215 protein-coding genes, 1 tRNA gene, 1 pseudogene and 1 other annotated feature (2 of these 218 cut by a window edge) are annotated in these 230,686 nt (G+C 40.7%); of the genes and pseudogenes, 150 read left to right on the top strand and 67 right to left on the bottom strand.

Going from position 1 to position 230,686, the window contains the following annotated elements; all coding sequences use genetic code 11:
• Positions 1-664, bottom strand: partial view of a hypothetical protein gene (locus ACGLYD_RS17750; RefSeq protein ID WP_338654735.1) — the 5' portion only. 215 nt of this gene lie to the left of the window's left edge; 664 of the gene's 879 nt are visible here — the first part of the coding sequence; its start codon is at positions 662-664; the stop codon falls past the left edge of the window.
• A 230-nt stretch (positions 665-894) separates the two neighbouring features.
• On the opposite strand from ACGLYD_RS17750, the gene ACGLYD_RS17745 reads away from it, so the two are divergent.
• Both ACGLYD_RS17745 and ACGLYD_RS17740 read left to right on the top strand, forming a co-directional pair.
• On the top strand, positions 895-1,584 hold the full coding sequence (locus ACGLYD_RS17745; protein ID WP_067213561.1) for a response regulator transcription factor: 690 nt from the start codon (positions 895-897) through the stop codon (positions 1,582-1,584).
• Positions 1,585-1,740: 156 nt separating this feature from the next.
• On the top strand, positions 1,741-4,014 hold the full coding sequence (locus ACGLYD_RS17740; RefSeq protein WP_399629612.1) for a histidine kinase dimerization/phospho-acceptor domain-containing protein: 2,274 nt from the start codon (positions 1,741-1,743) through the stop codon (positions 4,012-4,014).
• Between the two features lie 84 nt (positions 4,015-4,098).
• Here the strand turns inward: ACGLYD_RS17740 and ACGLYD_RS17735 are convergent, their stop codons facing one another.
• Positions 4,099-4,743 carry a CPBP family intramembrane glutamic endopeptidase gene (locus ACGLYD_RS17735; protein ID WP_187046134.1) on the bottom strand — a complete coding sequence of 215 codons (645 nt, stop codon included), beginning with the start codon at positions 4,741-4,743 and terminating at the stop codon, positions 4,099-4,101.
• Between the two features lie 297 nt (positions 4,744-5,040).
• Positions 5,041-5,139, bottom strand: coding sequence for a YjcZ family sporulation protein (locus ACGLYD_RS17730; RefSeq protein ID WP_156476121.1), 99 nt, complete (start codon positions 5,137-5,139; stop codon positions 5,041-5,043).
• Between the two features lie 278 nt (positions 5,140-5,417).
• On the opposite strand from ACGLYD_RS17730, the gene ACGLYD_RS17725 reads away from it, so the two are divergent.
• Both ACGLYD_RS17725 and ACGLYD_RS17720 read left to right on the top strand, forming a co-directional pair.
• Complete coding sequence (locus ACGLYD_RS17725; protein WP_067213558.1) at positions 5,418-5,741, top strand: hypothetical protein; 324 nt, start codon at positions 5,418-5,420, stop codon at positions 5,739-5,741.
• An 84-nt stretch (positions 5,742-5,825) separates the two neighbouring features.
• Entirely contained in the window at positions 5,826-6,299 is a 474-nt protein-coding gene (locus ACGLYD_RS17720; RefSeq protein WP_231885736.1) for a DinB family protein, read from the top strand.
• Between the two features lie 155 nt (positions 6,300-6,454).
• Here the strand turns inward: ACGLYD_RS17720 and ACGLYD_RS17715 are convergent, their stop codons facing one another.
• The 5 genes from ACGLYD_RS17715 to ACGLYD_RS17695 all read right to left on the bottom strand — a co-directional run bounded on the left by ACGLYD_RS17715 (position 6,455) and on the right by ACGLYD_RS17695 (position 9,926).
• Complete coding sequence (locus ACGLYD_RS17715) at positions 6,455-7,087, bottom strand: response regulator transcription factor (protein ID WP_067213557.1); 633 nt, start codon at positions 7,085-7,087, stop codon at positions 6,455-6,457.
• Entirely contained in the window at positions 7,062-8,108 is a 1,047-nt protein-coding gene (locus ACGLYD_RS17710; protein WP_067213556.1) for a sensor histidine kinase, read from the bottom strand. Before ACGLYD_RS17710 ends, ACGLYD_RS17715 begins: the two co-directional genes overlap by 26 nt.
• Positions 8,105-8,806, bottom strand: a complete 702-nt coding sequence (gene liaF / locus ACGLYD_RS17705) for a cell wall-active antibiotics response protein LiaF (RefSeq protein ID WP_340741052.1) — start codon at positions 8,804-8,806, stop codon at positions 8,105-8,107. The genes ACGLYD_RS17710 and liaF overlap by 4 nt, the downstream gene beginning before the upstream one ends.
• Before the next feature lie 114 nt (positions 8,807-8,920).
• Entirely contained in the window at positions 8,921-9,559 is a 639-nt protein-coding gene (locus ACGLYD_RS17700) for a PspA/IM30 family protein (RefSeq protein WP_067213554.1), read from the bottom strand.
• Positions 9,560-9,575: 16 nt separating this feature from the next.
• Positions 9,576-9,926 carry an ABC transporter permease gene (locus ACGLYD_RS17695; protein WP_187046131.1) on the bottom strand — a complete coding sequence of 117 codons (351 nt, stop codon included), beginning with the start codon at positions 9,924-9,926 and terminating at the stop codon, positions 9,576-9,578.
• A 188-nt stretch (positions 9,927-10,114) separates the two neighbouring features.
• Here ACGLYD_RS17695 and ACGLYD_RS17690 point away from each other — a divergent pair, with 188 nt between their 5' ends.
• The 6 genes from ACGLYD_RS17690 (at position 10,115) to ACGLYD_RS17665 (ending at position 18,198) form a co-directional block, all read left to right on the top strand.
• Complete coding sequence (locus ACGLYD_RS17690; protein ID WP_340741051.1) at positions 10,115-11,263, top strand: thiolase family protein; 1,149 nt, start codon at positions 10,115-10,117, stop codon at positions 11,261-11,263.
• A 75-nt stretch (positions 11,264-11,338) separates the two neighbouring features.
• Positions 11,339-12,103 carry a 3-hydroxyacyl-CoA dehydrogenase gene (locus tag ACGLYD_RS17685; protein ID WP_399633297.1) on the top strand — a complete coding sequence of 255 codons (765 nt, stop codon included), beginning with the start codon at positions 11,339-11,341 and terminating at the stop codon, positions 12,101-12,103.
• Positions 12,104-12,184: 81 nt separating this feature from the next.
• Positions 12,185-13,333 (top strand): acyl-CoA dehydrogenase family protein, encoded by a 1,149-nt coding sequence (locus ACGLYD_RS17680; protein ID WP_187046128.1) that lies wholly within the window; start codon positions 12,185-12,187, stop codon positions 13,331-13,333.
• Positions 13,334-13,580: 247 nt separating this feature from the next.
• On the top strand, positions 13,581-15,203 hold the full coding sequence (locus ACGLYD_RS17675) for a long-chain fatty acid--CoA ligase (protein WP_067213550.1): 1,623 nt from the start codon (positions 13,581-13,583) through the stop codon (positions 15,201-15,203).
• Between the two features lie 1,548 nt (positions 15,204-16,751).
• A complete protein-coding gene (locus tag ACGLYD_RS17670) occupies positions 16,752-17,363 on the top strand; it encodes a DedA family protein (protein ID WP_340741049.1) in 612 nt (203 codons plus the stop codon).
• Between the two features lie 7 nt (positions 17,364-17,370).
• A complete protein-coding gene (locus tag ACGLYD_RS17665; RefSeq protein WP_067213548.1) occupies positions 17,371-18,198 on the top strand; it encodes an undecaprenyl-diphosphate phosphatase in 828 nt (275 codons plus the stop codon).
• Between the two features lie 96 nt (positions 18,199-18,294).
• Here ACGLYD_RS17665 and ACGLYD_RS17660 read toward each other — a convergent pair whose 3' ends face one another.
• A complete protein-coding gene (locus ACGLYD_RS17660) occupies positions 18,295-19,035 on the bottom strand; it encodes an IclR family transcriptional regulator (RefSeq protein WP_067213547.1) in 741 nt (246 codons plus the stop codon).
• A gap of 188 nt (positions 19,036-19,223) precedes the next feature.
• On the opposite strand from ACGLYD_RS17660, the gene ACGLYD_RS17655 reads away from it, so the two are divergent.
• The 9 genes from ACGLYD_RS17655 to ACGLYD_RS17615 all read left to right on the top strand — a co-directional run bounded on the left by ACGLYD_RS17655 (position 19,224) and on the right by ACGLYD_RS17615 (position 28,784).
• Complete coding sequence (locus ACGLYD_RS17655) at positions 19,224-20,078, top strand: dimethylarginine dimethylaminohydrolase family protein (RefSeq protein ID WP_399633295.1); 855 nt, start codon at positions 19,224-19,226, stop codon at positions 20,076-20,078.
• A 20-nt stretch (positions 20,079-20,098) separates the two neighbouring features.
• On the top strand, positions 20,099-20,860 hold the full coding sequence (locus ACGLYD_RS17650; RefSeq protein ID WP_399629601.1) for a dimethylarginine dimethylaminohydrolase family protein: 762 nt from the start codon (positions 20,099-20,101) through the stop codon (positions 20,858-20,860).
• Between the two features lie 30 nt (positions 20,861-20,890).
• Positions 20,891-22,312, top strand: coding sequence for a YfcC family protein (locus ACGLYD_RS17645; protein WP_399629598.1), 1,422 nt, complete (start codon positions 20,891-20,893; stop codon positions 22,310-22,312).
• A gap of 24 nt (positions 22,313-22,336) precedes the next feature.
• Entirely contained in the window at positions 22,337-23,521 is a 1,185-nt protein-coding gene (locus ACGLYD_RS17640) for a M20 family metallopeptidase (protein WP_399629595.1), read from the top strand.
• 81 nt (positions 23,522-23,602) lie between these two features.
• Positions 23,603-25,240 (top strand): M20/M25/M40 family metallo-hydrolase, encoded by a 1,638-nt coding sequence (locus ACGLYD_RS17635; RefSeq protein WP_399629592.1) that lies wholly within the window; start codon positions 23,603-23,605, stop codon positions 25,238-25,240.
• A gap of 94 nt (positions 25,241-25,334) precedes the next feature.
• On the top strand, positions 25,335-26,045 hold the full coding sequence (locus tag ACGLYD_RS17630) for a response regulator transcription factor (RefSeq protein WP_338654757.1): 711 nt from the start codon (positions 25,335-25,337) through the stop codon (positions 26,043-26,045).
• Positions 26,035-27,396, top strand: coding sequence for a sensor histidine kinase (locus ACGLYD_RS17625; RefSeq protein WP_399629590.1), 1,362 nt, complete (start codon positions 26,035-26,037; stop codon positions 27,394-27,396). Before ACGLYD_RS17630 ends, ACGLYD_RS17625 begins: the two co-directional genes overlap by 11 nt.
• A 38-nt stretch (positions 27,397-27,434) precedes the next feature.
• Positions 27,435-28,130, top strand: a complete 696-nt coding sequence (locus tag ACGLYD_RS17620) for a PepSY domain-containing protein (protein ID WP_399629587.1) — start codon at positions 27,435-27,437, stop codon at positions 28,128-28,130.
• Between the two features lie 87 nt (positions 28,131-28,217).
• Entirely contained in the window at positions 28,218-28,784 is a 567-nt protein-coding gene (locus ACGLYD_RS17615; RefSeq protein WP_338654763.1) for a PepSY domain-containing protein, read from the top strand.
• 49 nt (positions 28,785-28,833) lie between these two features.
• Here the strand turns inward: ACGLYD_RS17615 and ACGLYD_RS17610 are convergent, their stop codons facing one another.
• On the bottom strand, positions 28,834-29,568 hold the full coding sequence (locus tag ACGLYD_RS17610; RefSeq protein WP_399629583.1) for an MBL fold metallo-hydrolase: 735 nt from the start codon (positions 29,566-29,568) through the stop codon (positions 28,834-28,836).
• A 152-nt stretch (positions 29,569-29,720) separates the two neighbouring features.
• On the opposite strand from ACGLYD_RS17610, the gene ACGLYD_RS17605 reads away from it, so the two are divergent.
• The 16 genes from ACGLYD_RS17605 to ACGLYD_RS17530 all read left to right on the top strand — a co-directional run bounded on the left by ACGLYD_RS17605 (position 29,721) and on the right by ACGLYD_RS17530 (position 44,542).
• Positions 29,721-31,178, top strand: a complete 1,458-nt coding sequence (locus ACGLYD_RS17605; RefSeq protein ID WP_187046120.1) for a sensor histidine kinase — start codon at positions 29,721-29,723, stop codon at positions 31,176-31,178.
• Positions 31,153-31,722, top strand: a complete 570-nt coding sequence (locus ACGLYD_RS17600; RefSeq protein WP_067213538.1) for an ANTAR domain-containing response regulator — start codon at positions 31,153-31,155, stop codon at positions 31,720-31,722. Before ACGLYD_RS17605 ends, ACGLYD_RS17600 begins: the two co-directional genes overlap by 26 nt.
• A 145-nt stretch (positions 31,723-31,867) precedes the next feature.
• Positions 31,868-33,118: an ethanolamine utilization protein EutH gene (gene eutH / locus ACGLYD_RS17595; protein ID WP_067213537.1), complete on the top strand. Its 1,251-nt coding sequence runs from the start codon at positions 31,868-31,870 to the stop codon at positions 33,116-33,118.
• A gap of 129 nt (positions 33,119-33,247) precedes the next feature.
• The gene (gene eutS / locus ACGLYD_RS17590) at positions 33,248-33,589 is read left to right on the top strand and encodes an ethanolamine utilization microcompartment protein EutS (RefSeq protein WP_067213536.1); all 342 of its coding nucleotides are present in this window, start codon (positions 33,248-33,250) and stop codon (positions 33,587-33,589) included.
• Between the two features lie 16 nt (positions 33,590-33,605).
• Positions 33,606-34,127 carry a EutP/PduV family microcompartment system protein gene (locus tag ACGLYD_RS17585; protein ID WP_067213535.1) on the top strand — a complete coding sequence of 174 codons (522 nt, stop codon included), beginning with the start codon at positions 33,606-33,608 and terminating at the stop codon, positions 34,125-34,127.
• Positions 34,128-34,273: 146 nt separating this feature from the next.
• Positions 34,274-35,722 (top strand): ethanolamine ammonia-lyase reactivating factor EutA, encoded by a 1,449-nt coding sequence (locus ACGLYD_RS17580; protein WP_187046119.1) that lies wholly within the window; start codon positions 34,274-34,276, stop codon positions 35,720-35,722.
• Between the two features lie 76 nt (positions 35,723-35,798).
• The gene (locus ACGLYD_RS17575; RefSeq protein WP_370570017.1) at positions 35,799-37,103 is read left to right on the top strand and encodes an ethanolamine ammonia-lyase subunit EutB; all 1,305 of its coding nucleotides are present in this window, start codon (positions 35,799-35,801) and stop codon (positions 37,101-37,103) included.
• Between the two features lie 12 nt (positions 37,104-37,115).
• A complete protein-coding gene (gene eutC / locus ACGLYD_RS17570; protein ID WP_338654774.1) occupies positions 37,116-38,096 on the top strand; it encodes an ethanolamine ammonia-lyase subunit EutC in 981 nt (326 codons plus the stop codon).
• A 16-nt stretch (positions 38,097-38,112) separates the two neighbouring features.
• The gene (gene eutL / locus ACGLYD_RS17565; RefSeq protein ID WP_067213531.1) at positions 38,113-38,760 is read left to right on the top strand and encodes an ethanolamine utilization microcompartment protein EutL; all 648 of its coding nucleotides are present in this window, start codon (positions 38,113-38,115) and stop codon (positions 38,758-38,760) included.
• 58 nt (positions 38,761-38,818) lie between these two features.
• Entirely contained in the window at positions 38,819-40,285 is a 1,467-nt protein-coding gene (locus ACGLYD_RS17560) for an aldehyde dehydrogenase family protein (protein WP_399633292.1), read from the top strand.
• Positions 40,286-40,412: 127 nt separating this feature from the next.
• Positions 40,413-40,700 (top strand): BMC domain-containing protein, encoded by a 288-nt coding sequence (locus ACGLYD_RS17555; protein WP_067213529.1) that lies wholly within the window; start codon positions 40,413-40,415, stop codon positions 40,698-40,700.
• A 35-nt stretch (positions 40,701-40,735) separates the two neighbouring features.
• A complete protein-coding gene (pduL, locus tag ACGLYD_RS17550) occupies positions 40,736-41,608 on the top strand; it encodes a phosphate propanoyltransferase (RefSeq protein WP_338654779.1) in 873 nt (290 codons plus the stop codon).
• Between the two features lie 15 nt (positions 41,609-41,623).
• On the top strand, positions 41,624-41,926 hold the full coding sequence (locus ACGLYD_RS17545; RefSeq protein WP_399629575.1) for a EutN/CcmL family microcompartment protein: 303 nt from the start codon (positions 41,624-41,626) through the stop codon (positions 41,924-41,926).
• The gene (locus ACGLYD_RS17540; protein ID WP_399629572.1) at positions 41,901-42,263 is read left to right on the top strand and encodes a BMC domain-containing protein; all 363 of its coding nucleotides are present in this window, start codon (positions 41,901-41,903) and stop codon (positions 42,261-42,263) included. The genes ACGLYD_RS17545 and ACGLYD_RS17540 overlap by 26 nt, the downstream gene beginning before the upstream one ends.
• Before the next feature lie 23 nt (positions 42,264-42,286).
• On the top strand, positions 42,287-43,228 hold the full coding sequence (mdh, locus tag ACGLYD_RS17535; protein ID WP_338654782.1) for a malate dehydrogenase: 942 nt from the start codon (positions 42,287-42,289) through the stop codon (positions 43,226-43,228).
• A 330-nt stretch (positions 43,229-43,558) separates the two neighbouring features.
• Positions 43,559-44,542 carry an NERD domain-containing protein gene (locus tag ACGLYD_RS17530; RefSeq protein WP_338654784.1) on the top strand — a complete coding sequence of 328 codons (984 nt, stop codon included), beginning with the start codon at positions 43,559-43,561 and terminating at the stop codon, positions 44,540-44,542.
• Positions 44,543-44,699: 157 nt separating this feature from the next.
• Here the strand turns inward: ACGLYD_RS17530 and ACGLYD_RS17525 are convergent, their stop codons facing one another.
• Positions 44,700-45,503, bottom strand: coding sequence for an RDD family protein (locus ACGLYD_RS17525; RefSeq protein ID WP_067213522.1), 804 nt, complete (start codon positions 45,501-45,503; stop codon positions 44,700-44,702).
• A gap of 246 nt (positions 45,504-45,749) precedes the next feature.
• Here ACGLYD_RS17525 and ACGLYD_RS17520 point away from each other — a divergent pair, with 246 nt between their 5' ends.
• On the top strand, positions 45,750-46,715 hold the full coding sequence (locus ACGLYD_RS17520) for a stage II sporulation protein M (protein ID WP_399629569.1): 966 nt from the start codon (positions 45,750-45,752) through the stop codon (positions 46,713-46,715).
• Here the strand turns inward: ACGLYD_RS17520 and ACGLYD_RS17515 are convergent.
• The 8 genes from ACGLYD_RS17515 to ACGLYD_RS17480 form a co-directional block, all read right to left on the bottom strand.
• A complete protein-coding gene (locus ACGLYD_RS17515; protein ID WP_399629567.1) occupies positions 46,708-48,069 on the bottom strand; it encodes a DUF58 domain-containing protein in 1,362 nt (453 codons plus the stop codon). The genes ACGLYD_RS17520 and ACGLYD_RS17515 overlap by 8 nt on opposite strands.
• Complete coding sequence (locus ACGLYD_RS17510) at positions 48,020-48,949, bottom strand: MoxR family ATPase (RefSeq protein WP_187046115.1); 930 nt, start codon at positions 48,947-48,949, stop codon at positions 48,020-48,022. Before ACGLYD_RS17510 ends, ACGLYD_RS17515 begins: the two co-directional genes overlap by 50 nt.
• Positions 48,946-50,079, bottom strand: coding sequence for a DUF4350 domain-containing protein (locus ACGLYD_RS17505; RefSeq protein WP_354311931.1), 1,134 nt, complete (start codon positions 50,077-50,079; stop codon positions 48,946-48,948). Before ACGLYD_RS17505 ends, ACGLYD_RS17510 begins: the two co-directional genes overlap by 4 nt.
• Before the next feature lie 36 nt (positions 50,080-50,115).
• Positions 50,116-50,745, bottom strand: coding sequence for a DUF4129 domain-containing protein (locus ACGLYD_RS17500; protein ID WP_187046113.1), 630 nt, complete (start codon positions 50,743-50,745; stop codon positions 50,116-50,118).
• A gap of 24 nt (positions 50,746-50,769) precedes the next feature.
• On the bottom strand, positions 50,770-51,675 hold the full coding sequence (locus ACGLYD_RS17495; protein ID WP_067213511.1) for a hypothetical protein: 906 nt from the start codon (positions 51,673-51,675) through the stop codon (positions 50,770-50,772).
• Between the two features lie 172 nt (positions 51,676-51,847).
• Complete coding sequence (locus ACGLYD_RS17490) at positions 51,848-52,738, bottom strand: glycine betaine ABC transporter substrate-binding protein (RefSeq protein ID WP_187046112.1); 891 nt, start codon at positions 52,736-52,738, stop codon at positions 51,848-51,850.
• Between the two features lie 2 nt (positions 52,739-52,740).
• Entirely contained in the window at positions 52,741-53,394 is a 654-nt protein-coding gene (locus ACGLYD_RS17485) for an ABC transporter permease (protein WP_067213507.1), read from the bottom strand.
• Entirely contained in the window at positions 53,391-54,521 is a 1,131-nt protein-coding gene (locus tag ACGLYD_RS17480; RefSeq protein ID WP_067213506.1) for a betaine/proline/choline family ABC transporter ATP-binding protein, read from the bottom strand. The genes ACGLYD_RS17485 and ACGLYD_RS17480 overlap by 4 nt, the downstream gene beginning before the upstream one ends.
• Positions 54,522-54,767: 246 nt before the next feature.
• On the opposite strand from ACGLYD_RS17480, the gene ACGLYD_RS17475 reads away from it, so the two are divergent.
• The 12 genes from ACGLYD_RS17475 (at position 54,768) to ACGLYD_RS17420 (ending at position 64,853) form a co-directional block, all read left to right on the top strand.
• Entirely contained in the window at positions 54,768-55,451 is a 684-nt protein-coding gene (locus tag ACGLYD_RS17475; RefSeq protein ID WP_187046111.1) for a response regulator transcription factor, read from the top strand.
• A 15-nt stretch (positions 55,452-55,466) separates the two neighbouring features.
• Positions 55,467-56,489 (top strand): HAMP domain-containing sensor histidine kinase, encoded by a 1,023-nt coding sequence (locus ACGLYD_RS17470; protein ID WP_231885734.1) that lies wholly within the window; start codon positions 55,467-55,469, stop codon positions 56,487-56,489.
• 102 nt (positions 56,490-56,591) lie between these two features.
• Positions 56,592-57,380, top strand: coding sequence for an ABC transporter ATP-binding protein (locus tag ACGLYD_RS17465; protein ID WP_187046110.1), 789 nt, complete (start codon positions 56,592-56,594; stop codon positions 57,378-57,380).
• Positions 57,358-59,337: an ABC transporter permease gene (locus ACGLYD_RS17460; protein WP_338654797.1), complete on the top strand. Its 1,980-nt coding sequence runs from the start codon at positions 57,358-57,360 to the stop codon at positions 59,335-59,337. Before ACGLYD_RS17465 ends, ACGLYD_RS17460 begins: the two co-directional genes overlap by 23 nt.
• A gap of 136 nt (positions 59,338-59,473) precedes the next feature.
• Positions 59,474-60,613 carry a VanZ family protein gene (locus ACGLYD_RS17455; protein ID WP_399629561.1) on the top strand — a complete coding sequence of 380 codons (1,140 nt, stop codon included), beginning with the start codon at positions 59,474-59,476 and terminating at the stop codon, positions 60,611-60,613.
• Positions 60,614-60,666: 53 nt separating this feature from the next.
• Entirely contained in the window at positions 60,667-61,722 is a 1,056-nt protein-coding gene (locus ACGLYD_RS17450; protein ID WP_342539241.1) for a DUF418 domain-containing protein, read from the top strand.
• Positions 61,719-62,075, top strand: coding sequence for a YxeA family protein (locus ACGLYD_RS17445; RefSeq protein WP_187046106.1), 357 nt, complete (start codon positions 61,719-61,721; stop codon positions 62,073-62,075). The genes ACGLYD_RS17450 and ACGLYD_RS17445 overlap by 4 nt, the downstream gene beginning before the upstream one ends.
• Before the next feature lie 770 nt (positions 62,076-62,845).
• Positions 62,846-63,364 (top strand): hypothetical protein, encoded by a 519-nt coding sequence (locus ACGLYD_RS17440; RefSeq protein ID WP_399629556.1) that lies wholly within the window; start codon positions 62,846-62,848, stop codon positions 63,362-63,364.
• A gap of 263 nt (positions 63,365-63,627) precedes the next feature.
• Positions 63,628-63,888, top strand: a complete 261-nt coding sequence (locus tag ACGLYD_RS17435; RefSeq protein ID WP_399629553.1) for a hypothetical protein — start codon at positions 63,628-63,630, stop codon at positions 63,886-63,888.
• A gap of 108 nt (positions 63,889-63,996) precedes the next feature.
• The gene (locus tag ACGLYD_RS17430; RefSeq protein WP_187046103.1) at positions 63,997-64,284 is read left to right on the top strand and encodes a hypothetical protein; all 288 of its coding nucleotides are present in this window, start codon (positions 63,997-63,999) and stop codon (positions 64,282-64,284) included.
• Between the two features lie 114 nt (positions 64,285-64,398).
• Positions 64,399-64,578 (top strand): hypothetical protein, encoded by a 180-nt coding sequence (locus ACGLYD_RS17425; protein ID WP_187048040.1) that lies wholly within the window; start codon positions 64,399-64,401, stop codon positions 64,576-64,578.
• A gap of 80 nt (positions 64,579-64,658) precedes the next feature.
• The gene (locus tag ACGLYD_RS17420) at positions 64,659-64,853 is read left to right on the top strand and encodes a DUF6980 family protein (protein WP_187046102.1); all 195 of its coding nucleotides are present in this window, start codon (positions 64,659-64,661) and stop codon (positions 64,851-64,853) included.
• A 483-nt stretch (positions 64,854-65,336) separates the two neighbouring features.
• Here ACGLYD_RS17420 and ACGLYD_RS17415 read toward each other — a convergent pair whose 3' ends face one another.
• Positions 65,337-65,726: a hypothetical protein gene (locus ACGLYD_RS17415; protein WP_399629548.1), complete on the bottom strand. Its 390-nt coding sequence runs from the start codon at positions 65,724-65,726 to the stop codon at positions 65,337-65,339.
• A gap of 270 nt (positions 65,727-65,996) precedes the next feature.
• On the opposite strand from ACGLYD_RS17415, the gene ACGLYD_RS17410 reads away from it, so the two are divergent.
• The 3 genes and pseudogenes from ACGLYD_RS17410 to ACGLYD_RS17400 all read left to right on the top strand — a co-directional run bounded on the left by ACGLYD_RS17410 (position 65,997) and on the right by ACGLYD_RS17400 (position 69,356).
• Entirely contained in the window at positions 65,997-66,455 is a 459-nt protein-coding gene (locus ACGLYD_RS17410) for a YrvL family regulatory protein (protein ID WP_399629545.1), read from the top strand.
• 951 nt (positions 66,456-67,406) lie between these two features.
• Positions 67,407-68,579: pseudogene (locus ACGLYD_RS17405) on the top strand (IS3 family transposase).
• Positions 68,580-69,038: 459 nt separating this feature from the next.
• A complete protein-coding gene (locus ACGLYD_RS17400; RefSeq protein ID WP_399629542.1) occupies positions 69,039-69,356 on the top strand; it encodes a hypothetical protein in 318 nt (105 codons plus the stop codon).
• Between the two features lie 169 nt (positions 69,357-69,525).
• Here ACGLYD_RS17400 and argS read toward each other — a convergent pair whose 3' ends face one another.
• Positions 69,526-71,190 carry an arginine--tRNA ligase gene (gene argS, locus ACGLYD_RS17395; protein ID WP_342539234.1) on the bottom strand — a complete coding sequence of 555 codons (1,665 nt, stop codon included), beginning with the start codon at positions 71,188-71,190 and terminating at the stop codon, positions 69,526-69,528.
• Between the two features lie 62 nt (positions 71,191-71,252).
• Positions 71,253-71,456 (bottom strand) — a binding site (T-box leader).
• 554 nt (positions 71,457-72,010) lie between these two features.
• On the opposite strand from argS, the gene ACGLYD_RS17390 reads away from it, so the two are divergent.
• From ACGLYD_RS17390 to ACGLYD_RS17315, 16 genes are all read left to right on the top strand, one after another.
• Complete coding sequence (locus ACGLYD_RS17390; RefSeq protein ID WP_342539233.1) at positions 72,011-74,233, top strand: ribonucleoside-diphosphate reductase subunit alpha; 2,223 nt, start codon at positions 72,011-72,013, stop codon at positions 74,231-74,233.
• The gene (locus tag ACGLYD_RS17385; RefSeq protein WP_067213478.1) at positions 74,218-74,658 is read left to right on the top strand and encodes a flavodoxin; all 441 of its coding nucleotides are present in this window, start codon (positions 74,218-74,220) and stop codon (positions 74,656-74,658) included. Before ACGLYD_RS17390 ends, ACGLYD_RS17385 begins: the two co-directional genes overlap by 16 nt.
• The gene (locus ACGLYD_RS17380; RefSeq protein WP_370569927.1) at positions 74,637-75,674 is read left to right on the top strand and encodes a ribonucleotide-diphosphate reductase subunit beta; all 1,038 of its coding nucleotides are present in this window, start codon (positions 74,637-74,639) and stop codon (positions 75,672-75,674) included. The genes ACGLYD_RS17385 and ACGLYD_RS17380 overlap by 22 nt, the downstream gene beginning before the upstream one ends.
• Positions 75,675-75,847: 173 nt before the next feature.
• Positions 75,848-76,546, top strand: coding sequence for an iron-sulfur cluster repair di-iron protein (gene ric / locus ACGLYD_RS17375; RefSeq protein WP_399629538.1), 699 nt, complete (start codon positions 75,848-75,850; stop codon positions 76,544-76,546).
• A 47-nt stretch (positions 76,547-76,593) separates the two neighbouring features.
• Positions 76,594-76,800 carry a hypothetical protein gene (locus ACGLYD_RS17370; protein ID WP_399629535.1) on the top strand — a complete coding sequence of 69 codons (207 nt, stop codon included), beginning with the start codon at positions 76,594-76,596 and terminating at the stop codon, positions 76,798-76,800.
• A gap of 247 nt (positions 76,801-77,047) precedes the next feature.
• Positions 77,048-80,722: a nitrate reductase subunit alpha gene (locus ACGLYD_RS17365; protein WP_399629533.1), complete on the top strand. Its 3,675-nt coding sequence runs from the start codon at positions 77,048-77,050 to the stop codon at positions 80,720-80,722.
• Entirely contained in the window at positions 80,712-82,316 is a 1,605-nt protein-coding gene (gene narH, locus ACGLYD_RS17360) for a nitrate reductase subunit beta (RefSeq protein ID WP_338654828.1), read from the top strand. The genes ACGLYD_RS17365 and narH overlap by 11 nt, the downstream gene beginning before the upstream one ends.
• Entirely contained in the window at positions 82,309-82,878 is a 570-nt protein-coding gene (gene narJ, locus ACGLYD_RS17355) for a nitrate reductase molybdenum cofactor assembly chaperone (RefSeq protein ID WP_338654830.1), read from the top strand. Before narH ends, narJ begins: the two co-directional genes overlap by 8 nt.
• The gene (gene narI / locus ACGLYD_RS17350) at positions 82,871-83,551 is read left to right on the top strand and encodes a respiratory nitrate reductase subunit gamma (RefSeq protein ID WP_399629529.1); all 681 of its coding nucleotides are present in this window, start codon (positions 82,871-82,873) and stop codon (positions 83,549-83,551) included. Before narJ ends, narI begins: the two co-directional genes overlap by 8 nt.
• 50 nt (positions 83,552-83,601) lie before the next feature.
• Positions 83,602-84,066 carry a GAF domain-containing protein gene (locus tag ACGLYD_RS17345; protein WP_340741024.1) on the top strand — a complete coding sequence of 155 codons (465 nt, stop codon included), beginning with the start codon at positions 83,602-83,604 and terminating at the stop codon, positions 84,064-84,066.
• Positions 84,066-85,139: an ATP-binding protein gene (locus tag ACGLYD_RS17340; protein ID WP_340742549.1), complete on the top strand. Its 1,074-nt coding sequence runs from the start codon at positions 84,066-84,068 to the stop codon at positions 85,137-85,139. Before ACGLYD_RS17345 ends, ACGLYD_RS17340 begins: the two co-directional genes overlap by 1 nt.
• Positions 85,136-85,783: a response regulator transcription factor gene (locus tag ACGLYD_RS17335; RefSeq protein WP_067213456.1), complete on the top strand. Its 648-nt coding sequence runs from the start codon at positions 85,136-85,138 to the stop codon at positions 85,781-85,783. Before ACGLYD_RS17340 ends, ACGLYD_RS17335 begins: the two co-directional genes overlap by 4 nt.
• Positions 85,784-85,801: 18 nt before the next feature.
• Entirely contained in the window at positions 85,802-86,329 is a 528-nt protein-coding gene (locus ACGLYD_RS17330; RefSeq protein ID WP_342539228.1) for a hemerythrin domain-containing protein, read from the top strand.
• An 857-nt stretch (positions 86,330-87,186) separates the two neighbouring features.
• Complete coding sequence (locus tag ACGLYD_RS17325; protein WP_067213451.1) at positions 87,187-88,680, top strand: nitrate/nitrite transporter; 1,494 nt, start codon at positions 87,187-87,189, stop codon at positions 88,678-88,680.
• A gap of 59 nt (positions 88,681-88,739) precedes the next feature.
• Positions 88,740-89,759: a ThiF family adenylyltransferase gene (locus ACGLYD_RS17320; RefSeq protein WP_399629524.1), complete on the top strand. Its 1,020-nt coding sequence runs from the start codon at positions 88,740-88,742 to the stop codon at positions 89,757-89,759.
• A gap of 15 nt (positions 89,760-89,774) precedes the next feature.
• A complete protein-coding gene (locus ACGLYD_RS17315) occupies positions 89,775-90,290 on the top strand; it encodes a molybdenum cofactor biosynthesis protein B (RefSeq protein ID WP_231885732.1) in 516 nt (171 codons plus the stop codon).
• 215 nt (positions 90,291-90,505) lie between these two features.
• On the opposite strand, the gene moaC is transcribed toward ACGLYD_RS17315, so the two are convergent.
• Complete coding sequence (moaC, locus tag ACGLYD_RS17310; RefSeq protein ID WP_067213447.1) at positions 90,506-90,997, bottom strand: cyclic pyranopterin monophosphate synthase MoaC; 492 nt, start codon at positions 90,995-90,997, stop codon at positions 90,506-90,508.
• A gap of 61 nt (positions 90,998-91,058) precedes the next feature.
• On the opposite strand from moaC, the gene glp reads away from it, so the two are divergent.
• The 7 genes from glp to ACGLYD_RS17275 are packed head-to-tail and all read left to right on the top strand — an operon-like array spanning position 91,059 to position 95,330.
• Positions 91,059-92,315 carry a gephyrin-like molybdotransferase Glp gene (gene glp / locus ACGLYD_RS17305; RefSeq protein ID WP_342539225.1) on the top strand — a complete coding sequence of 419 codons (1,257 nt, stop codon included), beginning with the start codon at positions 91,059-91,061 and terminating at the stop codon, positions 92,313-92,315.
• Complete coding sequence (gene mobB, locus ACGLYD_RS17300; protein WP_067213441.1) at positions 92,312-92,824, top strand: molybdopterin-guanine dinucleotide biosynthesis protein B; 513 nt, start codon at positions 92,312-92,314, stop codon at positions 92,822-92,824. The genes glp and mobB overlap by 4 nt, the downstream gene beginning before the upstream one ends.
• Positions 92,811-93,257: a molybdenum cofactor biosynthesis protein MoaE gene (locus tag ACGLYD_RS17295; protein WP_187046079.1), complete on the top strand. Its 447-nt coding sequence runs from the start codon at positions 92,811-92,813 to the stop codon at positions 93,255-93,257. Before mobB ends, ACGLYD_RS17295 begins: the two co-directional genes overlap by 14 nt.
• Positions 93,254-93,487, top strand: coding sequence for a molybdopterin converting factor subunit 1 (gene moaD, locus ACGLYD_RS17290; RefSeq protein WP_067213436.1), 234 nt, complete (start codon positions 93,254-93,256; stop codon positions 93,485-93,487). The genes ACGLYD_RS17295 and moaD overlap by 4 nt, the downstream gene beginning before the upstream one ends.
• Entirely contained in the window at positions 93,484-94,056 is a 573-nt protein-coding gene (locus ACGLYD_RS17285) for a molybdenum cofactor guanylyltransferase (RefSeq protein WP_399629518.1), read from the top strand. Before moaD ends, ACGLYD_RS17285 begins: the two co-directional genes overlap by 4 nt.
• Positions 94,057-94,060: 4 nt before the next feature.
• On the top strand, positions 94,061-95,071 hold the full coding sequence (gene moaA / locus ACGLYD_RS17280) for a GTP 3',8-cyclase MoaA (RefSeq protein WP_067213432.1): 1,011 nt from the start codon (positions 94,061-94,063) through the stop codon (positions 95,069-95,071).
• Between the two features lie 55 nt (positions 95,072-95,126).
• Positions 95,127-95,330, top strand: a complete 204-nt coding sequence (locus ACGLYD_RS17275) for a hypothetical protein (protein WP_067213430.1) — start codon at positions 95,127-95,129, stop codon at positions 95,328-95,330.
• Between the two features lie 79 nt (positions 95,331-95,409).
• On the opposite strand, the gene ACGLYD_RS17270 is transcribed toward ACGLYD_RS17275, so the two are convergent.
• The 5 genes from ACGLYD_RS17270 to ACGLYD_RS17250 form a co-directional block, all read right to left on the bottom strand.
• Entirely contained in the window at positions 95,410-96,936 is a 1,527-nt protein-coding gene (locus ACGLYD_RS17270) for a tripartite tricarboxylate transporter permease (protein WP_067213428.1), read from the bottom strand.
• Between the two features lie 18 nt (positions 96,937-96,954).
• Positions 96,955-97,404 carry a tripartite tricarboxylate transporter TctB family protein gene (locus ACGLYD_RS17265; protein ID WP_399629513.1) on the bottom strand — a complete coding sequence of 150 codons (450 nt, stop codon included), beginning with the start codon at positions 97,402-97,404 and terminating at the stop codon, positions 96,955-96,957.
• A 54-nt stretch (positions 97,405-97,458) separates the two neighbouring features.
• Positions 97,459-98,478, bottom strand: coding sequence for a Bug family tripartite tricarboxylate transporter substrate binding protein (locus tag ACGLYD_RS17260; RefSeq protein ID WP_399629510.1), 1,020 nt, complete (start codon positions 98,476-98,478; stop codon positions 97,459-97,461).
• A 140-nt stretch (positions 98,479-98,618) separates the two neighbouring features.
• Entirely contained in the window at positions 98,619-99,311 is a 693-nt protein-coding gene (locus ACGLYD_RS17255; protein WP_067213422.1) for a response regulator, read from the bottom strand.
• The gene (locus tag ACGLYD_RS17250) at positions 99,295-100,905 is read right to left on the bottom strand and encodes a sensor histidine kinase (RefSeq protein ID WP_082786748.1); all 1,611 of its coding nucleotides are present in this window, start codon (positions 100,903-100,905) and stop codon (positions 99,295-99,297) included. Before ACGLYD_RS17250 ends, ACGLYD_RS17255 begins: the two co-directional genes overlap by 17 nt.
• A gap of 138 nt (positions 100,906-101,043) precedes the next feature.
• Here ACGLYD_RS17250 and ACGLYD_RS17245 point away from each other — a divergent pair, with 138 nt between their 5' ends.
• Entirely contained in the window at positions 101,044-102,006 is a 963-nt protein-coding gene (locus ACGLYD_RS17245; protein WP_067213418.1) for a D-glycerate dehydrogenase, read from the top strand.
• 70 nt (positions 102,007-102,076) lie between these two features.
• The gene (locus ACGLYD_RS17240) at positions 102,077-102,490 is read left to right on the top strand and encodes a VOC family protein (RefSeq protein WP_399629506.1); all 414 of its coding nucleotides are present in this window, start codon (positions 102,077-102,079) and stop codon (positions 102,488-102,490) included.
• 55 nt (positions 102,491-102,545) lie between these two features.
• On the opposite strand, the gene ACGLYD_RS17235 is transcribed toward ACGLYD_RS17240, so the two are convergent.
• From ACGLYD_RS17235 to hutG, 3 genes are all read right to left on the bottom strand, one after another.
• Complete coding sequence (locus ACGLYD_RS17235; RefSeq protein WP_067213412.1) at positions 102,546-103,907, bottom strand: sodium-dependent transporter; 1,362 nt, start codon at positions 103,905-103,907, stop codon at positions 102,546-102,548.
• A 228-nt stretch (positions 103,908-104,135) separates the two neighbouring features.
• Positions 104,136-105,326 (bottom strand): sodium/glutamate symporter, encoded by a 1,191-nt coding sequence (gltS, locus tag ACGLYD_RS17230; RefSeq protein ID WP_067213410.1) that lies wholly within the window; start codon positions 105,324-105,326, stop codon positions 104,136-104,138.
• Entirely contained in the window at positions 105,310-106,284 is a 975-nt protein-coding gene (hutG, locus tag ACGLYD_RS17225) for a formimidoylglutamase (protein ID WP_399629504.1), read from the bottom strand. Before hutG ends, gltS begins: the two co-directional genes overlap by 17 nt.
• Before the next feature lie 132 nt (positions 106,285-106,416).
• On the opposite strand from hutG, the gene ACGLYD_RS17220 reads away from it, so the two are divergent.
• Together ACGLYD_RS17220 and ACGLYD_RS17215 are read left to right on the top strand one after the other, a co-directional pair.
• Positions 106,417-107,313 carry a LysR family transcriptional regulator gene (locus ACGLYD_RS17220; RefSeq protein WP_067213404.1) on the top strand — a complete coding sequence of 299 codons (897 nt, stop codon included), beginning with the start codon at positions 106,417-106,419 and terminating at the stop codon, positions 107,311-107,313.
• A gap of 77 nt (positions 107,314-107,390) precedes the next feature.
• Complete coding sequence (locus tag ACGLYD_RS17215; protein WP_067213402.1) at positions 107,391-109,214, top strand: SEC-C metal-binding domain-containing protein; 1,824 nt, start codon at positions 107,391-107,393, stop codon at positions 109,212-109,214.
• A gap of 144 nt (positions 109,215-109,358) precedes the next feature.
• Here ACGLYD_RS17215 and ACGLYD_RS17210 read toward each other — a convergent pair whose 3' ends face one another.
• Together ACGLYD_RS17210 and ACGLYD_RS17205 are read right to left on the bottom strand one after the other, a co-directional pair.
• Positions 109,359-110,156, bottom strand: a complete 798-nt coding sequence (locus tag ACGLYD_RS17210; protein WP_187046070.1) for a TIGR00266 family protein — start codon at positions 110,154-110,156, stop codon at positions 109,359-109,361.
• Between the two features lie 95 nt (positions 110,157-110,251).
• Complete coding sequence (locus ACGLYD_RS17205) at positions 110,252-111,136, bottom strand: TetR/AcrR family transcriptional regulator (protein ID WP_354311953.1); 885 nt, start codon at positions 111,134-111,136, stop codon at positions 110,252-110,254.
• 286 nt (positions 111,137-111,422) lie between these two features.
• Between ACGLYD_RS17205 and ACGLYD_RS17200 the strand changes: the two genes are divergently transcribed.
• The 8 genes from ACGLYD_RS17200 (at position 111,423) to ACGLYD_RS17165 (ending at position 123,325) form a co-directional block, all read left to right on the top strand.
• Positions 111,423-112,931: a DHA2 family efflux MFS transporter permease subunit gene (locus ACGLYD_RS17200; protein ID WP_067213394.1), complete on the top strand. Its 1,509-nt coding sequence runs from the start codon at positions 111,423-111,425 to the stop codon at positions 112,929-112,931.
• Positions 112,932-113,053: 122 nt separating this feature from the next.
• Positions 113,054-114,097 (top strand): YecA family protein, encoded by a 1,044-nt coding sequence (locus ACGLYD_RS17195; RefSeq protein WP_067213392.1) that lies wholly within the window; start codon positions 113,054-113,056, stop codon positions 114,095-114,097.
• A gap of 438 nt (positions 114,098-114,535) precedes the next feature.
• Positions 114,536-116,014: an aldehyde dehydrogenase family protein gene (locus ACGLYD_RS17190; RefSeq protein ID WP_067213389.1), complete on the top strand. Its 1,479-nt coding sequence runs from the start codon at positions 114,536-114,538 to the stop codon at positions 116,012-116,014.
• A gap of 24 nt (positions 116,015-116,038) precedes the next feature.
• Positions 116,039-117,205, top strand: a complete 1,167-nt coding sequence (locus tag ACGLYD_RS17185; protein WP_338654865.1) for a saccharopine dehydrogenase C-terminal domain-containing protein — start codon at positions 116,039-116,041, stop codon at positions 117,203-117,205.
• A 58-nt stretch (positions 117,206-117,263) separates the two neighbouring features.
• Positions 117,264-118,454, top strand: coding sequence for an acyl-CoA dehydrogenase family protein (locus tag ACGLYD_RS17180; RefSeq protein WP_338654867.1), 1,191 nt, complete (start codon positions 117,264-117,266; stop codon positions 118,452-118,454).
• Between the two features lie 112 nt (positions 118,455-118,566).
• Positions 118,567-119,265, top strand: a complete 699-nt coding sequence (locus tag ACGLYD_RS17175) for an AIM24 family protein (protein WP_187046065.1) — start codon at positions 118,567-118,569, stop codon at positions 119,263-119,265.
• Positions 119,266-119,917: 652 nt separating this feature from the next.
• Positions 119,918-121,081, top strand: coding sequence for an aminotransferase class I/II-fold pyridoxal phosphate-dependent enzyme (locus ACGLYD_RS17170; protein WP_399629495.1), 1,164 nt, complete (start codon positions 119,918-119,920; stop codon positions 121,079-121,081).
• Between the two features lie 510 nt (positions 121,082-121,591).
• A complete protein-coding gene (locus tag ACGLYD_RS17165; protein ID WP_399629492.1) occupies positions 121,592-123,325 on the top strand; it encodes an ABC transporter ATP-binding protein in 1,734 nt (577 codons plus the stop codon).
• Positions 123,326-123,505: 180 nt separating this feature from the next.
• Here ACGLYD_RS17165 and ACGLYD_RS17160 read toward each other — a convergent pair whose 3' ends face one another.
• The gene (locus ACGLYD_RS17160) at positions 123,506-124,093 is read right to left on the bottom strand and encodes a TetR/AcrR family transcriptional regulator (protein WP_067213374.1); all 588 of its coding nucleotides are present in this window, start codon (positions 124,091-124,093) and stop codon (positions 123,506-123,508) included.
• Positions 124,094-124,249: 156 nt separating this feature from the next.
• Here ACGLYD_RS17160 and ACGLYD_RS17155 point away from each other — a divergent pair, with 156 nt between their 5' ends.
• From ACGLYD_RS17155 to ACGLYD_RS17130, 6 genes are all read left to right on the top strand, one after another.
• Entirely contained in the window at positions 124,250-125,170 is a 921-nt protein-coding gene (locus tag ACGLYD_RS17155; RefSeq protein WP_340741007.1) for an ABC transporter ATP-binding protein, read from the top strand.
• Positions 125,170-126,774: an ABC transporter permease gene (locus tag ACGLYD_RS17150; protein WP_067213369.1), complete on the top strand. Its 1,605-nt coding sequence runs from the start codon at positions 125,170-125,172 to the stop codon at positions 126,772-126,774. The genes ACGLYD_RS17155 and ACGLYD_RS17150 overlap by 1 nt, the downstream gene beginning before the upstream one ends.
• A 222-nt stretch (positions 126,775-126,996) precedes the next feature.
• Entirely contained in the window at positions 126,997-127,119 is a 123-nt protein-coding gene (locus ACGLYD_RS17145; RefSeq protein WP_257722493.1) for an RAxF-45 family protein, read from the top strand.
• A gap of 168 nt (positions 127,120-127,287) precedes the next feature.
• Positions 127,288-129,162, top strand: a complete 1,875-nt coding sequence (gene abc-f / locus ACGLYD_RS17140) for a ribosomal protection-like ABC-F family protein (RefSeq protein ID WP_342539212.1) — start codon at positions 127,288-127,290, stop codon at positions 129,160-129,162.
• Between the two features lie 161 nt (positions 129,163-129,323).
• Positions 129,324-129,893 (top strand): TetR/AcrR family transcriptional regulator, encoded by a 570-nt coding sequence (locus ACGLYD_RS17135; RefSeq protein WP_067213367.1) that lies wholly within the window; start codon positions 129,324-129,326, stop codon positions 129,891-129,893.
• 69 nt (positions 129,894-129,962) lie between these two features.
• Positions 129,963-132,164 (top strand): YhgE/Pip family protein, encoded by a 2,202-nt coding sequence (locus ACGLYD_RS17130; protein ID WP_231885731.1) that lies wholly within the window; start codon positions 129,963-129,965, stop codon positions 132,162-132,164.
• A 295-nt stretch (positions 132,165-132,459) separates the two neighbouring features.
• Here the strand turns inward: ACGLYD_RS17130 and ACGLYD_RS17125 are convergent, their stop codons facing one another.
• On the bottom strand, positions 132,460-133,341 hold the full coding sequence (locus tag ACGLYD_RS17125) for an SDR family oxidoreductase (protein WP_399629486.1): 882 nt from the start codon (positions 133,339-133,341) through the stop codon (positions 132,460-132,462).
• Between the two features lie 149 nt (positions 133,342-133,490).
• On the opposite strand from ACGLYD_RS17125, the gene ACGLYD_RS17120 reads away from it, so the two are divergent.
• Positions 133,491-134,273 carry a hypothetical protein gene (locus ACGLYD_RS17120; RefSeq protein ID WP_354311961.1) on the top strand — a complete coding sequence of 261 codons (783 nt, stop codon included), beginning with the start codon at positions 133,491-133,493 and terminating at the stop codon, positions 134,271-134,273.
• Positions 134,270-135,571, top strand: coding sequence for a glycosyltransferase (locus ACGLYD_RS17115; RefSeq protein WP_354311962.1), 1,302 nt, complete (start codon positions 134,270-134,272; stop codon positions 135,569-135,571). Before ACGLYD_RS17120 ends, ACGLYD_RS17115 begins: the two co-directional genes overlap by 4 nt.
• A gap of 44 nt (positions 135,572-135,615) precedes the next feature.
• On the opposite strand, the gene ACGLYD_RS17110 is transcribed toward ACGLYD_RS17115, so the two are convergent.
• Positions 135,616-137,025, bottom strand: coding sequence for a DASS family sodium-coupled anion symporter (locus ACGLYD_RS17110; RefSeq protein ID WP_399633289.1), 1,410 nt, complete (start codon positions 137,023-137,025; stop codon positions 135,616-135,618).
• A gap of 317 nt (positions 137,026-137,342) precedes the next feature.
• On the opposite strand from ACGLYD_RS17110, the gene ACGLYD_RS17105 reads away from it, so the two are divergent.
• Positions 137,343-138,536: a GTP-binding protein gene (locus ACGLYD_RS17105; RefSeq protein ID WP_399629482.1), complete on the top strand. Its 1,194-nt coding sequence runs from the start codon at positions 137,343-137,345 to the stop codon at positions 138,534-138,536.
• Positions 138,537-138,697: 161 nt separating this feature from the next.
• On the opposite strand, the gene ACGLYD_RS17100 is transcribed toward ACGLYD_RS17105, so the two are convergent.
• On the bottom strand, positions 138,698-140,011 hold the full coding sequence (locus ACGLYD_RS17100) for a short-chain fatty acid transporter (RefSeq protein ID WP_354311964.1): 1,314 nt from the start codon (positions 140,009-140,011) through the stop codon (positions 138,698-138,700).
• 180 nt (positions 140,012-140,191) lie between these two features.
• Here ACGLYD_RS17100 and ACGLYD_RS17095 point away from each other — a divergent pair, with 180 nt between their 5' ends.
• The 3 genes from ACGLYD_RS17095 to ACGLYD_RS17085 all read left to right on the top strand — a co-directional run bounded on the left by ACGLYD_RS17095 (position 140,192) and on the right by ACGLYD_RS17085 (position 143,850).
• Entirely contained in the window at positions 140,192-142,342 is a 2,151-nt protein-coding gene (locus ACGLYD_RS17095; protein WP_399629479.1) for a beta-propeller domain-containing protein, read from the top strand.
• A 285-nt stretch (positions 142,343-142,627) separates the two neighbouring features.
• Positions 142,628-143,374, top strand: coding sequence for a threonine/serine exporter family protein (locus ACGLYD_RS17090; protein ID WP_067213355.1), 747 nt, complete (start codon positions 142,628-142,630; stop codon positions 143,372-143,374).
• 20 nt (positions 143,375-143,394) lie between these two features.
• The gene (locus ACGLYD_RS17085; RefSeq protein WP_067213354.1) at positions 143,395-143,850 is read left to right on the top strand and encodes a threonine/serine exporter family protein; all 456 of its coding nucleotides are present in this window, start codon (positions 143,395-143,397) and stop codon (positions 143,848-143,850) included.
• Positions 143,851-143,889: 39 nt separating this feature from the next.
• On the opposite strand, the gene ACGLYD_RS17080 is transcribed toward ACGLYD_RS17085, so the two are convergent.
• Complete coding sequence (locus ACGLYD_RS17080; protein WP_067213351.1) at positions 143,890-145,551, bottom strand: EAL domain-containing protein; 1,662 nt, start codon at positions 145,549-145,551, stop codon at positions 143,890-143,892.
• A gap of 136 nt (positions 145,552-145,687) precedes the next feature.
• On the opposite strand from ACGLYD_RS17080, the gene ACGLYD_RS17075 reads away from it, so the two are divergent.
• Positions 145,688-146,587: a DMT family transporter gene (locus ACGLYD_RS17075; protein WP_187046057.1), complete on the top strand. Its 900-nt coding sequence runs from the start codon at positions 145,688-145,690 to the stop codon at positions 146,585-146,587.
• A gap of 162 nt (positions 146,588-146,749) precedes the next feature.
• Here the strand turns inward: ACGLYD_RS17075 and ACGLYD_RS17070 are convergent, their stop codons facing one another.
• Genes ACGLYD_RS17070 through ACGLYD_RS17055 form a run of 4 tightly spaced genes read right to left on the bottom strand, consistent with a single transcriptional unit; the run spans position 146,750 to position 149,429 of the window.
• Positions 146,750-147,433: a hypothetical protein gene (locus ACGLYD_RS17070; RefSeq protein ID WP_399629476.1), complete on the bottom strand. Its 684-nt coding sequence runs from the start codon at positions 147,431-147,433 to the stop codon at positions 146,750-146,752.
• A complete protein-coding gene (locus ACGLYD_RS17065) occupies positions 147,433-148,182 on the bottom strand; it encodes a hypothetical protein (RefSeq protein WP_067213344.1) in 750 nt (249 codons plus the stop codon). The genes ACGLYD_RS17070 and ACGLYD_RS17065 overlap by 1 nt, the downstream gene beginning before the upstream one ends.
• The gene (locus ACGLYD_RS17060; protein WP_187046056.1) at positions 148,154-149,062 is read right to left on the bottom strand and encodes an ATP-binding cassette domain-containing protein; all 909 of its coding nucleotides are present in this window, start codon (positions 149,060-149,062) and stop codon (positions 148,154-148,156) included. Before ACGLYD_RS17060 ends, ACGLYD_RS17065 begins: the two co-directional genes overlap by 29 nt.
• Positions 149,049-149,429 (bottom strand): GntR family transcriptional regulator, encoded by a 381-nt coding sequence (locus tag ACGLYD_RS17055; protein ID WP_399633287.1) that lies wholly within the window; start codon positions 149,427-149,429, stop codon positions 149,049-149,051. The genes ACGLYD_RS17060 and ACGLYD_RS17055 overlap by 14 nt, the downstream gene beginning before the upstream one ends.
• Positions 149,430-149,667: 238 nt before the next feature.
• Here ACGLYD_RS17055 and ACGLYD_RS17050 point away from each other — a divergent pair, with 238 nt between their 5' ends.
• On the top strand, positions 149,668-151,410 hold the full coding sequence (locus tag ACGLYD_RS17050; protein ID WP_067213339.1) for an ABC transporter ATP-binding protein: 1,743 nt from the start codon (positions 149,668-149,670) through the stop codon (positions 151,408-151,410).
• Positions 151,391-153,220, top strand: coding sequence for an ABC transporter ATP-binding protein (locus ACGLYD_RS17045; RefSeq protein WP_067213337.1), 1,830 nt, complete (start codon positions 151,391-151,393; stop codon positions 153,218-153,220). The genes ACGLYD_RS17050 and ACGLYD_RS17045 overlap by 20 nt, the downstream gene beginning before the upstream one ends.
• A 294-nt stretch (positions 153,221-153,514) precedes the next feature.
• Here ACGLYD_RS17045 and ACGLYD_RS17040 read toward each other — a convergent pair whose 3' ends face one another.
• A complete protein-coding gene (locus ACGLYD_RS17040) occupies positions 153,515-153,985 on the bottom strand; it encodes a YusW family protein (RefSeq protein ID WP_067213334.1) in 471 nt (156 codons plus the stop codon).
• Positions 153,986-154,273: 288 nt separating this feature from the next.
• The gene (locus ACGLYD_RS17035) at positions 154,274-155,293 is read right to left on the bottom strand and encodes a DUF2804 domain-containing protein (RefSeq protein ID WP_067213330.1); all 1,020 of its coding nucleotides are present in this window, start codon (positions 155,291-155,293) and stop codon (positions 154,274-154,276) included.
• 68 nt (positions 155,294-155,361) lie between these two features.
• Between ACGLYD_RS17035 and ACGLYD_RS17030 the strand changes: the two genes are divergently transcribed.
• Positions 155,362-155,434, top strand: a tRNA-Ala gene (locus ACGLYD_RS17030).
• Positions 155,435-155,652: 218 nt separating this feature from the next.
• On the opposite strand, the gene ACGLYD_RS17025 is transcribed toward ACGLYD_RS17030, so the two are convergent.
• Complete coding sequence (locus tag ACGLYD_RS17025) at positions 155,653-156,843, bottom strand: tyrosine-type recombinase/integrase (protein WP_399629468.1); 1,191 nt, start codon at positions 156,841-156,843, stop codon at positions 155,653-155,655.
• Positions 156,844-157,590: 747 nt separating this feature from the next.
• On the opposite strand from ACGLYD_RS17025, the gene ACGLYD_RS17020 reads away from it, so the two are divergent.
• The 3 genes from ACGLYD_RS17020 (at position 157,591) to ACGLYD_RS17010 (ending at position 160,314) form a co-directional block, all read left to right on the top strand.
• Positions 157,591-157,770 carry a helix-turn-helix domain-containing protein gene (locus ACGLYD_RS17020; RefSeq protein ID WP_399629466.1) on the top strand — a complete coding sequence of 60 codons (180 nt, stop codon included), beginning with the start codon at positions 157,591-157,593 and terminating at the stop codon, positions 157,768-157,770.
• A 253-nt stretch (positions 157,771-158,023) separates the two neighbouring features.
• Positions 158,024-158,839 (top strand): bifunctional DNA primase/polymerase, encoded by an 816-nt coding sequence (locus tag ACGLYD_RS17015; protein ID WP_399629463.1) that lies wholly within the window; start codon positions 158,024-158,026, stop codon positions 158,837-158,839.
• On the top strand, positions 158,836-160,314 hold the full coding sequence (locus tag ACGLYD_RS17010) for a hypothetical protein (protein ID WP_399629460.1): 1,479 nt from the start codon (positions 158,836-158,838) through the stop codon (positions 160,312-160,314). Before ACGLYD_RS17015 ends, ACGLYD_RS17010 begins: the two co-directional genes overlap by 4 nt.
• 993 nt (positions 160,315-161,307) lie before the next feature.
• Here ACGLYD_RS17010 and ACGLYD_RS17005 read toward each other — a convergent pair.
• Positions 161,308-161,604 (bottom strand): hypothetical protein, encoded by a 297-nt coding sequence (locus tag ACGLYD_RS17005; RefSeq protein ID WP_399629457.1) that lies wholly within the window; start codon positions 161,602-161,604, stop codon positions 161,308-161,310.
• A gap of 366 nt (positions 161,605-161,970) precedes the next feature.
• Between ACGLYD_RS17005 and ACGLYD_RS17000 the strand changes: the two genes are divergently transcribed.
• A complete protein-coding gene (locus ACGLYD_RS17000) occupies positions 161,971-163,071 on the top strand; it encodes a tyrosine-type recombinase/integrase (RefSeq protein ID WP_399629454.1) in 1,101 nt (366 codons plus the stop codon).
• Positions 163,058-163,450, top strand: coding sequence for a hypothetical protein (locus ACGLYD_RS16995; protein ID WP_399629453.1), 393 nt, complete (start codon positions 163,058-163,060; stop codon positions 163,448-163,450). Before ACGLYD_RS17000 ends, ACGLYD_RS16995 begins: the two co-directional genes overlap by 14 nt.
• A gap of 263 nt (positions 163,451-163,713) precedes the next feature.
• Here the strand turns inward: ACGLYD_RS16995 and ACGLYD_RS16990 are convergent, their stop codons facing one another.
• From ACGLYD_RS16990 to ACGLYD_RS16965, 6 genes are all read right to left on the bottom strand, one after another.
• Entirely contained in the window at positions 163,714-164,124 is a 411-nt protein-coding gene (locus tag ACGLYD_RS16990) for a hypothetical protein (RefSeq protein ID WP_399629451.1), read from the bottom strand.
• A 214-nt stretch (positions 164,125-164,338) separates the two neighbouring features.
• Positions 164,339-164,683 (bottom strand): helix-turn-helix domain-containing protein, encoded by a 345-nt coding sequence (locus tag ACGLYD_RS16985; protein ID WP_399629449.1) that lies wholly within the window; start codon positions 164,681-164,683, stop codon positions 164,339-164,341.
• Positions 164,684-164,731: 48 nt separating this feature from the next.
• Entirely contained in the window at positions 164,732-165,046 is a 315-nt protein-coding gene (locus tag ACGLYD_RS16980; RefSeq protein ID WP_399629448.1) for a DUF2325 domain-containing protein, read from the bottom strand.
• Positions 165,047-165,066: 20 nt separating this feature from the next.
• Complete coding sequence (locus tag ACGLYD_RS16975) at positions 165,067-166,839, bottom strand: N-6 DNA methylase (protein ID WP_399629445.1); 1,773 nt, start codon at positions 166,837-166,839, stop codon at positions 165,067-165,069.
• Between the two features lie 75 nt (positions 166,840-166,914).
• Positions 166,915-167,181 (bottom strand): hypothetical protein, encoded by a 267-nt coding sequence (locus tag ACGLYD_RS16970; RefSeq protein ID WP_399629443.1) that lies wholly within the window; start codon positions 167,179-167,181, stop codon positions 166,915-166,917.
• A 292-nt stretch (positions 167,182-167,473) separates the two neighbouring features.
• A complete protein-coding gene (locus ACGLYD_RS16965) occupies positions 167,474-168,334 on the bottom strand; it encodes a hypothetical protein (RefSeq protein ID WP_399629440.1) in 861 nt (286 codons plus the stop codon).
• Positions 168,335-169,572: 1,238 nt separating this feature from the next.
• Here ACGLYD_RS16965 and ACGLYD_RS16960 point away from each other — a divergent pair.
• From ACGLYD_RS16960 to ACGLYD_RS16885, 16 genes are all read left to right on the top strand, one after another.
• The gene (locus ACGLYD_RS16960; protein WP_399629438.1) at positions 169,573-169,911 is read left to right on the top strand and encodes a hypothetical protein; all 339 of its coding nucleotides are present in this window, start codon (positions 169,573-169,575) and stop codon (positions 169,909-169,911) included.
• A gap of 319 nt (positions 169,912-170,230) precedes the next feature.
• On the top strand, positions 170,231-170,545 hold the full coding sequence (locus ACGLYD_RS16955) for a hypothetical protein (RefSeq protein ID WP_399629435.1): 315 nt from the start codon (positions 170,231-170,233) through the stop codon (positions 170,543-170,545).
• Positions 170,546-170,658: 113 nt separating this feature from the next.
• The gene (locus tag ACGLYD_RS16950) at positions 170,659-170,967 is read left to right on the top strand and encodes a hypothetical protein (protein WP_399629433.1); all 309 of its coding nucleotides are present in this window, start codon (positions 170,659-170,661) and stop codon (positions 170,965-170,967) included.
• Between the two features lie 320 nt (positions 170,968-171,287).
• Positions 171,288-171,977 (top strand): ABC transporter ATP-binding protein, encoded by a 690-nt coding sequence (locus ACGLYD_RS16945; RefSeq protein ID WP_399629430.1) that lies wholly within the window; start codon positions 171,288-171,290, stop codon positions 171,975-171,977.
• Positions 171,974-176,101, top strand: coding sequence for an FtsX-like permease family protein (locus ACGLYD_RS16940; protein ID WP_399629429.1), 4,128 nt, complete (start codon positions 171,974-171,976; stop codon positions 176,099-176,101). Before ACGLYD_RS16945 ends, ACGLYD_RS16940 begins: the two co-directional genes overlap by 4 nt.
• Before the next feature lie 330 nt (positions 176,102-176,431).
• Positions 176,432-176,665, top strand: coding sequence for a hypothetical protein (locus ACGLYD_RS16935; protein WP_399629426.1), 234 nt, complete (start codon positions 176,432-176,434; stop codon positions 176,663-176,665).
• Positions 176,666-177,254: 589 nt separating this feature from the next.
• A complete protein-coding gene (locus tag ACGLYD_RS16930; protein ID WP_399629423.1) occupies positions 177,255-177,728 on the top strand; it encodes a DUF4825 domain-containing protein in 474 nt (157 codons plus the stop codon).
• Positions 177,729-177,977: 249 nt separating this feature from the next.
• Positions 177,978-178,793, top strand: a complete 816-nt coding sequence (locus ACGLYD_RS16925; RefSeq protein WP_399629421.1) for a lipid II flippase Amj family protein — start codon at positions 177,978-177,980, stop codon at positions 178,791-178,793.
• A gap of 581 nt (positions 178,794-179,374) precedes the next feature.
• Positions 179,375-179,746, top strand: a complete 372-nt coding sequence (locus ACGLYD_RS16920) for a hypothetical protein (RefSeq protein WP_399629418.1) — start codon at positions 179,375-179,377, stop codon at positions 179,744-179,746.
• Between the two features lie 93 nt (positions 179,747-179,839).
• On the top strand, positions 179,840-180,277 hold the full coding sequence (locus tag ACGLYD_RS16915; RefSeq protein ID WP_399629416.1) for a GNAT family N-acetyltransferase: 438 nt from the start codon (positions 179,840-179,842) through the stop codon (positions 180,275-180,277).
• 193 nt (positions 180,278-180,470) lie between these two features.
• Positions 180,471-180,887 (top strand): MarR family winged helix-turn-helix transcriptional regulator, encoded by a 417-nt coding sequence (locus ACGLYD_RS16910; RefSeq protein WP_399629414.1) that lies wholly within the window; start codon positions 180,471-180,473, stop codon positions 180,885-180,887.
• Positions 180,878-181,231 carry a DUF3147 family protein gene (locus tag ACGLYD_RS16905; protein WP_399629411.1) on the top strand — a complete coding sequence of 118 codons (354 nt, stop codon included), beginning with the start codon at positions 180,878-180,880 and terminating at the stop codon, positions 181,229-181,231. The genes ACGLYD_RS16910 and ACGLYD_RS16905 overlap by 10 nt, the downstream gene beginning before the upstream one ends.
• Before the next feature lie 119 nt (positions 181,232-181,350).
• On the top strand, positions 181,351-181,641 hold the full coding sequence (locus ACGLYD_RS16900) for a hypothetical protein (RefSeq protein WP_399629409.1): 291 nt from the start codon (positions 181,351-181,353) through the stop codon (positions 181,639-181,641).
• 206 nt (positions 181,642-181,847) lie between these two features.
• Entirely contained in the window at positions 181,848-182,375 is a 528-nt protein-coding gene (locus tag ACGLYD_RS16895) for a sigma-70 family RNA polymerase sigma factor (protein ID WP_399633284.1), read from the top strand.
• Entirely contained in the window at positions 182,365-183,384 is a 1,020-nt protein-coding gene (locus ACGLYD_RS16890) for a DUF4179 domain-containing protein (protein ID WP_399629406.1), read from the top strand. Before ACGLYD_RS16895 ends, ACGLYD_RS16890 begins: the two co-directional genes overlap by 11 nt.
• Before the next feature lie 141 nt (positions 183,385-183,525).
• Positions 183,526-184,005 (top strand): hypothetical protein, encoded by a 480-nt coding sequence (locus ACGLYD_RS16885; protein ID WP_399629404.1) that lies wholly within the window; start codon positions 183,526-183,528, stop codon positions 184,003-184,005.
• A gap of 255 nt (positions 184,006-184,260) precedes the next feature.
• On the opposite strand, the gene murJ is transcribed toward ACGLYD_RS16885, so the two are convergent.
• Both murJ and ACGLYD_RS16875 read right to left on the bottom strand, forming a co-directional pair.
• Positions 184,261-185,544: a murein biosynthesis integral membrane protein MurJ gene (murJ, locus tag ACGLYD_RS16880; RefSeq protein ID WP_399629401.1), complete on the bottom strand. Its 1,284-nt coding sequence runs from the start codon at positions 185,542-185,544 to the stop codon at positions 184,261-184,263.
• A gap of 371 nt (positions 185,545-185,915) precedes the next feature.
• A complete protein-coding gene (locus tag ACGLYD_RS16875; RefSeq protein WP_399629399.1) occupies positions 185,916-186,476 on the bottom strand; it encodes a recombinase family protein in 561 nt (186 codons plus the stop codon).
• A 489-nt stretch (positions 186,477-186,965) separates the two neighbouring features.
• Between ACGLYD_RS16875 and ACGLYD_RS16870 the strand changes: the two genes are divergently transcribed.
• The gene (locus ACGLYD_RS16870; protein WP_399633282.1) at positions 186,966-188,798 is read left to right on the top strand and encodes an ATP-dependent DNA helicase; all 1,833 of its coding nucleotides are present in this window, start codon (positions 186,966-186,968) and stop codon (positions 188,796-188,798) included.
• A gap of 443 nt (positions 188,799-189,241) precedes the next feature.
• On the opposite strand, the gene ACGLYD_RS16865 is transcribed toward ACGLYD_RS16870, so the two are convergent.
• Both ACGLYD_RS16865 and ACGLYD_RS16860 read right to left on the bottom strand, forming a co-directional pair.
• Positions 189,242-189,748, bottom strand: coding sequence for a hypothetical protein (locus tag ACGLYD_RS16865; RefSeq protein ID WP_399629397.1), 507 nt, complete (start codon positions 189,746-189,748; stop codon positions 189,242-189,244).
• A gap of 15 nt (positions 189,749-189,763) precedes the next feature.
• On the bottom strand, positions 189,764-192,016 hold the full coding sequence (locus ACGLYD_RS16860; RefSeq protein WP_399629394.1) for a dynamin family protein: 2,253 nt from the start codon (positions 192,014-192,016) through the stop codon (positions 189,764-189,766).
• A 1,314-nt stretch (positions 192,017-193,330) separates the two neighbouring features.
• Here ACGLYD_RS16860 and ACGLYD_RS16855 point away from each other — a divergent pair.
• The 7 genes from ACGLYD_RS16855 to ACGLYD_RS16825 all read left to right on the top strand — a co-directional run bounded on the left by ACGLYD_RS16855 (position 193,331) and on the right by ACGLYD_RS16825 (position 200,585).
• On the top strand, positions 193,331-195,346 hold the full coding sequence (locus tag ACGLYD_RS16855) for a Na+/H+ antiporter (RefSeq protein ID WP_399629391.1): 2,016 nt from the start codon (positions 193,331-193,333) through the stop codon (positions 195,344-195,346).
• A 415-nt stretch (positions 195,347-195,761) separates the two neighbouring features.
• On the top strand, positions 195,762-196,580 hold the full coding sequence (locus ACGLYD_RS16850; protein ID WP_082786746.1) for a transporter substrate-binding domain-containing protein: 819 nt from the start codon (positions 195,762-195,764) through the stop codon (positions 196,578-196,580).
• 31 nt (positions 196,581-196,611) lie between these two features.
• On the top strand, positions 196,612-197,277 hold the full coding sequence (locus ACGLYD_RS16845; protein WP_187046037.1) for an amino acid ABC transporter permease: 666 nt from the start codon (positions 196,612-196,614) through the stop codon (positions 197,275-197,277).
• 30 nt (positions 197,278-197,307) lie between these two features.
• Positions 197,308-198,036 (top strand): amino acid ABC transporter ATP-binding protein, encoded by a 729-nt coding sequence (locus ACGLYD_RS16840; protein WP_067213323.1) that lies wholly within the window; start codon positions 197,308-197,310, stop codon positions 198,034-198,036.
• 150 nt (positions 198,037-198,186) lie between these two features.
• Positions 198,187-198,705: a sigma-70 family RNA polymerase sigma factor gene (locus tag ACGLYD_RS16835; protein ID WP_399629388.1), complete on the top strand. Its 519-nt coding sequence runs from the start codon at positions 198,187-198,189 to the stop codon at positions 198,703-198,705.
• Positions 198,698-200,008: a DUF4179 domain-containing protein gene (locus tag ACGLYD_RS16830; protein WP_399629387.1), complete on the top strand. Its 1,311-nt coding sequence runs from the start codon at positions 198,698-198,700 to the stop codon at positions 200,006-200,008. The genes ACGLYD_RS16835 and ACGLYD_RS16830 overlap by 8 nt, the downstream gene beginning before the upstream one ends.
• A 91-nt stretch (positions 200,009-200,099) precedes the next feature.
• Positions 200,100-200,585, top strand: coding sequence for an amidase domain-containing protein (locus ACGLYD_RS16825; RefSeq protein ID WP_187046034.1), 486 nt, complete (start codon positions 200,100-200,102; stop codon positions 200,583-200,585).
• 94 nt (positions 200,586-200,679) lie between these two features.
• Here ACGLYD_RS16825 and ACGLYD_RS16820 read toward each other — a convergent pair whose 3' ends face one another.
• Positions 200,680-201,525, bottom strand: a complete 846-nt coding sequence (locus ACGLYD_RS16820) for a DegV family protein (protein WP_187046033.1) — start codon at positions 201,523-201,525, stop codon at positions 200,680-200,682.
• 167 nt (positions 201,526-201,692) lie between these two features.
• Between ACGLYD_RS16820 and ACGLYD_RS16815 the strand changes: the two genes are divergently transcribed.
• On the top strand, positions 201,693-202,280 hold the full coding sequence (locus ACGLYD_RS16815) for a nitroreductase (RefSeq protein WP_067213314.1): 588 nt from the start codon (positions 201,693-201,695) through the stop codon (positions 202,278-202,280).
• 289 nt (positions 202,281-202,569) lie between these two features.
• Here ACGLYD_RS16815 and ACGLYD_RS16810 read toward each other — a convergent pair whose 3' ends face one another.
• The gene (locus ACGLYD_RS16810; protein ID WP_399629383.1) at positions 202,570-203,967 is read right to left on the bottom strand and encodes a dipeptidase; all 1,398 of its coding nucleotides are present in this window, start codon (positions 203,965-203,967) and stop codon (positions 202,570-202,572) included.
• 166 nt (positions 203,968-204,133) lie between these two features.
• Here ACGLYD_RS16810 and ACGLYD_RS16805 point away from each other — a divergent pair, with 166 nt between their 5' ends.
• The 3 genes from ACGLYD_RS16805 (at position 204,134) to ACGLYD_RS16795 (ending at position 207,697) form a co-directional block, all read left to right on the top strand.
• The gene (locus tag ACGLYD_RS16805) at positions 204,134-205,369 is read left to right on the top strand and encodes a CNNM domain-containing protein (protein ID WP_340766885.1); all 1,236 of its coding nucleotides are present in this window, start codon (positions 204,134-204,136) and stop codon (positions 205,367-205,369) included.
• Positions 205,370-205,595: 226 nt separating this feature from the next.
• Positions 205,596-206,141 (top strand): RNA polymerase sigma factor, encoded by a 546-nt coding sequence (locus ACGLYD_RS16800; RefSeq protein WP_067213306.1) that lies wholly within the window; start codon positions 205,596-205,598, stop codon positions 206,139-206,141.
• A 98-nt stretch (positions 206,142-206,239) separates the two neighbouring features.
• A complete protein-coding gene (locus ACGLYD_RS16795) occupies positions 206,240-207,697 on the top strand; it encodes a phospholipase D family protein (RefSeq protein ID WP_399629379.1) in 1,458 nt (485 codons plus the stop codon).
• Positions 207,698-208,531: 834 nt separating this feature from the next.
• Here the strand turns inward: ACGLYD_RS16795 and ACGLYD_RS16790 are convergent.
• Together ACGLYD_RS16790 and ACGLYD_RS16785 are read right to left on the bottom strand one after the other, a co-directional pair.
• Positions 208,532-208,717, bottom strand: a complete 186-nt coding sequence (locus tag ACGLYD_RS16790; protein WP_067213302.1) for an SE1832 family protein — start codon at positions 208,715-208,717, stop codon at positions 208,532-208,534.
• Positions 208,718-208,957: 240 nt separating this feature from the next.
• On the bottom strand, positions 208,958-210,022 hold the full coding sequence (locus ACGLYD_RS16785; RefSeq protein ID WP_067213300.1) for a PseG/SpsG family protein: 1,065 nt from the start codon (positions 210,020-210,022) through the stop codon (positions 208,958-208,960).
• A gap of 136 nt (positions 210,023-210,158) precedes the next feature.
• On the opposite strand from ACGLYD_RS16785, the gene ACGLYD_RS16780 reads away from it, so the two are divergent.
• The 9 genes from ACGLYD_RS16780 to ACGLYD_RS16740 all read left to right on the top strand — a co-directional run bounded on the left by ACGLYD_RS16780 (position 210,159) and on the right by ACGLYD_RS16740 (position 221,085).
• Positions 210,159-212,084 carry a sodium:proton antiporter gene (locus ACGLYD_RS16780; protein ID WP_231885730.1) on the top strand — a complete coding sequence of 642 codons (1,926 nt, stop codon included), beginning with the start codon at positions 210,159-210,161 and terminating at the stop codon, positions 212,082-212,084.
• Between the two features lie 218 nt (positions 212,085-212,302).
• Positions 212,303-214,477 (top strand): DNA topoisomerase III, encoded by a 2,175-nt coding sequence (locus ACGLYD_RS16775; protein ID WP_067213297.1) that lies wholly within the window; start codon positions 212,303-212,305, stop codon positions 214,475-214,477.
• A 100-nt stretch (positions 214,478-214,577) separates the two neighbouring features.
• Positions 214,578-215,180, top strand: a complete 603-nt coding sequence (locus tag ACGLYD_RS16770; protein ID WP_067213296.1) for a hypothetical protein — start codon at positions 214,578-214,580, stop codon at positions 215,178-215,180.
• Between the two features lie 63 nt (positions 215,181-215,243).
• Positions 215,244-215,735 carry a Cys-tRNA(Pro) deacylase gene (gene ybaK / locus ACGLYD_RS16765; RefSeq protein ID WP_067213293.1) on the top strand — a complete coding sequence of 164 codons (492 nt, stop codon included), beginning with the start codon at positions 215,244-215,246 and terminating at the stop codon, positions 215,733-215,735.
• Positions 215,736-215,861: 126 nt separating this feature from the next.
• Entirely contained in the window at positions 215,862-216,494 is a 633-nt protein-coding gene (locus ACGLYD_RS16760) for a YitT family protein (RefSeq protein ID WP_399629374.1), read from the top strand.
• Positions 216,495-216,593: 99 nt separating this feature from the next.
• Positions 216,594-217,661, top strand: coding sequence for a hypothetical protein (locus ACGLYD_RS16755; protein WP_067213289.1), 1,068 nt, complete (start codon positions 216,594-216,596; stop codon positions 217,659-217,661).
• Between the two features lie 36 nt (positions 217,662-217,697).
• Entirely contained in the window at positions 217,698-218,930 is a 1,233-nt protein-coding gene (locus tag ACGLYD_RS16750) for a glycine C-acetyltransferase (RefSeq protein WP_156476113.1), read from the top strand.
• 165 nt (positions 218,931-219,095) lie between these two features.
• The gene (locus tag ACGLYD_RS16745) at positions 219,096-219,800 is read left to right on the top strand and encodes a DNA alkylation repair protein (protein WP_354311978.1); all 705 of its coding nucleotides are present in this window, start codon (positions 219,096-219,098) and stop codon (positions 219,798-219,800) included.
• Between the two features lie 340 nt (positions 219,801-220,140).
• Positions 220,141-221,085: an L-threonine 3-dehydrogenase gene (locus ACGLYD_RS16740; RefSeq protein ID WP_187045955.1), complete on the top strand. Its 945-nt coding sequence runs from the start codon at positions 220,141-220,143 to the stop codon at positions 221,083-221,085.
• A gap of 468 nt (positions 221,086-221,553) precedes the next feature.
• Here ACGLYD_RS16740 and ACGLYD_RS16735 read toward each other — a convergent pair whose 3' ends face one another.
• The 5 genes from ACGLYD_RS16735 to ACGLYD_RS16715 form a co-directional block, all read right to left on the bottom strand.
• Positions 221,554-222,906, bottom strand: a complete 1,353-nt coding sequence (locus ACGLYD_RS16735; RefSeq protein ID WP_067213282.1) for a YjiH family protein — start codon at positions 222,904-222,906, stop codon at positions 221,554-221,556.
• Positions 222,907-223,187: 281 nt separating this feature from the next.
• Positions 223,188-223,871, bottom strand: a complete 684-nt coding sequence (gene bshB2, locus ACGLYD_RS16730) for a bacillithiol biosynthesis deacetylase BshB2 (protein WP_399629370.1) — start codon at positions 223,869-223,871, stop codon at positions 223,188-223,190.
• A gap of 19 nt (positions 223,872-223,890) precedes the next feature.
• Positions 223,891-224,241 (bottom strand): YojF family protein, encoded by a 351-nt coding sequence (locus ACGLYD_RS16725; protein ID WP_067213278.1) that lies wholly within the window; start codon positions 224,239-224,241, stop codon positions 223,891-223,893.
• Between the two features lie 405 nt (positions 224,242-224,646).
• Positions 224,647-225,480 carry a bifunctional hydroxymethylpyrimidine kinase/phosphomethylpyrimidine kinase gene (gene thiD / locus ACGLYD_RS16720; protein WP_067213275.1) on the bottom strand — a complete coding sequence of 278 codons (834 nt, stop codon included), beginning with the start codon at positions 225,478-225,480 and terminating at the stop codon, positions 224,647-224,649.
• A 60-nt stretch (positions 225,481-225,540) separates the two neighbouring features.
• Positions 225,541-225,807 carry a hypothetical protein gene (locus ACGLYD_RS16715; RefSeq protein WP_067213274.1) on the bottom strand — a complete coding sequence of 89 codons (267 nt, stop codon included), beginning with the start codon at positions 225,805-225,807 and terminating at the stop codon, positions 225,541-225,543.
• A 64-nt stretch (positions 225,808-225,871) separates the two neighbouring features.
• Here ACGLYD_RS16715 and ACGLYD_RS16710 point away from each other — a divergent pair, with 64 nt between their 5' ends.
• Genes ACGLYD_RS16710 through ACGLYD_RS16690 form a run of 5 tightly spaced genes read left to right on the top strand, consistent with a single transcriptional unit; the run spans position 225,872 to position 228,282 of the window.
• Positions 225,872-226,666 carry a DUF4230 domain-containing protein gene (locus tag ACGLYD_RS16710; protein WP_231885729.1) on the top strand — a complete coding sequence of 265 codons (795 nt, stop codon included), beginning with the start codon at positions 225,872-225,874 and terminating at the stop codon, positions 226,664-226,666.
• 6 nt (positions 226,667-226,672) lie between these two features.
• Complete coding sequence (locus ACGLYD_RS16705) at positions 226,673-227,359, top strand: uracil-DNA glycosylase (RefSeq protein WP_399629366.1); 687 nt, start codon at positions 226,673-226,675, stop codon at positions 227,357-227,359.
• 49 nt (positions 227,360-227,408) lie between these two features.
• Positions 227,409-227,585 (top strand): uracil-DNA glycosylase, encoded by a 177-nt coding sequence (locus ACGLYD_RS16700; RefSeq protein WP_067213269.1) that lies wholly within the window; start codon positions 227,409-227,411, stop codon positions 227,583-227,585.
• Positions 227,582-227,845 carry a YwdI family protein gene (locus ACGLYD_RS16695; protein WP_399629365.1) on the top strand — a complete coding sequence of 88 codons (264 nt, stop codon included), beginning with the start codon at positions 227,582-227,584 and terminating at the stop codon, positions 227,843-227,845. Before ACGLYD_RS16700 ends, ACGLYD_RS16695 begins: the two co-directional genes overlap by 4 nt.
• A 56-nt stretch (positions 227,846-227,901) precedes the next feature.
• Positions 227,902-228,282, top strand: coding sequence for a DUF423 domain-containing protein (locus tag ACGLYD_RS16690; protein ID WP_067213264.1), 381 nt, complete (start codon positions 227,902-227,904; stop codon positions 228,280-228,282).
• 50 nt (positions 228,283-228,332) lie between these two features.
• Here the strand turns inward: ACGLYD_RS16690 and gerQ are convergent, their stop codons facing one another.
• From gerQ to hemQ, 3 genes are all read right to left on the bottom strand, one after another.
• A complete protein-coding gene (gerQ, locus tag ACGLYD_RS16685) occupies positions 228,333-228,683 on the bottom strand; it encodes a spore coat protein GerQ (RefSeq protein ID WP_067213261.1) in 351 nt (116 codons plus the stop codon).
• Between the two features lie 24 nt (positions 228,684-228,707).
• Positions 228,708-229,127, bottom strand: a complete 420-nt coding sequence (locus ACGLYD_RS16680) for a cell wall hydrolase (protein ID WP_067213257.1) — start codon at positions 229,125-229,127, stop codon at positions 228,708-228,710.
• A gap of 106 nt (positions 229,128-229,233) precedes the next feature.
• Positions 229,234-229,983: a hydrogen peroxide-dependent heme synthase gene (gene hemQ, locus ACGLYD_RS16675; RefSeq protein ID WP_067213253.1), complete on the bottom strand. Its 750-nt coding sequence runs from the start codon at positions 229,981-229,983 to the stop codon at positions 229,234-229,236.
• A gap of 176 nt (positions 229,984-230,159) precedes the next feature.
• Between hemQ and pta the strand changes: the two genes are divergently transcribed.
• A protein-coding gene (gene pta / locus ACGLYD_RS16670) for a phosphate acetyltransferase (RefSeq protein ID WP_399629362.1) crosses the window boundary here: on the top strand, positions 230,160-230,686 show its 5' portion. Its footprint extends 445 nt past the window's final position; the window shows 527 of its 972 coding nt (coding positions 1-527); it begins with the start codon at positions 230,160-230,162; its stop codon lies beyond the right edge, outside the window.

Here is a 230,686-nt window from a genome sequence, read left to right as displayed (position 1 = left end):
GGAATTGTATATTTTGCAAATCTAGTCCGGGTAACCTGCTCCATTCTTGGTCAAGAAACTTTTCATAGGTTCGTTCAGGTAGTGAAGGAGTGGAGGACGAATTTATTTTAATAAAGAAATTATCCTGCAAAACGTCTTGAAATGAGCTTTTAATCATTTCGATTGTCAGTGGTTCTAGAGCCCGATAATGATAGCCATCCCCACTTGAACTTACTTGTTCGAGAGGGGATTCTTCAATTACACGCGGTCGAATCGTCACGATACCAATAGGAACAGTTATCCTATTTCCATCAGAAAATGAGACATCTATTTCTGTAAAAGAATAATTTTCTGTATGAGTGGTTGGGTCAAAGTTAAACCTCACGTTGGTACTACGTAAAACATGGTGATTGAATACCTGGTTGTTTTGAACTTGTTCATCGAAAAAATAAGAGTCTTCTGGATAACCGATTAGTTCGCCGGTAGAAACAGATGAGACAACTGATGAGTTATTTTTGTTCGTTAAATAATAAAATGTCATATAAAAATCATCCTGATACTCCGCATCGATATAGTGGTCCAAGAATATGGGCTCATCGAGTTGCTTTGAGTAAGCATAAATGGAATTCAACATCCAGCTTATGCCGATTAAACTTAGCGCCACCCAGAAAAATCGTTCTTTCATGAACTCGCCCCCTTCCATCTAGTATATCAAATGGATAATATATCCTCTAAGTTACTTAGGCGATATTGGCATTCATTCAAATATGAAAGTTTAACAATCATATTTTTTCTGGTAAAGAAAGTTAAGCTAAAAACACATCTTAAGACTTTCTTCATAATTACAATTGGTAAATGTTAAGATTTGGCGGGTACAATTGGTATCATAGAGTTAAGAAAAGCGAGGTGCGGAAGATGGCGAAGTTCACGGTGTTGGTAGCGGATGACGATCAGGATATCCGTGACGGGATTGAAATTTATTTAAAAAATGAAGGATACGACGTACTAAAGGCGGCGGATGGCAAAGAGGCGATCGAGTTATTGGAGTCGAACGACGTCCATCTTCTCATTCTCGACATTATGATGCCGAATATGGATGGTATTACGGCGACATTCAAAATTCGGGAAGTGCGCAATATCCCGATTATCATGTTAAGTGCAAAAGCGGAGGATTCAGATAAAATTCACGGTTTGTCTGTGGGAGCCGATGACTATGTGACCAAACCGTTCCATCCAATGGAATTGATGGCACGTGTGAAGTCTCAATTACGTCGATATATTCAATTTGGTACATATGACGGTCAGAAAAAAGTAGAAATCGACGGACTTGTTCTTGATGAAGAGGCGAAGGAAATAACCGTCGATGGTGATGTAGTAAAGCTGACTCCTATCGAATACAAAATCACAGAATTACTGATGAAGAATGCAGGACGTGTGTTTTCTATCAGTGAAATCTATGAACGGGTTTGGAACGAGGCGGCGTACAATGCTGAAAATATTGTCGCAGTTCATATTCGTAAAATTCGTGAGAAAATCGAAGCAGATCCGAAAAATCCAAGGTATGTAAAGGTGGTATGGGGCATTGGTTACAAAATCGAAAAATGATTATACTACTTTCTGGTCGATTCTTGCAATTGTTATAGCGGCACTGAGTATTGGTTACTGTTTCTCCTATATCATCGACTTGGTAGGCAATGGTGTGGAGCGTTCTAGTCGGGCCATCGCTTATCTCACACGGCTGATGAAAGGGAGTGTATGATGGTGAAAAAGAAATATGGTATACAAATTGTTGTGTGGACTTCATTAGCGGTATTATTTTTAACGGCATTGCTTTCAGTGACAGGTGGCAACTTACGTTATATTGGTAAGAGCTATGTAGAGTCGAATGATTTTCAATGGGAAATGAATAACTTTTATGGAAATCTTACTCAAGCTGTTTTGAATCCGATTGATATAGAAGCGGAGAAAAAACAGATTACAGTTACTAAATCCGAAATCGAAGAGCATCGTAATTACTATGGCACGCTATCTGAGCAGATTGGTAATATTGAAGTGCAATATACGCAACGAATCACCGATGCGGAAGCAGGGAAAAGTGAAAAGCTGAAAGCGACATTGATAGAAGAGCGCGATGCGAAAATCGATGACATTCGGAAGAACTTTGAATCGGACGCGCATGTAGAAGCAAAGATCCGTGCAAGTAAGGAAAAACAGCTAGAAGAAGAGTTGCAGCGACGCATTCAGAATACCGAGGAAAATCTTTATTTTCCTGTTGTTTATGAGTTAACGGATAGTCAAACGGGAGAAAAGTTCACTTCAGGAGATATCCATGTAACGACGGGCTATAAAGAGACTTTCAGTGCGGAGGAAGGTTATTTCTTTGCGGCGCCTGATCAGATGGATGACTTTTATTATGATAGTTATTCGTCAGAGGCCTATGAAAGGGGAGTTTCTGCGTTCAGAGATACTGTTTCAACCGTAACGGAAGAGACTGTGTCAGAGCATGCACAAGACGCCGCTTTGGAGTCTAGTCAGCCACAAACTGTGAAGAAGTTTGAGGGGACTATAGTTGTACCGCAAAGTGCATTGCAGAAAGGTTCTCTAGGTAAAAATGTAAAACAATATAATCAAAAGCAGTTAATTTTATATGTCCTTTGGACGCTTGGTATACTTGCTTTAGCGGCTTTGCTGACAATTATACGTTTCAACAGGGAATGGGTCACGACAAGCTATTTTGTAGTGAGATACCAACGGCAGAAAATTGACCTGAAAGCAGCATTGCTATTGCTTTCAGCTAGTGCTTTTTGGGTTTTATTAGGAAATGCTGTAGGCCGCTATGTTACATTTTTTACTCATTATAGATTAGAATCCGGAGTCATTCTCGGAATGACGCTTGTCATTTTAATGGTCTTCCTATGGGCGATAGTATTCCAATTGGTCTTACTTGTAGAGCGTGTAAAAGTTAGGGGAGCGCTAATACAGGATATTAAAGAGAGTTACAGTATGAGGTTCATACTTGCGTGGCAAGGGATGTTCTTGAATCGATCCATTGGTATTCAAATGTTCCTACTGTTAATTGGCTTTTTCCTAGCAGGTATCGGACTTTGCATTGTCCTCATCCAACCTATATTAATTATGATTTATATTCCGCTTGTCTTGTTTGCTGGATTGCCATTCCTCTATATCTTTGTGAGAAGAACAGCGTATTTGAATCGCATTATGGTTGCTACGGAAGCGATGGCGAATGGGAGATTGCACAAAGAAATTGATATTGAGGGGAAATCGCCACTAGCGGAACACGCTAAGAATTTGAATAATCTTCGTGAAGGTGTCCATATTTCTGTGACTGAACAAGCGAAAAGCGAACGCCTGAAAACAGAACTAATTACGAATGTCAGTCATGATCTCAGGACTCCATTGACATCAATTATTACCTACACGGATCTCTTGAAAAAGGAAGACATTACAGCTGAAGAACGTACAAAATATGTAGACATTTTAGACAAAAAGTCACAGCGTTTGAAGACGTTAATCGAGGATTTATTCGAAGTATCGAAAATGGCAAGTGGTAACTTGGAGCTTAACAAGCAGCGTGTTGATATGACGCAATTACTCCAACAAGCCCTTGCAGAGCACGAAGAAGAAATCTCGAAATCAGGACTGGATTTTAGGGTGAATTTCCCTGAAGCTGCACTCGTTGCCTATGTGGACGGGAAAAGATGGTGGCGCGTATTGGATAACTTGATTGTTAATGCCATCAAGTACACATTGCCGGGTACCCGTGTCTATATTACGCTTCGAAAAGTAGGGGATACGGCCGAATTCGTCGTGAAAAATGTGACGAAGTATGAGCTCGGTGAAAATATCGACGAATTATATGAACGCTTTAAACGGGCGGATACATCACGCCATACAGATGGTTCAGGACTTGGTCTTGCGATTGCGCAATCCATCGTTGATTTGCATAATGGGAATATGAAAATCGAAGTAGATGGGGATTTATTCAAAGTAACGGTCGTCGTGGCGGCGGTTTAACAAATAGATATACAAATAATAAGCTGTATGCAAAGCCCTTATAGAAGGGGAATGTGTACAGCTTTTTTTGTCATGCGGCCTTATTCAATAGAAGTACATGATATAGACACCGATAAGTAGTACACCAATATCTGCACACATGTGAATCGTCCAAGAGGGCAAAATTGTTCCGCTTTTTTCATTGGCAAGTTGAAAGATAACTCCACCAACCCAGAGCCCTGTCACAGCGAGTATAAGAAGAGCTGAGCTGAACCATGGAAGAAAAATTGAAATATGATAAATGGCAAACAGGAATGACGGTAAAATAAACCGAATCCGAGACTTGCCAACAAGATTTGGCAACAGACCGCGGAAGTAAAATTCCTCTAACATCGAATTGCCGAACAGTATATAGAGAGCGATGAACGGGAATGTTGTAGTCGTTATACCTGCACTAGCAAGGTCAACTAGAAGTGCAGCAATATCTATGAAAGGCTGTAAGATGATGAACGCCGCAAAGATAATCCCCATAATCGCAACTCCAGAACCAATCGCAAACAACATGCTTTTTCGATCAGTTTGGACCAAGCGTAAGAATGGGAATCCCGTCTTGCGGAATAATAGGAGTGGGACGAGCAGGAATAGAGTCACTTTCGCCGCCGTTTTCCAGATGTATGTAACTTCTACTGATTGTTCAATCCACAGTAGAAAAGTGATGCTGAATAACGATAAAATAATTCCCCGTATCATAGTAGATCCTCCAATCATTGATTCAGTATTGGACGACCAAATAATGTCTAAAGTTTCATTAAAATTAATAAAATGGAAATATGGAAAGGGAGCGCTTATCAAGCGCTCCCTAAGAAAAAAATAATACTATATATGTTGACCAAATAAATACCCATATAAATTGAGCGAAGGCGCCTTTTAAGGGGGAGCCAAAGTCATAAGACTGGCAGCATCCCCTAGCGCAGTAGCAAATTCAGTGGTTTCTTTATTTCAACATATATAGCAAGTATGCTGGTACTAGATGCACAACATCCTTAATTAACCAATGAAGCAAGCACCGATAATAATTAACAGGATGAAAAGCACAATAATTAACGCAAATGAACTTCCGCTCTCATATCCTCCGTATTGACCCATTGTCAACACTCCTTTCATGAATGGTCTAATTTAGCTTATGCAAATAGATTACTAGGCACTAAGTACAAACGCCTTTACGACTGCCAAAGAAATAATTGCTTTTGGTTATTTAGAAGAATAGTTTAGCTGACAAGTAGATGGATAGACGTGGTAATTGGAGTGGCCATCCTGCTGTCTAGTATGGGATTCTACTTGCTTGTTTAATGAAATGTGTTGTATCATTAGTTTAAAATATGGGAATAGAATCACTATTCGAAGAAGGAGGATCAATAGATACTATGACAAAATCAGATGGTAAGTACCCAAACAAAGAAGATCTTGAACCGAAAGTGAAAGGGGTAGCTAATTCCGATGAGCTTCCACTCGCGGATCCATCCGATTCGAATACATCGGATGTCTTTAGAAAAAACACCTTGGACAAGACTGGTGAGAATGAACAGTCAGCATACGGAACATACAAAACGGACACGGGTTATAATAAGCCAAGGTCGGGCGAACAATACCCTTTTGGTGAAAAACATCAAGAAGATAACAAGTTTGATCAAGAAACACACGAAAAATGGAATAAAGAGAAACCGAACGAAGATCCATTTAAACCATAACTTAGTAGCGGTCGTCCCTTTGTGGAGCGACCGTTTTGATTTGTAGATAAGATGCGGTAGAGTAGAAGAGAAGCAAAGAAAGGGATGATTGTCATCGAAACAATGAATCAGTTAAAATTCACACGTATTTATACACTTGGCCGTCTTGTAAAGTCAAAAGCAGAAGCTTGGGATGCACAACCAACAGGATTCAATAACACGATTCGTTGGAATGCGGGTCATATTTTTGTAACGATGGAAACACTCATTCAAAAAGCGGTGGAAGGTTATGAACCTGTCCATCCCGAATGGATCTCTCTTTTTGTGTCGGGATCAGGCCCTAACGACTGGGAAGGAAATGCTCCATCAACAGACGAGCTCCTCGCGGCATTAGAGGAACAACCAGAACGTGTCGTTAAAGCGCTCGAAGGTAAACTAAGCAATACGTTACAGGAACCGATGTCAATTGGACCCTTGCATACAATGGTGACAGTTGAGGCAGTCGTTCAATTTGCAGTGTGGCATGAAGGCGTTCATGCAGGCATGATTAATGCTTTGAACCGTTTGGCTTCAGAATAATTCTGGAGCAAAAGCGTAAGCCTCTAGGCGCTAGAGTCTGGGCGTGAAATATCGCCTTTCTCAGGTTATCCTCGGGCCGATAATTATATAATTTCCTGCATTAAAAAAAGCAGTCATCACACGTCCGTTTTAATCTGACGTAAGATGACTGCTTTTCAATTTACTAATTCATGCTTAAATGCATAAATGACTGCTTGTGTCCGGTCTTGCACTTCTAGTTTAGATAATAGATTGCTAACATGTGTTTTCACTGTTTTCAGTGCAATAAATAAATCATCTGCGATTTCCTGGTTCGTTTTACCTTTCGCAAGGTGCAATAATACTTCAAGTTCACGTTCCGTCAACTCATCATGGGGCTGCCGTTCATTGCCTGCTCGCATTTTGCGCATCATTTTTGTTGTGACTTCAGGTTCCAATACTGTTTGTCCTTTTAATGTTTCACGGATGGCCTCTGCAATTCGCTTCGCATTCGATGTTTTTAATATATAGCTGATTGCGCCTGCTTCAAGTGCTGGATATACTTTGTCATCATCTAAAAAACTTGTCACGATAACGATTTTTGCTTCCGGCCACTCCTTAATGATGGCAGCAGTTGCTTCGGCACCGTTCATTTCCGGCATCACCATATCCATCAATATAATATCGGGGCGTAACTCAAGTGCTTTTCCTACGGCTTCGCGCCCATTTACCGCTTCGCCGATGACTTCCATATCCGGCTGAATCTGTAGATAGGCAGAAACACCGATTCTCACCATTTCATGGTCATCCACTAACAGGATCTTGATCATTCGGTCCATCTCCTTTTCGAGCAGGTAATTTCACTTCCACAATCGTCCCTTGTGAGGGAACGGAAACGATTTTGCATGTTCCACCGATTTCAATTGCACGTTCTTTAACGTTTTGCAGGCCATATGAGCCGCCTTTTCCATCACTATCTTTGAATCCGATACCATTATCTTGCACCCGGAAAATTGCGAGCCCGTCTCGTTCCACAAATAGCACATCGACTTCCGTGGCTTGTGCATGGCGCAGTGTATTGGACAGCGTCTCCTGCGCGATTCGGAATAACTGATCTTCCGCACCTTTTGATAATGTCACTTCTTCCAAACGGAATCGGATATCGAATAGCACTTTTTCCCTTAATTCAATTAATAGCTCTTCAAGTCCTTCGGCAAGTGATTTGTTATTCAAGGGTGCCGGTCGTAAATGGAGTAGCAAGGCGCGCATTTCCAGTTGCGCCTGTTGGACGATTCGCTCGACTTGGAGTACCGGTTTTTGTGCGATAGCAACTTCGTTATTTTCCGTAATAGCGGATAATAGCATCGATGCGGCGAACAGTTGCTGGGATACAGAATCATGTAACTCGCGCGCGAGTCGCTGTCGTTCTTGTATAATTCGTTCTTGGATAAGTTTGTCTTGCTCCTCCGCACGCTCATCTATGATCCGTTGCAGACTTTTTCGCTGCGTATGAATGACCGTTGATACGGTCCCGATTGCCCGGTCCATACGGGGAGAGAACTTCTCGATTGAATCAGTTTCTAGCTCAGTGTCGATCAACCCTGTTATTCTTTGCTCGATTGCTTTCTCTTTTGAACTTCCTAAAAAACCTGTCCATATAGCGATTCCCCAGGCAAGCAAGAAAATAGTAGTCAAAATCCACAAGCCAAGCGAAACATTCGCAAATTGCAATTCATAAAACGCAAACCAACTTTCTTCTATTGGCAAACCAAGAAGGAAATAGATGTACACCGCTGCAATCGCAATAAATAAAATTGATAAAACAAGTCCGCGTCCGATGACTGCCTTCATTTTCGTGTCACCTCGACATCTCCGCCCCAAGTGGAAAGCGTAATGATAAGTTCAGGGGAATCAGCAGATTTCCCTTCATAGCTATCTTTCATATGGAGCGATTCATTAATGAGCCGTTTCCGATAAATATTGAAAAGCTTAGCATCACCGATTAATGTCGTGTAATGAATGCGTACGGGGATTTCGTAAGGTAAGTCAATTTTTATTTTTCCAATACCTTGCCTAACAGAAATTAAAGAAGTTCCTTTTGGCAGTACTGTATCCGTTACATCGATGTGAATATCACCAAAGAGTCCGTGGATATGGATGTCCTCCCATTCATAAGACGCAAAGGGGGATGACTGGACGGAAAATAGTTTGTTTTTCCAAATTCCGTTGGGCGTTTCTCGTTGAAGATCTTTGAGAGGACGCATTATTTCTTCCGACGGTACGCCCTTCCATAGTTTTACGAGGACGTAGATGATGACGGTGAAAATGAGCATCCGTAAACTCCACAAAGTGAAAAGTGCCATTGCGATAAAAAACAGGCCTGGTAAAAATAGCAGCTTCGATCGTTTCCGCAAACCGTAATAAATTAGTCCGGCACCAAGAAGGACGAACACGATATTGCCGTTATGAAAGAAAGCTGCCTCGACAAAAATGAGTAGCAGGAAAGTTAGCCCCCAAAATGTGATTTTGCTTGTATCGATTCGTTTCATTTTGTTATTCTCCCTTCTTGAGGTCAGATTATCTGTAAATAAGAAAAAAGGTACACAACCTAAGTACACCGATTCCTGCGGCGATGGTTGCATACCTGCATCCTACAGTCTATTTTACACAATTTCTACTTCTTTTGCGGATTCTTTCTCTAATGTCTCAAGGCGACGGTCCATTGATGACGTTTCGTACTCACGTTCAATCTTTCCGCCAAGGTTTTCGATATACTTTTTCATATCGCCAACTGATGCCATTTTACTGTCTGCATTTTCAGGAGAGATGATTTGATCCATCCGGTGATGGGCGCGGGTCACATTCTCTTTCCCCATCAATTGCAGCTGACGAACTTTCATATCTTTCACTTTATGTTTCATTTCCTCGAATTTACGCTCCAGTGAAATTAATTCATAAGCCGTTTCCATAACGCTTTCCGAAAGTTCTGCTGCACGCGTATCGTACGCAGCGATTTCCTCCTCGGCAAATGCGATTAAGTCTTCTTCACCAGCAGTTTGTGCAAGTTCAAGCTGACTACGACGTTTTTCTGACATTTTTTCAGCTTCTGCCAACTCTTTCTGCAGTTCTGTTTTTAGTTTGCTTTGACGTTCAAGCAATTTCCCAATTGATTCGGTCTGTTTTTCTGCCTCGCGGATGTATTGATTTAACATGGCAATTGGATTTTTGCTTTCCTTTTTGTCAAGCACCGTGTGAAGATCTGCTTGTACCGAGTATTTAAATCTATTCCAAAGTGAGTTCATAGTTAGTTCCTCCTCATTATTTTGTAATTTCATTCCACTGACGTTCGAAGTTTACGAATGGATCGTCAGTAGGGTTATTGATGATGTTACTGTTTTCTGAGCCATGCCATTTACGCCAAACATACAGAACACCGACTAAAGCAATGATTCCGATGAATGCCGGTACATTTGCTATTGCTGTTAACAAGCCAATGACAAGTACGCCTCCCCAGAACAATTTCGAGATTGTGGAAGTGCTCTTTCTGAAGTAATGGAACCCCGCGTATGCAATCAATGCTGAAAATGCAAGTGCGAGAAGTGATCCGAGATTCGCAAGGGCAACGATTGCTGCTGTAATACCAAGTGCTGCAAGACCTAGTTTTTTCATTTGTTGTTCCTCCTTTCGTTTGTAGCTTAATCTTATAACGATTTCCGGCTCGTCCAAACGGGCGCTAAGCGGATTTCCACCTAGGACTTGAGGCTGATTCGATCTAAGTCATACTAGATTTTGTAAGTGTTTTCATGTATTCTATTATTATAAGAAAAGTTAATTAATTCGGATAACGGGGTGTAGGTATGAAAGAGGTTGTTATTGTTCAGGGGGTTAGAACTGCGGTAGGTAGGAGAAAAGGGAGCTTTTCGGTCTACAGACCTGATGAACTTGCGGCTGTGGTACTTGAGGAACTTATGAAACGCGCAGGGATAAATAAAGAAGACGTGGAAGACGTCATTCTTGGTTGTGTTACCCAATCAGGTGAACAAGGTGGGAATATTGCTAGGACAGCAGCGCTCATCGCCGGATTCCCAATACATGTACCTGGTGTGACAATTGACCGGCAATGCGGATCGAGTCAGCAAGCTGTTCATTTTGCGTCACAAGCTATTCTGTCTGGGGATATGGATATCGTCATTGCAGGTGGAGTTGAAAGTATGACGCGTGCACCAATGATGTCCAATATGGGAGATGCAAAACCAAGTACAAAGCTCCTAGAAAAATATGAAATCATTAATCAAGGACTATCAGCTGAACGAATTGCTGAGAAGTGGGAACTGTCGCGGGAAGAACTAGATCGCTTTTCATTCGAAAGTCACCAAAAGGCGATTCACGCAATTAATGAAGGGAAATTTGAAGAAGAAATTGTTTCTGTTGAAATCACGAAAGAAGATGGCACAACAGAACTATTTTCTAAAGATGAAGGCCCTCGTCCCGAATCGACAACAGCAGTGTTGGCAGGATTACGGACGGTCTTTGATGAAAATGGCGTAATTACAGCGGGTAATGCAAGTCAAATGAGTGACGGGGCATCTGCTGTACTCCTTATGTCACGCGACAAAGCGGACGAACTTGGCGTGAGGCCGATCGCACGCATTGTTGCACGAGCTGTTGTTGGCTCTGATCCGACGTTAATGCTAACTGGTCCAATTGAAGCAACACGGAAAGTACTTGAAAAGGCCGGTCTTACAATAGAAGACATGGATACGTATGAAGTGAACGAAGCATTTGCACCAGTGCCGCTTGCTTGGCTGAAAGAAACGGGTGCTGATTCTACGAAATTGAACCCGAACGGCGGCGCCATCGCACTCGGTCATCCACTTGGCGCGACAGGCACGCGATTACTGGTGTCGATGATTCACGAATTAAAACGGACTGGCGGACGTTATGGGCTACTCGCAATTTGCGAAGGAATGGGTATGGCGAACGCGACAATTATTGAACGTATTTAATTTCATCCAGTGAGGGGCCAAACCCCTGCTAAATGAAATTTAGTTGTATTCGATTAGGGGGATTTAGGTGTGGAAATGGAAAAAGTAACGGCAATCGTGACAGGTGGAGCATCCGGTCTTGGGGAGGCCACTGTAAGGAGGATAGTAAACGCCGGAGGGAAGGCAGTTATCTTCGACAGGAATGAAGAGCGTGGACAAGCGCTTGCAAGAGAGCTTGGAGAGGAAAGTGTTTTATTCTTCAAAACGGATGTTGCGGATGCGGAAGAAGTGGAAGTAAACGTTGCTTCCGTAAAGGAGAAGTTTGGAGAAGTAACAGCCGTTGTTAATTGCGCAGGTATTGCGACGCCGGGGAAAGTATTGTCGCGTAGCGGTCCGATGGTGCTTGACCAGTTTGAACAAGTCATTCGAGTAAACCTGATAGGCACATTTAATGTAATTCGTGTGGCGGCGGCCGCAATGCAAGGAAATGAGCCAAACGAAGAAGGGGAACGTGGGGTTATTGTAAATACTGCTTCCGTTGCTGCTTTCGAGGGACAAATTGGACAGGTTGCATACAGTGCTTCAAAGGGCGGCGTTGTTGGAATGACATTACCGATTGCACGTGAACTCGCGGCATTCGGTATCCGAGTGATGACAATTGCACCAGGTCTTGTAGAAACACCGTTATTCGACGAGCTACCGGAAGCCGCACGTAATTCACTTGCTTCAATGATACCGTTCCCGAAACGACTTGGGCGACCAGATGAATATGCAAAGCTTGTTGAAAATATATTTACTAATACACTGCTCAACGGTGAAGTAATTCGGTTGGATGGTGCGATTCGGATGCAACCAAAGTGAGTTGGAAACAATGGTTCGCCGATAAACATGGCAACTCAAACAGGTTCCAAAGCACATGTTACAAAAGGAGGGGCTAGGCGGTTGGCGAGATACAGATTTGAAATGGATGAGCACGTCATGTTTCGAGATTCACTTCGGAAGTTTCTTCAGAAAGAAGCAGTTCCGCACTACGATAAATGGGAAAAAGATCGGCTTATACCAATCGCATTTTGGAAAAAACTTGGGGAGATGGGGTTCCTCTGCCCGCAAGTGGATGAAAAATACGGAGGGCTTGGTCTGGATTTCAGCTTTAGTGTAATCATCGGGGAAGAACTTGAGCGTGTAGGCGCGGGTCTCACAGGGGTAGGCTTGCACAATGACATCGTTGTTCCATATATTGAATCGTTCGGCACAATGGAGCAGAAAGCGCGCTGGCTACCTGGTTGTGTAAGCGCTAACAATATTACCGCTATTGCAATGACAGAGCCAGGAACAGGATCGGACTTGGCTAATATCTGGACGACGGCAATTAAAGATGGGGACCATTACGTCGTGAATGGTCAAAAGACGTTTATCACAAACGGTATTAATGGGAATCTTATACTCGTTGCTGTAAAAACTGACCCATATGCCGAACCGAAACATCGTGGCGTCAGTTTGCTTATTATAGAAGAAGGTACGCCAGGTTTCACAAAAGGTCGAAAACTCGATAAAGTAGGGCTGCATTCGCAAGACACGGCGGAATTGTTCTTTGAAGATTGCCGTGTACCTGTAACGAACTTAATTGGCGAAGAAGGAAAAGGATTTAGCTATCTAATGGAGAAACTACAGCAGGAACGGCTTGTTGTTGCGATTGCCGCACAAACGGCATCAGAGGATATGCTAGAAATGACACTTGAGTATGTAAAATCGCGGAAAGCATTTGATAAGCCGATTGGTTCGTTTCAAAACACGCAGTTTAAACTTGCTGAAATTGCAACGAAAGTGGAGATTGGAAAAGTGTTTCTAGAATCACTTATCGAAGATCATCTAGCAGGAAAAGATGTCGTCACAAAAGTATCGATGGCGAAATATTGGCTGACCGATACGGCGCGAGAAATTTCGGCAGAATGTATGCAGTTGCACGGTGGGTACGGTTATATGGAAGAATATAAAATTGCGAGACGTTACAGGGATATCCCTGTGGCATCGATTTACGCAGGGACGAATGAAATCATGAAAGTCATCATCGCGAAGAATATGGGCTTGTAGAAATTAGGGTTGCTTAATAAGTTGATATAAAGAACGCCATTGAATCTGTCTTGGCGCTCGGCTAACCTTTTAAGGCACATACGCTCAGTTTGTACACCGTATTCAATACTGCAAACTATATAAATAAGTAGGAATAACTTGGTTTCGTAGGGCATATTATCTTTCGGGACCATATGTGACGTATACCTACTATTATAATGCACTGTTTACGTAAAAAATATTCTACATGAAAAGGGGCGAGATTAGTATGATGCAAACACCACTATTATTATCTTCCTTTATTAAACGAGCAGAGCAATATTTCCCTAACAAATTAATTATTTCACGAACAGGAGAAAACTCGATTCACCGGATTCCATATCGTGAGTTCGCAAAAAGAACACGCAAACTGGCAGATGCCCTGACGAAACTCGGGATGGAGCACGGAACGAAAGTTGGATCGTTTGCTTGGAATCACCATCGACATTTAGAAGCGTATTTCGGTGTGCCGGGAACAGGTGCCATCCTTCATATGATCAATATACGATTATCTCCGGAACATATTGCATACGTTATCAACCATGCCGGGGATGAAATCCTGCTTGTCGATGATAATCTGTTTCCGCATCTTGAAAAACTTGCGCCTTATCTGAAAACGGTGAAACATTATATCATCATGGGAGACAGCACTGAAATACCTGAAACATCTCTCGAAAATGTCCATTCGTATGAAGCACTTCTAGCTGAAGCATCTGAAGACTTTGTATTCCCAGAGGATCTCGATGAGAATACGCCAGCTGGCATGTGCTATACATCCGCTACGACGGGCAATCCGAAAGGAGTCGTCTATACCCATCGCGGACTTGTTCTGCATAGTTATGCGCTAGGACTAGCTGATGCTATGGGCTTATCGGAGAGAGATGTAATTCTGCCAGTCGTGCCAATGTTCCACGTCAATGCATGGGGAATGCCATTCGCCGCGGTCTTTTTTGGTACAACACAAGTCCTGCCGGGGCCAGGCTTAAATCCGAAGCTGTTGCTGGACTTGATCGAGCAGGAGAAGGTGACTGTAACAGCGGGAGTTCCGACAATTTGGCTAGCAGTGCTGAAGGAGCAGGAGGAGAGTCCGAGAGACTTGTCATCACTTAGAGCCGTTGTAAGCGGTGGTTCAGCTTCACCAAAAGGATTGATCCGTGCATTCGAAGAAAAACTTGGTGTACCGTTCATCGTTGGCTATGGCATGACTGAAACATCGCCACTAGTCAGTCTATCTGTCTATTCGTCAGGGATGACCGATTTAACAATGGATGAGAAAATCGATGTCCGTGCACTTCAAGGGATGCCGATGCCGGGTCTTGAAGTCCGTATTGTTAATGAAGCCGGAGATGCGCCTTGGGATGGTAAAACAATGGGCGAATTAGCTATTCGGGGACCTTGGATTGCAAGCGAATATTACAATGATGAGCGTACAGCAGAAGCCTTCCGTGATGGCTGGCTATTCACAGGCGATATCGCAGTTATGACAGAGTTTGGCTATCTTAAATTGATGGACCGCACAAAAGATTTGATCAAGAGTGGAGGCGAATGGATTTCGTCTGTTGACTTGGAGAATGCGCTGATGACGCATGAAGATGTTTTTGAAGCGGCAGTGATAGCAATACCGCATGAGCAATGGATTGAACGTCCACTGGCGTGTGTTGTCTTGAAAGAAGGGAAGGTTGCTGACGAAGAGATGAAACAGCGGTTGCTAACCTATTTGGCAGGCCAGTTCGCTAAATTATGGGTACCGGACGATGTTGTCTTCTTGGATGAAATCCCGAAAACATCCGTCGGTAAATTCCTGAAAGCCTCATTACGTAATCAATTGACGGAACATTATCAGCAAGTGTAAAACACACAAAAAGGGGCCGTAACCACACTGGTTTGGTCTTTTTTTCATTTCAACGTATATAGATTCGTTTCAGGCCTTAATAAGCTCCGCAATGAGAACAGTATAGTAAATTAACACACGTGTTGATTTACTAGAAATAACCAGAAAATAACTTAATCAAATACTAAGCATCCCCCGTACAGTTGCTTAGATTGCTTTGGATCGAACGACTCCTATATCTTTACCGGGGTATCTTAATCTATAGGATGCTACTTCGTCGCATCCCTATAGATTTTTTCGGTAATCGTATGGTGGTCGTTCATCTGTCGCTCTCTAAAGGTGCAAGTACATGAAGTGCGAAAGCTTTTTTGAGACGAAAGAATAGTGGGCTTGTTACCTGGATAAAGGCAGTCAACCGAACAGCAAAGGGTTCGGTTTGTATAAGTCGTAACTAGCCACACCTGTCTCACGGAAAAACTATCGTGATTATTTTAGCCGAAAGCGAGCCGGAAAAGTACTAGTCCAAATGAAAAAAATCGCGCCTACCTTAGAAGAATATTATGTGAGGAAATGGTTAATCAACAGACGTGATTAATTAACCTATATGTGTTGAATTAAAGAATCCCATTGAATTTACTGTGGCGCTTAATAAGGAGAGAGTTTTAATTCGAGGTGTGGATTGTAGAACGCTTGGTGCTTTGCGGATGCCCTGCGCTAGGCTTGTTTATTATCGAGAGAAATGTGATTTTAAGATGTATTTGCGAGGTTATAAGGTGATTACTAGTTGATACTACTTATATTCAAGAAAGACGTGCCTTAGCTTGCAGACTTCATCACAGATAATGAAATGCTCTTTCTCACATAGACCATCTAGCGAAGGCGCGTCTTCGTGGTAGCCGGAGTGATAAGACTGAAAGCGGTCTTCTTTCTGGCTTATCGCGGGAGGCATCCACAAAGCGTCGAAGCGGTATTTGTAGGAGTTCTATTTCATTCCAAGTATCAGTACTTTTCAGCGGCCTCAAAAAAGCCTTTGTAAAGCGCATATGCCGTATTCATTTGTGCAGCATATATAGTATGGTTTTAGTACTTGAATAATCAACCAGATAGTTAGTACTTTAGTGAATCGTATTCCTGATATTCAGTATAAATATAACTTACCAGACTATGGATTATATATAGCTTGGTGGGTAGTGTATAACTTCATTGATCATTGTGGAGGAATTGTTAACTGGGGAGGAAATTGTGGATATCTATCATTAGAATTTGATTAATAACCCAAAAAGATGATTTTCGATAGAAAATTCTGAAACTATAAACATTTTTTCGAGTTATCAACTGATGACTGTTGATAACTAGGCACTTTATGAAGTTATCAACAAAAAATGAACAATCCTCTAGAATGATTCAAGCGGGTAATACCGACGTAGAATCATAGGAATGGACTCTTTTGCATAAAATAATTGATAAGAAAGGCAACTTCTTCTTATAAAGGAACGTCTATTCATTTCACGAAGTCAGTTTGCACTTGCATTCGGTATTTAGTAAAGTAATAGTTGGTGGGGGCGAAGCGTGGAAAATTGGATTACTGAATTTATGGACCAGTTTGGCTATTTTGGTGTGTTTTTATTAATCATGATTGAGAATGTGTTTCCACCAATACCATCTGAAGTTATTTTGACATTCGGTGGATTCATGACGACGTATTCGGATATGACTCGAATGGGAGTAATCATTGCAGCAACGGTCGGATCAATTATTGGGGCGATGATTTTGTATAGTATCGGGTTATTTCTCGATGTGGCACGCCTTGAGAAAATTGTTGATCGGTGGGGTGGCGTTTTACGTCTTACTCGAAAAGATATCCGTAAGGCCGATGCATGGTTCGACAAATATGGTCCGTGGACAGTGCTACTCTGTCGCCTAGTTCCACTAATACGGAGCCTAATCTCGATTCCAGCAGGTATGTCGAATATGAACTTCCCGCTATTCATTTTACTTACAACAATCGGTAGTCTGATCTGGAATACGGCACTTGTTATGATCGGCGCAGCAGTCGGCGACAATTGGCAATCGATTGTTCATTATATGGACATCTATTCGAACGTTGCGTACGCACTGCTAGCAATTGGCGGAATTGTGAGTTGCTTTTGGTATATTCGCTTCCGTAGAAAGAGAGTGTAACTAACTTATGGAATTATTTGATTTGATTAAAGCGTTAATACTTGGATTTGTTGAAGGTATGACGGAGTTTGCACCTGTATCATCGACGGGTCACTTGATCATTGTCGATGATATGTGGCTGAAGACAGAAGAGTTTTTAGGTAAATATCCCGCGATTACATTTAAGATTGTTATCCAGCTAGGATCGATTTTAGCGGTTGTCGTCGTATTTTGGAAACGTCTTTTTAGCCTAGTCGGACTTTATAAGATTGATGGTAAAAAGATGAATTCACGTTTCAATTTAGGGCATGTCATTATCGGTATGCTTCCGGCAGTCATTCTTGGATTTGCGTTTAAAGATCTGATTGATGATTATTTATTCGGAGTGGAAACGGTTATTTTTGCCTTGGTGGCAGGGGCTATTCTTATGATTGTGGCTGATAAATTTGGTCCAAAAAAACCGAAAGTACAAACGTTGGATCAAATCACATACAAACAGGCATTCTCGGTTGGTCTTGTCCAATGTCTGTCATTATGGCCAGGATTTTCGCGCTCAGGCGCCACGATTTCGGGTGGTGTACTGTTCGGCATGAACCATAGAACGGCGGCAGATTTCACGTTCATAATGGCTGTTCCAATTATGATGGGTGCAAGTCTTGTATCGGTTTTGAAAAACTGGGAGTACTTATCAATGGATAATCTGTCGTTTTATATCGTCGGATTCATCAGTGCATTCATCTTTGCGCTTATCTCGATTCGCTTCTTCTTGAAGCTCATCTCACGCGTCAAGCTTGTACCGTTCGCAATTTACCGACTTATATTAGCAGCTGTGCTAGCGGTTATTGTGTTTTTATAAGAATCTGAAACGACTCCTGCACATTGGTGCGCGGGAGTCGTTTTTTTGTCTTTGCAATGCAGTCTGAAAATATCTGATCTACTTATAAATTGGTGATTAATTACTGTTCGAACCTAGTTTTTCCGAAATCCGTCTACCTGTTTCCATAACTTTTTCAATAAGGAAATCCATCCGATTTTCAGTCAGATTGAAACTGACGAAGCCTATACTGATTGCCCCGACAACTTCTCCTAATCCATCAACAATGGCCACCGCGACAGAAGAAGTACCTTCCGTCCTTTCACCGTGACTCGTAGCATATCCTAGTTTTTTTATCTGTTTTAGCGTTACTTCTACTGGAGCCAATTGTTCGATAGGCAACAGTTTCTTCAAAATGTCCGTGGACTTAAAAGAAGGCATATTGGCAAGCATCGCTTTATTAGCCGCACCGATATTCATTGGAATGCGCAAACCGAGTTGGTCATAAATCCGGATTGTATTATTTTCACTATCTATTCTCTCTAAAATAATTGCTTCTAATCCTGCGGGGCGGCTTAGATAGACACTTTCATCTACTTCATGGCTCAAACGTTCTAGCTCTGGCCTTATTTTAGTGACATAATCCATCGAATCATACACTTGCAAACCGTATTCTAACCAAATCGTTCCGAGCCGATAGCATTTCGTACGCTCATCCTGCTCCACCATACCTTGTTTAATCATCGCTTTCAGCAATCTATGCATTGTACTGAGTGGTAATTCGCATTGCTTGGAAAGGTCTGAAATAGACACTCCGTTTTCTGAAGTGTGTGTAGCAAGAGTTTTGGCTACGATCATAGCGCGGTCAATTGATTGCATTTAAAGCACCACCTATCATATAAATAACTAAGTAAAATTCATTACTCTGAAAAAAAGAATTAAAAGTATTTGAAATACATTGACATTGTACCATGAAGAGAATATATTTTATATATAAACTTTCCGTTATTCGGAAACGTTTTCCACTATGCGGAAAAGGGTGATGTAAATTGACTTATTGTTCATCAATGTACAGTCCATTAGAACGGGTGATTGTAAAGCATCCAAATGTAGCTTTTCAAAATCAAAATCATCTCGCGGATCAATGGAAAACATTCAATTACCTTGAAGAACCGAATTTTAAAGAGGCGGTTCGCGAGTATTCGAATTTTATAGGGATTCTTGAAAAATATGTCCCACAGATTGATTATTTACCTGCATCGCCTGAAGTTGGTATGGATTCGTTGTATGCACATGATCCGGTGAAGTTTACGCCAGCAGGAGCAATCATTTTGAAATCAGGTAAAAAACTGAGACAACCGGAAGCGGTAGTATATAAAAAGTTTCTTGCAGAAAGAGAAATTGCTATTGTTGGTGAGTTGACAGGAGACGCAGTGTCAGATGGCGGTGATATCGTATGGTTGGACGACAAGACACTTGTTGTAGGCCGTGGATACCGTACGAATGATGAAGCAATCCGGCAATTGAAAGAAATGACAGCGTCTTTCGTCGACGAATTCATCGTCGTTCAACTACCACATGATCAAGGAGAAGCGGAATGTCTGCATCTTATGTCGTTCATCAGTATGGTCGATCGTGATTTGGCAGTCGTGCATTCACCACTAATGCCTGTTTTTTTCCGGCAGTTGTTGATTGAACGAAAAATCCAGCTAATTGAAGTTCCGAAAGATGAATATGACACACTTGGTTGCAACGTGTTGGCACTGGCACCACGGGTTTGTGTAATTGTTTCTGGAAACGCTTCCACGAAAAAACAATTGCTCGATGCTGGAGCCACAGTTTATGAATATAAAGGTGAAGAAATAAGTATAAAAGGGACGGGGGGGCCAACGTGTTTGACTTCTCCCGTAGTAAGAAACTAAAAATGAGGAGTGGAATGGATATGTATTCAAACGTAATTGTAAAAACACCTGGGGAAAGCTATTTGAATGGATTGACGACTTCTGATTTAGGAAAGCCCGTAGTTGAAAAGTTACTAGATCAGCATAAAGAGTATATTGAAGCGTTGGAAAAATGCGGCGTGACTGTTACACATCTTCCAGCAAGTGAAGAATTCCCGGACTCGACATTTGTAGAAGATGCAGCCGTATTGACATCTGATTTCGCGGTTATTACAAATCCAGGAGCGGAATCACGTAATGGAGAAATCAAGGAAATCGAAGCTACTCTAAAAGGATTTTATGAGAAATTTTACTATATAAAATCGCCAGGAACACTAGATGGTGGCGATATTCTCCAAGCGGAAGACCATTTCTATATTGGGATTTCTGAACGGACGAATGAAGAAGGAGCTCTTCAATTGAAAGGAATATTAGAACAACAAGGTTATGAAGTTACGGTTATTCCGTTAAAAGAGTTTTTCCATTTGAAAACAGGAATTGCTTACCTAGGAGATAACCGGATGGTCGTTGCGGGAGAATTTGTGGATCATCCAGCATTTGATTCATATGAAAAAATTGTTATAGGTAAGGAAGACGAGTATTCAGCCAACTGTATCCGTGTGAATGATTATGTCATTATTCCGTCAGGATATGAAGAAACAAAACGTAAATTTAATGAAGCGGGTTATGAAACAATCGAACTGGAAATGTCTGAAGTGCAAAAGCATGACGGTGGTTTGAGTTGTCTTTCGTTACGATTTTGATTCTTAAGTATTCAAAATAGGGGGTGTAGTATGGGGGAATTGCCTAAGGAAAAGGTAAAAGTTCAGCAACAAGAAACACCAGAAAAGGGTATTAGTGCTTTTGTTCTCATGTTCATAGTTATCGTCATTATGACAATATTGACTTATATTTTGCCAGCCGGTCAGTATGATAGAATCGAAAAAGACGGTCGAACTATAGTGGATCCGACTTCATTCAAATTCATTGAATCATCTCCAGTAGGAATATTAGAAATGTTCAACAGTGTTCATGCCGGATTAGTGGGTGGTGCTTCCATTATTTTGTTTGTATTCTTGTTTGGTGGAGCACTTGGAATTATGCAGAAGACTGGGGCAATTGACTCGTTTATTAAGTTTATTGCTGCACGCTTCGGAAAAAGGGAAAAGATACTAATTCCACTGTTGATATTAATCTTTTCATTATTGGGGACATTAATTGGTTCTGCTGAGGATACACTCGTTTACATTGCAATCATTGTGCCGATGACTATGGCTTTGAAAATGGATGCGCTTACAGGGTTTGCAATTGTAATGCTTGGTACATTAGCTACCGGATTTGTTACGGGAATTACCAATCCCTTTAACGTTGGTGTTGCGCAAAGCATTGCCGAACTTCCAATCTATTCCGGAATGGGATTGCGCATTGCAATTTTCATTGTCTTTTACATTGTTACAGTGCTCTATATTTATTTCCATGCGGCGAAAGTTAAAAAGAATCCTGAGTTGGGGGTATATGGAAAGTTTGACCCGAATGACCAGGCGGAGATTGATCTCAGTTTCAAAATGGGCACACGACATAAGCTTGCATTATTTGTATTATTGTTCAATTTCATTGCATTAGTCGTTGGAGTCATTAAATTCCAATGGTATATAAGTGAAATTGGCGGTATATTCCTCTTTAGTGCGATTATCATGGGGTTCATCGGAAAAATCTCGCCAAACAAAATGGCAGATGGTTTTGTTGAGGGAGCCCGTGACATGGTAGCGGGCGCTTTAATTATTGGGATTGCGCAGACAATTTTGGTTATAACAACGAATGGTGGTTTGCTCGATACAATTTTATATTATTCTTCATCGTTAGTCGGTCAATTACCGACATCTATTAATGCTGTAGGCATGTTCATCATGCAATTATTTCTAAACTTCATAGTTCCATCGGGCAGTGGACAGGCTGCATTGACAATGCCAATAATGACACCGTTGGCAGACTTAATAGGGGTTACAAGACAAACAGCAGTATTTGCATTCCAAATGGGTGACGGGATTTCAAATATGGTTATCCCGACAAGTGGTGTGCTGTTAGCGGGACTCGCAATTGCCGGAATTCCATTTACTAAATGGGTAAAATGGGTATTTCCATATTTCTTGATTCAGGTTGGAATTGCGATTATCTTCTTGATTATCGCTCAGGCGACAAACTACGGTCCATTTTAAGAGACCAGTATGGGGGCTAGGGAAATGGTCATAAAACAAGATGCATTACTAGAAGAAGTGGTTAGTTGGAGACGTCATTTACATGAAAATGCAGAGTTATCACATCAAGAATATAAAACTTCAGAGTACATTTATAATCTCGTAAAAACTTTTCCCGGATTAACTGTGACAAGACCGACAAGGACAAGCGTTTACGCGGTGCTTGAGGGGACTAAAAAGTCGGAATTGAAAACATATACAATTGCATTTCGGGCTGATATCGATGCATTGCCCATTGTAGAAGAAGCAGACGTTGATTTTAAATCTAAAACGACTGGTGTTATGCATGCATGTGGCCATGACGCTCACGCAGCTATGTTGCTGGGCGCAGCAAAAGCTCTGTCAGAGAAAAGAGACAAAATAAGCGGTGAAATTCGGTTCATCTTCCAGCATGCTGAAGAAGTAACGCCGGGAGGTGCCGTTGAACTTGTAGAAAAAGGTGTTATGGATGGCGTAGATTATGTTTTTGCCCTTCATGTCTATCCTTATGAAAATGCGGGAAAGTTTACGATGAAAGAAGGGAAATTGAATGCGGCCGGAGATGACTTTGAAATAAAGGTCATTGGTAGCGGAGGCCATGCTTCTACACCCGAGCTAACAATCGATCCGCTAATTATTGGTGCCGAAATTGCAACCAATATTCAACAAATTGTGTCTCGCAAATTACCAATCTTGAAAGCTCCAGTCATAACGGTGACAAAATTCAATTGTGGGAATTCGTTGAACGTCATTGCTGGACATGCTGAGCTTGGGGGAACAATCCGTTCACATGATCCAGTTGTTCGCGTACAGGCAAGAGAATACTTGGAGCAAGTTGTGGAGGGAATTGCGAGGGCACACGGTGCGGAAACTGAGATTAAATGGGATATTGGATGTGCCGCAGTTCATAATAATAAAGAAGCAACGGCTATTACTAGAGCTGTGGCACAAGGCCTTGTTGGTGTAGAAAATGTGGTGGAAATGGAAGATCCATTATTTGGTGCTGAAGATTTTGCAGCGTATTCCGAAGTTGTGCCAGCGTCGATGCAATTTATTGGTGTTCATAATGAAAGTTTTGGAGAAGCCTATCCACTCCACCATCCTAAGTTTAAAATTGACGAAAGTGCGTTGAAATATGGTGTGAATTATTTTGTTAAAATTGCAGAAAATTTTACGAACGGCTTGGGCTAAGAAGATGGCCAACACTATTCTGAACGTAAAGAATTAGAAATGATAACAGATTTTCGGTAACTGGAAAAGGAGGTATTTACTATGAATGACTATTTATGGGGCACACCCTCTACACTTCGGTCACTGTTATGTGAACTCGTTAGCTGGGACAGCCGTACGTTAACTGAAGGGGAGAATACATTTTCTCCCAAATTAGAGGCGAAATTAAATGAACTAGCGTATTTCATAAATAACCCGAATCAGTTGGCACTTCACGATGCAGGGCTTGGTCGTCAAGCTGTCACTGCTTTGTACAAGCATCCCGAAGCAACAGAAACGATTGTTCTTATAAGTCACTTCGATACCGTATGGACTGAAGAATATGGTGTGTTGGAGCCGTTTGCATTTTATCCGGAAATGCTGACGAAAATGTTGTCTGAACCCCAGCATAATGCTGATCTTCCGGAGGATGCATGCATCGACTTGGAGACCGGAAATTACTTGTTTGGTCGAGGCACAATGGATATGAAAATGGGGCTTGCGCTTCATATGCAACTCATTGAAAAAGCCAGTGTTGAAAAATGGCCAATCAATCTATTATTAGCTACCGTTCCTGATGAGGAAGTTAACTCAGCAGGGATGCGTGCTGTAGTGAAGGAGCTTGTCCGTATTCGTGAGGAGCAAGGGTTAACGTATAAACTATTTTTAAATAGCGAGCCATCGTTTTCCCAAAACCCAACGGATATTGCTGAATATGTTTACTCGGGTACCATCGGGAAAATCATGCCCGCTGCATTGTTCTATGGCAAAGAAACGCATGTCGGCGAGCCAATGAAAGGTATGACTGCGAACTATATTGCTTCATATCTGACACAACGGATGGAATGGAACGAATTATTCCGCGAGACGGATCTTGGAGAAAGTACGCCGTTGCCGGTTTCATTGCAACAAAAAGATTTAAAGCTTCAATACTCGACGCAAACGCCTTACCGCGCAGTAGCATTATATAATGTTTTCCTGATGAAGCGTACGGCATCGGAAGTGATGGATTTGTTCGAACAAGTGGCACTTGAGGCAATGGCAGCGTGCAACGATAGCTACAAGGTTATTTGTGAACGAGAGCAAGTGAAAGGCGTAGGGGAAGTGAACGTTTTGCGTTATGAACAGCTCCTTGAACATGCTTTGCTAAAATTAGGGGAAAAAGAAGTGGATCGCTTGAAGCAAGAAGTACTCCATAACGAAGAGTGGGATGATCGTGAAAAATCGCTTCGTATCGTCGATAACTTGATGATCCAATGCCAGGAACTTGCGCCGGCAACTGTCCTTCTTTATGCACCACCTTACTATCCAGCCATTAACTCGTCGGATAACCCGCTTGTCATCCAGTCGATTGAATTGATGAAGAAAACAGCGGAAACATTTAATAATACAGTCGAACAGATTCATTACTTCAACGGTATCTGTGACCTAAGTTATGTTAACTACGATGACGACACAAATGGCTGGGCTGCATTCGAAAGCAATACGCCGGTATGGGGCGAAACGTATAGCATTCCATTCACTGAGATGGCCCAGTTGAAAGCGCCCGTGTTCAATGTAGGTCCGTTTGGGAAAGATGCACATCAACGGACGGAGCGTTTACATGTCGACAGTGCTTTTGTGGAAATGCCTGTTATGCTGGAAACGCTCGTGAAGAGCATGTATGTCACGAATGAAAGTTTGGAAACATGTACAGGCTAATATAACTGAAATGTGGAGACCTTCGGAAATAGTGAAGGTCTCTATTTATTGTCTGCATCTGTTAAGATGAAAGAAAAAGTGGCAGGTGAATCGAATGAAAGAGCAAATCTTAATCATCGAAGACGAAGAAAATATCGCACGTGTCCTTCAGCTTGAGCTTGAGTTTGAGGGCTATGAAACGGGCATTGCACATACAGGACCAGACGGGCTTATCAAATACCGTGAACAACAATGGGATCTTGTTCTATTAGATCTTATGTTACCTGGATTGAATGGATTAGACGTATTGCGACGGATTCGAGCAACAGAAGCAGACACGCCAGTCATATTATTGACGGCGAAAAGTGATGTGGAAGATAAGGTGGCGGGGCTTGACCTCGGGGCGAATGATTATGTGACGAAACCTTTTGAAATCGATGAATTACTCGCAAGGATTCGTTCGGCGCTTAGATTCTCTAAACCTGTGGCGTCTGTAGAGACTAAAGACGAACATCTCCTTGAATTTGCGGGTTTGTCTCTTCATGAGCAAACACGTGACGTAACAAGAAATGGCCGCTCCATTGAGCTAACACCACGGGAGTACGATCTTTTACTTCATCTGTTGAAACACCCAAACCAAGTGTTGTCACGTGAACAGTTACTAGATGCTGTTTGGGGATTCGACTATTACGGTGATACAAACGTCGTGGATGTGTACATTCGATATGTCCGGAAGAAAATCGAACAAGGGGAAAAAAGCACGCTTATCCAAACGATACGGGGTGTTGGTTATGTTTTAAAGGAGCAACAGGTTAATGAAGCTTAAAACAAAGATCCACCTTTTTTCTACGTTGCTGATGCTCGTTATCTTAACGTTGACGAACACGGGCATCTATTTTGTGTACGGGAAATTGGCATATGACACGGAGTATAATCAGCTAAAGACGCAATCGCAGGACTTGATTGCTTCGCTCAGCCAGATGACCGAAAAAACGAATCCAGCGACGGTTCTCCATGCCTATAGACCACCGAATGGTGCGGTCCGTATTTTGGATCCAACGGGCAAGGTGAAAGTGGAGTCCGAATCGGCGGAAGGAATTAGGAGTTACCATCCTGAAATAAAACCAGGCGAACGCTATTCAATCGGTGAATTTGACAATACACCGATACTTACGATACGCGAGCATGTTATTTGGACAGACGGAAAAGTGGTTGAACTGCAAACGATTCAACTGCTAAGTGATGTAAAACATAATTTGAGCTTGCTCAAGCTTATCCTCTTCGGAGTGACCCTTATCGCGATGATTCCCATAACGATTTCAAGCGTTGCGCTTGGTCGCATCGTGATCCAACCAATTGATAATCTCATTAAAACGATGTCACAAAGCCGGCAAACGGGAACATACGAGAAGATTGAGGTCCCAGCCGAAGGGAAAGACGAAATGGCGCAGATGGGCCATGAATTCAACGATATGATGGGGCAACTCGAGAGCAATTTTAAAAAACAAGAACAGTTCGTTTCCAATGCCTCGCATGAATTAAAAACGCCGCTCACTGTTATAGAAAGCTACGCGCGGCTTCTCTCACGCCGCGGATTTGATGACCTTTCGGTGGCAAAAGAGGCAGTCGGAGCAATTCTTGGGGAATCCATTCGGATGAAGGATATGATTGAGCAAATGCTCCATCTTGCAAGAAATCAAGAACATGTTGCGTTTAAGTTTGAGGAAACGGATATTAATTCTTTGGTTGAAAAGACCTTACAACCAATGCGTCAAGCACACGCAAGAGATTTCATTCTAGAAGGGAACGGTTCTGTGGTTGTGGTAACGGATGCTGAAAAACTTAGACAATTATTATTCATCCTCCTTGATAATGCACGAAAATATAGCGAACGAGAAATTAAAACGACTATTTCGGAAAATGAAACTGCTATTTCCATTGCTGTTACTGACTATGGAAACGGAATCCCTAAAGAAGCCTTACCGCACATTTTTGACCGATTCTATCGAGTCCATGAAGACCGAAACCGTAAAACAGGTGGAACGGGCCTTGGGCTGGCAATTGCTAAGGAACTTGCAGACGGTCTTGGGGCAGAATTGAATATAGAAAGTAGCGTTGGCGTAGGAACCAGCTTCCGGATCATCATGCCGAAAAAACAGATTCTCACCGATTTTTAATGTTGGAATCGTATGATGAATGAAAGGAGGCGAGGAGTATGCATTTTTTGAAAAAATCATGGTTTATTCCGTCCCTGTTAACCTTAGTACTTCTAACAGTGGGCGGATTTTATATAGGAAGCTTGATCAATAAGCAGGAACCGATGGCGGCTGATACGATCCGAACTCAGTTGGAGAGCATGTACGGCGGAACTGTTGACCGCCTCTCAATAACGAACGGCGTTTATCAAGCAGAACTGAGCCGAGGTGAAGCGGTTTATTCGGCTGAAGTTGACGCAACGACAGGAAGTGTTTTATCGCTTACCCAGACTGGTGAAATGAAGGAAGAGATTCCGGACGTGCTTTCTGAGTCTAAGGTGAAAGAAATTATAGCGGGGAAATATAGCGGTGAAACGGAACGGATTTCATTGATTACAGGCGGCGAAGCGCCGATTTACGAGGTGAAGCTGTCGAAAGACACGAAGTTTACAAAGGTGACAGTCGACGCCATGACGGGGAAAATAATCACTGAAACCGTGAAGGAAACGACAGGGGAAAATGCGCTTATTACCAAGGAACAGGCAATTGCAATTGCGCAAACTCAACTAAAAGGTGATGTAGATGACTTTTCGTATGAAAAAACAAGCGATGGAGGCTACTACCTAATCGAAATCGAAGCAGCTGATGACCGGGAAGGTACCTTCCAGATTCATGCAATTTCAGGAAAAATAATGTCTGTCACATGGGATGACTAATCTCTCATCAAATTCTAATACTCCTCACAATGTCCTCTCATGTTCGCCGAGTAATATGAAGGTAACAACAAAAGGAGGAGATACAAGATGAAGAAATGGATGATGATTCCAGCATTGGCTGGCGTGCTTGTAATAGGTGGAGTTGCGGTGGCTGGGAACGCGGGACATAGTTTCGCGGCGACGCCAAAAGGTTTATTGACGATGGAAGAAGCGGAAGCAATTGCTGTAAAATCAGTAGGTGGAACAGTGACTGGAATTGAATTGGACCGTGAACTAGTGGGTGATATTTATGAGGTTGAAGTTAAAACAAACGGCTTTGAATATGATCTCGATATCGATGCGAAAACTGGAAAAGTATTGCGCACAGATAAAGAAAATGATGATAATGATGACGACTTTGATAACGACGATTCAGACGATAAAATGATTGTTCAAAATGGTAAATTCATAACAGAAAAGGCTGCTGTCAATATTGCGATGAAACAAGCAAAAGGCACTGTGACAGAAGTGAAATTAGACGAAGATGATGGCCGAGTAGTCTATGAAATCGAAATTCGAGATGGAAAATATGACTACGACTTTGATATTGATGCAATTTCAGGTGAAGTTCTGAAATTTGAAAAAGATAGTGATAAAGATAACGATAACGATTGAAGTAAAGGGGCTGTTCCTGAACAGCCCTATTTTTATGGGGAAAAATAATTTACACTTCGTATACTTTCCCAACTTCAGCAAGTTCAGTAGGCCCATCATATACGACGACAGCTGCATCAAGAATTTCTTCAATATTTCCGTGCAACGGCAAGTGGGTTAACACAAGTTGTTTTACTCCCGCCAATTTCGCCATTCTTCCAGCTTCGCTTCCGCCCATATGACCTGGTGCTTTCCCGATGTGTTCTTCATATAAATTGGCCTCGCTAATTAAAAGATCAGCGCCGCGTGCGAAATCAATCAGTTCATCTCGCCATTCTGTATCTGCGGTGAGTACAATGGACTGGCCACCGACCTTGAATTTCATTGCCAAGCAATAGACGGGATGTACCGTACGGCAAAAGCTCACTTTAAATGGACCTATTTGAATGACATCATCTTCTGAAATGCCAATGCCTATTGTTTGATCTTGGTACGAGAGTTTTGCGAAATTCTCTTGATCTTTAGTGTGCCCATAAATCGGTAATGGAGGAGCTTGATGACCTAGATAAAAATTAATGATCCTGCTGAATTGGAGACTCCCGACATCAGCAATATGGTCTGCGTGATAATGACTGATGACAACGGCGTCAATTTTTTCTAAAGGTAAATAATTTTGCAATGAGGAAAGTACGCCACTGCCGCAATCAATGAGACAATGGAAGTTATCGTGTTCGATCAAAAAAGACGAAGTGGCACTATTTGCTTTCGGGTATCCACCCCAGATACCGATTGGTGTTATTTTCATTATGAATTCCTCCAATTCCATTGCAAGTGAAAAAAGTGTACCTTGAAACGGAGTCAATTGAAAGTAGGAAGTGTAGAATAATATTGACCCTGTAGGATATAAATACTATAATGTATTCAAAGAATTCAAATAAAGGTGGGTATTAACTAACAGTGGCAGAATCTACACTCGAGCAATTGTGTACTATATATACGGACCTGTCAGCTGATGATATTCAACAATTAAAAAGTGTTGCTTCTACATTACAAATGTATGCGGATTTATCGGATGCTTACATGTTCATTGATTGTAAGATGAAAGACAATGAACAGGCAATTGTTGTTGCCGAGGCTTTTCCAAAGTCTATTAATGCTGTTTATGAAAATTCGGTTATTGGAAAGATAGTGTTTGATTCCTTTGAGCCGGGTGTGTTTTATAGTTATCGTAAAGGGAAGAAGTCACTAATTCGTCAGGCGGTAACACAAGAAGGAAGATCTGTGGAGCAAAGTGTAGTTCCTATTAAAAATAATATGCATCAAGTAATAGCTGTACTTATACAAGAGAAAGAAGTCTATCATGCCATGCCTTACACTAATAATCTTGAAGATCTTCCATTTGGACAGGAGTCAATCGGCTATGTCTTGGGGGATAAGAATAGTGAAATGCCGATAGTTTCGGACTTATTAATGGAAATTTTCCTGTTGACTGACCATGAAAATAAGTTGACTTATGCAAATCCAGTAGGTGTTAAATTCATAACAGAGATGAGTCATACGGAAGAAATACAAAATGTAAACTTAGTAGAGTTATTGCCTTTTCTTAAACCTGTATATGATCAGCAAGATGACGTTTTTGTATCTGAATTAACATTAGACCGTAAGAATCTCGTTGTCAAAAAAATTCGATTGCGGAAAAAGGATGAAATGAGAGGGACCTTACTCGTTATCCAAGACTTAACTGAGCTCCGTACGAAAGAAAAAGAACTTATGATGAAATCCGTTGTTATTCAAGAAATTCACCATAGAGTGAAGAATAATCTTCAAACCGTGGCAAGCTTACTTAGGCTACAAATGAGGAAGGGGATTTCCGAAGAAAGTAAATCCTACTTTGAAGATACGCTAAACAGAGTATTTAGTATTTCCTCCGTTTACGAATTGATTTTGGCTAATGAAGATGCAGAAGATGATGATGTGGATATCATTGAGCTTACAAAAAAGGTTTGTTCAACAATGACAATAAATGGCCCCAATAAAAAAGTGGGCTTGATTATTAGGTCAAATGGCAATAGAATATTAACATCATCAAGGAAAGCGGTTTCAATTGCACTAATTGTTAATGAACTCGTTCAAAACTCCTTGAAACACGCATTTCCAGGAGACACTCGCGGTGAGATTATTGTTAACTTTTATTCGAAGGCAGACTCTTTGGAGCTTCATATTTCCGACAACGGTGTTGGGATTAAACAAACGAAGTCTTCACTTGGTTTAGAAATTGTACGTAATTTAGTTGTGAATGACTTGAATGGCGAATTTAGTTATATGCCGGAAGACATAGGAACACACGCAGCAATTATGTTTCCAGTAAGTCCGGAGGTTATTATTTATTATGAGAAAGAAAATATTGATAGCTGAAGATGAATCCTTAATTCGTATGGATATCAAGATGATGTTAGAAGACCATGGCTACGATGTTGTCGGTGAGGCAGGGGACGGTGATCGAGCGATTGAACTCGCATTTTTACATAAACCGGACCTAATTTTGATGGATATTAAAATGCCCAAGATTAACGGACTACAAGCCAGTCAAATTATTGCCAATCAGTTAGACTTACCGATTTTAATCATCACGGCTTATAGTCAAAAAGAATTTATCAAGAAAGCACAACAGGATAATATTGTAGGTTATTTGGTCAAACCTATTGCAGAATCAAATTTAATACCAGCAGTTGAAATCGCTCTCCATCAGTCGGGTAAAGCAAAAAGACTGAAAGAGGATATTAAAAACGCGAAACAAGAAGTAGAAAAAAGAAAACTGATTGAACGAGCCAAAGGAATTCTAATGCAAATGGAACAAATAACGGAAGAAGAAGCGTTTAAACGAATGAGAGATTCTAGTATGACCAGACAAATGACAATGGAGTCATTGGCTAAGGAAATTATTGCACAACAAAAGTGAATAACAACAAGCAAAGGCGCTTAAAGAGATTGTTCTTTAAGGGCCTTTTTGTATTTCTTTGGGGGGGTGATTGCTAATTGACTACTAAATAAAGAACAAAATGATAACGTTTTTATTAAATTACTACATAATAGGGGGAATACTAATGGCGATGATAGGCACAGTAATTGTATATATTATTATGTTTTGTGCAGTTTTGGGGGCGTTTGCGGCAATTAAAAACCCGGAAGATGGGCTTGGTAAGGAATTTATGTCTGGTCTTCATGCGGTTGGTCATATCTTTGTACCGGCAGCTGGTATCATGGCATCCATACCTTATTTAACATGGTTTATCAGTAAGTTTATCGGACCTATTTTTGATGCTATTGGGGCGGATCCGGCAATTGCCGCGACGACAATCTTAGCATCGGATATGGGCGGGTATCAGTTAGCAAATGCATTGAAAACATCCTATGAAGGCTGGGTAATGGCATTAATTGTAGGATACATGGCGGGGGCAACAATTGTATTCTCGATACCTATGGGACTTGCAATGCTTGATAAAAGAGATCATAAATACATGGCACTTGGCGTAATGTCTGGTGTTCTAACAATTCCGATCGGTGCATTTATTGCTTCTGTATTGGTCGTATTGTTTAATACTGAAATTCGTGATGTCATAAGCACAACATCCGATTCTACGTATGAATTTGTCATCAGTTATGGACAAATACTAATTAACCTATTACCGTTACTCATATTCGTACTTTTAATCGCGGCAGGGTTGAAGTTCTTCCCACGTGGCATGATTGCAGGGTTTATGATTTTTGGACGTGTAATGGATGCGGCTATCAAACTAGTGTTAGTCTTCTCGATCGTTGAAATATTCACGGGTTTATTCACAACTATTTTTGGTGCATGGGGCTTCGATCCAATTATGGCGGATGAAGCAGATCAATTCCGCGCACTTGAAACGGCTGGTTATATTGGTATCATGTTAGCAGGGGCATTCCCAATGGTTTACTTACTACGTAAATATGCAGCGAAACCATTGGAAGCAGGTGGACGTAGGATTGGACTATCTTCCACAGGGAGTGCTGGTATCTTAGCGACAATGGCTAATATTTTGGCGATGTTCTCGCTAGTTAGATACATGAGGCCGAAAGATAAGGTCATTAACATCGCATTTGCAGTCTGTGCAGCATTCTTGCTAGGAGATCACTTGTCCTTTACGGCAAACTTCCAACCAAATATTATTTTGCCAGTAATTATTGGTAAATTAACAGCCGGTATCTGTGCAATTGGGATAGCGTACTGGTTATCTGTTCCAACAGCTCTGAAACTTGAAGAGAAAGACCGTGCAGATGGAACCATTCTTCCAGGCGAGTACTTAGAAGATGAAAAAGCCGAGAAGTAAGATTAAGCCTGATTGTACTAACCTTTTAACTATATAAGTTGAAATAAAGATTCCCTTGTAAGGCGCCTAAGCTAAGTTTTACATGTATAAATATTTTCGATATATATCCAGCAGAAAGGGGCAAATAAAGTGAGTGAAGAGAAAAAAAGGTTTATCCAAGAATTTGTACCCGGTAAGCAAATCACATTAAGTCATTTAATCGCTAATCCGAATCCTGATATGTTTCAAAAACTTGGTATTCAACAAGCAGGTGCGTTAGGAATTATGACATGCACACCAAGTGAAACAGTAATAATCGCGGGTGATTTGGCAACAAAAGCAGCGAATGTATCGATTGGTTTCTTAGATCGATTTACGGGAAGTCTTGTTATTGTTGGTAGTGTTTCAGAAGTCGACATGGCTATGAGTGAAATTAATCGATTTTTATCTGAAAGATTAGGATATACGCCAGCACTCATTACAAAGTCGTAAGGACGTGTTTGAGAAGATGAAAAACAGGGCGATGCTTATTGGTTCAATTGGCGCTGGAAAATCTACGTTAACGAATGCGTTATTAGGAAAAACAGTCGAGGCATTTAAAACACAGACATTGACCTATTACGATTGGATTGTAGATACACCCGGTGAATATACAGAGAATCCAATGTTTTATAAAAGCATTATGGCTACTGCTTTAGAAGTAACCCATGTGTTTTACTTGCAGGATGCAACAAACGGGAAAATGATTTTTCCGCCTGGATTTAGTATGGGGATTACGAAATTGCCGATTGGAGTGATTACCAAAAGTGATCATCCCAATGCAGACATAGCGCGGTCAATTGACATGATAAAGTCTGTTGTTTCGAGTGGGCCCATTGTCATTACTTCATCAGTTGAAGGAATTGGCATTGAGTACCTGAAAGAATTAGTGAAGTTAAATGATATGAATTCAATGAAAAACTTCGTAATCGCCGCTATGGACGATAAGCTTTTATTCAACGACTACCTTTACACTTCACGTAATGTTTGATATATTAATACTATTAAAAGTTAATGAACACGGCAAAGGCGCCTTTACTACTCGGAGAGTTTTCTTCGGGTCTGTAGAGGCGCTTTTATTTTTTGTCTAGAGTCCAGGCGCCTTGCGCTTTTATATCACTTAAATGAGGTGTGAGTATGGGTGGTTCCAATCGCGAACCGGAGACGATGATTAGTGCGGGGATTGACATTGGCACGAGCACAACAAAGCTAATTATTAGCCGATTTTCATTGATGAATGTAGCAGGTACCACTCATGTTCCCAAAATTGAAATTGTAGATAAAGAAGTTCTATACAAGAGTCCTATTTTCAGAACACCTTTAACCAATCCTTCGACGATAAATGTTGTGGAGATTGAAAAAATTGTTCGTTCAGAATATGCAAAGGCCGGTATCGTTGCTTCGCAAATTGCAACCGGTGCAGTCATTATTACCGGTGAAACGGCGACAAAGCAAAATGCGAGCGAGATGCTTCACTATTTGTCAGGTGAAGTTGGTGATTTCTTAGTAGCTACAGCAGGACCGGATTTAGAAGGAATTATAGCTGCTAAAGGTTCCGGAGCATATGACTATTCTAGTCGTAGCGGAAAAGTAATTGCCAATATCGATATAGGCGGAGGAACGGCGAACATTGCTGTTTACAAAGATAAGGTACTTCTTGGCACATGTACATTGCATATTGGAGGGCGACTCATAGAATTTCATGAGGGGAAAGTAAATTCTATTTCTCCGCCTGTACAAAAGCTTTTAACGGAGCAAAATGTGTTATTACATGTGGGCGATAATCCAGAATCAAGGAATATTAAATTTGTAACCGATTTCATGGCGGAGTCGTTGGGAAGAATACTGAAAAATGATGTCCAAGAAAAGGATGAAGTGCTTTTGCTAGGACATCATCCCAACTGGCACGAAAAGATTGACACACTTGTTTTTTCGGGTGGTATTTCTGAGTGCATGTATAATCATGAACCGGATAAGGGGCAGAAATCGAATTACGATGATATAGGTGTACAGTTGGCAAAAGCTCTTCAAAGGAATGAAGCATTGCAAAGCTATTCATGGTTGGAGCCTGTTGAAACAGTACGGGCAACAGTTCTTGGGGCGGGCACGCAAACAACAGAAATTAGCGGAGCAACAATCCAGGTGGCATCGGATGAATTACCGCTTAAGAATATACCAGTTTACAATTATGCGTTTGGTGAGAATCTCCAAACTGGATTAGAAAACTTTGAAATAGCCGTTAAAAATGCAATCGATATATATGATGCGGCCAGAGAAGGACAGAACTTTGCATTATACATTTCCGAACTGCCTTATATGGGCTTTAGAGATATTCAAAAGTTAGCGGCCGCCATTATTCAGGTGATGGAACAACGACCTGATCCCGATCAACCGATTGTTCTAATTTTACAAACTGATCATGCAAAAGTGTTAGGTCAAACTTTGATTGCTATGCAAGTCAGGCAAAGCGTTATATGTATCGATCAAATTACTGTCGAACATGGTGATTATATGGACATCGGAAGAGCACTTGAATCCGGAGTTGTCCCTGTCGTCGTCAAAACATTAACATTTCACTCATCGTGAAGGAGGGTGTCTACTTTTGATATTAAAAACAACTTTAGGCGGCATAAGTTATAATTTCGCCGATCTGAAAGAAGTAATGGCAAAAGCAAATGAAGAAAAGTCGGGAGATCGGCTGGCGGGTGTTGCAGCGGAAACTGTACAAGAACGAATTGCTGCAAAAACGGTCCTCAGTGAAATCTTATTAAGTGATATTCGTAACAATCCTTTAATACCAATCGAAACGGACGAAGTTTCCAGAATTATTGAAGGCGATATAAATGAACGGATTTATGCAGAATTAAAAAATTGGAGTGTCGCTGAATTACGGGAATACATTTTAAGTAATAAAGTGGGCGACCGTGAACTGAAACGTATTAGCCGGGGCTTAACTTCCGAAATGATTGCTGCAGTTGCGAAGTTAATGTCTAATCTTGATTTAGTACATGCGGCCAATAAAGTTGAAATATTAACAACATGTAATATTACGATTGGTCAAAAAGGAACGATTTCATCTCGGTTACAGCCAAATCATCCGACAGACAACGTGGATGGAATGATTGCGTCTCTGAAAGATGGATTGTCATATGGAATTGGCGATGCAGTAATTGGGATTAACCCTGTTGACGACTCCGTTGAAAGTGTTAAACGGCTATTGCATGCGACAAAAGATTTCATGCAAGAATGGGAAATTCCTACTCAAAACTGTGTGTTAGCTCATGTAAATACGCAGATGAAAGCAATTGAACAAGGTGCTCCCGCAGATATGATTTTCCAAAGTATTGCAGGAACCGAAGTAGCAAATCGCTCATTTGGTATTACTGCAGAACTGATTGCAGAAGCAAAAGATCTCGCTATGAAACAGGGAACGGGTTCAGGCCCACAAGTTATGTATTTTGAAACGGGTCAAGGGTCAGAGCTGTCGGCAGAAGCGCATCATGGAATTGATCAATTAACGCTAGAATCTAGAAATTACGGATTCGCAAGACACTTCGATCCGTTCATCGTAAATACGGTGGTCGGTTTTATCGGACCTGAGTACTTGTATAACAACAAACAAGTCATACGTGCTGGTCTCGAAGATCACTTCATGGGTAAAATGCACGGCATTCCGATGGGTGTGGACATCTGTTACACAAATCATATAAAAGCAGACCAAAATGACATTGAAGATTTAGGTGTCTTATTATCTGCTGCGGGTGTCAACTTCATCATCGCTACTCCTATGGGAGACGATGTAATGCTGAATTACCAGTCGATGAGCTTCCATGATGTAGCAACGCTTTTACAAACGTTTGGTAAAACACCGGCGCCGGAATACTTAAAATGGCTTGAAAAAATGGGGATTTATGAAAATGGTCGCTTAAGTGCTCGAGCAGGCGACCCTACTATATTTACACGTTAGGAGATGACATCTGTGAATGAACAACTCATTGAAAAGATTACGAAGATGGTCGTTGAAAAACTCCAAACAAGTAACTTGAAAACAGATGATCGTGATAATGACAACAAACAGATGCCTGTTATGTTGTTTCAAGAGACTTTAGTAGGAAATCATTTTACAGAGGAAACAGTGCGTGCAACTCCTGATGGAAATGTGAAATTCTTCGATACGGCGCTAGAGGATAAAAAGCCGAAAAGCGTAAATCTGCAAGCAAGCAAAAGTAAGCCTGTAATAGAGGAATCAAATAAGGAAGCGTACTTAGCTGATCTTCGTAAGAAAACACCTGCACGGATTGTAGTGGGAAGAGCTGGTACTAGACCGAAAACAGCTACCTGGCTCCAATTCAGATTTGACCATGCAGCAGCTGTAGACGCTGTTTACGGTGAAGTTCCGCAAGAAATATTGGAACGATTGGGCTTCCTCCAATTGCATTCAAAAGTGTTGGACAAAGAAGAGTATATCCGACGACCTGATTTAGGAAGAAGATTATCGGATGACTCTAAAAAAATGGTTGCGGAAAAATGCCAGCGCGCTCCAAGGGTACAAATTGTTGCTTCTAACGGACTAAGTGCCAAAGCACTTGAAGTGAATTTAGAAGATGTCTACTTATCATTGGAGCAGTCGTTAAACAATTTAAATATTGAGATGGGTACCACTATTTATGTTGATAAAGGCAGAGTTGCTTTAATGGATGAAATAGGTGAAATCCTGCAGCCTGATGTCGTCATCATTTTAATTGGGGAGCGTCCAGGACTTGTCTCGGCAGAATCATTAAGCGCCTATATTTGTTACAAACCCCGCATTGGAACGATTGAAGCGGAACGCATGGTCGTTTCAAATATTCACAAAGGTGGAATTCCACCGGTGGAAGCAGGAGCGTATCTTGGAACTGTTATCCAAAAGATATTGAAGTATGAAGCAAGTGGCGTTTCACTTGTTAAGAAGGAAGGATAGGAGGTGTGTAGATGTCATGAAGAAAGTTCATGCAGAAGTGTTGTCTATGCAAGTTATTCCTAATGTAGATGCTGGGCTAGCTACGAAGTTTAATTTAAAGCCTTACCAACGGAGTTTGGGGTTATTTACAACAACGATTGATGACGTGGGTTATACGGCTGCCGATCAGGCAACGAAAGATTCGGACGTCGAAGTGGTCTATGCAAAAAGTTTTTACGCAGGATCGGCACATGCATCGGGTCCTCTTTCAGGAGAATTTATCGGCATCATAGCAGGTTCATCTCCGGATGAAGTGAAAAGCGGCCTTGATTCGATTCGTACCACAATCGAAAATACGGCTTACTTTGAAGCCATCAATGATGATGAAAATCATGCGTTATATGCGCATACAATTTCAAGCTGTGGAAGTTATTTGGCAGAGGTTGCTGGGATTTCACCCGGCCAATCGCTTGCTTACTTAATCGCTCCGCCAATCGAAGCAATTGTAGGACTGGATGCGGCGTTAAAGGCGGCAGACGTTAGTGTGTGTGAATTTTTCGCTCCGCCTTCTGAAACGAACTTTGGTGGAGGGTTACTAACAGGCAGTCAATCTTCTTGCCAAGCAGCGGCGGATGCGTTTAGAGAAGCCATTTTGAATATGGCGAAGAGGCCTTTAGAATATTAGGAAAGGAGAGAGTGCAGTGGTAATAGCAATAGATGCTGATTTATTAGCTCTCCAGGAAATGCGTACAGCAGTGCAAATCGCTAAGGAAGCACAATTAGCTTATATGAGTTTTACACAAGAGCAAGTGGATCGTATCGTTAAGGCGGTTGCTGATGCGGCGTACGAACAGTCTGCAAGACTAGGTAAGATGGCAGTAGAAGAAACAGGAATGGGTGTAGCCGCTCATAAAACCATTAAAAATGAAGTTGGTTCAAGAGATGTTTACGAAAGTATTAAAGATTTAAAAACAGTCGGTGTAGTCGGTGAGGATAAAGTTAAAAAGGTTGTTGAGATAGCTGCTCCTTTTGGAGTGGTGGCAGCAATCATTCCAACAACAAATCCAACGTCAACCGCGTTTTTTAAAACATTAATTGCTTTGAAAACGAGAAACTCAATTGTCGTAAGCCCCCATCCCTATGCAATTCAATGTACAAACGAAGCGTTAAAGGTTTGTGACGAAGCGGCTGTGGCGGCGGGAGCACCAAAAGGGTTGATCCAGTGCTTAACGATGGCTTCGATGGATGCAACACAACAATTGATGAAGCATCCCGATGTGAACTTAATTCTTGCAACGGGTGGCAGTGCATTGGTAAAAGCGGCATACAGTTCAGGGAAACCTGCATATGGAGTCGGTCCCGGAAATGTTCCCGTTTATATTGAACGTTCTGCCAAAATCGAGAAAGCTGTTAAAGATATCATCGACAGTAAATCTTTCGACTATGGAACAATCTGTGCAACAGAGCAAGCGATAGTGGTAGACCGCAACATTTTAGAGCTAGTTAACCGCGAATTAAAGAAAAACGGTGCGTATATTTTATCAGATGAAGAAAAACTCATCATGGAAAAAGTAGTTTCACCTGTTCCGGGAAAAGTGAATCCTAAAATTGTTGGAAAAAGCCCGCAAGTCATTGCGAAATTGGCAGGCATTACACTACCCGAAGGGACACGTGTCATCGTTGGGATGGAAACAAAAGTAGGAAAAGAAATTCCTTTCTCACTTGAAAAGTTATCCCCTGTTTTCGCAATGTATGTAGCATCTGATCTGAATCATGCAAAAGAACTTTGTTTATCATTATTAAACCTAGGCGGCCGTGGGCATTCGCTGTCCATTCATACAGAAACAGACGCTATCGCACGTGAATTTGCGATGGATATGCCTGTCTCACGTATTTTAGTAAACACGATGTCATCCGTTGGAGCGGTTGGGGGCACAACAGGTTTAATGCCTTCGATGACATTAGGTTGTGGGACATTCGGGGGAAATATTACATCCGACAATGTAACAGCTAAGCATTTGTTAAACATTAAACGAATGGCTTATGGCATTAAAGAAGTACAGCTTCCGAAAAATACAGCTGATTCAAGTGAAGACGTAACAGAACAAGTAGTCTCACAAGTATTGAAATCTATGAGTTCAAGTGACAATGTCAATCCTGAAATGGTGAAAGACTTAGTCAACGAAATCGTGAAACAATTATCTAAATAAGAATACTTCAATACCTCTGCAAACTAGCGAAGGTGCCTTAAAAGAGGCTTCCCCAAGCGCCGCAGCGGATTCAATGAAATGCTTCATTTCAACATACCAAACTAAAAATTACTAGGAGGAAACAGACATGAATAGAGAAGGTACAGCATTAGGAATGGTAGAAACTAAAGGATTAATCGGTGCAATCGAAGCAGCAGACGCAATGGTGAAAGCAGCAAGTGTACATCTAGTTGGTAAAGTACATGTAGGTGGAGGAATTGTAACTGTTTTAGTACGTGGAGATGTAGGTGCAGTTAAAGCGGCGACAGATGCAGGAGCTGCAGCGGCACAACGTGTAGGCGAATTGCTATCTGTTCATGTAATTCCAAGACCGCATGATGAGCTTGAAATGCTATTACCTAAATCAGATAACTAATACTCGCATGTTTTTAACAGGAAGGCGGTAACGACATGGATCAGCAATTGATTGAAAAAATTGTGGGGGAAGTACTTGGCCAATTAACAAAAGCAGAAATTGAACCAAAACAAGCACCTGTACTTCCTCCAAATACAATACCAATCGCTGTTTCTGCTCGTCACGTCCATTTGTCGCAAGAACATGTTGAGATACTATTTGGTAAAGGGTATGAATTAACGAAGAAAGCTGATTTATCCCAACCAAATCAATTTGCAGCGAATGAGACAGTAGTCATTGCAGGTCCAAGAGGGAGCATTGAACGTGTTCGTGTACTTGGCCCTGCGCGCTCGTTGACGCAAGCAGAAGTCAGCTGGACAGATGCTATGAAGCTTGGCGTTAAGCCGCCACTTCGTGAATCAGGTAATATTGCAGGTTCAGGAGCATTTACGTTAATCGGGACAAAAGCAAGTCTATATCTCGATGAAGGGTTAATCATTGCCCAAGCTCATATTCATATGCAGCCCGAGGACGCAATGCAATTGGGCGTACAAAATGGCGAGTATGTAACGGTAGAAGTAGCTGGAATACGACCGATTGCTTATCGTAACGTGAAGATTAGAGTTTCTGAGCGGTATCGTTTAGAAATGCATATCGATACAGATGAGGCAAATGCGGGTTTAATCACGCAGGGAACGGTTGGGCATGTTATTCGCTCTGGCGAAGTTCGTTCAAGCGTACTTGTCGACAATAAAACGTCAGAGATTATTGTTAAAAACCAGCATGATTTTAAAAAGAAATTGCTGTCAAATGATGATGTCAGAGAAATTACGGCAACTGAGATTATCGTTGAAAAAGGAACAATCGTCACAGCACTTGCGCGTGATACAGCAAGAGATTTAGGTAAATCTATTTCCGTTAGAAAATAGAAAAAGGTGATAGTCATGCGTTTAGGAAAAGTGATTGGAAACGTTTGGGCAACACGCAAAGAAGAAGGATTACAAGGTGTGAAATTACTGATCATCCAACCTGAAGATGCGTATGGTAACCCGGTGAGAACACATTTTGTTGCCGCAGATCGACTTGGCGCCGGAATTGGTGATCAAGTCATTGTAACAAGTGGCGGTTCATCGCGTTTTATAGATAAAGATAACCCCATTCCAATTGATGCGGTTGTGATTGGAATAATCGATTCAACAGAAGTGAAGAGAGGTGAAATCGATGAGTCAATCAATCGGAATGATTGAAACAAAAGGATTAGTCGGTTCCATGGAAGCGGCAGATGCAATGATTAAAGCGGCTAACGTTAGATTGATAAAACAAGAATTTATTGACGGAGGAATCGTGACGGTTATTGTTCAAGGTGATGTTGGCGCTGTGCAAGCAGCTGTCGACGCCGGCCGTGAAGCTGCGAAGCGTGTAGGTGAACTTTTAGGAGCTCACGTTATTCCGCGTCCAGACGAATCTGTTTATAAAATGGTTAAACCCCTTGACTATAATGAGTTTGAACAACAGAAAAAACAAGTGAAACTTACACCTGCACCTACTACTAAAGAGCAGGTAACAAAAAAGACTGATAGTTAATGGTTATGGAAGGGTGAGCATATTTGGCTTTTCGGAGAAATAAAATCGCCGTAATTGGTGCGGGTTATACCGGTGCCACAGTAGCTTTAATGCTAGCGCAAAAAGAGTTGGGTGATATTGTATTGCTCGATATCCCTGAACAAGAAAACCCTGTAAAAGGGAAAGCGCTTGATATACTACAAACAGGTCCTGTTCAAGGTTTCAATGCAAAAGTAATGGGGACTTCCAATTACGAGCATATTCAAGACGCGGATATGGTCATCATTACTGCAGGTATTGCAAGAAAACCTGGTATGAGTAGAGATGATCTTGTCAATACGAATGCAAAAATTATGCGTGCTGTATCGGAGCAAGTGAAAAAATATGCACCCGAAAGCACTATTTTAATTTTAAGTAATCCTGTAGATGCAATGACATATGTCTGTTATAAAACGACGGGGTTCCCTAAAAATAGAGTCATTGGTCAATCGGGTGTACTTGATACAGCCCGCTTTAATACGTTTGTCGCTGAAGAGCTGAATATTTCAGTGGAGGATATTTCCGGGTTTGTTTTAGGGGGGCACGGGGATGATATGGTGCCTCTTGTTAGGTATTCCTACGCAGGTGGTATACCCCTTGAGAAAATCATTCCTCAAGATCGCATGGATCAAATCGTAGAGCGAACGAGAAAAGGCGGCGGTGAAATTGTTTCCTTACTTGGAAACGGAAGTGCATACTATGCGCCAGCTGCTTCACTTGTCGAAATGGCCGAATCAATTATTCGTGATAAGAAAAGGATTTTACCGTCAATTGCTTATCTAGAGGGAGAGTACGGCTATACTGATTTATATTTAGGTGTTCCAGCTGTGATTGGCGGGAACGGTATAGAGAGCATTATTGAGCTTCCGTTAACGATTGAAGAGAAGGCCGCGCTAGACAAGTCGGTTGAATCAGTTCGTTCCGTACTGGAGATATGTGATAAATAATCAAGGGCATTCCGGTTATTCGGGATGCTTTTTTTGTGTCTTGTAAATTACGATATCGAGATAGGCGGTGATAAATCCGTTCGAGTCGGTGATAAAGTGCTTCAAGGCGGTGATAACCAAGTTCATGCCGGTGATAAAATGCTTTAAGGCGGTGATAAAACCAGCAATTCAACTAGGCGATGGGAAGGTGCAAGTAATGGGAAGGTGAGCATAGCATGCCACTTGCTGGTCAAAAAAAGATAATAAATTGAATATTCTTTTTAATGATGGTTTCTGTGATCAGAATATGGTACGATTTCCTTAAGCAGACGTCAAAAACTAGCGAGGAGGTTGAGGAAATTCATCAGTAAACGAAGAAAGGAACCATTGCTACTTGAGGGGGTAAACGCGGCTATCGAGCGTATAGCGCCGGAACAAGGAACAATTCTTCCTCTATTGAAGGCTAGATACGCATCAGTAAAAGCTGGGTTCGGCGGAGAACAGCAACTAGACAGGATATTTGAAAGCTATTCTTTTCCAATGAAACACCAAGTCCTGTACGATTTATCTCTTACATCGAGTACTCATTTTCAAATGGATACATTATTCATCACACCGTCGTATGCAATAATTTTTGAAGTAAAGAACATTGCTGGAAAACTTAAAGTAATTAATAATCCACCACAATTAATCCGTACACTGGACAACGGGGAAGTGAAGGGTTTCAACAGCCCTATTACCCAAGTGCAGAGTAATTGTGAGCTACTGCGGGACTGGTTTCAAGCACGCGATGTCTATTTACCGATTTACGGTGCAATCGTTTTGGCTTATTCAACACAACGTATTGAACTATTTGACACGGAAATTCCATTCCTATTCCCAAAGGCAGTTCCCACTTACATTCGCAGTCTTTCCGCAGAACCCCCACTGTTGGACGATGCAAGCTTCAAAAGGCTAGGGCATGAACTTGTTGCCAGCCATCGCGAATTTATTCCACCCCCAATCAGCTTCACCTACCCTGATATTCAGAACAAAATTATAACAGGCGTTGCATGCCCATCATGCGGTCTTTTTGGAATGAAAAAATATATGAAAGGTTGGCGTTGTACAGCATGTGATGGGACAAGTCCAGATGCCCATAAAAAAGCAATCCGTGATTGGTTTCTTTTATTCGGAGGGGCAATGAAAAACAAAGACTGCCGGGAATTTTTACACATTGATCGCCAACAAACAGCTAATCGGATTTTAAACAGCATGAATTTACAAACGGAAGGGGCGAATCGAAATCGAAGTTACTCGATGAATCTCAGATTGAAATGTGAAAAGCGCACCTAATTCAAGTGCGCTTTTTCATTTTGAGTTATTTTGGCCATGACGGTGATAAACTTGTTTGAGTCGGTGGTAAAGTGTCCCATGGCGGTGATAACCTCGTTGGAGTCGGTGATAACTCGTCTCACGTCGGTGATAACCCTAACATCAACCGCGAAGCTGGTCACAATTCGTACGCCCATTCCTCTTTCAAGATCAAATATAAGACAAGCAAAGTGTTTTCAAGATCAAGGTGGCTTTTTCCTGCTATTTCTAATCCTAATTTAGGGAATAATAATCCGGCCATTTGTAGGGTAAGTTCAGATCTTTCGTTTGTTGGCAACTGCATAAGACGATTACTATAGGTGTTAATGAGGTTCCAATCTTTCTGGCTGAGTGATTGTAAAGCCCACTCATCAATGGTGAAATCGTCTTTCGTTAGGCCTTTTTCTATGATTTCTTTTTCAATCGGTGAAAGCTTCTTCTTTCGTTTCGCTTTTCTCTCATGGACGACGATTGTCCCTGCCACAAGGTCCCCAATTCTTTTATGTGTTGGATGGAAGTAAATCATTATGATGCCCAGAAAGTAACCTGCCGGTAAATTATCAACAATCCGAAGAAAGTTACGAATAAAACTAGATAAGAGTGTCAGACTATGGCCATTTTCCTGAATGGCTCGAATCCCGACGATTCGCTTTCCAATTGTTCTCCCGCCTGAAAAGTATTCGAGAGCGATAAAATACCCTGAGTTAATAATAAAGAGGCCAACGATTGTAAGTCCTAATAGAAGGGAGTCTGTACCTGCATAAGCCAATAGGTCCATCTCGCCAGTAAAAAGGATAATAAGAGAAATAATGATTAACGCATTCACGACGAGTAGAATAAGTTGGTCGATTATAAACCCTGTGGCTCTACTACCAAGACCCGCAAGCTGAAATTGAAGAGATACGAATTCCGGCGTTTTAATTCCTACTTGCTCTTGTTTCACAATGATTTCCTCATTTCTGGTGGAGTTTTCATTTTATTACAAGTTGTTCAAGTTCATCTGCTATACTTGTATTTATATACATTTGTTACTATCTATATATGTTGATATAAAGAATCCCCTCAACAACGCTAGGCTACCCCTATGAGGCGCATACGCTAGAGATTATATAGAATCATTAGTTCAACATAACTAGACAGAGGTATTTTGGAAACTCTTTCAATCAATAAAAAACAAGAAGGTGACTAGATGAATATAAAGCAATTTGTAAAGTTGCATCGTGATGATTGGAATCAGCTTGAAGATCTAGTATCAATCATGCATAAAAGGAAATCCGTTATGACGGGTGCCACGATTGATAAATTTTATCGGTTCTATCAAAAGGCAACCCAGAATCTATCCTATTCACAAACGTATTTTCCCGAGGACGAAGTAACACTTTACTTAAATGGACTTGTTTCGAAATCGCATAATCTCTTATATAAAGACCAAATATCGAGTATGAAACAAATTGGGCATTTTTTGAGCACAACATTTATTCGCCTATTTTTAGAACAATGGAAGTTTATCGTTGCTGCAATGCTGTTGTTTACATTAGGTGGGGTAGGAAGCTTTTTCGCGGTTGTCAATGATCCGCAAACGATGCATGGGATCTTACCAGCAGAAATAGCTCAAGGTGTGAATCCTGAACAACTAGGTAGTGCAGATGGTCAGGTTAATTCTTCGGTGATGTCCGCCAGTATCATGACAAATAATATTAATGTGGCGATCTTGGCATTTGCCGGCGGGGTCACATTTGGTTTATTAACAGTCTATGTACTCATTTATAATGGTATTGTAGTGGGGGCCCTCGCTGGCTTGTTCTTTCATTATGGGAAATCATATGAGTTTTGGGCATACATCGTTCCCCATGGAATGATTGAGCTTACAGCTATTTTTATCGCAGGTGGTGCCGGTCTGTTAATGGGCTATAAGCTCTTTGTTCCAGGACAATTTTCCAGAGGCTATCAGTTAAAGAAACAGGCACAACGTTCTGTCCAACTTTTGATAGGGACAATTCCTTTATTTGTAATTGCTGGATTGATCGAAGGTTTCATCACCCCAGCAGCGATTCCCTTGGCAGCGAAGTATAGTGTTGCATGCATAACCGTGTTTGGCTTAGTTCTGTATATAGTGATTGGCAGGGTATTACTAGCAAAAAGACAGCTTATATAAGATTACGATTCATAATATCGATATAATGGGAAACTGCAGCTACTGCAAGTTTGTCCTCGCGGGCCTCAATCATTTGTAGGCCTTGCTTTTCCCATTTTAATTTTTCTTTTTTCTTGATCAAAACTTGCTGCTGGGCAATGCTTTTTTCCATCGCGCTTCGAACGTCTACGGGTACCTCATTGGCTTTCTTCAATATCGCCACATCTTCAATTCCGATCATCAAAAACACATGTCTTTGTCTTAGACGCTGTAAATATACTAGCGCGCTTTCCTCATGAAGAAATGTGCGTACATCACTAAATAAGAGTAGCAAGCTTCGTTTCTTTTGCATCGTTTCCAAATAAGTGAGCACAGCCGCATAATTTGACTCTGCTGTATCGACTTTAAGGTTGTAGACTGCCTGAAGGATTGTCTGTAAATGTGTCATGCCTTTTGCGGGTGGTATAAATACTTTCACTTCTTTTGAAAATGCTACTATAGAGACATAATCTCCTTTTTGTAAAGCCGCCGCGGTCACTGTTAATGCGGCTTCCAGCGCTTTCTCAAGGCGATTGCCTATCGCTAGTTCCGAGCCCATCATTCGCCCGCAATCAATTAGAATGGTTACATACTTTCCATGCTCAGGTTCATATTCATTAGTCATCACTTCTTGAAGCTTTGCAGTTTGCCGCCAGTTGATCATCCGTGGATCATCACCTACAGCATAGTTTCTAATCTGTGCGAAATCTCCTACACCGCGTTGTTGCTTACGAATTTTCGAGCCATCATATAATAAAAAACGCTGAGCGTTCCCTAAATAGTGTTTCGTCTCTGTTAAATCGGGGATCACTTTTACAGAATCGACTAATTCAATCGTCTGTTGCTTTGCCCACAACCCAAAACGACTTGTATAACGAAAGTAAAGCCGCTCAATGTCATACTTACCTCTAACGGGTGCATTTGTTTCGTAAGTAACTATACTTGCGGATACCCTCGGAGCCTCCCCACGGAGCGGAAAAGGCCGCTTAAATGACTGGGGAATATCATCCACTAAGAAAAAGCGAAGATCAAATTCGGAAGTATTACTTACTTCAATCTCTACTGTATAGCTGAGATTACGCTCTAGCTCTGTAGTGATTGTACGCCGAAAGCTCAGTTGACTTTTCTTAGGTGAATAAATTAAATCCAGTAAACTTACTAAAATAACACCGACGTTCAAGGTAATGATCAAGGACCAAGTAATCTCGAGTAGGCTTCCAAGTAAAATGACAAGCAACGAAAAGACTAGGTAAGCACTGAGTAATCGTTTCGTCGGTAAAATTCCTCTACCTTGGAACAGGAACCGAGCCCACAAGTTCTTCAATGATTTGGTCAACGGCCGCTCCCTCCATTTCTACATGTGGCGCTAATTGAATCCGATGCCTTAATGAAGGTTTCGCTACTATTTTAATATCATCTGGCGTCACATAGTCTCGACCCGCTAAGTAGGCCCATGCTTGGCATGCCTTACCAATCGAAATCGCTGCTCTTGTACTCGCACCAAAGCGGATTGAATCTGTTTCCCGGGTCTTTCTGACAATCTGCATAATGTAATCTAGCACGCCATCCTCAATCGTCACACGCTGAATTTCTTCTCTAATTGTCAAGAAAGCCTCCATATCTAGTACGGGAGTAACCAGGCTTGTATCAAAAGTTTTTTCAATCACTTGTTTAAGTACATTTTTTTCTTCTGCAAATGAAGGGAAATCAATTTTTAACTTAAATAGGAAACGATCTTGCTGAGCTTCGGGCAAGGGATACGTTCCTTCGAATTCAATCGGGTTTTGTGTCGCCACAACAAAAAACACATCTGGTAATGGATACGTGTTTCCTTGAATGGTAACTTGTTGTTCTTCCATCGCTTCTAAAAGTGCTGCTTGCGTTTTTGCTGGCGTTCGGTTAATTTCATCTGCCAAAAGGATGTTGGTAAATACAGGTCCTTTTAGCGTTTCAAACGTGCCTTCTTTCATATTGTAGATCATACTTCCGGTAATATCACTTGGAAGTAAGTCTGGTGTAAACTGGATTCGGCGAAAACTTCCGCCAAGAAGTTCTGCGAGCGATCTAACCATTTGTGTTTTTCCAGTACCCGGAACTCCTTCGAGTAGAACATGTCCTCCTGATAAAATTGCAGATAATAGAAGCTTGAGGTTAGTGCTTTGACCTAAAATACGTTCTTCATATTTTTCTAATAAGGTTAAAACTTGTGCTCTCATCCTTCTTCAACCTCTTTCCTGATCTTCTCTAGTCTTTTAGACCATAACAAGTATTCCTGCTTGCTCACTGTGCTCTTTTCTAACATATCTGCCAAACCACTTAATAGGGAGTGAATCTCTCCTTTTTCCAAATGTGGCCACTTTCGTTCGAATTGTGCGGTGAGATCCTTCCATTCCTGATGATAAGGAATTCTCCAATGTTCTTGTAGCAAAGTCATGACATAATTAGCTTGAATAACTAACGAATCATGATAACGATGCCCTCTAATATACCAGGCAGCTAAAGCTTTAATCCCTTCATCACTGAAGCGAACTGTTTCTTTTCTCGAAATGAAAACAGGTCCGAATCGCTTTCCATGGTGCCACAGCCAAAGAATTGTCAAAAGGGCACCTTGAATCATTAATAACAAAAACCAGCGTGGATAGATGTTCAAAATGGTTGTGGCATTTTTCACATCATGGATGTATTCATCAAATAAAATGACTTTGCTATCCACGTCTTTTAGAAGTGCTAAAATGAGTGCAAGATGATCATCCGTTACTATTTCTCCGTTCATAATCCATTTCGGAGAATTAGTTACAATCAATTGACCCTCACCAACTACTCGCTTTAACGCAATTGTGCCTGCATCATCAGATAGTAAGATTTCGTCTTGAGCATTTTCTAGAAGCCTCACTTGGCTAGTCACGTCAGTTTTAGTACGATAACTAGCGCCTGCTGGGTCAAACAGATTTACTGCGTCAGTTTCCACGACTTCTGTTTCTAGTCCAAACATCCCTTTCGGATTTTCTTTGAATAACAGGATTGTATTTCCTGCTTCCATAAAGCGGTTGTAGCTGTCCAGTTCTGCACTGTTCGGTGTAAAGTATGGTTCGATCATAATGAGTAGTTGATTTGCTGGCTTGTTTGGTAATTGGCTTGGAGAATCGGACCATCTTTTGACAACATCCTGATGATTCAGTGCGTATGTATAAAATGCCTTCACACCTGTAGGAGAAGGAGAATCAGAAGCATACATTGGATACTCTTTTAGTTGTCCTTGGATTAAGATATACCGTGAAAACAGTAGCACAGTCAAAAGAATTACTAGCCATACCCATATTTTTTTATTCGCTATTGGGTTCTGCAATCTATCTTCCTTCCTCCTTTCTCCTGAACACTTTGCTTATTCATCCGCTTCACTTAGGTATTTCATTACTTCCTTCTGAAATTGAACGTAGTCCTCTTTTTGTACTTCTCGCTCTCCATATGTGGCTTCATCGAAAAAATAGGCGAGATGTTGAAATTGATCGGCTGATTGTTGATTTACTTTCTTTAATTCTTCATAATACTCCCAGTTAGTTTTCCAAATCCTTGCTTCTAACCATTCTTTTTCATGGAAATACAGGAGCAATGCTATAAATAGATGACGAGTAGCGGAAGAGAACTTTTCCAAGTCCTCCTGTTTCATTGCTTCAGTTACATGCATTTGATATGACCAATCAATTTCCTGCGTTGATTGCAGGGGAGGTGTCTCACGGAACTTCCTTTTTCGACTACGATTACGTATAACAAAAAATAGTACGGTTACCATTAATAGAAGCGTAATGACAATAATAATCGTCAAAATCGGTCCAGCTAACATACTCGTTGTTTTTAATGCAGGAAACAACTGGTCTAATTGATCTGCAATCCAGTTTTTAGCTTTTTCCAACCAAATCGAAAATATAGTACTGGACTGATCACTATAATTCGTATACTCAGTTTCGTTTAAAATCTTTTCGAGTTCATCTCTTGCGTCATCTACATTATCCATAGATTATCACCTTTAATTGTTTCATTATTGAACCACGTTATAATCATCAATCATTTCTTTTAAATCGTCTGCATCATGCCTGACTTTTAAATCTAGGTACATGACTGCATAACCAACAGAGAAAATCATTGTCGTAAATATAGTCGCTAGGGATACAATCAGTGAAAGGAGTACACTATTTCCTAAAAATAGACCGAAAGCCAATTCAATTACGGTACTAATAACACCGATAATTAAAGAAAAGATAATATAGAGGCCGATTAAAAACCAACCGCGCTTACGAGTTAGCCTCCAACTTCTTGTGAAACCCGGAGAACCTTCACCGAGTACAGCAGATCCAAGATAAAAGCTCCAACGAGTTAACAGGTAGCCACTACCGATAGCAAGTGCTATGAATAGGATAATCCCTACAACTATTCCAACAGTTGAAGAAGTGGCAAGGGAGCTTATTAGTAAAAACACTAAAATAAACACTGGAATAAGGATCAAGCCAATTGTTATTAAAGAAAATAAGATGGTACTACCAATAATAGGACCGTATCGTGAAAAAGCTTGTTTAATGACTGAACCAATGGTGTATGTTTCATTTTTTCTTATCCGATTAACGACTAATAAAATGGCTGCTGTAGCGACTGGAAATAAGAAGAAACTAGTAATTCCTACAAGAGCAGTTCCGAGATCGGCTCCTAGACCCGTGGATTCCGCCCCCTCGAAGCTTGAAATTATCTTTTCATACCAAGCTCCAGTAGCACCCATTTCCCTGAAAAAGCCTACTCCAGAACTGAGACTAATCAATGCTTGAATCAAGTAAATTGGACCCATAAAAATAAGGGAAATAATGAAAAAATCCCGAAACCTGCTTTTGCTCAAACTAAATGTTAGATCAAGGATTTCTCCAAATCCTTTTGGTCTGTTAAGTCTTTCATTCATTTTATTCATCTCCTTAAAATTCTCATATTTACTATTCTAACACTATTTTGATAGTGAGTGTTTTGCGAACCAGAAGAAGTATTCGGAAAAGTCCATGTCATCTAAGCTTTTAGGCAAAAAAAATAAGCACCATGAAGGTACTTATTTTCAACCGTGTGTTCGAACCCACGGCTTATTTTTCTTTTATTAATCCTGACTCAATAAGGAAATTTTCCGCAACTTGTTCGACCATCATACCGTCATTGTCGACTTTCGCATTCATTTTCTGCATTGCTTCTTCATCAATCATTCCTTCAAGCATAATGAGCACCTCTTCAATTTCGGGGTACTCCACTAACGTCTCTTTCCGTACGATTGGAAGTGCATGGTATGGTGGGAAATAGGATTTATCATCCTCTAGTACACGTAAGTCATAATCTTGTAGCTGACCGTCTGTCGTATATGAGTTGATAACATCCACTTCTTTCGCGCCAATGGAACGGTACATGATACCATGGTCCATGCCTTTGACGTCTTTGAATTTCAGTCCGTATTCTTCTTGAAAGCCTGGTAAACCATCCGGGCGGTCGATGAATTCGAAGACTGCACCTAGTATGAAGTCCTCTGAAACTTTAGCGAAGTCACTGAATGTCACAACACCGAGTTCTTCGGCTCTTGATTCATCAAGGGCGAGTGTATACGTATTGTTGAAACCAAACGTATTGAACGCAATCATACCGTCGCCATCAACGAGTCGTTTCGTTGCTTCCAATGTTTCTTCGGCTGTGCCGGGATCTTCATGGTAATAGTTGACGACGATTGTCCCTGTATAGTCAGGAATAACGTCGATAAGGCCGTTTAACATAGCGTTCCAAACAACGTTGGAGCCGCCAAGGTTTTCTTTATAAATGACTTCAATATCTGTTTTATCTTCAATTAATTGCCCCATGACATGTGACAAAATGATACTTTCTGTATTGTTCCGTGAACCGAGTGTTAGTGACTCTTTTTCGATGAAAATACAGCCCGACAGCATACTCACAATGAGCACTGTCGAGAATAGAACTAGGAATTTCTTTTTCATAGTTACTTCAATCCTTTCGGCGTTGTCCAGCGTTCAATCCCACTAAAGAGTGTTTCTAGGATAATCGCAAGGATTGCTGCCGGGATTGCCCCAAGTAAAATCAAACCATCAATTCCACGAGTAATACCTAGGAAGATGAAATCACCGAGTCCACCTGCTCCGATGAAAGCGGCAAGTGTTGCTGTTCCGACGTTAATGACTGCTGCTGTACGGATACCAGCCATGATAACGGGGATCGCAAGTGGTAGTTCCACTTTTAACAAGACTTGCATGCTTGTCATACCCATCCCTTTTGCAGCCTCGGTTGTTGCTTTGTCGACATCTTTAATACCAGTGTACGTGTTTCGGATAATCGGCAATAAGGAATAGAGGAATAGGGCAGCGATTGCTGTTTTTACGCCGATTCCGAAAATCGGGATCATGAAACCGAGCAATGCAAGACTTGGAATTGTCTGCATAACGCCCGCACCGCCAAGTACGATTGTCGTGAGCTTCGGAACGCGTGTAATAAGAATACCAAGTGTAATACCGAGGACAATGGCAATAAGCATCGAGAAGAAAACAAGTTGAATATGGACTGATGTCGCCTCAAGTACTTCTTTCCATCGCATTTGAGATTGTTCAACAAGTTGTTGCCAAATAGTTAATTTATTCATTGGATATCCCCCGTTTCTGTCCACTGGCTGGACATGGCGGACAACAGCGAACCTCGTGTAACAACGCCTACTAATTTTTGCGTTTTATCGATGACTGGAAGAATGCCGTAAGGTGCTTCATTCATCATGATAATAGCGTCTTTAGCCGTCGAAGTGTCATATAAAAATGGCTCTCGCGAAACCATGATCTCTTCAATTATTTTAATGTCGTCTAATTTTTTAATAAGATCATGTGCGGATACAATTCCAACTAATATATTGTCATCATCGACAACGATAAGATTCGTAATTTTTCGCTGACGGATGAATGAAAGTGCTTTCTCAGGTGACCATTGAGGGAGAGCGGTGTAAACCGATTCTGACATGATGTCGATAACGGGCATGAGTTCAGGGTTTTGGATAATCCGATGTTTCCCTATGAACTCCTCTACAAAGCCGTGGGCTGGTTCGTGAAGTAATTTCTCTGGGGTGTCCAACTGTAGCAGCTTACCATCTTTCATAATGGCGATGCGATCGCCCATTTTTAGCGCTTCATCCATATCATGTGTAACAAAAACAATCGTTTTTTTCAACTTCTTGTGCAAGGAGAGAAATTCATTTTGAAGTTGTTCACGTGTCAGTGGATCGAGTGCACTAAAGGGTTCATCCATCAGAATAACATCAGGATCTGCTGCAAGCGCTCTTGCGATACCGATACGCTGCTGTTGTCCGCCTGAAAGTTCCTTTGGATAGCGAGTTGCATAAATTTCAGGATCAAGACCAACTAATTCAAGAAGTTCGTTAACGCGCGCCTTAATTTCTTTGTCGTTCCAACCTTTTAGCTGGGGTACTATTGCAATGTTTTTTTCAATTGTATAGTGGGGGAAAAGCCCGATTTGCTGAATGACATACCCGATGTTCCGGCGTAGTTCAGAGGCGTTGTAGGAGTTGGTATCCTTACCGTTAATTGTGATTTTACCGCTTGTGTGGGGCTCCATTCTGTTAATCATTTTCATTGTTGTCGACTTTCCGGAACCACTTGGTCCAATGAGGACAAGAAACTCTCCTGTTGGAATATCGAAACTGACAGATTTTACTGCTTGAAATCCACCATCGAACACTTTGCTTACATTTTCAAATTTGAGCATGTGTACCTCCCTGTAGTTTTTCACAACGAATTTATTTCCGAATAGTAGATGAAAAAATCATTCGGAGTTAAAAAAAAGCAGACACTTTGCACTCCAGATAACGTTCAGAGTGATGTCTCACTCCTTTAGTATATCATATTCGGAGCGGGTTTTGAGTTTTTTTTGCATGATATCCCGGAAGTGTCCAAATTGCCTGTCTGTTGTATGTTCCTTTAGAATGGATAATAGAAGGGAAGTGCATCGGCAATGGATATGACAATTTTCGTCGTAGAGGACGATAAAGCAATATTTGATTCACTGAAAGAGCGACTGGGGCAATGGTCTTTTAATGTAACTGGACCGAATGACTTTCATGATGTCATGGTCGATTTTATTAATGAAAAACCGCATCTTGTTATTATGGATATTCAGTTGCCTTCCTATGACGGCTTTCATTGGTGCCGCGAAATTCGTGCAATTTCGAAGGTACCTATTATCTTTCTATCATCGCGGGATCACCCGATGGATATGGTTATGGCGATGAATATGGGAGCGGATGATTATGTTCAGAAACCATTCCATTCAGATGTATTGCTTGCAAAAATTCAGGCACTCTTAAGAAGGACATACGCATACGGTGAAGAAGCGCCGGATGTACTCGAATGGAATGGAGCGATGATTGACATGAAGCGCGGTGTCATCCGTTTAGGTGGCAATGAGGTCGAATTGACGAAAAACGAATTTTTCATATTAGCGGTGCTTGTTCAATCAAATGACGAGATTGTTTCACGGGATGAGTTAATCCGTAAGTTATGGGATGATGAACGTTTTGTTAACGATAATACATTGACGGTGAATGTTACGCGCCTCCGTCAAAAGCTCACGGAACTGGGCCTCGGTGAAGCAATCGTCACGAAAAAAGGACTGGGCTATATGGCGACTACGCTGTAGGAAGGGGCTATTTTTTTGTTTATAAGTTATCTGATGGATATGAAAAGTTGGATTCTCTTTTTTATAGCGGCACTCGGGTTTGCGGATATAGTTATTTGGCTGGACGCTGGAATCGATGCGGCATTTTCATCTGTTTTGTATTTTAACGTTTTACTGCTGAGTGTGTTCTTCACTTTTTTCATATGGCGCTATTTCAAGGAAATGAAGTTTATGAAAGCATTAATCCCGCCCAATGGAATAATTGAAGAAGATTGGCAAGAAGCGCTGCCGGAGCCGTTATCAATACGTGACACAATAACGAATAAGATGTTGCGGCAAGTTGCGGATGATTATACGAAAAGATTGTACGATTTAAAAGCAACTAACGTGATTGAAAGTGATTATACGGCAGCTTGGGTACATGAAGTGAAAGCACCGCTGACTGCCATGAAATTGGTGATTGAAGCCAATCGAAGTGAACCGGCATTGCAGAAAATCGAAACGGAGTGGCTACGTGTTCATTTGCTCATCGACCAGCAGTTATACATTTCCCGTTTGCCTTCTTTGGAATCGGATTATGTTGTCGGGAAAAGCGGCATCCACCAGCTTGTAGCTGCGGAAGTGCGCGAGCTTGCATCGTGGTGCAGGCAAAAAAATATGGCTATCGAATTTGAAGATGAAGCGATTGAAGTTGTAACGGATAGTAAATGGTGTCGGTTCATAATCCGTCAAGTGTTGACGAATGCAGTGAAGTATAGTCCGTCAGGCGGAACAATTTGGATCACAACAAACGTTGTAGAAAGTGGCAATGTGGTTCTAACTATAAGAGACGAAGGACCTGGTATTCCATCGCATGACTTGCCTCGGTTATTCGATAAAGGATTCACTGGCGGTACAGGAAGACTACATAATGCAGCAACAGGTCTAGGACTTTACCTCGCACAAACCGTTGCTATCAAGATTGGCATCACACTTACTGCACAATCCGAAGCGGGGCAAGGAACGACGATGCGACTGACATTCATGACTGAGAATGAATTCGACTCTGTACTAACGTGACGTTTATGTAACGTTGGACGACCTGTTTGTCATGCAAATCAAACGACCCAAGGAACTAAGCAGGATAAGATAGGGACATAGCAAACAGGGAGGCCATTTTATATGAATAAAACACATACAACAAAAAAAACAGTTCTGCATGCGCAGAATATTCGAAAGTCCTATGGATCACGCAGCAATGTCCAACAAGTACTAAAAGGCATCGAACTTCGTGTCCATGAAGGTGAATTTGTCGGCATTATGGGTTCTTCGGGAGCAGGAAAGACAACATTGCTCAACGTCCTTGCAACGATTGACCGTACGACAGAGGGGTCTATCCTCATCGGTAATTCCGATATTTCGAAGATGAAAGATCGGGAACTTTCCGCGTTTCGTCGTGAAAAATTAGGATTCATTTTCCAAGACTATAATTTACTAGATACATTAACTGTAAAAGAAAACATCTTGCTACCTGTATCACTTGGTAAGATGAATAAAAAAGAAGCGGAAGCAGAGTTCACGGCAATCGCAGACATCCTTGGCATTAAAGACCTCGCACACAAATACCCGCACGAAATTTCAGGTGGTCAAAAACAGCGGACATCTGCTGCACGTGCTCTTATTAATAGACCCTCCATGGTATTTGCAGACGAACCAACAGGGGCCCTCGATTCCAAGTCAGCATCTTCCCTATTAGGCACATTAGAGGATGTCAATAAAAAGCGGGACGTCACAATCATGATGGTGACGCATGACCCACTTGCTTCGAGCTATTGCAGCCGCGTTGTCTTTTTGAAAGACGGCACCATTTACTCGGAATTGTACCGTGGCGATAAAACGAGACAAGTCTTCTTCCAGGAAATCCTGAAAGTTCAAGGCGTTCTCGGGGGTGACAGCGTTGACACTATTTGATCTTGTCATCCGCAGTATGCGGAAAAATATCAAGCATTATTATTTGTATTTCTTTGCACTGATTTTCAGTGTTGTCCTTTACTTTGTATTCGCGACGTTGCAATATGATTCTGCAGTTATTGAGCAGGCAAATAGCTCCATGAAGATGGATTCCGCATTCAAGGTGGCGGGCATTTTGGTTCTATTCATTGCTGGCATATTCGTTATCTACGCCAATTCGATTTTCCTTCGGAGAAGAAGTAGTGAAATAGGACTGTATCAATTGATTGGATTAACGAAAGGGGCAGTTGCACGGCTCCTTATTATTGAAAACACACTTCTTGGAGCCGGAGCGCTCGTTATCGGAATCGGTGTCGGGATGCTTTTATCCAGAGTATTTTTATTGATACTTATGAAATTGGTCGGCTTTAATGACATTGTAGAGCTATCGTTTTCGATGGGGGCCGTTTTACAGACAGCACTTGTATTCGTGGTTATCATTGCGCTTACATCGATTCAAATGGTGTTTAAAGTGTATCGTAATACATTGCTTAGCCTATTCAATGCAGACAAACAAGGGGAACAGCCGAAGAAGCCGAAAAGTGGGCTATCGGCAATACTTGCTTTTCTTGGTATCGGATTGATTGTCTTTGGTTATTGGTTATCGGCACATATGTTGAATGAATTGTTATTCTTTAATATGCTTGGCGTTTTATTCTCAACGATATTAGGAACCTATCTTCTATTCCGCGTGACAATCAGTTGGTTGTTCTATCAAGTACGAAAGAGAAAGCAAGGACATTTAGGACTTTCCAATAGTTTGTCACTTGCCTCACTCATGCACCGTCTAAAAGGGAATGCGAACTCGCTCACCATTATTACAGTTTTATCTGCAATGACATTAGCGATGCTTGCAGGTTCTTATTCGCTTTATTATTCAACGGAAAAAGAAACGCGCTACATGATGCCATTCGATTTTGCGTTTGAAGAAGGAGCGGCAACACCGCTTTCAGACAACGAAATATCTGCAGTGGACTTTGAGGTTGAGTTAAAAGAAAATGGAATTGATTATACAACTGGGACAATCGAATTACTCGGAGTGGAAGGAACTCATGAAAAAGATGTCTTTCCTTCTTTTCTTGATATGAGGGAAGAAACTTTTAATGCCTATTTTGTAAATGCTAAGCAATTACAACAAGCAGGTCTCGAAGTTGAATCACCAAAAGATGGATCTGTCATTTTTCATAATGCTTCCATGGTGGCTATGGCAAAAGATATAAAGATACCATTCGAGATGTATATTACAAGCGGTGAAACAGAAAGCATATTTACCGCTGTGAAATATGGTGAAGGGGACGTTGTGAACGCAGTTTGGGGATCTCAACTTGTAGTGAGTGATGCCGATTTTGAAAAGTATAAAAGAACGATGAAACCAGAAAAAATAGTAGAGATGACCCCAGAGAGTATAGTAAGGAATGTCCGCGTTTTTAATGTAGTAGACAAAGACCAACTTGCCATTGCATCTTCTATCCGCAACCCAAATCAAGACACCGTGTCGTCATACGGCACCGATTATTATTTGACGTATGTAAAATCCATGCAAAGTAATGGACTTCTCATCTTTATCGCCGGTTTTTTAGGGTTGGTGTTCTTAATTTCTACAGGGAGTATTTTGTATTTCAAACAAATGACGGAAGCTGAACAAGAGAAAAAAAGTTATGCAACACTTCGTCAACTTGGCTTTACGGTTAAAGATATTATGCGCGGAATTATCCGCAAACAAGTATTTGTCTTTGGCTTGCCGCTACTGATTGGTCTATTGCATTCTATCTTTGCGATAAAAGCGGCGTCGTTCCTATTCATGTCCGATATTACAGTACCTACAACGATTGCTATGGGCCTTTATGCATTGATTTACCTCGTATTCGCATTCTTGACTGTCGGCTATTATCGGAAAACGGTGAAAGCCGCACTATAATTGATTTTAACTTTACGAATAGTTCTAATTTCGAAGTGGCACTCTTTCATGTAAAAGTGGATTGGGTGCCATTTCCGATAAAAGGGATTCATTTCAAGAATACGTTAGAGGTAATGGTTAGGAAGGGGGGGATTAATTGCAAACTCATATAATGCCAATTTTCATCGCATTTATTGTCTGTTTTATGCTCGCATCATTTTTGACTTTGCCTTGGGCAATCTACCAATACCGAAAATATGGGTACATTAGTTTTTGGCGTACGTTTTTGATAATTAGTTTCCTGTTTTACAGTTTAAGTGCCTTTTTTCTTGTGATTTTACCCTTACCTATAGTACGGAATAATTGTCAATTTGCAGATCCGATAATGTCGTATATGCAATTACGACCGTTTCAATTCATCCAGGATATAGCACATGATACAGGTGTAGTTTGGTCAAGGCCCTCTTCATATAAATCATTGGTTGGGGCTCTCTCGGTGTATCAAGTCGTATTTAATGTACTCCTATTATTTCCAGCTGGCGTGTTTTTACGTTATTTATTCAAAACGAAGGACAAATGGTTTTATGTGATTTCCATTGGATTCGGCGTGTCTTTGTTTTTTGAAATTACGCAGTTAACGGGTGTTTTTGGGATTTTTACATGTCCATACCGGCTGTTTGATGTCGATGATCTAATGGCGAATACACTTGGCACCTTTCTTGGCTTTCTTTTTGCACCCCTGTTTTTAGCGTTTATTCCTTCAAGAGATAAGTTAAATGAAGAGGATGAAACGCATATGAATGAAGAACAATCGACCATAGGTGCACAACTTTTTGGACTTGTTTTGGATATTATTCTAGTTAGGTTCATCACGGGTGTTGTTATGAATGTGATGAAATGGACAGGTACGTTTACCGAATTTGCGCTCTTTACGGTTGTCCTATTTGTGGGAATTGTAATTGTACCGATGATTTGGAAGGGCTATACACTAGGTTCAAGAATTGTTCGGATGAAATTACAGCCCGACACGACCAAATGGTTTACAAGTTTAAGCAGACGATACCTTGCGATTTACTTGCCTTATTTCTTCAGTGGACTTGCAGGTGTAGCAAATCAGTTTGCAAGTCAAGCAGAATTACTGTTACTCCTTTTCTCAATCGGACTTGTTTTTTTATCAGTGCTTTTATGGATGACTGTAATCGGACATATACTAATTCGTTGGATAAAAAAAGACAAGCCACTTTATTTTAATGAGTATAGCAATATAATTTCTTTAAGAAGACATACAAAAAATTAAATGAATAAAGAAGGCGGAATTCTTATTCTACCTGTAAGAAAGAGGAATGTTGGATGAACCCATCAATCGCAAAAAAAGAACGAATTATTTCATTGGATATTATCCGTGGAATCGCATTGTTTGGTATTATGCTTATTAACATACCTGCTTATCAAGTTGTTATGGAAGGTGATATTCTCCCCGTAAATAGTGGTATGAATCATTATGTAGATATGCTCATTCATATCCTGGTGGAAAAGAAATTCTTCTCCATATTCTCCTTCCTGTTCGGTATCGGTTTCTACATTTTTACATCACGTGCCCAGCAGCGTGGAGATAAGCCAAGATGGCGTTTTGTTCGCCGTTTGCTTAGCTTATTGGTACTCGGTATCATTCACGCAATCATATTTTGGGGATCTATTTTAGCGGCCTATGCTGTTATCGGATTTCTTCTCCTCCCATTTTACAGGGTACAAATCTCGACCATCAAAAAATGGCTGGCAGGCTTCACTTGCGTTTACCTGATTGCGCTGATTATGGCGTTAGTCATTCCGACAATGGCCAGTTCCATGGCTTCAATCGGAAATGATACAGTGCTGGTCTACATTATGTTTTTGGCAGGTTTCTTAGTTGCAAAAGCGGACTGGCCACGACAAATTGGCCGATTGCAAAAGCAAGTCAGATGGATTCAGATTGTGACACTGCCAATCGTCATTGGTTTTTCTGTATGGATTTGGATAGCAAAGCAACAAGGTGTAGATAGTGTGGAGTTAATCATTTCTCTTGGCACAATTCCTACCGTGCTGTTTTATCTGGCAACGATGTTCTTATTGCTAGAAAATAAAACCATTGTACATTTACTTCAACCTGTTGCCCGCGTTGGTCAAATGGCTTTGACTAACTATGTTGCTCAAAGTTTCATTGCATTGACAATCATGTCACTAATGGGCATCAAATTTGCATCTTCAAGTCAGACCGTCTTGATTGCCAGTGTTATTTTCATTATCCAAATACTTTTTAGTGTCCTATGGTTTAAATTTTTCAAGATGGGGCCTTTGGAGAAAGTATGGCGTCTTATGACCTATGGAAGAAAAAATTCAACTACGAATAGAAAAGGAGCAAAATCATGAAGAAAGTATTCGCAGCAATTGCAATCATAGTTGTTATCATTGGTTTCCTAATAGCCTTGAGATCAGTGGGATTCAATCGATTAGGCGCAGAAAGTTATTATGTTCAAATCACGGAAAGTAGTACTAAACTCGAGGACAAATCACCTAGCGGAGAGCTATATGTTCGATACGAATACACACTGCCTGCATTTGATAAAAAAGGAAATGAAAAAGAGTTTACGTTTACAGGTGATCATGAATTGCGTAAAGATGCATATTTGGAGTTGTTTATAAAGAAAGGAAAGGGAGTAACTTCCTATCAAGAAGTGAAAAAGGAAGAGATTCCCGCAAAGGCAAAGGACATGCTGAATTGAATGAAAGATGAATTCTAAGGTGATTAATATTTATTAAATCATGAATATTATACAGATAATTGCTATAGCAACTTTGATAATCGCGTTAAAGGTTAAAGTATGAGTATTGGGTTTCTATTTCGAAAACGACATCGATATCGTTATCTTCGGTATCACTGTATCAACTATATACGGAAAAAGTAGTAAACATTTCACTGGAAAGTTAGTCGAACAAAATGGCGACAATCAAGTGTAAACGGATTAGTTATTTGAAATTCCTTGAATTAGCAGAATAGGAAAGCATCAGACTATAAAAACACCGGATTCCAATTAGGAATTCGGTGTTTTTACTAGCGATTGGAAATTGGGTTACTCTTTACAGAAAGATGAAATTTGTGAGGTGAAAGTCCAAAGCTTCCCAACAAGGCTTAAATAATACAAGCATTCTTTTTATTTTGATATTCCCTCCATCTTTAAGATGCAATTTTACTTTTTTCGGATATTAAAAATAGAAGGAATGTGAGAAATATAAATTCTGCCTGTCGATAAAAGAAGTATCAGACAGAGGTTTTCGAATTTTAATTATTCGCTTTTTCATAGCGAAATGTTTATTTTATTACTCACGTTTGTTTAGGTGCTTGTCGCGAAAGGCTAATAGTTAGCGAACAAAATAAGGTGGATTATTTCTGTTTTGGGGTAGAGAATGATAAACAACTAAAAAACTTAATGAGAAAGTGGGGTATCACTATGTTTATGGATGCGCTAATGGTTGGTCTAGCGAATGATTTTATATGGACGTACATACGGATGTAGCTAAGCAAATCGATGGCATTAGCAAGGATCCTCTTGCGAGCGCATTGAATGCAGCAGGCTATAAATACAGTAGTGCCACTCCGAGGGGGTGGACCTTCATTGGAGACAGCGATGAACCACTTGATCAAAGCATTTTCGACTTTGTGAAACCCAAATCATCGGCCAAGAAACCTCATTCACAACCGGTTCCCAAGATAGTTACAACAGATTCACATGCTATTCATCGACAATTCACCGATGACGAAATGCGAGCCATCAAAGAGATGTTAAAATCATGGCAAGAATCAGCTCCAGTAATTAAAAGGGAGCCAACGCTTCATGAACGTATTAAACAACTTCCACAAGAAGAGAGAACGCGAAAGACCATTGTGATTGATCAAACTATTGGGGAGCGCTTTGATGTGTTTTGCGAAGCGGAACGCCTCAATAAATCGGACATTTTACATTTAGCGTTGGTTGATTTTATGGATAAATTCGAATGCCCCTCATTGAGGTAAATCTGCATAATTATTCAGGTAGACAGGCCTGACGTTCACCAGAAAGCCCGTTAACTCAACAATGTATATTTGATGCATACAGAAAACAAAGGACCGTTGGAGATGAAATGAGGGTTTATAAGGGGTTATGGCGTATGATCAACTTCCGAGAATTCTTATTGCGTAAAGAAGTTAACTACTTCCGTGAACTGGCGTTATGTTAACCTGTCGTGTATAGACTATACAAGCCTGTTCAGCAATCAAATCATAAGGAGGTATTTTAAATGCCGTGGTCAGAATTAAGATCAATAATAATTATTATGCTCTTGCTTTTAGGTTGGTGTGTTAGTTTAATGCGTCAAAAAAGTGCATTAAAAAGGGAAAACGCTAGACTTTTGGAAAAGACCGGAGAATATGGAGATATGAAAAATGAAGCAAAGGAAATATTAAAAAATTTATCAGAAGTAAAAACCGTTAAATCATTGAGAGAGAAGTACGGTTTGTCCTTGATAGATGCAAAGAAAATCGTGGATTCAGTAAAATAGCAGTGATCTTATTAAACTAATGGGCCATTTAGTTGCAATTATGGAACCATTTACTACCTCGCTACGTCTGGATTAATAAGAATTTTCAGTGTGAATGGAGGTATAATTATGTGGGTAATATTCGGTCTTATCGCAATAATAGCAACTTGTATAAATCTTTATATGTATGGAACAGGCAAAGATTATAAATTGGCAATGGCGATGGGATTATCATTTACGGCACTAACAATTGTTGCAGATTACAGTATGGTGTCCGATTGGGTAGAGGTGAAAGATTGGGCTGCATTATTAGATGTAGTACCTACGATGGAAACAGCCTTATGGGTTTTGACGATTATATCGATTTTATTAAATATTACTCCTATACTTTTAGAGTTGAAAAACAAAAAAAATTAATATGTTAATTTTTTTCAGCTAACGGGCGCGATTGTCGTACAAAATTCGTGCTTCTGTCGGGCTAAATAATACAAGAATTGCTAAATAGAATTCTGACTGTCGAGGTGCTTGATATTGAAAAGACCAATTGGAATTAGACTAGATGGTTGTATTTATACTAGCAATGGTGAAGATTTAAGTGAGGAAGAGTTTTCTAATGCTTTTATTGAATTTATTGAAGAAAAAGGATGGTATTTCGGTGGTGGCCTTTTCCAAATAGACGAGGAAGGAAATCATATAAAGGATATTGTATAGCTTGTAGCGCAATCGGGCGCAATTCTTGAAAAAGGATTTGCGCCTGTTCAGTAAAAGGAGCCATTTAGGAGGAGCAACATATGAAAAAACACTGTTGTGAAGATATGGATTACCATGCAAATTTCAAATGTGATATGTATAGCGATCCATTTGAATGTCCTGATAAAATAATGATTTTCGATGATAAAGATAACGACTACGGTTTGATAATCCATGATGGTGGCTCTTCAAGTATAAGTATTGATTTCTGTCCGTGGTGTAGTTCGAAATTATAAACTACTATGCAGCTAACGGCCGCGATTGTTTAATTAAGCGTCTCTGTTTTTATTAAACTAACGAGGTGATTTAGTTTAAGATTCAGCTGCCTTTACAGGGCATTTTTTTATTGTGTAATGGAGGTAACTACTTCCGTGAACGAGTGTTATGTCAACCGATGGTGCATTCTTCATACATCCATGCCAAGTACAAGAACGAGGATCAGGATATATGAGCCTAAAAATTTCTGAACTTGACAGTAAACCTCGATAACCACTGGTAAACTGCGATTTTTAATAGTTAACTCAAATAAATCGAATTAACTAACAAGTGGAGGAAATCAAGAGAAACAGAACTCATTCTAAAATCCGAAAATCAAACCTTCAAAAGTGTCTACAAGCCTTTTGAAGTCCTTTCAAGAAAAATCACATATAAAATTCTAAGCAAAAAGCCCTTAAAGCGCACAGGACGAATTCTGAAGCTCTCCAAGGACTTTTTTTCCTTTAAAATTCATTATAATCTATTAGAACAAAATCCTCTTTACAGAGACCCATTTTCTTCTCAGCCTTATAATCCATTATATTCCCCAAAAATTTACGTACTGTTTCATCCAGAGCTTGTTCTACAGTCATCCCAAATCCTATTCCACCTTCATAGCCACCTAATCCCATTGGATCCTTTAATCTAAGATTCGTAAACCCTGTAAATCCATTACTCTCATAAGGTCTAAGTTGAATATTTTGGTTCTCATAAACCTTCACTTTAAAAGCACCGTAATGGATAGTATCTCCTTCGTATACCTTTTTAAAAAAACGTAGAGCAGTAATTTCGAACTCACCTACACACTTCTCTACATAATCAATGTGATCAATTTTAATATCTCTCCAACTCAATGAATAGCCTCCCTTTTACTTAATTTTTCCATAAGATTTGATTATATCACCTGAACCAAGGGTGAATTAACCTAATGGACTAATTTATAAAGGGATTTCTAATTAATAGTAGAAGTGTCCTTTATCATGAAAAAGCATTAGGAAAAAATAACGGCTGCAGGCGGAGATTTTTTTGCTTTTGAACTTGGGGGGGGAGCGGTTTTTGTCACGTTCGACAAATGTTCGGCATGTTTGTTAGGTAAATAATTAACCAAGAAGGAGTATGTTATTTTGGGGAGACATGTGAACAAGGTCAAAACAATTGTGATTTGTGGGCTTATAGTAGCCTTTATTTTATTGGGAATTGTCTTGTTTGAATTTGTATTATTAAAATTACTAGGATTGCAATATGATTCATTTGGTGCTTTAGTAATTTTCTTTTTAATTTACTTATTCCTAGAAGTACCACTTTCGCTTATTGCAGATAATATACCAAGAGCTCTAAAAACTGTTGGAGTTATTGAATCGAGTAAGGGATGGTTGTCATTTATATTAGATATAGGATTAGCTTTTATATTAATTGCAACTATTGATCATTTCATGGAAACTATCATGATTTCTTGGCAGGGCGCATTATTATTTGCTCTGATAAGTGGGATTATTAGTCGGGAATTAAAGGAAAATGATTCCGAACCTCCAATGATTGATAGCAAAGAATACGAGGAATTACATAATAAACTAGAAGATTAAGAATAATGAAATCGGTATTTTTAATTAAATTAAATGGTAGACTTTTTGAATTAGAACAATAGGTTTATTAAATTCTGCTCAAGAAAACAAAATGAATCTAACACAATGGAAATATGTTCGATTTGTAATAAAACTCTCTTATATTTCAAAAGGGGTACTTTTTAATCTATTGTGGTGTCAGAAATTACAGAGCTTTAAGAAATGCCTTTGTTAAATTAGGGGGTAAAGTAATGAATGAGGATGATTTCAGTATAAATAAATTTGGTGATTTTATTGACAGTGAAATAATGGACATTGAAACATTTAACGTGATTTATAATTTTGTTGCATTGGATAATTTCTGACAGGGTGAGTACGAAGGTATTATGTATGTTATTAGAAAATTAAATGTAAATCACGTACAGTTAGAAAACGAAGTTGCGACAGAAAATACTCCTAAGCCAACAGTATATGTCTATACAAAAGGAGAATTTTTAGGGCTTTTAAAATTACATAAGCCGGATTATTAAACTACTTTACTGTCGGGGGCTTTAGTAGAACAATCGGTTGCCTTTTACATGGCAGTTTTATCTTATTGAGTGATGAGTTAGATACTTTCAAATCTAACACAATGTAAATATGTTAGATTCATAAAAACATCCTAAACCCTTGATACAAAAGGGTTTAGGATGTTTTTTATCCTTGTATTTTTTTCGTCGTCAATTTGAATCTAACTTAATGCATGTTAATATTATCTTAAGTTAGATTGAGGTTTGTACGTTAAAATACGTGAGGAAGTGTACTGAAAGCATGAAATTCGTTGAACCGATACGGGATCTTCAAAAGATTAGCAGCATGAAAAAAATCCTTTTTGCGCAAAGCGAAAGTGGACTAACCTAAATTATTGAGACAATATAAAACACCTTCGGAGTGGTACATTTGTAAAATGTACCACTCCGAAGGTGTTTTTGCATGGGCAAAAACGTATATTCAAGCGAAGTTAAATGGGCAGTTGTTAAAGATAAACTAAGTGGTGAATTGACAACTAATGAAATTATGGAAAAACACGGAATCAAAAATAAATCACAGGTTGAAACTTGGATGAAATGGTACCGTGCGAATGAAATTTATCGATTTGATCAGCCAATCGGTAAACAATATACATTTGGTCACGGTCCCGAGTTAGCCAGTGAAGACGACAAGCGGGAACGTCAATTATCTCATTTGAAGATGGAGAACGAAATCTTGAAAAAGTACATGGAGATCGAAAGGGAGTTAAAAAAGAAATAGTACTACAGAGTGTAGAGAAACTTAAAAAGAAGTACACGATTACAGCCATTTTGTCCGCGTTAGGAGTACCACGGGAGAACTATTATAGATGGTGTCTTCAAGCTATCAATAAGCCGCTTTCAGTAGAAGAGGAAGCCATTATGGAACTGTATAAAAGCACTAGGTATCGGGATGGTCATCGAAAAATAAAGGCTATGATGAAGCAGAATGAAGCAGAAATATAATATAGAATTGAATCGCAATACAGTTCAGAACCTCATGCAAAAGCATAACTTACAGTGTCGAATCAAGCCAAAACGGAAGTGGAAATCCCAAGGTGAAAGTATCATAATTGCCCCTAACCTTCTTCGCGATTTCACGGCTAGTAAACCGAACAAGAAGTGGGTGACAGACATCACATATATCCAATATGGCAGTACTACAAAATATCTTTCGACTATTATGGATTTATTCAAGAACGAAATTGTCGCTTACAAATTATACGATCATCAACAAACCTCGCTCGTGATTGACACGTTAAAGGCGGCGATAGCTGTCCGTAATCACCCTCAAGGCGTGATTGTGCATTCAGATCAAGGAAGTGTCTACACGTCATATGCGTACCAGGCCTGCATTAAGGATAACGACCTCGCCAGCAGTATGTCGCGTAGAGGAAACTGTTGGGATAATGCGGTGATTGAATCTTTTCATTCGAACTTGAAGTCTGAGGAATTTCAATATGTTAAATTTAATCCATTACGTAATCAAGACGTAACTGAGCGGGTAATTACCTATTTAAATTATTATAATGAAGAACGTATCCAAGAAAAATTAGGCTACCTAACACCCATAAAGTATGGTGTCACGGCAGCCTAATAAAGGTGTTTTATATGTGTCTCATATCGCTATGTCAGTCTACTCAGGTGGTTTTTTAATTTTGTACAGGTTCGTGTTGGAAGAAAGTGGTATAATTTGTGGTTAGTGATACGTTCCAATGACTATAAATATTGACATAGAGAATCCTCTCAACAACGCTTGGCGCTTGAGGATGCCTCCCACAATAAGCCAGACAGAAAACCGCTGTTAGTCTTATTGCTTCGGCTACCCCTATGAGGCACCTTCGCTGGAGATTATATAGAATCATTAGTTCAACATATATAAGATTCGATTAAGAAGTAGGAGAGGTTTGATAGGGTACAAATACTTAGAGTTCAAAAAACAGATACTGTGCTACAAAGAATATACCAAATAAGTTTTTGAACAATAGGAGAAAAAGAGTTGGAAAAGAGATTCGTATTTTGGCCTAATATAATAGATGAGTAAGGAGGAATAAAATTGTCAGCTTTGAAAAGGGATGCTATTAAATTTTTTAAAGTGTTAATTTATTTGGCTATTGGTTTCATCCTAACTGAAAATGTATTAGGAGTAATTTATGAGAAATTCGGGATTAGTTTTATGGGGAACGTATGGGTTAATTGGTTCGGGTTGTCGTATCTTTTGTATTTTTTCTATACAACAATCCGTGTACTATTTACAAATGAAAATAACCAATTGTTTAAAAAACGTATGAAATCCAAGGTTTTTTGGGTACTTTTTATTGTCTCGGCTTATGTCGTCTTTATTCCTTTTATTAAAGGAATAAATCCATTCTAGCTCAATTAATGATAGTTAGTTGAACAAAGAACAAGAATTCAACAAGAGGATTTAATGGATCGCGCTAGTGAAAACGCCAAACGTAAATGTTTGGCGTTTTCACTAGCGCTTTTTGCTGTTTTTTTTACCGCTGAACGGACCTGTTGACTTCGGTATGATTTATTTCCAATCACATTTCCTCAGGTGCCTTCATACCTAACAATCGTAACGCCTCTTTCAAGACAATCGCCGTACTCGTGATCAGCGCAATTCTGTATGGCAGATGATCAGCATCGGAAAGCACTTTGACATTCCCGTAAAACGAGCTAAACGTTTGAGCGAGATCGATTGCATATTTTGCGATGATGGAAGGATCTAAATCATCCGCAGCGCGCTTGACTGTTTGTGGGAATTGCTCCAATGCTCGAATGATTGCCCATTCGAAATCATTGACGTCATCCACGCTATACGGCTGTATGTCACCAGCTTTTCTTAACACTGATTTGGCCCGTGCGAAAGCATATTGGACGTAGGGACCGGTTTCACCTTCTGTCTGGAGCATTGTTTCTAAGTTAAATTCGATATCGTGTTTGCGATGTTGTTTCAGGTCACCGAAAATGATGGCACCGACGCCAACTTCTTCAGCGACTTGCGCTTTATTCGCTAAGTTTGGATTCTTCGTTTCAATTGTCGACTGTGCAAGTGAAATCGCCTCATTCAAAACTTGCTCTAGCAAAACAATTTTCCCTTTGCGGGTGGACATCTTTTTTCCGGCTTTTAATATGAGACCGAAAGGAATGTGCTGGATATCGTCTGCCCACTCGTAGCCCACTTTACCGAGTACTTTCTTGAATTGTGTGAAGTGGAGACTTTGTTCATTTCCAACGACATAGAGAGATTTCACGAAATCATACGTTTCTTTTCTATCGATTGCAGCGGTTAAATCGCGTGTGGCGTATAACGTCGCGCCATCTGATTTCATAATCAAACAAGGTGGCATATCCTCACCCAGTTCAACCACGAGTGCACCATTTGATTCTATTAAGAGTCCTTTATCTGCTATTTCCTTAACGATGGGTTCCATCTTGTCATTATAGTAGGCCTCGCCGTTATAGGAATCAAAGGTAATACCCAGCAAATCATAAATGCGTTGAAATTCCTTGAGGGATTCCGTTTTGAACCACTTCCATAAAGCCAGTGCTTCCTTATCACCGTCTTCCAGGGATTTGAATGCTGCTCTGCCTTCAGCGTTAAGCGAATCATTGTGCTCTGCTTCTTCATGGAATCGGATGTACAGTTTTAACAACGTCTGGATTGGAGCTTGCTGGACCTCTTGTTCGTTGCCCCATTTCCGGTAGGCTGTCAGTAGCTTGCCAAACTGTGTGCCCCAATCTCCGATGTAATTGATTTTTACGGTCTTAAAACCATTCTTTTCGAGTAGTAGTGCAATCGAATTTCCGATGACGGTGGAGCGCAAATGCCCCATGGAAAATGGTTTGGCAATGTTGGGGGAAGATAAATCGATTGTGACAATCCCGCCATTTCCTTCATTAGATGACCCATAGGAAACGGATGGATCCAGAATTTTCTGCAGTAGGGCACTGGTAATTGTAGTACGGTTCAGAAAGATATTCACATATCCGTTGACGGCTTCTGCTTTACGAATTAGCGGATGTTCGATTGCCAGGGCGATTTCATTGGCAATGACAACAGGCGATTTTCTAAGTTCCTTTGCGAATGGGAAGCATGGTAAAGCCAAATCGCCTAAATGTGCATGGACAGGCTTTTCTAGCATGTTTTCATCCAATGGAATCGGACTAAATTGTTGCAGCACTTGCAAGACATCCATTTTCATTGTCAACACTCCTTTTGGTTGATTGAACTAAAAAAGCGTAAAAAAAAGCCCTCATCTCAAATTAATGAGACGAAAGCTTACTTCCGCGGTACCACTCAAATTGCCCGTATAGGGCCACTTCCTCATAACGGCGAGACACCGGCTTTTCTAAAACGCTTGGAAAAGCATCTCCGAAGTGCGGTTCACAAGTATTCTTTACCGGGCTTCCACCTTCCCCAGTTCGCTGAAAAAGAAATCATTGCTACTCTCTTCATCACAGATGTTGTAGTTGAATGTATCAAAATGGTGATTGGCTGTCAATTGAAAGTAACAATAATTCACAAGTGAAAACTGTTTGGAGTTAACTTCTAAACTATGTGTAGAACACTGCATTTAGTGCTGAATGACAAAATAGAACCGACATCGGGAAAAAAGGATATTTTTTTAGATTTTAAATTAATGTTTATAACTTGTGTATCATTTGCAAGAATGACGATGATGACGGTCAAAGCGACACGAGAAAATGACTGTGGATATGTGGATAAGTTATTGATGGTAGGGCAAGTAAACTTTTTCCCTATTTACGATTAGACCACAACATGTTAGGGTAAGTATAATGATTAAGACACTACATATAGTGTTAGTGGCGAAATTGAACGAAAGCTGTATTGTTGACAAATAGGAATTTAGAGTGTCAAATAAGTTCTTGACTCCTAACTACAGCCAACAAATTATCCCTCAGTAAATAAAACTCATAAACGATGGATCTGCCTGAAAAAGGTGGGATTATCGTTTTTTATTGGAAATAGAAAAATTAGGTTTGATAAAGGAGCCGATGAAAATGACAATGAATATTACTAAGACGAGTACGCAGATGCTATTGGAAGACTTACAGAACGAGTTTGGTGGGGAGAAGATTCGTCCATTATTTGCTGCAAGTGAAAAATGGAATGAGCGTCATCCTGGAGCAAGCGCATCAGAATGGACAAAAGCGATGATTCTAGAAACGCTCAGCAATATCGATGAGGTATCGACGTACTGGACTTTCGTTGCGGCCCGAATTCACTTACGTGATGTTTACAATCGTCAAGCTCAGCTTCGCGGTGCAAAGGTCTATACGGATTTTGCTGAAAACGTTGCCCGTCTAGTCGAGCAGGGATTATACACACCCGTCTTAACTGAAAAGTATTCACGCGAAGATCTTGTTATTCTCGGTAATCTAATCGAACCAGAACGGGACAAGCTATTTACATATATCGGTTTGAAAACACTTATGGACCGTTATGTCGCTGTTGACTTTAGCAAACAATCGGTTGAACTTCCGCAAGAGCGCTGGCTTGTTATTGCGATGACATTGATGCAGGATGAGACAACTAACCGGCTTGAAAAAGTAGCGGAATCATACTGGGCGATGAGCAGTCTCTATATGACGGTTGCAACGCCGACATTGTCGAATGCTGGAAAACCGCACGGCCAGTTATCAAGTTGCTTTATCGATACGGTCGACGATTCTTTGCAAGGCATCTATGACAGCAATACGGATATAGCTAACTTGTCGAAATACGGTGGCGGCATTGGTGTTTACATGGGGAAAGTCCGCAGTCGTGGGTCATCCATTCGTGGATTTAAAGGCGCTTCAAGTGGCGTACTTCCATGGATTAAGCAGTTGAACAACACGGCAGTAAGTGTTGACCAACTTGGTCAGCGACAAGGTGCAATCGCCGTTTATCTCGATGTTTGGCACAAAGACATTTTTACGTTCCTTGACCTCAAGTTAAACAACGGAGACGACCGCTTGCGCGCACACGATATTTTCACGGGCGTCTGCCTTCCTGATATTTATATGGAACAAGTTGATGCACGTGGGGACTGGCACTTGTTTGATCCGCATGAAGTTCGGGTGGTTATGGGTTATTCACTAGAGGACTTTTACGATGAAACAAAAGGGGCAGGTTCGTTCCGTGAGAAATACGAAGAGTGTGTTAATAATCCTGAACTTAGTCGGGAAATCGTTCCTGCTATCGATCTTATGAAACGGATTATGCGTAGCCAATTGGAAACGGGAACGCCGTATATGTTTTACCGTGATGAAGTGAACCGTGCGAATGCTAACAAACATGAAGGCATGATTTATTCATCGAATCTTTGCACAGAAATCACGCAAAATATGAGCCCGACTGAATTCGAGTCTGTTACGCTCGAAGACGATATCGTGGTCACGCGTTCAAAACCGGGCGATTTTGTCGTCTGTAATTTATCATCCATTAACCTGGGACGAGCTGTTCCAGCAAGCGTTTTGGAAAGACTCATTACAATTCAAGTGCGCATGCTTGATAACGTCATCGATCTTAATAAAATACCGGTTGTCCAAGCGCAACGAACTAACGCGCGTTACCGTGGAATCGGTCTAGGGACATTTGGCTGGCATCATTTGCTTGCCTTGCAAAACATTCAATGGGAATCAAACGAAGCAGTGGATTACGCTGATAAATTATATGAGAAAATAGCTTATTTGACGATTAAAGCTTCGATGCAACTGGCTACTGAAAAAGGATCGTACCCATTATATGAAGGATCCGAATGGCAGTCTGGCGTTTATTTCGACAACAAGAACTATGACTCGAAGGAATGGCATGAACTCCGCATCGATGTTGCAACAAATGGTATGAGAAATGGTTATTTGATGGCAATTGCACCGAATAGCTCGACGTCTATTATCGCAGGATCAACTGCATCAATTGATCCGGTTTTCAAACCGTTTTATCATGAAGAAAAGAAAGATTATAAGCTTCCAGTTGTTGCGCCTGACCTTAATCACAACACATATGACGTCTATCGACGCTCCGCTTATATTGTCGATCAGCGTTGGTCAATCAAACAAAACGCAGCAAGACAGCGCCATATTGACCAAGCAATTTCTTTCAACATCTATGTTCCGAATTCAATTCGTGCATCGGTTCTGCTTGAACTTCATTTGCAAGCGTGGAAGTCTGGTATGAAAACGACATACTACACACGTTCAACTGCGACGGATATCGAAGAGTGTGAATGGTGTCATTCTTAATCGTCTACGCATCGTGGAGCGGAAACACGCAGGAAGTTGCTGAAATGATTGAAGAAACGCTAGTAGCGGAAAATATAGCTGTTACAACGTTTCGAATCGGTGGGGGCGTCATTCCGAACCCTCGTGATTTCGATGCGATGCTCTTGGGGTCATTCACGTGGGAGCAAGGCTCAACGCCTGACGAAGTAAAAGACTTTGTAGCGGATGTGGGGTATAAACCGGATAATGTATACGTCTTCGGAACGGGTGATACCCAATTTGGCGGCGATGCATTATTCTGCCACGCAGCGGTGAAGTTAGCGCGGTTTTACGCATCCCCTTATGAGCCGCTTAAAATCGAACAAAGTCCACGTGGCATACAGCAAGAAAAAGTAATTGAATGGTCGAAGGGAGTCATCAGAAATTGGAAAAACTTAAACGAGTGAAGGTCTTGGAACCTGCACATCCAAACAAATCAACGGCTATTTTCGGGGGCAAGGCGAGTGGTATCCTCAACTGGAATGACATCGCACATCCCCATTTCTATACATTGCGTCAACAAATCCGTTCACTATTCTGGACGGCCAATGAAGTCGATATGACACAAGACGTTAAGCAATTCTCGACGCTGACAAAGCCGGAACAAGACGCATTTCTTAAAATTATTGGCTTACTCGCGACACTTGACGGACCACAGACGACAATCGCTTTGAAAATGGCGGATTATACAACCGATCCTTCTGTTAAATCAATTATGGCCACAATTGCCGATCAAGAAAGTGAACATAATCACAGCTATGCGTACGTACTATCTTCCGTTACGACACTTAATAAGCAGATGGCTTCATTTGAAATGGGCCGCTCAGATGAAGTGCTATTGAAACGGAATGAGCGCATTGTAGAAGTATACAATGACTTCGCCGAGCGTCCGACAATCGAATCAGCATTGAAAGCGATGGTCTATACGACGCTGCTTGAAGGGCTATTTTTCTATAGTGGATTCGCATTCTTCTACAATCTCGCACGCAATCAGAAAATGGTCGGTACTTCGACAATGATTTCGTATATTAATCGTGATGAATTGCAACATGGGAAAGCAATTAGTGACATTTTCCGCGCAGCACTTGCAGAAAACCCTGAACAAAATACAGATGAATTTACGGCTTGGATTTACGATCAGTTCAAACATTCGGTCGAACAGGAAGTCATCTGGAGCCGTTACGTACTAGCGGATATTGAAGGTATCGAACTTGCCGAAATGGAAGGCTATGTGAAATATCGCGCGAACAAAATGCTTCGCATGCTCGGACTTAGTGAAATTTATCCGGAGTTCACTGACAACCCAATGAAATGGATTCGTGCATATGTCGACAGCTTCGACGATACAAAAACCGACTTCTTTGAACAATCATCACGTCAATACGTCAAAACAAGCGATCTTAATGGATTTGATGATTTGTAAGTATATGAACGCACACGGGAAAAATCGTGTGCGTTTTTTTTTCAAGTAAGAAGGGATTTGAATGGGGATGTAGTATCTTAAATAGGGCAAACCCTACTATCGGTACGAATGGCTGCCTTGTAAACTAAGGGTGAGAATAATTCTCATTAAAACAAGCAGAGGAGGAAAAAATTATGAGTCGACTAACACTTGATACACAAGTTTGTGATATCGTCACGGAGCTCCCTCAAAGTGCTGATTTGTTTAGAAGTTTGCGCATCGATTTCTGTTGCGGTGGAAAAATTGCTCTTAAAGATGCAGCTAAAGAACGAAAACTCAATCCTGAAGAGGTTCTAAATAGTGTCAAAAAAATAGAGGAGAAACGCGAGCAGCAAAGTGGCATCGATCCAACGTCATTCGGTTCAAAAACGCTCGTCTCCTATATTCAAGAAAAGTATCATACTGGGCTACGGGAAGAATTACCGCTTCTCGCACCGTACATTACAAAGGTTGCCCGTGTCCATGGAGAAAATCATCCGCATCTTCTTCGCGTTCAAGAAAACTTTAAAGAATTACGAAGTGAACTTCTTGATCACACGGCAGACGAAGATGCCAATGTATTTCCGTTAATTCTGGAGTTTTTAGAAAATCCTACACCTGAATTGAAAGAAAAGGTTAAGCCGCTTGTAAAGGAACTTGAGCAAGAGCACGAACACGCAGGAAAATTATTATTTGAAATACGTGATCTAACGAATAATTTCACGCTACCAGACGAAGCCTGCGGAACGTATAGGCTTGTGTACGCACGTCTTGCACAACTTGAAAAAGACACATTTGAACATGTCCATCTCGAAAATAACAACTTATTCGACCGTGTCCGTGTCGCACTGTGATTGATTAAAGGACAAAAAACCACCTATCTACAAAGGTGGTTTTTTATGTGGAATGGTTTAGCGAAGTACGTTATGACTATAGAAATAGATATGAAAGAGTCTGGGATAGTATGAAACCACTTGCATGGCTAGGTTTGCTAGCGGGGGTCGTTTTAACGTTCGCCAGGGTGCTCGGTAAGTTTGGAGCAATACTGATAGAGACAGAGAAAGTAATAACACGTATATATCGATTCGAAAAAGGTCGCTTAATCTAGTCCGTAATGGGCAGAGTAGGCGGCTTTTTAATTTGAAGATAGAAACTATAGATTTTCAACATGGAACGTTGGTTAGCTCCGGGCGCTTTCCGCTTTTCTTTTTATAAGGGTATTCCCCACATCAAATAGGCACATCCCTACTAGGAAAGAATCAGGATTATTCTTAAAATTAATAGTATGTGAATGAATAAGTCTTTGATTCCCGTCATAGATCGTTAGTTATTCTAAAAAGGAGTGAGCTATTCCAATGAAGAAAAAATTTGGACTTAATTATTTCAAGCCAGTTGAACGTTTTTCAGGAAATTGGTCAATTTTAGAAGAAAAAAGTCGAGATTGGGAAAATATGTACCGCCAACGTTGGTCTCATGACAAAGTGGTTCGGACAACGCATGGCGTGAACTGTACAGGGTCATGCAGTTGGAAAGTATTTGTGAAAAACGGCATTATTACTTGGGAAAACCAGCAAATTGATTATCCTTCATGTGGCCCTGATATGCCTGAATTTGAACCGCGTGGATGTCCCCGTGGAGCTTCATTTTCCTGGTATGAATATAGCCCGCTTCGCGTGAAGTATCCATACATACGAGGGAAGTTATGGCGTATGTGGACTAAAGCAGTTTCTGAACTGAAAGACCCTGTAAAAGCATGGGCTAGCATCGTAGAAGATCCTAATAAGGCAGATGAATATAAAAAAGCGCGCGGAAAAGGCGGCCATGTCCGGGTTAACTGGAGAGATGCCACCTTAATGATTTCGGCACAGCTTATTTACACAATCCAAAAGTACGGTCCCGATCGGATAGCTGGATTTACACCGATTCCAGCAATGTCAATGGTCAGCTATGCGTCAGGTGCACGATTCCTCTCTCTTCTTGGCGGCGAAATGCTTAGCTTCTATGACTGGTATGCGGATTTACCGCCATCTTCTCCACAAATTTGGGGTGAGCAGACAGACGTCCCTGAATCGAGTGATTGGTTTAACGCTGGTTACATCATTATGTGGGGATCGAATGTACCGCTAACAAGAACGCCAGATGCTCACTTCATGACAGAAGTGCGCTACAAAGGAACGAAAGTAGTTTCTGTGGCCCCGGATTACGCAGAAAGTGTTACACATGCGGATGACTGGATTGCGGCAAATCCCGGAACGGACGCTGCAGTTGCTCAAGCAATGACGCACGTCATTCTCGATGAATTTTATGAACAGCGTAAAGAGCCGATGTTCTTGAATTACGCGAAACAATATACAGATATGCCTTTCCTGATAACACTCGATACACATGAAGATTCTTATAAAGCGGGTCGATTTTTACGGGCAAGTGATATAGCGCAAGCATCCCAGCACGCTGAGTGGAAACCGGTTATTTTTGATGAAACGACAAATGAAATTATTGTTCCGAACGGTACGATGGGACAACGTTGGGAAGAGGACAAGAAGTGGAATCTAATTCTTGATAATGTAGACGGAACACGCGTTGAACCGGCCTTGTCAGTGGCCGATCATGGCGCGGAATGGAAAGAAATTGTTTTCCCATTCTTTGACAATGTGTCAAACGGAACATTCAAACGTCCGATTCCGGTGAAAAAAGTAACACTTGCAGACGGAACCGAAAGTCTTGTAACAACTGTTCACGATTTGATGCTCAGCCAGTATGGTGTAAACCGGATTGGTAGTGATCTCGAAGCATCTGGTTATGACGACGCAGAATCATTCTACACGCCAGCATGGCAGGAGAAAATCACAAGTGTTAAACCTGAACTGGTTACCCAAATCGCGCGGGAATTTGCACATAATGCGCTTGAAACAGGCGGCCGTTCGATGATTATTATGGGAGCGGGTATTAACCACTGGTTTAACAGTGACACCATTTATAGATCGATCCTTAACCTCGTTATGTTAACTGGTTGTCAAGGCGTTAATGGTGGTGGCTGGGCCCATTACGTTGGTCAAGAAAAATGCCGTCCGATTGAAGGGTGGAGCACAATCGCATTTGCACGTGACTGGCAAGCGCCGGCGCGACTTCAAAACGCGACATCTTATTTCTATTTTGCAACTGATCAATGGAAGTACGAGGAAATGGGCGCGGATCTTCTTATGTCACCGACAGGAGGAAAAGCCCGCTATCAGCATCCTGCAGACTATAACGTCTTGGCTGCACGACTTGGTTGGTTGCCATCTTACCCTCAGTTCAACAAGAACAGCCTGACGTTTGCAGAAGAGGCAGCCAAAGAAGGAAAAACAACAACACAGGAAATCGTTAATTATACACTGGAACAAATCAAGTCAGGCGAAACAAAATTTGCAATTGAAGATCCGGATGCACCGGAAAACTTCCCGCGCTCTCTATTTGTTTGGCGTTCCAACTTAGTGTCGAGTTCTGCAAAAGGTCAGGAATACTTTATGAAACATTTATTCGGCGCTTCCCACGCTCTGCTTGCAACACCAAATGAAGATGTTAAGCCTGAAGAAATTGTTTGGCGCGATGATGTGGAAGGAAAACTCGATCTTCTTGTGGCACTGGATTTCAGAATGACAACAACTCCGTTGTACGCAGATGTCGTTCTTCCAGCAGCAACTTGGTATGAGAAACACGATCTTTCTTCAACAGATATGCATCCATTTGTTCACCCGTTCAACCCAGCAGTTGACCCGCTTTGGGAATCTCGTTCTGATTGGGATATTTACCGCGCACTTGCGGAAACATTCTCGGAAATGGCAAAAGTTCATCTTCCAGGCGTTTATAAAGACCTTGTAACTTCACCGCTTGCGCATGATTCTATCCAGGAAATTGCTCAGCCTTATGGCGAAGTGAAGGACTGGAAAAAAGGTGAAGTTGAAGCGATACCGGGTAAAACAATGCCAGCTATGACAATTGTCGAACGTGATTATACACAAATTTATGATAAATACGTCACGCTTGGACCATTATTATCGACTGGTAAAGTGGGAGCGCACGGCGTCAGTTTTTCTGTAGCCGATGAATATGAAATGATGAAGGGCATCAACGGCACCTATTTCGATGAATCTATCAAAAACGGATTGCCTAAACTGCACACAGCAAAACATGCGGCAGAAGCAATGCTGACACTATCTTCTGCAACGAATGGTCGCGTTTCTCAAAAGGCTTTCGTAGCAGCAGAAGCAGATACCGGCGTTGAACTGAAAGATATTTCAGCCGATCGCGCGGCAGAGCGCTTCACGTTTGCAAGCATTACTGCACAGCCGCGTGAAGTCATACCGACACCAGTATTCTCCGGTTCGAATAAACTTGGGCGCCGTTACTCGCCTTTTACGACAAATATCGAACGACTGGTTCCGTTCAGGACATTGACCGGAAGACAGCACTTCTACATTGACCATGAATTATTCCTGGATTTCGGAGAAGGTCTACCCGTTTACAAACCGACGCTTCCACCAATGGTATTCGGACCGCGAGACAAAAAAATCATAGGCGGTCAAGATTCACTTGTACTTAGGTATTTGACGCCGCATGGTAAATGGAATATCCACACGACGTACCAGGACAACCAGCATATGCTGACGTTATTCCGTGGGGGACCGACTGTCTGGATTTCCAGTGAAAATGCCGAAGAGCATGGTATTGACGACAACCAATGGCTTGAAGTTTACAACCGAAACGGTGTTGTTACTGCACGTGCCGTAGTCAGTCACAGAATACCTAAAGGAACCATGTTCATGTATCACGCGCAAGACAAGCATATTCAAGTACCAGGCTCTGAAATTTCAGAGGAACGAGGCGGAAGCCATAACGCGCCGACGCGAATTCACATGAAACCGACGCAAATGGTTGGCGGCTATGCGCAACTCAGTTACGGATTCAACTACTACGGACCAATCGGAAATCAGCGAGATGAGTACGTTGCAGTCCGTAAGATGAAGGAGGTAAACTGGCTTGAAAATTAAAGCACAAGTTGCAATGGTAATGAATCTGGATAAATGTATTGGCTGCCATACATGTAGTGTTACGTGTAAAACGACGTGGACAAACCGTGAAGGTGCAGAGTATATGTGGTTTAATAACGTCGAAACAAAACCGGGGATAGGCTATCCAAAACGCTGGGAAGACCAGGAGCTTTATAAAGGCGGATGGCAAATTAATAAAAAAGGTAAACTCGAATTGAAATCCGGTTCGAAGCTATCAAAAATTGCTCTAGGGAAGATTTTCTATAACCCGGATATGCCTGAAATGAAGGACTATTACGAACCATGGACATATGACTATGAAAAACTGACTTCGGCACCAGACAGTAAACATACGCCCGTTGCTCGTGCAAAGTCTGTTGTGACAGGAGAATACATTGATCTAGAATGGGGCCCAAACTGGGAAGACCAACTTGCTGGGGCTCACATTACGGGACCAATGGATCCTAATATTGAAAAGATAGAAGAAGAAATTAAATTTAACTTTGAACAAGCATTTATGATGTACTTGCCAAGACTCTGTGAGCACTGTCTCAATCCGAGTTGTGTGGCATCCTGTCCATCAGGCGCCATCTACAAACGCGATGAAGATGGAATCGTCCTCGTAGACCAAGAAGCGTGTCGAGGCTGGCGTTATTGCATGACCGGTTGTCCATACAAGAAAGTCTACTTTAACTGGAAAACAAATAAAGCCGAGAAATGTACATTCTGTTTCCCGAGGATTGAGTCGGGACTACCAACGGTTTGTTCTGAAACGTGTACAGGCAGAATCCGTTATCTTGGTGTTCTTTTATATGACGCAGATCGCGTTTTAGAAGCGGCTTCTACACCGAACGAAAAAGATTTGTACAAAGCGCAAATTGATTTATTCCTCGATCCAAATGATCCGGAAGTTATTGCTCAGGCTAGAAAAGATGGTATTTCCGAAGAATGGATTGAAGGCGCACAAAATTCACCGGTTTATAAACTAGCAATTGAATATAAACTTGCCTTCCCGCTTCACCCTGAATACCGCACGTTGCCGATGGTATGGTATGTCCCGCCATTGAGCCCAATCATGAACTATTTTGAAGGTAAAGACTCGATTAAGAATCCTGATATGATTTTCCCAGCAATTGAGGAAATGCGTATTCCGATTCAGTATCTCGCAAATATGCTTACAGCAGGAGATACCGAAACAGTGAAAGGTGCACTGCAAAGAATGGCAATGATGCGTTCATACATGCGTGCCATGTCATCTGGTAAAGAATTCGATGAATCACGTCTAGAACGTGTCGGTCTGACTGCTCATCAAACGAAGTCAATGTACAGACTTCTGGCGATTGCAAAGTACGAAGATCGCTTTGTTATCCCGACAGCACATAAAGAAGGTCATATGAATGCATACCGTTCACAAGGATCTGAAGGCTATGTGGAAATGGGCGACTACAGTATGGGTACTTCAGAAAGTCCATACAACTACGCAGGTATAAAACAAGAAGATAGTAGCTGTGATGGTTGTGGTACACAACCACAAGCGAAGTCAGGTAAAGAAATTTACGAAGAGAACTTTTACGGGGGGATTTGGCGTGATTGATCTGCAGAAGCTGTATAACGAAAAACACACATTTGGCTTCTTCGCACAGCAACTTACGTACCCGGAAAAGATAAACTTTCATCCGTCAGTCATGGAAGAGTCAGTTGACTCTTCCCATCCGGCGTATGTGCATATTAAAACTTACTGGGAGTTAATGCATGACTACAGCTTTGATGATATCCAGGAAATGTATACATATACGTTTGATTTCCAAACGGATTCAACGCTGTTCATGACTTACGTAAAGTATCAGGATGCGAAAGATCGCGGTCAAATGCTTGCTAAATTAAAAGTGCTTTATGAAATGTTTGGCCTGAATATGCCAGACGGTGAACTGTCCGACTTCTTGCCGCTTATGTGTGAATTTATCTACGCATGCGAATGGATAGGTGACCCGAGGGCAGAACAAAGTTTTGGTATGTTACTCGCTGTTTTGGAAGACGGAACATATCATCTGTTAAAAGCGCTGGAGAAATATAATAGTCCCTATTTCCATCTAATTAAGGGGATGAGGGAAACCTTTAAGTCATGTGCTCGTCAGGAGGCGCCTACAAATGGCTAATCAATTTCTATGGGTCATTATCCCTTATCTGTGTATGGCAACATTTGTTGTAGGGCATATTTTCAGATACCGGAACGACCAGTTTGGCTGGACTGCAAAATCAAGTGAATTTATAGAAAAGAAACAACTGATGATAGGTAGTTTACTGTTCCATATTGGCATCATGCCCGTAATAGCGGGCCATGTCGTGGGGCTTGCTGTCCCGAAGGAATGGACGCAAGCACTTGGTGTTAGTGATCATATGTATCATATGGGCGCTGTTTGGGGTGGAGGATTTTTTGGTGTCGTCACATTTGCGGGGATGTTTATTTTGACATATCGCCGTTTTGCATTAAAAAGCGTACGTAAGTTGTCATCTGCATCAGACTTAATCGTCAACTCCCTATTGCTGTTCATCGTATTCATCGGTATGTACAGTGTAATTGCAACTAGTATTACACAGCCAGAATTTGATTACCGAAGTTCAATTTCAATATGGTTCCGTTCCTTGCTGATTTTTCGACCGGAAGGTGCCTATATGATAGGTGTACCACTGGCATTTCAGCTTCATGTTTTATCTGGGTTCCTCATTTTTGCAATGTGGCCGTTTACCAGATTGGTTCACGTCTGGAGTGTACCGTTGAATTATGTAGGAAGAAGCTATATCCTGTATAGAAGGCACCGTGAAAACTAATGAACGAAAAAAGGCAGCTTTGCCTTTTTTCTATATAGGGAGAAATAGCAATGGATGAACAATTAAGATTTGATTATCAGCAAGAAATAGAACGGTTACAATCGATTTTTGGTTTCGACTTTGTCGCTCTGGCACTTGTTGAGTCAGCGGAAATGCGTTTCGTCCAGAAATGGAAATACGTAACAGGCAATCGTAGCAACCGATATAAACGTATCACTTTGCAAACTGGAAAAGGCGTTGCAGGGCATGTTTTTAAATCAGGAAAACCATTTTTTGTTCACGATAGAGACCTGGAACTTGATTCAATGGATCTGTTTAACTATCCAATTATTATTGCAGAAGACTTAAAAAGTTTTGGAGCGATACCTCTTTATAAATATAATCGCGTCCATGGTGTGTTACTAGTAGCTTATCGAGAGGGAAAAAGGATGACTGCAGAAGAATTTTCAGGCTTTATAAATCATGTCGGCCTGAGATTCGGTCCGTATTATAATAAGGAGATGGTAAAACAGTGATGCAAATCGGGAGTTTTCAGTTGACAGACTTGTTAATGAAAATGTACGACAATTCAGCTGAGGCCATCTTCTTTTTTGACTCAGCTGGAAAAGTAATTGCTATGAATAGTGCAGCGGAACTTATTATAGGTGCGGAAGTACTGAATGGAATGATTGCGGGAGATGTAAAAGCAATTTGCATGTCTTGTAAAGGGTATACAAGTGAATCGGAACTTCAGACATGCCTATCCTGCTATTTGGTAAGTCCACAAAAAGATTTCAGCTCATTTCAAGTTTACCTGGACACGCAAGGCAAAGGAATAACTCCGTACACGGCAAGTTATCAGACCATCGATGAAGAAAATGGAATTCGTGTCTTCATGTTGAGAGATTTGACGAAGCAGTACAAGACACAAGAAACACTTAACCAGAAAACCATGATGAAAAATGTCATTAAAGCACAAGAAGATGAACGCAAGAGGTTGTCGAGGGAATTACATGATAGCGTAGCACAGGAAATGTTAAGTTCCCTTGTTGACTTGCGTGTGTTGAAGTACATGAATGTCGATTCTGAAGTACTCAAAAAGATTCAACAAGCGGAAGGCTCATTGATGCGTTTACTGGATGATATTCGTCACTTGTCTGTTGAGTTACGACCAGCTACTTTAGATGACCTTGGCCTCGAAGCTGCTTTTAGGACACATTTTAAATGGATTGAGAAAAATTATGGATTAATCGTTCATTTTACTGCTGAACTTGAAGCTAAAAGATATGAAGGTGAAATTGAGACAGTTGTCTATCGGATTTGCCAGGAGTCCATTCTCAATGCGCTTAAGTATGCAGAAACGGATGAAGTTTACGTTCGGTTGTTTGAACGTTCAGGAAACCTTGAATTGAGTGTGTATGACAAGGGTGCAGGATTTGATAAAAATAAAATCAATCCAATTGGTACGGGTCTTGGCCTTTATGGAATGAGAGAACGAGCAGAACTGGTGAATGGCCAGTTCGTTATTCAATCGAGTATTGGTAAAGGTACTTCTGTACGATTGGAAATCCCACTTAGAGCGTCTGAGGAAGGGGAGGATAACAAATGAAAATAATTATTGCGGATGACCACGCCGTCGTTCGTAGTGGATTTATGCATATCCTGAATTTCCAAAGTGATATGGAAGTCGTTGCCACTGCCGCAGATGGTCTAGAAGCATATGCTTTAGTCGCAAAGTACCGACCAGATGTATTGCTGTTGGATTTAAGCATGCCTCCCGGAGAGAGCGGTCTAATTGCTACCGGTAAAATTAATGAAGATTTTCCAGAAACAAAAATTCTTATTTTGACAATGCATGATGATGAAGAATATTTATTTCATGTGTTAAAAAATGGAGCATCGGGCTATGTTCTAAAAAATGCGCCCGATGGTGAATTACTTGCCGCAATACGTACAGTTCACGCCGGTGATACGTATATTCATCCTGCTATGACCACTTCACTTGTCCGTGAGTTTGTTAAAAAGGGCACGGAAGTGGTAGAAGATGATCCTTTCAAGATCTTAACAAAACGCGAAATTGAAGTTCTTCCGCTTGCGGCAAAAGGGTTTGGAAACAAAGAAATTGCAGAGAAACTATATATTTCTGTTAAGACTGTCGAAGCGCACAAAGCTAGGATTATGGAAAAACTGCAGTTGAAAAGCAGGCCTGAACTCGTTGAATATGCGTTACGTAAAAAACTATTAAACTTTTAGCAGAAAGGTGTGTTTCAAATGGCTGAGGCACAAAAGTTCAAGTTCGACTTACCAGCTTTACGTGTGCTTGAAAATGAACATCGCTATTTAGAGTATTTAATGAGTGGCTGGCATACAATTGTTCTGGCTTTTGAACGGGATATCTATACTGTCATAGAAGGCCATGAAGCACTGAAGTCACTTCGGAAACTCATCGTTGATTTCATTGAACCGTTAAAGAATCATACAGACAAAGAAGAAGAATTTTTGTTCCCAATGCTTGCCCAATACGTCGGTTCAGAACAGGGACCAGTCAATGCAACGGAGGAAGAACATGGTGAAATTGATGCCTACATCGGTCATTTTCTTCATCACACACGCGGTGATGTAAACCACTTTACGCTGGAGGAAATGAAGAAGGTAGTTCAAGACGCCGCAGAAGCATTTGAGGTTATCACTGTTCATTTTGTGAAAGAAGAATCTGTACTATTTTTAATGGTTAATAATATCCTCACTATCAAAGAGCAGGATAAACTCTATGAACAATTATATACTCCGATTCTTTAAGCATATATAACGTAGATAGCGCGTCTATTGATTAACCATTATCTTGCATAAAGAACAGGTAAGAAAGGCTTGAAAAACACCATTTTCACTGGATCATTTCCGGTCCGATTTAGGAGAACTATTCATGACATCTTTACCGAGAGACAAATGTGGCTAGAAATGACTTCGTCATCCCTAGCCACATATTTTTCGGTAATCCTGTTACGACTAGTTGCCTATCGCGTTCCTATAACGTTCAAGTAAAAAATACAGCTATTTTAGAAAAAAAGAATAGATAACTTTTTATAAAGGTTGTAAGTGCCCGAAGATACAATTTCGGGCACTCTAGTACTTTGCACAATGTATTCCTTGCTTACTTGTAGTAAAGAGTATGTATCTTCTCATGCGATGAACTATAAGAGAGTGACTCTTCCTTAACTAAAAAAGACAAGACTATGGAGAAGGCTTCAGCCGCCAAAATTGTACTTTGGCGGCTACTATCGAGATAAGAAGCCCGCTATTCTTTCTTCCCGAAAAGATTTAGCACTTTGTGGACTTATTCATTTGGAGAGCGATGGATGAATAAGCACCATACGATTACCGAAAAAAGTGTGTAGAAATATTTCGATAATCGTTTAGAGGTCGTTCAATCCAAAGTAATCCAAAAGTGACTGTACACGAAGTGCCTAGTGTTGGCTTAAGTTATTTACTGGTTGTCTTTGGATGATCAACATATGTATGTAAATTGCTAGATGTAGGGAAAACCCTTATAGGTTATCGGGGTCTACCTACTATTTTACACTGAACTAATTCAATTATAATTAAAGCAGGGAATCAATGTCGGTTTCATTCAAAATACAATGATGGGATTGATTTGAATGAATAAAAAATTACAACTTCCATTACAGACGGCGAACTTAGTAGTCGGTTTTATGGTATGGGTACTCATATCCTCACTATTGCCATTCATCCGGGAAGATATTGCTATTCCTGCCGAAAAACTTGCGATTGTAACTGCTGTTCCGGTCGTTTTGGGATCTATCCTTAGAATTCCACTTGGCTATTATGCAAATATATTTGGCGCAAGAATTATCTTTTTTGTGAGTTTCATATTACTCCTGTTTCCGGTATTTTACATAAGTGCTGCTTCAACGTTCGCGGATTTGATCGTTGGCGGTACGTTCCTCGGAATCGGGGGGGCTGTATTCTCAGTGGGTGTAACATCGCTACCTAAGTATTACCCGAAAGAGAAGCATGGTCTCGTCAATGGTATTTACGGTATGGGGAATATGGGTACTGCAATTTCAACGTTTGCTGCACCGGTAATTGCCACGCAAGTCGGTTGGTCAATGACCGTCAAATTCTATCTCGTACTGTTGCTTATCTTCGCGGCCTTGAATTTCATATTTGGTGACAAGCAAGAAGTGAAAGTGAAAACACCGATACTTGAGCAAATTAAAGGCGTTTATAAAAATGAAAAACTGTGGTTCTTCTCATTATTTTATTTCATTACATTCGGTTCATTTGTTGCATTTACAATATTTTTACCGAACTTTTTGGTCACGTACTTCGAACTGGAAAAAGTGGATGCAGGAATGCGGACTGCGGGTTTCATTGCAGTGGCAACATTCCTGCGCCCGGTCGGAGGATGGCTTGCTGACAAATTCCAACCGTTGTTCTTATTGATGGGTGTCTTTGCGGGACTTACATTTGCGGCTATTATTCTCGCGTTTTCACCTACTATTGCATTATATACAGCGGGAAGTATGTTAATTGCTGTTGCAGCAGGAATAGGTAATGGTGTAATCTTCAAACTCGTTCCGTTTTACTTCAACAAACAAGCTGGTATTGCTAATGGGATTGTATCGATGATGGGGGGGCTTGGAGGATTCTTCCCACCTTTACTACTATCGATTATTCATTCGATGACAGGTTCCTATTCAATCGGTTTCATGGCATTCTCTCAAGTTGCACTTGCGAGCTTGGTCCTTGTCATTTGGCTTTATTATATGGATCGACTTAGCATGTCTGCAGAAGTCTTCAATTCAACGGGTCAAGGGATTCTTGTAACAGATGCTTCGGGAACAATTCAGTCTGTGAATCCTGCTTTTACAAGGCTGACAGGATATACCGAAGAAGAAGTGATTGGAAGTAATCCGAATATGTACAGTTCAGGTAGACACTCGAAAGAATTCTACACGTCTATGTGGAGTCAAATTGGTCAAGATGGATTATGGCAAGGTGAAATATGGAATAAACGCAAAAATGGCGAAGAATACCTTGAACTGCTGTCAATTAGCGCGGTGAAGGATGGTTCCGGAGATGTAACTCGTTACGTCGGCACATTCAGTGATATAACGCCGCGAGGCTAAGAGGGCATCCGGTCGTAAAGACCGGTAGCCCTCGCTTCAATTTATAGGAGGAGTGGACATTGGAAAATCGCTATACAAGGCAAACGCTGTTCAAACCAATTGGGAAACATGGGCAGGACAAGTTAAGTTCTTCCCACGTTGTTGTCATTGGGTGTGGAGCTTTAGGTTCAGCTGTTTCAGAGACACTTGTCCGTGGTGGAGTGCGAAAACTGACGATTGCAGATCGAGATTATGTAGAACCTTCTAACTTGCAAAGACAACAGCTGTTTACCGAGAAAGATGCACGGGACGGCATACCGAAAGTGGTTGCTGCTGAAGCTCGTTTGAAAATGATTCGGGAAGACATTGAAATCGTAACCGTGCTTGATCATGTAGATGGATCCATTATGGAACAAATTATTGATGACGCTGATTTAATCATGGATGCGACGGATAACTTTGAAACGCGTCTGTTGATAAATGATATTGCATGGAAAAAAGGTATTCCCTGGATTTATGGTGCGTGTGTAGGCAGTTCAGGTACAGTTTTTCCATTCATTCCAGGCGAGTCAGCTTGTTTCCGCTGTTTGCTACCGGTTTTACCGTCGGTTAATGAAACGTGTGATACGTCAGGAATTATTGCGCCTGCTGTTCAAATTACGGCGGCACATCAAAGTGCAGAAGCGCTGAAATGGTTAACGGGGAATAAAGATGCAATGCGCAAGAAGCTATTCCATTTTGATGTATGGAACAATACACATATAGAAGCAGGGATTTCCCGTATGCGAAACGAAGTATGTGAGACATGCGGAAATACACCGACCTTCCCGGCGCTGCATCGAGCAGAAGATACCGGATACGCAGTGTTATGCGGTAGGGATACAGTGCAAATCATTCCGAATGCAAACCGCACATTGACGATTGAGGATGGGGAAACAGTCGCTAAAAGGCTGGGGTCACCCTATAAAGTGACACCATTTTTTGTGGAATTTAATGCAGATAGTTATCGCTGTATTCTATTTGGCAATGGTCGTTTGTTAATTCATGGATTAAAGGATATAAAGATAGGACGTAAATTGTACCATCAATTTTTTGGATGAAAGGGAGGAATCAGATTGTCACATTTGAATGAATCGGACAAAGAGAAGAAACTCACTTTTTGCGTACTGACGACGAGTGACACGCGTAATGTCTCGAATGATCGCAGTGGCTGGACAATTCGGCAAAAGCTTGAATCGGCGGGTCATCATGTATTTGAAACATGGCTTTGTCAGGATGACGCGATGGAAATTGAATCGATTGTCGAAGAATGGCTGCGGAATCCAAACGTTCATGGCATTATTTCTACAGGTGGGACTGGCATTGGTTTTCGTGATGTTACTATTGAAACTGTGTCGACCTATTTCACAAAAACGATTGATGGATTCGGCGAGTTATTCCGTTACCTTAGCTATACAGAAGATGTAGGTTCAAAGGCGCTATTAAGCAGGGCTGCGGCAGGCGTGGTAAAAGAGAAGGTGTTTTTCGCACTTCCCGGATCCGTTAAAGCAGTGGAACTTGCAATGGACAAGCTAATTTTGCCTGAAATTCACCATATTGTGCATGAACTTACCAAACATCTAGAGGACTAACTTAATTCCGTAATTACTTATTTTAAATAAAAACCTAACGCTAACGAAATTTCTATATCGATTATTAGTTTCCATGGATGAGTTCCGTTGATTGTAACGGAAGGCGTCCGCCTGGAGTGTAAATCAACCTTGTAAGGATTTCAATACAAAATCCACTATTATAAAATTGGTTCTACTGACCAAAAAACTCACCTGAAGTGAGCCGTGGAAGAGAATTAGAATTGTCTTTCGTAATCGCCGTTTTTTCCACCTGTTTTACGTAATAGCATTGTTGGTCCAATAACCATTTCTTTGCCGGCCGCTTTGCACATGTCGTAAATAGTGAGTGCAGCAGCGGAGGCAGCAGTAAGTGCTTCCATCTCAACACCGGTCACACCTTTTGTCTTCACTTCCGCTTCAATCAATACTTCATAATGAGCAGATGATTTATCTATATTCCATTCGAAATGGATGTTAACACCTGTCAGTGGGATCGGATGACACATAGGAATTATGGATGATGTACTTTTTGCTGCCATGATTGCCGCGACCTGAGCGACCGCGAATACATCGCCTTTCTTATTGGTACCTTCTGTGATTTGTGAATGAATTGTTTCATTAACAATGATGGACGATTTTGCGATAGCTGTTCGAGTGGTTTCTGCTTTGTCGGAAACATCGACCATTTTTGCACGGCCTTGTTCGTTGAAATGTGTGAGCTCTGACAATGGAGTCATTCCTTTCGTACATATCTAATACATTCAGTATAGCAGAAGGAGGAGAATCTACATGGTAGAAATGAGAAAGCCTATCTTAGTATCTGAGGCTGTTCGACTCGTCATGGAACATAGCTATCTAGGTGGAACTGATACGATTCCACTTGAACATACATACGGAAGAATACTTGCGGAACCGATTATCGCAAAGCATGATGTCCCATCATTCGACAGATCGCCATACGATGGATTCGCTGTCCGTGCAAAGGACACAGAGGGTGCTTCTGGAGATAATCGTATACAGTTCACTGTGATTGGTGAAATTGGTGCGGGCCATGTAGCGACTAGTGGAATAGGTCCAAGAGAAGCATACAGAATCATGACGGGTGCCCCGATACCGGATAATGCCAATGCGGTTGTCATGCTCGAACAGACGACAGAAGGAAAAGATCGTTTTACATTGCGTAAACCGTTTAGCGAAGGGGAAAATATATCCTTTAAGGGTGAAGACGCAAAGGAGGGGGAACTCCTTGTTGAATCGGGAGCATTTATCCATCCCGGTACAATCGCGTTATTAGCGACATTTGGTTATGCAACAGTCAAAGTTGCGAAACGACCAATTGTTGGCATTCTTTCAACGGGAACGGAGTTGCTAGATGTGTCAGATGAACTTGTTCCTGGAAAAATACGGAACTCGAACGGACCGATGATAGCTGCCCAGTTAACTCGTATGGGATTAGGTTACAAATCATATGGCATGCAAGAAGACGATCTAGATGCATGCACAGAAGTCGTCAGAAAAGCTCTCATTGAAACAGATGTACTTATTACGACAGGCGGTGTTTCTGTTGGTGATTATGATCATTTACCCGCAATCTATGAACGGTTGGGAGCTAAGGTCCTATTTAACAAAGTTGCGATGCGTCCGGGAAGCGTAACGACGGTCGCCGTGCTTGGTAAAAAACTATTATTCGGTCTGTCGGGAAATCCATCTGCTTGTTTCACGGGTTTTGAATTATTCGCTAGACCCGCTATTCTTGCTATGCAAGGTGCAAACACACCGTATATGCCGCGCATGCAAGCGATATTAGGTGAAGATTTCGGAAAGCCAAACCCTTTTACCCGCTTCATTCGTGCATTCTGGGAAATGACATCGGAAGGTATTGTTGCAGTACCCGCAGGCTTTAATAAATCAAATGCAGTATCATCGATTGCCCGGGGAAATTGCCTTATCGCTCTTCCAAGCGGAACGCGCGGTTACACAGCAGGAACCCATGTTGATATTTTGCTGCTCGGTTCTGAGCAAGGCGTTAGTGAGTGGGTATTATGAAGACACTTCAAGTTGTCGGTTATAAAAATAGTGGCAAAACGACACTTACATCGAGATGGATTTGTTTATTGAAAAACAAAGGACTTTCAGTCGCTGTATTAAAGCATCATGGCCACGGTGGGCAGCCTGCTATGCCAAATCCATCGACGGATACGATGCAGTTTTTTGGTAGTGGGGCAGACGTTTCAGTTGTTGCAGGTGGGGGTGCGGTTCAAATCCTGTTGAATGAAGAGCCCGAATTTGCCGAGCTTAAGGTGCTGGCAGCAATCGGAAAACCGGATATTCTGCTCATTGAAGGGTATAAGAAAGAACAAGGGGAGAAAGTAGTCCTTCTTAGGGATGCCGGGGATTGGGAATCGTTAAGCGGATTGGATGGCATACAGCTAGTTATCGGATGTCCAGAAATTACAGCTGTTAGTTCGCATATTGAATCTGCGCAGAATGTTGAACAACTCGATTCGTGGCTACTTGACTGGATTGAAAAGGAGGATGGCAATGAAACCGTTTGAAATTGTTGAAACAGTGATTGAACCGCAAAAATATACTGATTATGTCCTTCATGCTGGAGCAGGAGCTGTCACTGTTTTCACAGGACATGTCCGGGAATGGACACACGGGGTCCGAACATTATATTTGGCATATGAAGCCTATGTACCAATGGCCGAAAAAAAACTGGCGGAAATCGGTGGAGAAATGGAAGCGAAATGGCCAGGCGTGAAAGTGGCGATTGCTCACCGGATTGGGGAAATGCATATCTCAGATATTGCGGTAGTCATTGCAGTTTCCTCCCCTCATCGGAAAGCAGCATATGAAGCGAATGAGTATGCAATTGAACGCATTAAGGAAATAGTCCCTATCTGGAAAAAGGAAATCTGGGAAGACGGCGAAGAATGGATTGGCGGTCAAAAAAAGTATCCTGAAAAGGGAGGCGAACAAAAGTGATTAAAGTGAACTATTTTGCAAGGCTGCGCGAATTGACCGGCAAGGCGGAAGAAACCATCGAACGGGAATCGATGACTGTCCGCGAGCTGCTGGACTGGGCGGAAATGATGTATCCGGGTTTTGGGAAAGATACAGTGCATGTTGCAGTGAATGAAGAATATGCCTTAAAGGAGGATGTCATTCATTCGGGAGATATTTGTGCATTCATCCCACCTGTGAGCGGGGGATGAAGGAGACAGTAGGCATCGTTCTGGCGGGCGGATTGTCTCGGCGGTTCGGTTCTCCGAAAGCATTTGCTAAACTAAGAAATAAGTACTTTTATAAAATTGCAGTCGAAGCAATGTCGGCATCCTGTGACGAGATTGTTATTGTGACGCTACCTGAACTAATGGAACGATTTGGTAATGGTGAAAACCTGATGGCTGATAAAGTGGAATATGCTGGACTCGGTCCGCTTGCAGGGATTCTGTCTGCGATGGAATCCGTGGAAGCGAACCGCTATGTAGTATTACCGTGTGATATGCCATTTATAGATGATAAAGCTATATCGAAGTTGATAACGCTTCATAACGAATGTGTCACGGCTGTCATTTCGGATGGAAGATATCATCCTCTCGTGTCTATCTGGGATACGCAAATGAAAAATGCAGTGAAAGAAGCCTTGAAAAACAACCAACTGAGTGTAATGAAATTACTTTCTATTAGTAATACAGCGTGGGTTCAAGGAAGCGTTCTGACTGACGATGAAAAACGGATGTTCACGAACGTGAATACGCCGGAAACCCTGGAAAGGGGATGACGAAATGGAAACAGTTAAAGATAAGCTCGGACGTCCGATCCGGGATCTCCGAATCTCCGTAACGGATCGCTGTAACTTTAGATGTGCCTATTGCATGCCAAAAGAAGTTTTTGGTGATGATTATGTTTTTCTACCCAAGAACGAACTGCTTTCATTTGAAGAAATTGAACGGTTCGCGAAGCTATTTGCGTTACTTGGTGTGAAAAAACTCCGCTTGACGGGCGGCGAACCGCTTATGCGGCGCGATTTGCCAAAACTGGTTGAAAAACTGATGAAGATTGAAGGAATTGAAGATATAGGGTTGACGACGAATGGTGTACTGTTGAAACAATACGCACAACCCCTTTATGATGCAGGTCTGCGTCGTTTGAATATGAGCCTCGATGCACTTAATCCGGAAACATTCGGTAAATTAAATGGACGCGGAATTAAACCAGAACTGATACTAGCCAATATCGATCATGCACAAAAGATCGGCTTTGAAATCAAGGTGAACATGGTTGTTCAAAAAGGCGTAAATGAGGAAGAAATTCTACCAATGGCCGCTTATTTTAAAGAGCGTGATATTACGTTGCGGTTCATAGAATTTATGGATGTCGGTAATGATAATGGATGGAGCTTTGAAAAGGTTGTCACGAAAAAAGAAATTTACGAAATGATCAGTGCTGTTTATGATATCGAACCGGCGGAAGAAGACTATTACGGTGAAGTTGCAAAACGTTATCGTTACTTGGATAATGGAGCACAAGTCGGTTTTATCACGTCTGTATCAGAATCATTCTGTTCAACATGTACGCGGTCCAGACTGTCGTCGGACGGTAAACTGTATACGTGCCTGTTCGCATCAGAAGGGTTCGATCTGCGTGAATTAATTCGCAGTGGACTGACAGACGCAGAATTGTTGGAAGTCATTACAGGCGTGTGGCAAAACCGTGGAGACCGTTATTCAGATGAGCGAACTGAACAGACAGCGAAGAATCGGAAAAAGATTGGTATGAGCTATATAGGTGGGTGAGGCGTTGCTGCGGCGACGCTTTTTATTATGGAGAGAGACGGAGGGGATGCTGACTTTGTTTAGTTTTATGAGACTGTTGCTTAGTTTCACGGGAGTATTGCAAAGTTCATTTAAAACGTTTGGAACTTCAGTTGCAACGTCGCCTAGTTTGGGCAAGACGTTGTTAAGTTGTTCAAGTGTTGTGAAGTTTCGTGTAAACGTTGTTAAGTTCATTGGAAATGCTATGAACATGGACGGAAACGTTGTTAAGTTCATTTAAATCGTTGCTTACACTCTTTAATAAAAAAACGAATCGCCTTACATCTAAGGCGATCCGCTTTCGAAATATACGTTCGCTATTAACCTTCATCTTCCACGACGACTGAGCGTCCTTTGAGTTTCAGCAACATTGGAACAAGAAGCCATAATGCAGCTACTATGATGAAAACAAGCGATAGCGGCTTTGTGAAGAAAATGCTGAATTCACCGTTCGAAATGGTGAGTGCTCGCCTCATGTTGTTTTCAATCATTGGACCTAATACGAGTGCCAAAACTAATGGAGCTACTGGATAATCATTTTTTGATAGTAAATAACCCGCTACACCACAACCAAGCAACAAGTATAAATCGAAAGTCGTGTACTGTACGGCATAAACTCCGAAAAATGAAATGGCGATAATAATAGGCAATAAGTACTTCTTAGGCGTTTGAATGATTTTTGCAAACACACGAACGAGCGGCATGTTCAGTACTAACAGCATCAAGTTGCCGATAAACATACTTGCAATGAGCCCCCATGCGATATCCGGGTGTTCGTCAAAGAGAAGGGGCCCTGGCTGAATGTTATACATGATAAGTGCACCCATTAATATGGCTGTTGTACCGGAACCAGGGATTCCTAATGTAAGTAAAGGAATCATTGCGCCCCCTGAAGCAGCATTATTGGCAGATTCAGGACCCGCTACTCCGGCGATGTTCCCTTTTCCGAAGCTTTCGGGATTTTTACTGAACTTTTTCTCTGTTATATAGGAGAAGAAAGATGCGAGTGTTGCCCCGGCGCCTGGAAGTACCCCGATGAAAAATCCTAGTAGGGAACCGCGTACAATGGGAACTGCGCTGTCTTTCATATCTTGTTTTGTCGGGAGGATGCGATTGATTTTTGCAATGGCCCCGTCTTCTTCATCGCGTTCCAATACCGTCTTGAATACTTCACCAAGCGCAAACAATCCAACAGCAATTGTTAAAAATTCCAATCCGGAAAAAAGAATAGGCTGGTTGTATGTAAAGCGGGCAATTCCTGAAACTGCGTCAATGCCGATTGTTCCAAGCATAAGTCCGAAAACAGTCATCATCAATGCTTTCGTCATCGACTTTCCAGCAAGTCCACTTACAGCAGCCAAACCCAATAGCATTAAGGAAAAGTATTCTGCAGGGCCGAACTTGATTGCGACATTGGAAAGAGGTTGCGCTAATAAGACCAGACCGATTAGCGAAATGATTCCGGCGCAAAATGAGCCGATTGCCGAGATAGCCAAAGCTGCTCCGGCACGCCCTTGCCTAGCCATTTGATAACCGTCGAGCGTCGTGACGACAGACGAAGATTCACCAGGGGTGTTCAGTAAAATCGATGTTGTAGAACCTCCATACATTGCTCCATAATAGACTCCGGCAAGTAAAATGATTGAACTGGCAGCGGCTGCTTCTGTCGGCATTCCAGAAGTGATGGTTGCAGTAACGGGGATGAGAAGGGCAACACCGCTCATTGGACCGATGCCGGGTAACACGCCGACAGCCGTGCCGATTATGACCCCGACGAATGCAAATAATAGATTATGCCATTGAAAAGCAACACTGAAACCATCGGCTAAAAACTGTAAAGTGCTCATAGCTTAACTCCCTTCACGCTAAAATACAGGAAATCCTGGCAATGACCCGCCAAGAAGTTTCGCGAACAAATAATAAATTCCAAATGAAAATGCCGCTGCAATGATGAAGGAGGGCAATAATCGGCCACGTTCCATTGTTTGGAAAGAGATGAGTAAAAATAAGAACGTTGAGATGACGTATCCGACCATTTCCAATAGAAATGCATACAAAACCGCGCTGCCAATAATAATAAGGAATTTCTTGTATTGAAGCTTCATTCCAGCTGTCGTTTCAGATTTGTATTTAAATGTTTCGAATAGCAATCTCAAACTTAAAAGAATTAAAATCATACCAAGCCACATTGGAAAGATTTTCGGTCCAACTGATGATCCGTAAGCACTGTCCGAAATTTTTTGGCTTTCGATTACAAATAAGAGACCGATTAGTAAAAAGACGATGCTGGCATATCGATCGAACGTTTTACTCATAGTCTTTGACACCTCCCTAAAAGAAAAGGCGGCGCTGAAGCCGCCCGAATAATGTTATTTCTGCATTCCAAGTGCCGTTAACAATTCCACGATCACTTTATCTTGTTCTTCCAAATAGGTAGTGAAGTCGTCAGCATTACGGTACTCGCTTTCCCACCCATTTTTCTCTAATTCTGCGTTCCACTCGTCTGATTCCACCATTTTCTCTAGCTTCTCGGACCAATAGTCATAAGCCGTTTCCGACATTTCCTTTGGACCGAAGATGCCGCGCCAAATGGTGAATTCGGCGTCAATTCCTTCTTCTTTAAATGTAGGGACTTCTGTCAATTCACCGCCAAGCCGTTCGGAAGAACTGACAGCGAGGACACGGACATCACCGGATTTCAGATACGCCCCAATAGTGGAGGCATCTGTGGCGATGACGTCTGCATTTCCACCGAGCAATGCTGCGACTGCCTCTCCGCCGCCATCATACGATACATACTTTACTGTTTTTGGATCAATTCCATATTCAAATGCGGGCAAGACGCCGACAAGATGGTCCATCGATCCCGGAGCCGATCCGCCGACAAGTGTTACCGATTTCGGGTCTTTCTTAATTGCTTCTAGTACATCTTTCAATGAATTGAACTTCGAATCCGCCTTGACGACAATAGCTCCGTAGTCACGCGTCAGCTGAGCCAATGGTGTTGTGTCTTTATAGCCGTAAGCACTGTTTCCTTCCGCTTTGTTATTGTTGATTAAGATTGGCGGAGATTTTACAAGAAGGACATGATCATTTTTTAGTTCCTTTGTTGCAAATTCTGCCATGTAAACAGCACCACCGCCACCGGGTTTGTTTTCAACTACGATTGACTTATCGATTAGCTTTGTTTCACTCATCGTTTTTGCAATAGCTCTGGCAGTTAAATCCCATCCACCGCCTGCGCCGGATGGAGCGACAATTGTTATGTTACTCTCCGGATATTTCGAGGTAGCGCCTTCCACTTTTCCTTCAGATTCATCCGCAGAACATGCTGTGAGGCCGAGTGCCAGGATACTTGCTAGGGCAACCGTCGTAAGTTTCTTCCACATCTTCATGTAATCCCCCTTATAATTAAAAATGATGACAGCGTTTTCATTCGCTGTCATCAATCTATCAGAATATTTATTCAATTAAAAGTTATCGTTTATAAGTTCGATAATGAGAGTAAACATCATTTTGTTCATACTGTTCAGCGTTTTTTTATGAAGTATCTTCTTTCGGGACGCCCGACTGAGCCGTATAGAAGTTCTGTAAATGCACGTTTTTCTGAGACGAGGTATTCTAGATAACGTCTTGCGGTCGAACGGCTAACGCCGATTTCCAAACCAAGTGCTTCTGCAGTAATTCCGCCTTCTATATTTTTTATATGGCTGACCACTTTCTCTTTCGTCATGGGGTCAATCCCTTTTGGTGGAATGAAATCAGGGTTTGATGAAGCGGGTAGCGTTTTATTCCAAAGAGATTTGATGGAATCTTCCTGTATGAGTCCTACACCTGAAAGTGTTTCCCTTTTAACTTTATAAGAAAGGAGGCTTTCCTTAAATCGATCGAATGTGAGCGGTTTTAGGATGTAGTCGATGACTCCGTGGCGAAATGCCTTTCTTACAACTTCAATCTCTGCCGCAGCGGTGATGAAAATAATATCTGTTTCAGGGCTGTTTTTGTGGATGAAATCCATTAGCTCTGTACCAAGTACATCGGGCAAATAGACATCGAGCAAAACGAGGTCTGGCAACAATGCTGAAATCCAATCTTTTGCTTCATCACCGGTATACGCGGAACCTACGACTGTAAAGCCCTCTATTTTCTCGATGAACCGCTGATGGATGTCGGCAATTCGTAAATCATCTTCAATAATTAAGACTTCAATTAGAGTTGTCATCTGAAAACCCTCCTTTCGGTATGGAAATAATAAACAATGCACCGCCTAAATCTCCTTTTTCGAGTGTGATAGAACCGCTGAGGTTTTTCACATTCTCTGCTACTTTCATAAGTCCATATCCACGGTGATTCTGATTTTTTGTCGATACCTTTTCTTGAAAGAGTACATCCAGCACTTCATCAGCTATCCCATGTCCTGAATCTTCAACTTCAATTAAAATCTCTTCGCCGTTATCCAGAATGAAGATGCGGACCATTCGTTTTTCTTCCGGAAAAGAGTCGGTCGCTTCGAAAGCATTTGTAACTAAGTTTCCAATGATTGAAACGAAATGGTTTTTTTCTAAGTGTTTCGGGAGTTTTTTTAAGAGACTATCTTCATCAAGAAGGAAGCGGACCTTCAATTCCTTTGCCCGGTTGAAGAAACCGATAACAATTCCTCCTAGAAAGGGATCCTGCAACCGCTTTGTCACGAATTGGATGAGCGATTGATGTTCAGCTGTTTCCTCATGAATCAAGCTTAGTGCCTCATCGTATGAATTGAGTTGAATGAGACCCGATATTGTATATAAAAAGTTATTGTATTCATGGGTTTGTGCACGAAGCGCCTCCGTATACCGTTTCACTTGTGATAATTCCATTGCGAGTTGGTCAATGTCTGATTGTAGCCGAAAAGTTGAAACCGCACCGACAATCTGTTCGCCAACACGGATGGGGATGCGATTTACAATTACCTTTTTGCCGCGAATTTCCATCGGGCGATCGAGATGTCGTTCTCCGGTTTCAAGTACCTTTGGAAGAAGTGTGTTTGGAAGCACTTCCTGAATCGTCCGACCGATTAGTTCCGATTGATTAGGGAGAGAAAGAGTTTCATATGCAGCCACATTCACAGTTGTAATGATACCGTTTGCGTCAACCATAATGATTCCTTCTCGCACAGACTCAATAAGAGCGTTTCGTCCGGTGAATAAGTTCGCTATTTCCGCAGGCTCTAAATTAAAAAGTTCTTTTTTAATATTGCGTGCCAGAATGCTAGAACCAATAATACCTAGAATGATTGCGATAAGTACGATGTAGGAAATGTTGTCGGCATACTGAAAAAAGATAGAGGACATATTCTTCTTTAAAAAACCAACGGAAATAATCCCGATAATCTTGCCATCCTCGTTAAATACTGGTGTTTTCCCACGTAAGGCGGCCCCGAGTGTCCCAGTCGCCTCGGAAATATAGGATTCGCCTAGGAGAAGCGCACGTTCATTATCATCACCCACCATTTTTTGCCCAATCCGTTCTGGAACAGGATGAGCATACCGAATACCTTCGCTGTTTCCGATAACGACATATTCAGCACCAGTTTTGAGTCGTACCGCTTCGGCGATAGGCTGCAATATTTCCGTTGGATCAGCGTGTCCAAATCCTGCACGGACATCGGGGCGGTCTGCTGTTGTTCTGGCTATACTTAGCGCCTGGTCCCCAATCTGTTGCTCGATACCTTGCGACATTGTAAAGTAGAAGGAAACACCGATAATGATTGCTATTATGGAAACAAAGAGTGCGCCATATGAAAAAATGCGGGATTGTAAAGTAGCGGGTTTCATAGAAATCATCTCTCAATCTTGAAGTAACCGTATCTACTTACATTGGTCTTGGGCAGGCTTTCTACAAAGTTGAACGTCGGCCAATTGGTTCACACTATATGCTACACTATTGTTAATTGTTAGAATAGGGGGATTTAAGTGAAGCCAAGAATTTTCATTACAAGAAAGCTGACAGAAGAGGCGGTTGCGCCGCTTCATGAAAAATTTGATGTACGGATGTGGGACGAAGAAAGTGTAGCAGTTCCGCGCGCTGTTTTATTGAAAGAAGTGGCAGAAGCGGATGCACTATGGTCGGTTTTGGCGGATAGCATCAATCGCGAGGTTTTTGAAGCGGGTACGAAGCTTAAAATCGTTGCAAATATGGCCGTTGGTTATAATAATATTGACTTGGAATCGGCAAAGGAATATGACGTCATCGTAACAAATACACCGGGTGTGTTGACTGAAACAACTGCAGATCTTGCTTTTGCGCTTCTACTAGCGACGGCACGTAAATTGATCTCTGCAGAAAATGAAATTAGAAAAGGTAATTGGACTTCATGGGCTCCGATGAGATTTACAGGCATGGATGTTGGAGGAGCGACACTTGGCATCATTGGCATGGGACGAATCGGTGAAGCGGTTGCGCGCCGGGCAAAAGGCTTTGATATGCAAGTTCTTTATCATAATCGCAACCGCAAGCCAGACGCAGAAGCTGAGTACGGACTTGAATTCAGGGAGTTGGATACACTGCTGAAAGAGGCGGATTTCGTTATCATTCTAGCTCCCTTTACACCGGAAACCGCCGGGATGATTGGTGCACGGGAACTTGACCTTATGAAAAATACGGGCGTTCTTATTAATGTCGCTCGTGGTGGAATTGTTGATGAGGCTGCTCTTTATGATGCATTGAAAAACGGTGCGATTTGGGCGGCGGGGCTCGACGTGTTTGAAAAAGAACCAATCCCACTCGATCATCCGCTTCTTACATTGCCGAACGTAACAGTCCTTCCGCATATCGGAAGTGCCAGCATTAAGACACGCCTTGCGATGATGAACTTGAACGCACAGGCAATTACGGATGTACTTGAAGGCCGCAAGCCAAAAGGTATCGTTCAGTAAAGAACAGCAGACGAATGAATTATGTCTAAATTGACTTGATGACTGTCGTCGAATAGGAGGAGGTAACAATATGAAAGGTACAATCATTCCATATTTAACGTTTTACGGAGAAGGAAAAGAAGCGGCTGAATTCTATGCGAATTTGCTAGGACTTGAGGAAGTCGGAATGCAGAAATATGCGGATGCTAATTTCCCGCATCCACCGGAAGCAACAGATTATCTCCTCCATTGCCATCTGAAAAAAGGTGAATTTCAAATCATGCTTGCCGATTCTGCGGACAAGCCATCTGAATACAACAAAAACGGCGTTGCCCTTCTTATCGACTGTGAAAGCGTGGAAGAAGCGAACCAGCTCTACGACGGCCTGCGGGAAGAAGGCGAAGTACTGATGGCCCTGCAAGATACGTTCTGGGGAGCTAAGTATGGGAAAGTGAAAGATAAATTTGGCTTTACGTGGGATTTGAACTGCGAGAAAGAAGGATAGAAAAAGGAAGACTCTTCGTCGAAGGAGTCTTCCTTTTTTATTGCCAGTTCAATTTTTACCGATCTGCGAACAAGTTAAACACACCCAGTGCATCAAGGAAAACAATAATGATTGCGATAGGGGTCAGATATTTTAATAGGTAGAACCAAATGTTGAAGAAGGTCTTTCCGACTTTCGAACCTTGCTTCATCTCATTGAACAGATCAGTTTTAGCTATTTTCAAAGGGATGAATATCGAAATCAATAATGCGCCAAGAGGCATCAATACATTGCTTACTGCGAAATCGACTAAATCGAATACCGTTTTATCGAAAAACTTCACATCAGCCATTACTCCGTATGATAAACAAGATGGAATTCCAACAACGAAAATTGCCATTCCAATTATCCAAGTGAATCGTTTTCGTTTTGAAGGATCATTTTTCGTCATTGTTGCAACAATAATTTCAATCATAGAGAAAGCGGAAGTTAAAGCCGCGAATAGGAATAAAACCAAAAATGCAATGAAGAAAAACACCCCAAAGGGCATTTGGTTGAATACAGCTGGCAGTACTGAAAAAATCAATGTCGGTCCTGCATCCGGTGCCATTCCAAATGAAAACACACCCGGAAAAATCGCAAGGCCGGCTAACAGAACGATGACGATATTCATAGCGATAATGGACATCGCCGAGCTCGGCAGGTTTTGCGTTTTAGGAAGATAGGAAGCATACGTAACCATGACAGAAGCACCTAATGTGAGAGTGAAAAAGGCTTGTCCCAAAGCGAATAAAATCGTTTCAGACGTTAATTTAGTGAAATCCGGTACCAGCAGAAATTTTACGCCTTCCATTGCCCCATCCAAGCTAAGAGAACGGGCAACGATAATGATAAATAATATGAAGAGAGCAGGCATCATAATCTTGCTTGCTTTCTCAATCCCTTTTTGAACGCCTTGGGCTACAACAGCAATTGTTAGCACCATAAAGATCAGTTGACCGGCTAACGTAGCGAATGGATTTGCAATAATTTGGTCGAATAACGGTCCGAACTGGTCTTGCGAAAGTCCGGAAATACCACCGGTTAATGCTTTGAATAAGTAGAGGATAATCCATCCTCCGACAACACTATAAAATGATAGCACTAAGAAACTGGTTACGACGCCAATGATCCCTGTTATATGCCAACCTGAATTGGGAGCAAGCTTTTTGTAGGCAGTAATTGCGTCACTTTGACTTTTACGACCGAGAATGAATTCACCGATTAAGAGAGGGAATCCTAATAACAGCGTAAATAATAAAAAGACCAGTAGAAAAGCGCCGCCACCGCCAGTCCCGGCTACGTAAGGGAACTTCCAAATAGCGCCTAACCCGATTGCTGAACCGGCAGCAGCTAGTATAAAACCTATTTTTGATTTCCAGTGTTCTTGTTGAGGCATAAGGTCAGTCCTTTCGATGAAACGAATATGTATGTACTTATAAAACAAGTCGTTTAGTTTAAGGGTAGCGTATTTTAAGGAGGCTGTCATTAAAATAACAAGTTTCAGAACATTATAAGTATACGGCTTAGAGGAGCTATTAATGAATAAAGCCTGTGTATGAGTATCTGAACAAATGAAAAAGCTTCCCTCATTACATGGAAACGTAATGAGGGAAGCTTACTATTATCAATTGAACAGGTTTATCGTCGTTATAATAATTGGCATCGCAAATACATCGATGAGGAAAGCACCAACAATCGGAACAACGAGGTACGCTTTAGTCGAAGGGCCATATCTTTCAGTGACGGCCGCCATATTTGCCATAGCATTAGGGGTAGCGCCGAGACCATGTCCTGTAAAACCAGCTACCATAATGGCTGCATCGTAGTCTTTACCGAGTAGACGGAACAAGACGAAAACCCCAAACAGGACGATGAAGACAACTTGGACGAAGACGATAACAAGTAGTGGAAGGGCCAAATCGGCAACTTCCCACAATTTAATGCTCATTAATGCCATTGACAGGAAAATCCCCAGTGTAACGTCGCTGATTAAGCCGATACTCTTCATATCGATCGCTTTAGGATTAATTTTGTCAACGATATTCCGAACAAGAACAGCAACAAACATGGCTCCTACGTAACCCGGCAGAACGAACCCTGTTGCGGTTGAAAATAGTTCACCCAAATACGTACCAAGGGCCATACAGAGTGTGATGAGTAGAATTTGTGTGAAGAACGAATCTGTTTGAATCGGCTTTTCTTTCTTTTCAATAGGAATACCGAGATCAGTATCCGCTTCAGATGACTTGAGATTGTGTTTTGAAATAAGGTATTTTACGGTGGGACCACCAACGAGACCTCCTGCAACAAGTCCAAATGTAGCTGCTGCAACTCCAATCGATAGGGCTGAATTGATACCCATGTCTTCGAGCGTCTGTCCAAATGCAGTAGCGGCTCCGTGTCCGCCTTCCATTGAAACTGCTCCAGCCATCATTCCAATAAGTGGATGCAGGTCGAACAAATAAGCCATGGATACACCGATTGTATTTTGCGCGAGCGCTAAAAATCCACATGCCAGCCAGTAGATGACAAGAACCTTTCCGCCAAGTTTAATGAGTTTAAAGCTTGCTCCTAAACCGATTGTTGTAAAGAATGTAAGCATGAATAAACTTTGCAATGATGTATCAAGTGTAATTTCTAGCCATCCGAGAGACTTGAAAATGGTCGCAAAAACAGCGAATAATAATCCGCCGACAACGGGAGCAGGTATGCAGAATTTCCGTAAGAAACCAACTTTCTTAACTAAAACCATCCCTAAAGTTAGCAATGCAATGGAAAGGAAGATTGTGGTGACTTGATTAAGAACTAGCGTCATGAATTTCCCCTCCTAAAAAAGTTGTAATTGCTTCATTTGTTAAGTAAGCACCGAGTTTTACTGTACGGTTGTTTTCATCTAAAACGGGGTTCACTTCCGAAATATCGAACGACAGTGTTTTTTTATGTGTTGTAACTGTTCGAATGATTGAACGAACAATGGAAGGATCTAATCCGAATGGTGAAGGAGCACTGACACCGGGTGCGAAAGCAGAGTTCAGTACGTCCGTGCATAATGTTAGAAAAACATAATCATGTTGGTTGATGAATTGTTCGAGATCGGATGTTAGTTTGTCCATATTTCCGATATGCATATTCTCTTCGTATTCATATTTGACACCGAGCCTGTCGGCTGTATCGAACAATTCCTGCGTATTTCCATAGCGCTGGATTCCGACGACGAAATAGCTGCTCATGTTATCATGCTCCAGGATTTGTTTGAACATCGTGCCGGAAGACGGTTGTTCATCATATGAGCGTAAGTCGAAATGGGCATCTATGTTAATAATTCCAAGAGAAGCTTCCTTACCAATTGATTTTCTGACTCCGAGATAGTGACCGTAAGCGGTTTCATGGCCGCCACCAAGAATAATCGGTGTCATTTTTTTCTCTAATGCGTTTGCAATCGTATCGCCTAGCTGTTGTTGGGCTTTTTCCAGGTTGGTATCCATGTATTGAATATTTCCGACATCGACAAGCCTTTTATTTTCCGGGAATTTCCATGGCAATTTGGCAAGTTCACTGCGAAGTGCATCGGGAGCTTTTGCTGCACCCAATTGCCCTTTGTTGCGGCGGACGCCTTCCTCGCTTTCGAAACCGATAATTGCACATGTGTTGGGTGACTGGCAGATGACCTCGAGATTTACTAATTCAACCACTTGGTGATATCGGAAACTTGTTCTATTTTCAGTATGATCCGTACGTCCGGCCCATACATGTTCATTTACCTGATTAAGCAATTGCCTCACCCTTTCTGAACTTTCAGATACAACGTTACTCATTTATTATAAAGTACATGATTTATTAATTCTAATATATAATTACTATATACTTATAGCCCGCATCTATAATTGAGTGGAGGAGTGGTTAGTATGGATCTAAAGCAGTTAAGTTATTTTGTTTCAGTCGTGGATCATATGAGTTTTTCTAAAGCTGCAGAGAAGTTGCATATTTCTCAACCATCATTAAGCAACGCCATAAAAAACTTGGAACGAGACTTGGGGTTTCAAATCATTGAACGCAATACAAGGAATAGTAGATTGACAGAAGCTGGAGAGGTTTTATACGGCAGGGCGATTCATCTTTTATCAGAAATGGCGATTGTAAAAAAGGAAATGGAAGAAGTAAAGCTTATTGGTAAAGGTGAACTCCAAATCGGTATGATTGAATCGGTGAAGTATTGGATTCCAAAAGTGATTTCTCTATACAATAAAAAATTTCCCGAAATGCACATTCGATTGATGGAGGTGTTAAGTGGTGACGATGTGAAGAATTCGTTGAGGAAATATGAAACGCATGCCATTATCACGAACCAGCAAATTAAAGAAGTGGATATAGAGACGGTCCCTTTGTATAAGGAAAAACTTGTGTTAGTCCTTCACGAAAACCACCCGATGGCTACAAGGGAATCAATTATGCTGAAAGAATTGGAACAGGAGCCGTTCATCATTAGCACCGAAGGGTTTCAGACAAGGGAAGACATATTGCGTGCTTTTGAATTGGAAGATACTGTCCCTACGATTAAATATGAAATTGAGCGTTTTGAAACAGCATTAAGTTTAGTCGGTGAAAATTTAGGTATTGCGCTTATTCCAGAAAATTACTTACAGGGGCCTTATAATCTTACGATTGTAAGTAAGATCATCGATTCCCGGGCACTTGAAAGAACTGTGTATTTGACGTACATGAAAAACAGGTATGTCTCTCCAGCTATACAGGCGTTCATAATGGAAGTGGAGGGTTTTTTCGAATACAAAGTTTCTGATTGATTCGTTGCAAATCAGTCTGTCTGTTATGATTAAGTAAGGAGTAAAACGGTTTTTTGTAACCGAAAGGGGAGAATTAAATGATTGGACGAAACGACCCATGTTCTTGTGGAAGTGGTAAAAAATATAAGAAATGTTGTGGAACGGAAGGAACAAATCTTGTCGATATGATTGTCAACGAAGAGCTTGATCGTGTGCTCGTCGGTTATTTTAATGACTATCCGAAAGATACAGACCGCCAGGAAATGATGCAGACGATGCGGGAGTGGGTAAACCGCCTTACAGGTAGCTGGGAAAAGGAACATATTGAAGAGGCGGCAAGTGAGTTTTATTTATTCATCCACAATAAAAAGATTTGGCATACATATTTAGCACAGCAGCTTGAACAGATGAAACGTGATTCAGTTATTTCAGTATTACAAAAGTGGGACGAACCGTTTATGCTCCTTGCAGAAATTACCGAAGTTGAGTCAGGCAGACTAAAAGTACGGGAGCTGTTTGGTGAGCGAGATTATTTTGTGACGCGCAATGAGGGAATGCCTGCAGATTTGGGGACGTTACTATTTGGTGTAGTCCTCCACGATCCGCGAAAAGGGGACTTCGGGGTTGCACCTGTTTCTTCAATGATATTCTTGGCAAAGTGGAGCAAGCAGACGAAAAAGTCGCTCGTTGAATTAAGAGATGCGGTATCGGACAAGTCGACTGAGCAATTTCTAGATGATCACACGCTCGATATTTACGAGTTGTTCATCAAAAGGAGCATGGCTTCCATGAACGAGCTTGTTGAAGAAGTATTGGTACCCACACAATTGAGTGCGCTGACCGCACTTGACATCACACTTCGTGAACTGAATCAAAGTGCGGATGGACGTGAAATCATGCACAAACTGGCCGTCGCTTACTTTCTGAATGAGAATAAAGATGTTCCGATAGAAGGTGATTTTCTTGCTGCTGCAGTGAAAACGGGTATTCAACTTGGAGTGCTACAGGATACAGGGCTTATAGAAGATGACATTTTACGGAAGTACAGTGCATCAAAAGAAGGAATGCACTTGTATGAAATGGAACTTGCCTCCCTTTATGCAGACATGATGGATAGCGGGGATGAACCGGTGGCGGCACGACTTTACGATATTGGAACAGATCCTCGGCCGACAGAAAAAGCACTTTGGGAAACATCGATGACGACGGGCGGGGTTATTCAGCCTGAACGCAAGCCTGGCATTGCAGAAGGTCGTGCGCAACTTCTTGCATATGAGGCGTATCGCGCGGAATCTGAACAAGCACGTCGGAAACTTGCGAAGAGTGCAATGGAAATCGGACCAAATAATCCGGATGTCATCTTACTTCAAGCGGAAGTTGAACAGGATGCTGAGAAAGCGGCTAAATTGTATGAAAAAGCAATCCAGTCTGCAAGCAGGACATTTGAACCGGGGGAGAACCCTTGGCAAAACATACCGAATCGGCCATTCATGCGCTCGGCATTTGCGTATGGTGTTCACTTGTTCAGTCGCGAAGAGTATGGAGAGGCGGCGGAAATGTTCACGGATCTATTGAAGATGAACCGTACGGACAACCTTGGGGCCAGATATGAAGCGGTGGCTTCGCTCATTCACGCCGAACGGTTCACAGAAGCGGCGGAAATCATGGTGCGCTATGAAAAAGGTTCCGAGCATGATGCGGCTTATCTTTATCTTGACTGGAAGCTTGAACACATAGCATCCGAAGGGAAATCGTTAGATGCAGAAGAGATGTTGAATGCTGCAACGAAATTGAATGGCCATGTTAGGCATTTGATGACATTCAAAGCGAAAACGATTCCGTACCCGAGATTTAAAGCGATTGAACCGGGTAGTGAAGATGAAGCCAGGTATATATGGCTGTTGTTGAATGGTGTGAAGTAAACATATGTATTGTTACATTAAGTGAGATTCAATAATAAAAGGGTTAGATCATCGGTCGAAAATAGACCGATGATCTAACCCTTTTTTAGTTTGGAGAGTTTTGGATGAAGATAATGTTAATCCAACGTTATGTCTGATAATTAGTTATTTCCCGCCAAGCATATTGAACAAGCCGCCTGCAATACTTCCTTCATCCCGTGATCCTCCACCAGGTGTTTGCGGTGCAGCTGCAAAGACACGGCTTGCGAGTCTAGAGAATGGGAGTGATTGAATCCAAACAGTTCCAGGTCCCTTCAGTGTCGCGAAAAAGAGTCCTTCGCCGCCAAATAATGCTGTTTTTACGCCTTTTACCATTTCGATGTTGTAATTAACGTTGTGTGTCATTGCCACGAGGCATCCCGTGTCTACACGTAATATTTCGCCCGGTCGCAGCCTTTTCTCGATAATCGTACCTCCAGCGTGGATGAACGTCATACCATCACCTTCGAGTTTTTGCATGATGAACCCTTCACCACCGAAAAAGCCGGTGCCGAGTTTCCGTTGAAATTCAATTCCGACGGACACGCCTTTTGCGGCAGCAAGAAAGGCATCTTTCTGGCAGATAATTTTGCCGTTATGCTCACTTAAATCCATCGGAATTATTTTTCCAGGGTAAGGGGACGCGAAAGATACATGCTTTTTGCCTGCCCCCGTATTCGTGAATGTTGTCATGAATAAACTTTCTCCAGTTAACATTCGTTTTCCAGCGCCCATCAGTTTGCCCATAATTCCGCCGCCTGAAGAGCTGGAACCATCACCGAAGATTGTTTCCATGGCGATCCCGTCTTCCATCATCATTAGAGCCCCTGCTTCTGCCACTACCGTCTCTTTAGGATCAAGCTCGACTTCTACAAACTGCATGTCGTCGCCATGTATTTTATAATCAATTTCGTGATTGTTCATCTTGTTTCATTCCTCCCACAAAATAAGTTTTTTACTACTCAATTATACGAAATAGAGTGGGAAAAGTTTCAAGAAATAAAGGAGGGAAAGTTGAATTACTTTACCGTGTCCATATAGCGCCAAACTTTGTAAGCAAGCTCGTGAGCTTCAGGTTCATGGGAAAAACCTTTGAAAGCTTCTCGGAACGAGCGGACGACAGATTCCAGCACGAATACCCGCGGAGACTCGGCGCGTAGTTCATCCAAAAGAAATTGAACATATTGTTTGCCGGCAGGAAGCGTATCATCTCCAAGAAATTCCAAAAATCCTGTGAGACGTTCGAGTAATTGCTCCTTTGTTTCTGTTTGTTCTACTTCATCCCCGCTTAACTTGAAAAATACATCTTCAGTGAAGAAAGCGTCTTTTGTGCTGACCATACCTAGGATGATGGAATCGATTCTTCGGAGTAAGAATCTCACAAGTTTTGAAGTGTCCATTTCCTCTTTCGAAACAGCTGACCATACATGAAGTATTTGTTGCATCATTCCGAACAGCATCACTGCACAATCGGCTGCATAAGGCACAGCAGCTTTGCCGTACACATCCACCAGTCTTCTTGTTAACCAAGAAAATTCAGCTAAAAGCATGTTCTTGATGTAAGTTCTTAGGTCGCTATCACCAGAATGGAAAACTGCCTCAAAAATTGGCATCAAGTTTTGTTCGCGATTCACGTGCATACGAATTAAAATCTGCTCTACCAGAACGTTCTTATCTGATAAATCTTGTCCAATAAGCAATTCACGTCTTCTTACAGTTGCTTCATCACGTGCGTGTACAAGTATCGCGATGAGGCACTCATTTTTGGATGAAAAATAATTGTAGAATGTCCCTTTTGATATACAAGATTCATCTAAAATATCTTGGACAGACGTGGTGGAAAATCCTTTATCTATAAAAAGTCGCTGCGCTGTTAATAAAACCTGGCGTTTTCGATCATTCATACTAATCACCTTTATCCTAAAGTTAGTTGTCGAACCTATTCGGCTTATCTGACGGGTGTTAATAAACTTATATATGTCGAGTTTCCCTGGAAGTGAATTCAGGTTTATACTATCAGTACATTTATTATGGTATATCCAAAAGGTTGATATATCAACGGAAAAAGTTTTTATTGTGTGAAAGCGTTTTCTAAGGTTGCAAGTTTTGGACTATCGGTATAATATGTTTAACATGATGTACACGGGGTACAAATTTTATACGTTACGTATTAAATAGGAGGAAGTAATAATGGATATAAAAAAAATGCACGAAAAACCGCCTTACGGCATGATAGCAATTTTATTTATAGGTGCTTTTGTCGCTCTACTAAATAATACATTGTTGAACGTTGCATTGCCGACAATTATGGTTGAGTTCGATGTGAAACCGTCTGTTGTCCAATGGCTAACGACAGGATATATGCTTATCAATGGTATTTTAATACCAGCAAGTGCGTTCTTCATTCAGAAGTTCACAAATAGAAGGTTGTTCTTAACAGCAATGGTGCTGTTTACTCTAGGGACGATTTTAGCGATGATTGCACCATCATTTGGTGTACTCGTTGCTGCTCGAATGATTCAAGCGTGTGGATCTGCAATGATGATGCCGCTCCTTATGAACGTTATGCTTACGGCATTTCCGATTGAGCGCCGGGGAACGGCAATGGGGATTTTTGGGCTAGTAATGATTACAGCGCCAGCAATTGGTCCAACTCTGTCGGGATGGGTAATTGAACATTATACATGGCGTACACTTTTTGGTATCGTTTTGCCGTTTTCAATTCTGACACTTGTTTATGCGTTCTTTAAATTGCGCAACATTACACCGAACCGTGACATGAAATTAGATGTATTTTCACTTATTTTGTCAAGTATCGGTTTCGGCGGTCTTCTTTACGGCTTTAGTTCAGCGGGTGATAAGGGATGGGATTCACCGCTTGTCTATGGAACAATCGTTATTGGTGCAATCGCACTTATCGCGTTCATTGTGCGTCAACTACGTATGGATGACCCGATGTTGGATTTCAAGATTTACAAACATCCGATGTTTGCTTTATCATCGGCCATCTCGATTGTACTATCGGTTGCAATGTTTTCGGGCATGATTCTTACGCCGCTCTATGTCCAAACCATACGGGGCATTTCACCGTTCCATTCAGGTTTGCTGATGTTACCAGGGGCAATTGTGATGGGGCTTATGTCGCCGGTTACAGGTCGTTTATTCGATAAGTACGGCGCAAGAATTTTGGCGGTTATTGGTCTTACCATCACTGTCATTTCAACATTCTATTTAAGTAGACTAGGTATGGAGTCTGGTTATTATTACATTATGTGGATTTATACGATTCGGATGTTAGGGATTTCAATGGTAATGATGCCGGTTATGACAAACGGGTTGAATCAATTGCCAATGATCTCGAATCCACATGGTACGGCTATGAACAACACGTTACAGCAAGTGTCCGGTGCTATCGGATCCGCAATTCTGTTAACGATTATGACAAAACGGATGGAATCGACAGGTGCAGGACTATTTGCGGAAGTCCAAGCATCTGGCAATGCTCCATCGACCGCTGAGGGGCTAGCGAAGTTAAAGGAACAACTTGAAGCACAAGCAATGTTGGACGGAATTAGTTTCTCATTTTTCATATCGACAATCGTTGCAATTGTAGCCTTGGCTCTATCGTTCTTCATGAAACGTGTAGCACTACCAACTAATGAAAAATCATTTACTAATTTAGAGGAAAGTAAAAAATAAGCGATGGATTAAAGAGTGCTCCGCATGGGTATATATATATACCACTGCGGAGTTTTTTTGTTTCTGTTACTATTGAATGTGAGGTAAATATTATTAACGTATAATTGTTAGGACGTGGGAAAATGGTTGGACGAAACGATCCGTGTCCATGTGGGAGCGGAAAGAAATATAAAAAGTGTTGTGCGGAGAAAAATGAATCACCTTTAGAGACGCTTATTGATGAGGAACTTGAGCGTATCATCTTTGGTGCTTATGAACAGGCTACAAGCCCAGCTGATATATCAGAGTTCGAAAGCCATAGAAGACACTGGAAAAGTAAACTTGAAAAACTGATGGGACCGGATGATGTTGAGGAGGCTGTTAGTGAATATTTCTTATTCGTTGCACGCCGTGATTTGTGGAAGCGTCACCTCCTAAGAGTGTTGAATAGCCCGATAAGAGAGACAGTTCGATCCGTTCTGGAATTATGGAAAGAGCCTGTTGTACTGTTTGCTAAGGTGAAAGAAGTGAAGGAAGGATATGTTATTGTCCAAGAAATACTTGGCGAGGGCATATTCAATCTTGAAAAGAAAGAAGGAATGCTACTGGAAGAGCATTCATTCATATTCGGCATTGTTTTACCTGATAATCGGGACCAGAACAATGATATCTATGTAATTTCTTCGCTTATGTTCATTAATGATTGGAATGGTGCACTCGAAAAACAGATAGTTGAACTTGCGGAGTCAAGCGGATTCGATAAGAGTCTTGCGTTCTATAAAGAGCATATGACGGATGTCTACGAAATTTTGCTTGCCAGGGATTCACGAACAGTAGATGAACTCATAGAGCATGATTTTACACCGGTTCAGCAGGAAGTAATCGAGAGTCTGGATGAAGTACTTGAGTTAAGAAATACGCCTAAAGAAGCGCGTGAATTACTGAGAAATATTGTGGTAACGTACTTTTTGAAAGAGCGCCCCAATTTCCGTAAACCTGGCGTTATTGCCGCTGCCGTATTTTTTGTAGCAGTTGATTTAGGAATTATGGAGGATGAAGAATTGACGAACGCTGAAATTGCGAAATTGTTCGTTGTATCGACAAGTTCGATGATGAAACATGCAGATAACATCCGTGAATTTGTCATTGAAATGTACGAACGGAGCCGTCAGCAAGAAAAAGAATAATCCGTGGTATTAGCAATAGTGCAGAAATGGATATACACTAAATGGGTATTACATAACCTGAAACCAAAATAACGTACAAATTAAATATTTTTTCATTATGAAAACTCCGCATGGGATCGATACATCCAGTGCGGAGTTTTTCTGTATTTTATTTATGAACTTTAAACAGGGATGAAGGTGAAGAGAAATTATCTCACGTTCGGTGTGGTGCTGACAAAGAGAAAAATTCGAGGAAATGGGGTTCATAGTATGAATAATAATCTCATCCCTCGAATAGCTTGGTTATTGGGGGTTTTTCATAGATTATTGTGTTTAAGTAGGAGGGAAGTAAAATTATAGTTGTCGGAAGATTAAAGGAATTGCGTAGGAAATGTCGAAATTAGTTAAATAGATGTGAGCGCTTTCAAAATGCTGTGTTATAGAAAGGGGAATGTTGCAATGCAACTGAACAATTATATCGGAGGTACATGGCAGGAGGCAGGGGGAGCAGATTATACTGCAGTCTTGAATCCAGCAAATGGTAAGGAGTTGGCACAAGTAAGATTATCGACTAAAGAAGATGTGAGTCTTGCAGTAAAGTCGGCGAAAGAGGCTCAGAAAAAATGGGCACTCGTTCCCGCACCGAAACGTGCAGACTTTTTATATGAAATTGGACGACTTATGAAAGAAAAGAAAGAACACTTATCGCAAGTGTTGACGAAAGAAATGGGGAAGGTCATCGAAGAGGCGCGCGGTGAAGTGCAGGAAGGCATTGATATGGCGTTCTACATGGCTGGTGAGGGACGCCGCATGTTCGGGGAAACAGTACCTTCAGAGCTTCAAGACAAGTTCGCAATGAGTGTCCGTGCACCAATCGGTGTTGTCGGACTTATTACACCTTGGAACTTTCCGGTGGCAATTGCGACATGGAAATCGTTCCCAGCAATTGTCGCGGGCAATACTTTCATTTGGAAACCGGCGACGGAAACACCTATGATGGCGTATGAAATGGCGCTTATATTTGAAGAAGCAGGACTCCCGGCAGGCGTTGCGAATATCGTTTTCGGGTCGGGAGCAGAAGTTGGGACGGCAATGATTGAACACCCTGATGTTCGCGTTATATCATTCACAGGGTCGACTGAAACAGGTCGTCATGTTGCGGAAACAGGTGGACGTCATTTGAAAAAAGTATCACTTGAAATGGGTGGTAAAAATGCGGTCATCGTTATGGATGATGCGGATATCGAACTGGCAGTGGAAGGGATTCTTTGGAGTGCATTCGGAACAGCGGGTCAGCGTTGTACGGCATGTAGCCGTGTCATCGTGCATACAGATGTAAAGGAAGAACTCGAGCAAAAACTCGTGGAAGCGATGAAAGTGTTATCGATTGGCGATGGAATGGACGAATCAGTAAAAATTGGCCCAGTAATCAATCAAAAAGCGCTTGATAAAATTCATGGCTACGTCGGAATTGGTAAGGATGAAGGTGCGAAACTTCTTGCAGGTGGACATATATTAACAGATGGAAAGCTTGCAGATGGTCATTATTACGAACCAACTTTATTCACAGATGTGAAATGGGATAGCCGCCTTGCGCAAGAAGAGATTTTCGGACCTGTTGTTTCGCTGATTGAAGTTTCAAGTCTAGATGAAGCCATTGAGGTTAATAACAGTGTGAAATTTGGACTTTCAAGTTCGATTTTCTCACGCGATGTCAATAAAGTATTCCGAGCACAACGTGATCTAGATACAGGTATTGTCTACGTGAATGCGGGAACGACGGGTGCCGAAATCCATCTGCCATTCGGCGGAACAAAGGGGACGGGCAACGGACACCGCGATTCTGGCGTTGCTGCACTTGATGTCTTCACTGAATGGAAGAGTATTTATATAGACTTCAGCGGGAAATTGCAACGGGCGCAGATTGACACGGATTAATACCTAACGTAAGGGGATGGGGAAATGAAGGTTGTCATACTTGGAGCAGGTTTAATGGGGAAAGAGGCGGCACGCGATCTAGTGAAGGGTGATGATGTCGAAAAAGTTTATTTAGCGGATCTGAACGTCAAGCAAGCGGAAGACTTTGCGGAGGAACTCATGTCCGACAAGCTTGATATCCTATTACTGGATGCGAAAAACGATAAGCAATTAAGCGAAGTGATGGCACTAGGAGATGTGGTTATCAATGCGCTATTCTATACGTTTAATGAAAAAGTTGCCCGAATCGCAGTAGATATCGGTGTTCATTCCATTGATCTTGGCGGTCATATCGGTGGCGCTACGGATGCGGTGCTCGGTCTGGCGGATCAGGCGATTGCGAAAGGCGTGACAATCATTCCGGATCTAGGGGTAGCTCCTGGAATGATTAATATTCTTACTGGTTACGGGGCGGGAAAACTCGAAAAGGTTAATTCCATCAAACTATATGTTGGAGGAATTCCGATAAAGCCGGAGCCGCCACTTAATTATAATGTCGTCTTTTCACTGGAAGGCGTGTTTGATCATTACACTGACCCTTCCCACGTTATTCGAAACGGGCAACTGTTGGAAGTTCCATCATTGTCCGAAATCGAAACAATCCATTTTGATAAATACGGCGAGCTTGAAGCATTTCATACATCAGGCGGCACGTCGACTCTAACGAAGTCGTTCCCTGACGTGGAGACACTAGAATACAAAACGATTCGTTACAAAGGGCACGCGGAGAAGTTCCAGCTGCTTGTCGATCTAGGTTTGTTATCTCGGGACAACGAAGTGACTGTTGACGGTCAAAAAGTGAAGGTACGCGACGTCATGAGAGAACATCTGTCGCCGCAACTTCGCCTCGGTAATAAATCAGATGCAGTGTTGCTACGCGTTATTGTGAGCGGTGAAAAAAGTGCTATGCCAGTAACATACGAATATGACCTTATTACGGAGAAAGACACTGCAGTAAACGAGACTGCGATGGCTCGTGCGACGGCAAATACGATTTCCATCGTGGCACAAATGATTGGCAATGGCACTATTTCGAAACGTGGAGTCCATCCGCCAGAGAATATCGTACCCGGTGAATTGTATATTGAAGAGATGAAAAAGCGCGGTGTCGTTATCGAAGAAAGTATTGAGTCGAACAATGTTCCATGTTGAAAACGTATAGTTTCTAATCTCACTAACGACATAGTGGTTTATGAAAGGAGATGAAGAGGTGGACTTCGGATTTACGGAAGAACAGAAGATGCTGAGGAAAACGGCGCGTCAGTTTGTCGACGCAGAAATTATGCCCCATATCCAGAAATGGGATGCACAAGGTGGATTCGATCAGTCGATTTGGAAGAAGCTTGCGGATCTTGGCTTCATGGGCGTGTGTATACCCGAACAATATGGTGGCAGTGGAATGGATTATAATTCGCTCGCAATACTGTGTGAAGAATTGGAGCGTGGAGATACGGCGTTCCGGACAGCGGTATCGGTCCATATTGGCTTGAACTCGATGAGTATACTGCAGTGGGGCGATGAAGAACAGAAGCAGAAATACCTTGTGCCACAAGCGAAGGGTGAAAAAATAGGTGCATTCGGGTTGACAGAACCAGGTGCAGGTTCCGACGTTGCGGCAATGGCAACAACTGCCGTGCGTGACGGAGATGACTATGTATTAAACGGTCAAAAAACATGGATTTCCCTTTGTGATGTTGCGGATCATTTCCTCGTTTTCGCCTATACGGATAAAGCGAAAAAACACCATGGTATTAGCGCGTTCATCGTCGAACGAACGACACCAGGTTTTTCATCGAAAGCGATCAAAGGGAAATACGGTATTCGTGCAGGCAATACAGGCGAACTATTTTTCGAAGATATGCGTATCCCGGCTGCGAATTTATTAGGTGAAGAAGGCGATGGATTTAAAATTGCCATGGCGTCACTTGATAATGGTCGTTTCACTGTCGCTGCGGGAGCGGTTGGCTTAATAATGGGTTGCCTCGAAGAAAGCGTGAAATATTGTCATGCACGGGAAACGTTCGGTAAGGAAATTGGCAGACACCAACTCGTCCAACAAATGATTGCTAACATGGAAGCGGGCTATCAGATGAGCCGACTTCTTGTCTATCGAGCAGGTGACATGAAAAATAACGGCTTGCGCAATACGCGCGAGACGTCGCTGGCGAAATGGCAGGCATGCGATTTTGCCAATAAAGCAGCAGATGATGCATTCCAAATTCATGGGGCTTATGGTTATTCGGATGAATACCCTGTCGCCAGGTTCCTGCGAAACTCAAAGGCGCCTGTTATCTATGAAGGAACGCGTGAGATCCATACGGTTATGCAGGCAGAATATGTGCTTGGGTATCGTGAAGATAAGAAATTGAGTAATCGGCTACCTGAATGGCCGTTTGAGTGAAATTACAGTCCTGAAGGGGAAGACCTCTCAGGATTTTTTCTTGGTACAATGACAGTCGAAGATTAAGTTTCGATAATAAGTAATAGGCATTGTTACGAAAGGGGAGATATAGATGGGGAAATATACGATTAATGAATTCATTAAACAAACAAAGCAGGATGAGCGGGAAAGTGAATACTTTGAATTGGAAACACCGCGAATTCTGGAAGTGAATTTAACCGACTTTGTCTGGGCAAAGATGGGCTCCATGATCTCATATGCGGGTCAGATTAAATTCGAGCGGGAAAAGGTGCTTGAGCATGGCGTAGGCATGATGTTTAAAAAAGCGCTCACGGGTGAAGGTACTTCACTGATGAAAGCAACAGGGAATGGTCGGCTTTACTTAGCGGATCAAGGGAAGAAGATAACCATTTTCGATTTGAATAATGAATCGATTACGGTGAACGGCAATGATCTTCTTGCGTTTGAGCCAACTATTGAATGGGATATTAAGCTTATGAAGAAAGTGGCAGGCATGATGTCTGGTGGACTGTTCAACGTAACGTTGAAAGGGAAGGGGAAGGTTGCGATTACTACCCATTTCGAGCCGCTAACGCTACTTGTCCATCCTGGAGAACCCGTCGTTACAGATCCTAATGCAACAGTCGCCTGGTCTGGCCATTTAACACCGGAGTTCCGAACAGATATTAGTATTAAGACCTTCTTTGGTCGCGGTAGTGGAGAATCGATTCAAATGGAGTTTAGCGGTGAAGGTTTCGTTATCATTCAACCGTTTGAAGAAGTTTATATGGCTGGGAATGGATCCTCGTGACTAACAAGCTTGTGCTGTTGAATTCAAAGATATGGAATGCCACGTCTGTTGATTAACCAACCAGTAAATGAAATGATCACACACTGGGTGCTACGTGCATAGTTGCAATTGGATTTCTTGGATTGAACGACTACTTTACCATTATCTATCGAGATGTCTGGATGTGTAGGGTGGTCCTTCAGCCGTCGCGCTCCAAATTCATAAGTACACGTAGTTCTGAAGCTTTCTCTATTTTTTTATTTTTTACCAGTAAAGAAGTGTCACTTTCTATAAGATATCACATGATTAGATGCATACTCTTAGCTAAAAGTAAGCAAGGAACACATTGAACAACGTGCAAGAGTGACCGAAATTGCATCTTCGGGCACTGACACTCTATATAGAATGTCATAAAGTCTTTTCTTCCAAAATAACTGCATTCTCCCCTTGAGCACACTAGTACTCCTCAGTAAATCTGTCATGAATAGTTAGTCGAAAGTGGGCCGAAAATAGTCTAGTGAAAATGGAGGTTATCAAGCCCTTCTCACTAGTATTTCATGCGAATAAATGGTAAATCAAATTACCTTTTTTACAACCTTATTTACACTAGCTACATAGTTTGTGATAAAATACTCCTTAAAAACAATTTCCCACAAACAAGGAGTGTTTCCCATTGAAGATTGAACCTTCGTTAAAAATGTCCATTTTTGCACCTGCCATTTTCGGCGATTTAAAAGTAGCAGCCGAAGCGAAAAAAGCAACGGGCGCTGAAGTCTTTGATTTAAGTCTTGGGAGTCCGGATCTTCCTCCTGACGAAAAAGTGAGACGTGTTTTATCAGAACAAAGCGCTCTGGCGAATACATATGGCTATACACTTGGCGGCACAAAACGTTTTAACGAAGCCGTCGCGAATTATTATGAACGACGTTCCAGTGTTACGCTCAATCCTGAAACGGAAATCATTCAAACAATGGGCTCTCAAGAAGGACTCGTCCATCTGCCACTCGCTTTTTGCAATGAAGGGGACTTTGTGTTGACAACGAATCCTGCTTACGTAGCTTATGAGGCTGGCATTAAGCTTGCTGGCGCTGTTCCGTATGAGATGCCGTTACGTGCAGAAAACGGGTTTCTACCTAATTTGGATGAAATTCCTGAAGACGTTGCACAAAAAGCTAAATTGCTGATTTTGAATCTACCAGGAAACCCTGTTCCTGCTATGCCGAATTGTGCATTTTTCGAGAAAGTAGTAGCTTTCGCCAAGAAATACAATATTATTGTGCTTCATGACGCTGCTTATTCTGAATACTATTTTACAGGCGGTTCTCCAATTAGTTTTCTATCGACTCCCGGTGCAATGGAGGTCGGAATGGAGATTAATTCATTATCTAAAAGCTTTAGCCTTGCCGGTGCACGTATCGCTTACATCGTTGGTAATGCTGAGATAGTACATATTTTAAGCCAACTCAAATCGAATTTGGATTATGGAACGTTCGGTCCGATTCAGGAAGCGGCTGTCATGGCACTCGATAATGCGGAAGAGATTACGGATCGCCTGCGGGCAGAATTTTCTGCGCGCCATAGGGTATTAATGAAAGGAATGGAGGAGATTGGTTGGTCTGCTACTCCTTCAAACGGTGGGATGTTTGTCTGGGCAAAGTATCCGTTCGAGATGGACGACAAGGAATTTGTATTTAAAGTAATCGACCAATGTGGTGTTGTCATGGTTCCTGGTAGCATCTTCGGCTCTGAAGGCGCTGGATTCGTTCGGTTGGCGCTTGTGCAGAAAGTGGCTGTGCTGCAGAAAGCGGTTGATCGATTACGGAATTTAAGTATTTAAGCGGTGTAAGGTTAGCGTGGGACGGAGATTTCTGTCCCTGCTAACCTTTTTATGCGGAGTTTTTTTAAGTACGGGTCAATCTTGTAAAGTGTATTTATAGATTGAATTGGGTTAAGATTTTACTATATACGATAATCAAGCAATCCTAATACTCTGCACACATTATATGAATAGTGAACGCTCGGATTTGGTTCCTGTTAATATAGTTTAAGTAGTCAAGTGAATCTTGTGCAACTTTTCTCGCGTATTCAACGTTATGATGATCCGATTTTATGGGTTCTATTGTAATGATATCACGGGAATAATCCGTCCCGAGAACTTGAATGGTCTTCCCGGTAATCCAATTTGCAAACCGGGGTATCTTACCAAGTTCCTTTGGATAGATGCGTTCAAAATAAGTTGTTGGATTTATATATTTCGAGTGACAAAACGGAGTTTGTTGATATTGAGTTTACATATATCTACTAAAATGAACTTATTAAAAGATTCAACGGAATGGAGTTAAAAACTATGGACAAGAAAAAAGTCGGCTTGAAGCCGTTTTTCTCTCTGATTTTATCAACAGGAATCCCAAAGCTAGCTTTAGCAGTCGGCTTGACGGCAGGTGTGTTGACAACACTTGCAGGTTTGGTTGTTCCTTTACTAACGAAAAACTTAGTGGATGGCTTTTCAGTTGCCTCGTTAAGCGTCCCGATAATGATTGCTATCGGGGTAGCATTTATTGTTCAAGCAGTAATTGATGGGGTATCCATTTATTTGCTGAGTTATGTAGGACAAAAAGTAGTTGCGAGATTACGTGAAAGAATGTGGACAAAACTGCTTCGTTTGCCTGTCAGTCATTTTGACAAGGAATCTAGCGGTGAAACGGTGAGCCGTGTCGTCAATGATACGGGAATCGTGAAAGAATTGATTACGCAACATTTCCCGCAATTCATTACGGGTATCATTTCGATTATAGGTGCGGTGACGATCCTGCTTATTATGGATTGGAAAATGACACTTATCATGTTGATTTCTGTTCCAATTACAGTGGGAATCATGATTCCATTAGGCACCAAAATGGCGAAAATTTCTCGTGGATTACAAGATGAAACAGCTATATTCACAGGCAATATTCAACAGACACTCGGCGAAATTCGCTTGATGAAAGCTTCTAATGCTGAACAGAACGAAGAGACGAGTGGAAAAGCTGGAATCGGGAAATTACTCGGTTTTGGCTTGAAAGAAGCTCGAATCACTGCTCTGATTGCTCCCTTTATGTATCTAGTTGTTATGGTTGTCATCGTCATGATTATCGGATATGGCGGTATGCGTGTTGCGAACGGCACAATGTCGACAGGTGCCCTTGTTGCATTCCTGTTGTATCTGTTCCAAATTATTTTTCCAATTACATCATTTGCAATGTTCTTCACACAATTGCAGAAAGCGAAAGGTGCAACAGAGCGTATTATCGACATTTTGGAATTGCCGTTGGAAGAGGGACAAGATGGATTGGTGATGGATATTGCGAACAAACCAATTCAAGTTGTGGACGTATCGTTTGCCTATGAAGACGACGAGCCAGTGATTGGAAATGTGTCCTTTGAGGCCCAGCCTGGTGAAATGATTGCATTCGCCGGACCGAGTGGTGGAGGGAAAACGACGATGTTCGGATTACTTGAGCGTTTTTACGAACCGACATCCGGTGAAATTCAAATTGGCGGAGTGCCGATAAAAGAGTTGTCGATGGCGTCATGGCGTAGTCAAATCGGTTACGTTTCACAAGAGAGTGCCATGATGGCAGGGACAATTCGTGAAAACTTATGTTATGGTTTAGAAAATGGGGCAAACATTTCGGATCAAAGGCTTTGGGAAGTCGCTGAAATGGCGTATGCCGACGAATTTGTTAAAACATTTTCGAAGGGATTGGACACAGAAGTCGGTGAACGAGGTGTGAAACTTTCGGGAGGGCAAAGGCAACGTATCGCCATCGCCCGTGCTTTTTTACGGGATCCAAAGATATTGATGATGGACGAAGCAACTGCGAGCCTGGATAGCCAATCGGAAGGCGTCGTTCAAGATGCACTGACGCGATTGATGGAAGGGCGTACAACATTCGTTATTGCCCACAGGTTATCAACTATTGTCGATGCAGATAAAATCATTTTCATCGAAAATGGGCAAGTGACAGGCAGTGGAACTCATAAAGAATTGATACAATCACATACATTGTATCGTGAATTTGCTGAACAACAATTGGCGTAAGAGAGAAAACGGGTAAGAGCTGTTCGATTTGCTTTATATTGTACATGAAAAACAGAGGTCGTCTGGAACTAGACACTGCACCTAGTTGAAAACGTATACTTATCTTTTAAAAAAGGTGTTGCCCACAAGTCGGAAATTTAGCGACTCATAGGGCAACACCTTTTTGTATGTTAACGAGGTTTACTCCTCTTTTTTTCCGACTATCCCATAAAAGAAAAGCGTTATAAGATCTTCAGTCATCGGGAGTACAGTTAAGGAGACATCTTTTTGCTGTAAATAGTCTTTAAACATTTGCATATAAACTAAAATTGCTTCATTCGACATGTTTTGATCAATAAACCCTTGCTCTTTTCCCTCGTCAAACAAAGCAATCATGCGAGGAATTGCTTCTCTTGTATATATTTCTTCAACATAACTTTTTCCGGTTGAATAATCATTCATAAAGTATTGGAAAAATTGGCTGTTAAATTGATTTGCATAGTCACTTTTGCTGAAAGTAATTTGCTTTATTTTATCCAAAAAAGGAAGATCACTATTTAATTGCTTTTTTTGTTCTTCCCATATTTGGTCTACATAGAATTTGAGAACGAGCTGGGTTAAATTTTCTTTACTTTCAAAGTATTTATAAATCGTAACCTGAGATACATTCGCTTTCGCAGCGATTTCAGCAATCGAAACTTTTTGGACACCAGCATCCATAAATAATGTCAATGCAGCTTGTAGAATCGCATTTTCTTTTTGTTCTCTACGTCGTTGAAATCCATCCACCTCTTTCACCTCATTGCTAGTTTAGCGGAAGATATGTAATAAAACAATATAAATAGTGCATAAACTATTGTTAAGGAGTTTGTTTTCTTATATTATGAACTATAAAGACTATAATATTTCAAAACTAATACGTTTTTTATGAATGGGGGATTAACAATGACTGTATTAAAAACGACCAATTTAACGAAAAAGTTCGGTGGTTTTACAGCTTTAGATGGAATAGACCTTGAATTGAACAAAGGAGAAGTTTTTGGTTTCATCGGTCCGAATGGTGCTGGAAAGTCTACCACTATCCGCGTATTACTCGGAATTTTAAAGGCAACAGAGGGAACTGTTGAGATTTTTGGTAAGGATGCGTGGGAAGACGCAGTTGAAATACATAAGCGTATTGCTTATGTGCCAGGAGATGTGAATCTGTGGCCAAATTTAACCGGTGGTGAGGTAATTGATTTATTCGTGAAATTGCGAGGGGCAAATCATGAAAGTCGGCGTGAGGAACTCATTCGCAAATTCGATTTAGATCCAACTAAAAAATGTAGAACGTATTCAAAAGGAAACCGGCAAAAGGTGGCATTGATTGCTGCCTTCTCGTCAGAAGCAGAACTTTATATATTGGATGAACCGACGTCAGGCCTTGATCCGTTAATGGAACAAGTTTTCCAACAGTGTGTGATGGATGTGAAAAGAGCAGGGAAGAGTGTCCTACTTTCCAGTCATATTTTATCTGAAGTAGAAAAGTTGTGTGACAGGGTCGGTATTATTAGGCAAGGGAAGATTATCGAAACAGGAACTTTACGTGAATTACGACATTTAACCCGTACAAATCTTTTGGTAGAGACAAAACAACCGATTACGTTGTTACAAGAAATAACAGGTGTCTATGATATTAAAGAGAAAAATCAAGCACTGTCATTCCAAGTAGAAACTGAAGCATTGGCCACTGTTATGAAACATATTAGTCAATTCGGTATTGTGAAATTGGAAAGTGCACCACCAACTTTAGAGGATTTATTTATGGGGTACTATGAAGGAAACTCTGAGGGAACTGAAGAAACGGGAGTGGGAGGTGCGTCTTAATGGCGAAGCATTTGTACAAAAACACTGGAACTTTATCTCGTTTAATCATAAGAAGAGATCGTATCCGACTTCCGATTTGGTTGCTATCTTTAGCGATTCTTACATTTTCTATCGCCCTCTCATTTACAGATCTTTACGCGACGGAGCAAGACAGACAGGCAATTGCTGAAACGATGAAGAACCCTGCCATGACTGCGATGGTCGGTAAAGGATATGGCTTAGAAAATTACACGTCAGGTGCTATGATGGCTCACCAAATGTTGCTCTTCACAGCTGTGGCAGTTGCAATTATGAGTATCTTACTTGTTGTACGTCATACAAGAGCGGATGAAGAGGACGGACGTATTGAAATGATCCGTTCGCTTCCTACTGGACGATTATCAAATTTACATGCAACCATTCTTGTTATATGCGGAGTGAATGTCATCATGGCGCTCATTATCGGTATTGGTTTGTCCGTTCTGAATATAGAAGGTATGGGTATGGAAGGTTCGCTCTTATATGGAGCGGCTTTAGCGGCAACAGGTATTTTTTTCACAGCGCTAACTGCAGTGTTTGCACAGATTTCGGAAAGTTCTCGAGGCACGACCGGATTATCCTTTACAGCGTTGGGTATTGCTTATTTCATCCGTGCAATAGGGGATGTAGGCAATGAGGGACTTTCTTGGTTTTCGCCGTTTGGTTGGGTATTGGGTGCGCAAGTATATGTGAATAATTACTGGTGGCCAATTTTACTGACGATTGGTGCCGCACTTATCTTGGTCATTGTCGCACTCTATCTGAATGCTATCCGTGATCTAGGATCGGGATTTTTATCCTCCAAACCTGGGAAAAAACATGCATCAGCCTTTTTACAAAGCCCGCTTGGGTTGACGTTAAGGCTTCAGCGTACATCGTTAATAGCCTGGGCAATTGGAATGTACGTGCTAGGCGCCTCTTATGGCTCGGTTTTAGGGGACTTGGATTCCTTCTTTGAAGATATCGACATAATGAAGGATCTTATAGCACCTGTTGAAGGGCTTTCATTAACAGAACAATTCATCCCAATGCTTATGTCCATTATGGCGATGATCTGCACAATTCCGGCTCTAATGGCCATGCTCAAGTTGATAGGGGAAGAGAGGAAGGAGCGTACGGAGCATTTACTAAGTCGGGCGGTATCCCGTTCGCGGCTGATGGGCAGCACGTTTAGCGTTGCCATTGCCGTCAGCTTTGTAATGTTGTCTCTTACAGCAATCGGTCTTTGGTCAGCAGGTGTAGTCGTTATAGACGGGGGTATCTCTTTTGGAATGATTTACGGGGCGGCAATGGTTTATCTCCCTGCGATATGGATTATGATTGGGTTTGCGGTACTTCTCATTGGGATTGCACCGAGAGTGACGAGTTTAACTTGGGTATACTTGCTCTATTCATTCATTGTTGTTTACTTAGGTGGGTTGCTTAAATTTCCGGAATGGATGGGTAATCTATCTCCATATGGTCATATTCCTCAACTTCCTGTTGAAGGTATGAATTTTATGATGTTCTTCATACTGACAGTTTTTGCGGGTGTGTTAGTGATTGTCGGCTTTATCGGGTATTCGAAACGGGATATTGAAGGCTGAGCTATATTCGTACTCTGATAAAACCAAAAGTACACCTCAAGAATATCTAAGTGATGTACTCTTGTTAATAATATGTGAAATATTATTAACAAAACATGATTTTAAGTAACCTCGTGTACATTCACTTGTCCTAAATGTTGTATAGAAGTCATCTATACAATTCTTGCCATAAAAACCTATCCGTGTTAAACTATTCTTACTATTAGTGAGCGGGGGTGAGGAATGATGTTAGACACTGTGTATGCACGTGGAAGTCTATTGGAATATTTAGCCACTTCATGTGCGATTACTCATGAAATTGCAGTCGACGGGACGAGTCTGTCCTTTTCTAGACAATTTCAGTAATCACACAGCTGTTTAGCATGCATTCCTTGCGAAAATTTTTAAGGGGAAGATCGCTTACACGCGGTCTTTTTTGTTGTCTAGACTCCAGTGCTTTTTGGGTCTACCAAGGCGCTAGCTCTTTTCGTGAGATGCTTCCAGTTGTGAAAACAGGACGAGGGGAAGCGGAAAATGATGATATGTACAGTTCAACAAATAAGCAAAATGCTCGGTGGGAATATGATTTTTGAGAATCTTTCTTTGGACATTAAAACAGGTGATAAATTAGGTGTTGTCGGACGGAACGGTAGTGGGAAAACAACGTTATTTAAGTTGATTTCGGGAGCGGAGCAACCTGACAGTGGGGCAATTCATTTTAAAAAGGGTACAAAGATAGGCTATTTAGCGCAAATCCCTTTATATGAAAAAGAAACGACCGGTTATGATGTGCTCAACAGTGCATTTGTAGAACTAAAAGAAATGCAGGCAAAAATGTCGGAGTTAGAAGCAGAGCTAGCCAATGCCGGAAACGCGGACATGGATAAGTTGCTTCGGGTATACGGAGATTTACAGGAGGAATTCGCCAATCGTGAGGGCTATGCCGTAGATTCGGAAATTGAGAAAGTCATCAATGGATTGCAATTGAAACCGTTTGTTGGACGTTCTTTTGGGCAATTGAGCGGTGGCGAACAGACGAAGATTATGCTTGGGAAGCTATTATTAACGAAACCTGATTTGTTGTTATTGGATGAACCGACGAATCATTTGGACTTATTTGCAGTTGAATGGTTGGAAGCATATTTAACGGATTACTCAGGAACAGTAGTTATTATTTCACATGACCGTTACTTCTTGGATTGTGTCGTGACGAAGGTTGCTGATCTTGAAGAAGGGGAGATTCATCTTTATTACGGGAATTATTCTGCCTTTATTCTAGAAAAAGAAGCGCGTCTCATGAGGGAATTCCAAAATTACGAAGAGCAACAAAAGAAAATTAAAAAAATGAAAGAGGCCATTAAACGGCTCCACCAATGGGCAAATGAAGCCAATCCTCCAAACCCTGGATTGCACCGACAAGCGCGCAATATGGAACGGGCGCTAGAACGGATGGAAAAAGTAAGAAAGCCACTTATCGACCCGAAGAAAATGACTTTGTCGTTTGAAGCTGCGCCACGGAGTGGTAAGGAAGTCGTTGTAATGGAAGGAATCACGAAATCATTTGGTCAACAGGAGCTATTGAAGGGTGCGGACTTCCATGTGTATTGGAAGGATCGAACAGCGATTGTAGGGCGGAATGGATGCGGGAAATCGACCGTACTGAGAATTCTTTTAGGTGAGCTTCCGATTGACACTGGAATGAGTAAAGTGGGAAGTAATGTGAAAATCGGATTCTTGTCGCAGCACTTTGAAATTTCGGATCCGAAGGCGCGTTTGATAGATGTCTTTCGGGGTGAAGTAACTATTGCCGAAGGGGAAGCCCGACATATATTAGCGAAGTTTATGTTTTACGGTCCAGATGTATTCATGCGAGTTGGCGACCTAAGCGGTGGAGAGCGCATGCGGCTTCGATTGGCACAGCTGATGTACCAGGACGTCAATTTCCTTGTGCTTGACGAGCCAACAAACCATTTGGATATTGAGTCACGTGAAGTGCTTGAAGAGGCACTGGAAGACTTTACGGGTACAATCGTTGCCGTTTCACATGATCGTTATTTCTTGAATAAATTATTCTCTCGCACAGCATGGTTGGAAGATGGACTCATGACGACATTTGAAGGACCCTATAATTGGGCACGTGAAAAGTGGCAAGAGATTCAAAGTCGCATGGTAGTCGGAGTGCCTGAACCCATTGCAGTGAAAAAGCCGAAGATAGATAAAAAGGAAAAAGAAGTAACTATAAACGTGGAACAAGAAATAGCGAGACTTGAACAAAAAATCGATTCATTGGAAAAGGAAGCGGAAGACGAATCTGATTGGATGAAATATGAATCAATCATGGCGGAAGTTACCGTGATTAAACAAGAGCTAGAGTCTTATTATGAAATATGGATGAGAGAAGTAGAATAGGTACTGAGTGTATACAGTCTGGGAGGGAGTAATCCTTTCCCAGACTTTTTCGTTCTTAAGAAAAAACTTGCATAATTCTTTCAGGCGGAGTAATATAATGACTAGATGACCGAAACGGTTTTATGGTCAATAAGATAATCCATTCAAAGTGAGGTGGAAAAATGGACCGCAGGCAAGAAATTCTCGAGGGAGCCGCGAAATCATTTTCGCTGTTCGGCTATAAAGCAACAACGATGGACCAAGTTGCAAAAATTGCGAATGTCGGCAAAGGAACAATCTATACGTTCTTCTCCAATAAAGAAGAACTGTTCAATGCCATTGTATTGAAGATGATTAACGAAATGCGTGCGGAAGCAGATGCTGTTTCTGTTGAAGGTGCACCTTTTGAACAAAATGCCCATGCTAGACTGATGCAAATGCTCAAATTCCGTGGAACGCATCAATTGTATGTGAAGTTAATAGATGAAGAAAAAGAACTGCGTACACCTGCCGTAGGTGAAGTGCTACAGGCAATTGAAAAAGAAATCGTTTTTTATGTAAAAGAGAAGATCGAAAAGGGAATTGCCAAAGGTGAAGTAAAGCCTTGCGATACAGAACTTGTCGCATATATGTTATTTAAAGCATACCTCGCACTTGTCTCAGACTGGGATAAAACCCACGATGAAGAGCTATCGGAAGAGCGTATCGCTGCGTTATTAAATGGGACCATTTTTAAAAGTCTCTTAGTTTGAGACTTTATTTTTTATTCTGAAATGACTACTTGAGGAAAGTGGTCAACCAGTACAGGAGGAAGTAAATAGATGAAAAATTCAATGACATGGGCAGAGTGGAAACTGCTCTTACGTTCAAAAAAAATAATCGTTCCACTGATAGCTATATTGTTTATCCCTGTCCTTTATGCAGGCATGTTTTTATGGGCGTTTTGGAATCCATATGCCAATATGAGTGATTTGCCTGTTGCAATCGTCGACCTTGATAATGGGGCGGAAATGGACGGCAAACAACTGGCCCTTGGGAAGGAACTGACCGATAAATTAATTGACAGTAAGCAGTTTGATTTTAAGAAAGTATCAAAATCAGATGCAGAAAATGGGCTCGAAAATGAAGATTATTACGTCGTAATTGAAATACCGGAAAACTTCTCCGAACATGCAACAACACTTTTGGATGATGAACCGGAAAAACTGACAATTGTCTATAAGCCAAATGAAGGGTTCAACTTCCTATCTGCTCAGATCGGAGAAACGGCAATGGATCGGATCCGTGCAGAAGTGAATGAACAAGTCGCTTCAACGTACGCGGAAAAGCTCTTTGATTCCATTACGGAAATGGGCGATGGATTCGGTGAAGCGGCGGACGGCGCCGGTGAATTACATGATGGTGCCGCAAAACTATCATCAGGTGCAGATGAATTGAAAGGGTATCTTGAAACGTTGGCAAGTAGCACGATTACACTTGCGGATGGTTCACAGAAACTTGCACAAGGAGCGAACGATGCAGCTAAAGGTGCCAATGAGTTGAATAAAGGACTCGGTACTTTATCGCAAGGGTCAAAAGATCTTCTTGCAGGTGCACAAAAGGCGTCAGCAGGAGCTGGAGGACTTAAGGATGGCATCGCTGGCTATACAGAAGGTGTCGGCCAATTGACCGCAAGTTACGGTCAAATGGGTCAGAAGGAACAAGAATTTAACGCAGCTGTTGGGACATTGAAAGAGAAATCAGGGCAATTGAATGGTGCGGCAGGTCAGCTTTCTGGTGCGGCCGGAAATTTAACTGCTGGAATTGAGGGGTTGTCTACACAGCTCGCTCCTGTTCTTGCTGAACTTTCAGAGGAACAACAAACTGCAATCAAAGAAACACTCGGCCAATTGAAACAAGGAAGCGCTGAACTTTCTGGCGGAATGAAAGAATTATCTGCTGGTACAGCTTCAATGGCGGCAGGTACCACAGATTTAAATGGCGCTGCAGGTCAACTTTCCGGCGCACATAGTCAAGGACTTGCTGGGTTAGAGAAGTTGAACGGATCTTCCCCACAACTAATTGAAGGGGCGAACGCTCTTGCGTCAGGCAACGATACACTTGCAGCTGGATTGAAACAATTTTCTGAAGGCGTCACGGCTGCACAGAAAGGGTCATCCGATCTTGCAACAGGCCTCACTTCATTAACAGAAGGAACGGGTACACTACAAACAGGAACAGAAACACTTGCATCTAAATCGCAAGAACTTGCTAAAGGATCAGCGACAATTGCTGATGGTATAGTTGAACTTGATGAAGGAACATTGACGCTGCAAGAAAAACTTGCGGAAGCAAATGGAACTGCTAGTGAAGTGAATCCGACAGACAAAACATATGGAATGGTCGGGGCACCTGTAGATGTTGAGAAAGATGGCATTAACCAAGTACCGAACTATGGTACCGGTTTTGCACCATACTTCTTGTCACTTGGATTATTTGTTGGTGCGCTTCTTCTTTCCATCGTCTTCCCGCTAGTCGAACCGGCTATTAAACCGACAGGGGCATTCGGATGGTTCACAAGTAAAGTTTCTGTGCTGGCGATCGTCGGTCTATTGCAGGCACTTATCGCAGCAGGAGTTGTGAAATTTGCACTCGGCATGGAAACAGTGAATACACCGTTATTCGTCTTGACTGCGATCATCACGAGCTACACATTCATTGCGCTTGTACAGATGTGCGTGTCCATTCTTTCAGACGCGGGACGTTTTGTAGCAATCCTTGTCCTGATCTTGCAATTGACGACAAGCGCAGGGACATTCCCGCTCGAATTAATACCGGCACCACTGCAAATTTTCAACACATTATTGCCGATGACGTATTCCGTACAAGCATTCAAAGCCGCCATCTCAACAGGCAATATGTCATTCCTTTGGATGAACAACGGTATTCTCATCGGATTCATGGTCGCGTTCCTTGCGATTACATTCGGATACTTTGCACTTCTTTACAAAAAGAGGTATTCAAAAGAAACAGTAGAAGCGTAAATTAAGTTAAAGTAGCCCCTCTAGGCGGAAGGAATTCCGTGATAGAGGGGCTTTTTGTTAGTTGCTAAAAGTTCGTAACGTTTTGGCTGAACAAGACACCATTCTGCCAAAAGTAAACAACGCATTGCGTCGACTAGACAACGTTTGCCTAATACTAAACAACATAATTCGGAGTTCGCAACGTAACCGAAGAACTAAGCAACGTATCGCATCAACTAGACGACGCTTTGCAGAAACTAAACAACGTGCAGTAATATACCTTATAGGAATTTCTACGAATGGTTATACAATCCGTTCAAGATCCTACAAAATCGCCACCATCAACATGTATTGTCTGGCCAGTCATATAACTGGAATCACTTGAAGCGAGAAACACATAAGCCGGCGCATTTTCAGCAGGTTGGCCCCGACGTTTAACCGGTGTGTTTGCTCCATGTTCTTTGACTTTCTTTGCGTCAAACGTGGCCGGAATGAGCGGTGTCCAAATTGGACCAGGCGCAACGGCGTTGACACGTATTCCTTTTTCGGCCAAGTTTAGTGCAATAGAACGTGTAAAGGAAGTAATCGCACCTTTTGTTGCGGAATAATCGAGCAATTCTTTTGACCCATTATACGCCGTAATAGATGAGGTATTGATGATGGTATCGCCGTCAGTCATATGATTCAAAGCCGCCTTCGTCATATAAAATAAACCGAAGAAATTCGTGTCGAACGTTTCCCGAAGCTGATCGGCTGAAATCAACGAGATATTTTTTTGTGGAAACTGTTTACCGGCATTGTTGACAAGAATATTCAAACCACCGAATTCATTAACAACCTTATCCACCAATTGCTCGCAATGCTCTTCCTCACTAATATCAATTCGGATTTTCAGCGCTTTTCCACCATAGCCTTCAATAAGCTTCACCGTTTTATCCGCGTCGATATCCTCCTGTTCATCCAAATATGCAATCGCTACATTCGCACCTTCCTTTGCAAAGGCAACCGCTACTGCCCGACCAATACCGCTATCGCCGCCTGTGATTAAAGCGTTTTTCCCTGTCAATTTGCCTGAACCAGTATAATTTTCATCATCATAAATCGGTGCTGGATCCATTTCTGCTTCTACACCAGGTTGCTGGTCCTGAGTCTGCCCTGAAACCTGATTATCAATTTTTTCGTATTTATCTTTTGGCATAATAATTCCTCCTCTGCTGATTGTTGTATAGAGGGATTATTCCCTGAATCGATTTCTATAAACACATTGTTTAACTATAAAAGAAGTGTTTCACCGGTTTTTTTACCATTGAAAGAGGGAATAGGAAAATAAGAAAGAAGGTGATTTCATTGAGGAATCAAACAGTTTGGGACCGAATTAAACTGCCGGTTGCCTCAATCAGTTGGCTCTTGTCGATACTAGCCATATTGATCATTACATACAATGCGGTACCGCTTTATTACTATTTGGCATTCGGTGTTCTAGCATTATTATTCTTCAGTGTGTCGGACAGAGCTGCATTTTTCTTTTATATCACATTAATGCTTGTGACAGTATTCTATATTCTCTTCCTAGCATTTAAAGAAGGCTGGCAACCGGGTGAACAGGCGTTGGCAATCGGTCTGCATTTCATTTTCTTGATTCATTTATTTTCGTTATATAGCTTATCGAAATATGTCTATCAGATTGGTACGGAAAATAGGTTACTAAAAAGCCGTATTGCTCAGTTAGAAGAATATATTTTGGAAGAGGGCGTTTTGACGAAGCATGAATTTGAGAAACAGGCGGTACTTATATTATCTAATATGAGCCGCCGTCAGGAAACAGGATTCTATTTAAAAGCAGATTTAATTGATATGAATCGGACGGTTCAGAAGAAAGTCATGCATACTCTAGCAAGTATGATGTATGCGGCGTTTAGGAAAAACTATGATATCGTCGGTCAATATGATAATACAACACTGATAGTTCTAGTTCAGAATACTGAAGAAGAAGGCCTTGGTATTGTAAGGGGACGGCTCGAAAAACTCATGATAGAACGTCTAGAAGAGGGTACCATCGAGAAGATTAGGTGGACCGTAATAAAAATAGACGGAGATAAGACCTTGCGTGAATCGGCGGTGGTCACATGAAAGGTCGACTTTGGGTTTTAATTCTGAGTTTTTCTCTGTTTCTTACTCTGCTTGTAGTCGCGGTGATATTCAATGTTAGATTGTTACTGTTTTTTACTACAGCACTTTTTTTAGTATTGCTCCTTTATTATTCTGTTTTAACGATTGCTGGGTTGTACAGCCGGCTTACAAACAAAAAAATCCCAGTATTGGACTATTATCCGGGTGTAGATATTTTAATCCCAGCTCACAATGAAGGAGTTGTTATTAAGGACACAATAGAAGCGATGGTGGCAATCGATTATCCAGGTATTCTGCAAATTTATATATTGAATGATAACTCATCCGATAATACAGCCGAAATCGCGGAGGCGTTTGCAAATGCCTTTAAAAATGTCCACCATATAAAAGTACCTCCAGGTGAGCCACGTGGGAAATCTAGGGTACTTAATTATGGTCTAAGTATTTCGGATAACAAATATTATTGTGTGTATGATGCGGACAATCAACCGGAACGGCACGCGCTTGTAAAGTTGGTCGCAATTGCAGAGACCCAGGAACGGGCAGGCGGAGCTGTTGGATATGTACGAACGATGAATGAATCAGCAACTTGGCTCACAAGAATGATTTCTATTGAGTTTCAAGTATTTCAACTGCTTATGCAATCGGGAAGGTGGCAATTGTTCAAAACGGGATCACTTACTGGCACGAACATGCTTGTAAAGCGATCGGTCATAGAAGAACTTGGAGGATACGATCCATACGCTATTGCGGAAGATGCAGAATTGACACTGCGTATTACACAAAAAGGGTATTATTTGCCGATTGTCCCAGAGTCAATCACATGGGAGCAAGAGCCTGAAACGCTTGGCGTCTACTTGAAACAACGGACAAGATGGCTGCAAGGGAACTTGTATATTGTAGAAAAAACACTAACAGAACCAGGTTATTTCAAAGGCAAGCTGCTCGTCCATTCCATTCATCAGCTGCTTGTTTACGTCATTTTTTGGTTTTTTCTTGTGTTTTCCTATATATGGTTTGTGCTGGGAATCCTTGATGTCTTTTTTATCGAATACACCTATCCGCTCTTATTCATCTGGTATCTTGCCTATATTGTGTATACAGCGCAGTTATTTGCAGCACAGGCGAGTCAAAGAACCTTTTCACCAGTTAATATTTTTGTCAGTGTCATTATGTACTTTACGTACGCACAGCTATTTTCTTATTTGTTCGTGCGCAGTTTAATCTTTTATATAAAGGCTAAGAAAAACCGCCAAACAATTGGCTGGGATAAAACAGAGAGATTTAAGTCAAAATAAAACGAGTTACTTGGGCAGTCGATGTCCAAGTAACTCGTTTTATATTATAAAAGTCCAATCCATTTCCAATACGTAGCACTAAACAGCAGGATGAGTAAATACCCGATAACCGTTAGCGCTATACCTGATTTCAAGAAATCCTTTACCGTGAATGAACCGGTACCGTAAGCGAGCATGTTTTGCGGTGCGCTGACTGGAAGAAGGAACCCAAAACTGATAACGAATTGTTGGATCAAGACAAATCCGACACTGTTCGCATCCAAGGAAATCGTCGTGGTAAGCGCGATGAAAATCGGGATAAGTGCCGATGATAAGCTCGTCGCACTGGCGAATCCGAGGTGAATGAGAATGTTGAATAACGACAGCAAGGCAATCGTTGCAAGAAGCGGCATATTGTCAAGACCCATTGCACCGAACACTCTATTGGACAGCCACTGAGCGCCTCCTGTATCTAAGAGGACGGTACCAAGTGCAATCCCCACAGCAAAGACGATGATCGTACCCCATGGAATAAGTTTTTCAACCGTTTTCCAGTCAAATACGCCGATTCTTGGTGAGAGAAGAATCGCAATCGCGACAAGAGTCACTGTCGTCGTATCAAACGGGTGGAGTACTTCTTCTGTTGACCAGAAGAACAGCAGTGCAAGAGCGACAACAATTAATCTTTTTTCTGACGACTTCATCGGACCAAGTTCTTTTAGCTGACCTTGGATCAATTCTTTCCCGCCTTCGACAACCTGTGTTTCCGGCTTAATCAGCTTAATCATTATGAAATACAAAGCAATAGACATAAGGATTGCCCACGGAGCTGCATACAAGAACCAAGCTCCCCAAGAGACGGATACACCCATTTCCTTTTCAATGAAACCGAGCGCAACCATATTTTGTGCGGCACCGGTTTTGATTCCTATATTCCAGATTGAGACGGATTGGACAGCAGTGATGACCAGAAGTGCACCAAGCCGACTATTATGAGGTAGTCCGAACGCTGCAACCATTCCGAGTAGAATCGGAACAACTGCGCCCGCACGTGCTGTTGCACTTGGTACGAAGAACGCAAGTACAATGGATACAATTATGGCGCCGAAAACGATAGCCCCCGTTTTAACCCCGACTTTTGATAGGATATAGAGCGCCAACCGTTTGTGAAGATTTGTTGCTTGCATTGCTGCGGCTAAAAATAGAGCGGCAGCAACAAGAGCAACTGCCGAATTGGAGAATCCGCCAAGGGCCATTTGAAGAGCGGATTTTGTGCCTAGCATGACATCGGGATTTGCCATATCCGGCGCAAGGCCGAGCGTAACCGCAAGTAGACCGATAATCATTGCTGAACTTACCGGATAAGCCACTGCTTCCGTCATCCAAAGAATGACCGCAAATGCCAAAATGGCGAGTGCACGTTGCCCCATTACAGGCAAGTCGCCAGAATTAGGAAGAAGCATGATGACAATCATGACGGTGAATGCAAGGGCAATCCAATACGGTTTTAAATTTCGTTTTGGCTTAGTAATATTTTCTGTGCTTTCCAAATGTATTCGACCCTTTCTTATTTAAATATAGCTACACTTTTAGGTTACCCAACAAACGCAGGCATTGAAACTAATAGGCTTAATAATCTAAAGCAATTCGATGGAACTTGTGAACTTAAGCTGTAAAACGTAAATATATGAGTTTTTGTAAGGTTTTTTCATTTTTGACTTGCATTATTAAATCTCACTGTGTAGTATTTAAAACGTAATCATTACGATTTAAGAAAAGAGGACAATCTATTATGAATGAAATAAAAAAAGTTCCAGTCACGGTGTTGAGTGGCTTTTTAGGAGCGGGTAAAACAACCGTTTTAAACCATCTTCTTGCAAATCGCGAAGGACTACGAATTGCAGTTATCGTCAATGACATGAGTGAAATCAATATTGATTCGGCTTTAATACAAAACAACGGTTTTTCACGTACGGAAGAAAAGCTTATTGAACTGTCGAATGGCTGTATATGCTGCACATTACGTGAAGATTTAATGATAGAAGTGGAAAAACTTGTGGCTGAAGGTAATATTGACTATATCATCATTGAATCGACGGGTATTTCCGAACCAATTCCCGTGGCACAAACGTTTACGTACATTGATGAAGAAGTTGGAATCGATTTATCCAAAGTATGTCGACTCGACAGTATGGTGACAGTTGTGGACGCGTTCCGTTTCTGGAAGGACTATGAAAGCGGGGAAACGTTGCTCGATCGCAAGCAAACCGATGATGAAAACGATCATCGAGATATAGCAGATCTATTGGTGGATCAACTTGAATTCGCTAATATATTATTAGTAAATAAATTGGATCTTATTAATGAAGATTATAAAGAGCCATTTTTTGCATTCCTTAAGAAGATGAACCCAGACGCAGAGATCATACCGATTGAATTCGGTCGTGTGGATCCTGTGAAGATTTTGAACCGTCAGTTGTTTGATTTCGACAAGTCGAGTCAAGGGGCGGGGTGGATAAAGGAATTAAACGAGGAACATGTACCGGAAACCGATGAATACGGCATTACATCTTTTGTGTACAGGAGAAGACGTCCATTCCATCCGGAGAGATGGCATGAATGGCTGACAGGGTTCCCACAAGAAATTGTTCGTTCGAAAGGTTTTTTCTGGTTAGCAACGCGCCCGGATATGGCAGGATTGCTATCGCAGGCTGGTTCTTCAATTATATTCCAAGGGGCAGGTCAGTGGATTGCAGCACTTCCGAAGGCACAACAAAAGTTAGTTTTCGCCGACGACCCGGAATTGTTGGAACGTTGGGATGACAAGCATGGTGATCGTCAGACGGAACTGGTTTTCATCGGACTTGATATGGACAGAGAAGAGATTGAAGAGGATCTGGATGATTGCTTGTTGACAGATGAGGAAATGGCGATGGATTGGTCTGGATTTGCAGATCCGCTACCGAAGTTCGTGGCGGCTGAATAAGGGGAATAATACGTTCATGGGGTTATATGATCAGTCGAGCATGGGCTATGATTGGTCCGCAAGTTTTTAACGCTAACCAACTAGCTTTTACTACAAAACAAGAAAGAGCTATCCCGTAAGTCGGAAAATATCGACTTACGGGATAGCTCTTTTCAATTAATTTAGAAGAAAAATAATCCGATACTAATAATGATACCGCTCAATATCAGGACAAATAAACAATAACCCATAATATCCTTTGCACGAAGTCCAGCGATTGCGAGAGCAGGTAATGCCCAGAACGGCTGGATCATATTTGTCCATGCGTCGCCCCATGCGATAGCCATTGCTGTTTTCGAATAGCTGACGCCGAGAGTTTGTGCTGCATCCAACATGATTGGAGCTTGTACAGCCCACTGTCCTCCGCCTGATGGAACGAAGAAGTTTACAAGTCCTGCCGCGTAAAATGTGAAGAGTGGGAACGTGTGCTCATTTGAAATACTGACGAACCATTCGGACATAACGCCCGCAAGACCAGAGGCAACCATCATTCCCATGATCCCTGCATAGAATGGGAATTGAATAATGATACCACCCGCTGTCTTGACTGCATTCGCCACTGCCGCAAGGAATCGTCTCGGAGTACCGTGGAAAATGATTCCAAGAGTGAAGAATATCAGGTTGACAATATTCAAATTTAAATCAAAGCCTTTTATGGCGAAATGCTGGATCAGGTAGACGAGACCGAGCGCACCAATCAGCATAGAGAGTGTAATGCTGTTTTCAAGCCTGCTTGCTGGTGTACGATCTGTATCTTCTTCAATTTCAATAGGCTCTTCCAGTAGCTTCGGGTTGACGATAACCGTATCTTCCGGTTTCGGCATCATGAAGCGGTTCAAAATAGGAACTGAGATAATAAGTGCAACAACAATAATTATGTTATAACTTGAAAAGATTGTTTCAGACGTCGGAACAACACCCATAATTCCTGCAAATGGGTGATCTGCTGTTGCAATTGAAAGTGGAATAGATCCACCAAGTCCACCGTGCCAAATGATAAAACCTGAGTAAGCGCTTGCAATTAAGAGCCGGTAGTCGACCGTTGTGACTTTGCGTGCAATCTCTTTTGCAAAAAGTGCACCGATAACGAGACCGAAGCCCCAGTTAATCCAACAAGCAATCAGTGATACAACTGAAACTAGAAGTATTGCAGAACCTGGTGTTTTCGCGAAACCTGCCAGTGTACTCAATAGTTTCTTGAATACTGGACTGCTTGCTAACACATGTCCAGCAACAAGAACAATAACCATTTGCATCGTAAATGCGAGAAGCCCCCAGAAACCATCTCCCCAATGCGTAACCATATCGAGCGGCCCGGAATCAGTTAATCCGAGACCTAGCAAGAACACGACCAACGTCAGAATTGCGACGAAGATATATGGATCCGGTAAATACCGCTCCATTAGTGTGTTCGACCACCTTGTTAATACTTTCACAAAACATCCCCCTTTTCTCTTGTCCGTCATAAGCTTATACTACGCCAGCTATTCAATCGATATGTTTTTAGCATAATGTAACGAAAAACGACAACTAATAAAAATTTTCAGTTTAGTGAAACGAAATCGCCCTATCAGAGTCTAATGGTGTAACAAACCAAAAGGAAAGGGTTGGTCAAATTGAGAAAAAAGGTTAGTTGGCTTTTTATTACGGCATTCATTACAGTAGTTGCAATATCTTTCGCGTTTTTCATCGACAAAGTGACTGTTACGGCATCCAATATTGCACTTTCCAATCAAGGATGGCACGCAAACTTCTCCACACCGTTGAAAAAGGAGGCAATAGGATCAGATGATTTATATATAACTGATCGAAATGGAAAGCAGGTAACTGCCGAAGTTACGCTTGAAAACGCTGGTAAGACCCTATTTGTAAAGGGCCTCGCACCAGGGGCATATACACTTCACGTCCAGAAAAATGCGTTTAATGGCAAGGTCTTAAAATCGTTGCCAATCGATGAAATCAAATTTACTATCCACGAAACGATCGAATCCATCGCATCAGTAAAAGAGTTGGAAGCCTATTTTGAACGGGCGAAGTCCATGCAACAATCAAATCCTACCGTAACAGAAGAAAGAGAAGATTCAGCGACGTCAAATACTGCAACATTAGAATCTGCTAAAAGTAGTAGTTCAGATCATTCGACAACGAACAATCAAGTAGAAGGAGTCGATGAAGCTGATAGCGTAAAGACAGACGGTAACTATATATATACTGTAATGGGCAATAACAAAGTCACCATTACCGATATCCGCGACCCGAAGAAAATCCGAAAAGCTTCGGAAATTAAGATGGAAGAAGAATTTTATCCGTCCCAGTTATTTCTCCACGGCGATACGCTAATTGTCCTTGGTGAGAAATATGAACCTTACAACAACGAAGAGGACACGAACGAGGCAAGGATCAGCAGGCCAATGAATGGAATGACTACGGTTCGAATGTATAATGTGTTGAATCCGAAAACGCCTAAACTTATTCGAGAAATCGGAGCGGAAGGCTATCTAAACGGCGCACGGAAAACAGGAGATATGCTGTATTTTGTAACGAATGTACAGCCGAACTTCTGGATCATGAATGAAATCGACGGAGACACGCTTCGTCCCCGCGTATATGATTCCATAGTAGGCGATGATCCCGAACTGATTGACTACAAGGACATCGCGATTCTACCGGGTGCGATGGAACCGACGTATTCCGTCATTACAGCCATCGACCTTTCATCGCTAGTAGAAGGTAAAGTTGTGACAAAAGGCTATCTCGGTGGAAGTGAGCAGCTTTACATGTCCGAAGACAATTTATATCTCACAGCGACAATTCACGAAACGAACGCCTCCACATCGAATAAAATGATCTGGAACCCTGGCACTGCAAACAGTGAGTTATTCAAGTTTACATTGAACAAGACAACTGTCACATTCCAAAATTCAGCCACACTGAAAGGGCATTTACTTAACCAGTTTTCAATGGATGAACATAATGGTTATTTCCGTGCCGTCACGACGGAAGGGAATATGTGGGATGATAAAAAACCATCTAAAAACCATCTCTTCATTTTGGATGAAAACCTTAATACCACAGGATCCGTCGAGGGTCTTGCGAAAGGCGAACGCATCTACTCTGCACGATTCATGGGGGATAAGGCTTATATGGTAACGTTCCGGGAAACGGATCCACTGTTTGTCATTGATGTGGCCGATCCGACTGCCCCAAAAGTGCTTGGCCAGCTGAAGATTCCTGGCTTTAGCAATTACTTGCATCCGCTTGACGAAAACCATCTCATTGGCTTTGGTTATGAAACGGTTGCTGAGAAAAATCCACAAGGGGGAGAGCCACTTATTTTGACGATGGGTATGAAAGTTTCCTTATTTGATGTGACTGATTTCAATAACCCAAAAGAGAAGGACACTGAAATCATTGGTGGTCGTGGAACATACTCACAAATTCAATATGATCACAAGGCATTGTTCCAACATGAAGGACGAAATTTATACGGTTTCCCGGTATCGATTTACGATGAAATCGGGAAAGACCATAACATTGATTTTCAAAGTTCCGGCGCACTTGTTTACGAAATTACACCGGAACATGGTATCGTCCTAAAAGGGGATTTACTGAAAGTGAAAAGCCGCGGAGAGCAATACGGGGATTGGGAGAAAGAAATCCAACGTATGCTGTACAGCAAAGACATCTTGTATACAGTTTCAATGAAGGAAATCAATAATTACTCGCTCGATACGTTCGCTCTAATTGGTAGCTTGCAAATTGACTGAATAGGATTCAAAGTTGAAAGGTCCGGCCTAGTGCTGGGCCTTTTCTTATGCAGAAAGTTGATCAAATCACTTTGTTCATTGTCATTTGTCTTCAGCTTCGATAAGATTATTTAATGGAGAGAATTTGAGTTTTATTTCTCAATACATGTTGAAGTATTGAATACGGTATATTTACTAGCGTAGGCGCCTTACAGGGGTAGCCGAAGCGGTATGGAGTGAGATCACTCATTCAACTCATATATAGAAAAATCGTACTTTATACCACTTGGGTTAGGAGGACGGAATATGTCAATAGTGGACAAAGAGACAGCAATCGATTGTTGTCTGCTCGCGGGACGTCTTATGATGGAAGCTGGAGCTGAGACGTACCGTGTAGAAGATACAATGGCACGAATGGCTGAAACACAGCAGTTGTCAGCCACTCATAGTTTCGTTACGCCGACAGGTATTATTTTTTCACCAGGTAGTCCGCATCATACGAAGCTGATTCGGATAAAGGACCGGACGACGGACCTTGAAAAAGTTGCACTCGTTAATGACGTTTCACGTAAGCTATCTGCAAATGAATATACACTTGAAGAAGCGTATACTAAGCTCCAAGAAATCGAAAAAACAAATGTCATGTTTCCGCTTTGGCTACAAATTATCGCAGCAGCTGTCGCTAGTGGATCCTTTCTAATCTTGTACGGCGGTCTTTGGACAGATGTCCCCGCCGCTATCTTTGCGGGAGGTGTTGGATACGTCATAGTGACAAAAATACATGAGTTGACAAGGGTGAAGTTTTTTGCGGAATTCGTTGGCTCATTATTTATAGGGCTTATCGGATTTGCAGCGGTGCAAACTGGACTAGGATTGGAACTCGATAAAATTATCGTTGGATCGGTCATGCCGCTCGTTCCAGGCTTACTCATTACGAATGCAGTGCGCGATCTGATGGCGGGTCATTTTATGTCGGGATTGTCAAAAGGGGCGGAAGCATTTCTGACGGCATTTGCAATCGGAGCTGGCGTAGCACTTGTTTTATCTTTCTGAATGGAAAAGGGGTTTGAGTTTTGACGTGGATTGTACAAGCAATTCTTAGTTTCCTTGCTGCAACAGGGTTTGGAATTATATTTAATGCCCCACGTAGAATGTTGTTTTATTGCGGTTTTGTAGGGATGACGGGTTGGCTTATTTATAGCCTGTTTAATGGAATATCGGGAGATCCTATGCAGGCTTCATTCCTGGGCGCGTTCATGGTTGCACTCGTTGCCCATATTTTTGCTAAGCGTTTTCGTACGCCAATGATCATATTCAGTGTCGCTGGAATCATTCCGCTCGTGCCGGGGGGAATGGCTTATAATGCGATGCGGCATATCGTTGAAAAAGATTATTTAACGGCAATCTCATTTGCATCGGGTGCATTTATGGTATCGGGTGCGATTGCCATGGGACTAGTTTTTGCGGAAGTAATTATTCAGCTTATTTTCCGGTCCGGTATCGGAAGGAAAAGAGTGAAAAAAATATGAAAAACGGAGTATTCTCCTTATGAGAGATACTCCGTTATATTATTTTATATCCTTAAATTGGATGTCGTTAGAGGGTATCGGCATGCCGATATAATGACCTTGTACGGCATCTGCGCCCATTTTTTCGAGAAGCTTGTACTGCTCCTTTGTTTCAACGCCTTCTGCAATGATGTATAATCCCATCGATTTGCAGAAACGTATCATCCCTTCGACGAGTTTCTGCGTTTTTGGCTGTGTCGTCAAGGAGTCAATAAATACCTTATCAATTTTTACTTTCGTAATCGGTAGATGCTGCATATACCTGAATGATGCATAACCAGTACCGAAATCATCTAGTGCGAACTCGACCCCGGCGTCTTGAAGTTCTTTCATCTGAAGGACGATTGAGTTTTCCTCTTCAGCTTGAAAAGCGAATTTCTCAGTTATTTCAAATTGAATGCAACTTGGGGGGCACTTCGTCTTATTAAGGATGTCTATCACTTTGTTTTTCATTTGTGCATTACTGAACTCGCGAACGGAAGTGTTTACTGAAATATCTACATGACGGCCTTGTTCATTCCACCGTGCGGCGAGGGTCGCAGCTTCCTCAAGTACGAAAGCTCCAATATCGTGAATGAGACCGTTCTCTTCCGCGATTGGGATAAGCTCGTCAGGCGTAATAGTGCCAAGATCTTCATCCTCCCACCGAACGAGGGCTTCGTAAAGTGTCACTTCTCCAGACGCAAGATCGAATTGTGGTTGGTAGACTACTTTAAAACTTTGGTGATTTAGGGCAGATAACATTTTTTGGTCGATAATTGCCCGCCGATTTAGCACTTTATGTGAAGCTGCTGAAAGTGAAGAAATCTTACCGCCACCATTATTGATAACATCTTTTGTAGCGGCCAATGCGGCTTTCATAAGATGGTTATAGGTTTTTTGGTCTTCAGGATAGCGGACGACGCCACCGCTAATGGATAACGGAATGGCAATATTATTGATATAAATCGGTTGCTGTTCAAGGAATAGTAGAAAGCCTCGCACATACCAATCACCGAAGGCGGTAAGAACGATAAATTCATTTGCACCGACTCTGGCTATTGGATTATCTTGGAAGTATCGCTTAAGTCTATTTGAAAATGATTTAATAAGTTCTATCTTTGACTCGGATGATTGAAGGTCTTTCAATGTATAATAGTGATCAATGGTTATGAAGACAAATGAGAAACTTTTTGCCTCTTCAATAATTTCTGTCACGGTCGTTTCAAGTTTATAACGACTCATTAGCCCGGTCTCGTAGTCAATGAATGCAATTTGTTGTAGCTGGTCCCGTAACTGTACGTCTTCAGTGATATCCAATTCAAGAAAAGTAACGGAAAACGGTTTATCATGTGACGGCATGCTGGGAATAGCAATCATATTCACGAAATATGGCTTACCCAAACGTGTTATTTTTTCAATCATACCGAACCATGTTTTCCCGGCCGTTATACTTTTCCAGATGGCATGTGCCTGACTTTGACCTTCAACAGTTTCCGGGAACATTTGCCACAAAGTTATTCCGAGCACCCGCCTTGGTGTCCATTTACTTGTTTCCAAAAAGTTTTTGTTTGCGTAAATAATTGAACCTTCACTATTTGCTCGGGTTACCATATAAAATTGTTCAAGACTATTCATTATGTCCGGCAGTTCCGGCACGAATTGTCCATAATCTGGCTTCATATAAATGTCCCCTTCCGGATATGGATGATACTACTATTATAGGGAAGTTCTCGTGTCTGTACATCATGAAAGTGATAAATCATTAATTAATTAGCCATATTAGCAGTTTAATAGTCAAATTAGGAGGTGGAAAGACATGGATAGATTAAAAGGCATTGCCCTAATTGTTTCAGGTGCGGTACTTTGGGGGGCAACGGGTCCTATGATGGAATGGATGTTGCTACACAGTGAGATGTCAGTTTCCTTCATGCTGACAGTTCGCCTCCTACTCGCAGGCTCATTTTTACTAGCTATGCTGAAGATGCAGGGGAAGCGCATCACTCTTCCATGGAGACAAAAAGTATGGGCACGCCAACTTCTTCTTTTCGGAGTATTTGGCATGCTCGGGGTCCAATACACATTTGCCGCGTCCATTAATACGAGTAATGCAGTAATTGCGACATTATTTCAGTTCTTGGCACCGATTTTTATTATCATATTTGTAACAGCGTCACAAAAGACCTGGCCACCGATCGTGCAGGTGCTTGGAATGTTCGTGACATTAGTAGGATTACTCCTCCTATTGACTGACGGATCGTTTGCTGGTTTTGCAATGAGTAAAGTTGCTGTTTTTTGGGGACTTGCGCTTGGTTTTGCCTTCTCGTTTTACACGTTATATCCCGTCCGGCTGATGCAGGAATGGGGGGTTTTGCTATCCATTGGCTGGGGGATGATTATAGGGGGGATAACGCTTTTCGTTTTGAATCCATTGACAGTTGTGACCCACTTGGACTATTTAGCAGATTGGACTATAGCGGGCATGCTCCTCCTCGTCATTATCGTAGGAACCGTTGCCTTTATTTTATTCATGAGTAGCATGAAATACATATCACCAGTGGAAGTGAGCATATTGTCGAGCTTTGAACCGCTGACAGCAATGGTTATTTCCGTTATCTGGTTCGGTCAGGTACTTGGCATGTGGCAATTGACAGGGGCGATAATTATGCTTATCGGGGTGACTTGGCTGTCGGTTGCGGGTAGTAGGGCAAAAACATAGAATAGTAGAAGGACCGGTTCCCGTTGGGGGGCCGGTCCTTTTGTTAAAGGTAAAAAGTATAAGTTACTTCGAGTTGCTTCAGTCTTGCTGAAAAGGCATAATACGCCTTTATCCTCAAGAATTCCAGCGCTTTTCGGGGCTAAACGGCGTCTTGCGCTTTTCTTATTCATTGATGTAGTTGATGTAAAGATGTTCGTCTGCGGTGATGATCAAATCTTTTGGAACTAGCAGATGTACAGCAATCTGGCGCTCCGAAGTGTGGTGAGAATTATTCCTTTGTCGGGATGTATGTGTGAACTGACTTAACAGATAGGCTTCCTGATAAGTGGTATAGGTTATTTCGGTAAGGGGTGGTTCTAGGAACGTGACCGAGTCTGTTGTCCATTCTGGTATTTTGTATTTAAGTTGGTTTGAGAAATCGTAATCGTCCAACAGAAGAAGGGGCTTAATGAGTGTTTCTTCAATTAATCCATCATTTTCACTTTTACGTTCTACAATAATTGTTGAATTGATTTCATAGCCTTGTGCGTTCATAAGGAGTATATCTCCTATTATCTGCGTTCTTTTGTCGAGAATATTGGAAGAATCAATGGACTCAATATCCCCGTTTTGTATAGCGCTCGTTAGAAGATTAAGGTATTCATTTGATTTCGCTTTCGGTTGAGTGGTAAATGATTTACTGTCAACTAGTTCTACGGAAATCGCCGCAATGATTAAAATGACTGCATATGTTACCAAAAAAACATACGTCCACTTTTTATTTATCTGCCGTGTTGGTTTTTTTCTTTCTTGCAAGAAGTACCAGATAATTAAGGCTATAAAGATGAGAGATAAAAGACCGGACATTATTTCCTCACCTCCGTTTTAGTTGTAACGCCTATGGAAATGGCGAAAAGCATGATAACTGTTACGATTATTTTCAAAAGGAAAAATAGTAACGATGTTTCAGTACCAAAGAAAGAAACAATACTTGCAATCAGGTCAAGCCCGCCTATATTTAATTGGAGTAGCGGAATCACAACGATTGCTGCAATTAAGAGGGGGAGAACGAACTTGCTGAGCTGGATGAATGAACCCACTACATAACCCAAACTTGCAAACAGCACGGTGTAAAGAACCGAAGTTAGGACCATGGTGAAAAAGTCGATTGGAGAACTGAACAGTCCCGATGTTTCGGTGAACAAAGGATTACTTTGAAATAAAGAGATGAACTTAATGATTGAACCTGCAAGGGTTGCTAGGGTACCGGCGATGACGGACGCGAACAGTAAAAACAGAAAGCTGGATATATTGTGGCTAAGTCGATTGGATACGAAAGAAAAAGCATCGTTACGATAAGCTAATGTAGTGACAAGGATGCCCATTGAAAACGCCCAGAGAAGTGTGAAGACAACGGGCATATCTCCGGTTGAAGAACTATAGTCTACTGTCAGTGTACCCCCGGAAGTGGAACCACCACTTCCGGTTCCAAAACCTAAAAAAATACCAATCAGTTGCATAACAAGAAGTGAACTAAAGACACCAGTATAGGCATTCAATTTATGAAGAAATTGTTTTTTTACGACATCAGTCAGCCGGGGTTCCGTTAAATACATGATCGATTCCTCCTTTTGTTCCGGTTGTCAGTGCAACATATGCATCATCCGCCGAGACAGGGACTAGTTGGATGTCTTGTGTGTGTAGCTTTACTTTTTCATCAGAAGTGAAAGTGTTTTTGACGAGTATTTCACTGAAAGAACCATTTATCTGGCTGCTGAAAATTTCTCTATCCGCAATAAAGGTACTTATTTTTTCTTCTTTCCCAATTAAGCTGACGAACATCCCTTGCAAATCCGTTGTAGGACCGTGAAAAAGGGCGGTTTTATTGTGAATTAATAGAATATCTTCAAGCAAGTCTTCTATCTCCTCAAGGTGATGGCTAGATACTAAAATAGTCCGTGGATGGGCAATATAATCTTTTAGTAATGCACGGTAAAAGTCTTTCCGTGCGACTGTATCCATACCAGTGGTTGGTTCATCAAAAATCGTCAGTGGACAATGGGAGGCAAGACCGATAATGGCATTGAATGTACTTTTCTTCCCTTTAGAAAGATCCATCTGCCGAGCATTCGAATGAAAGCTGAAATGATCGAACAATCGCTGTGCAAGTGGTCCATCCCAGTTCGGATAGAAACGACCTGCCTCTTTCAGAATACCCTTCAACGTCAGTTTGTCCGAAAAACTCATTGAGTCATCAACAAGAATAGAATTCGCAGACACTTTCAAACTGTTGAATGGATTGACTGAAAAAACATGGACATCTCCAGACGTAGCTTGAGTATGTCCTACAACGATTTTCATCAGCGTAGATTTCCCGACACCATTACGTCCAATGATTCCCGTAAGAACACCTTGTCGAATGCTGAAATTCATCTTATTCAACACAGTACGACTACCATAAGTTTTCGTTACATCAATAAATTCAATTACCGTCATGTTTGTTCCCCCTTTTTCCTCGCTCTGCTTCAATCATTGACAGCAGATGTGAATCGTCGACACCAAGAAGTGTAGCTTCATTGAGCAATTCCCGAATAAGTCTCCGCAGAGTATCTTCTTTGCGTTTAGACAGTAGTTTGTCGCGAGCATCAGGCTCGACAAACATTCCTAGGCCGCGTCGCTTGTAGACAACTTCCGCTTCGAGCAATAACGTAAGTCCTTTGCCAGCCGTTGCTGGATTAATAGTGAAGATTTCCGCGAGTTGGTATTGTGAATAGACTTTTTCATCGGGGGAAAGGGTGCGGTCAATTATTTCCGTTTCAATCCACTCCGCAATTTGGACGTAAATTGGTTTCGAGCCGTCCATGTTAAGCACCGGTGGCACCTCCTAATCGTTAGTGCATTACTGTTGTAATGTACTATACGTTAATTGGAAATGAAATACAACTCATACATGAAATGTGATCACTTGTAGTCAACATCAATCAATTTTAAGATAACCTACAATTCAGTCGAATTGGCTATACACAATTGGGTCGCTGTGTCATAATAAGTTCTATCGAGAAGTAATTCGTGAAACGAAAGAGTTTTTGGGGGTCAAAAAGATGAAAACAGTTTTTTCATATGCCTGGCCATATAAATGGCCAATCGTTATTGCGTTATTTCTTATGTTACTGGAATTATCTGTAGAGCTAATTCAGCCGTTGCTCATCGCTAAAATTATCGACGATGGCATTATGGCTGGAAATGAGGCTGTTATTTGGACGTGGGGAAGCGTGATGATGGCGCTGGCGTTTGTGGCTTTTTTTTCGGGGGTCATTAATTCATTCTTTGCTGCACATGCGGCGCAAAGTTTTGGATTTGATCTACGACAGGCATTGTTTCGTCAAGTACAAGCGTTTACCATGGCGACATTTCTTCGGTTCCCGACATCGGGACTCATCACACGGTTGACGAGTGACGTCACGATGGCTCAAAACGTCCTATTTATGGGACTTCGGATTATGATGCGTGCACCATTACTCGTAATTGGAAGTTTAATTATGGCTTTTTTCGTCAATGTGAAACTAGCATTATTTCTTGTAGTTGGGGCTCCGTTTCTGCTGATCTTTCTTTATTTCATGGCGAAAAAAGGGGTCAGTTATTTTTCGCATGTCCAGCACAGGCTTGACCGAGTAAACCGTGTTATCCAAGAAAATTTACAGGCTGTACGACTTATTAAAGCGTTTTTACGTGGGGCTTATGAAGCGAGTCGCTTCTCAAAAGTATCTGATCTGTTAAGAAAAGATACGGTAAAAGCGATGCGGATGATGGAACTAATCTTGCCAATCCTGTTGTTTGTTATGAACGCAAGTTTGATGGCTGTACTATGGTTCGGAGCTATTGAAGTGCGTGATGGCGGCGCGCAGGTGGGGGAACTAGTAGCGATTGTTAACTATGCAATGCGCATGACAGGTGCGTTCTCGATGTTCTCATTCATCATTGTGGCATTCTCGCGTGCAAAAGCATCTTCTGAACGGATGGAAGAAGTTCTGCTTGCGAATGAAGACTTGGAACTCCATAGTTCGGAAAGTACAGGACTGTTACGCAATGAAGGTGATTTGAAATTCGACAACGTGTCGTTCATATATCCAGGTAAGCTGGAACCGATTTTAGATAACGTGTCATTCCATGTTTCACCGGGAGAAAAGCTCGCCATTATGGGGGCAACAGGGTCTGGAAAATCTACATTACTCAATCTTATTCCACGTATTTTTGAAAAAACACAAGGGAAGATCTATGTTAGTGGAACAGAAGTAGAGGATTGGCCGTTGAAAGATTTGAGGGATACGATTGGACTCGTACCGCAGCAATCGATTTTATTTACAGGGTCGATTTTGGATAACTTATCGTGGGGCGATATGGAGGCGGATGTCGACGAACTGGAAGAGGCGGCTAAAAAAGCACAAATCCATGAATCGATTGATCTGTTCCCGTTAAAGTATGGCACAAGGGTCGGACAGAAAGGCGTCAACTTATCGGGTGGTCAGAAACAACGATTATCCATAGCAAGGGCGCTCGTTCGGAAACCATCTATCTTGATTCTCGATGACAGCACAAGTGCACTTGACGTGAAAACGGAAACGGCGCTATGGGATGCGCTTGAAGGGGAAGAAGCGACGATGCTCGTTGTCACACAGAAAATCCGAACCGCACAAGGGGCTGATAAAATCCTCCTTTTAGATGAAGGACAAGTCGTCGGCTATGGAACACATGACGACTTGATGGAGCAGTCCGCACTGTATCAGAAAATTGCGGAATCCCAATCCGATGAGGAGGTGGCAGCCGATGTTACGCGCAATTCGTAAACCGTTCGGCTACGAGCCGATTCTATCGAAGGAAGATATTAATGGTACTGGGAAGAAGAAAAAAGAACGTGCGAGTAACTGGAAATCAGTTCTTTTCCGGATTTGGCAACTTGTCGATGAACAGCGGGGGCTACTCATTGCTGTGCTCACGCTTGTTTTTGTCAGTTCAGTCCTGGCGCTGCTTGGGCCATTGATGATTGGTAAAATTATTGACCATTATATTATTCCGATGAAGTTCGCGGGTTTAGGCGGCAGTATCGGGTGGCTTATCACTATCTATGTAGGCTTATCACTAGCGATGTATTTTCAAAACTATTGGATGGTTGGCGTCGCACAACAAACCGTTTTTCGTTTACGGACGAGTTTGTTTGCTCATCTTCAAAAGCTGCCAGTCACATTTTTTGATAAACGGCAGCACGGTGAACTGATGAGCCGAATTACCAATGATATTGAAAACGTTAGCCAAACACTGAACTCGTCTTTCATCCAAGTATTTTCGAGCATCTTGACACTAACCGGGACGCTTGGGGTCATGCTTTACTTAAGCCCGTTATTGACACTACTCACGATGATCATTGTTCCAGTGATGTTCGTAGCGATTCGGTGGATTACGCGCCGTACGGGACCTTTATTTAAAGAACAGCAGCAAGCAGTGGGCGAGTTAAACGGCATGATTGAAGAAACGATTTCTGGCCAGCGCATTGTCAAAGCATTCTCGCAGGAAGAACGTGTAATGGAAGAGTTTGCGCAGAAGAGTGAGCGACTTCGACGAACGGGTTTTTGGGCGTTGACCTACTCAGGTTTTATCCCCAAAGTAATGAATCTGTTGAACAACGCGAGTTTTGCGGTTATTGCAGGGGTGGGTGGATTGCTTGCGTTAAGAGGGGACGGTGTTATAACGGTGGGGACAATCGTCATTTTCTCTGAATTTGCACGGCAGTTCACACGTCCACTTAATGATCTTGCAAACCAATTTAACACAGTGCTATCGGCAATAGCTGGAGCAGAGCGAGTCTTTAAGATTATGGATGAACCAGTCGAGAAGGATGAAGCGACGGAATATACGGATATGATCCTCAAGGGGGACGTTGAGTTCCGAGATGTTTCCTTTGGTTATGCAGTCGAAACCGATGGCTATACAATTGACAATTTATCATTTCGTGTGAAGGTGGGGGAAACAGCGGCATTTGTCGGGGCCACGGGCGCAGGGAAGACCACAATTATGCAGTTGCTTGCTAGGTTCTATGAAGTTGATAAAGGAGTAATCTATATCGACGGTATCCCGATTAGCAAGTTGCCGCGGCAAACGCTTCGTAGCCAAACGGCATTTGTCTTGCAAGATCCATTTCTGTTCGAAGCAACAGTCCTTGAAAATATTCGTTATGGAAAACTTGATGCGACAGATGAAGAAGTCATTCAGGCGGCAAAACAGGCCAATGCGCATAGTTTCATTAGTCGGCTGGAAGATGGCTATGAGACTATATTGACGGCAGATGGCGGCGAGATCTCACAAGGGCAGAAGCAGTTGCTGTCAATTGCAAGAGCACTCGTTGCAGATCCAGTACTACTCCTTCTTGATGAAGCCACAAGTAGTATCGATACAGTTACAGAGCTAGAAATCCAAGAAGCACTCGATCGCCTTATGGAAGGCAGAACTAGTTTTGTTATTGCGCATAGACTGAATACCGTACGGAAAGCCGATACCGTTTATGTCATGGAGCAAGGGAAACTGATAGAATCCGGAAGCCAAGAAGAATTGATTGAACAACAAGGTGTATTTTACAACATGTTGCTAGAATCGAAAGTATAGAAAAGCGCAAGCGGCCTGCATAAGGCGTGCCGGCGGAGCGGCGTACTTTGCCGCATATCTGGAACGACTTATGACCCGAGCGTTTGGCCGCTGTAGTCTGGACAGTATAGAAAAGCGCAAGCGCCTGTGTAGCTCGTGAAGGAAAAAGGGAAAGACCCGGAAGCCGCCCTTTGTCTTATGGGTCTTTCATCTTTTCCACAGCGAGCTAGGCGCTGTAGTCTGGACAGTCTAGAAAAGCGGAAGCGGCACAATAAAAGGCTACAAGGACATTAAATCCTTGTAGCCTTATTTTTATTATTTTACGTCTTCAATATCGAGCAACGTACCATCGTCAAAATCAACATCAAGGTCAAACTTTGAGTAAGTATCCAAACCATACCATTGGAGAATCTTATCAATCACTTCTTGTTGGGGTGTATCTTTTGTGATACGAATTTCTATAAACATTTTACTAAGCTCATCCATAGCTTTATTATCTTTTAGTTTGATATTCTTCAGTTTATTTTCATAATCTGCATCTGCTTTTTCGGTCACATCGTAATCAGCATCAATTGCATCTTTACCATCGACATCGATTTCAAGATCGAATGACGAAAAACCGAATCCATTACCGGTTTCGATGGATCCGCCAGCTTTCTCATCTTCATTAATAATAATTGCTTCTTCACGGTTTGGCTTATCGGCATTTTTCCCGAAGTTGCCGCATCCGCCCATCAGCAATGCACCTGTAATTACGATTGTACCTACAGCATTCAATTTTCTCAAAATACTCACTGCCTTTCGGATTCATTGTCTTATCTATTATTTTGCCTTAAAATCCACTTTCTAAACAAAATACTTGTACAAATAAGAAAAGCGTAAGCGCTGGAGGGCGTTAAACTAAAGGAAGGTAGTTTAAATTAGTGTTTCCCTGTTGCAGAGAGTGGGGATGTAGTTCAATCCCTACCCACTGCTCCAGGTGAAATACAATTTTACTTTTTTATCGTATAAAAAAACCGGCATTTTAGCCGGTTAGTAAAAGTAATGTATAATGTGCAAATATAATTGTGTTAGTTACCATTTCGCGATATGTTCTTCCGAGGTGCCAAGCATGTTGCGGATTTGTAGGGTGGAGCCGTCATGTAAGCGTACTGTTCCGTTGAAGTAACCGACAACTTGATGGACCTCCGTGCGTACTAACCGGACATTGGTCATGGAAACACGTTCAAAAAAAGGTGTAAATGTTATGTTGACTGTATCTGAAAACTTCGTTCGAATTTTCCAAGGCATCATGAAGTTTTTATTATCATATGTAAATAGAACATCCTCATGAATTTTAGTCATCAAACCATCAACAAACACCGCGTTTTCAGTCATGCCTGTCCCATCCGTCCATTTACCACCGAAATTAAGTCCAATGCGACGACCACCAAGACGCTGAGATGCCATCGCCCAGTTCCATTCTGCTTTTCGCGGCCAGATACCTCTGCCGTAATCGAGAACAGCAAAACTATAATCTGGATTGAAATCGTACCGTTTGTCCCCGATTTTAACGAACCCGGATGTTGGTAATGAATGATGCTTAGCTGTGAACTGGAAAACGTCCCTGCTCCTGGGTATAACAACATTCAATGATTCATCGTTAATTGGATGACCAATATGGAAATCTGCATGTAGTACTTCATTATCAAAGTCTGGGATTGTCACGGACAGATGGGTTTCGCCTTGAATATGTATGATCTGGACAGTTAGATTATCATTCACGAATTTAACGCCATCCAACACGTTTTCAGGCATCTTCACATTGCGCCCAATTGGAATCGTTATTTGCTTTTCATAAAATCGCTGCGTTTCATAATTTAAAATATAGACAAAGCAGACAGCTGCATAATCAAGATGGCTAATCGTTGCGGAAAATAACAAATCTTCCCCGTACACACACCAATAATTCCACTTCTTCTTCCGCATGAAGTGGTTCTTGAGATTGCTCTGGATGAAAGGCTGACGTGCGAAGCCGATTGCTTCTGGATTCAATAACCCTTTGTTGTCACATAACGCAACGGGTTCGGTAATTTCTCTTTCTGCATGCTGCATATAGACTTCCCCCTGCCTATTGTCTTTTTCAAATCATCTTGCTATACTTCTTATTGTATCAAAGATACGGGGCATTAGCTCAGCTGGGAGAGTGTCACGCTGGCAGTGTGAAGGTCAGGGGTTCGAGCCCCCTATGCTCCATATAGTAATAAAACGCTAAGAACCCTTGATGTATATGGGTTCTTTTTGTTTTTGGAAACCATTATTTCATGTCGTTAAAAGGTGATAAAGTGACCGTTGATGTAAATTTGATGTAAAATGGTGTAATAAGCTATTGTAAACGACAGTAAACAATGATAATTAAAAAGAAAAAGAACGGGAAGGGTATCGGTATAAAACTGACAATCTTCACCGTTCTTTTATTTGCTTCTAGATTTATTACTGAACAATCCCTCGAAAGTATTTCCTGCTTCTTCGTCAGCGGTTCGTAAAACATGTCCATAAGTATCCATGGTTATTCTGATACTGGAATGGCCGGACCTTTCAGATATGATTTTTGCGTGTATCCCCTGGGCGATTAACAATGTCACAGACGTGTGACGCAGATCATGTAAACGGATGTATCTAATTCCTACTCTCTCAGTGAAACGACTCCACCAAGTTGTAGGGGTGGTTGGGTAGAAGTGTGTTCCGTCTTCAGTGCAGAATACCCATTCTCTTTCATACTCAGTCCATCGATCGCCCATTATTAGGCGGTCCTTCATACTTTCGAGTCTATATTCCCTTAAATCGCTAACGACTGAAGGGGGCAGTGATATCAGCCGTTTAGACGTTTTCGTCTTAGGCGATTTAATGAGTGGACCATTACGGGTATTTACGATTGTTTGAGAAATGTCAATGACACCCTTGTCCAAGTCAACTTTACTCCATTCCAACCCCAATGCTTCACCGCGCCTAAGTCCAGCTACGAGGGCAAGGGTCATGAACATCCTCCAGTGGGCATCCTCTTCCTGTAAGAGATCCAAAAGAACGGTGACTTCTTCGAGTGAGTACACGTTCAATTCTCTTTCAACTACCTTGTTATTTTTCGGTTTGTTTACACCTTCCGTCGGATCTTCTTTGATTACCCTTAATTGTTTTGCATATTTGAATATACTCTTCAACGTTGTATATACGCTTTGTTGTGAGGTAACGGCAAGCGGTCGTTCAGAACCATCTTGCCTTTTCAAGTTGTGAAGTAAATCAACTAGCAAGGATTGATTTATATCGCTTATTTGCCAGTGACCGATTCCTGGTAGTATGTGGATTTTTAATATAGAAAGATGGTTTGTAATTGTCGTTTCGGATAATTCTTTGAATGCGTATTTTTCTTTCCAATCCTCTACGAAGGAAACAAAGGTCATCTTACCAGGCGCGATATACGAATCAGAGCGGGCTTCTTGTTTGAATTTTAAATACTCATGATCCAGGTACTCTTTCAGTCGCTTAGGAGTCATTTTGTCGGTAACTGTAATGGTTTTTGTGGCTCTATTGTATTTCCCGTCAGCACCTTTCCCGAGGCTTATAGTGAAAAAGTAAGAGTTGTCCCCGCGTTGTTGAATGTTGGCCATGTCTATTCACTCCTCTTAATTACAAATTTCTATGCGATTTTTATTTGCCCCTTCAACTGAAGATGTAATCGAATATGATTTGTTTAGGGTTATCATGAGTACTCTTGCTTTCTCAATAACAGGATGTCAGGATTATTCCTAACAATAGTAGCTAGGATTTCGATTTCTAGGTTGGTTTACTATTAAGATAGCATATACAAAGGGGGGCCTAAAGTAAACGTAGTGACAGAACATTTAAAAAGGTGTGTGATTCGGAAGAACTTGTCGGTATTGGTCAACAAGTTTAGCTCATTTGATGTGAATACAAATTTCAGTGTCATTTTGTACTTATAGAAATACCAGTTTAGTTTATGTGATAAAAACGAGAGAAAGTGAATTTCTAATATCCGAATCAATTGATACTACTCTACATTTATAGGGGAGGTTATTTAGTTATAGATTTTTTTTATTATAATATTTGCTTGTCGATGATAAAATACAATGCTACAATTAATTTAATTAAATACAACTTAAATGGGAGTACCCCACTGAAAACATGAATTCGCGCCCTGCGTGAACCTTTTCATGTCTTGAGTGGGGTATTTTCATGTTTTTTTGGAATACTCCGCAGTCGAGGTGTAACGAATAAACAGGTTTCAAAATCATTAAGAATGGTGGTGAATTAACCAGAACATTGTTTGCGACGCGCTAACGCCGTTCTTCGTTTATGAAAGGATTTTATTGCCAAGAAAGTGAGGTGAGTAATTGATGTGTAAAGTTACCTTGAATGTTAAAGAGATTGCAGAATTAATCGGAGTTTCCACCACTACTATTTACACAATGGTACGTGAACAGCAAATCCCTCATGTACGAATACGTTCATCTATCGTTTTCCATCGTGGAACCATTGAAGCGTGGCTGGGTGGAGGACAACACCATTCATTATAAGAAACATGTTCTGTAAATAAGCGATTGGGAAATTTAGAGTGAAAAAGTAAAAAAGCCTATCGTCACTGCAATGACGTAAGGCCGAAATGAATTCCGCACTATAAGTATAACAAGCATCACATGCCTTATGCAATTTGGGTGGGAGGTTGATATTCTAGTGGCCTCCCTTTAATACAAACGACATTTAATACTTAATAATATAATTTTCTATTAGAATGGTGGTCTTTAAAGAATGAAGTATGGGAAGAAATCAATGTTAAAAGCCGCATTGGCATATGTAGAGTTGCTTAAGTGGCCAGTATTTCCAGTTCATTCAATGGTGGATGGAATTTGCAGCTGTGGAAATGATCATTGTTCATCTTCAGGAAAGCATCCTAAAACATACAATGGAGTTAAATCTGCCACGACGGATTTACAGGTAGTAAAAATATGGTGGAACAAGTGGCCAAATGCAAATATTGGAATAGCAACTGGGGAGAAAAGTGGTTTTTTTGTTTTAGATATTGATATTAAAGGTGATGGACCAGATTCTTTAGAGGAACTTATTGAGTTACATGAACCACTACCAGAAACAGTAGTGGCGGTCACAGGTAGCTTTGGTAGCCATTATTTATTTAAACATTGTGAAGGTATAAAGAACAAGGTAGCACTTTTTCCGGGAATAGATGTTAGGGGAGATGGCGGATATATAGTTGTATCTCCTTCAAATCACATCAGCGGTAGGGACTATGAATGGGAGCTATGTAGTAGACCGATAGAAACTCCAATTGCCGCCGCTCCCAATTGGCTTATTGACTTGGTAAAAGAACCGAATGGAAATTGTCTCAGGAAGTCTGAAGACTACTGGGTTGGCATTATAAAAGGTGTCGAAACTGGTAATCGAAATAACGCTGCCGCCTCATTAGTTGGGCATTTATTACGACGCGGTGTTGCTTCAAAAGTAGCATACGAATTATTATTATTGTGGAATGACCGTTGTAATCCTCCCCAATCGATTGAAGCGATAGAAAGAACCTTCAAAAGTATTTTGAAAAAAGAGATTGAGAGAAGGGGAGTGAGGCGAACGTGACGATTGAAGATGCAATGAATGAATATGATGATGCTATAACGAATGATGCGAAAGAAAAGAAAACACAATCTCAAGTGTTAGTAGGTTTAGCTTCTGATATGGAGTTATTTCACAATGAACTAGGTGATTCCTTTGCAAAAGTTAGAGTCGGAAATCATTTTGAAGTATGGCCTATTCGTTCAAAAACGCTAAGATTAATACTTACTAGTAGATATCTAAATATCACAACAGATAAAGCGCCAGGTGGACAAGCAATGGAAGATGCTCTTATGGTACTTGAAGTAAGGGCTCAGTTTCACGGTAAAAGAGAAACTGTGCATACAAGAATTGCTGAAATAGACGATAGTATCTTTTTGGATTTATGTAATTCGGATTGGCAAGTAGTTCAAATAGATTCGAATGGATGGAGATTGTTAGTCGATTCTCCCGTACATTTTAGCCGTTCTAAAACAATGAAATCACTTCCGATACCAGTTGTAGGCGGTAGTGTTGAAGAGTTGAAGCAATTCATCAACTATAAGGATGAAGACAACTTTAAATTAATAATTGCATGGCTACTGGCGACGTTCAAGGAAAACAGTCCATTCCCAATCCTCACAATTCAAGGGGAACAGGGAGCTGCTAAGTCAACAACAACTAAAATTTTAAGGTCGATTATAGATCCATCACAACTACCATTAAGAGGATTGCCGAAAGATGAGCGAGATTTGTCGATTGCGGCTAAGCATACATGGATATTGGCGTTTGACAATTTAAGCGGATTTTCAGCGGCGACAAGCGACGCTTTATGTAAGTTATCCACTGGTGGTGGATTAGCCACAAGAAAACTTCATAGCGATGATGAAGAAGTGGTATTTAATAGTATGCGTCCTACTATTTTAAATGGTATTGAGGATATTGCGGAACGTCATGACCTATTAGATCGTTCAATAATTATTAATCTCCCATCCATTTCTGATTCTGAGCGGAATGATGAAAAAGAACTATGGGAACAATTTCATATAAAACATTCAAGAGTTTTAGGAGCGTTATGCGAAGTAGTAAGTAAAGCAATCAAAGAATTCCCAACGACAAAACTTGATAATAAACCTCGATTGGCCGATTTTGCACTGTGGATGACTGCGGCAGAAAAGGCTTTGGGTTGGAACGAAAGAGAGTTTATCGACATTTACGATAGAAACAGAGAACAGGCTATTGATCAGGGGATTGAATTAGATCCATTTGCACTAGCGATAGTGGAATTAGTGGAAAAAAATTCTGTATGGGTTGGGAATGCGACGCAATTAGTAGAACAAGCTGCAAATTACACAGATGGTGAGACAAGGAAAAGTAAAGAGTGGCCAACACCAAGAAAAGTTAGGAATAGATTAAGGAGAATAAATCCCGCACTAAAGAAGAAGAACATTCTTTATATAGAATGGGAAAACAGAAAAACCAAGACAATGAAATTAGAAAGATTAAGTAAAATAACGTAACCATAAATATTATCGTCACTAAGCTTATCGGTCTAACATTTTAAGGTGACGATAGTGGATACGATATCACTTTGCCAGATTACGATAAAGTTAAGTAATATCGTACCTTTGGGAAGGTACGGTATCGAGGTCTGCTACGATAGTTACGATGATTACATTAAATTAATTGAAAATCTAATAAAGCGTAACCGGTAGTTGGAAAATCAGTACAGCACCATGAAAATTTAAAATTTGTGTAATAAAAGTTAGAAAGCCCAAGTTTACAAATATGTTTCAAGTTTCATTTACATTGATTGATAACGATTTCTGATATGTTTGCGATAGGCAGCGATACCTGTTTCTTCATAAAAAATTTCAACCGACAATGTCTGTACAAAACCATCTACTTATACTGTTCATCAAACACTGGACTCAATTATTTGGAAATATAGTGAATTGAGTGAGGCCTAGAAGAAAGCTAGAGCGGAAGTTCGAATACAATAATTGTCTTTTGATTGTAGTTTCGTTATAATTAAGTCATATTATTTTACTTTACCTTTTTTGCAAATCCTCCTTTCGGTGTGATTCTGCGGTGACGACTATTTGAAGCCTTTGGGCTAATTGTGTTTCATAGCATGTATTCTTTATTTGCTATGCAATCAATTTACCCAAAGGCTTTTTTGCGTTCTCAAAAAAGGCGAGAAAAGCATGGGAGGGTGTAGGAATGAAAAACAATAGAAACGCGTGGGAAGGAATTATAACTATTAAAAATGGAGGAGGAAATGAAATGATAGAAAATTTTGTAGAGAATAATACATCATAAATCTGAAATGCGAGCCAATCGGGCCAGCTTTAGACAAGTGATTTGTGGCTAATCATCGAAGACGAATGCAAAAATCTTCATAAACAAATGGACATTCTGTTTGTGAAGTCAGCCTGTAGGACAATCAAGCAGGATTGTTAGGAAACCAACATAGAAATCTTCGCAAACAAGGGAAAAAGCCGTTTACGAAGTCAATCTTGCAGGATCACCAAGTAAGGTTGTTGAAAATTAACATAAAAACCTTCGCAAGCAAAAGGAAGGTCTGTTAGTGAAGTCAGCCCTGCAGGACTGTCGAACAGGATTGTTGAAAAACTGACATGAAAATTTTCGCAAACAATAGGACGAGTCTTTTGCGGAGCCAACCTTGCAGGATCATCGAGCAAGGTTGTTAGAAAATCGATATAGAAACCTTCACAAGCAAAAGGGCGATCTGTTAGTGAAGTCAGTCCCTCAGGAATATCAAGTCGGATTGCTAGGGTCACGTTCATTAGGAACGCTTCCCTGCAAATGAAATCGAATATCATTAGACAGATATTCGTCGCGATGATAGAGACAAGATTATCGTTTGAGGTATCCGATTTCCTAACCGGAAATCGTTGCAACTAAGTTGCACATTTCACCTCTCAAATGAGATAAGTGAAGTCGATACCGTCCAGCTTGGATAAGCGTTAAATTGCATGAAAATGCATGTATATTTCATACACAAAGTACTAGCTTTAATACCCCCGCCTTATGCGGAAAACTCTTGTAAAGCCCAATAAGACTGCGTTTCATATATAAGTGGTGCTTTCAATTCACTTATATACTAAATGTGAAATCAATTCTCTTATAACAAATGAAAGGAGATTACGGTAATGAATAAGGAAAACTACCAAAGTGCTAATCGAAATAATAAAAATAAAAAGCGCTCTGAACGTGCTGTATTAGGCCGACAAAAAGCAACCGTACAAATGAAATTAGCATTGAAAGAAATCGATAAGATTAATCAATCGAAAAAGAAGGCGCGAAAAATAGGAAGTACAGGAATTCATTCTTACAATCAGATGCGCCATGCTACAAGCGCAAGTAGAAATTTCATTGCGTTTGTACATGATCGATATGGAATTAATCAGATGCAATCTTTCACGATAAATCATTATGCCGCCTATATTGATGACATGCAAAAAAGAGCATTGAGTGACGGACACATACGAAATGTCGAAACAGCATTGTCACAGCTCCAGAAAGGGTTTAATGCACGTCAGGCACGATTAAGATATAGACAGGTTGTATTCATACCGAAAAAGCGTTTGGTAGCGTACAAAGCTCCCCAGGTACAAAACCGTTCATACACTGATGAAGAGTATGAACAGATTTTGAAAAACGCGACTGAAGGGGCAAGAGGGGGTATTGAATTGATGCGTGAAATGGGTCTGCGTGTAAGAGAAGCAGCCAATGTCCGAGTCGAGCAATTTACGAAAAAGGGGGATAGTTATTTCTTGGAAGTAAAGAGGGGAGAAGGGGCTGGTATCACTAAGGGAGGACGATTTAGGTATATACCTGTATCCGAAAGATTTACGCAACGCCTTGAACAAATGCTACAAGGGAAAGATGGAAAGGACCCTCTTATCAAAATGACATCCGATAGTTTACGTTCTGCCGTTCGAGATGCATGTAAGAAGGTAGGTGTTAAGCAGAATGGTCGTGGAACGCATGGCTTTCGTCATCGCTATGCGCGCGAACGAGCTGATCAACTAATGACAGATTTGGAATGGAAAATGATGAAACGTGTATTAGAAAATATGAGTGGTGGAAAACTTGCAAACTACAGTATTTTTACGGATGCAGATCAAAAAGTATTTGCAGATATGAAAAAGAAAATGGACCTAATTCATTCAGAAATAGGGCATGGGAAAAATCGATATCATTTGGCAATGGTCTATTTAAAGGAGGACAATGAGGATGCAAGAACTTGAACATTTAAAAGAGGAAATTAAATTTCTTGAAAGTGAGAAAAAGAGGTTAAGTGAATTGATTGGTGTGTGGAGACGAAAAGCGCAAGAAAAAGCACCAAGAATGGCGCAAGAAGTGGTTAGTGCAAGTTACAGTGAACGGGATAAGGTACATTACGTTGCTTATCGTGCTCCTGACATACCGGCAGATTTGCCTTTCAAAGAAGCACTACGAGAGGTAGCAGAGGTATTCATGCCGACTGTTACCCCCTACAAGTTCAGTCGGCTGGCCTTATCAACGCATTATGAATCATGGACTGTAACTGTCGAGGCACCTCTCAACGTTGATATGTCAAATCGATTTAATAATTTGGATGAAGAAAAAACTCATTTTGATAGTTGAAATGAGTTTCTTCTAATCTGTATATAAAGACTGATTTTCAATAGTTTGCATCAATCGATGAATGTCTATTCTATATTATTTAAGGAATTGGATTGTGATAAAACCAATCAGGCAAACAAGCATACCGAAGAACGATAATCTAAACAATTTATAAGAATGTTGTAGATGGTAAAAAAGCATGTATATGCCTCCTTAATAAAGATATGCTTTACCTATTAAATGTAATTACAGAAAAATTAATCAGGGTCACTGAATTACCTCATTCATTCATTTTGTATGTGTGAATCCTTTGACAGGTTGTTGGCTTTCTTGTTTTTCGGTTTTGAGTAGTTACTTGTGATTAATGAGAAAATCATTACGAAAGGAAAAGCTAACACTAGAAGCAAGGGAACGATTAATGTCATTAATCCCATTATCAATAAAAATGATATGAGAAGAATCATAATAAAAACAAACACCATGACAATTGTTAATAGTGGATTTTCATGAATGAGCCCAATCCGATTGGCGAATTTAATGACACCTATCTTTTCGAGTAGGGGATAAAAAATCGTATTCCATTTCCAAAGTACAAATATGACTAATACAATACCAATAAAACCGGATAATCCTATCCCTCTTTGTTGATCATGTTGATATTTTGCATTTAGAAACCATAAGAAATTGTTAAACATGATAGCTGCCGCCTCCTATAAATAATCAATAGTTTCTATAAAGTAAGTGTACTCATTTTTTGAATATATAGGAATATTCTTACCGGAAATGAGTTCAATGTATTTATCAAAACAAGTATCGCAGTATATATCCTCTTCCCAAAGATTGTAGGTGTTGCTTAGCGGAATATGCTTTTGGCACATCCCGCAGAATAGCAGTGGGTATATTTTTGTTCTATTCTTCATCCTCTAAACACTCCTTTTGTGAGTTTCTTATAGATAAAGACTCAGCCTCAAATGTAAGTATCCATTTGGCTACTTCCTTTTTACTTACTCCCAAAGCCCGATACACTTTACTGTACACGCTTTGATCAATTAGATTTACGCCGCCTTCGATTGAGGGAATCAGTTTCTTTTCGACTTTTGCTAGTTCGGCCAATTGTTCTTGTGTAAAGCCTTTTTGATGACGCAAATAGAATATGACGTTTCCGTGTATAGATAGAGGTCCGTAGAATGTTTCATAAAGATCTGGATGAGCGTGAATTAATAAAGTGGGGTCTGTTAACTTTCTTTTTTTCAAATTCTTCACCTCCGTATATTCAAATTGCATCTTTTTAAAGAAATGTGATTATAATACGTCGGCGACTTCCAATGACTGTAGACCGCATGTTATAGCACCAGTTGCCCCCATCCCACGATGGAATGCAATGTTAACGTGGTGATGCTTGCAGAGTGCCTTGACTGTTTCCATTGTGATATGGCTGCATGCACCGAGTAATACAACTACGCAGTCGGCTTTTTGAACAAGTGGCTTGAATTCTTTTTTTGTGGCACCGTTTCGTGTTTTGCCGTTATGAAAGAGAACGTTGCAGCCGAACTTCTGTCCAACCTTTTCGTATGTTGCTGTCTGGGATCCGCCAATAATTGTAATGGTCATTTTCATGATTAATTCCTCCTCAATTTTTATTTAGTCCCTTGTGTCTTCAAAATGTCTAGGAGTCCTAACTTTGAATAGATAGTAGTCTTTGTCTCGTTTAATTCAATATCTGCTTTTTTAAGGATATCTCTGTAACGTTCTATCGCAACTTGGTAAGCGTTTGCTACCGTATTTTGTATGTCGATCGATACATCAGGTACTCTAATATCACTAACATCTCTTTTAGTCACCATTGGGATTGTGGTCCCTTTTTGGATGTTCTCAAAGGCTAACTTTCCAAAGGGGCTATCAAGATATACATAAATAAAGTATGGGTCTACGCTTGTTGTAGGCCTGAGTATCAACAAATTATTTGAAGCATAGATAGCGTCTGTTGGTTCCGCCTCGACAAGACCAATCTTGACTTGATGCCCACGGGAGGCGACTAGAATGTCATGTTTGCGAATCTTTGCTCGTTCTATTTTGTCGCTGTTTTCTACGAGAACAGTTTCGGCAACAGAGAGATCAACACTGCCATCCCTTAGTGCTGAGGCACTTATCATTTTGATTGGATCCGTATCATTACCCGAGCTCTTCTTATTGAAGCCAGCCATCACTGTACATAGTTGATGCAAAGGAATGAATGGAGCATTTTTGTACTTAGTTTCATCGATGCATGATACTTCCTGGCCAGGTAACTGGACTTCATAGTTCTTTAAATAGCGTAGGGGTAGTAAACTGTATTGATTTTCTTCTAGGGTCTTATTTGTAACCATCTTTAGATATTGATGTTCTCCTTTACTCAAGTAGAGCTTGACAATAGCTTGAATATCATCAGGATTTAGTTTTCGTATTCGCTTCGTTATGCTGAAGATATGTGCTGCGGATAATACTCGTAACCCATTATTTGAGTCTTTGGATGGGCTTCGGTTGAAAATTAATAAATAGGATGGAATTGAAATATTGGGTACTAGTCCAGTGGGTAGTTCAATAACACCTTCGAGTTCATTGTTATTAATCCATCCTTCTCGTACTTTTTCTCTTCGTCCTTTTTGAAGAAGAGGACTACCGTTAGTGAGAACGAAAGCTCGTCCTGTATGAGACAGGTAGGCAAGCGATTGCGTGATTTGGAGTGAAGCATAATCACTTGTAGAAAAATATTTTCCATGGTCACTTTCAAGGAATTCAATATCTAACGTTACATCTTGACGTAATGCGGGTAAGTTTATTATTTCGTCAAAACGTTTCAAGTTTTTTTCTTCTTTAAGAGAAGAAAACGCATTTTGACGATGATGGATAGTCCACTTTCTTTTTTGAAATACATATTTATATAGGTGGAACTTCAAATTATCATTTAGATTATTGGTCTCTACATAGAATGGATTACCTTGAAATGATGCTTTATATGCGCCCTGAAGACTAATACCGTCTAAATCTAAAATAGATGACTTATCACTTTCGAATCGCAACTCGTTGATAAGGTCATAAAAATACGAGGGAAATTGATTGTCTGGTGGAATGTTCATGTTGAGTGCACTTAGTTTTTTTTGTTCATTGAAAAACTGTTCTTCTGTTATGGTTTCTAACGATGTATCCGTCTTTTTTAACGCTTCATCTAGGTACTGGATGGGAATTTCGATTTCAGCATCCCATCCAATAGCGTTATTTAATACTTGGATAAAGGTAGTTTGGGATTCTTTTGTATTATTAGTGTGTAAGCCCATTTGAAGTTTCGGATTGTCGGATACTAAGCGGTGTATCGCAAGCTTGAATAAAGTTCGTAGTTCATTATCTTCTAGCTGAATAAATAGGCGATTCAATGGACTCACTCCTTTGTTTTTTGAAAAAAGTAACGTACTTTTCACTGCTTATGAATGATGGTAGTTAGGTGTTTCTTAGTAATCATTATCCTCCCGGGGCAATGGGTTGTAGGTAACCACGTCTTCAGTCGGTTCGGTAAAGTCGTTTAATTGAGGTGAATTGAAATACTGTTCTTGGTAATCTAGTACTTCAACTAGGTGTTGAAGTACTAATTTTAATTCGCTCCAATCAATCTGGACCAACGAATCGCTTTGTAATTTGTGAGCTTTTTCATATGATTCCCATTTGATAGCAATGAACCTAGCGTAGTCATTCTGAGTTATTGTCTCATTTACTTGCATATTGCTTCTCTCCTTTCGCTGTACTAATTATTAAACCATACTCCTATGGAGTCTGGCTAATATGACTTCTATTGAATCGCAAAATTCAATTAATTATTTATGGTTATTCCTGAATTCATATAACTAAATAAACTTAACTTTGGAGGATATCTAAAGAAAATCATAAAAATAGAGGATGTCCCACAAGTCGATTTTTAGACTTGCGAGACATCCTCTTATTCATTTTCGAGATGTTGTATTTCATCGTTTCTATCATTTGATCTCTGGGCAGAGCATTCATTTTATATAGCTCTTATTTTTTATACTCGTGGTCATAGCGTAATGTAAAATCAATCACTTCGGCAATGATACTAGACGTATTGTCTGTTTTATTTGCTTCGAGAGCGCGAGCAATAATTAAAACTTTAACATTTTTATAGTTATACTTATCTTTGATTTTACTTAGGCGCTTATTCAATAGTGACTTACGGTGTTGCATAAATTGTAAGTGTATTTCTAGCTCACTATTATCCCGCTTTACCCTATTTAACACGATATCTTCTTCAAGATTATTCGTTTCAAGATAACCATCGAAAACGATATAATTCTTCGTATTCTGATTCAAGGTATTGTTGAATAATTCCTTAGAATAACCAGGCAGAATGTAGATTTGATTTTGTCTAACAAAATACTTGAAAACGGCGTTATTATTTACTTTTTCAACCAATAGCTTAGCAAGTATTGAGGCTGAGCGAATTCGAACCGTATTAGATCCTATCAGTACCCCTGAAGTTATATTCGCTTCTTTGTCCGAAAAATAACTTTTATCGGGACTATTAGTAAGAATGCCATTTGTAATGGTCTCGTCGGTAAAATGATCAAAATCTAAAATGATAGCTCCATCCGGAATTTTGGCCCCAAACGCTTTTAGTTTTTTGTTGAAGCTTTCATCGAAAGAACAGCCTTCCAAATGATCTTTTCCTTGTTTAGTTTTAAAATGTGGAAATTTCCCTTTTATTACTGCAAGAACATCTACTCCGCATTCGGTGCAGTAGTATTCATCTTTAGAAAAGTCTTCCCTTTTTCTTAATAATTCACCCATTTTAAATTCCTCATCAATTAACATGCCGTGACGATATCTTGCTACGTATACTAACTTCTTACTTTGTCCCAAAAAATCCCCTCCTGTGTTGTATTATTCCCTTGGAATTATGTAGCGACTGGCAATTTCTAAATAACGAATTACATAAGCATCCCCTCCTTTAAGGAACAAAAAAACCCGAATAGTGTCGGGCACAATTTGTGCCGACGCCATTCGGGGTACTCCCGTTCAATTAAATTCAATTTAATAATTACAGATATAAATCGCTATAACATTTTGCGGAACTCTATATATAGTAAAATGCCAGTAGAAATTGATAAAATAATACTGCATATAGAATACAATATTTAAAATTGTTTCGCAAGTGACAGAAATTTTATCGAATAGTTGCACTGGGAGTTTGGTTTTGAAAATGAAAAATAAGAGTGGGATAGATGATTATCATAGAGTGTTAGTGCATTGGAATTGAAACTGTAAATGTAATTCCAAATGAGAAGAATTAATTTACGGTTATTTTTTAATAGACTATACAACGGTCTTATAATGGACTTCTGGTAGTTGGATAAAGCTTATGATCTCTTGCTCTACATTATTCCCTATTTGTCTATTTATTCATCTATATTCGAAAGTACATAGTACGTATGGGGGGGATAAAATGATTACTGGCTATTTATTACCGGTAAAGAAGATCAGAATTTGGATATGCAGTTTAGAAAGAAGAGGGGTTTCATCTTTTTTTAGAAGAAAAGGTGCGAGGGATTGAAAGACTGTCCAGAATTAAAAAGTAAATGTGACTTCAACAAAAAACATAATAACACTTTTTAGTTGTGTTGCTTATTGTTGCGTATAAGTTAAGACAATACGGGAATGTCGTAACTTAGAAAAACGATTCACATGCTAATCATGGGCAATTCACTGGGGACGAAATGCTGGCCATCAAGGAGATGTTAAAATCACGGCCAGAAAAAATCTTCCCCCTCCGCTATGAATTTCCAGGGAGGGTTTTCGTCTGCTTCTTTTTGAGGTCAATCTGCATAATTATTCATGTAGATTGAGCTAGCGCTCACCAGAAAGCCCGTTAGTCCATTTATGTATGGATTCATGCATAAATAAAGTAAGGGGTCATAGGAGTGGAATTGAGGCGTTACAAGGGCTTGTCGGTCTTGGCCAACTGCCGAGAAGTGGCGTTATGTCGACCTGGTGTGCATAGAGGATACAAACCCGTTCAGCGATCAAACTCCTAGTTCAACTATCGGGGCAGGTTAGTGTAAAATGGATTTTATAAAATGCTATTTGTAGAAGGAGTAATCATGAATAAAAATGAGTTTTTTCAATCCCTTGAAGAAATAGTTGTTGACCCTTTGTTTATTGGCGATAGTATGCAAGATTTAGACGAAGAAACAGCAAACAACACTTGGTCAATGTCTATCAGCAAGGAATTAGCGACTGAGATAGTAGTGGAAGATTTCATAGTTTTTTTCCAAAGAGTGATGACGAACAGACGCGAGCAAATAAGAGGTTCAAATAATCGAGAAGGAATGCTCTTCTATAGTTGGTTCGATTGGCAATCTGCACAAATTAAGTTTAGTTTACTATCAGATTTTGACGCAACCGAATCGCCATCCGGAGATTTGGCAACGTGTGTCTAAGGGGATAGCCCAATCATCTGATAGGGGTGACGTAATAGGATTAATTGAATCTGCTCAATTTGATATAGCCATCTTAAAAAGCATCATTGAAATAAAAAGAAAGCCAGAATTCCCGTATCTTTCTGGACCTAAGATTTTCAATTACTGGTTATATGCCATGGAAACGTATACGGGGTTATGTCAACCTGTTGCGTATAGACTATACAAAATTGTTCAGCGATCAATTCGAAGGTTTGCAGATGGAGATAATCGAGTTTCTTGTTAAACTAACGGGGCAAGTTAGTTTAAAAAAGTGCCAAATGGCTGGGGGTTCTCAAGGATGAACAAATTAGGAAAAGTGCTTCAATGGTTTGGTTTTATTCTTATTGCTTTAGGACCGTTTTTTGCCTTAGAAGATACGTATGCAAATCACCTTCCTAGACTTATGATAAGTGGTTCAACTTTTGCTCTGTTAGGGAGTCTGCTGAGTAAGCCAAGGAAGGTAGAGATTTTGGCAATTTGTTTAGGCATCTTGTCTTTAATAGCTTATTTTTATTTAGATCAAAGGTTGATATACAAAATTTTAATTATAACAAGTCTTGTGTTAGTTGTAGTACATGGAATTTTGGATAAGAAAAATTATCATTCAAAATGAATAAGCGGGGAACAGTTTAGTTCAATAACTATATTCATAAAGAGTTGATGAAATAGACTATATAAAAGAGATAATTGGTAATGTGAATTGAATGATAAAGGGGGTTCAAATAGTTGAGAGTAGGTTACAGTGTTTTAAAAGAAATCAACGAGAAAACTTTTACGCCATGTGCATCTGATTATGGGTTAACTCAAAGAGAGTTTGAGAATTTTGTCCTTTTCCTCGAACACAAAGGATTTGTAGAAAGAGTACTGAGAGTGGATGATAGTTTTTCTTTATGTCCTGCTCGTTTAACTAAAAAGGGTATAAAATTATTAGAAGATAACAATCAATATATCGAAACATACCCAAAAAGAAGTGATTTGAAAGTATGGATACAAGTAGATAAAGAACTTTATTCAAATGGTGCTGAGGCAGAATAAAATAATACCTGTTCTTCAACTAACGGTTGCTTTAGTTAAAAATCGACTGCCTTTACAGGGAGCTTTTTTTATTGAGTAATGGAGTTAACTACTTCCGTGAACGGGTGTTATGTCTACTATGGGTGCATGCAGCATACAACCTTGTTCAGCGATGGAATTCCTTGTTCAACTAACGTGGCAGTTTAGTTCAATAAGAAAAAATGGACTTTTGATAATTCTATATGGAAGATTTATATAAAATTGGAACCTATATTCATTTCAAACGTATTAAAGTAAAGGGCAGGTTAGTTTAAGAGGAACTACTAGGAGGTTTGTCTATTATGGAACATATTACGGTTGAAAATGTATCAAAACATTATAAGGGTGATGGAGTAGAGACTAGGGCGCTGTCTGATGTGAATGTTAAGTTTACTAAAGGGGAATTTGTTTCAATTATGGGTCCTTCGGGTTCGGGTAAATCTACCTTACTTAGTATTATGGGAACTCTAGATCAGCAAACAAGTGGACAGCTTTATTTTGAAGATAAACTAATTAATGGTCTTAGTTTAGATGAATTAGCTGATATTAGATTTAATAATATTGGATTTGTCTTTCAACAATTCCACCTATTACCAACACTAACTGCTTTAGAAAATGTCTTGATTCCTTTATTTAATAGAACCATTCACTTTAATAAAAAGGAGAGAGCAATAGAGCTATTAAATTTAGTAGGACTAGCCGATAAGTTAAATTCATTCCCTTCTCAATTATCTGGTGGTCAACAACAACGTGTTGCAATTGCCCGTGCCTTAATTGCTGATCCTGATTGGATTTTGGCTGATGAACCGACAGGGAACTTAGATACGCAAACTGGTAACACTATCTTTGAACTACTACAACAATTAAACAGAGATGGAAAATGTGGAGTAATTTTTGTCACACATGACCCATTATTAGCTGAAAAAGCAGAACGGATAATTGAAATGAAGGATGGTTCAATAATAAAAGTACGAGCAGGTAGAACAGTATGATTTCATTTATTGTTAAAGGATGGATGAGACAAAAGGAACGATTTTTATTGATGATGATTGGTGCTTTACTAATCAGCGGAGGTCTAAGTATATTAATCGGGTTGTCTGAATCAACTAAAGGAACAGTAATTGATTCTTTACAGAAGAAATGGGATGCATCTTATCATATTGTTGTAAGACCAGAAGGTACTAAAGGTATTTCCCAAAACGACAACTTTTTTGATCCCAATTTTATAAGTGGGATATCAGGTGGAATTTCTTTAGATGATTACAAAAAAATAAAAGAAATCACAGATATTGATATAGCAGCTCCTATTAGTATGATCGGGTTTACTAGATATAATGTTATATTAAAACATCTTGTTATATCGGAACCTGGAATCTATAGACTGACAAGTATAACGCAAGATCTTGAGGGATTTGATTCTAAGGAAGACAAGGAGGAGTTATATTTTTCAAAGGGAATTTACGAACAACCTGATTCAACTCTATATCAAAAATATGGAATAATTGCTTTTGAAAATAATCTATCAAGTTATACAAGAGTCTTGTTAGCAGGTGTAGATCCAACTGAGGAAGCAAGACTAATTGGTTTAGAAAATGCTGTATTGCCACTAGAAGGACAGAAGTATTTTTCAGATAGTAGTAAAGTTTATTCAACCGATTTCAGCTTTGAAGGAATTGATGGAAAGGAAATAAACGTAAAAGATACTACATTCCCCATACTCTTATCTAATCAATCATTTTTAAATCAGAATTTAAACTTCAAACTAGAAAGATTAGATATTCCGTTTAACAACGAGTCAAAGATGAAAAAGTCCTTAGACGTTATTGAGAAAAATGGAGGAGAAGAATATTTAAAGTCGTTATCATCAAAAGACACAAAAGAATATACTTATAATTCCGAAAAAATGCATACGTCTTTAATAGAGAGCTTGACTGGAATTGATAGTAAAACAGGAGAGAAAATTACAAAAGATGATTCATCTACATTAAGCTTAGGTAATATTATTCTCCGGGAAAAAACTGGACCACTTACCTATCAATCAATAGAAAGTCCGTTTCCCGAAAGGTGGGAAAAAGCACTTCAAGTAATTCCTTATGAAGACGTTTCAAATGAGTTAATGGCAGATACCTATACCTACCGTAAACCACAAATAACAGATGTAAGCATGGCAAGTAACCCGAGATTAAGTCCATATTTAATTGGTTTGTACGATCCATCAAAATTGAACATTTCAAAGGACCCTTTGACTGAATTACCAATGGAAACATACAGTATTCCAACTGCAACTCATGTTTTAAATAAAGACGAACAACCTATTAATCCACCCCGAAAAATAAATTCTAATTCGAATATTTATGGATTTTTAATGCAGCCACCTACAATGCTTACAACCATCGAAGCTGCGGAGCAAATTTTAGGAGATAAACCAATTTCTGCGATTCGAGTAAAGGTAAAGGATGTCACGACAATAGGTGAAGAGAGCCAGAAAAAATTAGAAGTTGTAGCAAAAGAAATTGAAAAACAAACAGGGCTGCATACGGATATTACATTAGGATCATCGCCACAACCTTTATTAATAAATATCCCTAAAGTAGGAAAGAATGAAGAAGTTGGTTGGGTAGAACAACTTTGGGTGAAAAAAGGAGCTTCCATTAATATCTTTAAAGAAACAAAACTAGGGTACTCGGGAATAATTATAAGTGTTATTCTAGTAGCAATTATTTATGTATTCTCAACCAACTTAGTTTCATATCTATCAAGAAAACAAGAGTTTGCGGTTCTTCTTTCTGTAGGCTGGAAACCAAGGCAATTAAAAAATATTCTCATAATAGAGTCTTTGTTAATAGGTATAATTGTTTCCTTATTAACATTCGTGGTTCAATTAGGGCTAAGTTTTAAAGAAACGGATACTTTATCAATATCAGAGATTCTTTTATTAACATTTTTTATTTTACTTATTTATATAATTGGCCCTTTATTTCCTGCCCGTTTAATTAATAAAATTCACCCTTGGCATGTAATGAGAGCAGGTGAAACTAATCTACCAGGGAAAAGAGTCATTAAAACAAGAGGCTTATTTTCAATGGTTTTCAACACAGTTATGGGAAGATTACAAAGAAATTTAGTCTCCATCTTAGCAATAGCCTTACCAACTGCATTATTAATGATGTTTATCTATGTTACCTTCCGTTTAAATGGTGTTTTATATACCTCTTGGTTAGGACAATATGTTTCTATGGAAGTTGGAATACACCATTATATTGCAGTTTCAATTTCTTTAATTATTTCTATACTTACCACTACGGAAATCATGTGGCAAAATATTAAAGAACGTAGGAATGAGATATCCCTATTAAAAGCATTAGGATGGAAGAATTCACATATACGAAAAATGGTGTTAGTTGAGGGTGCAGTTATAGGACTAGTTGGAGGATTAGTTGGTGGAGTATTGTCATTCATAATCATTTACTTTATGTATGGACCTATACCCATAACAGAATTATGGTTACCAATAATAAGTTGTTTAATTCCAATTATAGTAGGGATGTTAGGAAGTTGGATTCCATCTAGGGTTGCTATGAAAATGCAGCCTATTGAAGGGGCTAAAGGCATACTAAGACATTCTAAAAAAAATGAAAAACAATTTAAAGTTGTCTTTAGTTTTGCAGGAGCATTATTTGTTGGTGTTCTTATGTTGTTAGTAATTGCAATACCCGATTTGGATAATGAAACGTCTGAAAAAGATACGACGAATACGGAATTGAAAACCGACGGGGAAATGATTGAAGTTTCAAAGCCCTCAGACCGAGATACAAAGTTACCCATGGAAGAGGATATTCTTCCTGGTGCAAGTGGGGCTTACTTAATAGACATGAAATTAGATAAAAATAATCTATTTCAAATTAGTACTGAAATAGATGTTACAAATGATTCTCAAGATACTTGGAATGATATTGGGTTCTATTTTATCCCAAATGCGTTTACTGAAGAATATAAACCTAAACTTATACAAGACGCGGCTGATGTTTCGATTACTTCAGTTACGGTATCAGGAAAAGAAATACAATACGATTTATCGAACAATAAACTGCTACTTAAACTGGATAATGAGCTATTCCCAGGTGCGAAGAAGCGAGTGAAAATTGATTACACAATGAAAATACCTGAACATGGGAACCGATTATCTAGAGAGGGTGCAAACTTCTATTTGGCCCAATGGTATCCAATGTTAGCACACTACCAAAATGGCTGGAATATTGAAGACTATGATATGAAAGGAGAGTCATATCATACAAGTTATGGTAGTTATAAAGTGAACTACAGTCTTCCAGAAGAATTTCTTGTGATTAGTTCAGTAGAAGATGGAGAAATTCGTCCGACCATGACAGGGAAACTTGAAGGAGAAAACATTAAAGACTTTTACATGGCACTCCTAAATCCAAAGGAATGGACCAGTGAATCATTAAAAGTTAATGACACCACATTGAGGCTATTTCTTCCACTTAACAGAAGTGAAATTTTGATGGAAGAACTTGAAGTTGCAGGGGATGCCTTTGCCTATTTAGAGAAAAAGATTGGGGACTATCCTTACCCTGAGCTAGATTTGATAGGAAATGGAGGAAACATGGAGTATCCGAATGTAGTAGAATTTTCGAATAGCGAAGATAATTATGAGGTTACACTTGTTCATGAGATAGCACATCAATGGTTTTATAATATGGTTTCGAATGATCCATACCATGATGCTTGGCTCGATGAAAGTTTAACAGTATTTGTTACCTCGATGTTCTTAACAGATAAGTACAAGGACGAGACAATCGGGTATGAATTTGCTAGTAATCTAGCAAAAATTACTAGTACAAGTAGTAAAGTAAATCTTGCGTTAGATGAATTTAAAGAGTCTGAATATACATCCACTATGTATGGAAAAACTCCACTCTTATTAAGGGACTTTTTTAGAGAACGTGGAGGACAAGAAGAAGCAATTCAATTTTTATCCGATTACTTTAATGAATACCAATTCAAGTATGTAGATAGTAACACCTTTTCCCGCTTCTTTATTGAGTATTTCGGTGAGGAAAATAGAGAGTTTCTTGATGGTTGGTTAGACAAATAATATGAAACAAACAGAATTAGGGGTTAACCATTGGAGATTGCAATAAAATTAAATAGTATCAAGGAGATGGATATTTTTAATTTGTTAATGAACTAACGAGTGCTTGAGTTACAATTTCTTTTTTTCTTCTTCAACTAACGGACAGAATACTTGAACAAGGTTTTATAAGGAAATATAAACTGTCAAAACATACTTTTTTTGTATGGCTGTAATACTATTTAAATTTCACTTTATAAATAATAAAATCAAAAATAATATAGAAAAAATGAAGAAGTTGAAACTTTTTGTACTTCTAGATCACTCTAAATTAATGAAGGGGGGGATTACACCGTGAAACATGATATATATACTGTGAAAAGAGCAATTAATGGAGACGATAGAGCTTTCGAAGAATTGCTATTTCAAGAAGAGAAAATGCTATATTACAAAGCTCTTTCTTTTGTTGGTAAAAAAGGAGGGCTACTGGTAACATTATCCTTTAAGCGTAGACAGTTAGGTGGCGGGCCGAAAGCCAACTGGTTGAAGGGATTGAGCTCCATAATGTTAGTCATTCGAGAGGGCTGATGCCTTACCTGCGGCAGAAAGCTACATTTTATCCATCGTTAAAGGCAAGAAGGATAATACCTCTCTGGAGTCAGAGACCTTGGCACGTCACACATTGATATGATACGGCAACTCGGGAGGACCCTACCGGTCTTTTCTTCTTATAGAAGAGTATGGTGTACAAGCGATAATAAGCAAGGAAAGCAAATGCCGTTGTAGGGAGTCGGATAGCAGCGTAGTACCAATGAAGTTGGGTAATGCCGATGGAGGAAAGGCTGCTACCAAGTTATCACCCATACTAGGGACACATTTACTACACGCAGAGGTAGGGATACTAAATGGAAACAAAACTAGTAAGGATAGCAGAATTAGCAAAATCTGAGCGAAAGAGATCAGCTATATTTTGTGAATGGTGACTATGAGGAGCCGTGTGCGTAAATAGCGCAAGCACGGTTCTGTGAGGGGGGAGGAACACAATCTACCGTAAGGTAGAGAGGTTCCCTTCTACTCGACTACCGGAATAGGGAAATTCCTAGTGGCAAATGGACCATTTTGTTGAATTGTTGTGGTAGTTTTTTGAGTAGATAATTTATTATTGGGAGGAATACCAGTGAAGCAAATACTTAAACTTTCGTCTTTTTTACTGTTGGCAATTTTAATCGTGAGTGGGTGTAATACGAAAAACGGGGAAGAAGATATATTTAAATTTAAGGATTCGTATGTTGGAGATAACAGTGCAATAGGAAATATTGTGAATCAATTACAGGGTGCAGAGCATTTTAAAGGATTTGAACTTAAAACAAACGAGAAGCCGTATGGCATTATATTGAATTATGATTGGTCGGAGTCGGAACAAAACTATAAAAAAACAGCTATTTATAACGCTACTTTTTTATTTGCATTAGTTCAGAATGTAGACTGGATAACATTTAATTTTGGTAACCAAGAATACAAAATAACAAAAGAAAATCTGCAAAATTGGTATGGAGAAGATTTTAGCGGGTTGCAAAGTGAAGATGAACTAAAAACATTCATACAAAAACATTTGGATGATGAAGATAAAGTAAACCAGTTATTCCGTTAACGCGCGGGATTGTTGAATAAGCTTCACTTTTCTTCTTCAACTAACGGGTGCTTTAGTTGAAGAATCGGCTGCCTTTACAGGGCAGCTTTTCTTATTGAGTAATGGAGGTAACTACTGCCGTGAACTGGCGTTATGTAAACTAGAGATGCATGCTCGATACAATCACATCACAAAAGGTTAGATAAATTTTGATAAGTCATAAATGTGGTAATATTAGGATGTCAAATAAAAATAAAGAAGGTATTAAGTATGGACTTTTTTACGGAAAAATTATTATTTATATTCCTTTTTTTGTTTATTATTCATTCAGTAGAGACACTTGCTTATGCTGTGAGATTGTCGGGAGCAAGGGTAAGACTGATTGCTTCAGCTCTGTCTCTGTTTAATATAATGGTCATTGTTTCAAGATTAGCTAATATGATGCAACAGCCCTTTACGGGAAGCCTAATAGATTCTGCACAAAAAGAGAACACTTTAGAATTTGTAGAAAATCAATGTAGAGTACTTATTAGTGCATCAACTTTAGGTACCTTATTCGGAATCGTTTTACTACCTACATTTGTAGCCTTATTTTCAAGAGCTATAATTCATTTATCTGAAGAGAAAGGGTCTGTTCCTGCCTTGATTAAAAAAGGAATGACGCTTGAATACATAAGAAGAGGAGTAAAGCATTTTAGTTTACCTAGGTTCTCTTATTTGAAGGATATTAATGTTAAAGATATTCCAATAAAATTATTTTTAGTAAACATGATAATAACTGCAATATATACAATTGGAGTATTATCAGCCTTATATGCTGCTTTATTAGCTCCAGATAGAGCTTCAACTGCAATTATGGCCTCAGGTCTAATTAATGGTGTAGCCACAATTTTACTTGTTATATTCATTGATCCAAAAATCTCCGTACTTGCTGATGATGTTGTAAATCAAAGAGGAAGCTATCTTACACTTAAGAGGATGTCATTAATGATGATTACTTCTAGATTACTAGGGACGATACTTGCACAAGCGTTGTTTATTCCAGGTGCCTGGTATGTAGCCTGGTTTACTAAATTTATCATATAAATGTTATTTGAATTTTGACCGAAGGTAACTACTTCCGTGAATTGGTGTTATGTAAACCTAAGGTGCATGGCGTATGCAAGGCCGTTCAGCGTTCGAATTCCTTCTTGCACTAACGGGGCAGTTTAGTTCAAAAGACTTTCATATTAATTTAGCTACTGAAATCTAATAAATGGTATGATTTAGAAAAAAGGTAGGGGGAATACAATGAACAAAAATATAGCAAGTGGTCTGCCATATTAAGTATTATTTGTGCAATAACTATTCTTGCTTCTTATGCAATTGCACCACAAGAACCTGAAGGCTCGATGGTTGAATTTCTAAAAATATTATTTTTCACTTCCATTATCTTGGGTATTCTTAGTCTGACACTTAGCTATTTGGGGTTTAAAAACAAGGAAGAAGGCTTTCTGAAGAAGATAGCCCCTATTATAATTTTATTGATATTGTTAGTGTTCGCCCTTTCATTTATTGGAATAGTAGTAAGTCTGGGTGATTTATTTTAATGTCGCTTATTACACTAACGGGGCAGGTTACTGGAATAAGGAAATGTTAAATAGGGAGTAGAAAGGTGACGATTATAAGTGCATGGATATCCAGAAGAAAACGATTTACTTTCGTTGTTTGAGTGTGAACCTACATTGTTAGATACCACTTCATTAGATTTTTTTTATAATAGAGCAACATATCGATTTTCTAATGGGGAGGAGGACTTCATTGTTACACTCTCTCCTTCTTACGGTGAAGTAAAAATACAAGTAACCCAACGGGCTTCCAATCAATTGATATCACTCATGGATTTAAAGCGAGTTGATAAATTTGAAATAACAGCAGATAAAAAAGACCTATCAAGTGTACTGTTAATGCTTCTGAATGACGATTTCATCACACAAACAATTGAAATTGATTTTAAGCCGAAGTATAAATTAATTTTTAGAGAACATTATACGCAGTAAAAACACCGTCTTGTTTAACTAACGGGGCAGTTTAGTTCAACAAGAAAATATGATAAAATTAATTTATAAAAAATTCGAAAAGGGGTTTCAAATTTGAATACTTTGAAAGTTAAAGAACTTCAATCACGCGATGAAATTATTGAAGCATTTCCCGTTATGAAGCAGTTACGAACTCATCTTGATGAAAGTACTTATCTTGAATTAGTAATTGCTGCGCAAGAGAATGATAGATATAAAATGTTCGCATTACTAGTTGGTAATGAAATTGTTGCAGTTACTGGTATTAAGCCGATGATAACACTTTCTAGTGGCAGATTTATTTGGATTTGTGACTTGGTTACAGATACTAATATACGTTCAAAAGGATACGGTGAAAAATTACTTACATATGTTCATGAATGGGCAAAAGAAAATAATTATGAAAGTGTTTCTTTATCTTCGGGATTACAGCGTACAGATGCACACCGTTTTTATGAGGATAGGATGAATTATGACAAAGCAAGTTATGTGTTTAAAATATCTGTAAAATAAGTACGATATTAAACTAACGAGGTGCTTTACTTGAAGATTGTTGAGCTGCTTAGACGGCTCTTTTTTCTTGTTCAACTAACGAAACAGGTTAGCATAATACAAGTTCACAATTTATATGCACCATCAAAAATTCTTTACTTTACATCTTATTATACGATATAATCGTCTTATAAGATGTAAAGGAGAGATATTAGTGAACAGTAAAGTTACGCTTTTAAATCAATATTGGACGGATATTTATTTTCATTTACACTATCCTCATAAAGAAAAAATCTCTCATCAAGTTGTCCGCATTCTTCAACTTGTAGATAAACAGGAAGATATAGGAATCAATGAAATCGCCTCATATATACAAGTTTCTCATAATACGGCTTCAGAACATGCTAAAAGAATGATTGAAAAGGGGTATGTATTAAAGGGGAGAGATCCTCTTGATGAAAGAAAAGTGATTCTTTACCTCACGGATTTAGGTAAAGAAGTATTAAATCGAAATACGAGTCTCGATGAAGACAAATTAGAACAAGTGTTGAATAAACTAGATAATGATGAAAAATATATAGTAGAGCAGGCCCTAAAAATCTTAAGTGAGCGAGCAAAACAATGTATGTGATAACAAAAATTATAGCGTCAGCTATCGTTATTGGTATTGTTACGGAGATTTCAAGAAGATTACCTTCATATGGAGGCGTAATAGCTGCACTCCCTTTAGTCAGCTTACTTAGCATTGTATGGCTGTATGTCCAAGGAGAACAAATAGCAACGTTAAGTAAATTTGCATTAGGGGTACTTTGGGGATTTCCTGCAACCGCATTTTTGTTGGTAATCGTTTATATAGCCTTACAAAACTCTGTTCATTTATTTATATCTATTGGTTTAGGAGTATGCGGATGGTTGATATTTTTAACGGTTCAAGATCTTGTTTCAAAATACGCAAAAGCCCTGTTCTTCAGCTAACGGGTGCTTCGTAAAAGAACATGGGGTTACCAGAGGAAACTCTTTTTCTTATTGAACTAACGGGGCAGTTAGTACAGCAAGAGATATTGTGAAATTAAAATAAAGAAGGGGATGATAAAATGGTGCTTTTTGTAGGGTATGTATTTGCATTCATAGGAGCACTTGCTGCTTATCATCTAAGCGAAGGTAAGTCAAAGAAAAGGAAATACATTGTTTGGGGAATCACTCTTATGTTGGTAATCTCACCATTATTATCTTTTCAGATTGGTTTAACCTACGGCTTAATTATTAGGAATGTATGGGCAATACCAGTTACAATTATTATACTGTTTTCGATAGGTTTCATCATAGGACTAATTATACTATTAATAGGCGTATTCAAGAAAAAGGAAACGGGTGTTCCTATATAAATCATTAAACTGACGGGTGCTTTACTTCAAGAAGGAGTAAAGCCTTTTTTCTTATTGAACTAAAGGGGCAGAATAGTTGAACAAGAGGTTTAAAATAGATAATGTAATCGTCCTTAATTTGGACGATTATTTTTTTATTTTGAAAAATTTAAGCCAAATTAGACTTTGTTTTGTCTAATAGATGTAAGACAAAAAAGAAAGGGTGAATTCCAATCATTGGATTAGTAAAAAAAGCACAAAAAGGAAATGACAAAGCTTTTTTAAAGCTGTTCCAGCAATATGAAGAAGATATTTATCGAATGGCTTATGTATATGTAAAAAACAAAGAAGATGCTTTAGATGTTACTCAAGAAGTAGCCTATCAATCATTTAAGAAGATAAATACATTGAAAAAGCCAGAGTATTTCAAAACGTGGTTAATGAGAATCACAATGAACTGTGCAACAAATGTAGTAAGGAAAAATAAAAAAGTTGTTCAGTTAAAACCAGAATATGAGGAATTTTTAGGAACGAAGAATGAAGATATTTCCTTTTCTATATCATTACAAGATTTGATAGATGGATTAGACGGGGATGAAAAAGGTATTGTTCTTTTAAGGTTTTATCATAACCATACATTTAAAGAAATATCGGAGATATTGGAAATACCACTTGGAACGGCAAAATCTATTCTTTATCGTGCATTAGATAAGCTGCGTAAACAATTTAAGGAGGTTGATATTTGTGAACAATAAAATAGATCTAGAGTTACAAAAAATAGAAATTCCAAAAGAATTACATGAAAGATCAAAAATGGGTATAAAAAAAGCCAAAGTAGAGCAACAAAAAAGAAGATTTAAAAATCCATTATTAGCAGCAGCAATGATTTTAGGGTTATCTACCACTTCAGTTGCCTTTGCTTTTCCGTCTATTGCAGCACAAATTCCATTTATGGATAATGTCATTAGTTTTTTTTATGATGGGGAGAGAGACTATAAAAATTTCGAAACCTTCTCGACTGATATTGGTCTTGCACAGACAAGCAATGGTACGACTGTTATGATAGACAATGCGGTTTATGATGGAACGAATGTTACTATTTTATATGCAATCGAAACAGAACAAGAAGTTGAACAAGAAATTGAAATCCGTGCAATGAATTGGTTTGATGTTGTTGGTGCAAGTGGTAAGGGAGGTAGTGAAAAAATTACAAAGATTAGTGACAATCGCTATGTAGGGTTGGCATCTTTCACTCCCGATTTCGAAGATGAAAAGTATCCAGAAACAATTGAAATTACTTGGAATCCTGAAGCCTTTAAAAGTTTATCAAATGATTTAGAGGTAGAGGGTGATTGGTCATTCGCCTTTTCACTTAATCGTTTAGAAGGTGATATAGAATTGTTAAATGAAACGGTACAAAATGAGAATATGAACTTCACGCTTCAATCTATTGAGTTCACTGATGTATCCACTGTAATTAGCTATGAACAAGTGGTTTCCGGTGAACTCCTAAAAGAGTGGCAAAGTGTGACACCTGTTTTCTATGTAACAGATGACCTCGGTAATGTGTATATGAATGGAACTAGTGGTGGTGGTACGTCACTTGACAATGGTAGAACATTCAAAGGAACAAGTGATTTCGGTACGATTAAAGAGGGAGCTAGTAAACTTATCATTCGACCTGTTCAAATTGCAAGTCTCAATTATGGAAAAGGTCATACAGAAATTGAGCTTGAGCCTATTGTCATCGACTTAAAAAAATAATAATAATTTGTTTAATGAATACTTAAAGTAACAGCTTGCAGATTGTTGAGCTGCTTAGACGGCTCTTTTTTCTTGTTCAACTAAAGAGGCAGGTTAGTGTAAAATGGATTTTATAAAATGCTATTTATAGAAGGAGTAATCATGAATAAAAATGAGTTTTTTCAATCCCTTGAAGAAATAGTTGTTGACCCTTTGTTTATTGGCGATAGTATGCAAGATTTAGACGAAGAAACAGCAAACAACACTTGGTCAATGTCTATCAGCAAGGAATTAGCGACTGAGATAGTAGTGGAAGATTTCATAGTTTTTTTCCAAAGAGTGATGACCAACAGACGCGAGCAAATAAAAGGTTCAAATAATCGAGATGGAATGCTCTTCTATATTTGGTTCGAATGGCAATCTGCTCAAATAAAGTTTAATTTAATATCAGATTATGACACTGCCCTACCATTCGGATGTGAAATCGAAATTACACATAAACTTGAGCCTATTATTGAGGAGTTTCTAAGATTTCCATATCACGATGGCTTTCCATTTGAAGAGGTTAGAGATGATGACGAAATGGAGGAAGATGTAAAAGAAGAGACTTTGAAAGTATGCCTCTTCAAAATAAATCGATAATCTTGTTCAACTAACGGGCGCTTTAGTTGAACAAGCGGCTACCTTTACATGGTAGTTTTCTCCTGTTGAGTGATGGAGTTAACTACTTCCGAATCTAACACAATGGAAATATGTTAGATTTGCGAAAAGTCCCTCTTTCATTTAGAAAGGGAGACTTTTTTCTATTGCATGTGTCATAACTTATTGAGTAATGAGGTTAAATACTTCCGTGAACTTTTGATTTATCTATTAAAAAGCAAAAAGAATTAGCCCCATTTATAATTTCCATTTCACCCTCGCATAAATAACCAGCATCACGAAGTTTGCCGCAGCACTAATAACCGTACCGTAAGCAATCGCTGAAGGACCAAATGAGCCCATCATCAAAAAAATAACCGCTACATTAATGCCTAAGACGCTAATCACACTAAATATTACCGGCACCATCGAATTGGCTTTTGCATAGTAGAATCGAGTGATATATGTATTCGCAGCGAGGAAAAACATTGATAACGAAAATGCACGAAATATAGGCACCGTTAGCAAGACCGATTCCCTTGTAAATTCCCCACGTTCGAAAACAAGACTGATAAGCGGTTCTGCAAAAAAGTAAGCGATAGCCATCGTTGGAACGAGTAGTGCGGCTAGATAGAGCAATCCCTTTTTATAGAGCACACGGATAGTCTCCATATCGCCCTCTCCCTCTTTTTTACTGAGGAGAGGATAAATGACGGTCGTCACTGCGGTCATCAAGACTGCCTGCGGAAGGCCAGTCGATTTCGAGGCAATATTAACCGCAGTAAGCACCCCTTCTCCAAACTGCTCAGATACAATCCTATGAATGAGAATATAGAACTGTAACGAGGCTCCACCGAACAATATCGGCAAAGCGATAACCCATAGCCTCTTAACATCTTCAGACATGCCAAAAGATGGTTTCAACGAATAGAGTTTCGATTTCCGAAGTCCTGCATAAAGAAATCCACCCATTAACAGTGCACCAAACAATGCACCAATCCCATATGATTCAGGTCCGAAATAACTGGTTAACAACACAGCTATTCCGACAAAGGCTGCATTATATAGAAGAACCGCAATACTAGACAGGTTGTATTTACCATTTACATTAAGCAATCCGCTCATCCATGTCGATAGGACAAGAATGATTGAAGATGGCATCATCCAAAGGTATAGATTGCGTACCAATGCATACTCTTCAGCACTCCGAGTGTTGAAAAGTAGTCTCAAAGTTGGATCTGTAAAGATGATTAATGTAACTGTTATGGTAACTGCTGTCACAAGAACAGTCGTAAGCGACTTTCGAATGTACAATGCCTTATCTAATTTCGTCGAATGATAGACGGATATAAATGCCGTCGTCAATCCGCCACCAACAACGAGGTAAATGAAATTCGGAATTGTATACGCTTTTGCAATTGCATCAGCTGTAGTCGACGCACCATACTGATTCGTTATCGCTATTTCCCTAATAAAACCAAGTAACCTGGCCAGTATATTAATGATCGCAACTGCCCCAACAATTTTCATCATTTTACTCATTAATACAACCTGACCTTTCTCGGCAGAACGTTAAATCAACAACAAGTTCCCTAAAGTATTGTCATACCAATACTTAGCAATTTCCATTTGCTTAACTGTTTCATCAATTCTATCAGAACTATCATTCAAGCACTCACCCCAAGAATTTCACTGAAATCTTTTATAGAAACTCGATGCTCTTAATGATTCTACTGCGATGTTAGTTCTTGCAGGAGTATTTGTATTAATTCTATTGATCGGAGGCTTTTACTTGTCACTTTAATCTGTAAATTGCACCTGTTTTAAGTGATATTTTGCACTTCAGAATAACCCTATTCTAAACAATAAAAGCATCTATCCAACCTGTGACCTGGTAGCAAGTGCTTCAAGTTTTATTTTGGGGTTTTTTCCAAATAGCGATAAATCGTCGTGCGAGACAAGCCCCATTTTTCTGCAACATCTTTAATCGGTGTACCACTTTCTATAAGTGATTTCATCATTTCAATATCTTTTTCCCCAAACTTCTCTGGGCGACCACCTAGACGACCACGCGCTCTTGCTGCTGCACGACCAGCAGCTGAACGTTCTTCTATTAAGTTACGCTCAAATTCCGCAAACGCTGCGAACAAGTGGAACATCAATTGACCAGTTGCATTACTTTTATCCATTGTTAGGTTTTCTTGTAGACTATGGAAGCCGACACCACGTTCATTCAAACTATTCACAACGTGAATCAGGTCCTGCATATTGCGACCAAGTCGATCCAGTCGCCAAACCACAATTGTATCCCCTTCACGTGCATACTCCAATGCTTCTGCTAATCCTGGACGCTGCTTCTTTGTACCACTCATCTTATCTTGAAAAATTTTACCACAACCATATTTCATTAGCGCATCCATTTGCAAATCCAAATTTTGTAATCCTGTTGATACACGTGCGTATCCAATTAACACCCAAATCACTCTTTCCTTATTTTTCTCTAAACTCATTGTAACATAAGATAAAATCACGCAGGTTATTGTACGTAGATTTATGAACAGAGTTTTGTTACGAAAAAGCCAATAAAAAACGTCCTTTTCAGATTGAACAGCAGTGTGTTCAGAAAGGGACGGGTTTCTGTACACGTTACAGGACAGTTTAGTATTTAGAATTACAAACTAATACTTACATGAAAATGCATACTAAAAGGACAAGCTTATACTGGCTCTATTTGTTCTTACTTAAATCCAAAATTTTATTTAACCTCAAACAAGAGAAACGTATTAACATGATAATAGATTGTATTACCCTATTAATTTCAATAAAATGGCATTGTGTGTTATAATTGAGGAACATTTGTTCTTGGAGGTTTTCCTATTAATTATATTAATGATGTTTTTACAGCTATTGATTTATTGAATTCAAATGCTAACTATTCGCCAAGAGAAGGACAAGAAAACTTGATGTTAGATATTGGAGAAGCTATGCAAGAAAAAACAGTGCTAATGGCAGAAGCTGGGGTGGGTATTGGTAAATCATTTGCTTATCTTATACCTGGTTTGATTCGAAGCAAGCGACTTAAAATCCCTTTGATAGTTTCATCATCTTCTATACAACTAACAGATCAGTTAGTAGACGATATTGCAGCGGTATCTAAGATTCTTTCGACTGATTTTACATGTGTAGTGGGTAAAGGAAGGACTAATTATGTATGTTATGCCAGATATAAGTCTCAAAAAAATAATAGTGAGCTAACTGATATTTTAACTTTGCAGGAAGACTGGAAGGTTGATTTAATTAAAGCAAACGACAAAAGAAATTGGAGCGTTGAGAAATGTACCTTTAACCAATGCGAATATAGGTTTAATTGTGATTTTTATAATATGCGACAGAATATAAATCCTCGTTCTACTACTTCTGTCGATTGTATTATTGTAAACCATAATTTACTAGTAGAAGATCTGAAAAAGAAATTTAGACTTTATCAGCCGGGGCTTATTCAACAGGGACATACTATAGTTTTAGATGAAGCCCATAAATTCGAAGACATCGTTAGAGATTCTTTTAATATAAAAATTAATCTGAAGATGCTAGAAAAGATGGAACAACATATAAAAAAACTGGAATTTGATATCACCCGTAATTTGAAAACTATTGGGAGAATAAATAAATTATTTGAGTACTTCCATTCCGAATTTATTAAGCAACATTCAAAAGAAGGTGATTATATCTTAGGTAATCGATTAGATCTTAACGAGTTGGTTTCCACAAAGTCTAAAGATGTTGAACTTTTATTATGGGAATTAAACGATATGAAATCGGAACTTAGATACTTGGATTTTAAAGACAGTAAAGAGCACATCTACAATGAATTAGACGAAGGAGTTAATATTATTATTGACCATTTTGAATCTATAAAATCGGGAGAATCAGTATATTGGGGTATATACGAAAAGAAATTTGATTCAAAAGGATTGTTTTTATGCAGTGCCCCAAAGGAAATTCATAAAATCATTAATGAATTGTTATTTATGAATCAAAAATCGGTAATCCTTACGTCTGCTACATTAGGTGGCAATATACTCAGTGAAAACAAATCTGATCGAAACGAATCTTATTACAGATATCAAACTAAAGCATTGGGTTTACCAATAACATCCATATACAGTTCTCCCCAAGAATCTCCCTATGATTATGAAAAAAACACGTTAGTTTATCTTCCTTCAAAGAATATTGATGTCCGAGATGAATCGCAGTTTAGTGAAATTGCCGATGAAATTATTCAGTTAGCCAATTTGATGAATGGGCGTACGTTAGTGTTATTTACATCGAAGAAGCAGATGGAATTAGTGTATGAAGGAATAAATTCACAAAAGGATAAGTTTTCATGGAATATACTAAAACAGGACGATAGTAGGTCCGTAAATAAACTGAAAGAAGAATTCATTTCCCAAAACGCTGTCTTATTGTCAACCGGCGCCTTCTGGGAGGGGGTGAATATAAAAGGATCTGATTTGTCATGTCTAATTGTAGTGAAATTACCTTACCCCGTGCCGGATCCAGTGGTACGTTACAAAGCTTCAACAGATCCGTCGGTATATGAATCTGAAATGATGATAAAGTTAAAGCAAGGTACTGGGAGACTTATTAGATCGGAAAAGGATTTGGGTGTAATAGCTATATTAGATCAGAGAGTTAAAGAAAAAAAGAATATATTAAGTGCACTTCCATTTGTGAATGTGACGGAAAAAATAGAAGATGTTGAAACCTTCGTAGAATCAATGGATTATTTTTGAAGATAATGCAGTCAGAGAATTTTTGGTTTCAGTAACAATGGAATTGGCAAGTATCATATTTCTAAATATAAGAAAGAGTTCGCTATATTTTTTATTATGTGAAATTATTCCTCGAATTAATTTTGTCCGCTAACGTGTTTGTGAATTATTGAACGTCCGTAAATGTTTAATATGAATTTACGGACGTTCCTTTATTAGTTTTAATGGATTTTTAGAGAGTTCGTAAAAGTGTACTTATATGGACGGAATAAATCAATTTGCCAGGCATGAAAAGTTAATCTTGTTTCAGAGGAATTAAATTAATTGGGCACCTGTATCTCTTATAACAATTATAGAGAGTATAGCTCTCTTAACGGTTATTAAGAAAGCTATTGTCCATTTTAATATTAAATCAATACTAGTTCTTTACCTTGAAACTATTTAAGCTTCTAATTAATAGTATTTTAGTTGATCTTCTTTAATTTGCCGTTAACAACAACTCCTGCAAGCGTAATAGCACTGACAATTAGTAGCTGTGAAATGTTTTTCCAGTCATTACGAATTTGTTGAATCATTTTCGACAAATCAGAAATTTGATTATAAACCATTGTAATTTCAAAAACATACGATGTACTTTCTTTGTCTATCGTATCTAATCGTTCGAATAACTTATTGATTGTTTCTTGATGAATTTTTATTACTTCTTGATCTAATTTGCTAGAGTAAGATAGTGTGTAATTTGCTAGTTTCAGTAAATCACTAGCAAACTCTATAGAATTGTCCTTAGCTACTAAATGTTCGATATATTCATCTCTTTTATTTCCTTTAAGTTTTCCGATAGTGTTTATTGTCTTTGTTAATTCTTTTTTATTTGATCCAGATTGTAGATGAATTTTTTCTACAGATTTTAAGTTTGAACGTTGTTTTTTAGGTTGGGATTGATTGTTATTAGAGTGATTAAAGTTATTCATTATTTTTCGCTCCCTTTAATTTGTATTTTGCGACCATAAGATATTATTTGTAAATTGTTCGGGTAAATTAACAGCAACTTCTCTGAAGTAATTTAAAGCTATTAGTATTTGGTCGTATTCTTTCTCATTTACACGCAATAGAGCTTCTTCCCTTAAAATTTTATCGTTTAAGGCTGTTATTATATTATCTACGCCTAAAGAAAAGGCGTGTTCAGTCTCTTGCCAAAACTCATTTAATGCCTGTTGATACTTATCTAGTACATTCTCTTTTTCGTAAAGTTTCATAACTTTTTTTGCGAATGACTTCTTCCAACCAATTCCGGATAGTGAGAAAGCAATTAGGGATGAAGCGACTGCTAGACCAATAACTAAAGTGATGGGACCACCTATAGCTGAAATAGCTGTCACTGCAGCTGCAGTTCCCCCGACACTGATTCCGATTGTAGAGAGTAATCCTACAGCTTTAGTGACTAAAATATATCCACCCAAATTTCCTAGTGTGGTCATATAAAGTGTTAGCCCCCCGTAAGTCGCTGCAGCCGCAATTCCACTAACAAATGCTTTTTTGAAATCAAATTTAATGGATAGGGAATTTACTTTTATGGATGAAAACCCTTTAAAAACATCAGTCTCCAAATTACTAATAAACTTGTCAATTGATGATTTGATTTTTTTATTTTCTTTATCAATGACATCTTTGAATGCTTGTTCCACAGTACTTCCAATTAAACTTAATAAAATTTCTCGATCATTTTTATTATTTTTAAAGCCTTGGGTCTCAATTGTTGAAGTGATTTCATCAACTGATAAAACGTTAGCGATATCGTGTGATAGTCTATAGGCAGAAGCGTCTCGTAATTCTATAAAACTAGAAATCACTTTATGATTTTCAAGAAGTAATTTCTTTACTTTTTCAGGTTTCTCTTTTTTGAGATTGTTGATTTCTATTTCTTTTTCATTTCTCATTAGATGTTCTTTTTGAATTTTATTTATTTCAGAATTTAATTCATCATCTAATTTACTGCTCAATTCGCTAATTAAATCAAAGCTATTCTTACCAATAATTAGTGGTAAGTTCTCTAGTAGATTTTTCAAATCGTTCTCAAAATCTATTCTTAATTCAGGGGTGTCTTTAGAATAAGAAAATAATCTTTTTCTTAATTCATTTTCCTGATACCCATGTCCTGAAAGGTCGGATCGTTGTGACCAATAATTATCAGGAAGTGTTGCACATATTCTTTTATTACCCTCATCTAAAATCGAAGTTATTTGTTCTTTGTCATTAATAATGTGTGCTTGTGAAGATACGACATATAAATTATTGAGAGGTTTCAGGTTATTAGTTTTTTTGTTTTCTATTAATGGTAAAACACTTAAGGTTTCTTTTAAATAATTAATATCCGTACCTCTCATAAAACCATTTACAATAGATAGATAAACAAAGATATCAGCTGTTTCTTTACCTGATTTGGACATGTCATCATCTTCACTCCGATCCCCGGTGCCGAATCCAGGAAGATCCATGAGATCACAAGTTTCAAGTAGTGTACTATCAACATATAATATTGCACTACTCACAGAGTCTGCACTGTGTTTATGACCTTGTCGAGTTCCATAGGTAGATAATATTTCAGGTGATCCAGATTCAAAAAACCAATTTTCAAAGTACTTTTTATTATCCAATTGCGAATAATCAATTTTTTCAGATGAATTATCTTTACTCTTAAAAGTAACTGCGTTGTGTTCAAGGAAATCAGGTTTTTCATCCATATGCCTAATTAAGATTGGTATAGAGGTTGTAGGGGTCCAAGCGGCAGGCAACACCTCTTGTCCTAGTAGGGAGTTGATCATAGTGCTTTTCCCAACGTCCGAATTACCTAAAAAAGCGATTCTTGGTTTTTTGATTAAAATTCTCAAGTTCTCTTTAAGGGCATTTAATTCATTTATTAGTTCGAAATTATAATGAGAATCGATAGCTGGAACGTTTAATTGATTTAAATAAGATATTATTTGATCCCGCTGTTGCAATAATGAACTCCAATTGTCTTTCACAGTTAGGAGTTCGACTTGATGTCGCTTTAAACTAAGTAAATCCTCAACTGAATACCCAGTGCTCTTTGATATATTCAAAAGCATTTCAAGTGTTATTTGATCAGGTGCTCTTTCCATCCTAGATATTGCATCCTGTCTTACCTCAAGTAGTATTGCAAGTTCTTCCTGTGTCAATTTCAGTATTTTTTCTCTGAAATATTTTAAGTCAAATTTCATAATGTCTACCTCCTTATATATAGTTTAATATGTTAATATTTACTATAATCCGATCTCGTCCGTTTGTCAATATGCGATTATGCATAATTGCATATTTGTAATGTGGTGAACTAAAAAGATTAAGAGTGATATATAGTGTGGAACTAGGTAAGTCGTTGTTTAATCCAATAAGACGATTTTGGGATAGGCAAATAGATTCTTACATGAACTATTTTAAAACCGGTTTTTCCTGTTCAAGAGTGGTCGTTTTTTGCTTTCAAAAAGGTATTGGGGGTAGATGAAAGAGAATCTATTGAAATAGAACCAATCAAGTTATTTTAAAATGCATTTACTTACTAATCGTTAGGTGTAAGTGTGTTTTTAAATTTAACTTAAATACAAAAATAGAAAGGGTTGTTAGGTATGTCAATAAGTCTTGAAAATATGAAGGCCAATCAAAACAAGTGGCATGAAGGTGCTTTAGGACACTTGAGATGGTTCTCGATCGGCAAGCAATAAGTAAAAATGGATGATTTGGAGCGAGTGCACGTTCAATCAGAGTTTCCTGTATGTAGTAACTTTTAGTGTGGAAAAACGAGAATCCGAAGTCCTTCATGAAATAGCTACTATGCACATCCTAGAATCTAAACAGCACCGACAGTCGTTTGAAACAAAAGGACATTGCTGTACTGCTCCGCATCCAACCAGCTACTTCGTAATGACAGAGGATGATCTGTTTATAAATAAGGAGGTAGATAGAGAATTATAGAAGTTGATGTAAAATTGATGTAAAACTTGCTGTAAAATCATTATAATTCACAATAAGAGAAGTAGACGGTGTTACTGAAAACCTTTATAAACGCTATTATATGTGATTTTGTATCAGTCGTTGGATACATGGATATCAGACTGGCAGTGTGAAGGTCAGGGGTTCGAGCCCCCTATGCTCCATATAGGTTTAGAAGGGTGTCCAGTATAACTGGGCCCTTTTTTTGTTCGAAAATAGTCTTTCGTGCTGCGAGTAGTAAAATGGGAATCCATACATAATTAATCCAACGATAAATACTGTTAGCTCCAAATCTTGTTCTGTGAGAACGAGGTTAGGAGCTAACAGTATTTTTAAAATTCATGATAAAATAAAAATAAACGCACGATTATATCATATTTGCTAACTTTATATGTTGAACCACGACTGTTGATTATCCACTTTCTTACATGATCTACCTGTAAGAAAAGTATACAAGCCAACACTTGTACATTTTCGGCGCGTTTTGGACGAAATAATCACTTTGTTCTTGATTAGTGGAACAGAAAAAGTGAAGAGGAGAAAAACGGATGGAATTATTAACGATTATCTTGATGTTGCTAGTCTTATTGCTTGTGACAAACGTTATTGGGAATTACGTGACACTATTACCAACTGCATTAATCCAAATTATTGTGGGGCTTATTTTTGCATTAGCTGTTAAAGATTTTACAATTGAAGTGGAGACAGAATGGTTTCTTCTACTGTTTATAGCACCACTTTTATACAATGAAGGCGCTCATTTTCCGCGAGAGGAATTATGGAAAATGCGTGCGTCAATTTTTGGGAATGCTATTATTTTAGTACTTCTAACTACGATACTTGGTGGAATGTTTGTCCATTGGATGATTCCAGCAATTCCTTTAGCAGCTGCATTTGCGCTCGCAGCAATTCTATCACCAACGGATCCAGTTGCTGTAAATGGCATTGCGAAACGTATACAAATTCCAACCCATATTATGAATTTGGTGCGTGGGGAATCTTTAATCAATGATGCTTCAGGACTTGTTGCATTTAATTATGCTGTTTTAGCGGTGGTAACCGGTTATTTTTCAGTTCAAAAGGCAACAGGAGACTTCTTATATATGTTTATCGTTGGGGCATTGCTTGGTATCGGGCTTGGACTTTCGATTAATTTGCTTCGCTACGTTCTACGTAGAGGGGGATTTGTTGACGTAGTATTCCATTCACTATTACAAGTTTTAACGCCATTTATTATTTTCTTTATAGCAGAGGAAATGTTCCATGCATCAGGTGTTATAGCGGTTGTAGCAGCGGGGATTATCCATGCGCTTGTAAGAGAGCGTACAGAAAACTTTAGAGCGCAGGAGCAAGTGTTGACTGATAATCTGTGGTCAATTATCGCATTTGTATTAAACGGTTTAATTTTCTTACTGTTAGGTTTAACACTCCCATCTGCAATGCGTTCATTACTGGAAAATGAACAGATGAGTAATTGGCTGTTGTTAGGGTATGTTCTTGCATTAGGTTTCGTCGTACTCGGTATACGATTTTTGTGGTCGCACACCATTAATCATTTCGATTATTACATTTTGAAAAATGTGACAGAAAAACCATCTTTGAAAACAAGTCTAATTACGAGTTTGGTAGGTGTCCGTGGAACGATTACAATGGTCGGTGTGCTATCGATTCCATTTTTTACATCAACGAACGATTTGTTCCCAGAGCGTTCACTTATTATCTTTTTGGCGGCAGGCGTTATTCTATTGACACTTATTATGGCAACAATATTTCTGCCTATCCTTAGTAGGGGGGAAACGAGCACGCATACGACCAGTTCAGATTTAACGAATGAAAAGCAGCGCATGATCATGGGAGCTATTCAGAAAATCAATTCGGAAAAAACAGAAGAAAATGCTTCGATTGTCTATGAATTATTAAACGACTATACACTCATGTTGCATATGTTGCGGTCGAAAAATAAAAACGAAGAAGAGCTACGTGAATATAACGAGCAGCTGAAGATGGAAAGATTGCATTCTTTAATGTTGGAGCGTCAATATACGGAGGAATATATGAGTGTGCACGAAGTGAAGATGGCTACGTTAAAAAGTATCGAAAAGTCGGTTTCAATTCGTGAAAAGGCGGCAACAAGCGGTGCGAATCACTTTATCCGTCAACGGTTCTATCAAGTACTGAGGGATTGGAAACGCGGGCGCTTAAGTGACCGAGAATTAGAGCAGGTTCAGGAAATGGAAGATGCGGTGCAAATATTTACGTTTGAGAAAGTACTAGCGGGTTTGGAAGAACGAGCTTCTATTAGTGAACAACCAGAAGTTCTACACAATATGATTTATTATTATAAACGCCTTCTGAATAAAAAGGAATTGCCCCATAAAGTAGAGATGGATCAATCCATTTTAGACGAACAAAAGGAGATTCTGTGTTTGAATGCTATTGAAGTGCAGAGAAAAGAGATTTCAGAAATGTTCAAGGACGGTGCCATCAGCACGGTAGAAGCGAAAGAGCTTCGACGTTTTGTAAACTATATGGAAAGTGTAGTTTTATACGAATATGTCGAATAATGTTAGCCGAAGAGTGGTCGTTCAGAATATCCGGATATTACTTCAGGTGATTATTGAAGAGCGTTCATAAGCTGACCTTCACGCTATTAGTATGAAGGTCAGGGGTTCATATATCACTACACTTCATAGGATTACGAAAGCGTTCGGTTTATCCGAACGCTTTTTGTTGAATTAAAAGAGTAAATATGCATTAAAATAAGTATTAATTAATAGAGTAGTACAATATAACTTAGTTCCTTACAGATAAAGCTTGAAGTCTTGAATATTTTAACAAATACATTAATTTATTGTATATAAATGGTTAGAATAATTTAATTATTCTTGTAGACAGATTAATAGCGTTACTTTATACTTTACATAATTCATCAGAATGGGTGAATGTTATTTACATAATACTAAAGGGGGATGAAAAACAATGAAAAAGTGGTTAACAGCGACATTAATGATTGCAGTTCTACTTGTTGCAGGGTGTAGTAAAGATGCTGGGGGCGTCACTACAGAAAACTCGACTCTGCAAAACGTGGCGAAAAACAAGAAGCTAGTAATTGGGATGTCGCCAGGGTACTTCCCGTTTGACATGAAAGATCCAAATGGTGATTTTGTAGGCTATGACGTTGATACTGCAAATGCTATTGGTGAATGGTTAAAAGTAGATGTGGAGTATAAACAATTCACATTTGACGGACTTGTTCCGGCACTTCAAACGGGAGAAATCGACATGATTCTTGCAGGTATGACAATCCGAGGAGACCGAGCACTTGTTGTCAGTTTTTCCAACCCATATTATAAAACTGGCCAAGCACTTATGGTTCCTGCCAAAGATACTTCGACGAAGTCTTGGGAAGAACTTGATGTGAAAGGGAAAAAAATTGCAGTTGGTATTGGAACAACTGGGGCACTCTTAGCGAAAGATCTTTTCAAAAATGCTGAAATAATGGATTTTGAAGAATTCCCATCTGCTGCAACAGCAATGGCGCAAGGGCAAGCAGATGCTGTTCTTTATGACGAACCAGCCATCGCTGTGTGGAAACTTCGCAATGGCGATCAAGTCAGAGCTGTCGAAGGCCTAATTTCTTCAGAAAATTTAGGAATTGCAGTAAAGAAAAATGACATTGAAACAATTTTGTGGCTTAACTCATTTTTAGCGAACTATATTGATAGCCCAGCTGAATTGGCTTCAAGAAATAAGTGGTTTGAAACAAGCGATTGGTTGAATGAAGTCGTAGAAGAATAACCACTTCTTCAATTTCAGAGGGGGAAATTAAATGGGCGGCTATAATTATGACTGGAGTATTATAACAAACAATATGGATATATTTATTGATGGAGCGTTGAAAACGTTGGAAATTTCAGCGATAGCGCTTCTGATTGCTATACCCATAGGAATCATTTTTGGACTAGGACGTATTTCAAGAAACAAATTCTTTCGACTTATTTCCTCTATCTATGTGGAAGTGATGCGCGGTGTACCATTACTTGTTCTTCTATTTTGGATATTTTTTGTACTTGGTCAATTCGTTAGACTTGGATCTTATTGGTCTGCCATTTTAGGCCTTGCTATTTTTTCGGGGGCGTTTATCGCAGAAATTGTTCGTTCGGGAATTCAAGCAGTACCAAAAGGACAAATGGAGGCTGCGCGTTCATCGGGCATGTCCCACACGAATGCAATGCGATATATCGTTTTACCACAAGCGTTTCGACGAGTGTTACCTCCTTTGGCATCACAGTTTATCATTTTAGTTAAAGACTCTTCTCTTGTGTCTGTTATTGCAGCGACGGATTTAACGTTGAATGCAAAAAATCTTGTCGCAACATCGTTCCGCTCGCTAGAAGTATGGACATTTGTCGCGATAGTTTATTTAATTATGACGTTCAGTATGTCGATGATTATACGATATTTTGAGAAACGACTTTTATCGCGCGAGAACTGAGTGTAAGCTTGTTATGAAGGAGTGTTTTTTATGATTACCATTAAAAATGTTAATAAATCCTTTGGTGCTCATCAAGTACTAACGGATATATCACTTGAAGTACCGAAATCCAATGTAATCGCACTTATTGGACCGAGTGGTGCCGGAAAATCAACGCTCATTCGGACATTGAATGCGCTAGAACCTATTGATAATGGTGAAATCATTGTGGATGGCGTTTCTATTCACGATAAAAAAACGAATATTAACAAAGCGCGCATTAATATCGGATTTGTATTTCAGAATTTCAACTTGTATCCATTTTTGACAGCGCTTCAAAACGTGACAATAGCACTCTTGAAGGTAAAAGGGATGAATAAAGAGGCGGCGGACAAGAAAGGGAAAGAATTGCTTATCTCTTTAGGCCTTGGCGACAAATTCGATGCATATCCTGGTCGGCTTTCTGGTGGACAACAGCAACGTGTAGCTATTGCACGGTCGCTTGCCATGGATCCACAAGTAATGCTATTCGACGAACCGACATCCGCACTCGATCCGGAAATGGTGACAGAAGTGCTTGATGCGATTCGTAAATTGGCACACGATGGCATGACGATGGTCGTTGTTACACATGAAATGGGCTTCGCCAAAGAAATTTGCGACGAAATTGTCTTTATGGCGGAGGGGAAAATTGTAGAAAAGGCTCCACCATCAAAATTCTTTACGAACCCAGATTCCGAACGCGCGAAGAATTTCTTATCGAAAGTACTGAACCACTAATTTTTTAGTTTTTTCAACTTTATTGGATAGTTAAAAGGCGTCAAACTCATGCAATTAACTTGCATAAGTTTGACGCTTTTTTAAATATAAATGAACTTTTTCCATCTTTGTGTGTCTAATGAGTAGGAACGGTGGAAATGGGGTGGCATTGTGAATGAAGTTGACCTTGCTAAACGAGCGATTAAACGCGATGAGCAAGCATTTTTAGAAATCATTCATCTATATAAAGAACCGCTTTATCAAACGGCTATTGCTTTCTTGAAAAATGAGCATGACTCCGTTGAAGCGCTACAGGAAGTGACGGTTCGCGCATATAAAAAAATACACACTATGAAAGAACCGAGGTATGTAAAAACGTGGCTAATACGGATTATGATGAACTATTGTCAGGATCAGTTGAGGAAGAAAAAACAAAATGTTCAAAGCGATAAATTAGATGAATTTGGAAGTGAAATAGATTATACATATCTTGAAATTGAGGAGGCAATTGCAACATTATCAGAGGTGGAGCAACGATTAATTCACCTCATGTATTTTCAAGATATCAAGATTAAGGATATTGCCGTAATTGAAAGTATTCCTGAAGGGACCGTCAAGTCTAGGCTTCATAAAACATTGCGGACATTACGAAGTTTTCTTTCTGAAAAAGGGGATGTGGACCATGTTTGAAAACGAAGAAAAGCAATTGCGGGAAGTTAGATCGAAATTGGAAGAATTGCCAATTCCAAATGAGCAGTTGAATGACGCGATTCAGAGTGGATTCTTAATTGCCAATTCAGAGTGGCGGGCGAAACGCCAAAAACGTCGAAAATCACTTTGGACGATTGCTATCGCAGCAGTATTTTTACTCGCATTCATAACGTCCATCCGGGTCTCACCGGCCTTTGCGAATGCGATCGCTTCGATTCCTGGAATGGGAAAACTTGTAGAATACATTCAATACCACAAAGGGTTACAGGCGATTATGGATAACGATTATTATCAGACTGTCCATGCCAGTCAGATGAAGGATGGTTTAACGCTTACCATCAACGGTGTCATACTGGATGAAAGTGGAATCGTCATTTCTTATACACTTGAAGCGCCTTATTCCATCGAAGCACTCGATTATAAAAAAATCGAACTTTATCATAATGGCAAGGTAGTTCCACCTGGCACAGTATCATACAATAATCCAAATCAACGGCATGAAAATAGAAAAGAAGACATAATAGAAGTATTATTCTTAGCAAAACAATCCTTTGATACGCAGGACTTTGTACTGGAACTTCAATTGGATAATGAAAAGGAAACGGCTTTTTCCCTTCCTTTTACGCTGCCGAAAGAAGTGAAGAAAGGAAAAGTTTTTGCGCTCGACAAAGTGGTCGAAGTTGAAGGTCAAAAAATGACGATTCAAGAGATTACAATCTATCCATTACGTGTGGAAGTGAAAGTGTTTTTTGATGAACCGAACTCCATGAAGATATTGAACTTTATGGATATGCGGATTGAAGATGAAAAAGGGGAAGTGTGGAGTAGCATTCAAAATGGTACGACTGGACTTGGTTTTAGTGACAATGAGCAAACTTTCTATTTGCAGAGCAATTACTTTGAACAACCTAATAAGCTATATTTTAAATTTAATAAGATGCAGGCATTGCCGAAAGACGAGTCCTATCTTCTTGTTGATCTTCAAAAACAGGAGGTCATCATGCAACCTTCTGATGGGAAAATTGAAGTGACAAAAATGACTCAGAACACGATAGAAGCAAGATTCCCGCTAGCAGAAGAATTTGGCTACTTCTTGTTTTTTACAGCTGAAAATGGGGATGGGCAAAAGGTTGAGTCTAATAGTTCAAGTAGTTGGAGAGATGAAGAATATCAATATTCATCGATCAATTTCACAAAGAATTATAATGAAAGTCTATTAAAAGTATACTTTCAAGCGTATCCGAACTACATCAATGGAGATATTTCCGTGGAGCTTAACTGAACTTTTTAGATGAAATAAAGGCGCTAGAATTTGTCAGAAAGGCATTCCTACTTTGTCCTATTCATACGATGGAATAAGGAGGGGTTTGATCATGTACAACAGGGAAGCGGCTGTTCGCTATGCAAACCAGTGGTGGAATGGCCGCAATCCGGCATTTCCGTCATTCGATGTAGATTGTACGAATTTTATTTCACAATGCTTGCTTGCAGGGGGAGCACCAATGCATGGTTACCCGAATCGCGAAAGAGGGTGGTGGCTGCGTGGAGGAACGTGGAGTTTCAGTTGGTCCACGTCGCATTCGTTGCGTTGGTATTTAGCGGGTTCGAAAAAAGGATTAACTGCAACACAAGTTTCATCAGCTGAAGAATTAGGGCTAGGGGATGTCATTGTCTACGATTTTGAAGGTGATGGCAGATTCGATCATTCGACCATCGTCACCGCAAAAGATGGCTCAGCACCACTCGTTAATGCACATACGTTCGACGCACAGCATCGTTTCTGGGCATACAAAGATTCATATATGTTTTCGCCAAATGCAAAGTACATCTTTTTTAAAATTAATGACCAGTTTTCATAATGACTATAGTTGCGAATGTAATCGTAAAAAAGCAGTCCGTCAACTTAAGACGGACTGCTTTTCTTACTGTCTAGACTCTAGCGCTTTTGTTTGTTCAGTCAAACCATAGAACAGCGAGCGTTCCCTCGCCGGCATGAACCGCAAGGACGGAGCTAATATCTCCAATATTCACTTCGAGATCAGGTATTTGTTCCGTGATGAGAGTTTTCAAATGCTCTGCCTGTTCTAAGACATTGCCTTGCATTAAATGAATTTTCGTTCGGCCTGGATGGTGGCCAGCGACTACTTTGTCGACCAAGTATTGAAGTGCTTTTTTCTCGGAACGCACTTTGTCTACTGGTTGTAATTCACCTTCGGGCGTAATGTGGACAATTGGTTTTACTTTCAACAAGCTCCCAATGAAAAATTGTGCAGCGCTCATTCTGCCGCCTTTGTACAATTGTTCAAGCTGTCCCATTAGGATATAGTTATGCATTGTGCCAGCCATTTTCTTAAGCTGCGCTTCAATTTCTGGAACAGTTGCACCTTCGTCTTGCATTTCTATGCCCCGTTCGATTAATCCTGTGACCCCATAGGATAAGGAAAGTGAATCGATGAATGTAACAGGGAATCCCGAAATTTCTGAGCCTGCTATAGAGGAAGCAAGTGTCCCACTCATTTTACCGGACACATGAACAGCAATTGCTTGCTCGTACTGTTCCGCAATAACCTTGTAACGTTCAGCAAATGCGCCGGCAGAAGGTTGTGAGGATTTTGGGAATTCTTTAGCGTTCTTGATTTTCTCGTAAAGTTGCTGAGGATTCAAGTCTACACCATCAACAAATTGTTTTTCACCGAAATGTATATTTAAAGGTACTGAAAAGAAGTCTGGGTGTTGACGAAGTTCCTCTGAAATGTATGCTGTGCTGTCTACAATCCACGCAATGGGCTTTTTTATCATGATTAAAATCATCCTTTATCACTATAATATACGCTACTATTACTATACCACGAAAAGTAATAAGAACATATTTAGAAAACACTAAATATGTCGAAATTTAGGCAGCTTCGCTAAAAATCAATGGTTAAGGTATAATAGAAGAAGTATGTGTAAAGGGGAAATGAGTTATGAATGAGCAAGCTTTATCTGTCAGAGATGCGATTATTACGCGTCGTTCAATAAAGAACTTTAACGGTCAGCCGGTTGATCCGGAAAATATTGCCGAAATACTTGAAGATGCGGCATGGGCACCAAATCATGGCAATCGAAATCCGTGGCGCTTTGTTGTAGCTGCTGATAAGGGATATGTGAAATTCCTCGATATTTTACGTGAATATGGTGTACCGAAATGGAAAGAACTTTCGGAAGAAGAGCTTGAGAAACAAATGAAGAAATTCACAGGACCGGGTGCAGTTGCATTTGTTATTGTCCCTGAGGACCCGCGTCAGAAAGAACGTCTAGAAGATTATGCAGCGGCGAGCATGTTCGTTCAGAACACCATGCTTCTCGCATGGGATAAAGGAATCGGGACATGCTGGAAAACACCAGGCTTCCTGGATAACCCGAAATTCAGAGAAGAACTTGGCGTTAAACCAGGTGAACGCATTATCAGTATGCTTCAATTTGGTTATTATGACGAAAGACCAAAGGCTCGTCCACGTAAACCGCTTGAAGAATTTGTCACGTATTACGGTGAGGAAATCGAAGAAGCATAATGGTATTGAAGTAATTTTTGCTCGGATTGCATTTGATAATGCGATTCGGGCTTTTTTGCAGTTCTATATCGGTGGTGTTGAGCGACCCGTGCGTTGTGAAGTTGCGTTTAGACGTTGTTAACTTTATTTAAAGTGTTGTCTAGTTCTTCAAAAGCGTTGTTTAGTGACCCGTGCGTTGTTAAGTTAGACAGAAGCGTTGTTAAGTTGCATTTAGGCGTTGTTAACTTAATTGAAAGTGTTGTTAAGTTCTAAAAAACCGGACCCTCACAAGGAGGATCCGGCTCATGTATCACTTTTTCAATTCATCTTTCTCAAAGCCTGCAATTTCATAATAATAATCGCCGATGACACGTAGTCCTTGGTCGAAGTTTTCCAAATGGAAGTGTTCGTTCGGTGCGTGGAAGTTTTCTGACGCAAGTCCGAAGCCCATCAAGACGACGGGTAATTCTAGTATTTCATCAAATGCTGCAACGATTGGAATTGATCCGCCACCACGTGTATAGGCAGTTGGTACATTGTAAACCTTTTCGTATGAACGTCCTGCAGCCTGAATTGCAGGGTGATCGAACGGTGTGATGAACGGTTTCCCTTTATCGAATTCGGTTACTGTAACAGTTACCCCTACTGGTTTATATTTTTCGATATGCGCTTTCAATTTCTCAATGATTTCATCTGGATCCTGGTCAGGAACTAAACGGCATGTAATTTTTGCGCCTGCTTCAGCCGGCAATACTGTTTTAATGCCTTCGCCTGAAAATCCGCCAAATACGCCGTTCACTTCAAGCGTAGGACGAGTCCATGTACGCTCAAGGTGTGAATATCCTCTTTCTCCGAACAGTTCTGTCACGCCAATTTCTTCTTTCAGTTCATCTTCATTGAAGCCAAGTGCTTGGTAGGCTTCGCGCTCTTCATCCAATAGAGGACGGACATTGTCGTAAAACCCTTCAATTGCAATCGTTCCTTCTTTGTCACGGAACGAGGCGAGAACTTCTGCAAGCGCATGAATCGGGTTTTGGACGCCTCCACCATATAAGCCGGAGTGAAGATCGCTTTTCGCACCTTGCACGTCGATTTGTACGCCGCACAGACCTCGAAGTCCGTAGCAAACTGCAGGTTGTCCAGGTCCTTGCATGCCTGTATCAGAAATGACGATGACGTCAGCCGCGAGCTTGTCTTTGTTGGCCTCAATGTATTTTTCGAGATTTGGACTGCCAATCTCTTCTTCACCTTCAATGATGAACTTCACATTGACTGGTAAACCGCCTGTCTTTTGCATAAGTGCTTCAACGGCTTTCACATGCATGAATACTTGTCCTTTATCATCACTGGCGCCGCGCGCATATAATTTGTTATCACGAACTTCGGGTTCGAATGGTCCAGTTTCCCATAAATTCAGCGGGTCAACCGGCTGGACGTCGTAATGACCATAGACTAGAATTGTCGGTTTTCCTTCTGCGTGGAGCCAATCGCCGTAAACAACAGGCTGTCCGTCTGTTTCGTCGATTGAAAGGTTTTCAAGTCCTGCTTCTTTGAATGAATTCAGCAACCACTCAGCAGCCTGTTGCATATCGTTTTTATGTTCGGATAAAGCACTAATACTTGGAATACGGAGGAAGTCTTTTAATTGTCCAAGATGTTCGTCCCGTTGTTCTTTAAAATACTCGTCAAGCGTCTCTAAATGATTCAACACAATCCCTCATTTCAAATAATTTCGTGAATAGAAATAGTATAGCAGATGATGTAGATAGTGAGTAAGAAAGACGAACGCAAATATGAATAATATGGTATGCTGTTTGAAAGTTATTAATTGGCTGAATATATAAATATGAAATTATTTCCGGGAGGAATCGCTTTTGTTTATAGCACTTGGATTATCTTTATTCCTGTCTTTTTACTTGTCAGGAAGTGAAACAGCACTTACAGCAGTAAACAGGAGAAAGGTCCAGTTTCGAGCAGATCAGGGAGACAGGCATGCGATTAAGCTGCAGAAACTGATTTCGAAACCGGACCGTATGATTACAGCAATACTTATCGGGAATAATACTGCGAATATTCTAATGCCAACTTTAGTTACAATGATAGCAATCGACAAGGGGCTAAGCGTCGGAATCTGGACCGGAATTCTGACGGTTATTATCATTGTCTTCGGCGAAGTATTGCCAAAAACGATTGCAGCGACATTTTCCGAGCGAGTCGCTTATATGGTTACACCGTCAATTACACTGCTTGTGAAGTTACTAACACCTTTGACGGCTTTACTTGGTCTTTTCACAAATATATTCATCCGCATCATCTCGAAAGGGGCTGTAACGAAAGCTACGCTCACAAAAGATGACCTCCGTTCGATGGTTGACATTGCTTCTATAGAAGGAACGTTTGAGATGGACGAATCGAATCGGTTGAAGGAAGTACTCGACTTTGCGGAAAAAGATGTGTCCGACGTCCTTGAAACTCATCGTATGGATATCATCGGATTACCGATTGAAGCGACGTATGAAGAAGTTCGCGACACAATTTTGGAGCATTCTTACACGCGTTATCCTGTCTACGAAGAAAGTATGGATACGATTTTAGGTGTATTTTATTCGAAAATGTTAATCAAATGGTCGATTGATCCTGAACAGACTCTTGGTGATTTAATTGACCGCAATACGTTTTACGTAGTGCAGTCTGCTAGCGTTGAAAAAGTATTCAAAATGATGCTGTCGAAAAAGAAACATATGGCAATCGTTCTGGATGAATACGGTGGAACGCTAGGTATGATAACGCATGAAGATATTATCGAAGAAATGATTGGCCAGGACATTGAGGATGAGACAGATGATGATGAAGAAGAACTTGTCTATGAAAAGACTGATACTAGGTTAATCTGTCATGGCAGGCTTGAAATCGTGGATGCGATGGAGTTACTCGATATTGAATTGCCAATGGATCATGAGACGCTTGGAGGATTTGTACTGCAAGAGCTTGGTCACGTTCCAGAAGAAGGCGAACGCTTTACATACGATCATCTGCGTTTTGAAATCGAGGAGATGGAACGCAACCGGATTATCCGTATGACAATTACAATCAGTGAAGGTAAAAACTGATTAACATGCATATCCCTGTAATCGAGTAAAACGGTTACGGGGATATTTTTTGTCTAGCGTCCAGGCGTTCGATACACAGAGGCTCACAGGATGTATTCCCTCGAAAAGTTGCCTTTCGCTTTTCAAGCTTACACGTTTGTAAGTATACTGAAAGAGAATACGATGGTTTGAAAGGTCCCGATTGCCGATAATGAGAACAACAGGTAGAAGACGGGGGCGTTATGTTATGAACAAAAATCTAAATGGGTTGTATGAAGAATATGGCCGTTACATATATCATTTATGTCTTAAATTAACACGTAATAAAGAGGAAGCAGAAGATCTTATGCAAGATGTATGGGTGAAAGTCGTTCGCTACAACGATCGGATGGATAGTGTCGACCATATGAAAGCATGGCTTACAACAATCTGTATGAACACATTCCGAGATCGTTACCGCAAAGACGTCAGAAGAAGCAAGCATGTGATGAACCAGCCGGAAACGCTCGATGTGCCGATTCTTGATCTTGTTCCGAGTGATAGTTTGACACCTGCGGAATTGCTAGAGCAAAATGACATTCAATCAATTGTTCAGCAAAAAATTGGTGAACTTGATGTTATTTACAGAAAAACAATTGAGTATTTCTATGTACATCAATATTCTTTGATTGAGATTGCAGAAGTAATGAAGGTCTCAATTGGTACGGTTAAATCACGGCTATTCCGCGCGAAAAAGTATTTGAAAGAACTGATGATTGCAGATACAGCAGTGCACGAATACGTCACTGCATAAGAGCGCAGCCAAAGGAGGCTGTGTTTTTTGTTTGTAAAAAAGTAATAGAGGGAAATTAGATAAATAGATTGGCATGTTTGAATAGGGATGGTTGTGTGTTGAAAAAGAACAAAAAGAAAGGCTGGAGCAAACGTAAGCGAATTATAGTGATAGTGCTGTCAGTGTATGCTCTTTTTTATATAGGTGTTGTTTTACTGAATACATTTAAAAAACTCCCCGAAGGAATTTCATACGAAGGTGATTTGCACTGGACTGACGAAGTTGATATGTTTACGGACTTGACCTATGCACAAAACAAAGACGGGGACAACATGGTGCATGAGTTGGAGATTTTCGATGAAGTCTACGCGATGATCGACCGGGCTGAGCAATTTATCGTGCTCGATTATTTCCTATTCGATCATTATTACGATGAAGACATAGAATTCCCGAAAATCGCACAAACAATGACAAAGAAACTGGTGGAGAAAAAACAGCAACATCCTGATATGCCGATTATTTTTATTACAGATCCGTTGAATACAGGATACGGTTCTTATGAAACAAAATGGTTCACAAAGATGGAAGATGCGGGAATCGAAGTCATCTACACTGATTTGGATCCGCTCCGCGATTCAATTCCAGTTTATTCTGGTTTATACAGGACGATATTCCGCTGGTTGGATATTGAGAAAACGAGCTGGATTGCAAACGCTATGTCAAGCGAAGCACCTAAAATGACGTTGGCTTCTTACATTACGTTACTGAATGTCAAGGCGAACCACCGCAAGACCGTTGTAACAGATAAAGAAGCACTGGTATCATCAGGAAATCCGCATAACGCTAGCGGTTTTCACGGTAATGTGGCATTGAAGGTGAAAGGCAGTGTACTGAACGATATTTTAGAGGCGGAAGAAGCGGTCGTCAACTATACGAATGGTGGAAAATTACCACGCGTAGAAGTGCCGGAACAAAACGGGGGAAACTATGCCGTCCAATATTTGACGGAGAAGAAAATCTTGGATGGGCTTCTTGGAGATATTGCGAAAGCGCAAGAAGGGGATACAATTCGAATTGGGATGTTCTTCATTGCAAAACGTGATCTTGTCAATGCACTTATCGATGCTGCGAACCGCGGCGTCGATGTGAAAATGATTTTAGACCCGAATGAAAACTCCTTCGGTAAAGAAAAGTCTGGATTGCCGAACAGGCCGGTTGTACAGGAGATGCTGGAAGAAACGGATGGGAAAATTGATGTTCGCTGGTACAATACGGTTATTGGTCAATACCATACAAAACTCGTGGTTGTTCAGACAGCTAAAGAAACCTACATTGCGAACGGCTCTGCTAATTTAACTGAGCGCACGCTCGATAATTATAATCTAGAAGCCAATCTGCGGATCATTGCTCCGAATGACAGCGAGTTAACTAAAGAGATAGATACATACTTTAGTAGACTATGGAACAATGAGGATGCGCTGTACACGCTTGACGTGGAAGAATTTCAAGATGGATTCACTTTCTTCCAACGAGGTATTTATGGTTTACAGAAATTGTTGAAAATGACGACTTATTGAAGTGGGCAATAATTTTATGGCTGGTTTTTGAGTTGATATAGTTGGTTAGATAGGATATATAGTCGGTTTGCCAGCAGTTATAGTCGAATGGAAAAATGCCACACTTGTTGAATACCAAAAAGTAACCAGTGAATAACATGAACACTAACTGGTCGCTACGTGTATAGTCGATTTTGGATTGCTTTGGATTGGATGACTTCTATACGATTACCGAGATGTCTGGATATGTAGGGTGTTCCTTCATCCGTTGCGCACCAAATGGATCAGTACACGAAGTGCTAAAGCTTTTTGGGACGAAAGAATAGAGGGGCATCTACCTGGATAAAAGCCGCCAAAGATGCAATTTTGGCGGCTGAAATATTCTTTAGGGTTTGCTCATTTTTACTAGTAAAGAAGTGTTACTTTCTATAAAATAACACATGATTACATGCATACTCTTTGCTAATAGTAAGCAAGGAACGCATTGTTAACGTGCAAGAGTGCCCGAAATTGTATCTTCGGGCATTTACAATCCCTATAGAAAGTTATCTATTCGCTTCTTTCAAACATAACTGCATTTTTCACTTGAACATTGTAGGTACACGACAGGCAACTATTCGCAACAGGGTTACCGAAAAAAGTGTGGCTAGAAATGACTGAGTCACTTCTAGCCACACATGACTCACGGTAAATATGTCGTGATTAGTTCGCCGAAAGCGAACCGGAAATGATCCAGTGAAAATGGATTCTTCCAAGCCCTACTCACCAGTATTTTATGCAAATAGATGGTTAATCAACAGACGTGGAAAAATGCATAACAAAAAGGCTATCCTTTGTCCCGGATAGCCTTTTTGTTCATTCAAATTCAGCAAGTTGCTTGTTCAGTTCTGCGAGGCTTTCTTCCAACGTTGCAAGACGCAGTTCCGCTTTCTTGACGAAGCTGTCATTACCGGTCGATTCTAGCTTCTCGATATCACCTTGCAAACTGATATAGTCCATTTTGAGTTCCATGATTGCTGTTTCTACTTGACGTTTGTTCATCAGAAAAACACCTCAGCTTTTTTAAAAGTTAGAAAGTATAAGTTTTTTAACCTAGTGTCTAGACTCCAGCGCCTAGCCCCTGGGCCCACAGGACGTGGGTCATGCAGCTTTTGCGACAGGATGTCGCGATTCTAAGCTGCCTTCCTCTGTCGCTTCAGTCCTTAAGTTAAAGGCAAAGAGCGCCTTTATCTTAAGGCCCTCCAGCGCTTTTCGGGTCTACCAAGGCGCTTGCGCTTTTCCTTAGTGTAGCATATCGGACGTTTTTTTTCCTGCGCCGCCACTAGTATTGCGCTTCGGATACTCGAGGTAATAGCGTATCGCTTCGCATACAGCATCTTTTCCGTCCCCGAGCCCGAGTGCGGTTTGTCGTGCAATCGCTTTTTTGCGTAGCGGTTCGTGCAAGAGGGGTTCCATGATGGCGTTCAACAAACTCGATTGTTTTACTTTTCGACCGAGACCAAGATGAATGAAACCGTGCTGTTCTTTCGGAAAAGCAAGCCCCACTTCGAAATCATTCTGAGCGAGCACGACGCAAGGGATACCCATTACAGCGACTTCATAAGGCATGTAGCCAGAAGCGCATAAAATAATATCTGCTGCGGCGTAAATTTCGGCGTAGTTATACGGAGGCACCAATACGGTTGTATTCCGCCTTTCGAGTGCCATCATACGGATTGTACTTGTATCATGGGCATACTGTTCACCGATGAGAACGGTCACTTTGAGTGGGATTTGAAGTTGCATAATATGACGCAACGCCCGGTAGGTCAAGTTACCTTCATCCTCTTCGCCAAATGAAATCACTAAATGGGGAAGAGGTCCCAGTTGGGCTTTGCGAAGTCCAATGTGCTTAACTGAAGCCATTTGTTCGTCAGCAATGAAACTCTCTCGTCCAAGTACGTAATGATCTGGCGCACTATCATTCGATTCGACATACAATGTCTGGAATACGAGGTCAGCACATTTACCACCGTCGCCGAAATCATCGAAATGGATGATGGAGGGGACGAGTTCAGTTATTTTTTCAATCTCCTCTTGAATAGTAGAGCCGCTATCGCGGAGAAGTAGATCAGGTTTAATCGACGCGAGTGCCTGTAAAAATAGCGCATTGCTTGGGGTTGAAATTGCTTTAAATCCCTCGGGCACTGGCGGAGAATCCACTCCGCATAAGTATACGATATCTATTTCGTCAGCCAAGGCGTTTGTAATCATGGCTGCTCTGCGTGCGGGGTATGTCCCTTTTCCGTCCGACCTGGAAATATGGATGGCGACTGTTTTCTTTTGTTGTCCGTCTATTGGAATCACCCTTTCTTGCTAGATTGTTCAATTCATCCCTATAACCTTATGTATTGACCGATTGGGATATGTCTATTTCTAGTGGACTGAAACTGCCAGTATGGTAAACTAACATTATTTCCATTTGGGGAACGGAGTGATTCCATTGTTCGATTCACTATTATTCGAGTTAATGCTTGTTGTCTTAATCGGGATTTTATCGCAATGGACAGCTTGGAAATTTCGGATGCCGGCAATTGTTGTCATGTCTGTTGCAGGACTTCTCGTCGGCCCCATTTTCGGTCTTATTAACCCTAAGGAGAGTATGGGAGATCTATTTGGTCCAATTATTACGTTTGCCGTGGCAATTATTTTGTTTGAAGGCAGTTTGAATCTTGATTTTAAAGAAATTAAAGGCTTTAGTAAGCCGATAGCTCGTATTGTAACCGTTGGGGCATTCATTGCATGGATTGCCGGGGCGCTTGCAGCACACTATTTAGCGGGACTTTCTTGGGCAGTTGCCTTTGTAATCGGTGGTCTGTTCATTGTTACGGGACCTACCGTTATCTTGCCGCTATTGAGGCAGGCGAAGCTGAAACCGCGTCCAGCCGCAATCTTGAAATGGGAATCGATTGTTGTTGATCCGTTTGGTGCATTGCTTGCGGTATTCGCTTTTGAGTTCATCAAATTTTTGAATAGCCAAGTGACATTGAATGCGTTGCTGTTGTTCTTTGCAGCATCTATATTTGCGGTACTCCTTGGCTGGGGGGCTGCCCGGGTCATTGGAAGTGCGTTCGAGCGCGGCGGTATTCCAGAATTTCTGAAAGCGCCGGTACTCTTTGCGGTCGTCTTATTCACATTTGTTTTCGCGGATGAAATCATGCATGAGACGGGGTTGCTTGCGGTAACTGCAATGGGGATGACAATGGCGAATATGCGCATGACGTCGATGCATGACATACGACAATTCAAAGAGAATATTTCCGTTCTTCTTATTTCAGGTATATTTGTCATGTTGACGGCGTCACTTAATCCGCAAATTCTCATCGAAATTTTTAATCTGAATATTATCTTGTATGTCTTGGCGATGCTAGTTATCGTCAGGCCGTTATCGATTTGGCTTGCAACAATTAATACGGAGTTAAACATCCGTGAAAAGATTCTAATAGGATGGATTGCACCAAGGGGAATTGTGGCTCTAACTGTTTCAGGCTATTTCGCGACGATTCTACTCGACAATGGCTACAAGGACGCAGAACTATTGACGGCGCTGACATTCGCACTGGTATTCTCCACAGTGGTCTTACATGGATTTTCGATTGGCTTCTTGGCTAAGAAGCTGAATCTAACAACAACGGACGAATCAGGTGTACTTCTCGTTGGGGGCACCCGATTCGCCGCAGAGCTTGCCCAATCGGTGAAAGAAACCGGCAATGATGTGCTGCTCATCGATCAGTCTTGGGCGGGACTATCACATGCTCGAAAGCTTGGACTCAATAGTTACGTTGGGGATATCCTATCGGAGCAAATCGACTATCATCTCGACTTGACGCCATATCGGTATATCCTCGCAATGACGAAGACCGATACGTACAATGCACATATTTGTTCAGACTTTGCACCACATCTCGGAAGTAATAACTTGTATCAGACGGTATTTCACGTCGGGAACGAAGCTAATGAATTCACGATAACGGGAGGACAGTCGTTGTTCTCACCTGCCATTTCAATCTATGATTTGGAAGAGCGGATGAACGCTGGGCATGGTATTCGTAAAACGGTAATTACAAAACAATATAGTTACACACAATATTTACGTGAGCGGGATGACAAATTGATTTTGCTTTACATTTTACGTGCTGACGGCACAATTGAATTCTTCACACCAAGAATTGAACCACAGGCCTTCGCGGGTGATGCAATTATCGCGCTCACATCACCTGTGAAAACAATTGAACGGGTGAAAGAGCGTCTGGATGGAGTGAACGGTGAAACGTCGATATCCTATGAAAAAGTAGAAGATTTATTTACGAGGGAAGAAAAGCAGGTAAAGCCGGTTATTCCGGGAGATGCACCACTTTCTGCGAAATGAATGGAGTACCAAGTGGCTGACTAAGATCTGTAACAGGCAGATGGCCATTGCTTTTGATACATTGAACACCAATCGTAAAATATGAAATTGATGCAATTCCCTTAATCGGATTTTCCGGTTAGGGGGATTTTTTACGCCAAGGGCTGTATTCATTCGCCCGACATGCATCCAATCGCGTTCTCCCGTATAATCGATGTATGAAGAAGGGGGATTTACCTATGTCTAAATCACTTGTATTAGCTGAAAAGCCATCCGTAGCTCGCGATATCGCACGGGTACTCGGCTGCAATAAAAAAGGAAATGGATTTCTTGAAGGCACCAATTATATCGTGACGTGGGCGCTGGGCCATCTAGTGACACATGCGGATCCAGAAGGCTATGGCAATGAATTCAAGGAATGGAAACTTGAACATTTACCGATTATTCCAGCGCCGTTCAAACTGGTACCCATCCGTCAGACGATGAAACAGTTTAATGCGGTTAAAGCACAGCTTCTGCGCAACGATGTAAAAGATATTATCATCGCGACGGATGCGGGGCGCGAAGGAGAACTTGTTGCACGCTGGATTCTAGAACAGGCGAAAGTTCGCAAGCCTGTTAAACGGTTGTGGATTTCATCGGTCACCGATAAAGCGATTAAAGATGGTTTCAACAACTTGAAAGACGGCCGCGCTTATGAAAACTTATATCAGGCAGCAGTAGCCCGTGCAGAAGCAGACTGGGTTGTCGGCATTAATGCAACGCGTGCGCTGACCGTTAAATACAATGCCCAACTTTCAACGGGACGTGTTCAAACTCCGACACTTGCTATGATTGCAGAACGTGAGCATCAAATCCGTGATTTTAAGCCGAGATCATTCTACGGTATGCAAGCATTGACGGAAACCGCGAAGTTTACATGGCACGATAAAGCGGGTCAAACGCAGTCGTTCGATAAAGAACAGGTTGAAAAGTTACTTGAGAAAATTGACGGGGTTCATGCTGGAAAAGTGATAGAAGTAAAAACGACACCGAAGTCACAGCCAGCACCGCATTTATTTGATTTAACAGAGCTCCAGAAAGAAGCGCACCGTCGTTGGTCGTGGTCAGCGAAAGAGACGCTGTCGACATTGCAAAATTTATATGAGCGCCATAAAGCGGTGACGTACCCGCGTACCGATTCGAAACATCTGACATCAGATATGGAAAGCACGTTGAAAGAGCGCATTAAAGCTGTGGATATTGGTCCATATCGTAAAGCGACCAACTCACTTCTGCGTGCTGGCACTGTTAAACCGCAGAAAGGCGTCATTGATGACAAACGTGTATCAGATCATCATGCCATCATTCCTACCGAGGAAACGCCAATTCTTCAAAACTTATCTGATAAGGAACAACGTTTATATGATTTAATCGTCAAACGTTTTTTAGCTGTCTTCTTCGGTCCGTTCCGTTATGACCAAGTAACCGCTGAACTCGCAGTTGGCGGGGAGACATTCAAAGCAAAAGGGCGTACTGTTACGGATGAAGGCTGGAAAAAAGTTTATTCGACAGAGGAAGAAGAGCTAGACACGGATACACTTCCACCATTTACAAAAGGTGAAGAAGTGAAAATTCAAGCCATCGTTATGACGAACGGTCAAACAAAACCGCCTGCTCGATTCAATGAAGGAACTTTGCTTGCAGCGATGGAAAATCCTTCGCAGTTCATGCAGGGGGAATCAAAAGAACTTATCAAAACGATTGGTGAAACAGGCGGACTCGGAACAGTTGCAACGCGTGCAGATGTCATTGAGCGGCTATTCAACTCGTTTGTTATGGAGAAAAAAGGTAACGATATTTACACGACATCTAAAGGACGCCAGTTGCTTGAGCTCGTTCCAGAAGATTTGAAATCACCAGCACTAACAGCAGAATGGGAACAAGGTCTAACAAAAATCGCGAATGGCCAGATGAAAAAAGAAGAATTCATGAAAAATATGATTGGCTTTTCGAGGCAAACCGTTACTGAAATTAAAACAGATGATAAAAAATATAAACATGATAATGTCACGGGGAAAGCGTGTCCAGATTGCGGTAAACTACTGTTAGAAGTGAACGGCAAACGTGGCAAAATGCTAGTTTGTCAGGACCGTGAGTGCGGTCATCGTAAAAACGTCTCAATGCTGACGAATGCCAGATGCCCAGTTTGTAAAAAGAAATTGGAGATGCGCGGGGAAGGCGACGGACGAATTTTTGTTTGTAAATGTGGTCACCGTGAGAAGTTATCGGCATTTGAGAAGCGTAAAGAAAACTCAGGCGGTAAGAAAGCCGATAAACGCGATGTTCAGAAGTACATGAAAAAACAAGGAGCACCGGAAGAGTTGGAGAATACGGCGATGGCAGATGCGCTAAAGAAACTATTCGATAAGTGATTCCTTTATAGCGCTTTCGTAGGGTTTATTCTTCAAAATGAATTGGGTATACTTGAGTTAATAGATTTATGCAAATACGACAGTGTGGAGGTGAAGTAAGATGAATGCCGTTATGACCCAAGCTATAGCAAGCGATCCTATACAACGATATGATGCAAGCAGGCGCAGGAATGCTGAAAGTGCTTATAATCGTAATGTGCAATACAATGGGCAGAATCAGAAAACGGTTGAAAATCTAGAGGCTTTGTTGATAGGTAAGAAAGAACCTGAAATCGATCAATCGAAGAGGCCTGAACCTCGGCAGCTTGGCGCAGGACAAATGAAGCAGATTGCGCTGCCGATTGGAACGACGCTTGAAGAGACGATTGCTAGTTGGAAAGATGTGCGGGCTGAAGCAATATCAGAACCGGAACCGACAACGGCGGATTATAATCTTGCAGCAACTGCATCAGCAAAAATTATGCGGACAGAAGCGCAGATCATATTGCACAACAGGGCTCAATCCGAAATTGACATTACCTCAGCACGTGAAGAAGCCGATACTGCAAAAATGGCATCCAAAGAACTTCCCTCCGATCTCGAGCGCGAAATACTCATTACGCAAAGACGGTACGAAAAGGCGATTTCATCTTATTCTTTTCAAGTTTTAATGAAACAGAAGGGATTTGAAATCGATCGGCCGAGCTTTTATAAAATTGCATGAACGGATACGGAAGGTCGCCTAGTAAATGGCGACCTTTTGTTGTTGGAAAGGTGAGATGAACGAATGGCAAAGCAAGGTAAGCAAGTAAAAACCAATGCAGTGCGGATTTTGGATGGGGAAAATGTAATCTACGAACTAATGGAATATGACGTAAACGATGGTTTGGTGGATGGGATTTCCGTCGCTGAAAAAACAGGACAAGCAGTGGATGTCGTTTATAAGACGCTCGTCACGATTGCAGGACCGCGTGAACTATTCATTTTTTTAGTGCCAGTAGCGGACGAACTTGATTTGAAAAAAGCGGCAAGAGCTGCTGAAGTGAAAAAGCTTGATATGCTACCGTTGAAAGAGCTGACGAAAGAAACGGGCTATGTGCGCGGAGGCTGTTCAGCTGTCGGGATGAAAAAGAAATACCCGACATTCATTGACAAATCAGCCGAAAGTCTCGACTCGATGATTGTTAGTGCGGGTAAACCAGGATTACAAATGAAACTGATTCCCGGAGAGTTGGCTAGGGTGACTGAAGCACTTTTTATCGACATAGTGAAAAGTTGACGGTCTGTATATAGGATAGAAGCCATGTTACAATGAATAGATTACAAGTAAGACATTCACGTTAGCTACGTGGGTGTCTTTTATTATTGCTAGCTACTTACACTATCATTAGGGAGAAGGACTTATATGAGAAAGATATTAATATGGAGATGGACATTCTTTTTGGTGGGTATGATGGTTCTGTCGCTAGGCATTTCAATGACGATTAAAGGTCAAAAACTTGGAATCGCCCCGTGGGATGTATTGCATGTCGGATTGTACAAAAACTTCGGCTTGACGATTGGAACATGGGGGATTATTTCAGGATTCATTATTATCATTTCAACTGCTGCTGTTTTGAAAGAATGGCCGCAGATTGGCACATGGCTGAATATGATTTTAATTGGACTCTTTATCGATTTATTCAACTGGCTGCTACCAGATATCACTTCGATGGGTGCGCAAATACTGATGTTCTCAGTGGGTGTAATTGTTATGGGGTATGGCGTTGGAATCTATATTTCACCAAATATCGGAGCGGGTCCGCGGGATAGTCTTATGCTCGTCTTTGTTAAAAAAACGGGAGCCAGCGTAAAAAAAGTTCGTACTACACTTGAAGTCATTGTCGCATTTATAGGCTGGTTATTCGGCGGTCCAATTGGAATTGGGACTGTGTTAATTGCTTTATTCTTGGGGCAAATTGCTCATTATACATTGCCACAATGCCGCAAGTTCTTGTTGAAAGTTATCGGCGAAGAGGAAGAAGACGCTTTATTTTAAATCGAAACTCATTAATTATTTTTAAGCATGTGCTTCGAGCCGTGCTTTTTTTTATTGTCTGAGCATACGTTAATCGTATGTACAGAAAGGATGATCGGTATGTATGGAACGATAACCCAATATATGGGGACAGCCTATACAGGTGCTGGTATCTCCCATAAATATGACAAACTAATTGCATCGGCTTCACAAACGTTTTTTCTGAAATGTCCACCGACAAACGCCATCTCAAACGTGTTGAATGAAGCTACTACGCATTACTTAAAGCGTGGCTATGACGTCGATCGATTCATGGATCCTGTGCAACCCGACAAAACAGATGCAATTTATGTTAAAGGACCGAACTTGCTTATTCTACAAGCGTCACATCCAGTTGCACTCGAACCAGCGGATATCGGTGGAAAGCACAAAGTGATCAGTTTTTACGATGTCTATGATGAAGTCAAGTTGGTTGGGCAAAATGGAATAATTGTGGAGAAATTAGCTGAGTCTGGAATTGCACTAGGCAAAGCATTGCAATCGCTAGCGGAAGCAAAAGATATTCATGACGATTGGGAGAAAGTGAATATCAGAAGGATGATGTGGGAGGTTCATGAAAACAAAATAGCATCATTAAAAGAAGAATTATTTGGAACAATCAAGCTGAATAAGGAAGCGGCTGTCTCGCACAGGCTAATCGGTTCATTGACATCTGGAGGAGCGCAAGATTTCATCCCATCCATTACGAAGCGTTTGGAACGGAGAATTCTTATTAAAGGCCTTCCGGGAACCGGGAAATCGACACTTATGAAAGCGCTTGGCTCCGAAGCGGAAAAGCGTGGATTTGACGTTCAATATGGCTGGTGTGGGCTGGATCCAGCGGGAGTCGATTTAGTTATTTTCCCTGAACTGTCGGTATGTCTTCTTGACGCAACGAATCCACATGTTTACGATGTGGAATATCCGGGGGATGAATTGCTGGACCTCGTGCATATGTGTGAGGAAGATGCAGAGGCGGAAAAGGAAATCAGTGTAATTCATGAAGCCTACACGGAGAAAATGCTTGACGCGGCTGGCTATATGCAGGCCTATGCACAAGCGGAAAATAGCATGAAAGCTACGATGGATACTGCGATTATGCCATCCGTTTTTGAAAAAAAATCGAAAATTCTTTCGGAACTAACTTAACAAGTATGCGCTTTATACTACGATTGGGCCGGTCGTATGCTAAAATGGGGGTATCATTTGTTTGAAAGGAAGATTACATTGTCAAAAAAACTCACTGCATTTTTACAGGAGAATCTAAAAGAACTTCGTGATCAAGGACTTTACAACGAAATTGACCCTATTGAAGGACCAAACGGCCCAATCATTAAAATTAAAGGAAAAGATCTTATTAACTTGTCTTCAAATAACTATCTGGGACTTGCAACAGACGAAGATTTGAAAAAATTGGCGATTGCCGCAACTGAAAAATACGGTGTCGGTGCAGGTGCAGTCCGTACAATCAATGGTACGCTCGATATCCACGTTCAGTTGGAAAAGAAGCTTGCTGAGTTCAAAGGAACGGAAGCTGCAATTTCTTATCAATCGGGCTTCAACTGTAATATGGCGGCAATTTCCGCTGTCATGACTAAAAAAGACGCGATTCTTTCGGATGAATTAAATCACGCATCTATTATCGACGGCTGCCGCCTTTCCGGTGCGAAAGTCATTCGTGTTAATCACCAAGATATGGACGACCTCCGTGCAAAAGCAAAAGAAGCAACGGAATCCGGCCTGTATGAAAAAGTGATGTACATTACGGATGGCGTGTTCTCGATGGACGGCAATATCGCCAACCTTCCTGAAGTTGTGAAAATCGCGAAGGAATTCGACTTGATCACTTATGTCGATGACGCGCACGGTTCAGGCGTTACTGGTAAAGGAAAAGGGACCGTCAAACATTTCGGTCTTGAAAAAGAGATTGACCTCCAAATGGGTACCCTATCGAAAGCAATCGGTGTTGTCGGCGGCTATGTTGCAGGAACGCAGGAATTGATTGACTGGCTGAAAGTTCGTTCACGTCCATTCTTATTTTCGACTGCACTTCCAGCAGGGGATGTCGCTGCGATTATGGGCGCATTGGACAAGATATCGGAATCCACAGAGCTGCATGATAAACTGTGGGAAAACGGTAATTACTTAAAAGCGGGGCTTAAGAAATTAGGTTTCAATATCGGTGCTTCTGAAACACCAATCACACCATGCATCATCGGCGAAGAGAAGCTGACACAACAATTTTCTAAACGTCTTGCGGAAGAAGGCGTCTATGCTAAATCAATCGTCTTCCCAACAGTCGCTAAAGGAAAAGGTCGCGTCCGCAACATGCCAACTGCAGCGCATACCAAAGAAATGATCGACGAAGCACTCGTCATTTACGAAAAAGTTGGTAAAGAACTGAATGTAATTTCATAAATTAACTAGGAATCCCGGATGGCTTGTATGCTGTCCGGGATTTTTTAGGGGTTAGAAGGATCGCTGTGGAGTCATGGCAAGCAATCACTTAATCAATCGACTGGACCTAAACTTGCATCCTTCAAGACAAATAGGAGAAAATGAAAAGAAAAAGGGGGAACCCTGATGACGTTTGAAGAAGTGATGAAGCAGCTTGAAGAATTCGGCAATGAACAAACGAAGACAACATTCTTGAATCATGGAGCATCCGAACCGTTTTTCGGTGTTCGTGTAGGCGATTTGAAGAAAATCTTAAAGTATATTAAGAAAGATCATGAGCTAGCGCTTCGACTTTATGACACTGGAAATTCGGATGCGATGTATCTCGCAGCGCTTGCAGTGGATCCAAAACTGATGACAGAGGATGATCTTCAGCGGTGGGTAGACGCGGCGAATTGGTATATGAATGCAGAATATGCAGTGGGATGGGTTGCAGCGGAGAGTCCAAATGCGCTTAAACTAGCAAGGGAATGGATTAGGTCTGACCGTGAAATGACGGCGGTTGCCGGTTGGAGCACTTATTCGAATTATATTACGTACGCAGGAGCGGATGAGCTGGACTTGAAAGAAATAAGTTCATTTTTACAAGAAATCTGTAACACCATTCATGAAGCGCCTAACCGAGTGCGCTATAATATGAATCAGTTCATCATTTGTGTAGGAGCCTATGTGCCTGAAATCCGTGATGAAGCAAAAAAAGTTGCAGAAGCAGTTGGGAAAGTACATGTCGATGTCGGAAATACTGCGTGTAAAGTTCCGCTTGCAACAGATTATATTGAGAAAGTACTAACACGCGGTGAACCGAAGAAAAAGAAAACGGTTCGCTGTTAATGAAAATTGAGTAATATCAACGAACAAGCACATACTTATACAAACAAAAAGCCCTTAACTTGGGGCTTTTTTCATTCGCTAAAATTAAAATCCACCTTTTATGAAGTAACATATATCGTTGCATGTTGAATTTATTTATCTCACCACCGTGAATCTTATATTTTACTTTAATTATAATGGAGAAGTTTGGTAGTAATTTGTAGAGGTTTAAAACAATGTTGTCTTTTCTAGGAGAACGTTTTATAATGAATTAAAGCTATAGAATCAGTGAAGTTATAAAAATATAATTTTCGTGTACTCTCCATAAATACAAATGTTTGAAAGCGGGGAATAATTAATAATGAAAAAAATCATGGTGACGGGTGCTCTAGGTCAAATCGGTTCAGAATTAATTACAAAGTTACGTTCAGAATATGGCACAGAGAACGTCTTGGCGACAGATATACGTCGCACGGATGCAGCAACAGATGGCCCATTTGAAATACTTGACGTGACAGATGCGAACAATATGCATGCGCTTGCAAAGGATTTCGGTGCAGATACGATGATGCACATGGCTGCATTATTATCTGCTAAAGCGGAAGATGAGCCATTATTTGCATGGAATCTCAATATGGGCGGTCTTATGAACGCACTTGAAGTATCGCGCGAGCTGGATATGCAGTTTTTCACACCAAGTTCAATTGGTGCATTCGGTCCTTCAACACCGAAAAAAGATACACCGCAAGACACATTGCAACGACCGACGACAATGTACGGTGTCAATAAAGTTGCAGGTGAATTACTATGCGATTACTATTTCCACAAATTCGGAATGGATACGCGCGGCGTTCGGTTCCCTGGGCTCATCTCGTATGTAGCGCAACCGGGCGGCGGAACGACGGATTACGCGGTCGATATTTACTACAAAGCACTTGAAGAAGGGAAATACACTTCTTATATTGCAGAAGGAACGCGCATGGATATGATGTATATGCCGGATGCGTTACAGGCGATTGTTGATTTAATGGAAGCAGATCCAACGAAACTGATTCACCGCAATGCATTTAATGTAACAGCGATGAGTTTTGAACCGTCTGAAATTGCGGCTTCTATAAAAAAACAGATTCCTACTTTTGAAATGGCATACGATGTAGATCCAGTACGCCAGGCGATTGCTGATAGCTGGCCAGATTCGATTGATCCAACAGCTGCTATAAATGAATGGGGCTTCAAAGCGAACTATGATTTGGATAAAATGACAGTGGACATGTTGTCGAAACTGAAAATTAAATTGAATGTGTAAAATAAAAGCCGCGGAAAATTTTCCGCGGCTTTTATTTTGGAATGAAAGATGGCACTTCCTTATCGAACCGATCATATCCTACGTCGACCGATCATAAGCTACGCTAACCGATCATAACCTACTTCGAACTGATCATATCCCACGCGAACCGATCATAACTCACGTGGACCGATCATAAGCTACGCGAACCGATCATATCCCACGTCGACCGATCATAAGCTACGCGAACCGATCATATCCCACGTCGACCGATCATAAGCTACGCTAACCGATCATACCCCACGCGAACCGATCACATCCTACGCCACCCGATCATATCCCACGCGAACCGATCATACCCCACGCGAACCGATCATAACCTACGCGAACCGATCACATCCCACACGAACCGATCATATCCCACGTAGAACCAATCATAACCACCCACAAAAAAGACCTTGCACTAATCTGCAAGGTCTTCATGTTTCCTTAAAATAAAAGATGTGCTACTCCTGCGATAATCGGTAATGAAATGATTGTGCGCAAAAGGAAAATGGCAACAAGTTCGAAAAAGTTTACCGGAATTTTTGAGCCTAGCAGAAGTCCCCCAACTTCCGCCATGAAAATGAGTTGTGTTACTGAAACAGTGGCAACAACAAACAATGTCAACTCAGATGTAATCAGGCCATCCGCAAGGATTACAGGTAGGAACATGTCCGTGAACCCGACGACCATAAGTTGCGCTGCATCTGCCGCCTCGGGGATACCAAGGATGGACAGAATCGGTTCGAACGGTTTCCCTAAAATCGTGAAGACACTTGTATACTCTGCAAGAATCAATGCAATTGTTCCGAAAGCCATAACGACTGGAATAACACCAATCCACATATCAAGAATATTTTTCACGCCTTCTGAAAAAGTTTTAACCAATGAACGACTGTTATTCGCTTTTGTTAATGCATTTTCAAGTCCGTGTGAAAATGCACTGTATCCTTCTGGTGATTTTTCTTCTTCACCCGTAAATGGTCTACCGTCTATGTATTCATCTTTCTTTCTGGAAAGAGGATAAATCCGCGGCATAATAAATGCAAGGATTAAACCAGTTAAAACGACCGTACCATAGAATGGTAAAAAATAAGCCCCAAGTCCAACCTTTTCAATAATTACGATAGAAAATGTAATCGATACAACAGAGAAAGTTGTTCCAATAATGGCTGCTTCTTTCTTTGTATAAAAACCTTCTTCGTACTGCTTACTTGTTAACAAAACACCAATTGTTCCATCCCCAACCCATGATGTCAGTGCATCGATGGAAGAACGGCCTGGTATTTTAAATAGAGGGCGCATGACTTTTACCATCATCGTTCCAAAAAACTCAAGTAAACCGAAATTGAGAAGAAGTGGTAAGAGAATTCCTGCGAATAAAAAGATTGTAAACAGGAATGTAACGAGACCGGTTTCACTTAGCAGTAGTGCGCCCGTATTTTCACTCCAAATAGCTTCTGGACCTAATTGAAGCAAGGTAAGTACCGCTAAAATAGCACCTATAATTCGGACGATTGTCCAAAAGAGCGATACATTGAATAAATTTGTTATAAACGAAGGCTGAACTTTGTCCTTTGGAATAACTAAAAATATCACAGAACCAAGTGCAGCAATAATTAAAGTAATTGTAGCAACCCATGGCATAACCGGAGCAATCGCCCCTGATAGTAAATCGGCAAATATGGCAATTGGTATTTTCCAGTCCCCGGCATACTTCATCGGGATCATGAACAAAAGAATACCGAGAATTGATGGAACTAGAAAATAGAACCATGTGGATAAAGCAAATTTTTTCATTTTATATTCCCCTTTTTGTAACAGTATAACATGTATATGGTGAATAATTATACACATTATATTGTTTTATATCTTAATGAATAAAGTATATACTATTATAACTTTTCAGTCTATTGATTTCGGAAAACCTTGTAGCTATCATATAGTAACGAATTTTGTTCTACGGTATAAATAGTTTGATTAGTTAATAAAAATACATGAAAAAAGAGACTATAAAATCAAGGTGATTTCGTAGTCTCTTTCTATATGAATATTGCTGAAGAGAAGCATTTATAATCCTCTTATTCGAAGTCTTTATCCCACTGATAGGTATAAAAACGCTCAAAGTTAAGCCATTTAATTGCATCTGGGTCCTGCGCTTTCCATTTTATCTCCATATCTTTCATCATCCAAACGGTTTGGGATGCATGAGCTTTAAGTGTTGCGATTTTTTTATCTGCATTTGCTGAAATATCGTGAATGACATCGGGCTCGCCGAGGACTTCAACGGTATTATTCGCAAAGGCGAGTGTATGAAGTGTAGGACGTTCTGTTTCAGGCATTCTTCGTACTGCACGCACAACTGCACGCGCAGTAGCGTCGTGATCGGGATGAACGGCAAGTCCGGGATAGAATGTGATGATGAGTGAAGGATTCGTTTCTTCGATTAAATCTGCAATTAGTTTAACCATTTTTTCATCATCTTCGAATTCGATTGTTTTATCACGGAATCCCATCATACGTAAATCATCGAGTCCCATTGCTTCACACGCTTTTTTCAATTCTTCTTTGCGAATTTGAGGCAATGTTTCGCGATTTGCAAATGGTGGATTGCCAAGGTTACGTCCCATTTCACCTAGTGTTAAGCAAGCGTACGTAACAGGTACGCCGATATCTCTGTAAGAAGAAATGGTACCGGATACACCGAATGCTTCATCATCTGGGTGGGGGAATACTACAAGTACATGACGTTCTTTTTTAATCATTAAAAAACTGCCTCCTTAATTAATAAGTGAATGGTGTTTCGCTGATTTCAAGTGCGACTGCAAGTTTTCCTTCTGCATCGAGTCCTGCCATAAGCAAACGACCGTGTTCGTCGAGTTTGTAATGAGTGATGCCTTGCGCATAAATCCAGCCAGATGGCAGTTTTAATCCGATGCGGTGAGGCGAATCACCAGCCACTTTACCGAGTTCGAATTTGATAACGATGTTGCGAATGAATGCTCCAGCGTTGAAAACACTTTCATTGAAGTGGGTAGCATATGAGCCGTTCGTTGTTTCAAGATGGATGTACACATCTTTATTAACAAAAGAAGTTATGAGTTCCTGTAAATGATCTGGTTTTACTAATTCCATGAATAGCCCTCCTTAAAACTGTAAACGTTCTTCTCTTTAGTATATAGAAAGGGGCTGTTGAATGCGATTCATGGGTCTTGACGTGAAGAGCGTTCGACGAATCGAGGAGCTTCCGACGAAATTGGTGGAGTGTCCAACCATTTTCGGAAAGTGTCCAACAAACCGTGAAGTTTCCAACGAAATTCGTGAAGTGTCTAACAAACTCCTCGAGGTGTCCAACAGATTTATAGAAGTGTCCAACCATTCTCGTAAAGTGTCCAACAAATCGTAAAGCTTCCAACGAAGTTCGTGAAGTGTCTAACAAACTCCTCGAGGTGTCCAACCATCTACAGAAAGTGTCCAACGAACAGAACAAAAAAAGGCCAAGAGACAACAGCTCTTGGCCTTTTAATTGAAATAATGTTATTAAATTTCAGTCGTTGTGATTTCAGGTGCGCCGAAACGGTTTTTCGCTCCGTGCATAACAGGTCCGACGTATTCGTTCAGTTTCCAGCCGTTTGCAATGGCTGCTGTGACAAATTTTTTGGCCTCAAATACAGATTCCTTTACATCTAGACCATTTGCTAGGTTGGCTGTGATTGCTGCGGCAAAGGTACAGCCTGCGCCGTGATTGTAAGTTGTCGCTGTTTTTTCCGCTTCAAGAAGAGTGAACGTTTGGCCGTCAAAGAACAGATCCACGGCTTTATCGTGGTCAAGCTGTTTACCGCCTTTGATGACAACATTGCGAGCGCCTAGTGAATGGATTTTTTCTGCAACTGCTTTCATATCTTCAATCGTTTTCGGTGTTTTTGTGCCAGCAAGTTGTCCTGCTTCGAACAAGTTCGGTGTTACAATTTCTGCTTTTGGAAGAAGGAACTCAACCATTGCGTCTACTGTTCCAGGATTCAACACTTCGTCTTCACCCTTACAAACCATAACTGGGTCGATGACTACATGACTGAGGCCTGATTCTGAAATCGCGTTTCCTGCAATTTTGATAATTTCTTCTGTGCTAAGCATGCCAGTTTTAATGGCATCGATTCCTGTTGAAAGTGCAGTTTTGATTTGCGATTTCAAAACGTTGACTGGCAATGAGTAAACGCCGTGTGACCAATTATTGTCTGGATCCATTGTCACGATGACCGTAATTGCCGTCATTCCATATGTACCGTGCTCTTGGAATGTTTTTAAGTCCGCAGCAATCCCTGCGCCGCCTGATGTATCGGATCCTGCGATTGTTAAAGTCTTTTTAAGCGTCATAATTGGTCTGTCTCCTTTTTTGAATAAATTCTAACTTAATCTTATCAAAAAAATCGGAAATTACAATTGTCCGATGTTATCAGCTTTCATCATTTTGAAAACGGAGTATGTGAGCAGTGCCGCAATACTACAAATCACAGCAGCACCGATAAAGTGTTTGCTTATCATAAGCCCGATTGCAAGAGCAAACATGACGATAATTCCACACCCTATAAAAATAAGGAAAACGACGAGTCCAGCGTTTTTAGAACGTTCTGGCACGCGATTACCATGTTTCGCGGCTTCAGAAACTTTTTTCATTTTGTCGCGTAATTGCATATCAGCCATGTCGCATCCCTCCCATACAATCGTACCATGTCTTTCTAGTTGTTTGAAAGGGAACTTTCCTATAATGTTAACGTATATGATAGTGTCGGAAAAAGAGGAAAAGAGGGATGAAGTGGCGGATGACAAGAAAATCGAACAACTAATGAAAGAATTAAAAGCTTCCAAAGAACAAACTGCAGTGACGGTAGAAGAAGTAGAAGACCGTCCGCACGGATTTTGGCGTGTCGGGAAAGTGTTTTTTTCGGTATGGAAAAAGTCGTTCATCGCAATTGCCCTTCTAATTTTACTGTTGATTGTCGCTTTGCCGTTTGCAACATTCTTCATTTTAAAACAAGGGAGCACATTTACAGAACAAAAAGGCGCATTCCTTGAACAAATCCAAGACTTGAACGAACTCGCAACTGCTGAAGCTTATACCAAGGTTATCATTGAACGACAAGATAATACATTGTTTGGACAAAGCATCGGACTCAATTTACCAGGAACGAAACGGCAGTTGTTGGTTGTTATTCCGGGATCAGTGAAAGCTGGTGTCGACATGTCCGGCCTTACGGAAAAAGATGTCGTTGTCGATGAAAAGAAAAAAACAGCAAAACTTACTTTGCCGCCTGCTACCTTTTTAGGAGGAGCAGAAATTTATTTTGATAAGGTTGAAGTGTATTCCTACGAAGGAGTCTTCCGAGAAAAAGCGAATATTGAAGAGGCCTATGAACTTGCCGCTGAAGCAAAAGTGCTTATATTGGAAGAAGCCACAGGACAAGGTGTCTTGCTAACGGCGCAGCAGAATGCCGAGAAAACACTAAAAGAAATGTTTTCATTTGCGGGCTACGATGTGACGATTGAATTCAAGGAGCAGTGATGGGTTGTGCATAAGGAACTTTTCGGTAACGATTGGGATGAAGTCTTGGATGATGAATTCGAGAAACCCTACTATAGTAAGCTGCGTGAATTCCTGAAGAAGGAATATGAGGAAGAAATGATTCATCCACAGATGGATGATTTGTGGACTGCATTTAAGTTGACTCCTTTTAATGAGGTAAAGGTCGTTATATTAGGACAAGATCCGTATCATGGACCTGGACAAGCACATGGATTAAGCTTTTCCGTGAAACCTGGCGTCAAAATACCGCCTAGTCTTCGCAATATGTTCAAGGAACTCGCAACTGATATCGATTGTCCGTTGCCAGAGGGCGGGACATTGACGGGGTGGGCGCAACAAGGCGTGCTCATGTTAAATACGGTACTTACTGTAAGGGATGGACAAGCGCATTCGCATCGCAAACAAGGGTGGGAGACGTTTACGGATGAAGTAATCCGGCGTTTGTCGGAGCGAGAAAATCCAATCGTCTTCGTCTTATGGGGCCGTCCTGCGCAAGAAAAGAAGAAACTCATTGATGTATCGCGACACGCAATCATCGAATCGGTTCATCCAAGCCCGTTAAGCGCGAGTCGCGGTTTCATCGGTAGCCGTCCGTATTCGAAGACCAATCAGTTGCTTGAATTGTGGAATGAGACGCCGATTGACTGGTGCCGAATAGGCGGCGTGCTGTAAGTAGAACGGTGATAGTGCTAAAGTTGAGAGAGAAAAGAGGTGGAGCATTGTGGCAGTGAATTGTTTTCAATGCCAACATTTCTTCATAACATGGGATCAGCGAAATCCACGTGGCTGCAAAGCATATGGTTTTAAAACGCGAGAAATGCCATCGGTCGTCGTGAGGAGATCGTCTGGCATGGACTGTTTGCAATTTGAACAGAAGAAAGGGGACACTAAACAGTGATACCATACGACCGGATTATCTCTGAAATGGAGCGGCAACTAAGTGTTGCGAGGCGCGCCAATGATGAAAGTACGATGCGGGAAGCGTTTTCCGCCGTCAGATCACTTTGCGAAGTTGCACTCGGTGGGCAAAGTAAGCGTGAAGAGAAAATTGTTCCTAAAATGCTTACAACCACTAACGCTGTGCAGTCAATCACATCGTTGGAAGGTAAACTGCTTGAAGAAGAGGATGCAAACGGTGGCTCGCTATTTGATTTTTGATAGACGATTCGCAAATGCTGATATATTGAAATCATAATAAGAAAGTAGGAGCTTATATGCCATTTTTCATTATTGCAGGGGCTGTTAACGCAGCCATCGCCGTCGCCTTTGGTGCATTCGGCGCTCACGCTTTAAAAGAGAAACTATCCGAACATTATTTAGCAATTTGGGAAACCGCTGTACAGTATCAAATGTTTCACGCACTCGCTTTGCTTGCAATCGGAATTCTTATGAGTCCATCGCTTTTTGGACCAGTCACACAGCTAAGCTGGGCAGGTTATTTGATCCTCGCGGGTATCATCATTTTCTCTGGTAGTCTGTATGTACTGAGTCTCACGGGAATCGGCATACTCGGTGCTATCACACCAATCGGTGGCGTTGCATTCATCGCAGGCTGGATCATGCTGATTGTTGCAGCTATTAAATTTTCAAACTAAAAAAATCTTCCGCGAGGCCCTATACGAGGCCCGCGGAAGATTTTTTAAATTCAGGGCTGTTGTGGAAAATACTTCACTTCATTATCAAATTCAGCATAATCAAAATAAATCATTGGAAATAGAAAACGATGTCCTGTTGTCGAATCACTTAAGATAACATGGTCACGTCCAGCAGCCTCTACGGTACCACGTACGGTTTTCGTATTTTTACCAGAGTCCAGTGCATGTTCGAATGAAAAATGGAAAGTTCCAGGTTCGCCTCTGTTTAATCGTAAAATATTTTCGATGTATGACTGTTCACGTCCGGGTGGTCCGGGTGGCCTACCTCCAGCTGGAAGCGTTACTTGCGGCGGTGTGACATGCTGATTTTGATAGGGCGGATTCCAATAGTATTGGACCATTTCTTCATCCTTTCTTCTTTTGAGTTACAGGTTAGGGCAGTCTTGAACCGTTGGGGAAAAGAAACAGTGTGACTTGAATCTACCTGTGTTCCATTGGTTATACCACTGTGCCGGGCAATCTCCTGTTGGCATGAAAAACCATAATGATCGTTCTCCCGGAGTGAAACGTTCGCCGTTGACAACGCGCCTTGCTAGATTTCGATCCAGTTCGCGAGCACGCTGATAAAAATACGGTTTCGTCGTAGCCTCGAAGCCTCCTGGACTTTGGAAAACCATATCTTGCAAACTTCGTATATCATTGAAATCGAGACATCCGGAACGTACGCGATTCACTCCGACATTACCGACTAAAAGCATGCCTAATTGGCCATCGCCTTCTGCTTCAGCGCGCATTAACCGTGCAAGTAGATCCAGTTCAGCATCCGTGTACTTTATTACTGCCACGGCACAACCCCCTTGGGGAATCATATGCGCAGCTGGAATGAAACATGCCTACCAAATACAAAAAAGCCTAACTGCAAAGTCACAGTCAGGCGATATAACTTACGATTTAGATGTTGAAAAATGCTGCTTTTTTGTCGCCTTCTAAAATCGTACCCACAAAGAATGAGCCGAATTCAGCGTAGCGTGCGCTTACTTCGTCAAAACGCATTTCATAAATCAACTTTTTGAACTGAAGAACGTCGTCCGCGAACAGTGTAACGCCCCATTCGTAGTCGTCGAAACCGACAGAACCGGAAATGATTTGTTTCACTTTTCCAGCGTAGCTGCGGCCAATCAAACCGTGTGCGCGCATCAATTCTTTGCGTTTATCCATATCGAGCATGTACCAGTTGACATCGCCATCGCGCTTCTTGTCCATCGGGTAGAAGCAGATGTATTGGCTGCGTTGAAGTTCAGGGTACAGACGTCCGCGTACATATGGGTTTTGATAAGGATCATCAGTGGACTCGCCTGCAAGGTAGTTCGATAGTTCAACGACTGACAGGTACGAATACGCTGGAATCGTGAAATCAGCGATTGCGAGTTTATTGAATTCCGTTTCAAGCTCTTGCAGTTCGTCCATTGTCGGACGCAAAGTCATAAGCATGAAATCAGCTTTTTGGCCAATTACTGTATAGAAAGCATGTGCTCCTGTTTTATCGTCATCTGTTTTTTGAAGTTTTTCAAGGTAAACAAGAAATTCCTCTACTGCTGCTTGGCGTTCTTCTTTTGAAACTAATTTCCAAGATGCCCAGTCCATCGAGCGTAAATCATGTAAAACGTACCAACCATCAAGTGTTTTTGCTGCTTCGATCATATGAAATCAAACTCCTTCATTATGAATTAACTTCTTAAATGAGTGTAGCATAGAAGGCTGTAAAACGTCCTTTGCTAGCGCTGTTGTCACGAATTTGACATGAAGTGAAACGCTTTTACCACCCGCATCATTGGTGTATGCTTAGAGCATGAGAGTATGTGAAAGGTGGCTGTCTAATGGCTGATTTATTTAAAGGAATTAAAGAAAGTTTGAGTGGCAAAAGAAAGACGATTATCCTACCGGAAGGAACGGATATCCGCGTACTAGAAGCGGCTTCACGCTTGCAAGGGGAAGGGCTTGTGAAGCCAGTTCTTCTTGGCAATGAAACCGAAGTGCAAGAAGTCGCAACTGAAGCAGGAATTGATATTTCGGAAGTAGATATCATTGATCCCGAGAGTGTTTCTTCCTTTGAAGAACTAGCCGGAAAGTTCGTGGAACGTCGGGGTGGCAAAGCGACATTGGAGCAAGCACGTAAACAATTGACAGATGTAAATTATTTTGGAACGATGCTCGTTTATACAGGGCGTGCGGACGGATTGGTGAGTGGGGCAGCGCATTCAACTGCAGACACCGTACGACCGGCGCTTCAAATTATTAAAACAAAGCCAGGTATCTCAAGGACTAGCGGGGCCTTTATTATGATGAAAGGCGATGAACGGCTCGTCTTTGCAGATTGTGCGATTACGGTTGCACCAACAGCGCA

Source organism: Sporosarcina sp. SG10008 (assembly GCF_044569405.1).
Taxonomy (GTDB): Bacteria; Bacillota; Bacilli; order Bacillales_A; family Planococcaceae; genus Sporosarcina; species Sporosarcina psychrophila.
The sequence above is the reverse complement of the archived record's forward strand: the minus strand, read 5'-3'. Positions and strand labels throughout refer to the sequence as shown.

Excerpts from the sequence above, each read along its gene's own strand:
- ACGLYD_RS17125 (WP_399629486.1), bottom strand. The coding sequence starts at position 133,341 with ATGCCAAAAGATAAATACGAAAAAATTGATAATCAGGTTTCAGGGCAG.
- ACGLYD_RS17430 (WP_187046103.1), top strand. The coding sequence starts at position 63,997 with ATGTGGGTAATATTCGGTCTTATCGCAATAATAGCAACTTGTATAAAT.
- ACGLYD_RS17585 (WP_067213535.1), top strand. The coding sequence starts at position 33,606 with ATGAAAAACAGGGCGATGCTTATTGGTTCAATTGGCGCTGGAAAATCT.
- ACGLYD_RS17200 (WP_067213394.1), top strand. The coding sequence starts at position 111,423 with ATGGATATAAAAAAAATGCACGAAAAACCGCCTTACGGCATGATAGCA.
- mobB (WP_067213441.1), top strand. The coding sequence starts at position 92,312 with ATGAAGACACTTCAAGTTGTCGGTTATAAAAATAGTGGCAAAACGACA.
- ACGLYD_RS17450 (WP_342539241.1), top strand. The coding sequence starts at position 60,667 with ATGAACCCATCAATCGCAAAAAAAGAACGAATTATTTCATTGGATATT.
- ACGLYD_RS17675 (WP_067213550.1), top strand. The coding sequence starts at position 13,581 with ATGATGCAAACACCACTATTATTATCTTCCTTTATTAAACGAGCAGAG.
- ACGLYD_RS17325 (WP_067213451.1), top strand. The coding sequence starts at position 87,187 with ATGAATAAAAAATTACAACTTCCATTACAGACGGCGAACTTAGTAGTC.
- ACGLYD_RS17720 (WP_231885736.1), top strand. The coding sequence starts at position 5,826 with ATGATTGTCATCGAAACAATGAATCAGTTAAAATTCACACGTATTTAT.
- ACGLYD_RS17465 (WP_187046110.1), top strand. The coding sequence starts at position 56,592 with ATGAATAAAACACATACAACAAAAAAAACAGTTCTGCATGCGCAGAAT.
- ACGLYD_RS16840 (WP_067213323.1), top strand. The coding sequence starts at position 197,308 with ATGATTACCATTAAAAATGTTAATAAATCCTTTGGTGCTCATCAAGTA.
- ACGLYD_RS17255 (WP_067213422.1), bottom strand. The coding sequence starts at position 99,311 with ATGACAACTCTAATTGAAGTCTTAATTATTGAAGATGATTTACGAATT.
- ACGLYD_RS16715 (WP_067213274.1), bottom strand. The coding sequence starts at position 225,807 with ATGGCTGATATGCAATTACGCGACAAAATGAAAAAAGTTTCTGAAGCC.
- bshB2 (WP_399629370.1), bottom strand. The coding sequence starts at position 223,871 with ATGATTAAAAAAGAACGTCATGTACTTGTAGTATTCCCCCACCCAGAT.
- ACGLYD_RS17165 (WP_399629492.1), top strand. The coding sequence starts at position 121,592 with ATGGACAAGAAAAAAGTCGGCTTGAAGCCGTTTTTCTCTCTGATTTTA.
- argS (WP_342539234.1), bottom strand. The coding sequence starts at position 71,190 with ATGAAAATGGATGTCTTGCAAGTGCTGCAACAATTTAGTCCGATTCCA.
- ACGLYD_RS16905 (WP_399629411.1), top strand. The coding sequence starts at position 180,878 with ATGTATGTGATAACAAAAATTATAGCGTCAGCTATCGTTATTGGTATT.
- ACGLYD_RS16820 (WP_187046033.1), bottom strand. The coding sequence starts at position 201,525 with ATGATAAAAAAGCCCATTGCGTGGATTGTAGACAGCACAGCATACATT.
- ACGLYD_RS17015 (WP_399629463.1), top strand. The coding sequence starts at position 158,024 with ATGTTAAAAGCCGCATTGGCATATGTAGAGTTGCTTAAGTGGCCAGTA.
- ACGLYD_RS17700 (WP_067213554.1), bottom strand. The coding sequence starts at position 9,559 with ATGAACTCACTTTGGAATAGATTTAAATACTCGGTACAAGCAGATCTT.
- ACGLYD_RS17635 (WP_399629592.1), top strand. The coding sequence starts at position 23,603 with ATGAATGACTATTTATGGGGCACACCCTCTACACTTCGGTCACTGTTA.
- ACGLYD_RS17145 (WP_257722493.1), top strand. The coding sequence starts at position 126,997 with ATGATGTTAGACACTGTGTATGCACGTGGAAGTCTATTGGAATATTTA.
- ybaK (WP_067213293.1), top strand. The coding sequence starts at position 215,244 with ATGGCAAAGCAAGGTAAGCAAGTAAAAACCAATGCAGTGCGGATTTTG.
- moaA (WP_067213432.1), top strand. The coding sequence starts at position 94,061 with ATGGAAACAGTTAAAGATAAGCTCGGACGTCCGATCCGGGATCTCCGA.
- ACGLYD_RS17215 (WP_067213402.1), top strand. The coding sequence starts at position 107,391 with ATGATTGGACGAAACGACCCATGTTCTTGTGGAAGTGGTAAAAAATAT.
- ACGLYD_RS17195 (WP_067213392.1), top strand. The coding sequence starts at position 113,054 with ATGGTTGGACGAAACGATCCGTGTCCATGTGGGAGCGGAAAGAAATAT.
- ACGLYD_RS17210 (WP_187046070.1), bottom strand. The coding sequence starts at position 110,156 with ATGAACAATCACGAAATTGATTATAAAATACATGGCGACGACATGCAG.
- ACGLYD_RS17540 (WP_399629572.1), top strand. The coding sequence starts at position 41,901 with ATGAGTCAATCAATCGGAATGATTGAAACAAAAGGATTAGTCGGTTCC.
- ACGLYD_RS16945 (WP_399629430.1), top strand. The coding sequence starts at position 171,288 with ATGGAACATATTACGGTTGAAAATGTATCAAAACATTATAAGGGTGAT.
- ACGLYD_RS17055 (WP_399633287.1), bottom strand. The coding sequence starts at position 149,429 with ATGGACGGCTCGAAACCAATTTACGTCCAAATTGCGGAGTGGATTGAA.
- ACGLYD_RS17485 (WP_067213507.1), bottom strand. The coding sequence starts at position 53,394 with ATGAATAAATTAACTATTTGGCAACAACTTGTTGAACAATCTCAAATG.
- ACGLYD_RS17640 (WP_399629595.1), top strand. The coding sequence starts at position 22,337 with ATGGTCATAAAACAAGATGCATTACTAGAAGAAGTGGTTAGTTGGAGA.
- narI (WP_399629529.1), top strand. The coding sequence starts at position 82,871 with ATGGCTAATCAATTTCTATGGGTCATTATCCCTTATCTGTGTATGGCA.
- ACGLYD_RS17240 (WP_399629506.1), top strand. The coding sequence starts at position 102,077 with ATGAAAGGTACAATCATTCCATATTTAACGTTTTACGGAGAAGGAAAA.
- ACGLYD_RS16755 (WP_067213289.1), top strand. The coding sequence starts at position 216,594 with ATGTATGGAACGATAACCCAATATATGGGGACAGCCTATACAGGTGCT.
- ACGLYD_RS17270 (WP_067213428.1), bottom strand. The coding sequence starts at position 96,936 with ATGAGCACTTTACAGTTTTTAGCCGATGGTTTCAGTGTTGCTTTTCAA.
- ACGLYD_RS16800 (WP_067213306.1), top strand. The coding sequence starts at position 205,596 with ATGAACAAAAATCTAAATGGGTTGTATGAAGAATATGGCCGTTACATA.
- ACGLYD_RS17645 (WP_399629598.1), top strand. The coding sequence starts at position 20,891 with ATGGGGGAATTGCCTAAGGAAAAGGTAAAAGTTCAGCAACAAGAAACA.
- ACGLYD_RS17065 (WP_067213344.1), bottom strand. The coding sequence starts at position 148,182 with ATGTATTTAACGGAACCCCGGCTGACTGATGTCGTAAAAAAACAATTT.
- ACGLYD_RS17545 (WP_399629575.1), top strand. The coding sequence starts at position 41,624 with ATGCGTTTAGGAAAAGTGATTGGAAACGTTTGGGCAACACGCAAAGAA.
- ACGLYD_RS17580 (WP_187046119.1), top strand. The coding sequence starts at position 34,274 with ATGGGTGGTTCCAATCGCGAACCGGAGACGATGATTAGTGCGGGGATT.
- ACGLYD_RS16725 (WP_067213278.1), bottom strand. The coding sequence starts at position 224,241 with ATGGAATTAGTAAAACCAGATCATTTACAGGAACTCATAACTTCTTTT.
- ACGLYD_RS17475 (WP_187046111.1), top strand. The coding sequence starts at position 54,768 with ATGGATATGACAATTTTCGTCGTAGAGGACGATAAAGCAATATTTGAT.
- gltS (WP_067213410.1), bottom strand. The coding sequence starts at position 105,326 with ATGACGCTAGTTCTTAATCAAGTCACCACAATCTTCCTTTCCATTGCA.
- ACGLYD_RS17190 (WP_067213389.1), top strand. The coding sequence starts at position 114,536 with ATGCAACTGAACAATTATATCGGAGGTACATGGCAGGAGGCAGGGGGA.
- ACGLYD_RS17345 (WP_340741024.1), top strand. The coding sequence starts at position 83,602 with ATGGATGAACAATTAAGATTTGATTATCAGCAAGAAATAGAACGGTTA.
- ACGLYD_RS17025 (WP_399629468.1), bottom strand. The coding sequence starts at position 156,843 with ATGGCCAACATTCAACAACGCGGGGACAACTCTTACTTTTTCACTATA.
- ACGLYD_RS16940 (WP_399629429.1), top strand. The coding sequence starts at position 171,974 with ATGATTTCATTTATTGTTAAAGGATGGATGAGACAAAAGGAACGATTT.
- ACGLYD_RS16925 (WP_399629421.1), top strand. The coding sequence starts at position 177,978 with ATGGACTTTTTTACGGAAAAATTATTATTTATATTCCTTTTTTTGTTT.
- ACGLYD_RS16900 (WP_399629409.1), top strand. The coding sequence starts at position 181,351 with ATGGTGCTTTTTGTAGGGTATGTATTTGCATTCATAGGAGCACTTGCT.
- ACGLYD_RS17575 (WP_370570017.1), top strand. The coding sequence starts at position 35,799 with ATGGCAAAAGCAAATGAAGAAAAGTCGGGAGATCGGCTGGCGGGTGTT.
- ACGLYD_RS17725 (WP_067213558.1), top strand. The coding sequence starts at position 5,418 with ATGACAAAATCAGATGGTAAGTACCCAAACAAAGAAGATCTTGAACCG.
- abc-f (WP_342539212.1), top strand. The coding sequence starts at position 127,288 with ATGATGATATGTACAGTTCAACAAATAAGCAAAATGCTCGGTGGGAAT.
- ACGLYD_RS17205 (WP_354311953.1), bottom strand. The coding sequence starts at position 111,136 with ATGAATGATCGAAAACGCCAGGTTTTATTAACAGCGCAGCGACTTTTT.
- ACGLYD_RS17175 (WP_187046065.1), top strand. The coding sequence starts at position 118,567 with ATGGGGAAATATACGATTAATGAATTCATTAAACAAACAAAGCAGGAT.
- ACGLYD_RS17365 (WP_399629533.1), top strand. The coding sequence starts at position 77,048 with ATGAAGAAAAAATTTGGACTTAATTATTTCAAGCCAGTTGAACGTTTT.
- ACGLYD_RS16830 (WP_399629387.1), top strand. The coding sequence starts at position 198,698 with ATGTTTGAAAACGAAGAAAAGCAATTGCGGGAAGTTAGATCGAAATTG.
- ACGLYD_RS17220 (WP_067213404.1), top strand. The coding sequence starts at position 106,417 with ATGGATCTAAAGCAGTTAAGTTATTTTGTTTCAGTCGTGGATCATATG.
- ACGLYD_RS17000 (WP_399629454.1), top strand. The coding sequence starts at position 161,971 with ATGAATAAGGAAAACTACCAAAGTGCTAATCGAAATAATAAAAATAAA.
- ACGLYD_RS17510 (WP_187046115.1), bottom strand. The coding sequence starts at position 48,949 with ATGAGAGCACAAGTTTTAACCTTATTAGAAAAATATGAAGAACGTATT.
- ACGLYD_RS17490 (WP_187046112.1), bottom strand. The coding sequence starts at position 52,738 with ATGAAAAAGAAATTCCTAGTTCTATTCTCGACAGTGCTCATTGTGAGT.
- ACGLYD_RS16735 (WP_067213282.1), bottom strand. The coding sequence starts at position 222,906 with ATGAAAAAATTTGCTTTATCCACATGGTTCTATTTTCTAGTTCCATCA.
- gerQ (WP_067213261.1), bottom strand. The coding sequence starts at position 228,683 with ATGGTCCAATACTATTGGAATCCGCCCTATCAAAATCAGCATGTCACA.
- ACGLYD_RS17340 (WP_340742549.1), top strand. The coding sequence starts at position 84,066 with ATGCAAATCGGGAGTTTTCAGTTGACAGACTTGTTAATGAAAATGTAC.
- ACGLYD_RS17260 (WP_399629510.1), bottom strand. The coding sequence starts at position 98,478 with ATGTGGAAGAAACTTACGACGGTTGCCCTAGCAAGTATCCTGGCACTC.
- ACGLYD_RS16815 (WP_067213314.1), top strand. The coding sequence starts at position 201,693 with ATGAATGAGCAAGCTTTATCTGTCAGAGATGCGATTATTACGCGTCGT.
- ACGLYD_RS16850 (WP_082786746.1), top strand. The coding sequence starts at position 195,762 with ATGAAAAAGTGGTTAACAGCGACATTAATGATTGCAGTTCTACTTGTT.
- ACGLYD_RS17555 (WP_067213529.1), top strand. The coding sequence starts at position 40,413 with ATGAATAGAGAAGGTACAGCATTAGGAATGGTAGAAACTAAAGGATTA.
- ACGLYD_RS17695 (WP_187046131.1), bottom strand. The coding sequence starts at position 9,926 with ATGAAAAAACTAGGTCTTGCAGCACTTGGTATTACAGCAGCAATCGTT.
- ACGLYD_RS17185 (WP_338654865.1), top strand. The coding sequence starts at position 116,039 with ATGAAGGTTGTCATACTTGGAGCAGGTTTAATGGGGAAAGAGGCGGCA.
- ACGLYD_RS17715 (WP_067213557.1), bottom strand. The coding sequence starts at position 7,087 with ATGATCAAGATCCTGTTAGTGGATGACCATGAAATGGTGAGAATCGGT.
- ACGLYD_RS16770 (WP_067213296.1), top strand. The coding sequence starts at position 214,578 with ATGAATGCCGTTATGACCCAAGCTATAGCAAGCGATCCTATACAACGA.
- ACGLYD_RS16690 (WP_067213264.1), top strand. The coding sequence starts at position 227,902 with ATGCCATTTTTCATTATTGCAGGGGCTGTTAACGCAGCCATCGCCGTC.
- ACGLYD_RS17625 (WP_399629590.1), top strand. The coding sequence starts at position 26,035 with ATGAAGCTTAAAACAAAGATCCACCTTTTTTCTACGTTGCTGATGCTC.
- ACGLYD_RS16960 (WP_399629438.1), top strand. The coding sequence starts at position 169,573 with ATGAATAAAAATGAGTTTTTTCAATCCCTTGAAGAAATAGTTGTTGAC.
- ACGLYD_RS17610 (WP_399629583.1), bottom strand. The coding sequence starts at position 29,568 with ATGAAAATAACACCAATCGGTATCTGGGGTGGATACCCGAAAGCAAAT.
- ACGLYD_RS17295 (WP_187046079.1), top strand. The coding sequence starts at position 92,811 with ATGAAACCGTTTGAAATTGTTGAAACAGTGATTGAACCGCAAAAATAT.
- ACGLYD_RS17115 (WP_354311962.1), top strand. The coding sequence starts at position 134,270 with ATGAAAGGTCGACTTTGGGTTTTAATTCTGAGTTTTTCTCTGTTTCTT.
- ACGLYD_RS17110 (WP_399633289.1), bottom strand. The coding sequence starts at position 137,025 with ATGATTGTCATCATGCTTCTTCCTAATTCTGGCGACTTGCCTGTAATG.
- ACGLYD_RS16740 (WP_187045955.1), top strand. The coding sequence starts at position 220,141 with ATGAAAAAAATCATGGTGACGGGTGCTCTAGGTCAAATCGGTTCAGAA.
- ACGLYD_RS17050 (WP_067213339.1), top strand. The coding sequence starts at position 149,668 with ATGAAAACAGTTTTTTCATATGCCTGGCCATATAAATGGCCAATCGTT.
- ACGLYD_RS17285 (WP_399629518.1), top strand. The coding sequence starts at position 93,484 with ATGAAGGAGACAGTAGGCATCGTTCTGGCGGGCGGATTGTCTCGGCGG.
- ACGLYD_RS17235 (WP_067213412.1), bottom strand. The coding sequence starts at position 103,907 with ATGCCTCAACAAGAACACTGGAAATCAAAAATAGGTTTTATACTAGCT.
- ACGLYD_RS16870 (WP_399633282.1), top strand. The coding sequence starts at position 186,966 with ATGTTAGATATTGGAGAAGCTATGCAAGAAAAAACAGTGCTAATGGCA.
- thiD (WP_067213275.1), bottom strand. The coding sequence starts at position 225,480 with ATGACGCTTAAAAAGACTTTAACAATCGCAGGATCCGATACATCAGGC.
- ACGLYD_RS16775 (WP_067213297.1), top strand. The coding sequence starts at position 212,303 with ATGTCTAAATCACTTGTATTAGCTGAAAAGCCATCCGTAGCTCGCGAT.
- ACGLYD_RS17075 (WP_187046057.1), top strand. The coding sequence starts at position 145,688 with ATGGATAGATTAAAAGGCATTGCCCTAATTGTTTCAGGTGCGGTACTT.
- ACGLYD_RS17445 (WP_187046106.1), top strand. The coding sequence starts at position 61,719 with ATGAAGAAAGTATTCGCAGCAATTGCAATCATAGTTGTTATCATTGGT.
- ACGLYD_RS17620 (WP_399629587.1), top strand. The coding sequence starts at position 27,435 with ATGCATTTTTTGAAAAAATCATGGTTTATTCCGTCCCTGTTAACCTTA.
- ACGLYD_RS16845 (WP_187046037.1), top strand. The coding sequence starts at position 196,612 with ATGGGCGGCTATAATTATGACTGGAGTATTATAACAAACAATATGGAT.
- ACGLYD_RS16760 (WP_399629374.1), top strand. The coding sequence starts at position 215,862 with ATGAGAAAGATATTAATATGGAGATGGACATTCTTTTTGGTGGGTATG.
- ACGLYD_RS16980 (WP_399629448.1), bottom strand. The coding sequence starts at position 165,046 with ATGAAAATGACCATTACAATTATTGGCGGATCCCAGACAGCAACATAC.
- ACGLYD_RS16855 (WP_399629391.1), top strand. The coding sequence starts at position 193,331 with ATGGAATTATTAACGATTATCTTGATGTTGCTAGTCTTATTGCTTGTG.
- ACGLYD_RS17495 (WP_067213511.1), bottom strand. The coding sequence starts at position 51,675 with ATGAATGAAAGACTTAACAGACCAAAAGGATTTGGAGAAATCCTTGAT.
- ACGLYD_RS17070 (WP_399629476.1), bottom strand. The coding sequence starts at position 147,433 with ATGTCCGGTCTTTTATCTCTCATCTTTATAGCCTTAATTATCTGGTAC.
- ACGLYD_RS17630 (WP_338654757.1), top strand. The coding sequence starts at position 25,335 with ATGAAAGAGCAAATCTTAATCATCGAAGACGAAGAAAATATCGCACGT.
- ACGLYD_RS16990 (WP_399629451.1), bottom strand. The coding sequence starts at position 164,124 with ATGTTTAACAATTTCTTATGGTTTCTAAATGCAAAATATCAACATGAT.
- ACGLYD_RS17080 (WP_067213351.1), bottom strand. The coding sequence starts at position 145,551 with ATGAAGCCAGATTATGGACAATTCGTGCCGGAACTGCCGGACATAATG.
- ACGLYD_RS17130 (WP_231885731.1), top strand. The coding sequence starts at position 129,963 with ATGAAAAATTCAATGACATGGGCAGAGTGGAAACTGCTCTTACGTTCA.
- ACGLYD_RS17655 (WP_399633295.1), top strand. The coding sequence starts at position 19,224 with ATGTACAGTCCATTAGAACGGGTGATTGTAAAGCATCCAAATGTAGCT.
- ACGLYD_RS17665 (WP_067213548.1), top strand. The coding sequence starts at position 17,371 with ATGGAATTATTTGATTTGATTAAAGCGTTAATACTTGGATTTGTTGAA.
- ACGLYD_RS17420 (WP_187046102.1), top strand. The coding sequence starts at position 64,659 with ATGAAAAAACACTGTTGTGAAGATATGGATTACCATGCAAATTTCAAA.
- ACGLYD_RS17155 (WP_340741007.1), top strand. The coding sequence starts at position 124,250 with ATGACTGTATTAAAAACGACCAATTTAACGAAAAAGTTCGGTGGTTTT.
- ACGLYD_RS17520 (WP_399629569.1), top strand. The coding sequence starts at position 45,750 with ATGAATATAAAGCAATTTGTAAAGTTGCATCGTGATGATTGGAATCAG.
- ACGLYD_RS17020 (WP_399629466.1), top strand. The coding sequence starts at position 157,591 with ATGTGTAAAGTTACCTTGAATGTTAAAGAGATTGCAGAATTAATCGGA.
- ACGLYD_RS17330 (WP_342539228.1), top strand. The coding sequence starts at position 85,802 with ATGGCTGAGGCACAAAAGTTCAAGTTCGACTTACCAGCTTTACGTGTG.
- murJ (WP_399629401.1), bottom strand. The coding sequence starts at position 185,544 with ATGAGTAAAATGATGAAAATTGTTGGGGCAGTTGCGATCATTAATATA.
- ACGLYD_RS17005 (WP_399629457.1), bottom strand. The coding sequence starts at position 161,604 with ATGAACGTGACCCTAGCAATCCGACTTGATATTCCTGAGGGACTGACT.
- ACGLYD_RS17710 (WP_067213556.1), bottom strand. The coding sequence starts at position 8,108 with ATGAAGGCAGTCATCGGACGCGGACTTGTTTTATCAATTTTATTTATT.
- ACGLYD_RS17135 (WP_067213367.1), top strand. The coding sequence starts at position 129,324 with ATGGACCGCAGGCAAGAAATTCTCGAGGGAGCCGCGAAATCATTTTCG.
- ACGLYD_RS17730 (WP_156476121.1), bottom strand. The coding sequence starts at position 5,139 with ATGGGTCAATACGGAGGATATGAGAGCGGAAGTTCATTTGCGTTAATT.
- ACGLYD_RS17060 (WP_187046056.1), bottom strand. The coding sequence starts at position 149,062 with ATGACGGTAATTGAATTTATTGATGTAACGAAAACTTATGGTAGTCGT.
- ACGLYD_RS17250 (WP_082786748.1), bottom strand. The coding sequence starts at position 100,905 with ATGAAACCCGCTACTTTACAATCCCGCATTTTTTCATATGGCGCACTC.
- ACGLYD_RS17390 (WP_342539233.1), top strand. The coding sequence starts at position 72,011 with ATGACAATGAATATTACTAAGACGAGTACGCAGATGCTATTGGAAGAC.
- ACGLYD_RS16825 (WP_187046034.1), top strand. The coding sequence starts at position 200,100 with ATGTACAACAGGGAAGCGGCTGTTCGCTATGCAAACCAGTGGTGGAAT.
- ACGLYD_RS16955 (WP_399629435.1), top strand. The coding sequence starts at position 170,231 with ATGAACAAATTAGGAAAAGTGCTTCAATGGTTTGGTTTTATTCTTATT.
- ACGLYD_RS16860 (WP_399629394.1), bottom strand. The coding sequence starts at position 192,016 with ATGAAATTTGACTTAAAATATTTCAGAGAAAAAATACTGAAATTGACA.
- pduL (WP_338654779.1), top strand. The coding sequence starts at position 40,736 with ATGGATCAGCAATTGATTGAAAAAATTGTGGGGGAAGTACTTGGCCAA.
- ACGLYD_RS16745 (WP_354311978.1), top strand. The coding sequence starts at position 219,096 with ATGACGTTTGAAGAAGTGATGAAGCAGCTTGAAGAATTCGGCAATGAA.
- ACGLYD_RS17440 (WP_399629556.1), top strand. The coding sequence starts at position 62,846 with ATGGACGTACATACGGATGTAGCTAAGCAAATCGATGGCATTAGCAAG.
- ACGLYD_RS16790 (WP_067213302.1), bottom strand. The coding sequence starts at position 208,717 with ATGAACAAACGTCAAGTAGAAACAGCAATCATGGAACTCAAAATGGAC.
- ACGLYD_RS16865 (WP_399629397.1), bottom strand. The coding sequence starts at position 189,748 with ATGAATAACTTTAATCACTCTAATAACAATCAATCCCAACCTAAAAAA.
- ACGLYD_RS17150 (WP_067213369.1), top strand. The coding sequence starts at position 125,170 with ATGGCGAAGCATTTGTACAAAAACACTGGAACTTTATCTCGTTTAATC.
- ACGLYD_RS17560 (WP_399633292.1), top strand. The coding sequence starts at position 38,819 with ATGCGTACAGCAGTGCAAATCGCTAAGGAAGCACAATTAGCTTATATG.
- ric (WP_399629538.1), top strand. The coding sequence starts at position 75,848 with ATGAGTCGACTAACACTTGATACACAAGTTTGTGATATCGTCACGGAG.
- ACGLYD_RS17480 (WP_067213506.1), bottom strand. The coding sequence starts at position 54,521 with ATGCTCAAATTTGAAAATGTAAGCAAAGTGTTCGATGGTGGATTTCAA.
- ACGLYD_RS17035 (WP_067213330.1), bottom strand. The coding sequence starts at position 155,293 with ATGCAGCATGCAGAAAGAGAAATTACCGAACCCGTTGCGTTATGTGAC.
- ACGLYD_RS17435 (WP_399629553.1), top strand. The coding sequence starts at position 63,628 with ATGCCGTGGTCAGAATTAAGATCAATAATAATTATTATGCTCTTGCTT.
- hemQ (WP_067213253.1), bottom strand. The coding sequence starts at position 229,983 with ATGATCGAAGCAGCAAAAACACTTGATGGTTGGTACGTTTTACATGAT.
- ACGLYD_RS17690 (WP_340741051.1), top strand. The coding sequence starts at position 10,115 with ATGAAAGAGGTTGTTATTGTTCAGGGGGTTAGAACTGCGGTAGGTAGG.
- glp (WP_342539225.1), top strand. The coding sequence starts at position 91,059 with ATGGTAGAAATGAGAAAGCCTATCTTAGTATCTGAGGCTGTTCGACTC.
- ACGLYD_RS17685 (WP_399633297.1), top strand. The coding sequence starts at position 11,339 with ATGGAAAAAGTAACGGCAATCGTGACAGGTGGAGCATCCGGTCTTGGG.
- ACGLYD_RS17335 (WP_067213456.1), top strand. The coding sequence starts at position 85,136 with ATGAAAATAATTATTGCGGATGACCACGCCGTCGTTCGTAGTGGATTT.
- eutL (WP_067213531.1), top strand. The coding sequence starts at position 38,113 with ATGAAGAAAGTTCATGCAGAAGTGTTGTCTATGCAAGTTATTCCTAAT.
- ACGLYD_RS16885 (WP_399629404.1), top strand. The coding sequence starts at position 183,526 with ATGAATAAAAATGAGTTTTTTCAATCCCTTGAAGAAATAGTTGTTGAC.
- ACGLYD_RS17650 (WP_399629601.1), top strand. The coding sequence starts at position 20,099 with ATGTATTCAAACGTAATTGTAAAAACACCTGGGGAAAGCTATTTGAAT.
- liaF (WP_340741052.1), bottom strand. The coding sequence starts at position 8,806 with ATGAAACGAATCGATACAAGCAAAATCACATTTTGGGGGCTAACTTTC.
- ACGLYD_RS17660 (WP_067213547.1), bottom strand. The coding sequence starts at position 19,035 with ATGCAATCAATTGACCGCGCTATGATCGTAGCCAAAACTCTTGCTACA.
- ACGLYD_RS16970 (WP_399629443.1), bottom strand. The coding sequence starts at position 167,181 with ATGCAAGTAAATGAGACAATAACTCAGAATGACTACGCTAGGTTCATT.
- ACGLYD_RS17735 (WP_187046134.1), bottom strand. The coding sequence starts at position 4,743 with ATGATACGGGGAATTATTTTATCGTTATTCAGCATCACTTTTCTACTG.
- eutH (WP_067213537.1), top strand. The coding sequence starts at position 31,868 with ATGGCGATGATAGGCACAGTAATTGTATATATTATTATGTTTTGTGCA.
- ACGLYD_RS17090 (WP_067213355.1), top strand. The coding sequence starts at position 142,628 with ATGTCAATAGTGGACAAAGAGACAGCAATCGATTGTTGTCTGCTCGCG.
- ACGLYD_RS17615 (WP_338654763.1), top strand. The coding sequence starts at position 28,218 with ATGAAGAAATGGATGATGATTCCAGCATTGGCTGGCGTGCTTGTAATA.
- ACGLYD_RS16995 (WP_399629453.1), top strand. The coding sequence starts at position 163,058 with ATGCAAGAACTTGAACATTTAAAAGAGGAAATTAAATTTCTTGAAAGT.
- ACGLYD_RS16710 (WP_231885729.1), top strand. The coding sequence starts at position 225,872 with ATGTTAACGTATATGATAGTGTCGGAAAAAGAGGAAAAGAGGGATGAA.
- ACGLYD_RS17745 (WP_067213561.1), top strand. The coding sequence starts at position 895 with ATGGCGAAGTTCACGGTGTTGGTAGCGGATGACGATCAGGATATCCGT.
- ACGLYD_RS17045 (WP_067213337.1), top strand. The coding sequence starts at position 151,391 with ATGTTACGCGCAATTCGTAAACCGTTCGGCTACGAGCCGATTCTATCG.
- ACGLYD_RS17500 (WP_187046113.1), bottom strand. The coding sequence starts at position 50,745 with ATGGATAATGTAGATGACGCAAGAGATGAACTCGAAAAGATTTTAAAC.
- ACGLYD_RS16750 (WP_156476113.1), top strand. The coding sequence starts at position 217,698 with ATGCTAAAATGGGGGTATCATTTGTTTGAAAGGAAGATTACATTGTCA.
- ACGLYD_RS17600 (WP_067213538.1), top strand. The coding sequence starts at position 31,153 with ATGAGAAAGAAAATATTGATAGCTGAAGATGAATCCTTAATTCGTATG.
- ACGLYD_RS17265 (WP_399629513.1), bottom strand. The coding sequence starts at position 97,404 with ATGAGTAAAACGTTCGATCGATATGCCAGCATCGTCTTTTTACTAATC.
- ACGLYD_RS17385 (WP_067213478.1), top strand. The coding sequence starts at position 74,218 with ATGGTGTCATTCTTAATCGTCTACGCATCGTGGAGCGGAAACACGCAG.
- ACGLYD_RS17105 (WP_399629482.1), top strand. The coding sequence starts at position 137,343 with ATGAATGAAATAAAAAAAGTTCCAGTCACGGTGTTGAGTGGCTTTTTA.